The sequence below is a fragment of the Brevibacillus sp. BC25 genome, from assembly GCF_000282075.1.
Taxonomy (GTDB): domain Bacteria; phylum Bacillota; class Bacilli; order Brevibacillales; family Brevibacillaceae; genus Brevibacillus.
The window spans coordinates 57,672-288,357 of the sequence record NZ_AKIX01000028.1 but is presented as its reverse complement, the minus strand read 5'-3'; the positions used below and the strand labels follow the sequence as shown (position 1 = coordinate 288,357).

The following is a 230,686-nucleotide window of genomic DNA, read 5'->3' as shown; positions in this document are numbered from 1 at the left end:
CTGACCACCTGGAGGAGGAAATCCAGCAGTAATGTTAACGCTGTAATCAAACTGGTAATCGCCAGATTCACTCACGATAATCGCTGCTGTTCCTGGCTGATGAATCACACCATTTAAATTTTCGCTAGAGCTGAAAGGAATATCAAGCCCAGTGAAAATCATGTTCGTACTGCTGTTTGCTAAATAATAGAAACTGCCAACCACAATTTCGCTATTCTCGACTTGTCCCCTTCTGTTTTTGAGGGGTTTCATTCGAGCCTACACCGTGCGGGCGACTTTCATCGCACACGGCGTGCCATCAACGAATAAGAAAGAAAATTTACAATGGGCAATTTCATCCTATCAAACTCGTCTCACAAAATTCTCACAAAAAACTCGTAAATGTTCTAGAACGATAAATACCAGCAATGCAGCATTTGACAAAACAATCGATGTGATAAATAGGAGGACTTGTATGGATGAGTCAATGAAGAAAGAAATTGAAATGGTCAAGCAGCGTGACAGATGTGAGGATTGTGTGTGGCAAGGTAACATCGATTTCTATTGTGATGATTGTAGACTTGCTGAAAACGGGAGATATTTTGACCCTAATATGTTTTTGCCACGGACTCGTAAAGCGGAGGTCGTCTAAATGAAACGTGAAATGTCAGAAAACCTTAAAAACATTACTATCGGACAAGTTTTGGAGTATCGAAAACAGAGGCAAGAAGCAAAAACGATGGGGGAATTCAAGGCTTTGGGCAGGGAAATCCGAGACAGGCACGGACTAACGGATAGGGAAGCAATCGCTTTGCTTAGCCTAGAGATTGATATCCAAGTTTAACAAAACATTACTTGTGAGAAGGACGGTGCAATATGAAATCTGAGGCAATCGTTCGAGAAATAACACAAATGACGGATCAAGCAAAGACGATGGGCGAGCTGCACGAGCTGCTGAACACTATCGCTTATACAATCGGCGGAATGGTTTGCCACTTTGATCAAGATGAGCGGTCAAAGGTGATTATTGGCCTGACTGAATCAATTGGTTTAGGGCTGATGTACACATCAAAGTCGCTAGGTGAGCCTTGCAGCATTGAAATGGTAGTGGGGAGACGAGAAAAGGAGGAAACCTCTTGAAAGCCATAACCATCCACCAGCCGTGGGCAACGCTGATCGCCCTCGGGGAAAAACGATTTGAGACACGAAGCTGGTCAACTAGGTATCGCGGGCCAATCGCGATCCACGCCGCTAAGAAAGTGGACAAGGATATTTGCTTGGAGGAGCCTTTCCGCAGCGTGCTGGCTAAACATGGGTACACCGTAGATAATCTTCCAACTGGTGCAGTGGTTGCAATTGCAAACCTCACTGAGTGCTGGCGTAGTTTAGGTGAGGGGTATTTGAGTGGCGTGCCAATTCTCCAGAATGGGATAAAAGGTCAAACAAAACAGATAAGTCCCCAGGAGGATTCGTTTGGATGGTTTGAATCGGGACGGTACGCCTGGGAAATGACAGACGTAAAGCAAATCGATCCGGTGCCAGCAAAAGGGCAACAAGGGCTATGGAATTGGGGAGGGGAACGGGATGTCTGAATTAGACAACATGCCAGATGTATGTAAGAGTTGCCCGGAAAACTACTATTGCAGCTTAAAACCGGATATGTGGAATTGCGAAGCAGAGGAGGAGCAGGATGCAAGCAGGACGTGAGATAAAGTTCCGGGTATGGGACGGCGTTTTACAATACATGATTTATTCGGAGGAATCACGATCCATCAGTAGTTTTTTCGCTGATGTTGAAGGAAAAGAAAAAATGAATGTCATGCAATTCACTGGTCTCCGCGACAAAAACGGAAAAGAGATTTTCGAAGGAGATATCTTGAAGCAAAATTACAGGGCTGAAACTGGTAGTTACGATGATCGGATATCATACGAAGGCCATCATATCGGACCTGTAATCATTACAGCAAGCAAAGGTGTATGCATGAAGAATCCGCTTTGCTACTCAGTTGAAACAGACGAAATTAATCGGTCAAGACAGTACAAAAACGTTGCGAGCTACCGTTGTGAAATCATCGGTAATAAATTCTCAAATCCTGAACTGCTGGAGGTGGGTAAATAATGCAATCAAGACGGGTTGTTAAGTTCCGAGCATGGGACCCAGATCGTGAAAAGATGATGCATCCGATGGTTCTGAATTGGTGGCAGGATGAAGGTACGCTAGCATTCCGAAGCGAGTTCATTGACAAAGAAGAACCGCATGAGTGCACTTCAAAATACTTGGACGAAGTGAATTTACTGCAATACACAGGATTGCGTGACAAGAACGGTAAGGAGATTTATGAGGGAGACATCGTTCATGTCCCGGATCATGATTGGAACGGCTATGTCATGTTCACAGGCGATTGCCAGTATGCGTTGAAAGGAAAGACTGTATTGGGTAATGACGGATATCTTTTATTCACCCAGATTTACATAAATAAGTGCGAAGTCATCGGTAACATCTACGAGAACCCTGAGCTCCTATAAGGTTAATAACAAAAGAGAAAATTGTATGTTTTCCATGTAGAGTTGTACCTTTCCCTCTTATAGGAGTTTGCATAAAGTATAGCAAACTTTCAAAAAGGGGGATGAGCGATGAGGAAAAATAAAAACAGCATTCGTGGCGGAGTTTCCATTATTACTTGCACGAACCGACCACATTTTTTTAATAATATCATCGCTAATTATAAGACCCAGTTGTTTCGGGTAAAAGAGTTGGTAATTGTGATTAATAAAGATAGCATGAGCTTGGAAAAATACCGAAAAAAAGTGCGGGGATATAAGAACATTTCTATCTACAAAGTTCCAGAAAGGGTCTCTTTGGGCAGATGCTTAAATTATGCGGTCAGCAAAACGAAATACCAATTTATCGCAAAGTTCGATGATGACGATTACTACTCACCATATTATTTAAAACAGCAAATGAATGATCTTCATCGTACAGGAGCTGACATTGTTGGGAAGCGGGCATATATGGCTTATCTCCAAGCAAGAAAGCTACTAATTTTACGTTTCCCTAAACAGCAGAATAAGTTCTTAGGGGCGCTTGCAGGGGGAACCATATTATTTAGAAAACGTGTATTCAACCGAGTACGTTTTGCTAACGTTTCACTAGGGGAAGATGGAAGATTTATAAGAGCCAGCCGAGCCAGAGGCTATAAAATTTACGCTTCTGCTCCTCGTAATTACATTGCGGTTCGTAGAAAAAACAAAAAGAGTCATACATGGACCGCTGGAGACAGATATCTAATGTCGGGAAGTCGGGTTCTGGCGAAATCGATTCGGTTACGTAAACTCTCTTCCCGAAAAATAATCTAGCAGATGAACAAGATTAGGAATCAAAATAGTATTTCAAAAAAATAGCCCCCCAGCAGGGAGCCCGTAAATATGTTCGGCAAAAACATTATAGCATGGGCTGCCACGAGGGGGAATCTGGAAAATGAGCGCACAGGTACAGGAACAACTGTCATTTCTGCAACCAGTAAATGAAACAGAAGTCAGAAAGGCCGTTGCGAAGGAATTGAAAAAATACAAAGCCCTCCGTGTTGCTGTCCAAAACAAACAGGAGCTTCAAGCGAAGGGTATAAGTCAGTTGTTTCCACGCCTTCAACAGACGGAAACGACAAGTGAGTTGAAGGCACGCCAAATCGAACGAGCGCTACAATACTCGTTGGATGAGGTAGAACGCCAGATTATCGAAGAAAAGTACCTCAGCACTTCACAGGTGAAGGATATCAATGTCTATTTAGATTTGGGCCTGACTAAAGACCAGTATTATCCGAAAAAGAAAGAAGCTATTTTTCAAATTGCTACGGCACTCGGGATGATCTGAGTGCCTTTTTCATTCAAAAAGGTCGATAAAATCCCGATAAAATACCGCACAAATTAACGGATAAAAGGCAGGACGATTTGAAATGCCTGAATCGGTAATCTTGAGTCAAGAGCAAGCGACATCGGCTCTTGGGAGATACCGCCTATCCCTTATCAATGGTGTACCTGAGCGAATCTATGGGTGATGACGAATGTGACCTTACGAGAGGGGGATATTCTGAGCCTGAACGCACCAGTTGCGGCGAGCGTAGCAGGGAACCATGCAATTATCTTTCATTGTATGCATTACAGCGGTTTTCAAGTTTTGGGAACCCCTCTCGGAGCTTTAGGAAATCGCGAATTACTCTGCTGGGATTTACCGGACAGGGGAAAACATGCGAGGCATACGGCTCCGGCCTCTCGCCCCTTGTCCTGTATCTCTCATAATCGTTACGCCGATCCTGCCCTAAGAGTGTAGAGGATTTTTTCCGGTAAGCAGGGGCAAATGCTTATTGATTGTTCTGCACCGCCTCCGAAAGTCTGTGACCGCAACAGGCAAAAGGATTGGCTCGCGGCGGAGGCCCCTGCCGAAGTAAGTGGGGTTTCCTATAGACAAACTGAGTCACCTTCAATCAAAATAAAGTACGGAGGGTGATTTTATGGAATTGTTCGAAATCGTTGTCTCTTTTGGTGTTGGGGTTGTTTCTGGGTTGGTATCAGGGGTTATTGTCGCAAAGTACTACAAGAAAAAAGAAACTGAAGACGCATTTATTTTATCTTTATTCGAGGAAAAACAAAAAACTGCAAGATATCTTCAAGGGTTACAATTAGAACTTAAGATCATTTCTGAGGCTTTAAATAAAAATGAAGTCCCAGATCTTTCTGAAATTCGTAGGCAATTAGCGAATCCACCAAGAACACCTACTTTTGGAAGTGAAAAGATATCGGAAGTATCTAAAACGAGAATAAGTACAAAAATTGATATAGTTACTAAAGTAAAAGATTCTATAGATAGTGGTGAATTAAACACAAAAATCCTATTTTTGTTAGACAGAGAGTTGTTCAGAGCGCAGATAGAAGTGTTGGAAATAGAAACAGTAAAGAAATGACACTACTCTATTGGGGGTGGGTGAAATGTAGTGCGCCAGTTTGTTGACTCAGTTTCAGGAGAAATTTTCTATACCGAGGAAGTGCTGCGCCGGTCGGACGAGATTGTAAAAGTATTTCGACCTGTAGGCCGCAGCTCAAAATTCGTGAAGATCAAAGCCAGCCAAAAGGCAAAGCGACGGCTCAGAAAGCTGTCACTCGCTGAGGCTGGCTTTTTGTTGAAAATCGCTCCATATGCCAGCGAGGGAACTAACCTCTTGCAGGGTGATAATGAGCGCGGACAAAAGGGGATGCCACTTACCGTCAAAGACCTTGCCCGCATCGCAGACTGCTCCTATCCAACAGCACGTAGGATCGTGAAGACATTCGTGGAGCTGCACATAATGCGTCGAACTGACTTGGAAGGACGGTCAGCATTGGCAATCAATCCACTGTATTCTCTCAACGGGAAGACAGCAGAAGCGTGGCTCCTGCACCTATTCAGCCAGGAGATTACAGAGGCAGGAGAAGACCCAAATTTAGACTAGGGGGTCGCCAGAAGCCAACAGCCAGCCAAGTCATGAAGCTCTAAACCTCAACCAGATTTTTTGCGGTGAAAGAAAACATATACTTTTCTACTGGAATAGTAGTCGTTTCATTACACCCCCAAAATACGGAACCAGCCCAACAGCATCAAGGCATACAGCAATTAAAGGGCTGGCAATATTCTTAATTCTTACTTTATCGCCACGAAGGAGCTGAACAGCATGGACATACGGAAAATATCAGTCTCTAAAATTAACCCAGCACCGTATAACCCACGGGTAGATTTGCAGCCGGGTCACCCCGAATATGAGAAGCTGAAACGATCCATTCAAGAGTTTGGCTACGTCGAGCCACTGGTATGGAATGAGCAAACAGGTAATCTCGTCGGCGGGCACCAACGCTTTAAAATCCTTGTAGAGCAAGGAGCATCTGAAATAGAGGTTTCTGTTGTGTCCTTGGATGAAATCCAAGAGAAGGTTTTGAACGTTGCATTGAACAAGATTAGCGGTGATTGGGACACAGATGCTCTCACGCAATTGCTTGTTGAATTGCAGCAGGAAGGGGTAGACATTGCTTTATCGGGCTTTGATGATGTAGACCTCAAGCAAATGGTCGGAGAGATTGAGATACCGAATTTCGAAGCTGGCACAGAAGAAGACCAAGGGGATTTAGGGGTTCTGAATTCAAAACTGGTGAAGTGTCCGCACTGCGGAGAGGAGTTTGAACATTGACGCAGTTAAAAGTGGCTTGGGCAACCTATGAAGCGGCGAAATTTGCTTGTGAAAACTTCCACTATAGCAAATCTCTCCCTGCTGGGAAGCTAGTGAAAATAGGAGCCTGGGAAGATGACAAGTTCATTGGAGTTGTTATTTTTAGTCGTGGAGCCAATAGCAGGATCGGTTCACCTTACGGCTTGACCCAAACAGAATGTTGCGAATTGACAAGGGTTGCGCTTACCAATCACAAGTCATTCGTGTCTGAAATATTGGCAAAGGCAATCAAATTCTTGAAAGAGCAGTCCCCCAATGTTCAATTGATAGTGAGTTATGCAGATGTAGAACAAAATCATCATGGCGGAATATATCAAGCAACCAACTGGATTTATGAAGGGAAGACAGAAGGTGAACGATACTTTGTCATCCATGGGAAAAAAACTCACGGGAAATCAATTCATTCGAGGTATGGGAAGGGAAGCCAACGATTGGATTGGATCAGAAAGAATATTGATTCCCATGCTGAAAACTACACAACACAAGGAAAACATAAATACCTCATGCCATTAAACAAGAAAATGCGTAAAAAGCTTCTAGCTTTGCATAAACCTTATCCAAAATAAAAAGGGAGACGCGTCAACGTCCCCCTGATCACCCCGGCTGAGATAGTGGAAACCCGTGCGCACGGAATCCAAAAGCCACTATCTCGTCATCCATCATAACATGGAAAGCCGAGGGTGTCACAGCTATGAACAACAGTGAAATTGACAAAGATGCGCTACTTTTACAACATGAAGCCCAAATATTGCAGCAAATCATGGAGTCGAGAGCCCAGTATCGTAAGGTAGTACAAGCAGCTATCGCTCAGTGGGTCAAAGAACTGAAAGCTGGCGAAATCAAGATACAAACTGTAGATGATTTCCGAAAGCTCGTTGAGATGGACTTGGAATTGCTCAAAGGCGAGTGAGATGGTGTCAATAAGGTAGCTACGTATTATTCGAGTGAGTACCCATCCAACTACTTTGAGAATGACAGAAATGAATTTGTCCTTGCCAGAGTTCTTAGTTTTAGCTTGGTTTTTTTGCATAATAGAATCAATCCCCTTATTTATATTTTTGGTCTTCCCTCAGTAACAATCGTTCTTGTAAGGCTGGGCGTTGCGAAGAAAATGAATTTTTTCTCGATGGTGATAAAGACCCTCTCCTTTCATAGGTTTAATGTCGCAAAGCAGATGAGTTTGTGACTTTCAGAGGAGTAAAAGTTTTTTAATCTCCCTATTCCTTAAAGAGCCGCCAACGCTGCTCGTTATACCGATTTGGCAACTCAGGTAAAACAACTCAGACTCTACGGTGCAGGAGGCTCATAATCGAGTTCTAAAGGTGATTGGCTATACACAGGCGGGATACACCAACAAAACGCAAAATAGGGACGATTCTGACGGTCTGTCGACCTGTCTGATTGTCCCTCTACTCCTAAAGCGTTTAGGCGACCTGAATTTTTTCGACTTGCATACTGATATAGCAGTGGTTACAGAGTCAGTACCACATACGAGCCCTTCGGATTCCAAGATTCCAAGGGTTCTTTCTTTTATCCAAATCAAAGGCGGTGAGGTGAAATGTAATGGCAAGAGAACGAAGTCCAAACCGCAACAAAGCATTCGAGCTGTGGCAGGATAGCGGCGGAGAAATACCGTTGAAAGAGATTGCCCAAAAGTTGGGTGTCTCTGACTCTCAAGTTCGCAAGTGGAAGAATCAAGACAAATGGGACGAGAATCTCAAAGGTAACGTTACCCATGAGAAAAGTAATGTGATCAATGAATCGAAAGGTAACGTTACCAATCGCGGCGGAGCACCAAAGGGAAACAAAAACGCCCTTGGCAATCGCGGCGGACAGGGTGCCCCCAAAGGAAACAGGTATGCTGTTGGCAACAATGGCGGCGCACCATTACAGAATCAGAACGCCATTAAAACAGGTGAGTATGAAACCATCTGGCTTGATACCCTTGACGATGAAGAACGCGAACTTTACGAGCAAATTGACCTCGATCCATTGGCTCAAGCAAATGAGCAGATTCGTTTTTTTAGTATCAGGGAACGTCGGATGATGATACGGATTCGAAAGTTTACGGAAGGGTTAACGGAGAAACAACGTCGTGTCTTGCAGAAGAGACTCTCCATCAAAGACCCGATCAAAGTTGATGATGAGAAAACAGGCGGGACCAAAACAGTTGTTCTAACACGCGAGGAATTGGTAACAGCAGAAATTGAAGAGACAGAGTATCGAGCAATTGAAGATATCCTGGCAGTTGAAGAAGCACTGACCAGAGTCCAAGACAAAAAATTGAAGGCAATACAGCTCAAAGCACAATTGTTGAGCAACGGCGGCGGTCCTGAGAAACAGATCACCGTCCGGAGGTGGTCACGTGACAAGTCTGGAACTTGACCTCGATCCATTCGCGGATTGGACACCTCATGAAAAACAAATTGAAGTTATGGAATGCGATGCCCGAAACGTAGTCATGAACTGTGGTCGTCGTGGTGGTAAAACGAACGTGGGCGCCCGCAAGTTTTTTGATAAAGTCCTTTCAGATATTGAGGCAGACAAGGGTTTGCCATACAAGCCCCCTCGGAATCTGAAAGTGATGAAGAAGCCTAAGCCAAGGCTTGAATACTGGTGTGTGTCTCCGACATATTCCATGTCAGAGATTCAGCAGGAAGAGCTGGGTGCGGTCATTCCAGAAGAAATGATCGAGAGCTGGGATTTATCCAAGAATCGGGTGTGGCTGAAAGGGTACATTCTCATTCAGTTTAAATCTGCCGACAACCCGAAGACGCTAGTCGGTAAAGGGCTGGATGGCGTGTGGCTTGATGAGGCTTCCAAGATGAAGGAGCAGACTTGGAGCGGATATCTCTCTTATGCTCTCGCTGATAAAGGCGGCTGGAGCGTTTGGACGACTACGCCTGAGGGAATGAACTGGTTTTATCATGACATCGTATTGAACGGGCAGCACACGCAGGCAGGCGGTCAACTGGACGAATATCGTAATGACCCTGAATGGTGGAATTTTTACTGGACGAGCAAAGACAATCCGCTGCCAGAATTACAAAAGAATATTCAGCGCATGATTGAAACCATGCCGAAACGATATGTGGACCGGGAGATTTTCGCCCGGTTCGATGTGTTTTTTGGGCAGGTTTATGAAGAGTTTAATCGTTCGATTCATGTCGTACCGCGCGCGCTTTGCGAACAGAAGTTCAAAGATGGACATTTTGTTCACATTGAGGCGGGCAAGGACTGGGGCTTTACGAACCCCGGCGTTACTCTTGTTGGGGCAATGACTGCAAATGGCGAGTTGTGGATCGTGGATGCGATCTATAAGGCTCAGATGGAGATTCTTGTTCCCGGCAGTTCAGATTGCTGGGTGGCTCAAGACAAGGAGCTCATGAAGAAATGGAGAATCAGCCGATTTTGGTGCGACTCAGAGAACGCCAGTAACATCAAGACGTACCTGACCAATGGTTTGCCAGCCAAGGCAGCACAGAAGCACGTAAAAGAAGGGATACGGGCTGTCTCTATTTTGTTCAAAGTGAAGAGTGACAACGGCAGGCCAAACATTTTCATTTCTGATCACTTGAAAGAAGTCATCCAAGAGTTGACCAACTATCGTTATCCAGAGGGTACTACTGGTGATAGTGCTGAGGTGCCATTAAAAGAAAATGACCATGCAATGGATTCATTGCGATATCTGGTTTGGAACAGCAAGGTGTTCCGTCAGTTTCTTATCAGTCGTTTCAAAGTTATCCCTTGGAAAATACCTGAAAAAGCATCATGAGAAAAATGAAGGGGGTGAGAAATCATGCAAACGATGCTTTTGGAGCAGTTTTACGAAGAGAACAAAGCTAATAATTCATGGCGTTGGGTATCAGACCTGATAAAAAAGCACAAGACGAAGGACTACTCGCTCATGCGGAAGTATGTCGATGGAGACCAGGACATTCTCTACAAGCAGGAGGAAAAGGGCAAACCGAATAACAAAATCGTCTTAAATTTTGCTCGGAAAATTATCGATTTCGGTACTTCATACATTGCTAGTAACCCTATTCGCTTTTCTGCCAATGAGGCAGGAACAGACGTGGAAGAATACGTTAAAAAGCTGCAAGCTGTCCTGATGGCTAATGATGAAGAGAGCTTGTCTTATGACATCATTGAGGACGGGTCAATCGATGGTGAAGTATTCGAATACTATTACTTTGACGAGGATGGCCAGATTTGCATTGCCGAGTTCAAGGCGGACGAGTGTATCGCTGTGTATGACACCACCGTTAAGGCGAAGCTCATTGCTGTCATTCGCTACTACACATTGACGGATGCCACTAAGAACACTAAGACCATGTTGGTTGAAGTATACGACGAACAAGAGATCACGTATCTTCGACAAGAAGGCTCAGCGCTCATATTGGACACTGGTCGTGAAGAGAATCCGGCGTTACACAACATCACGGTTCAGATAAAGGACCAGGACGGTAAGGTTCAACAAAAGGCTGTTGTCCCATGGACGCACTACGTCAATCGACGGCGGAAGCATCAGCAAAACCGCGATGATGGGATGGTTGAGGGGATGGGCGATTTGTCAGACCTGAAGCATCTTATGGACGCGATTAATAAGGCTGTCACTGGTAAGGTAGATGTGCAGGAATACTTCAAGAATCCGAAAGTGCTGTTTGAGGACCTCGATTTGGACGATTTGATTCTTTACGATCCAGAAGGGAACCTAATCACCGATGTGGAGAAGAAAAAACAGTACCTAGCAAAGATGTGGTCCACGTCTCAGATTCTTGTCGGCGGAAAGGCGGTGCCAATCACTTGGGATCTGCAAGACCAGCACGAAGAGAATACGATCAATCGTCTGATTGAATCCATTCTCGATCAAACGGGAACACCGCACCTGCGGCCTGATCAAGTGGGAACAGCGGCGTCAGGAATTGCACTAAAGCTACTCTTTTACCACGCCGACATTAAAGCAGGTATCAAGATGCGTCAGTACGGCAAGGGATTCCGTAACCGAATTCGCATTCTTACTGGCATGTTGAATCAGAAATATCGTATGCAATGGGATTATCAGGCTGTCGACGTGAAGTTCGCGAAGAACATGCCGGTAAACTTAGTGGAAATGGTGGAGATCGTAACAAAGCTAGTTGGTCAGTTGTCCCATGAGGAAAGGCTGGCTCTATTGCCGTTTGTAGATGATCCGCAGGCATCCCGTCAAAAGTTGCTGGATGAGCAAGTCGAAGAAGCTGAGCGCAGAATGAGGATGCTGGACCCTGATGCTTTAGAAGACGAGGAGCCTCCAGAAGATGACCCACCGCCTGATGGCGAGCCTACTGAAGGTGTAGCGGCATGAGCAGAGAGGAACGTTATCAAGAGGAACTGGAAGCGAGACTCGAAAAGCATGGGGTCAAATTAAAAAAGCTGTTCTCCAAAGCCAATAAAAGCATTGTGCAAGAAATTACTGACCTCTACGCTCGATTTGCTGAAAGCGGAGAAGAATTAGTGTCCTTGATATATAATGCCGCACGTCTCGACCACATCATGACAAGTATAAAAACTATCCTGCACACTCTCCGCATAGAAGAAGAGCAGCAGTTGCGAATTACATGGGGAGAAGAGTACAAGCTCAGCCTATTCCATCATCTCTATTTTCTTGAACAGGATGCACAAGTAGAGGTTCGGCTTCCACAGATCAATACCGGGATGGTGCTTGCTGTATTGGAGCGACCATGGAAAGGCAGGCATTTTTCCAAGCGGATTCGCATGCGTACTGACCTGTTGGCGGCAGCAATGGAGGATGTAATCACGCAGGGCGCAGCTCAGGGATGGGGTGTGACCCGAACAGCTAAGGAAATAACGAAAAGGACAAAAGAGAGTTGGTCAAGCGCCCAGCGCCTTGCTCGTACAGAAATAAACCGGGCTGCTGCCCAAGGGCAAACGATGGCTTACCAAGCCAATTCAGATATTGTGAGCGAAAAGGAGTTTTGTGCCACATTGGACAAGCGTACTTCTTCTGAGTGCCGCAAGCTGGACGGTAAAAGATATCCGCTTGATTATGACACGGCCGACAATCCAGGGCGTGAGGGTGAACGTATACCTAATCATCCTAATTGCCGATCGTATTGGCGGCCTGTCATGAAATCGAAGGTCTTGGAGAAGCTGGAACGCGAGCGCTCTTACCGGATTGATCAGGAGAGAGGCTACACTTCAGCACGCACCTATAAAGAATGGGCAGAGGCAAAAGGATTGCCCCAGTAGCATCACATTGAAATCGTGGTGTTTTTTTTATTGCCTGAAAGGAGGCGAGATCGATGTGATCAAGATTCAAGCGTATCTGGACGACGGTGAAATGAAAATACATGCCGTTGGACATGCGAATTATGCCGAGCATGGAAAGGACATTGTTTGCGCTGGAATTTCTACTATCATGCAAACCGCGTTGTTGGGAATTCAAGCAATAGCACAGCAATATCCTGAACATGTTTCACTTGAAATTCAAAACGAGGAAGGGGAAGGTACGAAGTGAAAAAGTCACAATGGTTATTTCGCTTGCAACGATTCAATGATGGAGGAGGGGAAGGTGGGCAAGGTGGTAACGATGGAGGCGGTGGTTCCGGTGGAGCTGCTGGAGCAAATGACGGAGGCGCACAACAAAATGGTGGCGGCGATAAGGGCGGGGAAAGTAAGCCTGCGGTAGCGTTTGGCTCTAAAGAGGAATATGATAGCGCCCTTCAAGGTGCAGTCAGTGACTTCCTCAAAGGGCTGGGGATTGAAAAGGCTGACGATTTAAAAGGAATCGTTGATTCCCATAAGCAAAAGCAGGAGGCTGAAAAGTCGGCTGAACAAAAGCTCATTGAACGTGATACCGATTTGAAAACTGCCAATAGCACGATCCAAAGCATGCGCGTTGAGAATGCCTTCACCTTGGAAGCAATCAAGCAGGGGGTTGACCCGGACAAACTGTCTGATGCCATTCGTCTGGCTGATCTGTCTAAGGTCGAGGTGACAGATGCAGGAAAGGTAAAGAACATTGATAAGTATGTTACTGAACTCATCACTTCTAAACCGTGGTTGAAGTCAGATGAAACGCCGCGGGGAACAACTCCTGGAGCAAGGCCACCCGCCAATGAAAAGTCTACCATTCCAAATATCTCAGACCTGCGTAAATTGCAGCGAATCTAAGGAGGAAATCATTCATGGTACAAAAAACGAAAACACCCATCTTCCGCTTTAACCTACAGCGATTCAATGGAGCAGGAGTAATTCTCAGTAGCAGTTTAAGTGGACTTATCCCAGAAGAGACGTCGCAAGAAATCATCAAGGATGTGGTGCGGGGTTCGACGATCCTTAAGCTGGCTCAACTAGAGCCAATGACAACAGAAACAAAGAAAATTCCGGTGTTCTTGGATAAGCCCGGCGCATATTGGGTGGGTGAGGGTGAACGTATCAAAACATCTAGTGCACGGTGGACACAGGTTACATTGACAGCAAAGAAACTGGCAGTCATTATCCCTTTGACCAAGGAAGCGCTGAATCGTTCCAGAGTTGATGTCTTTGAAGAACTAAAGCCTTATGTGGTGGAAGCCTTTTATACCAAACTGGACGCGGCAACAATCATGGGAACGGAGACGCCATTTACATCTGACATTCTCACTGCTGCTACAAAGGCAGGCAATAGCTTTACCCGTGGTTCCGTGTCTGGTCAGAACTTGGCAGACGATGTAAATAGTGTGATGGCACTCATTGAAGCAGACGACCAGGAGCCCCGCGCTTTTGCCGCACACAATGGCTTGAAATCCTCGTTACGCGGTTTGAAAAATAGCAACGGTGATCCACTTTACCTGACAAGTGTTCGTGAAGGCGTCACAGAAGATTCCCTTTACTCCTTGCCGATTGAATACAGCCGTAACGGAGCCTGGGACAAGACGAAGGCGGACCTGATTGCAGGTGATTTCAAAAAGGCGAAGGTCGGTATTCTCAAAGACATCGAATATGAAATCTTGAAAGAGGCTACCTTGCAAAGCATTTCAGGTGCGGATGGGAAGCCTCTTTCTCTTGCAGAGCAAGACATGGTTGCATTGAAAGCTACGTTCCAAGTTGCTTTCCTTGTTATCAAAGAAGGGGCATTTGGTGTCCTTCGACCAACTGGATTTGTACCTACGCCTTAATTACCTAAAAGGAGCGATCATTCATGAAAAAACAAAATGATCTACTGACAATCACTGGTGGCAAGGACAAGAAAAAAATAAAAGTGACGCGGAAAGCATTTGAAGTCGTGTATGAACCATTGGGATACAAGCTGGAAGATGACCCTGTTGCAGATGAAGAGACGCCGGTGAATACCGATGGCAATTCTGACAAGTAGTGAGCTGATCGGTTTTTATGCTGAATTTGCTTCGTGGGAACTGAGCCGTCTTGATCCAGTCATTCTACGGGCGAATGTTTATGTGGAGGGGCATGTGACGATACCTGAACCTGTCCCTCTTGAATTGAAATTGGCCGTTGCAATGGTGGTCAAAGACATGGCCCAAGATCGACGATTGAGCAGTACCAAGCAAGGGGATTATCAGGAGACGTTTTCCTATGTGAGCAATGACCCCAAAGTCGAAGGTATTCTGAAAAAATATAGCAAGAACAGGGGGCAGAAGCTGTGGATGATCTAACCGAATATAAACGGCTTCTGTGCCACTCTTTTACCCTTCTGGATGTCGGGGGGGAACCTGACTCTTTCACTGGGGGAAAAGACCGCTCAGAATGGCTTCCTGTTGTTCAGCAAGTGCCTTGCAGGGTGTCCGGTTCCCCCGGTCGCATTCAACAGCTTACAGGGCGACAGGCGACGCCTCACGACTCACTCATGCACACCTTGTACGCAAATTTAAAAGCGGGTATGCGAATCCAAATAGAGCAACCTGAATTCACAGGCAGCCTGTATAAAGTCAGTCTCCCTTATCCTGTGTATGGCGCTGAAAGCTTACATCATTACGAAGTAGTGATTACAATGATCGATCCTGCCACGGGAGAGGAACCTGAAATCTGATGGCAAAGGTTGATAAGAGAGACCTGGAGCGTATGTACAAACGTTTGAAAAAGCATAACAAACGTGAAGTACAGGTTTCTATGGATCGGGTTGCCCGTATGGCTGGTATGCAGGTGTTGCGGGGAGCTCAAGATAGGGTTCCAGTACGGGATGGGATTCTTCGTGCTTCTCTGGTTATTGGTCACAAGGAAAATGTATTTGATTTGGTCCTAAGTGGGCTTCGAGCTGAAATCACGGTAGGCTCCAACCTGTCATATGCGCGTTACGTGGAAGAAGGGTTCACTCAGAGGAAAGGGCAATTTGTGCCGGGATACTGGGATCGAGAAAAATTCATCTATGTCCCTGATCATCCAGACGGCATGATCTTGAAAGGGAAGCGTTTTCCCGGTGTTCACTATCTTGCGAGATCGACAGCAGAGGTTGAGTCGATCATGGATGAGTTGGTAAAAGAAGAGCTAGATGATTTAGCTAGGAGGCTGTTTCCTGATGGGTGATGATGTGCTGTCTGTACGACACTGGCTATTTTCTCTGACGGGTATTCAAACAGAGAACCTTTCTGTGCCCAAGGACTTTAAACGGACTATGTGGTTTGTAGAAGAGCCATTTCGTATTCCGGAGCCACGGCGTGCTGATGCCTACCGAGAGAAAGGGACGATGAACTTTGTTCTGATGGCAAAGGATGCTGAACAACTCTTGTCTCTCTCTATATGTGTCAGGCAAGACCTTGCAGATCGTCGATGGACTCTTCCGCTCTACGGCACCGACAAGCAACAGGTAGGATATTTACGAGAATGTCGTTTGACCATGAGTAAGCCTGATAACCTCGATCGATCGTTTGAATTGAAATACACCGTATATATCCCGTATACTCCGGTGGTTTACGACCCGTTAGAAGTGATTCATAGACGTTACGATGAATCATTGAGGAAAGGAGGCAAGCCTCATGTCTCGCAAACAGGAGCAGGAAAAACCAGCTTATAAAAAAGAGCAAATCTTGAAGGTAGCAGAGCAAAAGTTCGGGTTAAACCGAACCGAAGCCATTGCTACCTTTTTTGATGCACCAGACGAGATGACTGTCGATCAAGCAGAGGAATTCGTGAAGAAATTCAAAGAAAGGACAGTGATGTAAATGGCTGGACAATATCAGTTGGGAGAAAACAAGGTCTTATCCGGTGTTTACTCCTTTTTGAAGTCATTCATCAAAGAGCAAACGACAATCGGCAATCGTGGAAAGCTTGCGTTACCAATCGTCGCAGATTGGGGACCGATCGGGGAATTTGTAACAGTCCGATCCAAGTCTTCCGCTGAGAAAATCTTTGGAGTCACAGAAGCGTTTAATTTGATTTGGGCAGCTAACCCTTATCCAACAGAGGTGTTGCTGTGCCGCGTGGCAGGGGATAATGCGGCCGTCGCAAGTGTGGCTTTGAAGAGTGCTGCAACCGATGTTCTACTTGTGGAAGCCAAGTACAAAGGCGAGGCAGGCAACAATTTGAAAGTCGTCGTGCAGCCAAGCTTGTTGGATGCTACCAAAACAGAGTTGCTGATCTATCGTGGAGCTGAGCTGGTGGACAGTCGTGCAGCGAAGACGGTGGATGAACTGGTTCAGGCTTTCAATGATAGTGAGTTCGTGGTCTTGAAAAAGATAGCTGATACGCTTCCCGAAGCAACTGCAGGTGTAAGCCTGATTGGAGGTAACAGCGGAACAAGCGTAGAGGCGACAAAATACACCGCCTATCAAAGCGCGCTGGCTACTCAAAAAGGCAAGTATAGTGTGTTTACTCTTGGGATTGCTGATCCTGCCCTAAATGCGGCAGCGGAAGACTGGACTAAACAGCAAAACGTGGTGGGTAATTACATCAAGTTTGTTTTCGGCGGCGATGAAACAAGGGATAAAAACAAGCAAACCATCATGAAAGCATCTACCGATGTGAACCACATGGCTGTTGTCAATGTAGGAAGTGGAGCACGTTGGAAAGGCAACACCTATGCGAGTTCAAAAGTGGCAATTTACATTGCATCCCTGATGGCTTCACTGCCTCTTAATTACACGATGGCATTGTACATTACGCCATTTGAATCCTTAACACATGAGTGGGACCCGGATGCGGACTTAATCGAAATGGTGCAAGCTGGCGTACTCATGCTGAACATGGACAATCGGCAGGTTATCATCCAGGAGCCTGTAAATACCCTGACTATTCCGGGGCCTGATCAGTCAAAAGATTACGGAAAGATTCGAGTGGCTGACACCTTCCACACCATTCTCCATGCAGAAGAGGAAGCAGGAAAGGAGTGGATTCGTCAGCAGCCAAACAGCAACAGTCCTGCCCGCCGCGCTGCCTTTTGCCAGATGATGAAGCAAGAAGTTTTCAGACCCCTTGCCACGCTGGAAGTCATCGCGAATGATTACGAATTCATCGAAGACCCGGAATATCACGGGGATGATCCGATTTACACACCTGCGCGTAATGCGGGTCATTTCATTTCTGGCTTCCGCCATCAAGATGCGCTCGAAAAAATTTATATCTACAACAAAGCGAAGTGAGGTGATACAGCATGAAAGAAACGTATTCCGGTACTCATGGGCATTTTTATGACCAGAATGGAAGGGAACTTCCCGAGTGCATTGGCTTCGAGCTCTCTGAGGAATTTGAGAAGGGAGAAAGTAAGAGGGCTGGGAAGCTTCGAAAAAGACATCGTGTGTTGGCATCTTCTGTTAGCATGACAGCTACGTTTGAACGTACATCGGATATCCAGCAACTCATCATGGAAATTGCAGCAAACCCTGAAAAGAAAGTGAATTTCATTGGGGAACTCGACGACAAAATTGCTGGTAAGTATCGCGTCGCTGTGACTGGTTTTTGCCCCGATTCACTGTCATTAGCAAAATGGAGCCACGGTGAACTAGATGAAGATACATCCCTCGAAGGTACAGTTGACGACTACGAGTTTATTTAAAAATATCAGGGCTATTCCAAGGAGGAACATCAAATGAGTCAGTTTTTGACGATGGAAGATTTTTTAAGCATGAATACGGAAGAAGTCGTAAAGGACGTATGGGATTGGAAAAAGAAAGGCGTCAAGTTGCCGATCCGATCGGTTTCCGGTGAAGTGTATTTCAAAGCAAGAAAGGCAGCGTTGAAGGTCTCTGTATCCGGTAAGAAGAGTAAAGCAGAACGGAAAGTGGAGTTTGATGACTTGCGTTTGAAAGCGGAGATCATCATTGCAGGTATCGACACGGATCGTACAGATTTTCGCATCGATTCTCAACAAGTACTTGCGAAGTTCGGTAAGATTGCTGCTGTGGATGTAGTCCCTTGCATCTTCAGCCCGAATGAAATTGATGCACTTCATGAGGCTATCTCTAAGATCAGCGATTTCACGGATGATGAGGAGGCTGAGGAAGAGGTAAAAAACTAATAAAAGAGAGTCCTGAGTTGGCTCTCTTTTCTTATATCTGGCAAGAGAAAGAAAGGTTACCGTCAGAAATTCTATGCCTTCCAGAACGCGAAAAACAGTTCGTCTTGGTTTCCACAGCGATGGAAATGGAGCGTAAAGCAGAGCAGGCAAAAAAACTAGAACGGCCAAAGGGTCGGCGGGTAAAGGGGAGGAGATAACCAATGGCAGCGACAACAACTCTTGCTTTTGAAGACAAGATAAGTCGGCAACTCACTTCTCTCCTACGTATGCTCGGCAAAACCTTAGATGCTTTCGATGATGTGGAAGATGCTGCAAGCGATGTGGAAGATGCGATTGAAAACATGGATGACGGCGCGATTAGGGAAATGGAAAGTGCCTTGGATGATGCTTACCAGCAAGCAACAAGACTATCTCGGGAACTTGCTGGTGTAGATCAAGAAGCCAGTGCCGTTGATGGTAAAGGGGCTTCGAGGCTGGAAAGAGCTCTCCGCGAAGCTGCAAAAGCTGGTGATGAAGCAGCAGCATCACTTGAGCATGTAGATGCCGTTGCAGGACATCTTGAGGAAATTGGCGGGCTGGCAACGGCGGGAGGTGCGGTCGTTACAGCAGGATTGTCTACGGCTGCTATCGCTGCACATGACATGGATCAAGCTCTTGGTATTCTTCAGGCGAATGTAGGTGCTACTGACGCTGAGATGTCAAGCCTGTCAGAAAGCGCCAAAGGGGTATTCTCATCAGGTTTGGTAGAAACGCCATTGGAAGCTGCTGAATCGTACGGAAGGCTTCGCCAACTTTTAGAGGGTACAGACGAGCAGATTGGGAAAGTGGCTGAAGGTGCTCTCGCACTTGAAAAGGCTTCTTTCGGTAATCTGGATCAAGCAAGCATTGCAAAAGCTTTGGATGTGATGCAAGGGCAATGGGCTACTGACCCAATTAAAGGATTGGACATGATTACAGCTGCTTACCAACGAGTGGGTGACAAGGCAGATGATTTGCTCGATACAATCTGGGAATACTCACCACAATTCGCGGAGGCAGGTATCAGTGCTGAAAAAATGATGGGGATGTTCGTTGCAGGAGCTGAAAAGGCATTTAATTTTGACAAGTTGGGAGATGCGTTCAAAGAGTCGTTCGGCATTCGATTGAACAAAGCGCTGGATGAGAAAGCCTTAGGCGCTCTTGAAGGTATTTTCGGTGAGGATAAACTGTTCAAAATGCTCGATCAGATCAAAGCCGGTGGAAAAGAAGCAGAAAATGCGATCATGACGATCACCGCAGGGATTGCTTCTATCAAGGATCAGAAGCTACAAGATGACGTCTTAGGAAACGTCTTTGGAACTCAGTATGAAGATGTTGGACGGGATGCTTTAATGGCCATGCTTAATGCTGGTCCACTTGAGGATTTCGCTGGCAAAACAACCGAAATTGTCGGTCAGGTATCGAATGAATGGCAAGCTATGGCAAATGAAATGCAGTTAGCTTTTGATCCTGTAGGTGACTCCGTATTAGAAGCGGCTAAACCAATTGTTGGTCTTCTTGCAAAAATTGCAAAGGGGATTGGGACATTTACAAAAGAGCATCCATTTATTACGAAGGTAGCTGTTTCGTTTTTGATGGTAATTGCTGCACTAGCGTTATTAGTAGGTCCATTGATCTTCCTGGCTGGCATATGGATGCCAGTATCAGCTGGTTTTGCAACAATGACTGGGGCAATGGCTGGGTTTGGAATCGCATCAATAAGTGCGTTGTGGCCTATTCTTCTAGTAATAGCAGCAGTGATAGCATTAATTGCCGTTGGCTGGTGGCTCTATGAAAATTGGGATATGGTCAGTGCTTATCTAGTAGCAGGCTGGGAATGGATTAAATCCGTGGGGATCGCAGCTTGGGAAGGACTCTCTGCCTACTTTGGTATGGTCATTGATTTTTGGAAAGGGTTGTTCACTGCCTTTATCCAGTTCCTCACAGGTGACTGGTCAGGGGCATGGGAGACAATTAAGGAAACTTTTTTCAACGCCTTTACTACGATCGACGGCTGGTTTGATGGGTGGATAAGTGGCTTGTTTGATAGCGGCAAAAAAATCATACTGACAATCGTTGACGGGATCTTATCTGTTAAGGACGAAGTAGCAAATGCTATTGCCAGTGCATTAGAATGGGCCGATCAATTCCTACCGCATTCGGATGCTGAGCTTGGCCCTTTTTCTCGCTTAACAGATAGTGGGATGGCAATTCCTGAGACTATGGCAATCGGTGTTGAAGCCTCAGGTGATTCATTAGCTGCAGCGCTGGATAGCACTTTTAGTCAGGTTCCAAGTTATACACCTTCTATAGCAAGTGGAACTCAGGCACAGTATACAAGTCCAAGTGAGCAGCCAACTTCTTTTTATATTGACTTCCGTCCCACTATTCAATTGACTGTGCAATCAACAATAGAGAATTCTGAGGAAGAATTAGAGAGCTTATGTGAGAAGATGGCCGATTTGCTTGCAGAAAAAATAGGACACGTATTAGCCGGTACAGGTTCTATCGTGCTTGAATAAGAGGAAATATATTCTCATACGGCAGCTTCCACATGTTATAATCTTCCATATACTACAGAATCGGCTCCTCAAGGGTGGTCGGCTCATCTCCCATGTCGGAAACGGGGGGAGGTGACGCCTGTGACAGTGTTCCAAGCATTGACGTTGATGATTTCATTCGCAATGCTCGTGGTAGCGATCCTGTCTTTCCCCAAAAAGAAATAGACCTCCCTTGGGTCCAAATCCGGAGAGGTCTATCTCTAGTGAATCCTTGAGCCGCCCCCATATAGGGAACGTCTGTTGTATAGGCCGTAGGTGCTGGAACACCTGCGGTCATTTTTAGTGTAATCCAGTTATATAACTTATATTACTGGATTTTTTCCATTACAGCAATTGTCAATCAAAATTGGGCGTTTCCACTTAAATAGCCTACGAGATTTATAAAGTAGAAGCACACTCAAACGGGTGTGCTTTTTATGTTGAGAGGAGAGATATAGAAACAAGTGAAATACAAGCACCTTGAGTTCTGGCTAACCTGGAACAATAACGTTGAAAAGCTTCGTCTTCCTGTCATTCCACCAAAAATAGCAGTAAAGATTGGGCATAGCTACATCGATATTGAACTGGTTGCCATTGGGGAATCGACTATCATCGGGGAGTCAACCTTGGAAGAGTATTCTTTTTCTACGTTTTGGCCTGAGACATATGATCCGGGGGTGTGTGAATACGATGGTTTTCCGTCTCCAGAAGAATTTGTGGAGACTTTGAAACGGTGGAAAAATTCGGGTTACCCGATTCGCTTTACAGTAACAGGAAGTGAACAAGATATTATCAATGTTCCAGTGACCATACGGGATTTTAGCTACGAATGGGACGGGTTTGACATAGATTTCAAGTTGGCATTGAAAGAGTATCGGTTCGTGACCATGGAGAGTACTGAGGTGAGTATTCCTTTCCAAACAACAGGTAAAGGGAAGCGACCGGATACACGAAAAGCAAAGGTGTCAGCCACCAAGAAAAAAGAAGAAAAAAAATCATTGGTTGATAAGTATCATTCACGATGAAATCTTGGGCGGAAAGGCGGGAGACTGATGCTGCCAAAATATCATTACGAGGTTCGATTCCAAAAGCCGGGTAAGCAAGCGCTTCGCCTTCCCTTCTCAGAAGCAACATGGTCCGGAAGTCGTCAGGAAGCAAAGCGTACTCTGGCTGTTAAAACCAACAATGGTCGGGATCGATTTTGGCCTGATGTGAATGTAGAAGAAGGCGACTTGATAGAGTTGATTTCCTTTATGTCTGGCACTCCACGCTCACTTTTCACAGGTATGGTTGTTGACTTAGGAAGGACAGCAAAAGGAGATATCAACGCAGTAGCATATGATTTCGGCTTTTATTTACTCAATAACGATGTAGCTGTGGTTTCAACAGGTGAAGCTGCCGATCAGCTTCTAAAGCGCATTTTCGGGCAGCATGGCATTCCCGTTGGGGGCATTGGAGCAATGCCTGCCGTGGAAAAACAAGTCATTCGCGGAAAGAGTGTATGGGATGCGGTTGTAGACGTCCTCAATCAAGTGTATCGATCATCTGGTGTTCGTTACTGGTGTTGGATTGAACTGGGAAAGGTGTACGTCGGTACACAGCGCGGACAATCCATCCAATGGAAGATGCAGCAGGGAAGTAACTTGTTGAATGCGGAGCGTAAGCGATCAATTGCAAACATGCGAACAGTCATTAGAGTCGTCGGGAGCGACAGTGAATACGTTTCTATTCTTCATGATGAAGTTGACTCTACTAATGCTAATCGGTACGGACATCTAGTTAAGGTGATAGAAATACAAGATGAAGATCGGGGAAGCAAAATTGCGTTGGCAAAACAAGAATTGCAAAATCTAAGTCGAGTCAAGGAACAGGCTTCGGTCACATCCTTGGGAATTGATGACGTCATCGCCGGGACAAAAATAGAAGTCTACGAGGAAATTACGAAACTGCAAGGGGTGTTTACTGTTTTCGGAGACAGTCATACCATCCGTCCTGGCTACCATGAAATGAAACTCGATCTGCAAATGGAGGTGAATGGAAGGTGAATGGCTATCAAAAGCTTGCCCAAGTTCTTTCAGCCAATCAAACAAAAGGAGCTGGCGGGGCAAATCCACCCCCAAAGGATATACGAATAGAGTTGGCAACTGTCATTAAGCCTCCACCAGATTTGAAAATCTTGATAGATGGTATGACAGAACCAATCGGGAAGGAGTTTATTACTGTCTTAGAACATTTGACGAGACATACACGAATTGTCACGATTACCCATCAAGAAAAAGAAGAGCGTGATCTGGGTGACATGAAAAAGGAAGATTTTTTAGACACGGATGACTTGGCTGCACCGTTTACCTCGTTCAAACATAACTATTTGTTACTGCAATTTGAGGACGTTTTGAAGTTAAACGATAAAGTACACGTGTTATCTGTGGACTCTGCCTATTACATCCTAGATAGGGTGAGACGCCCATGAGTATTTTTCCGGTTTTCCCAGTGACAGATGATAGCCCAGCACAGGAACTACGTCCCATTAAAAATATTCTCAGAACGTATAAGTTTGATTTCGAAACAGGGCAGTTTCCCGTGCGACCTGACGGCAAGTCAATCATAATTGATGGAGAAGAGGCACTACTCCAAAAAGCTACAAAAGCATTACGAACTGATCGCTATATGTTTTCTATTTATTCCTCAGATTATGGGAATGAACTGAAAGAGCTGATTAGGAGTGATGGAACGAGAGCGTGGAAGCAGGCAGAGGCTAAGCGGTTGATTCGGGAAGCTTTAGAATATCTGCATGGGATAGAACGTTGCGAAAGTTTCATTTTTGAGTGGGTAAGTAACACCTTGAAAATATCCTTTTTGATGCTTACTGAGGAAGGGGTCTTGGAGATGAGTATCAATGTCTGAAACTGATCTAAGTTTTCTGGAAAGCTCAACCTTTCAGCAAATTTTATATGAAATGCTACTCACCGTACCAGAGGATTTTGATAGAAGTGAAGGTTCAATTATTTACGATGCACTTGCGCCAATTGCACTAGCCTTATTCAGACATCATAAAGAACGCGGCAAGATCATTGAACAAGCTTTTGCTGTAACTGCGACGAGGAAGTACCTAGAGCTTATGGCAATAGATTACGGGTTAGCACTGGATAAAAACGAGCCTACGGAGGATTTACGCAACCGAATATTGCGCCATAAACGGAATCCTGAGCGCGGTGGAGCGTTACCCGACTATGAGCGCTGGGCTAGATCAATACCAGGGGTAAACTATGCGTCAGCACTAAACTTGATAAGAGGGATCGGCACCGTAGACATAGTTGTTGGTGGCACAATCCCTGATTTACTCGAGAAGGTTCAAGAGATAATTGACCGCCGCAAGCCGCCAGGTCTGGATGTAATTGTTCGACTTGTTAGTAAACAAGTAGTGAAAATTGAGGTTGCTGTTAGGGGATTAGACAAAGAAAAAGCACGACAAGCAATACTTGCTTATACCAGTTCGATTGGGGTTGGAGGTACCTTATTTCTTGCACAGATATTTGCAGCGTTGGTCGGAGCTGGGGCAACAGATGCTGAAATCCTTTTGCCGACGTCCAGTATTACACTAAGGCCAGATGCACAAATCGATCCGGTGGTGACGATCAAATGAACGAAGATCAGGATAATGTACTGATGGCGGAGCTATCTAGTGACTATAAAAAAAGTCGGCATATGCGTGCGATTATGAGTGCGGCTTCCGGCTATTTGCCAGTAGATAGCGACATGTGGAAAGCGTTTTTTCTTCATCTCATGCACAAGGAATCATTAGAACTTTGGAGGCGTGAACTAGACGCTGCCGATGATGAGGACCTGCTTGCAAAACTGAGAGCTGCTAACGGCAGGTTGACGGTTGAATCTATTCTTGCACAAGGATTTGGGCTGCAAGAATCATATCGACTGATGCCAGAAGACGGGCTAGTTGCTTCCGAATCTGGATACATGGCTGACGGCTGGGAATACGCGCCATTAACCTCCGTCATCTATACAACGCCGGAAACGCTTGGAATCGCACAGGGCATCGTCAAGTTAATGGGACTTGCTGGCTTTCGATACTTGTTTTCAATTGCGTTATCTCACAAGATCGAGTATGAACGAGGATCAGCAGGTGTAGGTGTGGACAGATATGGAGACATACTTACGGTTGACCATTGGGACGATGAACTGAGCGGAAAGGAAAAAGATACAGCTCTTTCGGTAACGCAGCATTCATTGCAAAACATAAAACATAAACGCAAGAGTTGGTGGTCACCTAACGTATTGTTTACGGATGATTTAACATTTGCTGACGAAGTATTTTATGTTCAGCAATCGAAGGTTACAAAAACGATATAGGGGGTGTATGAATTGCCTTCAAAAACAAGTGATGTAAAAGGTATGAAAACATATCAGACAGTTCATCTGGCCAAGGACAAGAATGTTTTTATTGCCGTTGGGAAAACATCTCCGTGGAATACTGAAAACCCAGAAAAGGTTCCAGATGTCTCTTATGGCCAGACGATTACAGAGATTGTGGCGTTAAAGCGAGCTGACCAAGTAAGGTTTGTCACGCCAGATGATACAAATGGAACGATCGAACAGCAAGGTCATAAGTGGCGTATCATTGATGAGGACGAAGCGCGGTTAGCCGATTGCAGATGGGTATATGTGCAAGCTTGGCTAAGATTCGATGAGTTTCCCATATGCACATACCGACAAACGGGTGTATATGCGGGTACGATATTGGCAGATGGATTACCAATTAATAAACAGGTAGTCAAACCGGATGAAGTGAAGGATATGGGTTTCCTGTTAGCTGTGACGAATCAGTCGCCACTTCAAAGGGAAGCCACACATCGTGAGAGCATTGAATATATTTTGGAACTGTAAAGGAGGGTAACGATGGGAAGGGAAGTATACAACCGATTTGATCCTACGAATAGATGGAAATCTGTTGATTTCGTCGGCGGTCGCCGTGTTCAAACTGCTGAGCTAAACGAAATACAGGCGATGTCTCTCTATCGCGATAAACAAATAGGGGACGTTATTTTCGGATCAGGACACATTTTAGAGGGCGGGCAGTTATTGATTAACAAGGAAAAGACAATCGTCATCCTATCAGCAGCACGGGTATATCTAGGAGGAATCATCCACGATGTACCAGAAACAACACTGACGATAAGGGGAACGGGAGAGGAAAGTATTGGGTTGCGGGTCAATTCACAAACAATTACATACGAAGACGACCCAACCCTGTATGATCCAGCGGTTGGGTTTTCTAATTTTGGCATGCCTGGCGCTCGGCGAACAGTTTTGAATGCCATATGGGTAGTTGATGATCCTGAAGCGACTCATATGTATCGGCTGGTAAACGGCGAGTTGATTACATCCAAGCTACCACCCGAATTAGAAGGTTTCACGCCCATTCTCGCAAGACGTTCGTATGATACGAATGGTTCATTTCTTGTCTCAGGCATGGATGGTTATATCGAGCCGAGGGATGCTGCAAACATAACACTCGTAATCGACGCCGGCAGAGCCTATGTTCTTGGGTACCAAATTGATAAGTTAGTTCCCTTACGAATTTCCATACCCAAGGCATTAGATAGTCGTGTGGTAGTTAACGAAACGAAGACATATCTGTCTAATATATTCTTTTACCCTCTAAATTCAAAGCCTGTAAAAGCTTTACAGACAGTAACAGCTACAGTTGAGAAGACAGAGACAATTACCCGTGGAAATGTGGCAGGAACCTCAGACCTTTTACCAAAGACGCCTGTTGTCGATATTGTTTCAATTCAGGCTGGTGGCACAACTTATATCAAAGGTACAGACTTCCAACTCTCAGGCGATGCCGTAGATTGGTCTTTGGCAGGTGCAGAACCTGCAGGGGGGATATCTTATACAGTCACGTATCGCTATACAAAACTAATGGTAATTGGCACAGACCTGATATTGGAGAACAACGGAGTAAGGTGGCTAAGTGGTGATAGGCCAGTGCCGAATTCAACTTTCCAGACGACTTATGAGTTTTATCTAGGACGGAAAGATGTCTACTATCTCACTTATCAAGGTGAAGTTCATATCATCCACGGTCAATCGGACATGAATCCTTACCCGCCGTCATCTCCACCGGATGTATTGGAATTGGGCGAATTGTATCTCCCACCGAACAGTGATGCTGTGGTCGTAACCAATCGCAAGCCAAAACGTTTGACGATGCTCGAGCTGCGCTCACTCCTGGATCGTTTGGAACGAGCAGAGTACAACCAAGCGGTGGCAGACCTCGACCGGCAGGCGCAAAACTCTGATCCGTCACTAGTGAAAAAGGGTGTTTTCACAGACAACTTCACCAATTTTGAACGCTCCGACGTTACCCATCCTGACTTTAATGCAATGATTAACCCTCGTGAGAAGACGGTGCAATTGCCAGTTGAGAATAGTTTTATTGAAATGCAAGTGAATCAAGCTGCTTCTACTGTTCAGTTTCATGAGCGTTTGATTACGTTGCCTTACACCGAAGAGGTGCTGATCGATCAGCCTTTTGCAACCGAGACAATGAACGTGAATCCATACCAAGTATTCGGGAATCTGGCCACAATTCGGTTGACCCCTTCTCATGATACCTGGGTGGAGACGTCTACAGTTACACAATCCGTTTGGGGATGGTGGTCGGATTGGAGGTCAACGGGAACGACCCGGACAGAAACAAAGGTCATATTAGATGAACAAGTTCCATTCATACGGCAACGGGAGGTAACAGTAGTAGGTGAAGGCTTTGAACCGAACAGTGATAATATCAAAGCTACATTTGACGGACTGCCCGTTGAACTTACGCCCTTGAACGGATCGTTTTCAGGTACACAACCAAACACAATCAAGGCAAACGCCCAAGGACGCTTTACCTGCAAGTTTACAATTCCAGCTGGTGTCCGCACAGGAACCCGCGAGGTCTATTTCTGGAATGAGGTGTAATGATGGCTACGAAACAAAATGAAGCGAAAGCGTCTTATACAGCGATTGGTCGGAAGCAAGTGGTGGAGCAGACGTTCTGGCAGATTCCATCATGGAGGTTAACTGACCCACTTGCTCAGACTTTTATGCTCACGGAAGAACGGTTTGTCACTTCAGTTGAGCTTTACTTCGGAACAAAAGACCCGGTAGCGGACTTAACGGTACAGCTCCGTACAGTAGTAAACGGCTATCCGTCCATGACAATCTTATCCTCTGTGGCAATCAACCCGTCCCAAGTGAATATTTCAAACGACGGCAGCAAAGCAACAAGGGTAAAGTTCCCGGAACCCGTGCTGATCCAAGCCAACACTGAGTATGCAATCGTACTTCTAACTCCTTCAAGTCAGTATAGAGCGTATGTAGCCCGAATGAGTGAGAAGGACCTGATTTCTAAGAAAGTCGTTTCACGCCAGCCGTACGACGTTGGTGTCCTGTTTTCGAGCTCAAACGGGTCGGCATGGACAGCACACCAGGACTCCGACTTGAAGTTTAAGCTTTACGGAGCCAAATTTACGAATGATGCAAAACTCCAATTTAATCCTGTTTCTGCCAATCAAGTCACTCAACTTGTCCTTTCTGCAAGCCAACTTATACCTCGAAATGCTGCTTTGTTATGGCAGTATTCCATAGATGAGCGAAATTGGTATGCATTAGATGATCTGGATGTGACATGGTTAACACAGCCGACAAACAAAGTGCATGTCCGGGCTCTATTTAAGACAACTGGGTCGTCACCAGTCGTTCAGTCAAGTGTGAGTCTTATCCCGATGGCGTATAAAAAGAATGGTATCTATCTGAGTCGGGAAATTTCAGCAACAGCGCCGTTTACGAAAGTCACTGTATATGTAGAGTTGAGCACACCAAGTGGTACATCACAATCTGTTGAATATTCCATCGATGGTGGTAAATCGTGGGCAACTATGGGATCAGCAACCGAACAAACACCAATCGATGAAGAGTTTACCCGATTGAAGTTCGAGCGGACGGTAGCTACTTCTACAAAGCTACGTATCAGGATTAAACAAAGTACAACGGTAGCAACATTGACGCCGAAGTCGCGGGCTCTAATGGTGCATACCTCATAAGGAAGGTGATTCAGATGTCAGTAATAAATGCACGTATATCGACGGACCCGAATCTCCCAGATAGCTTGTCATCGGGAGCTGCTAAAATTAATAGTAGCTTTGATGCGATAGATTCTGCTTTTGATAGCATTAATACAGGGTTGAACAAACATCGTTTCGCGGATACATTAGACCACCCAGACGGCTCTGTAACAAAAGAGAAGCTGTCGCCTGAGGTAATTGCACTTATAGAAGGATCGGCCGACATAGTAAAAATCGCTGATGTCCAAATGTCAGGTCAAACGACTATTGCGAACATCCCACAAACGTACCGTCATCTGAAGGCTTATATCGTTGCGCGGAGTGTGGCCAACGAACTTGATTCGTATTTTACTATCAGATTTAATGGCGTTATATCCCGTGATTATTGGGCATATAACACGTCGAACGCTCAAAATTCGTTTGTTTTTGCGAGGATCCCGGCTGCCAACGCAGATGCGGGGTTTTACTCCATAGAAGAATTACTCGTATTTGATTACGCAAATACAAACATAGCAAAGAGTGTCCAAGTGTCTCAGATTTCGAAACTTCAAAAGGCTGTATCCGGTAGCTCATCCTTTTCTGGAGGTACCTTCGATAAGACTGATGCTGTCACGTCCATTACCTTTTCTACAAGTGGTGGATTTACTGCGGATTCGCGAGTTGTACTATATGGTATTAGGTAGGAGGAAGTCTGCATGAAAAAGGTCACATTCGACTGCGTTACTGGTGAAACAGTAGAAGTTGACATGACACAAGAAGAGATTGCCGAGCTGGACCAAATAACCAACAGGCCGCCAACTCTTACACAGGAAGAACTACTATTGTTGGCTCTAACGGATACACAATTGAGGCTTGCCGAACAACAAGCACTCACCGATCAGTTGGCCCTTGCCATATCCCAAATTCAAATAGGGGGTGCTCAAGCATGAGTTTCAATCACTATATATGGAAATACCTTTTTGACCGGAAGCTTCGGCCTGCTTCGGATATAGAAGCGGCCTATCAAAAAGGCATCCTCACACGAGAGGAACGGGATGCGATTTTAGGGGCTGCGGAAGGTGGCAAACAAGTTTAATAAGAACAACTATTTCGGAGGAAAGAATTGTACCTAATTAGCTATGATAAATTAGTAGACCACAACACCAAGTAAGCTGATTTCCAACAATCAGTAAACTATTAATTAACTTTTTATATGGAAAAGACGAAAGCACTCATCGTATGGGTGCTATTTTTATTGCCCCAAGGGGGTGAGGAGGACGAGGAGCATATGCCTGATATTGAAATGGGCCGAGTATTAAGTGATATTCGCGAACGAATGGTTCGGGTAGAAACAAAAATTGACACGATGAATGATGTCCGTGCTACTGCAGAAGAGGCCAAAGAGACAGCGAATGAAGCATTGCAATATGGGAAATCCGCGCACCATCGGCTGAACGAAGTTTCTGATAATCAAAAATGGCTCTGGCGAACTGTGGTAGGCGCGGTAATCGTCGGAGCCATTGCACTTATGTGGAAGGGGATGAACTAATTGAAAGAAACGGATCTGCTAGAATTGGCAAATCAATATTTATTGGAGGACGTGCTAGTTGTTGTGATTGCACTTCTGGTCATTGGAGTGATGCTAAAGAAAACGCCGCGAATAGCTGATTGGCTGATTCCCTGGTTACTGACCGTGAGTGGCGTTGGACTAGCCTGGGGAGTGATGGGAGCCATAAGCGTTCAAGCAACAATTCAGGGCATTCTTGCAGCCGGGATCGCAACGCTGGGGCATCAGTTGTGGAAGCAGACTTTCGATAAGAGAAAGGAAGATGCAAAATGAAGATAAAAGGAATTGATTGTGCAGTACCTTTGACAGCTGAAAAAGCGAGAGCAATGGCGGCGGCGGGCATGAAATTTGTCTGCCGCTATCTTGTTCCTGTCAGCATGGAGTGGAAACGATTGACGCGGGTAGAAGCCGAAGCTATCACAGCGGCAGGGATGCAAGTTGTTTCTGTCTTCCAACGTGGTAATAACGATGCTGCTGGTGGAGCAGCCAACGGTACAAGGGACGGCAAAGCAGCTCTCCAGGAAGCCAAGCTTATTAGACAGCCAGAGGGTACAGCTATTTACTTTGCAGTTGACTATGACGCGCAGCCAAAGGATTACGCAGCGATGGAAGCGTATCTAAGAGCAGCCGCCAAGGAACTCCCGGGTTATTCGGTGGGTGTGTATGGCTCTTATGCAGTTGTTGAAGAAATGGCGAAGCGAGGAGCCTGCAAACATTTCTGGCAGACATACGCTTGGAGTAGGGGAAAGCTCTCTAAAGCGGCTAACATCTATCAGTACCAAAATGGACAGGAGCTTGCGGGGCACACAGTAGACTACAATGATGCTCTCGGCGGAGAGGGTTGGTGGAATACTAAGCTACCCGCTGTGGAAAAAACTGTGAACAAGTTTGACACAGAATCGGCAGAGGAAGTAATCGCGATTCTCGGCTCGGTCTGGATGGCCAGCGACAACGATCCAGGAGTGAGGGAAGCAGCTCACTACGCCGCGAACGCTTTACGTGATGCTGTAGGCATCCCGAAATAATGACTAAGCCCTCCTTCGGAATTCACAATCCGGGGAGGGCTACTTTTATTTACTATATTGTTTCACTTCAAAGGACAGAATGTGTTTCTGAGAAATATACTCCTGACGGCTGGTAAACGGCCCGATGTTGTATTCCTTGGTGAATACAAAAGCTTCACTTTGCTTGCCTTCATACCAGCTCACGAAATCGTTCACGATGTTGATGGATAGGTCATATTCCCGAGTGCTACCGTCTGTTAAAGAGATGACTAACAATGCACGGTTGCCGGTTGGTGTGGTCGTATCTGTTGGTGTAAGAGCCACTTCATTTGAATTTCCACTTTCCCCATCATCATTAATCGCTGTCACTACATAGTAGTAGGTAGTTCCGTTTGTAACATCAGTGTCGGTGTAGGTAGTGCCTGTGACATTAGATGCGATTGTAGTGTACGGGCCACCAGGTGTTGTTGAGCGCTTCAAGATGTAGCCTGTTGCTCCAGTTACAGCGTCCCAAGATAGAGTGTTCTTAGCGTTGCCTGCTGTTCCTGATAGGACAGGTTCATCAATGGGAGTAGTAGAAGATTTTTCAAACAATTCTAGTTCATTCAGACCAATTGTTTTCCCAGTTGGATCAAAATAGCTGTTTAAGATATTAAGTCTGTAATATCTATACGAAGTATCATTATTGAACTCATAGGATTGTGTTGTCACTACGTTTGGGTAAGTATCATTGGAAAGTAATGTCCATGTAGTTTTATCATTGGAACCATAAAATTTCCAATCTTTTACTGAGCTACCTTTACTTGAGGATGAGATGTGATACCCTTTAATATTGATTTTTTGCACTTTTTTAGTATTACCAGCTCCGAAATCAACAATAACAAAATGACCTTCCGCATCTGATGGTAGTAGATAAGTGTACCAACTTGCAAAAGAATCAGTATTATCGTCAAATACTTTCCAGCCAGCGTATGGAGCAAAGTAATTGTCTTCTTCAATAACAATAGGAGGGGCAGATGTATTACTAGTTAATTTCGGAACTAAATCATCAGAATATTGATCTTCAGCAAAAGCAAGATTCTGTCCAGTAAGGAGTAGGGCAAAAGCAAAAACAAAAGTTAGAAACTTAGTAATTAAATTCATAAAACCCTCCAAAAATATAATAAGAGTAAGTACATAGGCCCATATACTAATCGCTACTATAACGGAGGGAAAAGGAAAACACAAAACAAAAAATACATAATATAGAATATATTAGTAATATTTAACAAAAGATTGTGAAATGCTTGTAAAGTTTACAGATGATTAATAAAAACCTCATGCTGCCCATTTTATTGAGAAATGTTTTGGTTGTTCCATGTTCCGCATATTCTTGTTTTTGGGGGATAGGTGTGTTGTCTGATATCGAACGATAGGTCCTACGGGTGATCGGAAACTACTCAGCTATGAAACCGAATCCTCCGAGCATTGATGTGATATGCGTAAAGACCGGACGAAGCCATGAAGACGTGATGACGGTGCTTGAAGCGTTGGCGCGTGAAGAGAACATCGAGTGGCGGCGGACATTCCAACGGTAGATAAATTGAAACAGCTATTGAGCTATTGCTCCACTAAAAAGTGGGGCTTTTCTTTTTTTATTATCCAGCATAGAATAAGAACAAATGTTCGCAAAAGGGTGATTAACGTGGAGACACTCAAAATCGTGGTTGAAGGTCAATACCAAGCTGTTCCGGTTTTAACCCCCAAGCATCTCAAAGCTATAAGCAAAATCCACACAGGAGTGAGTCCTAGATGCGCTCCTGACATACTTCGGGATCTGGTCGAGGCTGGATTGGTGGAGGAAACTGCAAATGACCTTATTGTATGAACATCACTATGAGCATGTGGTGGCTCCGTTGCTACCGATTGATGCAGATTTGATGGCTGAATTGTATTTCATCATTTACGATTCCGTACGCAAAGACTATGCGGTCAACGTCAGTTGGCACGAGAACTGTATCCGTAGAGAATGGGGAGTAGTCAAGGATATCGACCAAATTGAGAACAAAATCAAGCTTGTTCGGGTCGATGGGATCTGGTGGGTACCAATCGAGAAATTACTGCAGGTAGAGCGGGTGTAGCGACAATGATACAACCTGACCAATGGCGAGAGATACTACACGAAACGATCCTATACGGCATGCTTTTTAAGGCGCTAGCTCTGGATGCAGAAAGCCTTAATCAGGATCAGCTCAAAATGTCATACCGCCCCATGCTCGATACCGTATCGATGTGGGCTGAGCGAAAACACCACGAATATCGGAGCCAGTTTGGGAGGATGGGTGGGAAAATTCATATCCAAAGGACAACTGATGGTTTTCTATACTCTGTAGTTGTGACTGTCCGTGGCCGACAAGAAGAATGCCTCTATAACGTGTCGCATTTAAAAGCTGAATGCCAAGTTCGCCTTAACAATTATCTATACAACGCCAAGCAACGAGCGAACGGGCGTGCATAGTATGTACCAATTGATTAAAGTAGCAAACAACCCGCCAAGAGATAAATCCGAGCGGGTTATTTTTCGTGCTTTATTTACAATATTCCATCACTTCAAATGATTGCTCACATACTTTATTTGTCACAGAGTTTTCGTAAATTATAGCTTCGTTAGAAATGTTTTGTCGAATGATGCAGGTGAGTATTTATCATATGAAATCCATTAGAATCGAAAACGTTTTGTCGAATTAAGTGAAATAATGTCGAAACATTAAACTTTATCAAGATATAAGATTGATAGTAATATATTGAAGCTAAATTGTAAGTATTTGGAGGAGTATTTATGGGATTATCTCGTAGCGAACGTAATGAAGACAGAAGAGATGCAAGATTAGCACGTCGCGAAGCTTTAGAGGTCAAAGCTGCAGCAGCAGCAAAAAAAGTATCCAAAACTGCTAGTAGTACCCAACAAAGTAATACCAACGCATCGAAGACATCCGTACAAAAAGCTAGTGTAGATAAAGTTGACATTAGTCAAGCCGCAAGAAATTTAGCAGATGCGGTGCCTAAACAAGCTCTAGCATCAAATAACACAGGAGTAATGCATGGCCCACCGATTCCTCCGAAGACTAGTAGTACCAAAACATCAAATAACACGGGAGCAATGCATGGTCCACCAATTCCACCGAAGACTAGTAGTACCAAAACATCAAATAACACAGGAGTAATGCATGGCCCACCGATTCCACCGAAGACTAGTAGTACCAAAACATCGAATAACACAGGAGTAATGCATGGCCCACCGATTCCACCTAAAACTGGAAAGACGTGGGGGGAGGCAGGCAGTGAAGCTGCAATTAGCGCTACAGCTGGAACAGTGGTAACTACCTCAGTTGAAACTGGTGGACAAGCCTTATTAGGTAATTCGTCCCTTCCAGGACCAATATCGAAAATTATTGGACTAGGGGTATCAACTGCCGATGTTTATTACGATGCCGCAGCTAATCTCTCTAAAGGTGATACCAAGTTTGAGAGTAATAAATCAATTTCGCAATCTATTACAGAGGCTGCTACAGGAGCTATAATATCTGAACTAGGTTCATCGGCATTGGTGAATGCAATTGCAGTAACACCAGCTTATATGCAACTAACACCACAGAAAGATAAAACTACGGCAATAATGGCTGGATTAACTACAGGTTATGTAATTTCGCTTGCAGATTCAAAGATTGGGGTATCACCAGGATTAGCCGAGTATGTTGAGAAAGAGAAAGGCCGAGTTAAAGAGTCGGGTAAAAAAATTAATGAGTATATAAATCAGGGTAATAAAAAAACGTACAATGACTTTTCATATAAAGAAAAACAAGCAATTGATAAATATATGAATAATGTGGCGTTTCAAAATGAGCGCATACTAAAAGCAAAAGTAGATTGGGAAGCCGCTAATCGTAAAGGTGACACGGCTGGAGTGAACAGAGCAAAAACAGTGGCCAAAGATGCACGAGAAAAAGGTGGTATGTTAAGTAGAGAGACAACTATAGATCGCATTAAAGAATTGAATGATAAAATACTAAAAGAAAAAAATAATTATAGAGAGGCAGAAAAAAACAAGGACAAAAAGGCTCAAGACGCAGCTCGTGAACGAGCTAACGCATATAGAACCCAAGGTGGTACTATAAGATAAAATGAATAACAACATTGCACCTTCGATTTGAAAAAAGTTTTAGACCAAGATATGACTAACTGGAGGAATAATATGAGAGTACCACGTCATCTGAGAATCTTAATACAAATCATTTTTGTGGTGACTTTGATGTCAGGCTGTTCCCAAACTAACAAACTAGATGAGACGACTGAATTCATGAAATACGAAGATAAAATTAATAAATTCACTATTTCATATCCAAAAGACTGGACTGTTGATACAACGCAAAAAAATGTAAATGTTCTGTTTAATTCGCCAAAGGAGAGTGAACAAGACGTTTATACAGAGAATATAACTGTAAAGGCGTTTGCATTGCCAGAGGAAGCTATATCTCCTATGGAAAACTATAAAGATGGAATGATTGAGACTATTAAGAAGCAGACACCTGGTATTGAGGTTCTTAATACTTCCAACATAACAATAAATGAGCTTCCAGCTCTTCAGATCCTTTTAAGAGAAAAGCGAGATAATGTAGATTTATCGCATCAAATGACTGTTGTATTTAAAGGCAATATGGGGTATGTACTAGGATTTACCTGCTTAGATGGAGAGCTTGACAAATATTCCTCAACAACGGATAAAATAATAAATTCTTTTAACATCATCAATTGAAATATTTTTAATCTATCAGGTAGTAAAAATATGTTTCTCCAAAATTTTTATGGGTATTTTCTTTAGACCCTTCGAGATATGTTAAGTAAAGTCGTCGGTAATGATATCATTTGAGAACCTCACCCTGTCATAAAAAGGGTAGCGAGCTGCTTTCTTTCATCAAACAAAAGAGCCCTTCGGATAAGAGAAGGGCTCTTTGGTTTTTTATTCCTTCATTAATAGATCTAAAATAGGAGCGATTTTATTTAAGTAATTATCGGGTGGAATCTTGCGATCATGTTCCCAATCGAACAGTGTACGTTCATGTACCTCTAAAAGCTTAGCGAATTCCCTCTTTGTATACCCATGAAATAAACGTGCTTTTATTATGCGTTCCCCTAAAGTTGATTCAGGCAGTATCTCAAAACAACCGAGAAAAGAAACTGAGACACCAAGCACTTTGGAAAGTCGTCTTAGGCTAGGAGGAGAAACTTTCAATTTATTTGCTTCTGCTAGTCCAATTGTTCTTGTACACAATCCTGTGGCAGCGGCAAGATCGACCAAGTACATCTGTTTTGCAGTACGTGCTGCTCTAAGACGGCCACCAGGACTATCATCTTTCATGTCCATAAAAGGGGAGAAGGGTGTTTCTTTTTTTAATGATATTCCAAGGGTGTTATCTTCAACCTTGCCCTTGTGGATTCTTCGGTACTCGAGAGAAGCAAACATGCTCGTGCTCTCCCCAGCAAATCTACAAATACCGCTCAAAGCTCTCAGGTCCCTTGCTAGATCGCATCGATCTGCACATCGAGGTGCCGAGAGTACCCGTTCAACTTCTTCACAACAGAAAAGCAGAGGAGTCCTCAAAAGACATTCAACGTCGAGTAGAACAAGCGAGAGCTGTCCAATGCGAAAGATACCACTATCGTCCAGGATGTCCTTTTAACAGTGTGATGAATGGAGAAGAGCTGCGCCAATTCGCACAGCTGGATAAGGAAGGACAAGAGATGTTACAGCTTGCCTTCGAGACATTAGGTTTGAGTGCAAGAGCCTACGATAGGATTGTGAAAGTGGCGAGAACGATTGCAGATTTAGATGGGGCTTCTCGTGTTGATGCTGCACATGTAGCGGAAGCAATTCGCTACAGAGCATTGGATCGAGGGCTACTATTTTAAGAGTCCTTAATATATAAAAAAACCGTTAAATTTTGACGTCTCAGTGCTAATACATCAAAGAAATGGACTTTACCCTCCTTGCTATGGTGAAAAGAAAGAACATAGATGCCTTGAGGAAGAAACCATCATTTTCATTAATATTAGGCGTATACATGTAAATTTTAACCTCATTCAGACTCACTAGTTTCATCAAACAAAGTCTTATCCTCAGCAGTAAATTCTAATCGCAAATGAATACGGTACAAGATTTCAATTACTTCAGCAAATCCAAGCAAGAATATAGAAGGAATGATGGAATAAAACACACTGGTTAGAAAATGAAGAAAATTATCATTAAGATCGTCGACCCAAATATATAACCCGACGATAAAACCAACTATAGTAATAACAGACGCCAGAATCCGAATCCATCGAGCGTATTTATTTGTATAGCGTTTGAACAATACTCTCAACCCCAAGTATCCAATTTTGTGGAAAGTAGAAATCCTCAACATTTTGGTTAAGAAAACAGAGTAGGGCAGTAGTTATTACTCGAATCAACACATTTAGTCTCAAGTAAGTGGCATTCACTTTTTATCTTTTTCGTCATCGTATGTAGGCTTTCTAACAAGTGGTTTGCCATGATCGTCGCAAGCCCCAAAACGAATAAAGGTTCCTTGTACCTCTTGGAGGGATACTTTGTTTGCGCCTCTATCTGAATCTGGGTCCATAAATTGAAGGAGATCACCCTCTCAGAAGCAAAATGAACAGACATCAAATTCTCCATCATGGTAGAGCCATTTCAACAGTGAATCAACTATCTTGCCATAATGAGCAATCCATAAGAAAAAAAGATCCATACGATCAATAATGATCCAAAAACCGCATGTCGCCTATAATCCTTGTTGTTGACAATTTTCTTCATAATAAATGTAAAGTTAACAAAGAACAAAATAGCCAGAATAGGATTAAGGTACAATGCAGATAAAGCAATAAATCCCATATTATTCACCTCATCCAAATTATACCATATCCTTCTGGATGATTATCAATATGCGCAGATTGAATCAGTATGCTGATCATGCTCCTTCTGTGTCCGCGACTCCTCAACTAATGTTGCTTCGATGCACAGTTTGCTTTACTGCATGGTTACGTCTGCATAGTTGTCAACGCTTGTCCAAATGTCAAATAGTTAAATTGGCGAGGAAAATCGTTTAGTCTGCATGCGCCTGTAAATGAACACAGCACATACAGACTAACGACTTCACTACCAAGTAAGTAACAGTAAGTATTTTTTAAACATAACCCTATACAACCGTAACAACATAAAACACAAATTCCCCACAATCCCCACTATCCCAAGGCCGACAATACTTCAAAGAAATCGACGTCATTCCTCGCCGCAAAGCCTGAAAGGACATCACCTGATGCCCCTCTTGCCCAATACGAGCTGGCGATGGTGGAGGAACAAAATGATTCGCATGCAACGATAAAAAGCGAGCATCCACTGGATTAGACAAGTCCCACTGGTAGCCGGTTGAGGGATTTGCCACTAGCGTAATCGTGAACAAGTGGCCCTCCTGCACTTGTAGTGTATACGTTGAGGTCTTGACCACTGGCTTCCTCCTTTTGGATGAAGTCGATACCCATTTTCCATACCGTATGAAAAAAGCTTGATAGCTGGTAACGACGAAACAAGCAGTAAAAAATTTATTTTCATTTATTTCATGTGATTCAGTGCGTTTACAAGTTGTGGAATTACTTGATACATCTATCATTTTGCGAAAATATAACGATAGAAAATAGTTATTATACGTACAATGTTCCTAATTAATTTGAAACAATTAGTATGATCTGGAAAGGAATATGCAAGATGCTGGCGAATATGTAGGGACAAAGACATATATTGTCGAAGTGTCTGTTGTAATTTGTAATCTTTATTACCTAGTTGTTGTTATGACCGGAATTATCCAGAGAGAGTAGAATTTCTTTTGCTCGTGCATGTAGGTACATTTCCCAGCACTTCCATGGCGCAGAATATCTCGCGCATGGAAGAAGCTTTTTCTTTGTGTTCATACTTGCTAGGAAAGGGAAAGGAAAATTGATGGAGAGCATTGCAGAATTATTTAAGAAAAAAGAGTACTACCACGCATTTCAGCCCATATGTCAGCTTCCTGAGAAAAGTAGGATAGGGTATGAAGTATTACTTCGCAGTAAAGCGGGGATCCATCCAGAGGCATTGTTTTCTTTGGCGAAGGAAAACAAAATGCTGCCAGAACTCGACGCTCATTCCCTGCATTATGCGCTCTTGACTTTTTTTCATTCGTCGATTGAACACAAAAACGAGCTTTTATTTGTGAATATTTTTCCTTCTACCATAATAGAAGACACATTTCCTGGCTTCATTCAAACGATCGCTCGTTCCTTCCATCCCTTTTTAACCCAAATCGTTTTGGAGATCAACGAATCGATTATGGAAGGAGAATGCTGGAGCGAACCCATTTTTACACGACGCATAGCTGAATTGAAAAAGTTGGGATTCCTAATTGCGTTGGATGATGTCGGAGATGGCGCAAACATATTCAGTAAAATTGAAGATATCTCGCCCGATTACATCAAGATTGATCGCTTTTTTTCGCAAGAGCTCTCGAGTTCATTAGAAAAGCAAAAGACTGTAAAATTATTTGTCGATTTTTGCAAAGATGCACCTCAACTCATTCTCGAAGGAGTTGAAGAAGAAGAGGATTTTGCTTGTGCTTCTTTATTGGGCGTTGCAATCGGCCAGGGATACTTGTTTGGTAAACCAGGCAGTTTGCCGGACGAATAAGAGGGCAATGCAGAATTGGAGGAATTTTTATGGCTAGTGATAACAACGTATATTCGCGGAAGGCAACGCTTTCCTTAAAAATATCCGAGTTTGAAGTCCCTCCGATGCAAGATCTGTTGATCATCGGACGGAAAGCACCAATTGGTCCTGAGGCAGCAAGGAGAATGGCGGATGCCCTTTCACCAGAGCAGTTTACTTTACTGAAAATGAATCATCCAAAGATTGAGGCGGTTTTGTTAAGAAATACCCTTTTGCAAATGATTGATGAAAAATTGTTGATGAAAATCATTCTGGAAGAGGCAGAGCGTATGATTAGCGACTCTATGGTTCTACGATCTGAGTTGAAAATAGCATTGTCTGTTCAACGAGAGGTGGATCTCTTATGAACATCTCCGACATCATGACGACGACGATTTGTACCATCACCTCTGACAAAAGTGTCTCTTATGCGGCGGAGCGAATGAACGAATCTCAAGTTGATTCGTTAGTTGTCATGGATCACGGAGAGGTACTGGGAATGGTTACGACGAGAGATGTTTTGTCAGCTCATCCAAACCGAATCGTTGCCGATGCCATGAGTAGTCAGCCGTTCTATCTGTCAGCCAATCACAATGTTTGGGAGGCCTATCACGCGCTTCATCAAGAACAAAATGGACTTGCTTTGGTCAAACACGAGGATCAACTGATCGGATTCATCACAAAAGAAATCGTAGAGATGAAAATAGCAGAATATCGAGACCCATTATCGGGTTTGTATCGCGCTCCATACATCCAGTTTATTGGGGAAAATTTTTTAAAGGAGCGAAAACCTTTCCATTTGCTTTTCATCGATTTGAACGACTTTGGCCGAATTAATAAGCTGCATGGTCATCCATTTGGAGATGATGTCATCCGCACCTATTCTTCGGTCCTCTCTTCTTTGGCGGAAGAACAGGGGGATTACTTATGTCGTTATGCAGGGGACGAGTTTGTTTTGATCTCTACGATTTCCGATGAACAGATTCAGGAATACATTACGCTCATTAAACGTCCAACAAACGTTCTGGATATCTTCGTATCTGCAGCTGTTGGTCATGTGAACGGGTACCAAACACCAGACTTCTTCGCCAGATCGTGGCGGGAATTAATCGCTGAAGCAAGTTTAGGCTCCTCAGCTGCCAAATTATCCAAATCACTTACTCCCACGGTGGGATAGGAAAAGCATAGTTTGCCAGCAATGCGCATACACTTTTGGACAGGCTAAGATCATTCTTTGCAACCGATTATTTTATGGTACGTAATACATATTGTGAATAGATCGATATGAGGAGGCAATGACATGATTGTAACTACTACCAGCATGATCCAAGGAAAAGAAGTGGAGCAGTATTTGGATATCGTCAGTGGAGAGGTAATCATGGGTGCAAACGTAGTCCGTGACTTTCTCGCAGGGATTACTGACATCATCGGAGGCAGAAGTGGCTCATATGAGAGCAAGCTCTCAGAAGGTCGTGAACTGGCCTTGCGTGAAATGAAAGAAAAAGCACGGGCATTAGGTGCAAACGCAGTGATTGGGGTTGATCTCGACTTCGAAACATTGCGAGAAGGTATGATGATGGTTATTGCCACAGGCACAGCTGTACGTGTGAAGTAAGCCGGTAAACACCCGGCTTTCTTTTTTTACCTAATGGGGGGCTACTACATAGAATGCAAGGAGAAGTGAGCATGCAAGTACAAAAAACTCTTCAGGATTTATCGGATAGAATAAACGCCCAGCCACAAGGGATCGCTGGATTACATGCGGTGTACCATTTTGTCCTAAGTGGAGAAGAGGTGGGTACCTACGAGGTTGTTTTTGCCGATAATCAAGCGGACTACAAGCTGGGTGTGACAAGGGAAGCAGGCTGCAAGCTGGAGTTGTCTGACAAAGATTTTATTAAGCTCGTAGAGGGACGCTTGAATCCCACCGTTGCTTTTGTAACGGGTAAGCTAAAAATTAGCGGAGAAATGGGACTTTCGTTTAAATTGCAAACAATTTTACATCACTATCAATCAGAAAAATAACGAAAAAACTAGTCAATTCTTAAAAGGTTGCGTTAAAATATGACCAAACAATGACACCTACTCTAACATAAAACGAGGGGAAACATGCGCCATATTTGTTCATTGATTGCGATGGTAAGCCAACTGGAAGAACAATCTGTGCGTTTTGATTTTTATCAAGAAATCAGACGACCCAAGCCAGAACGTCAGTTATTAAAGCATCATGCACAATTACCGCGTCATTATTTCGATTATTTAATTCATTCAGGAGTATTGGAAGTGGAAACAGATGCTCCATATCAGCCGGGGAAGATCATGCCTGCTTCCATCGGTATGAACATACGCTCGCTCGGTGGAAATGTATTGTTTGACATGTGCTTTGCTCCACAAACATATAAATTGTGGCAAAACACAGATGCAAGCATAGAAGACCTTTCTCTGCCTGCTGATATGTTTGAAGAATACGTCTATCGCTTAGGAGCCATCAGTCGCTTTCGCTATTTAGGCCGAATCGATGATCCCGTAACAGCAACAAAACTTGGTGAGAACGACATGATTGAATTCAAACGCGACTTTCTTTATTCGAAGACGGGAATTATTAAGTCTATTGTGGCGTTTGCGAATTCAAATAACGGGAATTTATTTTTAGGGATTACAGATGAGGGGACAGTGTGCGGGATTGATCATGAGATCGAGCAGTATGGAGACCCGGACAAATACATTCTTGCCATTACACAATACATCCAAGATAAGACGTCACCGTTTGTGACCCCATTCCCCAAAATTTCGTTGAAAAAAATAGATGGCAAAACGGTGGTAGCTATCTTTGTAGAAGCCTCATCTGATTTGATTTGTGGTTTGGATAAAAATAATGAAAAGTATGTGGTGATCCGTACGAACAATCGCTCCGTTGTCGTGAAAGATCCGCACCAAATTGGTGAAATTTACGTGAAACGAAAGCTTGGCAGTGAGATCAGCCGTCGATTGGGACTTCTGTAGCGTTATCTTACAGGAATACACGAGGAGGGTTACTGCGTGATATCGTCTTTACGTACGTGTCTACTGGTTATGATGGTGAGTAGCTTGTTCGTCACTGGCTGTGCACAGCCAGGCAAGGTTTCTGATGACATGAAAGATCATATCGAGACAGAGCTTGGTGCGGTTGAAAAAGTAACGGTGATGTCAACAGATGGACAGGAAGTATTACTGGACTTGCGCTTGTTTTTGCAAGAACTGTCCGGACAGGGACAAGATTTACAAATATCATCCGAGCCTTTAAAGCAAGAAGATGTACGTTTTACGCTTGTCCTCTACCGAACTCAGCAGGCTCCACTCGTGGTGACAGTGGGGGAGTCGGCAAGTGAGATTGGAGGACACACGTATCGTGGAGCGGGTGCCAGCTATTTTTATCAGTGGGTAAACAAGTTAACTGGCAGAGGAGTGCTCTCACAAAAAATTCAGAGCGTGCGTTTAGCGGCAGAGGACCTTGGTCAGGCGCGCGTGTTGAACGAAGCAGAAGCAGAATACATCAGGAAAGTAATGGGATCGGCAGTCCCAGAGGTGGACAGTCGCAGCAAGCAGTATCCACTCTACCCAAACTATCGGATGAGAATAAATTCTGCTGACAAACCGGTGGAAGTGGCCATTTTGACGCCGACGCTGATAGCGGTTCCCTTTGGGAGAGAAACGTTTTTCTTTCAAGTAGAGGGTAGCCTCTTTTCGCGCTTAACGGAATGGATGCCGCCAAGCAATCGTAAGGAAGACAGAATCGACCAGTTATTTAAATCTACACGGATTCGCATCACAGCAAATGGCGAAAAGAACGTCCAAGACTCAGAGTTGGATGTTACCCAAACGACGATCGAGCAAGGAATTGCCCATCAATCCGTCCGATTGCTAAAAAATGCAGATCCACTAAATGCTGTACCAAAAAATCTGGGCTCAAAACAATACGAACTTCATTTTTTGGTGAATGATACAGAGCAGAGAATTGAATTATATCCACGTTACTTTAAGTATGACCAAACTTGGTACATTCACGATGAACTCGCTGAAAACCAGTGGAAATTGTTTCAATCTCTACGAAAATGAGGAATTTCCTCATGAAGTTTCGCATTTCTGGTCACGATAAAAAGAACATATTACTACCACTTTTGCAGTTTTTGTCGTAGAATAGTTACGTTGCACTGATAGTGGAGGTTATGACCGGAAAAAGACAGACGTCTTTGAACCGGTCTAAAAGCCTGCCGATCTTTATCTGCCATAGGAGGATGGAGAATGAACATTCATGAGTATCAAGGTAAAGAGATACTTAAGCAGTACGGTGTAAAAGTTCCTGAAGGACGCGTAGCTTTCACAGTGGAAGAAGCTGTTGAAGCAGCGAAAGAACTGGGCACCCAAGTAAACGTAGTAAAAGCGCAAATTCACGCTGGTGGCCGTGGTAAGGCTGGCGGTGTAAAGGTTGCAAAAAATCTTGATGAAGTTCGTACATATGCCAGCGAAATTCTTGGCAAAGTACTGGTTACTCATCAAACAGGACCAGAAGGTAAAGAAGTTAAGCGCCTTCTGATCGAGCAAGGCTGCGACATCAAGAAAGAATACTACGTTGGTGTAGTAGTTGACCGTGCTACTGGAAGCGTTGTAATGATGGCTTCCGAAGAGGGCGGTATGGACATCGAGGAAGTAGCAGCAAACAATCCAGAAAAAATCTTCAAAGAAGTAGTTGATCCAGTAACAGGTCTGAATGGCTTCCAAGCTCGTCGCCTGGCTTACGCAATCAACATTCCAAAAGAATTGATTAACAAAGCTGCCAAGTTCATGATGAGCTTGTACCAAGCTTTTGTTGATAAAGATGCTTCTATCGCTGAAATCAACCCACTGGTTGTAACTGGCGACGGTGAAGTAATGGCACTGGATGCGAAACTGAACTTCGACAGCAACGCTCTCTATCGTCACCCTGACATCGTAGCTCTGCGCGATCTGGATGAAGAAGATGAGAAAGAAATCGAAGCTTCCAAGTTCGATCTGTCCTACATCGCACTTGATGGTAACATCGGTTGCATGGTAAACGGTGCAGGTCTGGCGATGGCAACGATGGATATCGTGAAATTCTACGGTGGAGACCCAGCTAACTTCCTTGACGTTGGTGGCGGAGCTACTGAAGAGAAAGTAACGGAAGCGTTTAAAATTATTCTCCGTGACGAAAAAGTAAAAGGTATTTTCGTCAACATCTTCGGTGGCATCATGAAATGCGACGTTATCGCAAACGGCGTAGTGAATGCAGCAAAACAAATCAAATTGGACAAACCTCTCGTTGTACGTCTCGAAGGTACAAACGTAGATTTGGGTAAGAAAATCCTCAATGAGTCCGGTTTGAACATCGTAGCTGCAGAATCTATGGCGGATGGTGCTGAGAAAATCGTATCCTTGGTGAAGTAAGATATTTCGAGTAGATACGTTAAAAAAGGTGGGAAAATTACGCGATGAGTATTCTCGTTAATAAAAATACAAAAGTAATTACGCAAGGGATTACGGGTGCAACTGGTCTGTTCCACACTCGCGGAGCCGTTGAATACGGTACACAAATGGTGGGCGGTGTAACACCTGGTAAAGGTGGAACCGAAGTTGACGGTATTCCAATTTTCAACACAGTAAAAGAAGCGGTTGAAGCAACTGGTGCGACTGCATCCGTTATCTACGTTGCTCCTCCTTTCGCTGCTGACGCGATCATGGAAGCAGTTGACGCTGAACTGGATCTGGTAATCTGCATCACAGAAGGTATCCCAGTTCTGGACATGGTGAAAGTTAAGCGCTACATGGAAGGCAAGAAAACCCTTCTCGTAGGTCCTAACTGCCCAGGCGTAATTACTCCAGGTGAGTGCAAAATCGGTATCATGCCTGGTTACATCCACGTTCCAGGTAAAGTGGGTATCGTATCTCGCTCCGGTACCTTGACGTATGAAGCAGTTCACCAAACTTCTACTCGCGGCCTTGGTCAATCCACAGCTGTAGGTATCGGTGGAGACCCAGTAAAAGGTATGGAGTTCATCGATGTACTGAAAATGTTCAACGAAGATCCAGGCACAGAAGCAGTTATCATGCTTGGTGAAATCGGTGGTACTGCGGAAGAAGAAGCAGCAGAGTGGATCGCTGCTAACATGAAAAAACCAGTTGTAGGCTTCATCGGGGGACAAACTGCTCCTGAAGGAAAGCGTATGGGCCACGCTGGTGCGATCATCTCTGGCGGTAAAGGTACAGCTGCTGAGAAAATCGCGAAGCTCGAAGAATGCGGTATTCGCGTAGCGAAAACACCTGCAGTTATCGGTGAAACACTTGTTGAATTGCTGAAAGAGCGCGGTATGCTCGAGAAAGTAATGGGCAAGTAAGCAGATAAGACAGAAGTGGACAGCCTCAGGCTTGTCCACTTTTTTTATTTTTGAAGCAGCCTCTTTCTTTCGATAGAATAGCTTTCAATACCGTCCGCTGTGACAATTGTGATCGGGATGAAGGAGGATTTGGAGTGGAAAAGGCGAAGCTCGACGAGAGAGACTGGGTGTATGTGTTAACGATGATCTCAGGTTTGGGAAGAAAGAAAATCCGAGAAATCTTTGAAATCACAGGTTCTTTTCAGGTTGCCATAGAAAATTGGTATGAATTGGCACGTGAGCTCAGATTGACTTCCTCGATCACTGGGCAGGTTGATAAGCATAGCAATGTAGCTTCAGCTATGGCACTATTGGAAAAGCGTGAAGAAGAGGGAACGCGCTTCTTATGTCCTTTTGACGATGCTTATCCTGCTTCGCTCCGCAATATCCCTGATTCTCCATGGACGTTGTTTTATCGTGGCGATCACACATTATTGGATAAAGTGTCGATTGGCGTCGTTGGTTCGCGCAAACCGACACCATATGGAAGAGCGAGCTGTAGCTTTTTTGTCCGAGAACTGGTACAAGCGGGTCTTGTCATTGTCTCAGGGGTAGCGTACGGAATTGATGCGGAGGCTCACCAAGCTACCTTGAAAGCAGGCGGTAAGACTATTGGCGTGCTCGGCTGCGGAATGAATCACGTTTATCCTTCTCGACATCGAGAACTTTATCGCGAAATTGAATCTTTTGGCCTACTCCTCAGCGAATATCCTCCTCATATTCCACCTGTTTCTGGATTATTTCCAGAGAGAAATCGCATCATAAGTGGACTTTCTATCGGTGTATTAGTGGTGGAAGCAGCAGAAAAAAGCGGATCCTTGATTACGGCAGACTGTGCACTTGAGCAGGGCAAGGAAGTTTTTGCAATTCCTGGTCCGATTTTTTCATTGATGAGTGCGGGACCGCATAACTTGATCAAACAAGGTGCAAAGCTAGTAACGTGCAGTAGTGATATATGGGAGGAAATCAAACATCATCTTCCAGAAGCTGAGCAGATGCAGCAGGTCGAAAAAAGCAATGCAACCGATGTTATCCCCTTATCTAATGAAGAAAAAGCTATTGTGGAAGCCGTAACATATGATGGGATTCATCTGGATGAGTTAATGAGCAGCTTAGAAAAAGACCAACGCAGGATGCTACATCAGCTGGTCATTCGTTTGGAAGCAAAAGGGGCCATCGTGGCACTTCCTGGCGGTTATTTTGCACGGCGATAGCATATCCGCTAGCTTTTTGGCAATGCTTAGAGGCACAAGTGTTTGACAAACCGGATGAGGGTATTTAATAATAGGGAAGATTCCTTACTAAAAGGGGAGGAAAAAAATGGCTGATACGCTAGTAATCGTAGAATCCCCTACGAAGGCCAAAACCATTGGAAAATACCTGGGTAGTAAATATATCGTGAAAGCGTCTATCGGGCATGTACGCGATTTGCCGAAAAGTCAAATGGGTGTAGACGTTACACATAATTTTGAACCCAAATACATAACCATTCGCGGCAAAGGCGATGTATTGAAGGGCTTAAAAGATGCCGCTAAAAAAGTAAAAAAAGTATATCTCGCAGCCGACCCGGATCGCGAAGGGGAGGCAATTGCTTGGCATTTGGCACAATACTTGGGTCTCGATTTGAATCAACCGCTTCGTGTGGTATTCAATGAGATTACCAAAGATGCCATTAAAGAAGCGTTCAAGCATCCACGACACATAAACATGGACTTGGTAAATGCTCAACAGGCACGTCGCATTCTCGACAGACTCGTTGGCTACAATATCAGTCCAATTTTATGGAAAAAGGTTCGAAAAGGCTTGAGTGCCGGACGTGTTCAATCGGTTGCGGTAAAGCTAATTATGGATCGTGAGCGGGAGATCCAAGAGTTTATCCCGGAAGAGTATTGGACAATTGCGAGTACATTGATCAGCGACGGTAAAGAAATTAACGCGAAGTTCTATGGGTATGGCGATGAAAAGGTGGAGCTTCATTCGGAAGATGATGTAGCAGCGGTATTGAAACGAATGAAGAACAAACCATATGTGGTACAAAAGGTAACCAAGCGTGAGCGCAAGCGGAATCCTGCACCTCCTTTTATAACGAGTTCTTTACAGCAAGAGGCGGCGCGTAAGCTGAATTTCCGCACCTCTAAGACCATGCGGATTGCTCAAGAGCTCTATGAGGGGATCGACGTTGGCAATAAAGAAGGCGCAGTTGGTTTGATTACCTATATGCGTACAGACTCTACTCGCCTATCTGTAACTGCACAGAACGAAGCAAGAGATTACATACTCGAGAAATATGGTCCAAACTATGTGTTATCTGAGCCACGCAATCAGGCGAAAAACGAAAATGCTCAAGATGCTCACGAAGCGATTCGTCCAACAGGTGTGATACGTACACCGGATGAAATTAAGGAGTACTTGTCGAGAGATCAGTTGCGCTTGTATCGATTAATCTGGGAGCGTTTCCTCGCCAGTCAAATGTCATCTGCTGTTCTTGATACGATGAGCGTAGATATTGACGCAGGTGGAGTTACCTTCAGAGCAACAGGATCAAAAGTGAAGTTCCCTGGATTTATGAAGGTATATATTGAAGGAAACGATGATGGCGCAGAAGAAGAAAGCTTCCTTCCGCCCATTGAAGAAGGACAAATCCTCGAACAAAAAGAAATCGAGCCGAGTCAGCACTTTACACAGCCTCCACCTCGGTTCTCCGAAGCGCGCATGCTTAAATCGATGGAAGAGATGGGAATTGGACGTCCGTCTACCTATGCGCCTACATTAGAAACCATTCAAAAGCGGGGTTATGTAGCATTAGAGGAGAAGCGATTTGTCCCGACTGAGTTAGGTGAGATTGTAATCACGCTTGTCGAGGAGTTTTTCCCCGAGATTCTCAACGTAGAATTCACTGCGCATATGGAATCGGGCTTGGATAATATCGAAGCAGGAGCCACCAATTGGGTGTCGGTGCTGGACGATTTTTATCAAGACTTTGCAAAGCGCGTAGTTGTTGCAGAAGAAGAAATGAAAGAAGTAGAGCTGAAAGTCGAAGAATCAGATGAATCATGCGAGCTTTGCGGCAGTGTGATGGTATATAAGCTTGGCCGATTCGGCAAGTTTTTAGCTTGTTCTGGATTCCCGGATTGCCGTAATACGAAGCCGATTGTAAAAGGAATCGGCGTAAAGTGTCCGCAGTGTGAAACCGGAGAGATTATCGAACGTAAATCTAAGAAGAGTCGTATTTTTTACGGCTGCAATCAATATCCGGAATGCGATTTTGTATCGTGGGACAAACCGATTGCCAGACCTTGTCCAAAATGCTCCAGCATGCTGGTGGAGAAAAAGCGCAAGAAGCAAGGAGTTAGCATTGTTTGCACCAAGTGTGATTATCAAGAAGAGGCAGACTCCTAAGCAGCCTGATTCGATTTTGTAGTTTGGAGGATTAACAGCATGTCACAACCAACAATTACAGTAGTGGGCGCCGGCCTCGCTGGTAGTGAGGCAGCATGGCAAATCGCGCAGGCGGGTGTAAAAGTAAAGCTGTATGAAATGAGACCGAAGACACAAACGCCTGCACACCATACCGATAAATTTGCAGAGTTGGTATGCAGTAATTCATTGCGTGCTAACACGTTGACGAATGCAGTGGGTGTATTAAAAGAAGAAATGCGTCGACTGAACTCTGTCATTATCGATGCGGCAGATCGTTGCGCGGTTCCAGCTGGAGGCGCGCTTGCCGTAGACAGACACGAGTTCGCGGCTCATGTTACAGATGCCGTTCGTAATCATCCATTGGTGGATGTCATATCGGATGAGATTACCGAAATTCCTGATGGGATTGTCGTAATTGCGACGGGGCCACTTACTTCTCCAGCTTTGTCTACAAAGTTAAAAGCGCTGACGGGTGAAGAATATCTGTACTTCTATGATGCAGCTGCGCCCATTATCGAGAAAGACTCGATTGATATGAACAAGGTATTCGTTGCTTCCAGATATGATAAAGGTGAAGCAGCCTACCTGAACTGCCCGATGACAGAAGAGGAGTTCAATCGCTTCTATGATGCGCTGATCTCTGCAGAAACAGTTCCATTGAAGGAATTTGAAAAGGAAATCTTCTTCGAAGGCTGCATGCCGATTGAAGTATTGGCAAAGCGTGGTCACAAGACCATGACATTTGGTCCCATGAAGCCAGTAGGTCTGGTTGATCCGCGGACAGGCAAAAAGTCTTATGCGGTTGTACAACTTCGTCAGGATAATAGTGCTGCGACATTGTACAACATCGTAGGCTTCCAGACCCATCTGAAATGGCCGGATCAAAAAAGAGTCTTTTCACTCATTCCTGGGCTGGAAAACTGCGAAATCGTTCGTTATGGTGTGATGCACCGCAACACCTTTATCAACTCGCCAAAACTGTTGAAGCCTACGTATCAGTATAAAGACCGGGAAACACTTTTCTTTGCTGGTCAAATGACTGGTGTAGAAGGATATGTAGAGTCAGCGGCATCTGGTTTGCTTGCGGGGATAAATGCAGCACGACTCGCAAAAGGGGAAGAATTGATCGAGCTTCCGCCAGAAACAATTATGGGCAGCATGGCTCGTTATATTACAACGGCAGATCCAAAGCATTTCCAACCAATGAACGCAAACTTCGGGTTAGTACCCGAATGGCCAGAAAGAATCCGAGACAAGCGTTTGAAAAATGAAAAGCTCGCTGAGCGGGCGCTAGATACAATTCAGAATTTTACACAAGAACGACACAATTAACATTGATATCCGATTTTCGTCTGTGTTACTATATAGGTGCTTCGAGGAGGGTGCATCCCGTATGGACATTTCGCAACAAAATTCTGCGGATATTGAGATGTTTACCCGCTATTTGCGAGTTGAAAAAAACGCCTCTCCTCATACGGTGAAGCAGTATGTGGCAGATATCAGCGAATTTGTCTCCTTTATGGAACAGCACCAAATCACCGTATTTGCTGCTGTTTCTTATTTGCATGGTCGCTCCTTTCTCGCGCAATTGGCTGGCAGGGGGCTTTCCCGACGAAGTATTGCCCGCAAGCTATCCAGTTTGCGTAGCTTGTACCGATTTCTGTTGCGTGAAGATCAACTGGAACAGAATCCATTTCAACTAGTCTCCACTCCCAAAATGGAGAAGAAACTTCCTTCCTTTTTATATCCGCAAGAAGTTCAAGCTTTTTTCGATCTGCCTGATACCACCACTCCATTGGGAATTCGTGATCGGCTGATTTTTGAACTGTTGTATGCAAGCGGCATGCGTGTTACGGAGCTCACCACTTTGTCTGTGAATGATGTGAATCCGAGCATGGGAGTCGCATTGGTTTATGGAAAAGGAGCGAAAGAACGGTATGTGCCGGTTGGAAGTTATGCCTGCGACGTTCTTCGGCAATACCTAGAATATGGAAGAGAAAAACTGTTGGCTGGAAAAGTAGAACACGGTAATTTGCTGGTTAACTATCGGGGAGAACCGTTATCCGACCGCAGTGTTCGGCGGATTGTAGACAAATACGTAGATACGTACGCTCTTCAATTGCGGGTTTCACCGCATACCTTTCGTCATACGTTTGCGACCCATATGTTGAACGGCGGCGCTGATCTGCGTACCGTGCAAGAATTACTGGGCCACGTCAATGTTTCGACGACACAGGTGTACACGCATGTGACCAAAGAGCGACTTCGGCATGTATATGACACCGCTCACCCACGAGCAAACCCGGGCAATACAGGTTCCGCCAATCGGACATAACGGGAGGAATCAGTGATGGAACAGTTTCACGCAACAACCATATTTGCTGTACAGCACAACGGGTCTGTAGCGATGGCCGGAGATGGTCAGGTTACTTTTGGCAACAGCATGGTAATGAAGCACGGTGCCAAAAAAGTAAGACGTCTATATCGCGGCGAAGTTTTAGCAGGATTCGCTGGCTCTGTTGCTGATGCCATTACGCTTTTTGAGAAGTTTGAAGGAAAGCTGGAGGAGTACCACGGCAATCTGCAGCGTGCTGCTGTAGAGCTGGCGAAAGAGTGGCGCATGGATAAAATTTTGCGTCGTTTGGAAGCAATGATGATTGTTGCCAATAAGGAGCATTTGTTGCTTATCTCCGGAAATGGCGAAATCATTGAGCCTGATGATGGGATTCTTGCAATTGGTTCTGGCGGTAGCTTTGCCCTTTCAGCAGGTCGTGCATTGAAAACATATGCGCCTCATCTCGGCGCACGTGAAATTGCGGAAGCATCGCTTCGTACCGCTGCTGAAATTTGCGTGTTCACAAACAACAATCTTGTTGTGGATGAGTTGAATTGAGCGAAAGGGAGGAACCTACTGTGCTGAATCTTGAGCAATTAACCCCGCGTAAGATTGTAGAGCATTTGGATAAATACATTGTCGGGCAGGCACAAGCCAAGAAAGCCATTGCTGTAGCGCTTCGCAACCGCTATCGTCGCAGTCGTTTGCCAGAGCAAATGATTGAAGAGGTTGTTCCAAAAAACATCTTGATGATCGGACCTACTGGTGTTGGAAAAACGGAAATCGCACGTCGGATTGCAAAACTGACAGGTGCTCCTTTTATTAAAGTAGAAGCAACGAAGTTTACGGAAGTCGGTTATGTAGGACGAGATGTGGAATCGATGGTCCGTGATCTGGTGGAAGCTTCTATCCGTACGGTCAAACAGGAAAAAGTAGAGTCGGTGAAAGAGAAAGCCGAGAAGCTTGCGAATGAAGCAATTGTGAACGTACTTGTCCCATCTCGCAAGCAGTCGAACTCGTTCAAAAATCCGTTGGAGATGTTCTTTGGTGGACAGCAGCAGCAACAGCAGCAGGATACCTCTGATCAAGAAGAAGTGTCGATCCAGCAGCAACGCAGACAAACCATGTGGCAATTGACGAATGGCCAGTTAGAAGAGCAAATGATTGAGATTGAAGTCGAAGATCAATCACCTTCGATGTTTGACATGTTCCAGGTTCCGGGTACAGAACAAATGGGGATGCAAATGCAGGATATGCTCGGTAGCCTGATGCCTAAGCGGATGAAGAAACGAAAATTGCGAATAAAAGATGCGCGAAAGGTATTAATTCAGCAGGAAGCGCAAAAACTGGTGGATATGGACGAAGTTACGCAGGAGTCAATTCGTCGAGCTGAACAACACGGTATTATCTTCATTGACGAAATTGACAAGATTGCGGGTAAGGATGGGCGTGGCCCGGATGTATCCCGTGAAGGGGTCCAGCGTGATATTTTACCGATTGTGGAAGGCTCAACTGTCATGACCAAGTATGGTCCTGTCAAAACAGATTATGTTCTGTTTATCGCAGCTGGTGCTTTTCACATGGCAAAGCCATCAGATTTAATTCCTGAATTGCAAGGCCGTTTTCCGATTCGGGTGGAACTGACTAGCTTGCGCGTTGAAGATTTTGTCCGAATTTTGACTGAGCCTAAAAACGCGTTACTTAAGCAGTACGTGGCCCTCTTGGAAACAGAAGGTGTGCGTGTTGAATTTACACCGGAAGCCATTCAGGAACTCGCTCGTCTCGCTGCTGAGGTCAATCAGAGCACAGATAACATTGGTGCTAGACGATTGCACACCATATTGGAGAAGCTACTGGAGGATCTCTCTTTTGAAGCCCCGGAAATCCACCTAGAAGTAGTACAGATTACCCCCGATTATGTCAAACAGAAATTAGGTACAATCGTGGGGAACAAAGACTTGAGTCAATATATTTTATAAACATTGGATAGGCAGCACATATAATTAGGAGGAAATACAGATGGATCTACTGTCAAAAACAAGAAGAATTAACCGCATGTTGCAAAAATCCGCGGGTCATGCCGTGAACTTCAATGAAATGTCCCAAGTTTTGAGTGACGTTATTGAAGCAAATACTTATGTTGTAAGCCGCAAAGGAAAACTTCTCGGCTTTGCGATTCATCAAGAGATGGATAACAGCCGTATGCGCAAAATGCTGGAAGAGCGCCGTTTTCCAGAAGAGTACAGCATGGGGTTACTGAAAGTAGATGAAACATCTGCGAACCTGGATGTAGATAGCCCATACACCATTTTCCCAGTTGAAATGAAAGAAGTATTCCGCACAGGTTGGACGACGCTCGTTCCAATTATGGGTGGAGGAGATCGTCTGGGTACGCTGATTTTGGGACGCATTAACGATCAATTTGTCGATGACGACCTGATTCTTGCAGAAGTAGGGGCAACTGTAGTAGGTATGGAAATCTTGCGCGAGCGTTCTGAAGCAATTGAAGAGGAAGCGCGCAGCAAAGCGGTTGTACAAATGGCGATTGGTTCCCTTTCTTATAGTGAGTTGGAAGCAGTTGAACATATTTTTGAAGAACTCGAAGGCAAAGAAGGCTTGCTCGTAGCCTCCAAAATCGCGGATCGCGTAGGAATTACTCGCTCTGTAATTGTAAACGCACTGCGTAAGCTGGAGAGTGCGGGTGTTATCGAATCCCGTTCTTTGGGAATGAAAGGTACCTTCATTAAAGTGCTGAATGAAAAGCTGTTGCCTGAACTGGAGAAGCTTAAAAGCTCGTAATATACCTTGCCAAAAGTTACACGAAAGTAAACAAAAGGTGTAGCAACTCATGTTGCTGCACCTTTCTTCATGGGACTTTAGTCCTAACTTTTGCAAAAAACGACACATTATTACCATAAATTATATGTTGATTTTTAATGCATGCCTCGACATTTGCAATGGTTTGAATATGGATTCCTTGTAAAATGCAGTAAAAAAACAGGAAGTATAAGGGATTTAGTCCCATTGAATCATTTTGAAAAACGTCATGAAAAGGGGCTTTTTTGTCCAAATTGATTTTGCTATGATTGAATCGTATTAGGATGTCGAAAATACAGGAAATATAGGTGGTTTTAGGGAAAGCAATTGACTCATATTGGGGGAGAAGGAAAAATGCTGGATAGTTACCATCTGCAGGTCCTGGAGAGATCACTCGACGCTGCAACATTGCGACATAGAACGATCGCAAACAACCTTGCCAACATAGACACCCCTCAATTCAAAAGTCAACAAGTCGTCTTCGAGAGTTTTTTGCAAGATGAGTTGAACACAAGAGCGGGAAATGGCAAGTTAGAAGCGTATCGGACCAATCAACGACACCTCCCGTTTGGAAATGTAGGCGGCGTTGCAGTACCACAGGTTGTGTCCAATCCGAATAACTTCATTCAGAACAGCGGCAATGATGTTGACTTGGAAACAGAAACAACAGAATTGGCCAAAAACCAAATTTGGTACAGCGGTTTAACGCAATTGACAGCAGGACATTTTCAAAAACTACGCAGTGTAATTGAAGGTGGAGGTAAATAAAGATGAGCTTGTTTCAGGGAATTAACACAAGTGCTTCTGCCTTAACAGCTAACCGCTTGCGGTTGGATACGATTTCTTCCAACATTGCAAATGCGGAAACCACTCGAGCAAACTTCGTAGATGGCGCTTGGCAGCCATATCGGAGGAAAATGGTGGAGTTGTCACCTCAAACAAATGGAACATTTGATAACTTCCTGCAAGCAGCCGTAGGGACGGTCTCAGGAAGTCGGGGTGGACAAGGTGTGAAGGTCACAGCGATTCAAGATGATAGTACACCGTTTAAGCGAGTATTTGATCCATCTCATCCAGATGCAGATCAAGACGGATATCTCTTGATGCCGAATGTCGACCCGATGAAAGAGATGGTAGACATGATCTCCGCATCAAGATCATACGAAGCCAATGTGACAGCACTGAACGCTTCCAAATCGATGATGTTAAAAGCATTGGAAATCAAGTAAAGCGGGTGACAGTAAGGAATGGAAATGAGTGCAATCTCCCAACTAACGCCAATTCGTACGCCGAGTGTGAACAAGCCAACTCCAGCTGAAGTCTCCCAAGAATTCTCATCGTTTCTATCGGATTCCATGAATAAAGTGAATCAGGCGCAAGTAGAATCGTCGAATCTTGCCGACAAGTTTGCAGCGGGAGAAATTACCGACTTGCACCAATTGACTGTTGCAGGTCAAAAAGCTTCCGTGATGCTACAAATGACTATGCAGGTCAGGAACAAGATGATTGAGTCTTATCAAGAAATCATGCGCATGTCGATTTGATCGTTGTTGGTATCCTTTGAGAGGTGAAACATGAACGAACGTTTAGCAGTATACAAAGACCAGTTTGCGTCAAAATGGAACCAATTTTCCAAGAAACAAAAATGGATGATTATCGGTATTTCGCTCTTCCTCTTGATTTCGCTTGGTCTATACATATACATCGCTTCTCAGCCGGTGTACAAACCACTCTACAACCAAAAATTGAGTGAACAAGAAATCGGGACTATCAAGCAAGAGTTGGAAGGTTCACAAATTCCTTATCGTATCACGGGGAATGGTACAAGTATCGAGGTTCCAGAAAAGATGGCACAAGATGTCATTGTCGATTTGGCTGCACAAGGTATTCCGAGTCAAGCAGGAATTAATGCAGAAATTTTCTCCAGTACCCTTGGAGTTACAGATCGCCAATTTGATGTCATGAAGAAAGAGGCTTTGCAACAAGAGCTGCGCAAGATGCTGGAACGTGTAAAAGGTGTACGCTCCGCACAAGTGATGATTACATTACCGCAGGAAAGCGTTTGGGTGACGGAGACTCCGGATACAGCTACGGCTTCCGTTATCGTCGATGTTGAACCTGGAACAACGCTTGATCAAAAGCAAATTAACTCGCTTTATCTGCTTGTTTCCCGCAGTGTTCCGAAATTGCCGATGGAAGCGATTGCGATTACAGACCAGTATTCCAATCCGCTAGAACGTTCCGAAGGCAATGAAAACGAAGGCACATTGAGTAGCTTTAAGCAACAGGAAACAATCAAAGCAGATGTTGAAAAGAAAATTCAGCAAAACTTGTACAATTTGTTGGGTACAATCATGGGACGCGATAAAGTCATCGTCCATACGTTCCTCAAAATGAACTTTGACAAAGAAAATCGCGTAGAGAACATAGTCGAGGCACCTGACAAAGAGAATAACGAAGGACTTATCATTTCTTCTCAAAAATTATCAAAAGCCTTCTCTGGACAAGGTCAACCTCCAGGGGGAATTGCAGGAACAAATAACAATGCAGTTCCGAACTACCCGGGAGCTACCCCACAAGGAAGTAACAGTCAATACGAAGAGTTGAATGATACGATTAACCGTGAAGTAAATCGCATCACACGAAATGTTACATCAAGCCCGTACAAGATCGAAGACATCACAATCAACGTTGGGGTAGAACCGCCAGATGGTAGCACGTTGGATGCTGCTACGCTCGAAAGCATCAAGCAAGTGTTACGCAATGTTGTTCGTGTCACATTAAGTGATCAGGCTTCTGATTTAACGGATGCTGAGTTGGACAAGCATATTTCTGTACTCCCTCGTCAGTTCTCAGGAAAAGCTGAGATGGAGGATTCCAGTGCACTAAGTCCTGCTGTTCTTTGGACAGTTGGTGGTATTGCAGTCTTGGCACTTGCTGCTGTTGCCTTCCTCGTTTATCGCAGACGCAGTCAAGCGAAGCAACAACAAGAAGAAGAGGAATTGCCAGACTTGCTGACACCGTTAAACGCGGCCGAAATACCAGATTTGATTTACCAAGAAGATGGAGACCAGGTAGTGGTCAGAAAGCAACTTGAAAAATTGGCGCGAAGCAAACCAGATGAGTTTGTTGTTCTGCTTCGTACTTGGTTAGCAGAAGATTAAGGAGTGAATGGTATGGCTCGCGGCGCTAAAGAGTTGTCAGGACGACAAAAGGCAGCTATCCTCCTCATCTCACTCGGGCCGGAAGTTTCTGCCCAGGTGTTCAAGCATTTGCGTGAGGATGAGATCGAGCAACTGACATTAGAAATCGCTAATGTGCGAAAAGTGGACACAGATGAAAAAGATAAAATTTTATCTGAATTTCACCAGATAGCAGTTGCCAAGGAGGTAATTGCACAAGGCGGGATTACGTACGCCAAAGAAATTTTGCAAAAAGCTTTGGGTGAGACCAAAGCGATGGATATTATCAATCGCTTGACGGCAAACCTTCAAGTTCGACCGTTTGACTTTGCTAGAAAGGCTGACCCAGGCCAAATCCTTAACTTTATCCAAAATGAGCATCCGCAGACGATAGCTTTGGTGCTTTCTTATCTGGAAGCTCAACAAGCAGCCATGATCCTGTCCGCTCTTCCGCAAGAACGTCAAGCTGAGGTCGCGAAACGTATTGCGACTATGGACAGTACTTCACCGGAAGTAATCGCCCAAGTTGAACAGGTATTGGAGCAAAAGCTCTCTGCCACTGTTACCCAAGATTACACCCAAGCAGGCGGAATCGAAGCGATCGTGGCTGTACTCAACGGTGTCGATCGTGGAACCGAACGCACGATTCTGGATTCCCTCGAAATTCAAGATCCAGAGCTGGCAGAAGAAATCAAGAAGCGTATGTTCGTCTTCGAAGATATTGCTACACTCGACAACCGTTCGATTCAGCGCGTTATCCGCGATGTGGAAAATGCCGATCTGCAACTTTCTCTCAAAGTATCCAGCGAAGAAGTTCGGGAAGTTATTTTCCGGAACATGTCCAAAAGGATGGCGGATACCTTCAAAGAAGAAATGGAGTTTATGGGCCCAGTTCGCCTTCGCGACGTAGAAGAGGCACAATCTCGTATCGTTGCAATTATCCGTCGCTTAGAGGAGGCTGGTGAGATCATCATCGCCCGCGGTGGAGGAGATGATATCATTGTCTAGGATCATCAAAAGCGCCAATTATCGGCCTTCTGAGGAATCTTTTCTCCTTTCGGTGACGCCTGTACCACTTAAGACGGAAGAAGTTGCCGAAAGGTTGCAAGAAAATCAAGAAATTTTAAATCAAGCTGAGATCGAAGCGAAAACGATCATCTCAGATGCAGAAGAGACCGCGCAAAACATCCTACAGCAAGCAGCGGAGCAAGCAGAGCAATTAAGACAAGAGACTCTTGCTCAGATGGAAGAATGGTGGGAACAAAAGCGTCAGGAAGCTGCGCAACTGTTTCAACAAGTACAAGAGCAGGCTATGACGGAAGGGCAAGAGGCAGGTTTCGAAGCGGGTAAACGTGAGGCGTACGAGGAGCAAACAGCTACACTCAGCCAAGCAAAAACCATTCTGGAACAGGCGTTTGCCGAAAAAAAACAGATTATAGCTGAGGCGGAGCCTTTTCTAGTGGAACTCAGCATGGAAATCGCAAAAAAAATCATTGGACAGGAATTGCAACACCATCCCGAGCAAGTCCTGGAAATGACGAAAAAGGCACTCCGCCGCTCCCGTGTTCATGGCGAGATTACGGTGTGCGTCAACCATAAGTACTTTGATTATGTGCTCGAACATCGTGCTGGTTTTCTGGAATTGTTAGAAGGACAAGCAGAGCTCTCCATTTACCCTGACTATACAGTACAAGATGGTGGATGTGTCATCCGTACTGCTTTGGGAAGTGTCGATGCCCGCATTGATACACAAATGGAGGAGATTAAGCAGGCGCTGCTTACGATTGCCAGAGGAAGTGAGGCTCCATGAGCATCCTAGATCTCTCGAAGTACAAGCACATGCTGCATGGATTAGATCCGATGCGCGTGAATGGCAAAGTAACACAAGTTGTTGGGCTCACCATTGAGTCGCAAGGGCCAGAAGTGAGATTAGGGGAGATATGCCATCTATATCCGGCTAACACAAAGGAACCGATCATCGCAGAAGTAGTTGGCTTTCGCGAAAACAAAGTGCTGTTAATGCCATTAGGCGAATTGACCGAAATTGGTCCAGGTTGTGATGTGGTCGCGACAGGACGTTCGCTAGATGTAAAAGTTGGACCTGAAATATTGGGTTCGATCCTCGATGGACTGGGCCGACCCTATCAAGGTTCACTGCCATTTGGGCTGACGTCTTATCCTACGAACAATATGCCGCCAAATCCGATCCTTCGACCACGCATTCAAGAACCATTGAGTGTAGGTGTGAGAGCGATAGATGGTCTGCTTACCATTGGGAAAGGTCAGCGGGTCGGCATCTTCGCTGGATCAGGGGTAGGAAAAAGTACATTGATGGGAATGATCGCCCGAAATACTACGGCAGATATCAATGTTATTGGTCTTATTGGAGAACGCGGTCGTGAAGTCATGGAGTTTATCGAGCGTGATCTTGGGGAAGAAGGACTAAAGCGATCTGTTGTTGTCGTAGCTACCTCCGATCAACCTGCCATGATTCGAATCAAGGGAGCAATGATTGCGACTTCCATAGCGGAATATTTCCGCGATCGTGGAATGAATGTCATGCTCATGATGGATTCCGTCACGCGTTTTGCAATGGCACAACGTGAAGTGGGCTTGGCAATCGGAGAACCGCCGGCTACACGTGGTTATACGCCATCAGTGTTTGCGATGCTGCCAAAGCTGATGGAGCGCGCAGGAACAGCGGATAAGGGAAGTATTACGGCCTTTTATACCGTATTGGTTGATTCTGACGACATGAACGATCCGATTGCAGATGCGGCGCGGGGGATTTTGGACGGTCACATCGTTCTTGACCGAAAAATCGCTCACAAAGGACACTTTCCTGCGATTGATGTGATGGCGAGTGTGAGTCGTGTCATGAATGAAATCGTCGATAGTAACCATTTGGATGCTGCTCGTCAGCTGAAAAAGCATTTGGCTACGTTTCGTGAAGCGGAGGACCTCATAAATATTGGGGCGTACAAGCCTGGGAGCAATCGGGAAATCGATGCAGCCATTCGCTATCGTGATATCATTTCTGGTTTTACGGCACAAGGAACGCATGAGCCATCTACTTTACAGGGCACTATCCAAGCGTTGACAGCTCATTTCGGAGGAGTGAACTAACGTGCGTGTGTTTCAGTTTCATCTCCAAAAGGTTCTTGATTTAAAGGAAAAAGAAAAAGAACAAGCGGAGTGGGCTTTCGGAAAGTCGATCCAGCGTAAAAACGAAGAAGAGTGGAAGCTTTCTCAACTAACCGAGCATCATGATGAGATGACGGTGAAGCTCCAGGAAGTACAGATGCAGACATGCAGTGCTGCACAGCTCATTACCATTACGCAATATCAGCAATCTGTTGCAAGATCGATTCAGAATCAGCAGCGTACTTTGCACGGTTGTGTACAGGATGTGGAACGCTGTCAGTCACGATTGACGGAACGTATGAAAGAGTCCCAACTATGGCAACGCCTTCGGGAAAAGTCGCTCCACCAATTTCTGGACGACCAGAAGCAAAGAGAGCAAAAAGAGTTGGATGAGATCGGTACGCAACTCTATCTTCGCCGAAGCTACTGAGGGAGGTTCCAAATGGAAGAAATCCAAGAAGAACGGGAATACGGCAGGTGGGAATGGTTCTTTTATATGATTGTCATTCCTGCACTGTTTGCCAGCCTCCTTGGCGGTGTGCTCCTGAGCTTGCTCGGAGTAAATGTGTTAGGGAATGTTCTCCACTGGGCTAATTCCATACCGTACGTGGAAAAATTAGTTCCAGACGAATATGCGGCAACTCCCAACTCAGAAGAACAACCTGACATGGACAAACAAGTGGCAACCCTACAGCAAGATCATGCAAAAAATCAGCAGCAGATTTCCACTTTAAAAGAAGAGTCAGCAAAGAAAGACGCCACCATTGTGGCGCTGGAAAAACAATTGGATGACATAAACAAGGCAATGGAAGACAAGCGTGCGACTGATGAAGAGCGTCAGAAGCAGTTTGCAGGTTTGGCTAAAGTGTATACAACCATGTCACCGAAAAATGCGGCGGCCATCATTGAAAACCTAAAACTGCAAGAGTCAGTTGCCGTCATGACAAAAATGAAGCCTGCACAACAGGCAGAAATTTTGGCCAAGATGGAACCGAAGAAAGCTGCCGATATTTCGATCTTGTTAAAAGATTCAGTAGTGAACAAAGATGATGACATTGCGGCTCTACAACAACGTGTTGATGTTCTGACAAAGGCGTTGAGCGATACGCGTGATGGGTCTGTATCGAAAGAGGACCTAATGAAGACATTTACTCAATTGCCACCTGCGGATGCTGCTGCTATCATTCGTTCACTCATGGATACTAACAGGGGTCAAGCCATTGCCTTAATGAAAGATTTGCCTGCGGATAAACGGGCACAAACTCTCTCAGCGATAGCCAATGACGACAAGAAACAGAAAGAACCAGATAATCTGGCGGCTCGCGTTACAGAAGAGTTGCTTCGAAAATAGAATGAGCAATCATCTGTTTTCGTTCCTATAAGCAACAAATAACAAAAGGAGGAGGTGAACGAGATGAATGTGGCCAATTTGACCCCTGCCGTAGGATCAGCAGGATCTGTTACAGCGACACCTGTAGCAAATGCGGGAGGAACTGGGTTAGGTCAAATGTTTTCCATGCAATTGATGCAGGTGTTGGATCAGGTGGGGAACGCAGAAGAGACTATGGTGGCGCCAGAGGGTTTAAGTGAAGAGGAAATGCTAGCATTAGCTGAGCTCATGGCATTATTTGCCCAACTGCTTGGCTCTGGTCAAACTACGCAAGACGAATTACCGCCTGACGCCCAAGAAAAATTTGCAACTGCAATTGAACAACTCTTGGGTAAAGCCCAAGGAAATGCTGGTCAAGTGAGTGAGGATTTGAAGCAGATTCTAGCTAACCTAAAAAAAGGGGAAGCAACCCAAAACGAACTAGACAAGCTGGCAGCTCTTCTCGAATCCCTGAAGAATCAAAAAGGAAATGCTGAGGAGTCAAAACGAAGTGGACTGAACTTGCGATCCGATGTGATGGCGAACGTGAACACAACTCAACAGGACACGTTTAAGACGATTTCTCCACTGCGGTTGAATCAAGGTCTCTCGGCTTACAAGGCAGAGGCAGGGATCCAGTCCCAAACAGTACAGTCTACCCTTCAAAGCGGACTTTTGAATCAAGAGGGCAATGCAGAAGAGGGCATGTTGAATGGAAATGGTCAAACGCAGATTATTGCTTCATCTAATACACAGACACAATCTGTACAGTCCTTTCAGCAACAGTCGGTTCCAACACATCATGTGAACGCCAATCAACTGACACAGCAAGTCACACAGCTTTTCGTGTCCAAGATGCAGTTGACGCAACACAATGGCGTCCATGAGGCAAGGCTGATTCTGAATCCGCAATCTTTGGGCCAAGTAGATGTAACAATTACTTCCCAAAATGGAGTGATTACAGCACAGTTCCATGCTGAAACACAGGCTGGAAAGGAAATGCTGGACAATCAGCTTCCGCAGCTTCGAGCTGCTTTGACCCAACAAGGCTTGCAGGTTGATCGCTTGGAGGTAAACCAGCAGCAGGATACAGCTTTTAACTTCCAACAGCAGCGTGAACAAGCACGACAGCAACAAGAGAATCGACAACAGCAAGATAATGACGAGCAAGAATTTGCTCTCGATGCCCTAGTAGACAGCAATGAATCAACAGAAGTGCTATGGAATCGATTGCGGGACACGGCTCGCGGCATTGACGACATCGTCTAGGATTGGATATAAGGAGGAAGCACCATGAACCATTTTCGTGTGGGGCAACCCTATTTTCCTCCGAAAACGAATCACGTCGCAAAAGCTACTACCCAAACTGCTCCGGGAAACAACAAGTTATTTCAGCAGTATTTGACGGAATCGATTGGCGCTGCAACCAAGGCGGAGCCACTTAGCTTTAGCCAGCATGCCGTCAATCGCTTGCAGGAGCGGGGCATTACGCTAGAAAGACAGCAGATGGAGCGTTTGGAATCCGCTGTGCAAAAAGCAGCCGCCAAAGGCGCCAGAGAGTCTCTCGTTATGATGGATAATGTGGCCTACGTCGTGAGCATCGTAAATCGGAAAATTATTACCGCCGTAGACGATGGCAGCATGAAGGACAACGTATTTACTAACATTGACAGTGCCATTTTCGTATAGGTGGCTGTTTACTGGGCTGGACCTCCTTTTGAGGAAGCCCATTCGGCTACCGACTGACAGAGGTAGCCGCTGTAAATGAGAAGGTAAAGGAGGAAGTTAGTATGCTTCGATCTATGTATTCAGGTATTTCAGGCTTGCGTGGTTTTCAAACAAAGTTGGACGTTATTGGTAATAATATCGCGAACGTAAACACCGTTGGTTTCAAAAAGGGCCGCGTGATGTTCCAAGATATTTTGAGCCAAAATGTTCAAGGGGCTGGGGCTCCTACAGCTGGTGGGAAGGGCGGAACCAACCCAACTCAAATTGGACTAGGAGCTTCAATCGCATCCATTGATACCGTCTTCTCTGCTGGTAGTCCGATGACAACCAACCTGCCAACAGACCTTTCTATCGAGGGCGATGGATTCTTTATGGTAAGCCCGGATGAAGGAGCCACCATTTATTATACGCGTGCAGGCAACTTCACACGTGATGCAGAGGGATACCTGGTGAACTCCCAAGGGATGAAGCTCATGAACTCTGATCCTGGTGTAATTCAGATCAATCAAGATGATGGGATTGTTTCTTACTCCATCGGGAAAGACGGAGTTATCACAACAGTGGATGAAACAGGTGCCCTAGACTCTGCGAATACCATTGGGGTAATGACCTTCAATAACCCAGGTGGTTTGAAGAAAATTGGGAACAATCTTTACGAAAACACAGTAAACGCTGGAGCGAATGGTGGTGACCCGTTGACACCAGTGACGCCAGCAGATGCAAAAGTAAGCATCATTGCAGGACAACTGGAAATGTCCAACGTTGACCTTTCTGAAGAATTTACAGAAATGATCGTGGCACAACGCGGTTTCCAAGCAAACTCTCGGATCATCACGACATCTGACACAGTACTAGAAGAACTGGTGAACCTGAAACGATAATTTCGTTTAACGGAAATAGCTGGGGAAGTGTTCTAAGCCTTCCCCCAGCTTGATCCGGAAAGGAGCAGCCAATGATTAAGTTAACACGATTTAACGGCTCTACTTTTTATCTGAACATCACTCACATTGAAACTGTTGAAGCAACTCCGGATAGCGTAATCACGCTATTCAACGACAGAAAGTACATCGTGAAGGATTCGGTGGAATCCATCGCTGAACGTGTTCAGGCTTTTTATCATAATGTTCCTCCGGCAACATCTGTACCGAAAATGCCGGTTGATTCAAATGAATAGCGGGAGGCATTAGCGATGTTTCAAAATCGATTGTTTAACATGGCTCTAATCATTATCATCGCGATATCGCTACTGGGAGTGATCTCGTTTGTTCTCTGGCAAACATATCTCTCTCCGGCTGCGCAAACAGCCACGACGGAAGAACAAGAAGTGAAGCCGCTCACGGCAGAGGAAATGAAAGAGTTCTCCGTTGACACTGGCGAAATTACTACGAACTTGCTAACGAATAATTACATGATTGTACGCTTTAGCATTACGGCGGACAGTGCTGATGCCAAAACAGAGTTGGAGCAGCGTTTGCCGCAAGTCAATCAGGTGATTATTAAAACATTGGCGGGGTTGACACCAGAAGACATAAAAGGAACTGAAGGTGTGAACAAGCTGGAAGCAAAAATCATGAATGAAATCAGCTCCCTGATGCAAGAAGGTAAGATTGTTCAAGTAGTGACAACCAAACGCGTCTTGTCATAGGAAGCGATTATGGTATACATAGCAAGGAGGTGACGACATATGGCCGAGGTTCTCTCACAGAGTGAGATTGATGCGCTGTTGGCCGCCCTATCTTCGGGCGAAATGGATGCCAACGAGCTGAAAAAGGAAGAAACTGAGCGTAAAGTCAAAGTATATGATTTCAAACGCGCCCTGCGGTTCTCAAAAGATCAGATCCGTGGTTTAACACGAATCCATGAAAACTACGCGAGGCTGTTGACTACGTATTTTTCAGCTCAGCTCCGTACCTTCGTGCAAATTACGGTTGCCTCCGTCGATCAATTGCCGTATGACGAATTTATACGTTCTATTCCCAAGATGACCATCTTGAACATCTTTGAAGCTCCTCCACTGGAAGGACGAATGGTTTTGGAAGTCAATCCAAACATCGCCTATACCATGCTGGATCGACTTCTGGGAGGACAGGGGGCGATTCCGGAAAAGATGGGCGCCCTTACGGAAATTGAAACAACGGTGATGGAACGCGTATTCGGCAAAGCGCTGGATACTTTCCACGAGGCATGGAAGCAAATCATTGAGCTCGATCCATATCAAGAAGGTTTGGAGATGAATCCACAGTTCATGCAGATCGTCTCACCTAACGAGATTGTCGTGGTAATCTCCTTTAGTACCAAAATTGGCGATACAACAGGAATGATCAATCTCTGTTTGCCTCACGTGGTACTGGAGCCAATCATGACAAAGCTGTCTGGACAATATTGGTTCTCCAAACAAAAGAAAACGCGGGATGAAGAAGAGCGCCTGCGTGTAGAAGAGCGAGTAAAAGTTGCAAAATTGCCGATTGTTGCTGAAATGGGAACAGCTACGATTACAGTAGGAGATTTCCTACAGCTACAAAGAGGCGATGTCATTCAATTAGATCAATCGATCGACAACAAGCTGAAAATTAAAGTGGGCGACCACTTAAAGTTCTTGGGTCAACCAGGAACACATAAAGGAAGAGTCGCCGTACAGATTGATGAAGTCATAGAGGAGGGGGAGGAACAAAATGAGTAGAGATATGCTTTCTCAAGACGAGATTGACGCGCTGTTACGTGCGAACAACTTGGTTGAGGACGAAGAGGAAGCTGTGTCGGCAGTGACCCAGGATGTTGCTGAATTTCTGTCCCCGTTTGAACAGGATGCACTCGGAGAAATTGGTAATATCTCCTTTGGGAGCGCGGCTACTGCGTTATCTACTTTGTTAAGTCAAAAAGTAGATATTACAACCCCTACTGTTTCCGTAGTCAATGTCGATGAATTGGAAAGCGAATTTCCGATTCCGCACGTGGCCGTCCACGTGGAATATACAGATGGTTTCAAAGGAATTAACCTGCTAGTCATTCGCATGGAAGATGCTGCAGTTATCGCGGATCTGATGATGGGCGGAGACGGCAGACCAGCGAACACTGAAATGTCTGAGCTTCATATCAGCGCGGTTCAGGAAGCGATGAATCAGATGATGGGTTCCGCTGCTACGTCCATGTCGACGATTTTCAACCAGTTCATTAATATTACGCCACCAGGCATTGATGTAATGGATCTGGCGCAAGGCAAGGGTGGAGACAGTTTCTCTGATGATGACAGTCCTCTGGTGAAAGTATCTTTCCGCTTAAAGGTAGGAGAGCAAGGCGAACTTATCGATTCAAATATTATGCAGCTTCTTCCGCTGTCCTTTGCGAAAAAGATGATTGATAGACTGGTTGGAGGTACAGGGGATGAAGCAGCAGCGGCAGCCCTCATAGATGAGATAGAGATGCCTTCTCTGCCTGCTATGAGTCTGTCGGCTCCTTCTATCCAACCGAGTGCGCAAGAGCAACCACAGAGCCACGTACCGCCTGTAGTGCCGCCACAACAGCAACAGCCGATGTATCAGCAACCGCCTGGTTACGCACAGCCGATGGGTTACCCAGGACAGCCGCCGATGTATCCTGACGCGTATGGACAACCAATGATGCCACCTGGCTACGCTCCATACCCAGGAATGTATCAGCAGCCTCCAATGGCTCCGCCAACACCACAGCATTTCGGAAGTCCTGCAGCTAGTCAGGCGAATGTAGTATCAGCACAATTTGCTCCGCTTGGAGGTGCTCCTATGTATACAGGAGACATACAGAACTTAAACTTGCTTCACGATATTCCATTGCAAGTAACAGTTGAGTTAGGTCGTACGAAAAAGCTTATTAGAGAAATTCTTGACTTGTCCGCTGGATCGATTATACAGTTGGACAAGCTGGCAGGTGAGCATGTAGACATATTGGTGAACAACAAATTAATTGCCAAGGGCGAGGTTGTCGTCATTGATGAGAACTTTGGGGTTCGTGTTACAGACATCATCAGTCAGATAGATCGTGTTCAAAAATTACAATAATACAATTAAGAGGGAAGTATTAGGGAGGAGCTATTCATGTCTAACAAAGTTTTAATCGTAGACGATGCAGCATTCATGCGTATGATGATCAAGGAAATTCTTTCGAAAAACGGGTACAGCGTCGTGGGGGAAGCAAGTGACGGTGCACAAGCAGTTGAAAAGTACAAAGAATTGGGACCTGATCTCGTAACCATGGATATTACCATGCCAGAGATGGATGGAATTTCTGCATTGAAAGAAATTAAAAAGTTGGATCCTAACGCGCGTGTGATCATGTGCTCCGCGATGGGACAACAAGCGATGGTAATCGATGCGATCCAAGCGGGCGCAAAAGACTTCATCGTAAAACCATTCCAAGCGGATCGCGTTCTGGAAGCGATCAAAAAGACAATGAGCTAATGATGATGATCCGGAATGCAGGGGCAAGACTCCTTTTAGCTTTCAGTCTGATCCTGTTGCTTTTCGTCTCCTCCCTGCCGAGTACCGTTTTTGCGGAAGGTTCAGTAGCGGATGCGTACAACCAGGGAAAAGTGCCAACTAGCAATGCGTCCGCCGGCAGTGAACAGCCGGCGGCCATTCCGGGCAGCGGAACAGGAAGTATGATCGGGTATCTAGTTCAAGTCATCTTTTCACTTGGCTTTATTGCAGTACTGATCTTTTTATTGCTCCGTTTTCTTGGTCGACGTCAAGGGGCTCAAAGTCATGGACCGATTAAAGTGATTAGCGCTACTGCGCTAGGCAATGGCAAAACACTTCAGGTTGTTATGATCGGCGAGTCATTGTACATCGTGGGAGTTGGAGAAAACGTTCAATTGCTTCGTAGGATCGAACCGGGCGAAGAGGTAGATTTGATCTTGGCTGACGCAGAGATCAAACCGATGAAAAGCCCATTCTCGCTAGAATGGCTCCCATTCGGTAAGAAAAAGCAGGCAGAAGAAGAAATCTTGTTTTCTTCTGATATGGAGGGCAAAAGCTTTCAAGATCTGTTGCAGGGTCAATGGAACGACTTGAAAAATCGTCCAAACCAAACAGAACATTGGAAGAAAGAGCAAGCTCAGGACAGAGGGGACCAAAAATGAAATATTTTTTGCAGGTGCTGATGCTTGTCGGAGTGTTGCTATCCGTACCTGATATGGTCATGGCGGCGCCAGCGGGTACACCGCTTGTTCCGAGTATTGATTTGAAGATAGGCGGCGGAACAGGAACACCGCAGGAGACATCGACGGCCATTCAGCTGTTACTGATTTTGACAGTACTATCTGTAGCTCCAGCGATTTTGCTTTTAATGACCAGTTTTGCGCGAATTATCATTGTCTTGTCTTTTGTTCGAAATGCGTTGGCAACTCAACAAATGCCACCGAACCAGGTATTGATTGCCCTTGCGTTGTTTATGACATTTTTCATTATGGCTCCGACACTCGGACAAGTAAACGAAACAGCCGTGCAGCCGTTTATGCAAGGAAAGCTAACGCAACAGCAGGCATTGGACGCAGCGGTCATCCCCTTTAAGGAATTTATGGCAAAGCAGACGCGTGAAAAAGATTTAGCACTTTTTCTGGAATACACAAAAGCCGAACGACCAAAATCGATCCAAGATATTCCGTTGAATGCGCTGGTACCTGCCTTTGCCATTAGTGAATTGAAGACGGCTTTTCAGATCGGCTTTATGATATTTATTCCTTTTCTCGTAATTGATATGATCATCTCCAGTATTTTGATGGGGATGGGGATGATGATGTTACCACCGGTTATGATTTCATTGCCGTTTAAGATTTTATTGTTCATCATGGTGGACGGTTGGTATCTCATTGTGAAATCACTTTTGACCAGTTTTTAGCGACATTCCGAATGCCTCAGGGGGTAGAGCATGACACAAGAATTACTTATGCAGATTGCCCAAAGCTCTGTTTACACCATCCTGCTGATTTCGGCACCCGCACTTGGGGTCGCCTTACTGGTCGGTTTGATGGTCAGTGTCTTTCAGGCAACGACACAAATTCAGGAGCAGACACTCGCTTTCATTCCAAAGATCGTGGCCGTATTTGTCGTGATCTTGGCTGCTGGTCCATGGATGCTTCGGGTACTGCTTGATTTTACGATGGGGATCTTCGGTAACCTTCATCGTTTTGTTGGGTAGCATATGAATCTTTTTCTGATGTATCTGCCCGTATTCTTGCTTGTTTTTGTCCGAATGAGTGCCTTTTTTGTAACGGCTCCGTTCTTTTCTATTCGTGGTGTACCGAATCAGTTTAAAATCGGTCTCGCGTTTATCCTTGCCGTCATCAGTTTTCAATCCTTGCCGGTACAAGGCGAGATTCCGATGGATTTGACATTTATTCTGTATGTCATGAAGGAAGCTCTTGTTGGTGTCATTCTTGGTTACATATGTGAAATAATGTTTATCGCCATTCAGGTTGCCGGTGGACTAATGGACATGCAGATGGGTCTTGCAATGGCAAACGTGATTGACCCTAAGACAGGTGCATATATCCCGGTGACAGGTAACTTCAAAAACATTCTCGCTGTCCTGTACTTTTTCAGTATTGACGGGCATCACATGCTGATACGAGGTGTGATAAGCAGTTACCAGGTTATACCGGTGGACATCATGTGGGCGGCTTTCGGAAGTGAAAACGTCATGATGACAGCAATAAAAACATTTCAAACGATGTTTATGAGTGCGTTTATGATTGCGGCACCTATCGTCGTTGCCTTGTTTCTGGTTGATCTCTCTCTTGGTATTATCGCCAAATCTGTCCCGCAGTTTAATATCTTTGTGGTGGGTTTGCCCATTAAACTGCTTGCCGGCTTTTTACTGCTTATCGTGGTGATGCCTGCGTTCTTGTTGACCCTGAACGGATTGTTTGGGAACATGTTCCGGGCACTTGCAGAAATGATGAAATCGCTCGGAGGATCACCATGAATCAATTGAGGCTTTCTTATCAAGTAGATCTTCAATTTTTTAATGGGGAAAAGACAGAAAAAGCTACGCCCAAGAAAAAGCAAGACGCACGAAAAAAAGGGCAAGTCGCGAAAAGTCAGGATCTTTCCCCAGCCCTATCTTTGACAGCATTTTTCTTTCTGTTAATGATGCTTGGCTCTACCATGCTAGGCATATTTCAAGATTTGATGCGAGAGTCATTGATTACATACACCACGTGGCAAATAAATGAAGAAAATTTGAAAGTCATCGTGATGCAGCTCGCATTTGAAGCAATAAAAATTGTAGGACCTATCCTAGGCTTGAGTTTTCTTGTCGCATTTGCGGTGAACTACATGCAGGTAGGCTGGCTAATTAGTACAGAACCCCTTCAAATGAAACTGGAAAAGATCGATCCGATTAAAGGGGCAAAACGAATTTTTTCTTTACGCTCGCTCGTAGAGCTACTGAAATCTTTATTAAAAATAAGCGCAGGCATATATGTCGCGTATGTCATTTTGTGGAATGCAAAGGAACAAGTTGTACAGCTTTCCTTATTGTCTATCGGAGCAGTTCTATCGTTCACTGCCGAAGAGGTGACAAAGCTGGGAATCTATCTCGGGTTATTACTTTTCATTCTCTCGATTCTGGACTACGCCTATCAGCGTTATGAGCATGAAAAGAATCTGCGGATGTCCAAGCAGGATCTCAAGGACGAGCATAAGCAAGCGGAAGGTGATCCGCTCATTAAAGGGAAGATTCGTGAACGGCAAAGAAGTATGGCCATTCGCCGTATGATGCAGGAACTTCCCAAAGCGGATGTCATTATTACGAACCCGACTCACTTTGCCGTTGCCGTTCGCTATGACGCAAGTGCGATGAGTGCACCGACGGTAATCGCCAAAGGGCAAGATTATCTAGCATTAAAAATAAGGGAAGTAGCGAAAAAGCATCGTATCGTTACCATGGAAAACAAGCCCTTGGCCCGGGCTCTCTATAGTCAAGTTGATGTTGGGCAACAAATTCCCGAAGAGATGTTTAAAGCGGTCGCGGAAGTTCTCGCGTACGTCTACAAGCTGCAAGGGAAAGTGAAATAAATGGAAGGAGGATAACCAGTGGGATTCAAATTTAAAGAAATTGGTACGATCCTTTTTGTCATAAGCATTGTTGTCATGATGGTAATCCCACTTCCTTCAGCGCTACTTGATTTGCTGTTGATTTTGAATATCTCCCTTGCATTGACCATCTTGCTTGTGTCGATGTATACAAAAGAAACTTTGGAATTCTCGATCTTTCCGACGGTTTTGCTTATTACAACACTTTTTCGACTAGCCTTGAACGTGTCGACGACGAGAAATATTTTATCGCACGGTGAAGGCGGTAAAGTTATTGAAACGTTCGGTAGCTTTGTAGTCGGTGGTAATCAAGTCGTCGGTTTCGTCGTGTTTCTGATCTTGATCATCATTCAATTTATCGTAATCACCAAAGGTTCTGAGCGTGTCGCTGAGGTAGCAGCACGTTTTACGCTCGACGCGATGCCTGGTAAACAGATGAGTATCGACGCCGATCTGAATGCAGGAATGATCACAGAAGCAGACGCACGTGTCCGAAGAAAAAAGATTGAGAACGAAGCTGACTTTTATGGAGCAATGGATGGTGCCAGCAAATTCGTAAAAGGGGACGCCATCGCGGGTATTATCATTTTTATCGTAAATATTATCGGTGGTTTTATCATCGGGATGCTCATTCACGATATGAGCTTTGCCGAGTCTGCCTCTCGATTCACTACCATGTCTGTCGGTGACGCACTGGTGAGCCAGATTCCAGCGCTCTTAATCTCGACCGCAGCGGGTATTATTGTAACGCGTTCTACTTCTGGTGAAGGTCTTGGTGAAGATATCGTCAAGCAAATGTTCAGCTTTCCGCGTCTTCTCTATATCGTAGCCGGATGCATGCTTTTGCTGGGGCTCTTTACACCGATTGGAATTCTGCCTGTACTTCCGGTATGCGGGATAATGGGATTTGCTGCATGGAAAATGGAGAAGAACCAAAAGATGGAAATACAAGAATCCGCCGACAAGGTTGAAGAGCAGCAAATGGAAGAAGTACGCAGTCCAGAAAGCGTCGTGAACCTGTTACAGGTCGATCCGATCGAATTCGAGTTCGGTTATGGCTTAATCCCACTTGCTGATGTGAAGCAGGGAGGAGATCTGTTAGATCGGGTCATTATGATTCGAAGACAAATCGCACTCGAGATGGGAATCGTTGTACCGGTCATTCGTATACGTGACAACATCCAGCTTCGACCGAATGAATACATGATCAAAATAAAAGGCAACCAAGTCGCAAAAGGGGAAATCATGCTGGATCACTATCTGGCGATGAGCCCGGGGATCGAAGATGATTCCATTGTTGGGATAGAAACCGTAGAACCTGCGTTTGGATTGCCTGCATTATGGGTAACAGAAGAGAATAAGGAGATTGCTGAGCTGTCTGGCTATACAGTTGTCGATCCGCCTTCTGTTGTGGCTACACACCTGACAGAGGTCATCAAGCGACATGCCCACGAATTGTTAGGTCGCCAGGAAACAAGGGCCCTGATCGACAATGTACGGGAGACAGCACCGGTTCTCGTAGACGAGCTGATTCCAAGTCTGCTCGCCATTGGGGACGTACAGAAAGTATTGCAAAAGCTGTTGCGTGAAAAAGTGTCTGTTCGAAATCTCCACGTCATCCTTGAAGCACTTGCGGATCAAGCCATGTATACAAAAGATCCAGATGTACTCACAGAATATGTGAGACAGGCGATGGCGAGACAGATCACACTCCAATTTACGGAGCCAGGGCAACCACTTCATGTGCTAACAGCTGGAGCAGGTTTGGAAAAAGCAATCTCTGAACGTGTGGAACAGTCTGAGCAAGGAAGCTATCTGGCGATGGATCCGGAAACGTCTCAGCGAATATTCCAAAACATGTCGACTGAAGTGAGCAAAATGATCAACTCGGGTCAACAGCCGATCATTCTTTCATCACCAGCGGTCCGAATGTACTTACGTCAATTAGTAGATCGCATGATGCCAGACGTTCCCGTTTTGTCGTACAGCGAGCTCGAACCACATGTTGAAGTGCAAAGCGTAGGGATGGTGAACATTTCGTGAGGGTAAAACGTTACATTGTCGATTCGATGCCAGAAGCAATGGAAAAAATCAGGACGGACTTAGGAATGGATGCAGTAATTCTTAATTCCAAGCCGATCAAAACAGGTGGATTGTTCGGGATGTTTGGCAAACAACGAATCGAAGTAATCGCTGCTGTCGATGAAAAGGCATCCGAGCGAGAAAATCCCACAGTAGCAGCTGAACATCGAACCAACAACGTTTTGCCCAAATCGCAGACGGGTACGTACACGGCTGCTCAAGCGTATCGTAGACCGACTGTGACAAAAACATCAGAGAATCAACAAGTTGAATCAACAGGTAGGGAGCAGGTCGTAACCGCGATGACACAAACTGCGGTTGCGACGCCTCCAAAAGAAGAGATCTCAGATACGAGAGTTGTGCAAAAGCAAGGAGAGCCAACTGAGCAGCATGCTCCTGTCACGACATCCCAAGAAAGAGTTTTACCCGCAAGCAATCATGACGCGATTGCCACTGAAATGCGAGATATGCGTCAAATGTTTCAAAAGCTGTTGGTGCATGACTTAAGTGAACAACTTCCTCCGGCGATACAGTCTATTCGTGCAAAGTTATTGAAGCAAGAAGTGACTGAAGAGCTAACAGCGGAAATCATTCGAAAAGTAATGGAAATGCCGCAACCGGGTGAAAAGTGGACGGAGGAGGAAGCGTTTGTGGCATGCCGAACGATCATCACTTCGATGATCGAGCCATATACAGCATCTTCGCCAAAGCTGGGCAAGAACGTACGGTACGCTTTCTTTTTCGGTCCGACTGGGGTTGGAAAAACAACAACCATTGCGAAGCTTGCGGCGAACAGCATGTTGAAGGAAAAACGAAAAATTGGCTTTATCACGGCTGATACGTATCGAATGGCAGCTGTAGAACAATTGAAGACGTACGCAAACATTTTGAATGTCCCGCTGGAAGTTGTCTTTTCACCGAAAGAAATGGCGGCAGCCATGGAACGCTTAAGTGATTGTGACCTCATTTTTGTCGATACGGCTGGACGAAATTTTCGCAACGATGAATACGTGGAAGGCATTCGTGAATTGTTGGAGCATGGAAAAGACAGCGTGAACTACCTAGTACTTAGCTTGAGCTCCAAATTCAACGATATGAAAGCGATCGTCCAAAATTTTGCGGAAGTTCAAGTGAAGCAAGTCATTTTTACAAAAGCGGATGAAACGAACAGCTTTGGCACGATGTTGAATGTTTGTCAGGAGATGAATCTACAGCTCTCGTATGTAACCACAGGTCAAAATGTACCAGATGATATCGTTGTAGCTACACCCGAGATGGTTTCAACGATGATTATGGGAGAGTAAACAGATGCGTGACCAAGCAGAGCAACTCCGTGAGCGGATGCTACAAAACAAGAAGACACGACCAACTAGACTGGTGACAGTGACGAGTGGAAAAGGTGGTGTCGGCAAGTCCAATTTCAGTTTGAATTTTGGGCTTGGTTTGATTGAGAAGGGTCATAAGGCGGTTTTGTTTGACTTGGATCTGGGTCTGGCAAATCTGGATGTATTAATGGGAATTACCCCAAAAAAGCATCTGTTTCATTTGTTAGAGCCAGATACGACTGTTTGGGACATTATCGAGCATGGGCCAGGAGGCTTAGAATTCATCGCGGGTGGTTCTGGATTTACGCAGATTATGCAGTTAGATGATGAGAAGCTAGATCGCTTATTCTCGCATCTGGACCCGTTGCAAGGCTATGCCGACACAATCATTTTTGATACGGGAGCAGGTTTTTCAAAAGAATCCATGCGATTCATGCTCTCCTCTGACGAGGTCATCCTCGTTACCACCCCCGAACCACCAGCGATAACGGATGCATATGCAGTCATTAAGATGCTACACGCACGTAATCCCGCCGTCTCTATTCGATTGGTGATAAACAGAGCGTCTTCGGAGAGAGAAGGAAAGATGACGGCGGACAAGCTTGCGATGGTTTCTAAACGTTTTTTGAATATGGATATTCAGTCGCTTGGATATGTTTCGGATGATCCTTATGTTTCAAAAGCAGTTAAACTGCAACGTCCTTTTCTACTTACATATCCACAATCGCAAGCCGCGAGAAGCATACGAAATCTGGTAGAACGGTATTTGGATGGTCCAGTTACTTCAGATGCTTCTGAAAGTGGTCTCAAAGGGTTTCTTGCGAAGTTGAGGCACTTCATACGATGAGACATAAAAGTAGGAAGGGAGCGACATTCGAATGAGCAAAATCCGCGTTCTCGTCACGGACGATTCTGCATTCATGCGTAAAGTGATTTCGGACATTTTATCTACGGATCCTGAGATTGAAGTGATTGATCGAGCTAAGAATGGACTCGAATGTATTGAAAAATGTAAAGAACTGGCGCCGGATGTTCTCACACTCGACATTGAAATGCCGGTTATGAACGGTTTGGACGCTCTGGAAAAGCTGATGAATGAGTGCCCGGTTCCGATCGTCATGTTGAGCAGCCTGACAAAAGAAGGGGCCGAAGCTACGATTCATGCGTTGGAATTAGGCGCGTTTGACTTTGTAACGAAGCCTTCTGGTCCAATTTCTCTCGACATCCACAAAGTGGGCGATCGTCTTATCGAGCGCGTGAAGGCTGCGGCAGCATCGAAAGTACGTTTGAAAAAGCAGATCTCTCGCGTAGTCAAACCGGTATCTTCAGAATCAAAAGCTGCACCGGCCTCTCCAGTAATACGTACGAAAATACCGAGCCCGCCTGCCGTGATGCGGTCACAAGTGGGTGGAAAGGCAAGACTGGTGGTTTTAGGTACTTCCACGGGTGGTCCTAAAGCATTACAGAGTGTACTGACTGCAATTCCGGCGAATTTTCCGGCACCAATTGCCATCGTTCAACATATGCCAGCAGGTTTCACAAAATCGTTAGCAAATCGGCTAGACTCGTTATGCCAAATTCGAGTAACCGAGGTTGTCGATGGCGAGTATTTGGAAAATGGTACAGCTTACATAGCTCCAGGCGGCTTTCATTTCGAAGTTCGTCAAGTAAATGGGAGACTGCAGGCCTATTTACATCAAGAGGAGCCACGAGGCGGTCACAGACCGTCTGTCGATATCCTGTTTGAATCAGTCAGTCAATTGACAAATGTAGACAAATGGGCAATCATCATGACAGGCATGGGAAATGATGGGACTAAAGGGCTAAAACGCATGAAGGAGCTTGACCGTGTCACAAGCATTGTCGAAGATGAGTCAAGTTGTGTCGTATACGGAATGCCACGAGCAGCGATTCAATCAGGCTTGGCAGACAACGTGGCCCCATTAGAAAAGATTCCAGAGCTGTTGTGCAAGCTCTTGCACTGATTTTTGGGAGGTGGATCACCTATGGATATGAATCAGTATTTGGACATGTTTATTGAGGAGTCAAAGGAACACCTACAGGCAATCAACGCCAACTTGTTACTCTTGGAAAGTGATCCGGGTAATATTGGCCACGTCAAAGAGATTTTTCGTTCCGCTCATACATTGAAGGGTATGTCGGCGACCATGGGCTTTGAAGACATGGCGAGTTTGACTCACGAAGCGGAAAATGTACTTGACCTGATTCGCAATCAGAAGTTAACGATTACTAGTGATATCATGGATGCTATTTTTCAGAGCGTAGATTTGATTGAAGGCATGGTCATCGATATCACAGAAGGTGGAGACGGTTCAGCGGATGTATCCGCTATTGTAACGAAGCTGCGGGCGATTGTAGCTGGAGACTTTTCAGCCGAGCAGGAAGTAGCAGCTGCTACTATGGAAGTGGAAGCACCGCAAGAGGAAAGCACGCCAGCTGAAGATCATGAGCTGGATGATTATGCAATGATGGTCTTGAAGCAGTCTCAGGAGCTCGGAAACAACGTTTTGTGGATCAAAGTGACATTGAATGAAAACTGCTTGCTCAAGGCTGCTCGCTCTTACATGGTTTTTGATCAATTGGAATCCATGGGTGAAGTGATCAAAACGAAGCCAGCTGTTGAAGATATCGAGAATGAGCGATTTGAACAATCGTTTGAAATCGCCTATGTGACGGAGCAATCGATTGAAAAAGTACGTACTACGATTCTTAACATTTCGGAAATCCAAGATGTGACAATCGAAACGATTCAATTGAAGAGTGAAGCTCCACCTGCTCCCGTAGTGCAACAGACACCAGCACCAGCTGAAAAAGGAGCAGCAGAAGCTCCTCAGGCACCTGTGAAGAAGGCGACGGCGGGTGGAAAAACAATTCGTGTGGATATCGAACGCTTGGATATCTTGATGAATCTGTTTAGCGAATTAGTCATTGATCGCGGTCGTTTGGAGCAGTTGGCACGCGAGATCGGAAAGAATGAATTGCAGGAAACCGTGGAGCACATGAGCCGGATTAGTGGCGATTTGCAAAACATCATTCTGACCATGCGCATGGTTCCGGTTGAGCAAGTATTCAATCGTTTCCCACGTATGATTCGTGATCTGCAAAAAGATCTGAATAAAAAAGTGAACCTGGAGATTATCGGTGCGGAGACAGAATTGGACCGTACCGTCATCGACGAAATCGGGGACCCACTCAATCACTTGCTGCGTAACTCGCTTGACCACGGAATTGAGTCTCCAGCAGATCGGAAAAAGGCGGGTAAGCCAGAGGAAGGTAAAATCGAGCTCCGCGCTTTCCACAGTGGGAACCATGTATTTATTGAAGTAAAAGATGATGGTGCTGGAATCAATAAAGATAAAGTTCTCAAAAAAGCGCTTGAGAGAGGCATTGTCAATCCTGCTATTGCAGATAGCATGAGCGACAAGCAAATCCACGAGTTGCTTTTTGCAGCAGGCTTTAGTACCGCGGAAGTTGTTTCTGATATTTCCGGTCGTGGTGTTGGACTGGATGTCGTTAAGTCCAAAATTGAATCGTTGGGCGGTAGTGTCGGCGTAGATTCTGTGCGCGGCCAGGGCACGACTTTCCTCATTCAATTGCCACTTACGCTCTCTATCATTTCAGCGATGCTGGTACAAGTGAAAGATGAGAAGTACGCTGTCCCACTGAGCTCCATCATTGAGACGGCTGTATTTAAAAAAGATCAAATCATGATGGCTCACCGCCAAAAAGTGATCGACTTCCGGGGACGTGTAGTTCCGCTCGTTTCGCTGCAGGACATTTTCCAAGTGCCTGATAATGGGGAAACGATGGAAGATGAAGTGGCAGTCGTCATCGTACGTAAAGGTGAGAAAATGGCAGGCCTAGTCGTCGATTCGTTCATCGGCCAACAAGAGATTGTTCTAAAATCTCTCGGCAAATATTTGGTTAATGTATTTGCTATTTCAGGTGCAACGATTCTGGGAGATGGTCAGGTCGCGCTCATCATAGATTGTAACTCGCTGATTAAGTAGAAGGAGGGGCAGCCACATGCTCGATCAAAAAGAAGTCATTAGCGAAGTGAAAGTGATTGTCTTTCGATTGAAGGACGAAGAGTACGGCGTAGAGGTTCATCAGGTCAAATCCATTGAAAAGCTGGAGCACATCACAAGAGTTCCTCGAACGCCTAGTTTCGTCAAAGGGGTTATAAATCTGCGTGGTGTTGTGACACCGATTATTGACCTGCGCAATCGCTTTAGTCTCGAAGAAAGCGTCTATTCCGAAGCAACTCGAATCATTATCGTGGCCGTAGGTGAGTTGGAAGTGGGTCTCATTGTAGATGCTGCTAACGATGTTATCGATATACCAGTTGATGCGATTGAACCGCCTCCAGAGGTTGTTGGAGGAGTGGAAGCTGCTTATTTGCGAGGCGTCGCTAAACTGGATAAACGACTGTTAATCCTCTTAAACCTCGATAAAGTATTGAGCACTGAGGAAATCAAGCAGTTGGACGCAATTGAGGGGTAAGTAAAATGGGCGATTTTACGAAGTTTGGGGATTTCCAATTTGACGTTTTACGGGAAATCGGGAATATTGGTGCTGGTCACGCTGCCACGGCTCTCTCCAAGCTCATACAAAAAGAAATCGATATGAAAGTTCCACAAGTCAAGATTATCCCCTTCGACGAAGTTGCAGATTGTGTAGGAGGAGCGGAAACTGTAGTAGTGACCGTCTTCCTCCGGGTTGAAGGTGATTGTCCAGGGAACATGTTTTTCATCCTTGATTTGGATTCTGCCAAGCACCTGCTCGAACAAATTACAGGAATTAATAAAGATGTGTACGAGTGGGAAGAGCTGGAGATCTCAGCGTTGCATGAGATTGGCAACATCTTAACAGGTTCTTATCTTTCATCGTTAGCTGATTTTACACAATTAAATTTACAGCCGTCCGTGCCTGCACTCGCTGTGGATATGGCTGGAGCTATTCTAAGTTATGGATTAATAGCGTTGGGTCAAGCGGGTGACTTTGCCCTCACGATTGACACCGCTTTTTTCGAAGGCAATGAGCAAGTAAAAGGGAACTTTTTCTTAATTCCTGATCCTGAATCGCTCCCAATACTATTTCGTTCATTAGGGGTTCCGTTCGATGGAGATTATTAAGATAGGGATGGCTGATCTTGGTGTGGCAAAGCCGCCGAGTAAGCTCCGAACTACCGGTTTAGGTTCTTGCGTAGGGGTAGTGCTCTACGATCATATCCATAAAATTGCAGGTATGGCACATGTTATGCTTCCAGAATCGTCTTTGGCTAAAAGCGGGGAGCTAACGATAGGCAAGTATGCGGATACAGCAATCCCCCATCTGATTCAGTTGATGGTGAAGGCTGGCGCGGAGACCAGACACACAGTTGCGAAATTGGCTGGCGGTGCACAAATGTTCGCATTTTTAGGGAATAATGACACCATGCGGATTGGGCCTCGGAATGTAGAGGCATGCAAACTTGCATTGAAGGATGCTCATATAAAGATCGTGGCAGAAGATACAGGGGGAAACTGCGGTCGGACAATAGAGTTAGATGCCACAAACGGCATTCTTCAAATCAGGACCGTAAATCAAGGTGTGAAGGAAGTATAACAAATGTTAGGAACCATTTGGATTAATTTTGGATTAGGAATGCTCGCATTTCTTGTGACGCTGGGTACGGCTGTGGCGAGTAATGTCTGGCTCGTATCACTGGAGAGAGCAGGTATCGCATTTGTCCTATTCTTCCTCGCCGCATTTCCAATTCGTTGGCTGCTCGCAACGTTCATACAGTCATCTACTCCACCAATGGTTACGGACACGCTAGAGGGGACGAGCTCTCCTCTAGCAGAAGGTGGAGTCGTTCTGGAAATTGGACAACACTTGGAACAGGAAGATCAAACATTTGCACCACTCTCAATCAACAAGATGGAAAGGATTCAGCCTACTGAGGATCCAGCCACCGTTGCAGAGGTCGTTAGGCGCTTATCAGATGAGTAAAGGTTGGTGACTATTCGTGGCACGGCTAACCAGTCAAGAAAAAGCAAAAGAGTTCGATAAATGGGTCATGTGGAAGCAAGAGGGAAGTCGCGAGGCGGAGGTCGACTTGATCACGCGGTTTTTGCCACTAGTAGATAAGGTGGCAAATCGGTTGGCAATTAATCTGCCAGCAAATGTGGACAAGGATGACTTGATTAGTTATGGGCGCTTTGGGCTATTGGACGCTTTGGCTAAATTCGATCATACCCGGGGTCTCCAATTTGAGACGTACGCCATGTGGCGGATTCGTGGTGCAATGATCGATGGACTACGCGAGAACGACTGGATCCCTCGTACTGTTCGAGACAAGGCCAAAAAAATCGAAGAAGCATACACCACCTTGGAACAGCAAATGCTGCGAATGCCAACCGATCAAGAAGTGTCTGATTATCTGGGAATAAGCAAAAAGGAGCTTCAACAGGTTTTCTTGGAAACCTCTCTTGCCAGCATGGTTTCTATCGATGAGGCAGTAGGGGATGAGGACGAACAAAAAACGGCAAGACATTCGTATATCATCGACGAGCTCACACCTCGCCCTGAAAACGTGGCGGAAGTATCCAGCTTAAAAGAGGTTCTTGTAACGGTCATCGACAAATTGCCTGAAAAGGAACGTTTGGTAGTCTCCTTGTTTTATTTTGAAGAAATGACCTTATCAGAAATTGCGGAAATCATGAGCTTGTCACCTTCAAGAATATCCCAGTTGCACTCCAAAGCTCTTTTCCGACTTCGTTCTGCGTTGTCCAGATGGAAATCGCAATTGATGTAAGGGGACATTACCCAAGCTTGAGAGGGGTAGAATGATGGAAGGGATCGGGAATTATAAATTAGAAGTAAAAATTTCAGCTGATAAATTGGAGGCTGAGTTACTTCTCCGTATGGACGAACAAGATATCGACGATATTGTCGTCTTGGAAACAGATGTATACAAAGTATTACAGACAAGCAATGTGAAGTATGGAATTCTCCACGATGTAGTTCAGAACTTATGTACCTTACCCGCGAAGTATGCAAACGCGAGAGTAAAGGTTGCTCAAGGGATTGCACCTGTGGCCGGAACCGATGGGACTATCGAGTACCCCTATTTGGCATCTATTAATGAAGGGGAAGGTCCAAGAGAGCTAGAGGATGGCCGGGTTGATTTTTATAATGTGACGACAATCCCAAATGTGGCAAAAGGGCAACTCTTGGCACGTAAAATATCAGCAAGCCAGGGACAACCAGGCACAGCAGTTACCGGAGAGCCCATCGCTCCCAAAGCCGGCAAGGAAATAAACATAAAGCCTGGGAAAAATGTTGTGCTTAATCAAGAGCGGACAATGCTATACGCCGCTATTGACGGACAAGTCTCCTTTACGGAACAGGCAAAAATGAACGTGTTTCCCGTATTTGAAGTAAACGGGGATGTTGATTTTGGTGTTGGCAATATTGATTTTGTGGGAACGGTGGTCATTCGCGGGAACGTATTGAATGGCTTTCGCGTAAAGTCATCAGGAGATATACGCGTACTTGGTAGTGTAGAAGGGGCCGAGTTGTACGCGGAAGGCTCCATTGAAATCAAAAGCGGGATTGTTGCCCAGGACAAGGGCTGCATTGTTGCGGGGAAAGATGTCCGGACATCCTTTATCCAAAACGCCAATGTAACGGCTGGCAATCAAGTGATTGTTTCTCAAAGCATCATGTTCTCAACCGTACGAGCCGGAAAGCAAATCATTTGCAAAGGGGCTAAAGGCTTCATCATTGGCGGCGTGTTGCAAGCTGGGGAAAAGATTGTGGCTCGAGTATTTGGGAACAGCAGCGCCACTCCTACGATACTCGAAGTAGGAGTAAAACCGGAATTAAGACAAGAACTGGCGAACATTCAAAAAGAACTACAAAATGTGTATGAAAATTTACGCAAAACAGATCAAGGCCTGGGCGTTATAAATCAGATCCTTCAAGCCAGCAAAGAACTTCCAGCAGACAAACGTCTCATGCAAATCAAGCTAACCAATACTCGTCTGGTTCTGGAAAAAGAAAGCAAGGAATTAGAAGCACGCAGAAATGATATTGAACTCGAGCTGAAAGGGGAAGGACCAGCAGCTATTGAGGCATATCATGTGATGTATCCAGGAATTAAAATGACGTTTGGAAAACTGGTGCACTTTATCAAGCACGAGTATGCGAGAACGCGATTTATTGTGCTGGACGGTGAAATTAGCACAGCAACTCTTATCTAATCCAGGATGCTTACATACTTAGTGTGACAGAGGGAGTTGGGGCCATATGAGTTTGAAAGCGGTTGAATTGCAGGTAGCAATACCACGCACGCTAGAAGTCGGCCGAATTCAGGAGCATCAGCAACAACGAACCATGCATGAACAACAATCAATGATTGATCAGCGAAGAGACCTGGATGAACATATGCGCCAGCGCCCGAGCGATCTTGAGCAATCACAAAAGAACCAGATACGCGAACGAGAAAAAAAGCAAGGACAGCAAGAGCATCAGGACAAAAAAGAATCCGCTGGAAGTCAATTGTCCGAATCGAGCGAAGGTGTATCTACGAATGCTGATCTCATGAGAGATCCATTGCGTGGACGTATTATAGATATTTCTTTATAAACGAAGTCAAGCCAGAAATAAAGGTGGACAACATGGACGTAGTGTATCCCATCCTGATTGGAGCAGGAATGATCAGCATGCTTCTTGCTTTTGTCATTAAAAAGAAGCAGCCTGTTGACTCCTTTTCCTCAATACCGACACAACGCACGACGGACAAGGACGAGCTCGAAAAAAGCGTTCAGCGTCTTCAAAAACAGGTAAAGCAAGAAACCAATCTTCTTGCTGCAGAATGGCAGGAAATGAGAGCGGATCTTCTCGAGGATATCGCTAGTTTGAGCAAGCGATTAGACAATGTGGAAGAACAATGGCAAAAGAGTGAAACTCATAAGCAAGAAGCTCCAAAGGATACGAATAGGATAGAACCAGCACCTCAAGCTCAAGAGGTGGATATGCTGGCACTGCGAGAACGTTATCGCCGTGCCTTTGAGCTGAGTAAAGAAGGTTTGTCTCGGGATGAGATCGCAAAACGGCTCAGTGCCGGCAGAGGGGAAATCGATTTGATCTTTTCCTTGGCTGACAGGCATGAACGAGGTCTTGCCGATGCGTAAACAAGAGCTATTATTTGGATTTGGAGCAGGACTTATTGTGGCTACCTCCATTATCGGACTGTTAGCGCCTAAGCAAACTGCGCAAGCCCCAGCCATGACTGTCGATCAAATGAAAGTAGCTGCACAAGAGCTGGAAATGGTCGTACTTACTGCAGAAGAGTACAAACAGTGGCAGGAAGAAAAGAAAGTGAACGTAAAGCCAGCTCCTGGAGTGCCTAAGGCGCCAGTTGCGCCAAAGGTAAGTCAAACAGTGGCGCCTGTGACAAAGCAACCGCAGACGCCAGCTGTACAGCCTACGACACCTGCAACTTCATCAGAGCAAAAGGTGATTTCGCCAACGAATCCAGTGAGTAAGGACGGCCAGCCTACTCCAACCGTACCGAATACGCAGACACTAACGTCACCCAATACGGTAGCTCCTAAAGCTCCGACAGTGGAAGCACCAGTAGCAGACAAGAAGGTATCTTTCACTGTTCCTTACAAAGCAACTGCAGAGGATGTAGCGCAGGTTCTAGTCAAGGAAGGAATTCTTCCTGCCGACAATCAATTTGTGGCCCAGCTACGTGCAAGCGACAAGCTAAATCGTATTCGTGTCGGTACCTATGAAGTGTCGACCGCCGCTAAGGAAGCAGATATCGTCAAGTTGATAACAACTCCGCCTAAAAAATAGGCGGTTTTTTCAATGTAAGCAAATATGTCCATTTGTCGTCTGCCAAGAAGGGTCAAAACTTTTTTTACGAAATAAATGGAATTCGTTTGTTGCAATTGAAACTCCCATATGATATATTCATTTACGGTGTTGAAATCGCACGTCCACCAATTCCGGCAACGGTGCTGCCTATGGCAGAATTGCTTGGAAAATGCGGTGAGACGGAGGTAGGCATCACAAAAACCATTTTTGAAGGAGGTGTGAAATATGGCAGTAATTTCGATGAAACAATTGCTCGAGGCTGGTGTACACTTCGGTCACCAAACTCGTCGTTGGAACCCGAAAATGGCTCGCTATATCTTCACCGAACGTAACGGAATCTACATTATCGACCTACAAAAAACCGTTAAAAAAGTAGAGGAAGCGTACAACTTCGTACGTGAACTCGCTCAAGACGGCGGTAAAGTGCTCTTCGTTGGTACGAAGAAACAAGCACAAGAATCCGTTAAAGAAGAAGCAGAACGCACAGGTCACTACTTCATCAACCAACGTTGGTTGGGTGGTACTTTGACAAACTTCTCTACTATCAAAAAACGTACTTCTCGCTTGGCTGAGCTGAAGCGTATGGAAAACGATGGTACTTTCGAAGTGTTGCCTAAGAAAGAAGTTATCGTTCTGCGCAAAGAAATGGATCGTCTGGAAAAATTCTTGGGCGGTATCGCTCACATGGATAAACTGCCTGACGCTCTGTTCGTTATCGATCCTCGTAAAGAGCGCATCGCTGTAGCAGAAGCTCGTAAATTGGGTATCCCAATCGTAGCGATCGTAGACACTAACTGCGATCCAGATGAAATCGATTATGTGATCCCAGGTAACGATGACGCAATTCGCGCTGTGAAATTGCTCACTGCTAAAATGGCAGACGCTCTGCAAGAAGGAAACCAAGGTACAGAGCAACAAGCAACAACAACTGCGTAAGCATGTGTGTTAAAGGGTGGACTGAGGGTGTCAGAACCCCCGTCCATCCTTTTTTGCTGATTAGCGTCGCTGAGGTGTTAGCAGGCGGCTTGCTTTTCGACTATAATAGGATCGTAACTTTCCGAGGAGGTTTCACTCAATGGCAATTAGTGCACAAGCGGTTAAAGAACTGCGCGAGCGTACAGGCGCAGGTATGATGGATTGCAAACGCGCGTTGGAAGAAACAGCAGGCGACATGGAAAAAGCAATTGACTTGCTCCGTGAGCGCGGTGTAGCGAAAGCAGCGAAAAAATCCGGACGTATTGCAGCAGAAGGTTTGACTGCAACTGCAGTAGCTGGAAACGTTGCAGCAGTTGTAGAAGTAAACTGCGAAACTGACTTCGTTGGTAAAAACCCTGAGTTCCAAACACTTGTTAAAGATATCGCTGAGCACGTTGTATCCCAACGTCCTGCATCTGTTGAAGAAGCTTTGGAGCAACCTTTCAAAGGTGCTGGCGAGACTTTGGGTCATGTAATCAACGAGAAAATCGCGACTATCGGAGAAAACATCTCCTTCCGTCGTTTTGCACTCTCCGAGAAATCCGACAACGGCGCTTTCGGTGCTTACCTGCACATGGGTGGTCGTATTGGTGTTCTGGTTACTTTGGAAGGTACACAAGACGAAACACTGGCTCGCGACCTGGGTATGCACGCAGCAGCGTCTAACCCTCGTTTTGCTAACCGTGATGAAGTTTCCGCTGATGAGATCGAGCGCGAGCGTGAAGTTCTGAAAAACCAAGCATTGGCTGAAGGTAAACCTGCTAACATCGTTGAGAAAATGGTAGAAGGTCGCCTCTCCAAATTCTTCGAAGAATACGTACTGGTTGAGCAACCATTCGTAAAAGATACTGACAAGAAAGTAGCTGTTCTGTTGAAAGAAGCAGGTGCTACCTTGAAAGGATTCGCTCGCTTCCAAGTAGGCGAAGGTATCGAGAAGAAACAAGAAGACTTCGCAGCTGAAGTAATGGCTCAAGTTAATAAGCAATAATAAATGTTATAGGGAACACCTTCGTGTTCCCTATTTTCAAAGCGAGAGTTTCACTTTGTGTGAAACTTTCTGCATGTAAATAGCAAGTGTGTACCTGTTCCCAATTAGAAGGAATGAAGACTGGGCACAGAGAATGATTCATGAATGGAGGCCGTTTCACATGCCACTTCCTGCCTATAAACGGGTTGTGTTAAAGTTGAGTGGGGAAGCTTTGGCGGGGGACTTAGGGTATGGTATTGACCCAAAGGTTATTTTCTCCGTCGCTAACCAGATCAAGGAAATCGTAGAATTGGGTGTACAAGTCGCAGTAGTCGTCGGAGGAGGTAACATCTGGCGCGGACTTTCCGGCAGCTCTAAAGGAATGGATCGGGCAACAGCCGATTACATGGGGATGCTGGCCACAATTATGAACTCACTCGCCTTGCAGGATGGGTTAGAAAAAGTGAACGTCCCGACTCGTGTTCAAACTTCGATTGAGATGAGACAGGTAGCAGAACCATACATACGGCGTCGTGCCATTCGTCATTTAGAAAAAATGCGCGTGGTCATCTTCGCTGCAGGTACTGGTAACCCTTACTTTTCAACGGATACGACTGCTGCTCTGCGTGCAGCTGAGATTGAAGCTGAAGTAATCCTGATGGCGAAAAATAAGGTAGACGGTGTGTACTCTGCAGACCCAAGCCTTGACCCGAACGCCAAGAAGTACGATCAGTTGACATTCCTGGAAGTGCTGAACAAAGGTTTAGGTGTCATGGATTCAACAGCATCCAGCCTGTGCATGGATAACAGTATCCCATTGATCGTCTTTAACATTTCTGAAGAAGGCAATATTCGTCGGGCAGTAATGGGCGACAAAATCGGTACTCTAGTGAAAGGGGAATAATTATGCCACAATCTGTGCTAAAAGACATGGAAGATCGCATGAATAAAGCGATCAATGCTTTGAAAAAAGACATGTCCAGCCTGCGTGCAGGACGTGCGAACCCAGCTATGCTGGACCGCGTAACAGTAGACTACTACGGCACTCCAACGCCGATTAGCCAATTGGCTAACATCAGCGTACCAGAACCACGTATGTTGACTATCCAGCCATGGGATAAAACAGCGCTCAAAGAAATTGACCGTGCGCTGCAGCAATCGGATTTGGGAATTTCTCCATCCAACGATGGCGTGATTATCCGCCTGATGATTCCTCCACTCACAGAAGAGCGTCGCAAAGAGCTCGTGAAGCTGGCTGGAAAAGGTGGAGAAGAAGCAAAGGTAGCCATTCGTAACATCCGTCGTGATGCAAACGATGAAATTAAAAAGCTGGAAAAGGCTGCTACCATTTCTGAAGACGATTCCCGTCGTCACCAAGAAACTATCCAAAAAACAACGGATAAATTCATTGCTGAAGTTGACAAGGTCGTCAAGGACAAAGAGAAAGACATTTTGGAAGTATAGGTAATGGTAATCCCCCTCGTTTGAGGGGGATGTACGTCTATATCTCTCATTACGGGGGAACACTTTATGTTAGAACATCTGGCGCGCAAATGGGGCCGCAAAGAAAAACAATCGGAGCCAGCCGAGTTCGATCGTTCCGGTAAAATTCCGGAGCATGTGGCAATTATTATGGATGGCAACGGTCGTTGGGCCAGTAAGCGCAGTTTACCCCGGGTTGCCGGGCACCGAGCAGGTATGAAAGCAGTAAAAGAAGTCGTGAAGGTTGCAGACGAGATCGGCGTTCGTTATATGACGATGTACGCATTCTCTACCGAAAACTGGAAGCGTCCACGCGATGAAGTGGATTTTCTCATGAAACTTCCGCAGGAATTTTTGTCGACAGAATTGGATGAATTAATAGAACGTGGTGTCCGCATACGCATGTTGGGCAGTAAAAACGAGCTGCCTTCTCATACGTTGAAAGCGCTGCTGGAAGCAGAAGAAAAAACGAAGGACAATAGCGGTTTGCAATTGAATTTTGCCTTGAATTATGGTGGGCGTGATGAACTTGCAAAAGCATTTTCAGTGATGGCTGCACAAGTAAAAGCAGGTGAGCTTCAACCAGAGCAACTGACTGAGGAATTGATATCGAGCCACCTGTATACAAGCGAAATTCCCGATCCAGACCTCTTGATTCGCACAAGTGGGGAGATTCGCTTGAGTAACTTTATGCTGTGGCAATTGGCATATACAGAATTATGGTTTACGGATGTGCTATGGCCTGATTTTACCCGTGAACATTTTTATCAAGCAATCGTGGAATACCAAGGCCGAGCTCGTCGCTACGGGGCGGTATAGCCGAGAGGTGGAATCAGTTGAAGCAACGTATAATAACAGGCCTGATTGGTGGGGCTGGTTTTCTATTATTGATGTATGCTGGTGGAGTTTGGTACTCACTATTGGTGTTTTTACTGGCTGTCATTGGCTATTTTGAATTTATGAGAATGGCTGGCATTCAGTCATTTTATTTGGCAGGATTGCTCGGATATGTATTGATGTTAAGCATTTTGTGGCCGTCTCTATTATTTTCGGATTGGCTCAGTATCAGCATGCCGGATCTGATGCTGCCCGTCATCCTGCTCTTGTTGATTTACTCCGTTTTACGGAAAAATCAGTTTCACATTGAACACGTCGCCCTTACGTTGGTGGGGGCGTTATACATAGGCTACGGTTTTACTTATATGGCCGCTACCCGAAACCTACCTGAAGGATTCATGCTTACGGTCATGGTCATTATGGGAATCTGGTCGACTGATTCGGGCGCCTATTTTGTCGGAAAAGCAATAGGTAAGCGTAAACTGTGGCCAGAAATAAGTCCAAACAAGACGGTGGAAGGGGCCTTAGGAGGTCTCGTCGCTTCTGTCTTGATTGTTCTTTCCATCAATGCAAGCTTTGGACATTTTGCGATTGATCAAGCTTTGACAATCGCACTTGTTGCGGGGATCGTCGGGCAATTGGGGGATCTGGTTGAGTCGGCTTTCAAGAGACATTTCCATGTAAAAGATTCAGGACAGCTCATTCCGGGTCACGGGGGCGTTTTGGATCGCTTTGATAGTTTTTTGCTCGTCTTTCCGGTTCTACATCTATTAGGTATTGTCTAAAACCTTTTGCATATAGAAAGAGATATAGAGGGTGAAATCCGTGAAAAAAATAGCGCTCTTAGGTTCAACGGGGTCAGTTGGAACGAGCACGCTTGAAGTCGTAGACCTGCATCCCGAGGATTTTTCGGTGGTGGCTATGGCTGCTGGAACAAACGTCGATCTATTGACGCGCCAGGTGGAAAAGTTCAAGCCCGAGCTCGTGTCTGTAGGAAATGAGAAGGCTGCCGTTGAACTGCGAGAAAGATTGGCGGGCAAGTCTCATCCAGAAATCGTTTACGGGGCGGAAGGATTGGAACTGGTTGCCCGTCATGAAGCTGCCAATTTCGTTATGACCGCTGTTGTCGGCAGTGTAGGGGTCGCACCTACACTCGCCGCGATTGAGGCGGGAAAAACAATTGGACTGGCCAACAAAGAGACACTAGTGAGCGCTGGCCCTGTCGTCATGAAACGAGCGAAAGAAAAAGGTGTATCGATTATTCCAGTAGACAGCGAGCATTCAGCTGTCTATCAATGTCTGCAAGGCGAACGCAAGGAAGATGTGGCGCGGGTTATTTTGACCGCTTCAGGCGGTTCCTTTCGTCACCTCTCTCGCGAGGATCTACAGCAAGTGACAGTAGAGCAGGCATTGGCTCATCCGAATTGGAGCATGGGTGCAAAAATTACCATCGATTCTGCTACCATGATGAACAAAGGTTTTGAAGTGATCGAGGCTCATTGGCTGTTCGATTTACCTTATGAGCAAATCGAATGCGTATTGCATTATGAAAGTATCATACACTCTATGGTAGAATACAAAGACAGAGCGGTCATGGCCCAACTCGGTACGCCGGATATGAAGGTTCCGATTCAGTACGCCATGAGCTATCCCATCAGAAAAGAACTACCTACGGAACCGCTTGATTTGGTCAAGATCGCCACGCTTCATTTTGCAGCCATGGATTATGAGCGTTATCCTCTGTTAAAATTAGCGTATGAGTGCGGCATGGCAGGAGGTACGCATACTGCAGTACTGAATGCAGCCAATGAAGTCGCAGTTGATAGGTTCTTGAAGGGAGCGATCCGTTTTTTAGACATCGAAAAGGTCGTCCGAAAAACATGCGAAGCTCACCCTGGTGTAGCGAGTCCGGAGCTTGCAGATATTTTTGCAGCTGATGAATGGGCACGCTCTTATGCGCTCGTCTCCATCTAAGGAATATGAGTGTTAGATACTTGACAGAAAGGTGGCTGTTCACTTGCCTTTGCCCAACCTGGATTCCGTTGAATCAATTCTCGCGATTGTAGTTGTATTTGGGGTACTTGTCTTTGTGCACGAACTAGGACACTTCCTTCTGGCCAAGAAGGCAGGGATCTTATGTCGTGAATTTGCACTGGGAATGGGGCCAAAAATTTTTCGCGTGAAGCGGGGAGAAACGGAATACACCTTACGCCTGTTACCCATCGGTGGTCTTGTTCGCATGGCGGGGGAAGACCCGGAGATGGATATGTTGAAACCGCACATGGAAGTAAGCGTGGAGCGAGATGCGTTAGGAAAGGTCACACATATTTTGCTCGATGGGCCAAGTTCTGGTTCTACTCGTGCGATCACTGGTACGGTGGTACAATTTGATCTGGAGCAAAATTTAAATATCGTGCTTGAACTAGATGGAGAGCAGAAGACGTTTGCTGTTCATCCACAAGCTCAGCTGGTCAAGGATGGACAAGAAGTACAGATTGCCCCTCTGAACAGACAGTTCAAAGGCAAGACAGTTTCACAACGTTTTTGGGCGATTTTTGCAGGACCTGCAGCCAACTTTTTGCTGGCGTTTGTTTTGTTTATCGCGATCGGCTTCTTGTACGGCGTACCGAATGGCAGCTATCTGGGGAATGTGATCCCGGGAGGACCTGCTGCTCAAGCTGGATTATTGCCAGGTGATAAGGTGATCGCGATTCAAGGTCAGCCTGTATCCTCGTGGAAAGACGTTGTAGAGAAGATTAGCAAAGCGCCGGAACAACAATTAACATTTGAGTACGAGCGCAATGGCCAGCGTATGACTGTGCCAGTTAAAGTAGGGAAAGACGAAAACAACGTGGGCAAAATCATGGTAACCAATGCACTCACGTTTGCCCCAGGAGAAGTTCTCAAATACGGTGCAACCTCCACTTACGAGTTTACGATGATGATCCTGAAAAGCTTGGGAATGCTCGTAACGGGTGAATACGGACTGAAGGACTTGAGTGGTCCAGTCGGTATTTTCAAGATGACTGGAGAGGTTGCTCAACAAGGTATGGCGATTCTTTTGAAATGGGCTGCAGTATTGAGCATTAACCTCGGATTGTTCAATCTGTTGCCGCTGCCAGCCTTGGATGGCGGACGTCTCGCATTCTTGGGAGTAGAGGCGCTGCGTGGTCGACCTGTTGACCCGCATAAAGAAGGAATGGTTCATTTCTTGGGCTTTGCATTTTTGATGTTGCTGATTTTGGTAGTGACGTGGAATGATTTGCAACGATTGTTCTCCTAATCACGTACTAACACGATAGAGAGAAAAACAGACATACCTAAAAGGATGGTGCAAAATGTTCAAGCGCGAGGAGACGAAACCGGTTTTTGTAGGTGGAGTGCAAATCGGGGGCCAAAAAAGCGTAGTCATCCAGTCGATGACGACAGCAGACACGCGTGATGTTGAGAAAACTCTGGCTGAGATTCAGAGACTGCACGATGTCGGTTGCCAAATTGTTCGCTTGGCCGTCATCAATGAAGATGCAGCCCGTGCCATCAAAAAAATTAAAGAACGCTCCCCGTTGCCGCTCGTTGCCGACATTCATTTCGACCACAAGCTGGCATTGATTGCGCTGGAGAGCGGGATTGATAAAATTCGTATTAACCCAGGAAACATCGGTTCAAAAGAAAAAACGCAACGTGTAGTGGAAGCGTGCCGCGAGCGCAATGTTCCGATCCGTATCGGGGTCAACTCCGGTTCAGTAGAGAGAAGACTTTTGGAAAAATACGGTTACCCTTCTCCGGAAGCGATCGTAGAAAGTGCGATAGACCACGTGCAAATTCTCGAAGACTTGAACTACGACAACATCGTCATTTCCTTGAAGTCTTCCGATGTTCCAACGATGATCCAAACATATTCGTTGATGGCACAGAAACGCAACTATCCGCTGCACGTCGGTGTAACAGAAGCAGGTACACAGTTCTCCGGCAGCATTAAGTCTTCAGTTGGAATCGGAACGGTATTGTCGATGGGAATCGGTGACACCATTCGCGTATCCCTGACGGCTGATCCTGTTGAAGAAATTAAAGTAGCAAAACAAATCCTTCGCAGCTTGGATATCGTGAACAACGATCCAGTGGTCATTGCATGCCCATCTTGCGGTCGATGCGCAATTGACCTAATCGGCTTGGCAACAAAAGTCGAGGATGCCATTTCCACGCTGAAAGTACCGTTAAAAGTAGCGGTAATGGGTTGCGCGGTAAATGGCCCTGGTGAAGCTCGTGAAGCAGATGTAGGCGTTGCCGGCGGAAATGGCGAGGGCTTGATTTTCCGTAATGGTGAAATTGTTCGGAAAGTAAAAGAAACCGAGTTGTTTGAAGAGCTGATGAAAGAAATTAACGAAATAGTAAACGAGCAAAAACCTACAACTGTAGGATAATGCACGTTGATTGCTGATAAGGCATAAGGAGGACACGCACGTGTTGAAGCAAAGTCAAATGTTGATCCCTACCCTGCGGGAAGTGCCATCCGACGCGGAGATTGCCAGCCACAAGCTGCTGCTCCGCGCAGGTATGGCCCGCCAACTGGCTTCCGGTATTTATACGTACCTGCCCCTGGCGCTCCGTTCCCTGCACAAAATCCAAGCGATTGTGCGTGAAGAAATGAACAATGCTGGGGGACAAGAGCTGTTGATGCCAGCGATGCAACCTGCTGAGTTGTGGCATCAAACGGGTCGCTGGGATGTATACGGTCCCGAGCTCGTTCGCCTGCGTGATCGTCATGATCGTCCTTTTGCCTTGGGTCCAACCCACGAAGAAGTCATTACGAGTCTCGTGCGTGATGAGATTAACTCTTACAAAAAACTCCCGATCAACCTTTATCAAATTCAAACCAAGTTCCGTGATGAAGTTCGTCCACGCTTCGGTTTGATTCGTTGCCGCGAGTTTATTATGAAGGATGCGTACTCTTTCGATTCGTCACAGGAAGGTCTGGATCGCAACTTCCAGGCGATGTATGATGCGTACACGAACATCTTTACCCGTGTAGGCCTGAACTTCCGTGCAGTAGAAGCGGATGCAGGTGCAATCGGCGGAAAAGGCACTTACGAATTCATGGCGTTGTGCGACATTGGGGAAGACACGATTGCTTATTCTGAAGAAGGCGATTATGCAGCCAACTTGGAAAAGGCAGAAGTCGTGTACAAGCGATCTGCAAAGCCAGCAACAGAAGCGCCAGCACGAGAAAAATTGCATACGCCTGGTACCAAAACGATCGACCAATTGGTACAAGCACTGCAAATCGAAGCAAAGCAGATCATCAAGAGCCTCATTTATCGCCTAGACGACAAGCTGGTTATGGTGCTGGTACGCGGTGATCATGAGATCAATGAAGTGAAGCTGAAAAACTTGTATGATGCAACGATCGTAGGGCTGGCTTCTGAAGCGGATATCGTTTCGGTAACAGGAGCGCCTGCAGGATTTGTTGGTCCAGTTGGCATTGATCCTGAAAAAGTGGAAATCATTGCGGACAATTTTGTTCAAGATGTTTATGATGGTGTCGTCGGTGCCAATGAAACAGACTATCATCTGACTCACGTAGTTGCTGGCCGTGATTTCACGGTTTCCCAGTACGCTGACTTGCGCAACATTACAGAAGGTGACGAGTGCCCTCGTACAGGTGGTGTTATCAAGTTTGCACGTGGTGTAGAAGTCGGTCACGTATTCAAACTGGGTACGAAATACTCCACAGCAATGGGTGCTACGTACTTGGATGAGAACGGTCGCAGTCAACCAATGATCATGGGTTGCTACGGAATCGGTGTATCTCGTACAATTGCGGCAGTGATCGAGCAGAACAATGATGAAAATGGTATCATTTGGCCAGTATCTGTTGCACCTTTCCATGTGCATGTGATTCCGGTCAATGTTAAAGTAGAAGAGCAACGTCAAGTTAGTGAACAAATTACAGAAGCATTGCGCAAGGCTGGCGTAGAAGTTTTGTTTGACGATCGTCCTGAGCGTGCTGGTGTGAAGTTTAAAGACGCTGATTTGATTGGGCTGCCTCTGCGTATTACGGTTTCCGATAAAGCGGCACAAGAAGGAACAGTGGAAGTGCGTATCCGCAAAAACGGTGAAACACATGATGTGAAGCTGGATCAATTGGTCGATGAAGTAAAAGGTTTCTTATCTCGTGTTGACCAAACTGGAGCTGCCTTGTTCGGTAACTAGTTGCATGCAGGAATAAGAAGGATTTTGTCGAATTTTTACGGGGTACTCCCCTAGATTAATGGGGAGTACCTCTTTTTCTTGTTTGAACGCTCACTTATAGGGAAGGTGGGAAAACCGTGGACCGTTTACAAGAGCAAAAACATCGCTTCTCCCTATTGGTCAAGCAAATGGAAGTTCCTGACGAATGGGTGGAGCGTTTTTTTCTTGATGCTCAGATTGAAAAGTTAGAGCTGTATAAGCAGAACAAAGAATGGGTTTTTCACTTTGCCCTTCCGAGAATGATACCTGCGGATGTTTATGCAGCTTTTACCAAGCGATTGACGCATACATTTTCACATCTAGCCAAAGTTGATACCCGATTTCGCTATCTGCAAAAGCCGTCTCTCGATCAAGTAGTCGAAGAGTATTGGGATATCTTGCTGGCGGGGCTGGAGTCGACTCTGAACTCCTTGGCAGTTACGATGCGTCAAGCACGTAAGCAAGTCGACCAGCAGGAAGTCAAGGTATACTTGCCAACGGAGATGTCCGTTGAGGTTGCCAAGCGTAAACGAGCGGATAATGAGCTTTTGGCTGCTTTCCAGAAAGCTACCGATTGCTCGATGCGCTTTACTTTCCATGGGGAAGAAAGCGATGATGCGTATAAGGCCTTTGAGGAGCAACGTAAAGAGGAAGAGCGTGCTCTCGTCGAAGTTGTGATGACGGCTGTTCAACAGGAGAGCAAATCGTCTGATAAAGCTGATGCTGTCACTACGCTCATGATGGGCTATGAAATTAAAGATGCGCCGATCCCGATTTGCGAGATTCAAGATGAGGAACGCCGTATCGTCATCCAAGGAACCGTATTTAACGTAGAAGTCAAAGAGCTTCGCAGTGGACGTCATTTGCTCACGTTCAACGTATCAGACTATACGGATTCTCTTACAGTGAAGATGTTCTCTCGCGATAAAGAAGACGTGAAAATGCTTGAATTGCTGAAAGACGGTATGTGGGTGAAAGCACGGGGAAGTGTACAGCATGACACATTTGTACGCGATCTCGTGATGAATGCCAATGATTTGAACCAGATTGAGCAGGTCATTCGCAAAGATCATGCGGAAGAAAAGCGTGTTGAGCTCCATTGCCATACGCCGATGAGTGCGCTGGATGCCGTTGCATCGGTAAAATCACTGGTCTCGACGGCAGCGAAGTGGGGTCATAAAGCAATTGCTGTCACTGACCATGGTGTCGTGCAGGCTTTTCCAGAGGCGTATTCCATCGCCAAAAAGAACAACATCAAGTGCATTCTCGGTATGGAAGCATACGTAGTCGAGGATGGTATCGATATCGTTTATAACCTGCATGCAGACAATAATCTTTCCATTGATGAGAATACCGAATACGTTGTGTTTGATACGGAGACGACGGGCTTAAACGCGTCAGAGCATACTATCATCGAGATCGCTGCTGTCAAAATGAAAGGCTCAGAAATTGTCGACCAATGGACGGAGCTGATCGACCCGCAATTGGAAATTGGGCCAAAGACAACTGAGATTACGGGGATTACCAACGAAATGCTCCGCGGGCAAGAGACACTCGATGTGGTACTCCGCAAGTTCAAGGACTTTACTGGTGACGCCATCCTGGTTGCGCATAATGCTGAGTTTGACAAAGCGTTTATTAACGCCTGCGCCAAACGGATTGGCATGGAACCATGGAGCAATTCATTTTTAGATACGCTGCCTTTGGCTCGTTTGATGTACAAAGGAATGCGTAATTATCGTTTGGGATCATTAGCGAAAAAGTTCAACGTTGAGCTCATCAATGCCCACCGTGCGTTAGACGATACTGTGGCCCTTGCTCAGGTGTTCCAGCAAATGTTGAAGGACATAAAAGAAGCGGAAATCAAATCGCTTGCTGAACTGAATGAAAAAAGCAACGAAGAGGCGGATTACAAGAGTGGACGTCCATTCCATGCGACGATTCTCGTTCAAAATAAAGAAGGCCTCAAAAACCTGTACAAGCTCGTAACCCGTTCTCATGTGGAAACATTCTTCCGTTGGCCCCGAATTCAGCGAAGCCAGCTGACCAAATACCGCGAAGGCTTACTAATTGGTACGGCGTGTAAAGACGGAGAACTCATGCAATCGATTCTTCGCGGTAAGTCACCTGAAGAGTTAAAGGAAGTTGCTGCTTTTTACGACTATTTGGAATTACAGCCGGTCGCTCATTACTCACCACTGTTGCGTAATGAAGAAATTCCTTCGCTGGAGACGATGAAAGGCTACCATGAAAAGATCGTCGAAATGGGAAAAGAGCTCGGCAAGCTGGTCGTTGCTACAGGGGATGTGCACTTCCTGAATCCCCAAGATGAAATCTTCCGCGATGTTTTCTTATTGTCAAAAGGGGATCCAACCGCAGGCAATCAGCCGCCGCTTTACTTTCATACAACGGAAGAGATGCTAGAGGCGTTTTCCTTTTTGGGGGAAGAGACCGCAAAAGAAATTGTCGTAACAAATACGAATGCCATTGCCGATATGATTGAGGATATTAGTCCGATTCCAGACAAGCTGTACACGCCGATCATTGAAGGGGCGGACGAAGAGCTTCGTCAAATGTGCTATGACAAAGCAAGGTCGTTGTATGGTGACCCATTGCCCGAACTGGTCGAGCATCGCTTGGAAAAAGAATTGAACAGTATCATCAAGCACGGCTTCGGTGTGATTTATTTGATTTCGCAGCGTTTGGTAACGAAATCGTTGAATGATGGTTACCTGGTAGGTTCCCGGGGATCTGTAGGCTCGTCCTTTGTTGCCACGATGTCTGAGATTACAGAGGTAAACCCATTGCCTCCTCACTATCGTTGCCCAAATTGCAAGCACAGTGAGTTTATTACAGATGGTTCAATCGCCTCTGGGTTTGACTTGGAGGATAAAGAATGTACGCAATGTGGAACCATGTATGCCAAGGACGGCCAGGACATCCCTTTCGAAACGTTCCTCGGTTTTAAAGGAGACAAGGTACCGGATATTGACTTGAACTTCTCCGGTGACTATCAGCCGCGTGCACATAAGTACACACAGGAGCTGTTCGGAGCGGATTACGTATATCGTGCAGGAACGATTGGTACCGTTGCGGAAAAAACAGCGTATGGCTATGTGCGAAAGTATGCCGATGAGCGTGGCATGACGTTGCGCAATGCGGAGATATCCAGGATCGTCAACGGCTGTACAGGTGTAAAAAGGACAACAGGACAGCATCCGGGCGGTATTATCGTAGTTCCTGACTACATGGAGATTGAAGACTTTTGTCCGATTCAGTTCCCGGCTGATGATAATGAGTCAGAATGGCGCACAACCCATTTCGACTTCCACTCCATTCATGACAACCTGCTAAAACTCGATATTCTGGGACACGATGATCCGACCGTCATTCGTATGCTGCAAGACTTGACGGGAATGGACCCAAAGACGATTCCACTGGATGATAAAAAGACGATGTCCATCTTCAGTACGACGGAAGCCTTGGGGGTTACACCGGAGCAAATCGGTACGAACATGGGGACACTCGGCATTCCTGAGTTCGGAACCAAATTTGTACGTCAGATGCTAGAAGACACCAAACCGACAACGTTTGCCGAGCTTGTTCAGATTTCTGGACTCTCGCACGGTACGGACGTTTGGTTGAACAACGCACAAGACTTGATCCGCAACGGTACCTGCAAGCTACCAGACGTAATTGGTTGTCGTGACGATATCATGGTCTATTTGATCTATAAAGGGCTAGAGCCTTCACGCGCCTTTAAGATCATGGAGTCCGTGCGTAAGGGTAAAGGGGTTCCAGAGGACGATCAGGAAGAAATGCGCAATAACAATGTGCCAGAGTGGTATATTCAGTCGTGCCAGCGGATTAAGTACATGTTCCCGAAGGCGCACGCGACTGCTTACGTCATGATGGCTGTGCGGATCGCATACTTCAAGGTACATCGTCCATTGGAGTTTTACGCAACATATTTCACTGTTCGCGCCGACGACTTTGACATTCCGCTGATGGTCAAAGGTTCAGCGGCGATCAAGCAAAAGATTGAAGAGATCGAGGGCAAGGGACACGATGCACAACCAAAAGAAAAGGCATTGCTGACTGTTTTGGAGATGGCGTTGGAAATGATAGAGCGGGGCTTCCGCTTTACCAACGTTGATTTGTACAAATCAGACGCCACGCGCTTCTTGATCGAGGGAGATTCGCTGATCGCTCCATTTAACGCCCTGCCTGGCTTAGGGACGAACGCGGCGATCAGCATTGTAGCTGCGAGAGAGCATGGAGAGTTTTTGTCCAAGGAAGACCTCTTATCCCGTTCCCGCATCTCCAAGACCATTTTGGAGTTCTTGGACGAGCAAGGTGCTTTGAAAGGATTGCCAGAATCCAACCAGCTGTCCTTGTTCTAAGGCGTGCAGTCAAGGCTCACAGTCATCCAAAGGTTGTCAGCGGAGGGCTGTTATGCTATAATTTTTTTGGAAATACTGGTTTTATACGCATGGCTGATCGAGAGTGGGGAAACCCACTCTTTCTTTCTGGCTACACCTCATGGTTCAAATGAGAAGGAGGTACTTGCTTGAGCAAGGTAACAGGCATCGTCACTGAACTCGTCACGCCCATTGTTGAAGAAGTGGGCCTGGAGCTAGTTGACATCGAGTACAAAAAGGAAGGCAGCAACTGGTTTCTGCGCGTGTTTATCGACAATGAAACTGGCAACATCGACATCGATGACTGCCGCCTTGTCAGCGAGAAGCTGAGCGAAAAACTAGACGAAGTAGATCCCATCCCTACAGCATACTTTTTAGAAGTATCTTCGCCGGGTGCTGAGCGCCCATTACGCAAGGATAAGGATTTCACGAAAGCTGTCGGCAGAAATGTGCATATCACAACAAAAGAGCCAATAGAAGGTGCAACCACGTTCGAAGGCGAACTGGTATCCTATGAGGATGGCAAGCTGACAGTAAAAGAAGCAAAGAAAACGTATGTAATTTCCCAAGAGCAAATTGACACGGCTAGAATGGCAATTATTTTTTAGTTGTCGCGGCCAGTGTTAGCCCGTGGTAAGTAAAGGAGGAGGCAACGAAAGTCATGAACGGCGATTTTATCGAGGCTTTAGAAGCCATTGAGAGAGAGAAAGGCATCACCAAAGACGTACTGATCGAGGCCATCGAAGCGGCTCTTATCTCTGGATACAAACGTAACTTCAACTCGGCCCAAAATGTGCGGGTGGATGTAAATCGTCATTCAGGTATGGTGCGGGTGTTTGCGCGGAAGAGCGTAGTCGAAGAGGTTTTGGACGTGCGGCTTGAGATCTCTCAAGAAGCAGCACAAGAAATCGATCCTAACTTCCGTCTGGAGGATATCGTCGAAATCGAGGTAACGCCTCGTGATTTCGGTCGTATTGCCGCTCAGACTGCGAAGCAAGTGGTTACACAGCGCATTCGCGAAGCGGAGCGCGGTTTGATCTACAGCGAGTTTATTGAGCGTGAAGACGATATCGTAACTGGCGTCGTTCAACGTATGGACGCTCGCAATTATTACATTGATCTGGGTAAGGCTGAAGCTGTTATGCCGATCACAGAAAAAATGCCATCCGAAGATTTTAAATCACAAGATCGCGTGAAGGCATACATCATCAAAGTAGAGAAAACCACTAAAGGACCGCAAATCGTCGTTTCCCGTACTCACCCGGGGCTCTTGAAGCGCCTCTTCGAATTAGAAGTGCCAGAAATATATGACGGTGTGGTTGAAATCAAGTCTGTTGCACGTGAAGCAGGTGATCGTTCAAAGATCGCTGTGCATTCCATCAACGCAGATGTTGATCCAGTAGGGGCTTGTGTCGGTCCAAAGGGCATGCGCGTCCAAACGATCGTCACAGAGCTCAAAGGCGAGAAGATCGACATCGTTCGTTGGTCTGAAGATCCTGCCGAGTACGTAGCTAACGCTCTCAGCCCTGCAAAGGTGCTGCATGTTGAGGTTAACGTAGCGGAGAAGGTTACACGTGTGATCGTTCCTGATTATCAATTGTCTCTGGCAATTGGTAAGCGTGGCCAAAACGCACGCCTTGCAGCCAAGCTGACTGGCTGGAAGATCGATATCAAGAGCGAGTCCCAAGCCGACCAAGAAGGCATCGCTTATCCAAAAGAAGTAGAGAGCGATGAAGGGACGGACAACGAATAATCATGAAGCAAAAAAAGATCCCGTTGCGTAAGTGCATTGTTTGCCAAGGAATGTTTCCGAAAAAGGAATTAATCCGCGTCGTCCGGACGCCAGAAGAAGAGATCGTCATTGATCTTACTGGAAGGACGGCGGGACGCGGTACCTATGTGTGTCGGCAGGAAAGCTGTCTGAAGCCGGATGCGTTCGCATCGGGAAAATGGAAAAAAGTGCTGGAACGTGCCCTCAATATGTCCATCTCCCAAGAAAAGTATGATGCTTTCCGTGAAAAATGGTTGGAGATGATGGGAAAATGATCCCAAAAGCAGCACAACTACTCGGATTGGCGATGCGTGCGAGAAAGATCGTTACCGGGGAGGAACTGGTCATTACCGCTATTCGTAATGGGCAGGCCCGCCTGGTTTTGCTCGCATCAGATGCATCAGACAATACCGCCAAGAAAGTAAAGGATAAATGTTCCTATTACGGTGTCTCATGTGTAACCACTGGCGACCGACATTCATTGGGACACGCAATCGGAAAAGATGGGCGCGTTACCGTGGCGGTAACCGATGGGAAATTGGCCGAAAGCATTCAGCGTCTGCTCACCTAACTTAGAAAGGGTGAAGTATATTTGAAGACACGTGTGTATGAGTATGCCAAACAGCACAACATGAGCAGTAAGGAAATCCTCAATTTGCTAAAACGATTGAATATAGAAGTAGCAAATCATATGAGTATCATGGAAGAAGGGACGATCAAAAGGATCGAGGATCACATGGCCAAATTGCGTTCTGGTGCCAAACCGGAGCAACGTAATACGTCAAGTGATGCAAGACCCAAACAAGTGGAAGATCAACGACGCCCCAACGACTCCAGAGGACAACAGAACAAACCCCAACAACAAGCGGGGCAAGCTCAACTGGTTAGTAATGACAGACCAAACAGCGATCGTGGAGGAAGCACATCAAACATCAATCGTCCAGTTAACAACAGTGCGAGTGCCAATTCCGATCAGCAAAGTCCTCAGCATGGAAAAAATCAGGGGAAGAATCAGGAGAGAAAACCAAACAATATGAGAAGTCAACCCGCAAAGCCGAATGACCGCAAGCCACAAGGCCAAGGACAACAAAGACCACAAGGCCAAGGACAACAAAGACCACAAGGTCAAGGACAACAAAGACCACAAGGCCAAGGACAACAAAGACCACAAGGCCAAGGACAACAAAGACCACAGGGTCAAGGACAACAAAGACCACAGAACAATCAGCAACGACCACAAAACCAACAGCGTCCTGCACAACAACCTGTTGCTAATCAAACAGAGGGACGTACAGGAGAAGAATTTGAAGATAAAGTAAATCTTCCATCCAATGTTGGTACAGAAAAACGTGAGAAAATCAAAAAGGGTCCACAGACCCAAAAGACATTTGAAGATAACAAGAAGAGTCAGCCTTTCCGTGGCGGTGGTAATAACCGCTATAACCAAAATAATCGCCGTGGCAATAACAATCGTGGTGGCCAAAAGGCTCCACGTCCAGTATTTGACCCACCAACAAAAATTACCTTTACCGAGTCTTTGACCGTTAACGAATTGGCTGTAAAACTACGCAAAGAACCAGCAGAAGTCATCAAAAAGCTGTTTAATTTGGGGATCATGGCAACGATTAACCAGTACCTTGACCGTGAAGCCATCGAACTCATTTGCGCAGATTATGGCATTGAAGTCGAAGAAAAAATCATCATTGATGAGACTAACTTCGAAACGTTGGAAGAAGTAGATGCACCAGAGAGCCTTCTGGAGCGCCCGGCAGTTGTGACCATCATGGGTCACGTTGACCACGGGAAAACGACTTTGCTGGATGCGATCCGCTCTACAAACGTTGTAGCAGGCGAAGCAGGCGGAATTACCCAGCACATTGGTGCGTATCAAGTAGAGATTAAAGGAAAGAAAATTACTTTCCTCGATACGCCAGGTCACGCGGCCTTCACAACCATGCGTGCTCGCGGTGCGCAAATTACAGACATTACTATTCTGGTTGTTGCTGCAGATGATGGTGTCATGCCGCAAACGGTTGAAGCGATTAGCCATGCGAAGGCAGCAAATGTGCCAATCATCGTAGCGGTCAACAAGATTGACAAACCAGAAGCAAATATGGACCGTATTAAGCAAGAATTGACCGAGTATGAACTGGTTGCCGAAGAGTGGGGCGGCGAAACTATCTTCTCCCCATTGTCCGCTAAGCAGCGTACAGGTATCGAAGAACTGCTTGAGTACATCTTGCTCGTATCCGAGGTACAAGAACTGAAAGCAAACCCAGACAAGCGTGCTCGCGGTACTGTTGTAGAAGCTGAGCTTGACAAGGGACGCGGTCCAGTTGCAACCATTCTGGTTCAACAAGGTACCCTACGCATTGGTGACCCAATTGTAGTAGGTTCCGCTTTCGGACGTGTACGTGCAATGGTGAACGACAAAGGACGCCGTCTGAAGGAAGCTGGTCCATCTACGCCAGTTGAAATCACTGGTCTGAATGATGTACCACAAGCAGGTGACCAATTCCGTGTCTTTGAAGACGAGAAAAAGGCCCGCGCAATTGGGGAAGCACGTGCATCCAAGCAGCGTGAATCCGAGCGTCGTGAGAGCTCCCGCGTTTCTTTGGATGACTTGTTCCAGCACATCCAAGAAGGCGACATCAAAGAGCTGAACCTGATCGTAAAAGGTGACGTACAAGGTTCTGTAGAAGCTCTGCGTGGTTCTTTGGAGAAAATTGATGTCAACGGTACTCGTGTGAAAATTATTCATACAGGTGCTGGGGCGATTACGGAATCCGACGTTACGCTGGCAAATGCTTCGAATGCCATCATCATTGGTTTCAACGTACGTCCTGAGCCAAATGCACGCAGCATGGCTGAACAAGAGAAGATCGACATTCGCCTGCACCGTGTCATCTATACTGTAATCGAAGAGATCGAGTCTGCTCTCAAAGGGATGCTTGATCCAGTCTTCAAAGAAAATATCATCGGCCAAGCTGAGATTCGTGAAGTGTTCAAAGTATCCAAAGTCGGAAACATTGCAGGTTGCTATGTGACTGAAGGTAAATTGAGCCGCGATGCTGGTGCACGTTTGATCCGTGAAGGTATTGTGATTTATGAAGGTAAGCTCGATACCCTCAAACGCTTCAAAGATGATGCGAAAGACGTTGCAGCAGGCTATGAGTGCGGTCTGACTTTGGAACGCTTCAATGACCTCAAAATCGGCGACGTAATCGAAGCATTCGTCATGGTTGAAGTGAAACAATAATGATAGCAGGTGTGCAGATTGAACTGTTTCTGCCCGCTAGCCAAAACCTGAAAGAAAAACGAGCCATCGTCAAAAGTCTGATCGGCAAGCTGCGGAGCCGATTTAACGTCTCCGCGGCAGAGGTGGCTTATCTCGAGCAATGGCAGCGTACCGTGTTGGGTATCGCTGCCGTTGCTAATGAGATCTCTTTTTTACAACAAGAAATGCAGACTGTCGTTCGATTTGTAGAGAACCATCCAGATGTAGAGTTGATTCGCGTGGATACGGAATACTACGATTAATGAACAGTCAGCGGAGGTGAAAAATCGATGAATAAAACACGGATTAGCCGCGTAGGTGAAGAAATCAAAAAAGAGCTGAGCCTCGTATTGCAGCGTGGACTGAAAGATCCTCGTGTCGGTTTCGTAACGGTAACAGATGTAGAGGTAAGCAGTGACCTGCAATTGGCGAAGGTTTTTGTCAGCATTTTTGGCAGTGAGGAAGAGCGTAAAGCTTCCCTTGCTGGTTTGACAAAAGCAAAAGGTTACTTGCGTACGGAGATCGGGAAACGCGTAAAGCTGCGTCACATTCCTGATTTTGTATTCAAGCTGGACGAGTCCATTGACTACGGCAGCAAAATTGAATCAATCCTGCGGGAAATCTCCACAGAGGGAGAGAAACAGGATGAATCCTAATCAAATGGCAGTACAGGAAGCGGCGCGGTTTATGCAGGAGCACGACCGCTTCCTGGTTCTCTCTCATGTAAGTCCTGATGGAGATGCTACTGGATCTGCTTTGGGAGTCGTGCTCATGCTAGAGCAGTTGGGAAAAGAGTATGTGGTTGTAAACGAAGGGGAAACACCGATCAAGTTTAACTTCTTGCCGCGGTTTGACCGTCTTTATAACCTGCGCAAACAATCACTGAACGAGACGTTCGGGGCCGTAATCGCTGTAGACTGCGCGGATGAGTCGCGGATGGGCGATGTACGGTCTTTATTTGCGTCTGGCGCTGCTTTGCTGAATATCGATCACCATCCGACCAACGATCATTTTGGAACGGTAAATCTGGTTCGTCCGGATGCAGCCGCAACAGCAGAGATTTTGTTTGATGTGGCAGAAGCAGCAGGGGTTTCTTTCAATGAAGAGCTTGCGCTGTGCATCTATACCGGTCTTCTGACGGATACAGGCGGTTTCCGCTATTCCAATACATCGCCGCGCGTCATGGAGATCGCTGCTCGATTACTCGGATACGGTGTGAAGCCAGGAGACGTAGCAGAGCGCTGCCTGGAGGAAATCACTTTTGCCCATGTGAAAGTTTTGCGACGCGCGCTCCAAACCTTGCAACTGTCCCATCAAAATTTGGTTGCTTCCATCACTGTTTCAGCCGCAGATTTTGCCGAAGTGGGTGCCGAGCGAGAAGATGCTGGTGGATTGGTGAATTACTGTCGCAACATTGAAGGAGTCGAGGTTGGCGTTTCTTTTGTGGAAGCGGAACTGGGAGTGGTCAAGGTGAGCATGCGCGCTCGCGATCGGGTTGACGTAGCTGTCATTGCGAAGCAGCTCGGTGGCGGTGGACACGCAAAAGCAGCAGGATGCACGATCAAAGGACCACTTTCAGAAGTACAGCAAAAAGTATGGACTGTGCTGGACGATGCAGTAGGAGTGAAATTCGATGAGTAACGTGAACGGTGTGCTGGTTATCGACAAGCCAGCTGGTATGACCTCCCATGATTGTGTAGCACGTATTCGTCGACTGTATGGAACGAAAAAAGTGGGGCATACGGGTACACTGGATCCAGATGTGACGGGTGTACTCCCCATTTGTGTGGGACACGCAACGAGGCTAGTTGAATATTTGCAAGAGCTGCCTAAGCGATATGATGTAGTCATGCGCCTCGGCTCTACGACCACGACGGAAGATGCTTCCGGAGAAGTGGTGGAGCAAGCTGGAGTAGATGCAGCATCGATTACGACGGAGCGTATTCAAGCCCTGTTCGAATCCTTTTTGGGTGAAATGGAGCAGGTACCTCCAATGTTCTCAGCGGTAAAGGTAAACGGCAAGCGGCTGTACGACCTGGCTCGTGAAGGTACCGTGATTGAGCGGCAGGCTCGGAAAGTGACGCTGTATGAGTTGACACTTCATAAGATTAGCGTGGATGGAGACACTGTCGATGTTGCATTCACGTGTACGTGCTCAAAAGGCACATACATGCGCACCTTATGTGTTGACCTCGGACGCGCTCTGGGTTATCCTGCCCATATGAAGCTGTTGCGGCGAATAAAAAGTGGCCCGTTCCAGGAGCAAGAGGCAATCCCTCTCCAGCAAATTGAGGAACAGGCAGCAAACGGGGAAGACATTTCCCGTCACTTGGTCTCCATCCCTCAGGCAATCTCGTTCTTACCATCGTTTCAGGTCAAGCCAGAACGGATCAAAGCAGTACGTAATGGACTTGCGACCGCGCTTCCGGGTGTCACTACGGAGGAAGGAAGTTTGATTTGCTTGTTTGCGGGGGAAGAATTACTTGGCATCCATCGCGTATGCCGTGGAGACAAAGGACTTTTCGCCAAACCAGAAAAAGTCTTTCCAGCCGAGGTGTAATCCGTGAAAACGATCTACCTGACATACCCGTTTCCGTCTGACCTGCAAGCGAATCCTTGTGCGATTGCACTGGGGTACTTTGATGGTGTACATATTGGGCATCGCCGTGTAATCCAAAAGGCGATTGATACAGCGAAAGCAAACGGATGGCAAAGTACGGTAGTGACCTTTGATCCGCATCCTCGAGAAGTATTGGGGCAAAGCGGTTATACCCGCTATTTGACACCACTTGCAGACAAGCTCGAGCAATTCGAAAAGATGGGCGTAGACACCACGTATGTGATGAAGTTCGATATTAGCTTTGCGGCTATTTATCCAGAAGATTTCATCGCGGAGTGCCTTCTCCCATTGGAATACCGCCATATTGTTGTTGGCTTCGACTACACCTTTGGTTATCGAGGGATGGGGACTGCCCATACCTTGCAAGAAATGAGCAAAGGTCGCTATGGGCTCGACATAGTGGGTCCGGTAAATCGCTTGGGTGAAAAAGTGAGCAGTACAATCATCCGTGAATATCTTCATCATGGGGATGTCGAGCAGGTTCGCCATTTGCTAGGCCGTGCCTACAAAGTGCGTGGGACAGTCGTGCATGGCGACAAACGCGGTCGAACCATTGGCTTTCCTACAGCGAATGTCCAAGTGAATCAGCCGTACTTGATCGGAAAGAATGGGGTCTACGGTGTTCGCTTTACTGTGGATGAACAAAGCTACTATGGTGTCATGAACGTAGGGATCAAGCCTACATTTGAACTGGAGAAAAAAGAAAAGTCACTAGAAGTGCACATTTTTGAGTTCTCTGGTGAAATCTATGACAAAGAAGTAGAAGTAGAGTTCCTTTTCTACATTCGTGAAGAACAGAAGTTCGCTGGTGTGGATGCACTTATCGCTCAAATTGGACGAGATGTGCAGACGGCGAAGCAAAAATTCGCAGAGGGAATCTCGTAAAGGATTCTCTTTGCTTTTCACAAAATGGTATGCTATAATTCAAAACGTTGTACAGATAACCGTAGCTTGGCTGTCCGATGCTCACCGACGGCAGACTCGGCGAACGGTATAAAAAATGAGGAGGTGAGTCATGATGGCATTGACTCAAGAACGTAAAACTCAACTGATTCAAGAGTTCCGTACTCATGAGAACGACACCGGTTCACCGGAAGTGCAAATCGCTATCTTGACCGAAAACATTAACAATCTGAACGGACACTTGCGTACGCACAAGAAAGATCACCACAGCCGTCGTGGTCTCTTGAAAATGGTTGGTCAACGTCGTAACCTGTTGACATACCTGCGTGAAGCAGATGTTCAACGCTATCGTTCGGTAGTAGACCGTCTGGGTCTGCGCCGCTAATCAGCGTTTTGTAAAAAGCGGGTTCTGCCCGCTTTTTCTATCGTGTAGGAGGGTTTAGCGTAGAAATGCGCTAAGCCCATCCGAAACGAGTAAAAAGAGTTGGAACAAATTTGTCTGATTAAATTAGCTTCACAAAAGAAGCTTTTTTTATTATCTAGAACGACTGCCAAAGGTACCCATTTAATTTTTATGATGGCAGGAAATAATACATATAGGTAGAAAACAAAGTGTGAAATGCACATTGTTGTGAAGGAGGACTGCTAGCATCATGGAGCAACAATACCGTACATATGACTTCGAACTGGCAGGCCGTAAACTGACCCTGGAATTTGGCAAAATGGCTAAACAGGCGCATGGTTCGGTCTTGGTTCGTTACGGCGATACAGCAATCCTATCCGCAGTTACAGTCTCGAAGGAGCCAAAACCCCTTGACTTCTTCCCGTTGACTGTTAACTATGAGGAACGTCTCTATGCGGTTGGGAAAATTCCTGGCGGTTTTATTAAAAGAGAAGGACGACCAAGTGAAAAAGCAATTTTGGCTAGCCGCTTGATTGACCGCCCTGTCCGCCCTCTTTTTGCAGACGGATTCCGTAACGATGTACAAATCGTAAATACTGTTCTGTCTGTGGATCAAGACTGCTCACCTGAAATCGCTGCAATGATCGGTACTTCCGCAGCGCTATGCGTTTCGGAGATTCCTTTTGAAGGTCCGATTGCAGGAGTAATCGTAGGACGAATTGACGGTGAGTTCGTCATTAACCCTACTGTAGCTCAAGCGGAGAAAAGCGATATTCACCTGACTGTCGCTGGTACGCACAAAGCGATTAACATGGTAGAAGCTGCCGCAGATCAAGTACCGGAAGCAGTTATGCTTGAAGCCATCATGGCAGGTCATGAGGTTATTCAGCAACTGGTAGAATTCCAAAACATGATCGTAGCAGAGATCGGCAAACCGAAGATGGAAGTCATCCTCCATGAGGTTGATCCTGAAATCGATCAAGCAGTGCGCGAATTTGCGGAAGCTCGTTTGAAAGAAGCTGTCCGTATTGAAGAAAAGCAAGCGCGCTACGATGCGATCGACGACATCAAGGCCGAAACCAAGGAACATTTCGCAGCCAAAGATCCTGAAGCTTACACCGCGCAGGAAAAAATGATTAGCGAAGTACTTGGAAATATTGTCAAAGATGAAGTTCGCCGTCTGATTACAGATGAAAAGGTCCGTCCAGATGGACGAGCACTTGGCGAAATTCGTCCGCTGTCCAGCGAGACAACCATACTCTCTCGTACACATGGTTCCGCTATGTTTACTCGTGGTCAAACACAAGCGCTGAGCGTTTGCACATTGGGCGCGCTGGGAGATGTTCAAATTCTGGATGGTCTCGGTCTGGAAGAATCGAAACGTTTCATGCATCACTACAACTTCCCGCCATATAGCGTAGGTGAAGCCCGTCCGTTGCGTCCTCCAGGGCGTCGAGAAATCGGACACGGTGCGTTGGGTGAGCGTGCAATCGAGCCGATCATTCCTTCTGAGGTCGAATTCCCTTATACGATTCGTCTCGTATCAGAAGTTATTGAATCCAATGGTTCCACATCACAAGCGTCGATTTGCGCGAGCGTACTTGCCTTGATGGATGCAGGGGTACCGATTAAAGCACCAGTAGCCGGAATTGCGATGGGCTTGATCATGAGTAAAGATGAGCAATCTTTCTCGATCCTGACTGACATTCAAGGTATGGAAGATCATTTGGGGGACATGGATTTCAAAGTAGCTGGTACGGAAGCAGGCGTAACGGCAATCCAAATGGACATCAAAATTTCCGGTATTAACCGTGAGATTTTAGAGCTGGCCTTGGAGCAAGCACGTGAAGGTCGTTTGCACATCTTGAAACATATGATGAGCACGATTTCCGAACCGCGTAAAGAACTGTCTCCTTATGCACCAAAAATCATGACCATGACGATCAATCCGGAGAAAATCCGCGATGTAATCGGTCCACAAGGCCGTGTCATTAATAAGATTATCGAAGAAACCGGCGTAAAAATCGACATCGAACAAGATGGACGAGTCTTCATCGCATCCATCAACCACGAAGCGAATCTGCGCGCGAAACAAATTATTGAAGATCTGGTTCGTGAGGTAGCTGTTGGCCAGGTGTACCTGGGAACAGTAAAACGCGTAGAGAAGTACGGTGCGTTCATCGAGTTGTTCGCAGGTAAAGAGGGCTTGTGCCACATCTCTCAACTGGCTGAAGAGCGTGTAGCCAAAACAGAAGATGTTGTCGCAGTTGGTGATAAGGTAGAAGTGAAAGTGACCGAGATCGACGACCAAGGTCGTGTGAATCTCTCTCGCAAAGCAGTTTTGAAAGAGCAAGCTGCTGCGGCACAAGCTGCTGAAACACCACCAAAAGCAGAATAAAGAAAAACAAAAGGCTTCGTCACTCGAAGAAATTCGTGTACGGAAGCTTTTTTCTTTTATGTGGCAGATGCTCCCGTTTCGTATGTCTAAGTCGTTCCTTCCACTCATACATTGGACAAGAGAGACTCGTACGATCGATAGAGGAGGGCGACGCCCTAATGACGAATAGGACCAGGAGACTTTTGTTCATATTTATATATGGAGCAGCGCTGATCGTTCTCTTGAATTATCAGCCTATTCATCATTACATCAGTACGATCAAAAATGTCCAAGTAGTGAGTGAAGATCGTAACGAGAACGAAAAAGCGCGTTTACGGGCGCAGATTGAAAAGTGGAAAGAGGGCAGAGAGGAACAGCCGATAGATGCCGTCGTCGATCAGACGTGGAAGGCGATTCCGGGATATAATGGCCGTGTAGTGGATGTAGAAGAATCAATCAATAAAATGCTGGCTGCGGGAGTGTCCAGTCCAGATTTGCTGGTATACAAGGAAGTACCTCCAGCGGTTTCGGTTGAGCAATTGGGAGCACATCCCATCTATCGAGGAAATCCGAATAAACCAGCGATTTCTTTCATGATCAATGTGGCTTGGGGAAATGAGTATCTCGATTCGATGCTCAATACACTTGATAAACACAAGGTAAAGACAACTTTCTTTCTGGATGGCTCTTGGGTAAAACGTTACCCAGAAGAAGCAAAAAAGATCTTGGCACGTGGCCATGAGATTGGTAATCATGCGTATTCTCATCCCGATATGAACACACTGGGGACACAGAGGATTCATCAAGAGATAAGCCGTACGCAAGATGTTATTTATAAAACGATGGAAGTGAAGCCGTCGTTGTTTGCACCGCCATCTGGTGCTTTTAACCAACGCGTTGTACAAATCGCGCATTCGTCTTATCAAATGAAGACGATTCTATGGACGGCAGATACGATTGACTGGCAGAAACCTTCGCCTGCTTATGTGATCAATAAAATAAGCCGGAAAATGGAGAACGGTGTCCTCGTACTCATGCACCCAACGTCTACCTCCGAGGCGAGTTTAGATCAACTTCTGACGATCGCCAAAAAGAAGGGGCTACAGCCGACGACTGTTTCAGAGGTTATATCGAGTCGTAGACTCCCATCACCGTAAATACATGTTCATTTATTGTGGAGACAAAGGAAGTTTGCTATAGTTAGACGTGTTTACAAGAAATTCCCCGAGGTTTCGGGTAGAGAAAGATGAACAACCGAGGAGGATTTACGTGATACAACGTCATACGTGTGATAACGGTCTTCGAATCGTGACGGAACGGATTCCGTCCGTTCGCTCCGTTGCCTTAGGCATCTGGGTAGGGACTGGTTCGAAATATGAAAACGAGAAAAACAACGGGATTTCCCATTTTCTCGAGCATATGTTTTTCAAAGGCACGACTACTCGTTCTGCAAAGGAAATTGCGGAAACCTTTGATGAGATTGGCGGGAACGTGAACGCCTTTACCTCGAAGGAGTATACCTGCTATTACGCAAGGGTGCTCGATCAACACGCGCCAATTGCCCTAGATGTCCTTTCTGATATGTATTTCAACTCGGTGTTTGATGCAGATGAGTTGGAAAAGGAAAAGAACGTCGTCATTGAAGAGATTAGCATGTATGAAGACGCACCGGATGATTTGGTGCATGATTTGATTGCACGCGCTTCGTATAGCACACACCCACTTGGGTATTCGATTTTGGGCACGGAAGATGTCCTGCGCAGCTTGAAACGTGACGATTTGCTGGCTTATATTGATCAGCATTACCTGCCAACGAATACGGTGATTACAGTAGCAGGTAATTTTGAAGACAGTTTGATTGAAGACATTCAAAAGCGCTTTCAGACTTTCTCGCGTCCAGGCAGTATGCCTAGCTTGTCTACTCCTGATTTTGCTGGAAATGTGATCGCGCATCATAAGGCGACAGAGCAAGCGCATCTGTGCCTGTCACTACCTGGCTTTAAGGTAGGGCATCCTGAAGTATATTCCTTGATTTTGCTGAACAACGTGCTGGGTGGCAGCATGAGCTCGCGTCTATTCCAAGAAATTCGCGAAGAGCGTGGCTTGGCATACTCTGTTTATTCCTATCATTCGTCCTATAAAGAAGCGGGTACGTTCCACGTGTATACAGGAACGGCACCAGAGCAAGTAGGACAGGTATTTGACATCGTCTCGCGCGTCCTGCGTGATGTCGCTGATCATGGCATTACGGATAAAGAGCTGAACAAAGGAAAAGAGCAGCTGAAAGGCAGCCTAATGCTCAGCTTGGAAAGCACGAATAGCCGTATGAGTCGACTTGGCAAAAATGAACTCCTGCTAGGCCGTCACCTTAGTCTAGACGAGATCATCGCCAAAATTGACCGTGTTTCCCATGAATCTGTTTTGGCTGTGGCGCAGCAGCTGTTCCGCTCCAAGATGTCTATGGCGATGGTGAGTCCACTCGACGGCTTCCCTGAAAACGTAAAGAACGATATATTGTTGTAAGCAAAAATCCGGCATAGCCCGGATTTTTTTGCGTATATCAACAGTAAATGAAAGGACAAAGGGGGCTTCTCCATGCGCTTAAGCGAGTTGGGTGGGAAGGAGATTATCGGACTGGACAACGGGGAGAAAATGGGGGTCATCAGTGATTCCGATTTAGTCATCCATCCCGAAAACGGTACGATTCAATCCATCATCTTGCCAGGAGGCAGTTTCTTTGGTTTCGGCAAGAAGCGAGAGGACCTCGTGATCCCATGGAGCTCCATCGTAAAAATTGGGCCAGATACGGTCATCATCCAGCTTCAAGCGCCTGAGGCACAAGCTTCGCAAAAGTAGGCGCTTCTGTCACCGAAGTAGCAGGAGCGGAATAGGATGGGGGTAGACCGCATGGATTTCCGTCAACTTTTCCAAATGGAAAACCTTTGCGTTCCGATCATTTAATGCAGTAAAATGTGTGGAAAGGGGAACGCAGCATGCTAACGGGCATACATGTTGCCTTCATCGGCGGAGACGCTCGCCAGTTGGAAGTCATTAAGCGATGCATACAACTGGATGCTAGCGTCACGTTAGTTGGCTTCGATAACCTGGAAAGTAATTTTACAGGGGCAACGAAGAAACCATTAACATGCGATGTGTTGAAAGACGTGGACGCCCTCATCCTACCCATCGTAGGGACCGATGACCAAGGATACGTGGAAAGTATTTTCTGCTCCAAACAAATGCAGTTGCTAGACGAACATGTGGCGAGTCTGCCGAGTCATTGCGTGGTTTACACAGGAATGGCAAAGCCTTATCTGAAAAAGCTGTTGGCTTCCACACAGCTTCCTCTCGTGGAGCTCTTGGATCGTGATGACGTAGCTATCTATAACTCTATCCCTACTGTAGAGGGAGCGTTAATGATGGCGATTCAACATACGGATATTACGATTCATGGATCACAGTCAATTGTTTTGGGATTGGGCCGAACAGGTTTGTCCATGGCTCGAGCATTGCATGCGTTGGGGGCCCGCGTAAGAGTTGGGGCCAGACGTCAGGAACACTTGGCACGCATTTATGAGATGGGAATGACTCCCTTCCATATAAGCGAAGTAAGGCAACAGGTTACGAATGCTGATTTCATTTTTAATACCATCCCGCAATTATTACTCACGGCAGAAGTGATTGCTCAAATGCCTCAGTCGGCGTTTATTCTTGATCTTGCCTCCAAGCCAGGGGGAACGGATTTTCGTTACGCTGAAAGACGAGGTATCAAAGCTCTTCTTGCTCCCGGATTACCTGGAATCGTTGCACCGAAAACCGCTGGACAAATTTTAGCCCAAACATTGTCTCGTCTTATTGCGGATCAAAGGAAAGCGCCAGGAGGGGATGCAACATGAGTAAGCTCCAGGGAAAGACCATTGGATTTGGATTGTCTGGATCGCATTGCACCTTTGAGGAAACCATGCCGCAAATTAAGCGATTTGTGGATGCTGGAGCACGGGTGGTACCGATCGTATCGAATACGATTATGACCACGGATACACGCTTCGGTACTTCTCAAAGCTGGCAGCAACAAATCAAGGAACTGACGGGGGAAGAGCTTATTTCGACGATTCCTCAGGCTGAGCCGTTGGGACCTTCCAAGTTGTTGGATGTCATGCTCATTGCGCCTTGCACAGGCAGTACGACGAGTCGACTGGCGAATGCCATTACGGATAGTGCCGTACTGATGGCAGCTAAAGCGACGATGCGTAATCTGCGACCCATTGTGATTGCCATTTCCACCAATGATGGTCTGGGATTAAATGCAGCCAATATTGCCAAGCTATTGGCCGCGAAAAATATGTATTTCGTGCCGTTCGGGCAGGATGCCCCGGATAAAAAACCGAACTCGCTTGTAGCTCGTATGGATCTCCTATTGGAAACATGCGAAGCAGCTTTGGAAGGTCGACAATTGCAACCCTTGCTCATCGAAAGATTTAACTACTAATAAGACTACAGAATAAACAATTAACCTGCTTTTTCGCGATTAGGAGGAGAGTAAGAGATGGCAAACCAACTGACTTTCAATGTTGCTGTAGTCGGTGCGACTGGTGCAGTCGGACAGCAGATGATTCAACTATTAGAAAAGCGCAACTTCCCAATCAAACAGCTTAAGCTGCTTGCTTCTGGACGTTCTGCAGGAAAAACAGTCACCTTCAAGGGGCAAGAAATTGTACTGGAAGAGGCGACTCCAGACAGTTTTGCAGGGGTTGATTTTGCCTTGTTTAGTGCTGGTGGATCGGTCAGCAAGGAACTGGCTCATCACGCAGTGCGTCATGGTGCAGTTGTCATTGACAATACCAGCGCATTCCGGATGGACCCGGATGTTCCTCTCGTTGTGCCAGAAGTAAACATGGATGCTGCGCTCGCTCATAATGGAATCATTGCGAATCCGAATTGCTCTACGATTCAGATGGTTGCCGCTCTAAAACCCCTGTATGATCGTTTTGGTATAGACCGAATCATCGTTTCTACTTACCAGGCAGTATCTGGTGCAGGTCAATCTGCGATCAATGAATTGCTCGACCAGAGTCGAGACATTTTGGATGGTAAAGAACCGCAGTGTAACGTACTTCCCGTAGGCAAATTGCCTGTACATCATCAGATTGCGTACAACGCGATTCCGCAGATTGATGTGTTCACCGACAATGGTTTTACTTATGAAGAAATGAAAATGATCAATGAGACCAAAAAAATCTTCGGTGATGACACTGTACTTGTTTCAGCTACTTGCGTACGTATTCCAGTGGTCTACGGCCATAGCGAGTCGGTATATGTAGAGCTGAAACAGGATTACGATCTGGCAGAAGTAAAGGCCCTGCTGAAAAACGCTCCTGGTATCGTGTTAGTAGATGTACCGGAGGAACAGCAGTATCCACTCGCTACTGATGCAACAGGCAAACTGGAAGTATTCGTGGGCCGGGTGCGTCGTGATCTCCATCATCCTCGTGGACTGCATATGTGGATCGTTTCTGACAATCTTCTCAAGGGTGCAGCATGGAATACAGTACAAATCGCTGAAGAACTCATAAAAGCAAGAGTATAGGGGAGAGGTTAGTGAAGATTCTCGTCCAGAAGTTCGGTGGTTCTTCCTTGACGACGGAGGATTGCCGGATGCGGGCAATCTACCATATGGAAAAAGCAATTGATGAGGGCTATGCCCTCGTCGTTGTCGTATCAGCGATGGGTCGCAAAGGTGATCCATACGCAACTGATACACTCTTGCAGTTGGTTCGTGGTAATGGGAACCAACTGCCAAGTCGAGAAACGGATATGCTGATGCATACCGGAGAAATCATCTCTGCAACAGTCATGTGCAGCATGCTGAATGCACGAGGAATTAAAGCAAAGATTTTGACAGGCGGTCAGGCAAATATTGTGACGAGCGACGACTTTACGAATGCACAAATCATGTCGATCGATCCTAGTCGTATTTTGCAGGACTTGCAGGGAAGTCAAGTTGTGATCGTTCCAGGATTTCAGGGACGTACAGCCGAGTGGGAAATTACGACACTGGGGCGGGGCGGAAGCGATACGACTGCAACCGCTCTCGGTGTCGCCTTGAAGGCTGAAACGGTGGATATTTTCACCGACGTGGAAGGCATCATGACGGCAGACCCGCGTATCGTCGAAGAAGCGCAGCGGCTTGGTATGGTGACCTACACGGAGATTTGCAACATGGCTCACCTGGGTGCAAAAGTTATTCATCCTAGAGCGGTGGAGATCGCGATGCACGCAAACGTGCCGATTCGTGTTCGCTCTACGTTTTCGGACGACCCCGGTACACTTGTTACGACTATGCTGGAGATCGGGAAACTGGGCTACACTGTACACGACAGAGTCGTCATGGGAATTGCTCATGTACCGAACATCACCCAGATCAAGGTCGCGAACAAAGAAGGGTCTTACGATACACAGCTTCAAGTCTTCAAAACGATGGCAACCAATAACATCAGTGTAGATTTCATCAATGTGAACCCAATGGGTGTTGCTTACACGGTCCATGATGAAATGGGAGAAAAAGCTGCTCGTCTGTTAACGGAAATGGGATACGAGCCGCAGCTTTTGCCACATTGTGCAAAAGTGTCCGTGATTGGTGCAGGGATGACGGGCGTGCCGGGCGTAATGGCGCGGATCGTGGAGGCACTTACGCAAGAAGACATTCAAATTCTTCAATCGGCAGACTCCCATACAACCATCTGGGTACTCGTGCATGAAATGGATATGGTGAAGGCTGTTCGTGCGCTGCATCAGCAGTTCAACCTGCATGTTCAACATATGTAAGAACATATCCTGACTTTAATACCTACTGATCACGATAAGAGGAGTTGGAAAGGTAGTGGCACGTTTTGGTCGACTGGTTACCGCTATGGTAACGCCTTTTAATGAGCAGCTACAGGTCGATTACGATAAAACAGAGCGACTGATTGACCATTTGATTGCAAATGGTACAACTGGAATCGTACTAAGTGGTACCACGGGTGAATCACCGACTTTATCCCGTAAGGAGAAGCTCGATCTTTTCCGTCATGTGGTTTCCTACGCAAAAGGAAGATGCCACATCATTGCAGGAACAGGCAGTAATGATACAGCATCAAGCATTGAGTTCACCCAAGCTGCACAATCCACTGGGGTAGACGCTGTCATGGTGGTTGCTCCTTATTACAGCAAGCCATCACAGGAAGGGCTTTACGCACACTTCAAGGCATTATCGGAAGCGACCGAGCTACCCGTGATGCTATATAATGTGCCAGGAAGATCCGTTGTCAATATGACTGCTGAAACGACACTTCGTTTGGCGGAGCTGCCTAATGTAGTCTGCATCAAGGAAGCCTCCGGCAATTTGTCGCAGATGTCGCAAATCATTGAACATGCTCCGGAAGGCTTTGAGCTGTACAGTGGTGATGATGGCTTAACCTTGCCGATCCTGTCTATCGGGGGAGTGGGCATTGTCAGTGTGGCGAGTCACGTAGCTGGTCGCCCAATGACAGACATGATGGACGCCTTTTTTGCCGGTAACTTTACGGAGGCCGCAAGACTCCATCGCAAGCTGTTGCCGATTTTTGAAGGCCTGTTTGCCTACCCGAGCCCAGGACCGACCAAGGTCGCTTTAGAAAAGCTCGGCGTTCAAGTTGGGGGCGTTCGACTGCCTTTAGTCGAGCTGAACGAACAAGAAAAAGCATTTGTGTATTCCCTGCTTGTTTAACTCCATAGAAGAAAAAGAGCCATTCCTGCCTGGGATGGCTCTTTTTCCTTGTGTTCATGATTTCACTTCGGGTATAATAAGAACAAGTGATTTGGGGCGGTTTTTTTGAGTGGACATGACAACTAAATATAGGAGGTTACACGTTTTGGCAAAATCGAATCACTCTGTTCTCGTTTTCGCCTTGGGCGGAGTCGGCGAAATTGGGAAGAATATGTACGTGGTACAAAGCGGTGACGACATCGTAGTGATTGATGCCGGTTTGAAGTTCCCAGAAGAGGAAATGCTGGGGATTGATATGGTTATTCCGGATATCACCTACTTGGAGGAACATCGCGACAAGGTTCGGGGTATTATTATTACGCATGGACATGAAGACCACATCGGCGGCCTCAGCTACGTGCTGAAGCATTTGAAAGTCCCGGTTTATGCGACAAAACTTACCCTTGGTTTAATTGATGCAAAGTTAAAAGAAGCGGGCATCCTAAACGAAACAAAACGCGTATTGATCAACAGCGACTCGGAAGTCGTTCTCGGAAAGATGAAGGCGACCTTTTTCCGCGTAAACCACAGCATTCCGGATTGTGTAGGGGTATGCCTGGATACGCCAGAAGGTTACATCGTTCATACAGGAGACTTCAAGTTCGATCAAACACCTGTTAACAATCAGGTAGCTGATTTGGCAAAAATGGCGATGATCGGTGACAGAGGCGTTTTGTGCTTGCTCTCTGACAGTACGAATGCAGAACGGCCTGGATTTACCGGATCGGAACGCTCAGTGGGCAAAGCACTTATGGATGTGTTCAGCAAAGCATCTGGACGTATTGTTGTTTCTACGTTTGCATCAAATGTTCACCGCATTCAACAAGTGGTGGACGCTGCAGCACAGTTCAACCGTAAATTGACGGTTGTCGGCCGGAGCATGCAAAATGTTATTAATATCAGCAGAGACTTAGGGTACTTGTTGGTCCCTGAGGGCTTGATTGTTGAGATCGATGAAATCAACAAATTGCCTGCTGAACAAGTCGCTATTTTATCAACTGGAAGCCAAGGAGAGCCTATGTCCGCGCTTACTCGGATGGCCCGATCCGCCCATCGGAAAATTGACATCCTTCCAGGAGATACAGTTATTATTGCAGCGACTCCCATTCCAGGGAATGAAAAATACGTGGCGCGTACAATTGATCAATTATCGCGCATTGGTGCAGATGTCATTTATGGTGGCCATGGACCTAACGGAACCGTCCACGTCTCCGGTCATGGTAGCCAAGAAGAATTGCGCCTGATGCTCAACCTAATGAAGCCTAAGTACTTTATTCCTGTTCACGGTGAATATCGCATGTTGAAAACGCATGCCTTACTTGCTGAACAGGTTGGCATTCCTGAAGAAAACACGTTCTTGCTGGATAACGGCGATACAGTTGAATTCTCAGGGGGCAAGGCCCGTTACGGTGGAAAAGTCCATGCTGGCAACGTTTTGATTGACGGCTTGGGCGTTGGTGATGTAGGAAACATCGTGCTTAGAGATCGCAAATTACTGTCACAAGATGGCATACTGGTAGTTGTCGTTACACTCAGCAAACAAAATGGCACGATTTTGTCAGGTCCAGATATCATTTCTCGCGGTTTCGTCTACGTGCGTGAATCCGAAGAGTTGCTGGATGAGGCAAATCGCATAGTGACCCAAACACTTGTCAAATGCATGGAAGAAAATGTGAATGAATGGTCTTCACTGAAAAATAACGTAAAAGAGTCATTAGGCCGTTATCTGTACGAGCAAACGCGCAGACGTCCAATGATCTTGCCGATTATCATGGAAGTGTAGGATCACTTGATAAAGAGCTGGAAACCCTTTCGAAGAAGGGTTTCTGGCTTTTTTTGGCTTTGTGGGCGCATGATTTTTCTTCCCCTTATCCATACTACAGAGGAAAGTGAGGGAGGATCATCCATGCCGAATCAACAATTTAACGATTTTTTAAATAGGCCGCCGTTTGCAAACACAGAGGTAAATAGTAAGGAATCCCAGCCACAATCGCCAACTGATGATCAGGAGCCTGCTGCTTCGCCGCCATCTGAAGCACCTGCACAAGAAGATCCGAAGAAAAAACTGCTCGATTCCATTACGCAATTGGGTCAGACAAACGTCCCACAGCTCGAAAGCAATATTTATTGTATGACCATTATCGGACAAGTAGAAGGGCATATTCAGCTTCCTCCTCAAAATAAGACGACCAAATACGAGCACCTCATCCCTCAATTGGTTGCGGCAGAACAAAACAGCAAAATAGAGGGCGTGCTCGTTATTTTGAATACGGTTGGTGGGGATGTGGAAGCGGGCTTGGCGATTGCAGAAATGGTATCGTCCTTATCCAAACCGGTAGTTACACTCGTACTCGGCGGTGGTCATAGTATTGGTGTGCCAATCGCTGTAGCGGGTTCGTACTCGTTTATTGCAGAAACCGCTACAATGACGATCCACCCGATCCGCTTGACGGGTCTTGTGATTGGTGTGCCACAAACGTTTGAGTACTTGGATAAAATGCAAGATCGTGTAGTTAGCTTCATTTCCCGACACTCCAATGTCACAGAAAAAAAGTTCCGTGAGCTCATGACCCGAACCGGTGAATTGACACGAGACATCGGAACCAATGTGATTGGCGTGGATGCGGTTAAATACGGTTTGATTGATGAAGTCGGCGGCCTTGGAAGTGCGCTGAAAAAGCTGAACGAACTGATCAAAGCGCAAAAGGGCGAGGAGAGTGTACTCCAATGATCTTATACTCCATCATTCCAATGGAAACGGTTTTTGAGAACATGGAGCAAGTGGAGAAACAAGAGCTGAAAGAGATCGCGGTGGGGCATGCCACGATGCTCATTGAGCTAACCGGACCGTTTGAAGGAAAAATCGTCAGGCTGATTAGTCCAGATCCGCAAGACTACCTGAAGGAGCAGTACGCACCCGGACAAAAAATTCAGTTTCATCCTGAGTGGCTCGCCTAAGAAGTCCTGTATTTCTATGAATTTCCTGTGTTATACTAGTGATGTACGAACAGCAGCCGAACACGCGACGGCTGCCTTTTTAACGAATAGGAATTTATAAAATAAATTCCGGAGCGCATGGAAACTTTCCGCTAAAACGCGGTCGCTCTACGTTGAAAAGGCCTCGATAGAGGTTTTCTTACCATTACGGTACATAACGAGTGTAATAACGAGGAGGAGGCGTGCCATTGAGTAGGAGAAAAAAAGAGCGTTCACAAGCGGCATTGGCCTCAGTTGTCAAAATAGAGCTGCTGGGACTTCTCATCATCGTGCTGTCCTTGATCGGGCTTTTGGAGAGTGGATGGCTGGGCAAAAATGTACTGGCGCTACTATTTCGGTTTATTGCGGGTTCATGGGATTTCATTATTCCTGTTCTGCTAATCGGTATGGCCATACATATGATGTTTACGAGAAAGTCACCGAAGCTTACTTACCGCGTCTTAGGGATAGCTCTCATTGGTGTGGCGATTTTGACCTGGGATCACATGATTCTATACAAACAAATTACCGCAGATGGAAAATTTGCAGAGCAAAGCATCATTAAGGTTACATGGGACAGAATTTGGCTCGATCATGGTCAGAAAGTGTCCACCACCGGGGTAGGCGGAGGAATGATCGGTGCCCTGTTTTTTGCCATAACCAATGGTCTTGTTGGAACAATTGGTACTGGTCTCGTGATTGTTTTCCTTTTCCTTGTGGGACTGATGTTTCTGTTCAATCTTTCTTATGTAAACATTTTGATGTTTGCCAAGGACAAGCTCGCTATGTTTTACGGAAAGGCGAAAGATACAGTGAAGGACTCTGTACAGCTTTTGCAGGAAGAGAACGAGAAGCGAAAGAAAGATGCAAAGGAAGCCGAAGAGGCTCGCAAGCAAAAGCAATCGGAAGCAGAGAACGAGGCCATTGCAGTTACTGCGTTGAAAGAGCAAAAATCTCATCCACAGCCTGCTATTCAGGAGGAAGAAGTCCAGAAACCAAACGCCCCGTTAATACGTGATTTTACGGATCGCATTGCATTGGATGAGGATGAGGAAAAGGTTGATCCTAGTCATCAAGCGAGAGCTGCACAACCGAAAACGAATCAGGAAATTACGTTTGCGCTCGAAGGAGAAGAGGAAATCTTCGGTACACTAGATACTGAAGAAGAACAGAACACTATACCGTATGAGCTCCCAAGTCTGCAAATGCTCGCAAGGCCAAAAGCGAGTTCAACAGGTAAAGACGTCGATCATACCTCAAATGCGGCAAAATTAGTGCAGACACTGAAGAGCTTTGGGGTCAATGCAACGGTTTCCGAAGTACATCGCGGACCAGCTGTTACACGCTATGAAGTTCAGCCTGCTACAGGAGTAAAAGTAAGCAGGATTGTCAGCTTGACGGATGACCTTGCTTTGGCATTAGCGGCAAAAGATATCCGGATTGAGGCACCAATCCCAGGAAAATCAGCCATCGGCATCGAGGTTCCGAACTCGGAGGTAGCGGTCGTATCACTGCGAGAAGTATTGGAAGCTCCCGAGTATCAAGATGCGTCAGGGAAGCTCACCGTTGCTCTTGGCCGGGATATTTCCGGAGAGCCGATCGTAGCAGATCTGACCAAAATGCCCCACTTGCTCGTAGCGGGTGCGACGGGAAGCGGAAAATCAGTATGCATTAACGGATTGATCATGAGTATTTTGTTCAAGGCCAAACCAGAAGAGGTCAAGCTGATGATGGTTGACCCGAAAATGGTGGAACTGAATGTGTACAACGGAATTCCACATTTGTTGGCTCCTGTTGTTACTGACCCGAGAAGAGCTTCTGTTGCATTGAAAAAGGTCGTGTCCGAGATGGAGCGGCGTTATAATTTGTTTGCCAAAACAGGGAGCCGCAATATAGAAATGTACAATGCGCAAGTGGAAGGGACGCCACTTCCCTATATTGTTGTCATCGTCGATGAGCTTGCGGACTTGATGATGGTAGCGCCGGGAGAAGTGGAGGATGCGATTTGTCGACTTGCGCAAATGGCTCGTGCTTCCGGTATTCATCTAATCATCGCGACGCAGCGTCCTTCCGTAGATGTCATTACGGGAGTGATCAAGGCAAATATCCCTTCCCGCATTGCCTTTGGGGTATCTTCGATGGCTGACTCCAGAACGATTCTGGATATGGGAGGAGCAGAAAAGCTTCTCGGAAGAGGGGACATGCTTTCGCTTCCGATGGGGGCATCCAAGCCGACTCGTGTTCAAGGAGCCTTTGTATCTGACAAGGAAGTAGAAGAGGTCGTTCGTTTTGTGAAAGAACAGCAAGAAGTTCGCTACAATGAAGAAATGATCCCGGGTGACGTGCAGGAGGAACAGCAGCCAGTCGTGGATGATGAACTGTACGATCAAGCTGTTCAAATCGTTTCAGAAGCCCAGACGGCATCGGCATCCTTGTTGCAGCGTCGTCTCCGTGTCGGTTATACGCGAGCGGCACGATTGATTGATATGATGGAAGCCCAAGGAATAGTCGGTCCTTATGAGGGAAGCAAGCCTCGTGAGGTTCGTCTGCCACGTCCGTCCATAGAAAGTAATATTTCATAGAGAGAGACCTTGCCACCTTTTGTATTGGCAGGGTCTTTTTTCCTATTTTAGTAGAAAAATCCCTGTCGAAATTAATCATTTTGCATTATTATTCATAAATATTTGGCTTGCATGATACTCGCCCCTCATGTAAACTTTTTAAGAGATTGACGGAAATTGTTGTTATTAAGTCTCATACGAATCAGAGGTCTGACGTCCTACCTGTTGGGATGGCTGAAGGACAGCAGGAGTGAATGATGATGAGCATCAAAGGGAATGTTCGATCACTGTTTCTCTTGGTAATGGACAAGATCAAGAGTGATATCGAAACCGGACTTCTTCGTCCTGGTGAACGCCTCCCTTCTGAAGCCGAACTATCCAAACAGCTTGGTGTAAGTAGGGCGACGCTTCGCGAGGCACTCCGACTTCTTGAGGAAGAGAAGATTGTCATTCGTAGACACGGTGTAGGTACCTTTATTAATTCAAAGCCTGTTTTTTCAGGCGGGATTGGGGAACTCTTTAGTGTGACGGATGCAATCGAGCGTCAAGGATATACGGCAGGAACCTTGATCCTGAAAACATCCTTTGGCGAATCTGCTGAAGAAGAGAGGAAGCGGCTGGCCTTAAATCCGGGTGAAGGCGTTCTCATAGTAGAGCGAATTCGAACGGCTGACGGTGAGCCTGTGGTTTATTGTGTGGACCGCATTCCTGCACATCTGGTGCCCGGGGGCTATGCGGCAAGTGGAGAGTCTATCTTCAAATGGCTGGAGAGCGTAACAGGGGTAAGGATCGCATACGCAGTAGCTGATATTGAACCCATGGGCTACAATGAAAAGGTTTCCAACCTGCTGCATTGCGATAAATCTGCTCCCATGCTCTTGCTCAAACAGATTCATTACGACGAAAGTGAAAAGCCAGTGCTATACTCCCATAATTACTTCAGGGCTGACAAAATTCACTTTCATGTCGTACGGAGACGGTTGTAACTGTGGGGGCGACCTCACTCAACAATTTCATCAACTAAAAACAGGGGGTAATCTCAGATGAAGAAAGTTCTATCCGTGCTTTCTGTGGCAACACTCAGCCTGTCGCTCGTTCTCGCTGGGTGCGGAAGCAAACCAGAAGCACAGCCTCAAGGCCAAACTGGTAGCAATGGAGGCGCTCCAGCCGCTAAAGCTATCAAAGTAGGTATGGTTACAGACGTTGGCGGTGTAAACGACAACTCCTTTAACCAGAGTGCTTGGGAAGGGCTGCAAAAACTCCAAACCGATTTGAATCTCCCGAAAGAAAACGTAAACTATCTGCAATCAAAATCAGATGCTGACTATGTACCAAACCTGACTCAATTCGTAAAAGACGGTTGGGATCTGACTTGGGGTATCGGCTTCCTGATGGGTGACCACCTGAAAAAAGTAGCAGATGAAAACAAAAACGCAAAATTGGCGATCATCGACGCTGAAGTTGATGCTCCTAACGTAGCATCTGTACTCTTTAAAGAGCATGAAGGCTCCTTCCTCGCTGGGGTAGTTGCAGCGAAAATGACCAAAACGAAAAAGGTTGGTTTCGTGGGTGGCGTTGACATCCCGGTAATCAAACGTTTTGATCTTGGTTTCGAAGCGGGTGTAAAAGCTGTTGATCCAAGCATTCAAGTAGTTAAAGTTTACACGGGTGCTTTTGATAAACCAGACATGGGTAAATCTACGGCTTCCTCCATGTACGGTCAAGGTGTGGACATCATCTTCCACGCTTCCGGCGGTACAGGCGACGGTGTGTTCAACGAAGCAAAAGATCGTAAAGCTAAAGGCGAAAACGTATGGGTAATCGGTGTTGACAAAGACCAATCCCTGACTTTCGGCGACGAGATCACATTGACTTCCATGGTAAAACGTGTTGACGAAGCAGTTATTCGTGTAGCGAAAGACCTGTCTGAGGATAAATTCAAAGGCGGAGTACAATGGCTCGGACTGGCTGAAAACGGTGTAGGTCTGGCTGACACTTCCACGAAAAACGTTCCTGAAGACGTACTGAAGCTGGTTGAAGAATACAAGCAAAAAATCGTTAAAGGCGAAATCACAGTACCTGACAAGTAAAAACTAGGGAAGCTGCAAAAGGACAAGGCTGGTTCGAGCTACTGGCCTTGTCCTTTACCTTCACAATAGACCCAAAAAATGGGGTGAGCATGCATGAACTCGGTAAAAAAAGTGGTTGAAATGAGAGGGATCACAAAACGGTTCCCAGGCATTGTTGCGAATGACAGTATTACACTGTCCGTAGGTAAAGGTGAAATTCATGCGCTGCTCGGAGAGAATGGCGCGGGTAAGTCCACACTCATGAATATCTTGTTCGGTCTATATCAGCCGGATGAAGGCGAAATTCTGATTAACGAGAAAGTTGTACAGATCACCAGTCCAAGGATTGCAAACGAACTTGGTATCGGAATGGTTCACCAACATTTTATGCTCGTAGAAACATTTACAGTCACGGAAAACATTGTGCTAGGAAATGAACCGAAAAACGGGTTGAAGATAGATATTCAAAGCGCTGAGAAAGCGGTAGAAAAACTGTCGAATCAATACGGGCTCAAAGTTGATCCGAGAGCAAAGATTCAGGATATCTCAGTAGGGATGCAACAGCGTGTAGAGATTTTGAAAACGCTTTATCGCGGTGCGGACATCTTGATTTTTGATGAACCTACGGCTGTATTGACGCCGCAGGAAATCCATGAACTTATCGAGATTATGCATAACTTGGTAAAAGAAGGTAAGACGATTATTCTGATCACACACAAGCTGAAAGAAATTATGGCTGTATGTGACGCGGTTACGATCATTCGTCGAGGAAAAGTCATTGACTCCGTATTGGTAAAAGATACGAATCCAGACGACTTGGCTGCAAAAATGGTTGGTCGTGAAGTGAACTTCCACGTGGATAAAACGGAAGCAAAACCAAAAGAAACGATCTTGGCTGTAGAAAAATTGACTGCGATGGGTAACCGAGGTGTCAATGCACTGAACAATCTCAGTTTAGAGGTTCGGGCCGGTGAAATTCTCGGAATTGCTGGAGTCGACGGAAACGGTCAAAGTGAACTGATTGAAGTATTAACTGGCTTGCGTAAAGCAACAAATGGGCGTGTCCTTCTTAATGGCAAAGAAATTACGAATCAAAGTCCGCGCAACATCTCGGAATCAGGATTGTCTCATATTCCAGAAGACCGACATAAACGTGGATTGGTTCTTGATTTCACCATGAGTGAAAATATGGTATTGGAAACATATTTCCATCCAACGTTTTGCAAAGGCGGTTTTCTTGATTATGGCGCCATTGACAAGCATGCGGCCAAGCTTATCGAAGAATTCGACGTTCGGACTCCGAGTATTTACACGCCAGCACGAGCGCTCTCGGGAGGAAACCAACAGAAGGCAATTATTGCCCGCGAAGTGGACAAGAACCCGGATCTGCTGATTGCGGCTCAACCTACTCGTGGCTTGGACGTAGGGGCTATCGAATTCATTCATCGCAGACTGATTGATCAACGAGATCAAGGAAAAGCGGTTCTCTTGCTTTCCTTAGAGCTGGATGAGGTCATCAATGTGTCCGACCGGATTGCAGTTATTTATGAGGGAGCTATTGTGGGGATTGTCGATGCAAAATCGACAACGGAGCAAGAGCTCGGCTTGATGATGTCCGGCGGAAAAGTAATGCAAGGAGGGGGAAACGATGAATAGAATTATTGCGGTCTTCACGAAAGAATCGTTTCTCGTTCCTGCCGTTGCGATCATTCTTGGTCTTTTGACTGGAGCAATTGCAATGCTGGCAGGTGGATTTAATCCAATCGATGCCTATATGGCTTTGATTAAAAAAGTATTTGGAAGCGCGTATAACTTTGGTGAAACGATTCGTCAAATTACGCCTTTGATCTTTACAGGTTTGGCTGTAGCGTTTGCTTTCCGTACAGGTCTCTTTAACATCGGGGCAGAAGGTCAATTTATCGTAGGGATGATTGCTTCTACTGTCGTAGGTGTTTCTTTTGATCTTCCAGCTATCATTCATGCTCCACTTGCTATCCTTGCAGGTGCTGTAGCAGGTGGTTTGTGGGGTGCCATTGCCGGTTATTTGAAAGCAGCGCGTGGTGTCAATGAGGTTATTACCAGCATCATGTTGAACTGGGTAGCTCTTTACTTTGCAAACTGGGTCATGAATGCTTTCTTTATTCCAGCAGGCAAACAAACATCTGAAGAGGTAAAGGATTCTGCGATCATTACTATTGGATGGCTCGCTGAAATGTTTGACAATGCTCGTTTGCACTGGGGTACACTGATTGCCGTACTCGCAGCTATTTTCTTCTATATCATCCTTTGGAAAACAAAATCTGGTTTTGAATTGCGTTCTGTTGGTTTGAACCCGCATGCTTCTGAGTATGCCGGTATGAACGTGAATCGTAATGTTGTAAAGGCTATGTTCATTGGTGGTATGTTTGCAGGGATTGGTGGAGCTACTGAGATTTTGGGCGTATTCCACTATCAAGCGATTATGACGCAGCATACGGGCTATGGCTTTGATGGAATCGCGGTAGCATTGATTGGCGGAAATTCACCATTCGGGGTTATCCTTGCTGCCATATTGTTTGGGGTGCTCACTTTCGGTGCGAGCGGCATGCAGTTTAGTGCGGGTGTACCGTTTGAGTTGATTCGTGTCGTGATTGCTTCTGTTATTTTCTTCGTTGCTGCACATGGCATCGTGAAAATTTTCGTTAAGCCGATCTTGATGAAGAAAAAGGAAGGTGGAAACTGATGGATTGGGGATTAATTCTTAGCAACCTCGTTCATGATACCATCGTGTTTTCCACTGCCTTGATTTTTGCCGCATTGGGTGGACTGTACTCTGAGCGTTCTGGTGTCGTGAACATTGCGCTAGAAGGTATGATGATTATCGGTGCTTTTACCGGTGCCGTAATGACCTATGCTTTCCAAGATTCACTGGGTGCTTGGGCACCGTGGGTTGGATTTATTGCAGCAGGGATTGCCGGTTCTATTTTTGCACTTCCGCATGCCGTTGCTTCGGTTACATTTAAAGCGGACCAGACCGTCAGTGGTGTGGCCCTGAACTTCTTGGCAGCTGGACTTTCCATCTACCTGACCAAAATTATTTTCGACGGAGCAGGTCAGACAACAACATTGAACAATGTGTTTAACAAATTCAGTATTCCTGGATTGAGTGAAATTCCGTATATCGGACATGCTATTTTTGAGGCGTATCCTACTAGCTATCTAGCTTTTATTGCCGTTTTCCTTACTTGGTATGTTGTATTTAAGACACCATTCGGATTGCGCTTGCGTTCAGTTGGTGAGCATCCGCGTGCTGCTGATACAGTAGGGATCAATGTTAAGAAAATGCGCTACACGGCTGTTATGATCAGTGGTATGCTGGCTGCATTAGGTGGAGCTACCATTTCTTTGACGACAACCAGTAACTTTTCCCATAACACGGTTTCCGGACAAGGGTTTATCGCGATTGCGGCCTTGATCTTTGGTAAATGGCATCCAATGGGTGCGATGGGAGCAGCATTGTTCTTTGGTGTCGCTCAAGCGATCAAGTCTTTGGTGCAAATCTTCGGATTGACCAATTACATTCCTACTGAATTTATCTTCATGCTTCCGTACGTACTGACGATTCTTGTGATGGCTGGTCTGGTAGGACGATCCAGTGCTCCAGCGGCCCTCGGCAAACCTTACGATACGGGATCGCGTTAATCATTCGTTGACAAAATTTAGCGTCTAGAACCTGTCACTTCCCCTGTGCGATAATTTTTGTGACTGCTTGCGGTCCGCATAAAACGGTCCTATCCGTTTTTGCAAATTGTCTGTGGGGAGGGAAAAAGATGAACCGCTGTCTACATAAGTACAGCAGTTATCGATGGAACAGGCTTCTAGGCGCTTTTGTTTTTTGCCTGATGATAGCAGGATCCGATGGAATGGTTTCCGCAAAAGAGCCAGGACCGGTCATTTCTGTCGTTGTTGATGGAATGGGAGTCCAATCAGATGTATCGCCAATCCATCAAAATGGGCGCATGCTCGTTCCGATACGGGTAGTAGCGGAGGCAACAGGATCAGAAGTAAGCTACGATGCCAATACGCAAAAAGTATTACTCAACAAAAAAGGCAAGCATATAACTCTTACGATCGGCAGCCAGATAGCGTACGTAGATGGAAAACGTTTGAAGATGGATGTTTCTCCAATCATTGTGAATAAGCGGACGCTTGTTCCGATCCGATTTATCTCCGAAGCATTTGGCTATCAAGTTCAATGGGATGAGACGTCGGCCGTTGCATACATACAATCCAAACCTGTGGAAGACAAGGCTGCGAGTGTGAAATACTCCTTGAATCCATATGTAGTTCAACAGGGTGATACTTTATCAAAAATTGCAGCTCGCCACGACACGAACATGAGTGCCATTCAGAAAAATAACCATCTCTCTTCTGATGAGTTACTGGTGGGCCAAATTTTATTTTTGCCAGAAGGTGCACAAAGAGCTGAGCATTCCATTGCCACAAAAGTTGCGGATGACCAATTGGTTGGGAAACAATTTCGTTTTCCTTTCCACGATAATAGTTGGTATGAGCCGTATGGGGATAGCTTCGGGTCCGATCGAGAGTGGACCGAGACGAATAACGGCAGTGTCCGTAGTCACGAGGGGATCGACATTATGGCACCGAAAGGAACCCCGATTTACTCGGTATCCGATGGGACGATCAACAAAGTGGGCTGGAATACGTATGGTGGCTGGAGAGTGAACATTACGGATGAGAATGGCCAATATCGGATGTATTACGCTCATTTGCAGGCGTATGCACCAGGATTGCATGTAGGAAAAACGATAAAAGCTGGACAGCTGATCGGTTTTGTTGGAGATACAGGCTACGGTGGAACTGGTACAGTGGGAATGTTTGAACCTCACCTGCATTTTGGCCTCTATCGTAACAACACGGGAAATGCAATCGATCCGTATGATTACTTGCGGATTTGGGAGCAAAATAAAGTGGAGAGTCCCCTCTAATATTGGGACAAACTACTACGGAGTACCTTCACGCATAAAAGGAGGCCCTTCGTATGTGGACTTGTCCGTACTGTGGGGGAAGCCACGGCTTACCCTTTCACGATGAGCAGTTGGATGGCATGCTCTGTCTCTCGTCTGATTGCGGTCGATTTGTTGAAGAGCATAGCACTTCGGATGATCCTCGAGACTGGGATGCAATGGATATGTAAGGAAAAGAGTGAACGCCCTTCGTAAAAAGGTGGCGTTCGCTCTTTTTTTATACAATGGAAGCGCTGTGATTTGCGTATTATAGGACTTGCGTGAGCGCATAGGATGAAGCACTGGGATATATAATGGAAGATTCTGATGCTTGATGCCCTGACAATTGGTTACAATAGAGAAGAGTATGAGTAAGCTGATGGAGAAGGGAGATTGAACTATGACTGCTTCTACAACCGAAATTGCATTTCAAAGCTCCCAAATCAATGGGATGAACGTACATATCCTTCCAACAGAAAAGTTCAAGACAACGACGATCGTGACGATGATTGAACAGGCGTTATCGGAGGAGCACGTAACGAAAACAGCATTGCTTGCGATGGTCATGAAACGTGCCAGCGCACGTTTTCCGGAAACGAAGCTGTTGCGAGCGCATTTGGATTTTCTGTATGGTGCTATTTTTGATGTAGATGTCACCAAAAAAGGCGAGCGGCAAATTCTGCAAATTTACATGGAAGTACCGAATGAAAAATATTTGTCCAATGAAGCCTCACTTTTGGAGCAGGCAATCGAATTCGTTGGAGATATGCTCGTCAGACCGTATGTACAGGACAACGCTTTTTCCGAAAAGTACATGGCACAGGAAAAAGAGACGCTTCGTAAACGGATGGAGAGTTTGATCGACGACAAAATGAAGTATGCGAACCAACGCGTTACAGAAGAAATGTGTAAAGGAGAACCATTCGCTCTTCTCGTCCAAGGACGTGTGGCGGATTTACCGAAGATCACCGGTCAGGAGCTGTATCAATACTTTAAAGAAGTAACGACGACCAATCCGATCGATATGTTCGTGGTGGGAGATGTTGATCAGAAGGAAGTAAGCGAGGCTATTCGCAAGCATATCCCGTTGGAGCGCTCCCAAGCAGGAGAACTGCAGATCGAATCGACGGCGAAGGATGTATCAGCTGAACGCGAAGTGATCGATCGACTTGATGTCAACCAAGCAAAGCTCAACATCGGCTGCCGCACACAGATCACTTATAAGGATGACGATTACCCGACGCTGTTGCTATTCAACGGGATTTTAGGCGGTTTTCCTCACTCCAAGCTGTTTGTCAACGTCCGTGAAAAGGAGAGTCTCGCTTACTATGCCGTATCCAGACTAGAGAGCCACAAAGGGATTCTCATGATTATGTCCGGGATTGATGTTAGCAAATATCAGCGTGCAGTTGAGATTATTAAGCAGCAGCTTGATCTGATGCAACAAGGAACCATATCGGATGAGGAAATGAGCCAGACGCGCGCGACTTTGTCTAACCAGTTCCGTGAACTATTGGACAGTGCTCGCGGCATGATTGAATTTACGTACAACGGTGTGATTAGCGGACGTCCTCGAAAAATCGAAGAGCTTTTGGCGGGGATCAACCAAGCGACCATTGAGGATATCAAGAAAGTAGCGAGCAAGGTAACGATCGACACGGTTTATCTGCTACGGGACAAGAAGGGAGAGGCATAAGATGCAGACCACTGTCTTTGAACAAGTGAATGAAACGGTATATCATGAAACTCTCCAAAATGGATTGCAAGTCTATTTGGTTCCCAAACAAGGCTTCAGCAAAACATACGCTGTGTTCACTACGCGCTATGGCTCCATAGATAGCCATTTCAGGACTCGAAGCGGGGAAGAAATCAATGTTCCCGACGGCATTGCGCATTTTCTGGAGCACAAAATGTTTGAGAAAAAAGATCGGGATGTCATGCACGAATTCAGTAAAAATGGGGCTAGCTGCAACGCGTTCACGAGCTTCAATCGTACGGCATATTTGTTCTCGTGCACAGATAAGTTAGATGACAATCTGAATCTGCTGCTCGACTATGTGCAGGACCCGTATTTTACAGATGCCAGTGTAGAAAAGGAAAAAGGAATCATCGGCCAGGAAATCACCATGTACGATGATAATCCTGACTGGAAGGTGTACATGAACCTCCTTAAGGCCATGTACCAGAAGTATCCGATTAACATTGAGATTGCGGGTACGATCGAGACGATCTCTCATATTACAAAAGAATATTTGTACCAGTGCTATGAAACGTTTTACCATCCTGCCAATATGCTCCTATTGGTCGTGGGTTCCTTCGAGCCAGAAGCGATCATGAAGCTCATTCGTGAAAATCAGGGAGCAAAGGAGGTTTCTCCTGCGCCTCAAATCACGCGCGTGTTTCCAGAAGAGCCATCAGCTCCAGCGGAAGCGAAAGTAGAAGCGTTTCTAACAGTTGGTCTGCCCAAATGCTTGATCGGAATCAAAGAAAAGGAAAACGGTCTAACCAAGGAAGCCTTGTTAAAACGCGAGTTGACTACTAAACTGGTATTGGACATCGCGTTCGGCACAAGCTCCGGTGTCTATGAGCGTTTGTATGACAGCGAGCTGATTACGGAAAGCTTTGATTTTGACTACAGCAGCGAGCAGGATTATGCGTATACGATTATTGGTGGAGATACACCTGATCCGGAGCGTTTAGTGGAAACGATCAAAGCAGAAATCGAACAGTTGAAGCAAAACGGTATAGCCCAGGATGATTTTGAGCGTGCGAAGCGTAAAAAAATCGGAAACTTCTTGCGTTCTCTTAACTCCGTGGAGTTTATCGCTAACCAGTTTACCAGCTTCAAATTTAACGGAAATGATCTGTTTTCCGTAGTGCCGACCTTGGAGTCGATCACACGCGAAGATGTGGAAAAACGTTTGAAGGAACATTTTTTAATCGAGCAGATGGCTGTTTCCATCGTTCGTTCCGCTTCGCCACAGGAGTAATGTATTCATGTTCAAGCAAGAGACGCCGTGGGCGTTAATTACGGGAGCTTCCGGAGAGATCGGGCAGGCGATCGCTGCCTACCTGATTGATGCGGGGGTTCCCCTTTATCTGCATTACAATCGAAATATAGAAAAAATGGAGCCGTTAGTGCAAAAATGCCAAGAGCAGGGAGTTCCGTACGGCATCCTCCAAGCTGATCTACGGGATCCACAGCAAATTGCAGGGATGTTTGCTCAGATGCAGGTTGCACCACTATTGATCGTAAACAACGCATCAGTGGACGATGTCGGCTTATTTACGGATGTGACTGTCGAGAAATTCGATGAGCTCATGGCACTCAATGTTCGATCCGCTTTTTTGGTCTGCCAAGCGGCTGTTCCGGCCATGCTGCGCGCAAGATATGGGCGTATCGTCAACATTTCTTCCATTTGGGGACTGACAGGCGGTTCATGTGAGGTGTTGTATTCCATGACCAAAGGAGCAGTCAATACGTTCACCAAAGCCTTGGCAAAGGAAATGGCCCCAAACGGAATTACGGTAAATGCAGTTGCTCCTGGAGCTATTGCTGGTGGAATGATGGAGCGCTTTGCTCCAGATGAAATGGAAATGATCGCGGAAGAAATACCTGCCAACCGTCTCGGACAACCATATGAGGTAGCCGCAGTCGTGCGCTTCTTGCTTTCGGCGGACTCCAGTTATGTGACGGGGCAAGTAATTAGTCCAAACGGTGGATGGTACACATAGAAGAGAAGTATGCATGAATAAAATACGAGAAATGATGGAATTCTACCTTTTGTGTGGGCAGCAAATCTGTTCGCAACGTACAAAAGGAGGGAATTTCCCTATGTCGATTCTTGACAATTTCAGCGACTGGAAAGCGTTTCTCGGAGATAGGGTAGACCAAGCGAAACAAGCCGGGATGGAAAGCGAAACGCTTCAAAATGTAGCTTATCAAATTGGTAGCTATCTGTCTGAGCAAGTAGACCCGAAAAACGATCAGGAGCGTCTGTTGAAACAGCTGTGGGACGCAGGTGATCAACAGCAGCAACAAGCGCTGGCATCACTCATGGTGAAGCTTGTTCAGAATAGCAATAACGCGAACGCTGGCAGCTAGCCATTCAAATCCCCTACTTTTGGGGATTTTTCTTTTCGCGATTGTCGAATGAAACGAACGTGATATACTACATAAGAAGAGAATTCTGGTTGGCGGAGAGGATTGCATATGGAAGCGAAGAAAGAATGGTACATGGAGTATGAGATTGCCCGTAACCGTCCCGGTCTCTTAGGGGACGTATCTTCTATTCTGGGGATGTTGAACATCAATATCGTGACGATCAATGGTGTGGATACCATGCGTCGAGGTATGCTGCTCTTGACCGATGATGATGAAAAAATGGAGGTTTTGCGCAACGTTGTGCAAAAAATGGACAACATAACCATAACGAGGTTACGTCCCCCGACCATGCTGGATCGATTGGCTGTACGCCACGGTCGCTATATTGAACGGGATAGCGAGGACAAAAAAACGTTTCGCTTTGTTCGTGAGGAGCTGGGCTTGCTGGTCGATTTCATGGCAGAAATCCTGAAGAAGGAAGGTCACCAGCTCATCGGGATTCGTGGCATGCCTCGCGTAGGGAAGACTGAATCCATGATTGCTGCCAGCGTATCCGCCAATAAACGTTGGACATTCATTTCCTCTACGTTGTTGCGTCAAACGGTGCGTAGCTCCTTAGCCATTGATGAAATGTCTACTGATCATGTATATTTGATAGATGGAATTGTCTCAACGCTGCGATCGACAGAAAAGCACTTCACCTTGCTTCGGGAGATTATGAACTTTCCTGCCGCAAAAATCATTGAGCATCCGGATATATTCGTAAGGGAATCAGAGTACCAACTTGATGATTTCCATTACATTATTGAGCTGCGTCATTATCCGGATGAAGAGATTACATATGAGCTTATCAACAATCGCGGCTTTGATAATTTCGAAATGAATTAAGGAGGGGCAGCTGTGTCTGAGCTAGGTCAAGTCCTACAAAGGGCCCGCGAAGAAAAAGGAATCACGCTCGACGACATCCAACGTATCACCAAGATACAGCGGCGATATTTGGAAGCCATTGAAAGGGGTCATTTTCACGTACTTCCTGGCCACTTTTACGCGCGTGCATTTATAAAGAGTTATGCGGAAGCTGTCGGTCTAGACCCGAACCACATCCTGAATCACTTTCAGTCCGATTTGCCGGCCCAGCCACCTACAGAGCAAGTAGAACGACTGCGTCGCAGACGAGTTGCTTCAGCGAACAATCCATTACAAGCGGGGCGATGGGTTACCAAAACCTTGCTCGTATTATTTATTGCCTTGATTATTGGGGTTATTTATTTCGCTGTCGTCAACAACAACGGAGGTCAGTTGACTCAGCCAGTGCCGGGTGGAGCAGTTAACCCTGGAGCTGAAATTGTCACGCCTGGCAATGGTGGTGGAGCGGCAACATCCCCGATTGCTCAACAACCGAAGCCTCCTTCTATTACCACACCGACTCCTGAAACAGGAACTAACCCACCTGAGACCGGTACGGAAACTCCTCAGGCAACCATCACATTCGAATCGCAGCAAGGATCGATGTATAACTATTCCTTGCAAGGTGGAGAAAAAATCACGGTTTATCTGAAGGTGAAAGAAGAAACAAGCTGGTTTGGTATTTCGGAAGGAAAAGGCAAAACTTATGTTGAGCAGGGCACGCTTAAGAAGGATCAGGAAAAAACGATTGAGCTGGGGAAATCCGCTTATATTCGTTTGGGCAAACCGACTGTAGTGGAATTGAAGGTTAACGGAGTCTTGGTAGACACGTCTAAAATGAAGTCAATGCCGTCCAATATTACGATGAAAGTAAAAGAGGCGGTCACCCAGTAGGCAAGCATATGCTTGCCTTTCTTACTTTTCTCTGTTTTGACACTTCCTTTAGGCTTATATTATACTGGATAGGTGTAATATGGGTTGGTGTGACCAATTGGAGGAAAAAAGATGACAGAGAAGGTAGGCACGCGTGAAAAAGTAGCGATTGTTACGCTGGGCTGTGAAAAGAATCTCGTTGATTCGGACATGATGGCCCATCTGATAGATGAAAAAGGTTATGAACTGGTTGATAACCCGGAAGAAGCAACTGTGGTCATCGTCAATACCTGCGGTTTCATCGATGCAGCCAAGGAAGAATCCGTAAACAAGATTCTGGAAATGGGTGAATTGAAGGAATCCGGCAAACTGAAATCGCTTGTGGTGGCAGGCTGTCTCACACAACGTTACAAAGAGGATATCTTGAATGAGATTCCTGAGGTGGACGGCATTGTCGGAACAGGCGATTTTATGTCGATTACAGGTATTATCGAAGAATCTCTAGAGGGAAAGCGACCGATTTTTGTAGGAAATCCCATTTTTACGTACGAAGATGTAGTGAAGCGGAAAGTAAAACAAGGCACATACACCGCATATATTAAAATTGCCGAGGGTTGCGACAACGCCTGTACGTTTTGCTCGATTCCTTTGATGCGTGGGGGATTCCGCAGTCGTACAATCGAGTCCATCGTAGAAGAAGCGCGTCATTTGGCTGCTCAAGGTATCGTAGAAGTAAGTCTGATCGCACAAGATTCTACGAACTACGGTACGGATATTTACGATGGAAAACTGATGCTTCCTGAACTTTTAAACCGTCTGGCAGAAGTCGAGGGCATCGAGTGGATTCGTCTTCACTATGCATACCCTGGATTTTTCACCGATGAATTGATCCACACCTTTGCTACCAATCCAAAAGTGTGCAAATACGTAGATATGCCTTTGCAGCACTCCGAAGACCATATTCTGAAAAGAATGCGTCGCCCTGGAAGACAGACGGACATTCGTGCGCTGGTAGCAAAAATTCGCGCGCAGGTCCCAGATGTGGCACTGCGTACCTCTTTGATCGTAGGATTCCCGGGGGAAACAGAGGAAGACTTCGAGCGTCTGAGCGAGTTTGTGAAGGATATTCGCTTTGATCGACTGGGTGTGTTTACTTACTCCAACGAGGATGACACTCCAGCTTCCCGTCTGCCTGACCACGTAGATGAAGAGGTTAAGGAAAAACGTGCGAACATGCTGATGGAAATTCAGCGTGAAGTAGCCGGAGATCGCAACGGACGCTTTGTTGGTCAAGTCTTGGAAGTTTTGATTGAACGTTACGAAGGACGTAACGATATTTATGTAGGTCGAACACAGTATGACGCTCCGGAAATCGATGGTGAAGTATTCGTCACTGGTTTTAAAGGCGAACTAGGCACCATTGTAAAAGTAAAAATTACACACTCCTATGAATACGATTTAGCCGGGGAGGTAGTCTAGGTGAATCTCGCCAACCGCATCACCCTCGCCAGGATTTTTCTGGTGCCGGTAGTAATGTTTTTTATGCTGGTGCGTTACAACATCGGGACATTTACGATTGGCAGCCTGACGATGACGTATAACGAGCTGATTGCGGCTTTGGTGTTTATCCTAGCAGCCAGTACGGACGGACTCGACGGTTATATTGCACGGAAAAATAAAATCGTGACGAACTTGGGGAAGTTTCTGGACCCGCTTGCTGATAAGCTGTTGATATCTGCAGCACTCATTTCACTCGTAGAGATGCAGCGTCTGGAAGCGTGGATTGCGATTGTCATTATCAGCCGGGAGTTTGCGGTAACGGGTCTACGGCTAGTTGCTGCGGCAGAAGGACAGGTAATTGCTGCGAGTGCATTGGGTAAACTGAAAACATGGGTGCAGATCGTAGCAATTACGGCTGTCATGATTCGCAACTTCCCATTTGGGTTCTTCGGTATTCCGTTCGACGAAGTAGCTACTTGGGCGATGGTGATCATCACGATTTACTCCGGGTACGACTACTTTGCGAAAAATCGTAACGTGATCCAATACTCGTAATGCGGGTATTGGTCTCTTTTTTCACAAGACTCTTCTCTTGAGCGATTGCAAGTGATAAACTATTAGTTTAGAGGCTTTTCTACTCTCAAAGAGAATGGATGAGGAAGATGAGAGCGGAGATTATCGCGGTAGGTACTGAGCTTTTGTTAGGCCAGATCGCTAACACCAACGCACAGTTTCTTTCTCAGAAGCTGGCGGAAATTGGCGTGGGAGTTTACTTTCATACCGTTGTGGGAGACAACACGGAGCGATTGCTACAAGTGATTCGATTGGCATCAGGGCGATCTGATCTCGTCATTTTCACGGGTGGGCTAGGGCCGACTCAAGATGATTTGACGAAAGAAACCATAGCGGAGCATGTAGGCATTGGATTAGAAACGAATCCAGAGGCCATGGAGAGAATTGAAAAATTCTTTTCGCAACGTGGGATTGTCATGACGGAGAACAATCGTAAGCAAGCGCTGGTGCTTTCTGGCAGCCATGTATTCTCCAACGACTTCGGGATGGCGCCGGGGATGGCGATCCGTCATGACAGTAGTACGTTCGTGCTGTTGCCTGGACCACCAAGCGAGTTGTATCCAATGGTGGAGAATTACGTGATGCCTTACTTGACCGATTTGCTTCCCGAAAAACAAGTGTTTCATTCTCATGTACTCCGGTTCTACGGAATAGGCGAATCCGCTTTGGAGGAAAAACTGCTCGATCTGATCGAAAAGCAGGAAAATCCAACGATCGCGCCATACGCCAAAGAATTCGAAGTAACGCTGCGGATTACGGCAAGAGCTGCTACAGTCGAAGAAGGGGAAGCCCTAATCTTGCCTGTAGAAAAAGAAATTCTCAGCCGTGTTGGCCAGTATATGTACGGGATGGGCGAGAACTCGTCGCTGCATGATGTGCTGGTTTCTGAGCTGAAAAAGAGAAATGAGACGATTGCTTGTGCAGAAAGCTGCACAGGAGGAGCAATTGCCTCGTTGATTACCTCTGTACCTGGAAGCTCGCAAGTGTTTCGCGGCGGGGTAGTCTGCTACACCAATGAAGTGAAGAATCAGCTGCTCGAAGTACCTGATTCCATGTTGCAAACAGATGGGGCAGTCAGTGAGAAAACAGCTCAATTGCTGGCTGAACATGTACGAGAAAAGCTGGGAGCTACTTACGGGATTTCTGTTACGGGAGTGGCTGGACCCGATCCTTCCGAGGGCAAGCCTGTTGGTCTTGTTTATGTAGGGATCGCGGCAGAAGGAATGCCCACAGTTGTAAAAGAGCTGCGACTTGCCGGAAGAAGGCATGCAATCGTTGGTCGTGCCGCTAAATACGCGTTGTTTTATGCGCTGCAAATGCAAAAAGAAAGGTGATTTTTTCATGACGATTTTTTCCGATTTTCCTTTACATAAATCTATTCTGCAAGCGATTCACGATATGGGCTTCGAGGAGCCATCACCGATTCAGGCAGCTTGCATTCCAAAAGTTCTGGATGGCGGAGACTTGATTGGTCAAGCACAGACAGGTACTGGTAAGACTGCTGCATTCGGGATTCCACTTGTAGAAAAGATTACGCCTGCCAATCGTGTACAAGCGATCGTGCTGACCCCAACTCGTGAGCTGGCTATCCAGGTTGCTGGAGAGCTCTTACGTATCTCGAAATACAACAAAGTTCGTACGCTGCCAATCTATGGCGGACAATCGATCGGACATCAAATTCGTGCACTGCGTCAAGGTGTACAAATCGTTGTAGGTACTCCTGGCCGTGTCATGGACCACTTGCGCCGCAAAACATTGAAGCTGGACAACGTACATACACTCGTTTTGGATGAAGCGGATGAAATGCTGGATATGGGCTTCATCGAAGATATCGAGACAATCATCAATCATATGCCAGATGAGCGTCAAACCTTGCTGTTCTCTGCGACGATGCCGCCAGAAATCAAGCGTTTGGCTACCCGGTACATGAAACAGCCGCAAACGATTGCGGTGAGCCGTGAAGAAGTAACGGCGCCATTGATCGAACAGGTATACTACAAAGTGTTTGACCGGAATAAAGTAGAGAGCCTCTGCCGCATCTTGGACAGTGAGGATGTTGAGCTGGGTATCATTTTCTGTCGTACTAAGCGCGGTGTAGATGAGTTGTCCGAAGTGCTGCAATCCCGCGGATACCTTGCGGACGGCTTGCATGGCGATTTGTCCCAGGCACAACGTGACAAGGTCATGAATGCGTTCCGTGAGGGCTCGATTGAATTCCTGATCGCGACGGATGTAGCAGCACGTGGTATCGACGTAGGAAACGTCTCTCACGTAATCAACTACGATATTCCACAAGACTCTGAGAGCTACGTACACCGTATTGGCCGTACTGGTCGTGCAGGTCGCAAAGGAATTGCGATGACGTTGGTTACGCCTCGTGAAGTAAGACAAATGATGTTTATCCAAAAGCAGACAAAAGCACAAGTGCTCTCTCGCAATGTTCCTTCTTTGGAGGAAGTGGCTGAGCGCAAACAAGAACAATTGCGTGAACAGTTGACTAGCCTTTTGGAAAGCGATGCAATCGCGGATATGTATCAAAAAGTAGCGGATGCTCTCGTAGGTCAATACCCGGCTGAGAAAGTAGCAGCTGCTGCATTGCACCTGGCATTCCATACAGAAGCAGGACAAGGGCAGGAAGCAGAAGCGTACAACTTTGGTGAGACGGGTGCAGCAAAAGGCATGGTTCGCTTCTTCCTGAACGTAGGTCGCAATGCGAATATGAAGCCACAGGATCTGGTACGAGAGATCTCTGAATCTGTTGGTATCCCAGGAAAATCAGTAGGTCGTATCGACATTTTCGAGAACTTCACGTTTGTTGAGGTTCCAGAAGAGGTAGCGGCATTCGTATATGAGTCACTGCGTCAAACCCGTATCAACGGAAAACGAATCAATCTGGAGCCTGCAAAGCCTCGCGGAGCGAAGCGTTCCTAATTAGAGAGTATTACACAAAGCAGTCATTTCTCTGGGAACAACCAGGAAATGACTGCTTTTTTACGATGCGAATATTTGTTCGTAAAAAATACTTGGCAAACACTTCTGTCTCGAGGTATGATGAAGACAAGCAAAAGAGATGCGAAAATTGAAAGGGTGTGTACCATTTGTCAGATCGTCGCGCAGCTTTGGAGAGTGCATTGCGTCAAATAGAAAAGCAATTCGGAAAAGGTTCCATTATGAAGTTGGGGGAAGTATCCAACATCCAAATTTCTACAGCTTCTAGCGGTGCACTTGCTCTAGATATCGCACTTGGTGTGGGTGGGTTCCCACGCGGACGGATTGTTGAGATTTACGGACCAGAGTCTTCTGGTAAAACAACGGTAGCGCTTCATGCCATCGCAGAAGTGCAAAGACAGGGTGGACAAGCTGCGTTTATCGATGCTGAGCATGCATTGGATCCGGTTTACGCTGCTAAGCTGGGTGTGAACATCGATGAATTGCTGTTGTCCCAACCAGACACTGGTGAGCAAGCTTTGGAGATCGCGGAAGCACTGGTGCGTTCTGGTGCGGTAGACATTATCGTAGTCGACTCCGTTGCGGCACTCGTGCCAAAAGCAGAGATCGAAGGCGAGATGGGAGATTCCCACGTAGGTTTGCAAGCACGCTTGATGTCCCAAGCACTCCGCAAGCTTTCTGGTGCCATCAACAAGTCCAAAACGATTGCCATCTTCATCAACCAGCTTCGTGAAAAAGTGGGAGTCATGTTCGGTAACCCGGAAACAACTCCAGGTGGACGCGCTTTGAAGTTCTACGCGAGTGTTCGTTTGGACGTTCGTAAAGCGGAATCTATCAAAGTCGGCAACGACATTTTGGGTAGCAAGACGAAGATCAAGGTCGTGAAAAATAAAGTAGCACCACCATTCAAGGTTGCTGAAGTGGATATCATGTACGGCGAAGGTATTTCCAGAGAAGGTAGCATTCTCGACATCGGTTCCGAGATCGATGTGGTACAAAAGAGTGGCGCATGGTACTCCTTCAATGAGGAGCGTCTCGGCCAAGGTAGAGAGAATTCGAAAGTCTTCCTGAAAGAAAATCCGCACATTGCATCGCAGATTGAAACAAAAGTGCGCGAATACTTCAGCCTAAACCCTGGTTCTGTTCCAGAAGGTGAAGCAGTAAATGACCCAGAGCAAGATGAAGAGCCTGCATTTGATCTGGAGTAATGAAGTGTAGAAGAGCAGCCTGTCGATGAGACAGGCTGTTATTTTAGCTTTGCGAAGGAGTGAATCATCATGAAGAGCGGCCTGATCACTGCCGTTCATCGAGATATCAAACAAAAGCAACGCTATCATATCGATGTAGAAGGCGAGTATGCCATTACCGTACACGAAGACATACTGGTAAAGTACAACCTATTTAAGGGAACAGAATTAGATGAAGCTTTTTGCCGAGAAGTCCTGATCGCAGAAGAAAAGCATAAAGCGTATTTAGGTGCTTTGCGATACCTCGGCATACGCCCACGGACAAGTAGTCAGCTGCATTCTTATTTGGTAGAGAAGGGGTTTTCTACGCAGATTGCCGAAGAGATATGCCAGCGCTGCAAGGATCACGGCTACATCGATGACGAAGCATTTGCGAAGCAATGGGTAGACGAGCGATTGCGTTTGAAGCCGAGGAGCCCGTTTATGCTGCGTATGGAGCTTACCCAGCGTGGAGTGGACAGAACGATTGTAGAGGATGCAGTACGTGGCGTGTCTAGGCAGGCTGAACTAGATGCTGCCCGCGCATTGATAGAGAAGAAGGCGCGACGCATAGAGGGCGCACCGAACCCAGATGAAGAACGCAAGCTGCTGTCTATGCTGATGCGCAAGGGATTCTCTCATGCTATCATTCAACAAATGCGTGAAGAATTGCGTCAGAGAAGCGATAGTTAGACGCAACTCTATTTGCATGATCTTGACAATTCTTGTTCACAAATAATAAAATAGGTTTGTATTTACTTGGTGTATCATATCTTTTTGCGATTTGCTCACTCGTTGCCTATGGAACAACTGAAAAACCGTACGATAACTGTACGGATTCAGCGGACCGAGTAAAATCGGTCTTGTTTTTTAGCCGAATGTTCAAATGTGAGAGCACTCCATGAAAAACAAATGCTTGGAAAGCGGGGAGATGTCTTACAATAAGGAGGTGAAACGAAAAAGCCTATGGATCCTATAATTACTGTTGTCATTGTGCTCGTTGCCCTGCTGATCGGCTTGGGTGCTGGCTACTTCACTCGTAAATCGATTGCGGAAGCAAAGATCTCCAGTGCAGAAGAAGCTGCACGACAGATCGTGGAGGAAGCCAAGCGGGACGCTGAAGCCGTTAAGAAGGAGAAGGTGCTGGAGGCAAAGGATGAAGTGTTCAAGCTTCGATCCGAAGCGGAAACCGAATTGCGTGAGAGACGCAATGAGATCCAGCGTCAGGAACGACGAATTCTACAAAAAGAAGAATCGTTGGACCGCAAGATGGAACAGTTGGAGCGCAAAGAAGAAGAATTGTCTGAGCGTGACCGTGCCATCGCAGAACTGCAAAGCAAGGTAGAGCACTTATATAAAGAGCAAGTATCAGAGCTAGAACGAATCTCCGGCTTGACGCAGGATGAGGCGAAGACGATCATTCTCACGGATGTGGAGAATACCGTCCGTCACGAAATGGCTGTGATGATCAAGGAGATTGAGACTCAGGCCAAGGAAGAAGCGGACAAGCGTGCTCGTGAGATCATTACGACCTCCATTCAACGTTGTGCAGCAGACCACGTAGCAGAAACAACCGTTTCTGTGGTTACGCTGCCAAATGATGAGATGAAGGGACGTATTATCGGACGCGAAGGACGTAACATTCGTGCCCTGGAGACGTTGACTGGTATCGATCTGATTATTGACGATACTCCAGAAGCAGTCATCCTGTCTGGCTTCGATCCGATTCGTCGGGAAATTGCCAAGACAGCGTTGGATAAACTGGTCGCAGACGGTCGCATTCACCCAGCTCGCATCGAGGAAATGGTGGAAAAAGCGCGTCGCGAAGTAGACGAGCGAATCCGTGAATACGGTGAGCAAGCAACGTTCGAAACAGGCGTTCACGGCTTGCATCCAGATCTGATCAAGATTCTTGGACGTTTGCGTTATCGTACAAGCTACGGTCAAAACGTACTGAAGCACTCTATGGAAGTGGCACATCTCGCCGGTTTAATGGCGGCAGAACTGAAAGAAGATGTGAAGCTGGCCAAACGTGCAGGTTTGCTGCATGATATCGGAAAAGCGATTGACCATGAAGTAGAAGGTTCACACGTTGAAATCGGTGTAGAACTGGCTAAGAAGTACAATGAACATCACGTAGTAGTGAACAGTATTGCATCTCATCACGGTGATACCGAACCAACTTCCGTCATTGCTATGCTCGTGGGAGCTGCTGACGCTCTGTCTGCCGCACGCCCAGGTGCACGCCGTGAGACATTGGAAACATATATCAGACGTTTGGAGAAACTGGAAGAAATCTCTGAGTCGTTCGATGGCGTAGAAAAGTCTTATGCAATTCAAGCAGGACGCGAAATTCGCGTGATGGTTCAACCTGATAAGATTGACGATGCGGAAGCTACCCGTCTGGCACGGGATATCACGAAACGAATTGAAAATGAACTTGACTACCCAGGTCATATTAAAGTAACGGTTATCCGTGAAACACGGGCAGTTGAGTATGCAAAGTAAAGTGGCTGCGTGCCACTTTACTTTTTTTGTAGCACACCCAAATGCTTGACGAAGTCAAGTTTTCTAATGAGCAGAGGAATTGTGTATACTAGCAATGAGGTGATTTGGTAATGAAGTTGTTATTCATTGGAGATATTATGGGCTCGCCTGGCAGAGAGATCGTGAAAACATATCTGCCGTTACTGAAACGAAAATACAACCCTACCTTTATCGTAGCGAATGGAGAGAACGCTGCGCATGGTCGCGGTATTACAGAGAAAATTACCAAGGAGCTTTTCGCGTGGGGCGTTCAAGCGATTACGCTCGGGAATCATACGTGGGACCAAAGAGAAATTTTCGATTTTATTGATGATGAGCCGCGGATGATTAGACCCGCGAACTTCCCAGAAGGGGCTCCTGGAAAAGGGATTACATATATCAAACAACATGAAGGGGAACTAGCCGTCATTAATTTGATGGGGCGTACGTTCTTGCCGCCGCTCGATTGTCCGTTCCAAATGGCTGACAAGCTAGTAGAGCAAGCTCGGAAGCGTACGAAGCTCATTTTTGTAGACTTTCATGCGGAAGCCACATCGGAAAAGCAAGCAATGTCATGGTATCTCGATGGGAAGGTTACGGCGGTCGTGGGGACACATACCCATGTGCAAACCGCTGATGAACGTATTTTGCCTCAAGGAACCGGATTTTTGTGTGATGTAGGAATGTGTGGCCCGAGTAATGGCATTTTGGGGATGGAGCGAGAAGCTGTTATTAAGAAATTTTTGACACAGCTCCCTGTTCGCTTTGAGGTAGCGCCAGATCCTGCGCAGTTGAATGCGGTGCTGATTACTCTAGATAAAACGACTGGGCACGCGAAAAAAATGGAACGAATCAGAATTGACTCTGACCATCCGTTTATGGAATAATGGGAATAAGATTAGAATTTTTTGAATCTTTCAAGCAAGTTAGCAGGAATTTTTAGGGGTTATGCGAATATCATTCTAATGATGACAGGATTCCTATCAGACGGGAGGTTCAAAAAGGATGGAAGTATTAAAAGTTTCAGCAAAGTCTAACCCCAATTCCGTAGCTGGTGCCCTTGCCGGAGTTCTTCGTGAACGAGGCGCGGCTGAGATCCAAGCCATTGGCGCTGGGGCGCTTAATCAAGCTGTGAAGGCAGTAGCAATCGCACGAGGGTTCGTAGCGCCGAGTGGAGTTGACCTCATTTGTATTCCAGCCTTTACCGACATCGTGATTGATGGAGAAGAGCGAACTGCAATCAAATTAATCGTAGAACCCAGATGATACAACTGCAAATGCTTCACCTGCCTGTTTGTTCGAAGAATGAACAGGTTTTTTCGTTTTTCCAGAAGTATGACCTCCGAAGTGATCGAAGAGAAGGAGCGTTTCCATATGAAAATCTTTGATGCGCATAGCGATGTATTATGCAAGCTATGGCAGAACCCCGAGCTGGACTTTTATAAAGAAGACAAGCTCTTGCAAGCTGGTTTTACCGCTCTTGAAAAAGGGAATGTAGACATACAAGTGCTTGCCTGTTTCGTCCCTTCTCAAGTGCCGTTTGGACGTCGCTTTCATTCTGTACTAGAAATGATCGATATTTTTTATCAAAAGGTGGCCAATGATAAATTCCGGCCGATTTTCACAAAGGCAGATTTGACTGAATGCGTATTAAAGGGACAGAAAGGGGCTATTCTGTTTGTAGAAGGTGCGCATGCATTAGAAGAGAGTCTGGTTCAGCTACGTACGTGGTTCCGGCTTGGTGTACGAGGAATGACGCTCACCTGGAATCATGGCAATGCCCTAGCAAGTGGAAATGGAGAGCCGAATCCAGGTGGACTTACTTCCTTTGGACGAGAAGTCATAGATGAAATGAATCGGCTGGGGATGATCATTGATGTTTCGCATTTGGCCGATCCTGGATTCTGGGATGTACTAGAATGCTCGAAAGCACCAGTGATCGCATCCCACTCGAACGTGAGAAGCCTATGCAATCACTCTCGCAATTTGACGGATGAGCAAATTCGAGCGTTAATCGCCAAAGATGGCGCGATTGGCTTGACGTTTGTAGACTTCTTTACCGTGACGGACAAGCGCACGGTTTGGATCGATGACTTGCTGCGCCACTTGGATCACATCTGCGCGTTGGGTGGCGTAAACCACGTAGGTTTTGGCTCTGATTTCGATGGTATTACCGAGACGTTTGGGGACATGGCATCCGCGGCAGATTACTCCCAGTTACTAGAAGCTTTGTTAAAACGATATAAAGAGGCGGAAGTATTGAAATTTGTGCAAGGAAATTGGTTGCGTGTTTTCGGAAACGTGCTACAATAAAGCATGAGGATATTAATGTACCAAGTTCAACATTAAAATTCAGGTCAAAAGTAAGTTGAGTAAAAGCACTTGCAATTTGACATGGACAGGACTACAATTGTTACTGTCTATGCACAGAAATGTCACATCTTATCAGTATTTTCAAGGTGTGATAGGGCAGCTTTTCTCACAGTCACTGAAAGGGTGGAATCTGAATGATTAGTCAACTTTCCTGGAAAGTTGGAGGACAGCAAGGGGAGGGCATCGAGAGTACTGGTGAGATTTTCTCGATGGCAATGAACCGGATGGGGTACCATCTGTATAGCTACCGTCACTTCTCTTCCCGTATTAAGGGTGGACACACGAACAATAAAATTCGCGTGAGCACAACGCCAATGCGTGCGATCTCTGACGATCTGGACATTCTCGTAGCGTTTGACCAAGAGACGATCGATTTCAATGCGCATGAGCTGCGTGAAGGCGGTATCATTATCGCGGACGCGAAATTTAATCCAAAGTTGCCGGACGGCTTGAAGCCAGTTCGCTTCTTCACTGTACCACTGACTGAGATCGCTGATGAGCTGGGAACTTCCCTGATGAAAAACATGGTGTCGATTGGTGCGTCCAGTGCCATCCTCGGCATTTCAGTGGAAAGCTTCCGTCCCATTGTTGAAGATATGTTCCTCCGCAAGGGCGAAAAAGTGGTTGAAAAGAACATGGATGCCATTCGCCGCGGTTTTGATTTTGTAAATGAATTGACTGGTGGTCAACTGCCTGAGTTCCAAATGGAAAAGGCTGATCCACAAAAACAACTGTTCCTCATCGGTAACGATGCGATCGCTCTGGGTGCTGTAGCAGCAGGCTGCCGTTTCATGCCAGCTTACCCGATCACACCTGCTTCCGAGGTAATGGAATACTTGATTAAAAAGCTGCCTAAATTGGGCGGTACTGTTATCCAAACAGAAGACGAGATTGCTGCAATTACGATGGCAATCGGTGCTAACTTCGCGGGTGCGCGTTCCTTGACTGCTTCTGCAGGTCCTGGTCTGTCCCTGATGATGGAAGCAATTGGTCTGGCTGGTATCACGGAACAACCAGTTGTTATCGTGAACACACAGCGTGGTGGCCCATCTACTGGTATGCCTACCAAAATCGAGCAATCCGATGTGAATGCTATGATCTACGGTACGCATGGTGACATTCCAAAAGTAGTTATCGCGCCAAGCACAGTAGAAGAGTGCTTCTACGATGCAATTGAAGCGTTTAACATTGCGGAAGAATACCAATTGCCTGTTATCCTGATGACAGACTTGACGCTGTCCTTGGGTAAACAAACCGTTGTTCCATTTGACTACAGCAAAGTAGAAATCCGCCGCGGAAAACTGCTTGCTGGACAAGAATTGCCAGAAAAAGAGCAAAACGACCTGTTCAAACGTTATGAAGTAACAGAAGACGGCGTTTCTCCTCGTGTTATTCCTGGTCAAAAATACGGTCTGCACCACGTAACTGGTGTTGAGCATGATCAAACTGGTCGTCCATCTGAGAATGCTGCTAACCGTATTCAACAAATGGATAAACGTATGCGCAAAATGGAAGGCGTCCTGAAAAGCTTCAAAGGCGCTGTAACAGCAGATGCTCCTCACGCTGATGCGGATGTTCTGGTTGTGGGTATCAACTCCACAATTGGTACTATTCAAGAAGCAAAAGGCCGTCTGGAACAAGAGGGAATGAAAGTAAACCATGCACAAATCCGTTTGCTGCATCCGTTCCCAACTGAAGAAATCAAAGCACTCGTAGATAAAGCGAAGAAAGTTGTTGTTGTTGAGCACAACGCTCAAGCGCAAGTAACAAGCTTGCTCAAACAACACGTTGGAAACGCTGAAAAAATCGAATCCGTGCTTAAATATGACGGTAACCCATTCCTGCCGAAGGAAATCTATGCTGAAGTGAAGGAGCTGGTAAAACATGGCGACTATGAAAGAGTTTCGAAATAACGTAAAGCCAAACTGGTGCCCAGGCTGTGGAGACTTCTCCATCCAAGCGGCTATTCAACGCGCTGCAGCGAACGTAGGTCTGGAACCTGAAAATCTGGCGGTTGTTTCCGGTATCGGTTGCTCTGGTCGTATTTCCGGCTACATCAACTGTTATGGTTTCCACGGTATTCACGGACGTTCCCTGCCAATCGCACAAGGTGTGAAAATGGCGAACCGCGAGCTGACAGTTATCGCAGCAGGTGGTGACGGGGATGGTTTCGCGATCGGTATGGGCCATACTGTACACGCTATCCGTCGTAATATGAACGTTACGTACATCGTAATGGATAACCAAATCTACGGTCTGACAAAAGGTCAAACCTCCCCGCGTTCCGCGACTGGTTTCGTGACCAAGTCTACACCGGCAGGTTCCATCGAGTCCTCGATTTCTCCAGTTGAACTGGCGCTGTCTGTAGGTGCGACATTCGTTGCTCAATCCTTCTCCAGCGATCTGAAGGGCTTGACTGAACTGATTGAAAAAGGTATCCAACACGAAGGCTTCTCCTTGATCAACGTATTCAGCCCTTGTGTAACCTACAACAAGGTAAACACATACGACTGGTTCAAAGAGAACATCGTACCAGTAGACACGCTCGAAGGATACGATCCACATGACCGTATCAAAGCAATGTCTACCTCTATGCAACACAAAGGCCTGATTACAGGTCTGATCTACCAAAACACTGAGCAAAAACCTTACGAAGCTCTCGTAAATGGCTTCAAAGAAGAAGGTTTGGTGAACCAAGACATTCGCTTGTCTGAAGAAGACTTCGAAAAATTGGTTAAAGAATTTGCTTAAGTTTGATAGAGTGAAAAACCTCTCCTTAATGGGAGAGGTTTTTTTATTACATACGATCGCGCCACTGCCTGTACACGAGCATGACAAGGAAAAAGACGACCAGTTGACCAAAGAGTGGATATAGGAAGCGGAGAAGCGAGCTAAAACCGATAAAACTAATCAAATAACAAATCAGCAAAATCCCGAGAAGTACAGTCGGACCTCGAAGGGGGGTAACTTGTCTAATCTGTTGGGCTAGACCAAAAACGTTAGCTACAAGAGTCGAGAAAATTTCAGCATACACCAATAGGGAGAACAAAAAGGGAATAGTCGGTCCCAAGCCTTGCAGCACAGCAATCATGGGCATTTCCGCGTGATGAATTCCCGGCATTTTTACAGATAGAGAAGCGTAGGCGAGTAAGAGCAGAAGGCCTATTCCCAACCCGCCGATGATTCCCCCCAGGATGAGAGGCTTCTCACTCGTACTCTGTCTGCCCATCGGAATCAAAACCGCTTGTGTAAGCGTGACATTTAAGGCAACATAATAAAAGGGAGAACTAAGCCACGCCCAAGGCCGTAACGATTCGACTACGACATTCGTATCTAACCATGGCTTCGTATAAAGGAAGACAAGTACAGTAAAGCCAATGAGCATCGGAACAAAAATGCTGTTCACGTGATGGATGGCAAACAGCCCTTTTTTCGTCACGAAAAAAATCAAAATCATGCTAAACCAAATGCCGATTTGGGGAGATAATCGAAAAGACTCCCAAAATATCGCGCCGGTAGCAGCGAGCATGACGGAGGTAGTGCCTAGCAATACGGTTAGAAGCAAGGTATTAAATACAGTGCCAAACGGATGCCCAAATAAATAGGTGCTGACTTCTTGATAGGAATCGGCCTGAATCCGATAGGCAATCAGCATGACACGGATGCCTGCCCAAATAAACAGCGTCGTCGCCAGAATGATGCCCACTAAGCCTTGTGTTCCATATTGAACAAAGAACTCTACAATTTCTTTGCCAGAGGCAAAACCAGCTCCTACGACTGTCCCAATATACGTAAAAGCGATCTGCCATGCGGCTCTCCATGTTCCTTGCATCTCAGACCTCCTGTCCCACCTTATTCCATCCTATGAGAGGGAGTGAACCGAATATGCGCGTTACCGTGTTAGGCTATCAATCTCCTTATCCTGGCCCTGGAGGTGCTACTCCTGGTTATCTGATTGAGACAGACCGTGTCAAAATTCTTCTCGACTGCGGCAGCGGTGTTCTTGCACAGTTAGGAAAGCATTTGCCCATTTATGAGCTGGATGCCATGCTCTTATCTCACTATCATCATGATCATGTTGCGGATGTAGGAGTGATGCAGTACGGTTTGATGGTTCATCAGCTATTTGGCCAAAGACCTGCTGACAAGCCGCTACCGATCTTCGCACCAGCGCTCCCAGTGACCAATGCTCAGTCATTGGTGTATCGAGATGCGACCACATTTACCCCAATCACAGAAGAAACGTCTGTTACCATCAGGGACGTCTCGATCACTTTTTTACGGACAGACCATGGTGATGGAGATCCATGCTACGCTATGCGCTTGGAAGCAAACGGACGTGTCCTCGTATACGGAGCTGACAGTGGACCAGGTACAACCTGGAAAGGGTTTGCAAATCAAGCGGATTTGTTTATTTGCGAAGGGACCTATCTGGATTACAATTTACCAGCGAAGCCAAATGGGCACCTGTCTGTTCGCCAGGCGGCAGAACTGGCACAATCCTTATCCTGCCGTTCTTTATTAGTTACGCATTTGTTTTACGGCTATGAGGAGTCTCAAGTAATTGCGGAGGCCAATGCCTTTGTCGCAGGCCCAGTTTATGCGGCGCGCATCGGTCTGCAAATCGATTTATAACGTTGTTTGTGTACATAGAGAGGAGAGTTGACTGTGTTTCCAAATGTATTAGAAGTCGCACGTAAATTAATCCGTGAACGGGTACAAGTAGGAGAAACTGTTGTAGACGCCACGATGGGAAATGGAAATGACACCTTATTTCTTGCGCAATTGGTGCAAGAAGAAGGGAAGGTAATCGCCTTTGATATCCAGCCGCAGGCGATTGAGAAAACGAGAGAGAGACTCGAGAGAGAAGGTCTGGCGAACAGGGTAGAAATGAAGCTCGCCAGTCATGAGGAAATTGACAAGCTGGAGATTAATGCCGCGGCGATCATGTTTAATTTGGGCTATTTGCCGGGTGGAGACAAAGAAATCACAACACAAGCGAGCAGTACCATTCGGGCGATTCAATCAGGGTTGAGGATACTCAGACCAGGCGGAATCATGACGGTAATGATTTACTGGGGACATTCGGCGGGAGAAACGGAAAAAGAGGCAGTGGAAGCATTTTGCCACGAGCTAAGTCAATTGGATTATTTGGTTTTAAAATACCAATATATCAATCAGCAAAACCAAGCCCCGTTTTTACTGGCCATCGAACGCAGGGAACAATAAAGAGAACGAAACGGGATCCTTTCCCGGGCAAGCGCAGCATCCGACATCATTCCTATGGGAAAGCAATTATTTTGTCAGGTCACGGAGAGGTGTACAAAAATAGGCACGCTCTTGCCCTTTCTGGCACATACCCTATGTAGAGCAATGTGGCAAGGGGGATCTACGTGGACAGAATCGGGATAATGTTGGATTGGGCCCTTATGGAGAAAGGAATTCATGGCATCAATTCATATGAGCGTCTGCCTTATTATGTCGAAATCGGTAAAGAGCTTGGATTGGAGCCTGTTTTTTTCCATCCGCGGCATGTGAAGCCAGGAGATGAAAGGGTCAAGGGATATTTTTGGAACGGAAACCGACTCGTCTCACAACTGGTTTCAGTCCCGCGAGTCATCCACAATCGTGTTTTGACAGGGGATGCAAAAGCGCGGAATGTGATTCGAAGATTGAGCCAAAAGAAGACGGTGTTCAATGGCTTGGTTGTACGGGATAAGCGAAAAGTACACCAGATGCTCTGGAAAAACGAACAAATCCGTAGCTATCTGCCGCATACGGTGCCTTATTCGATGGAGCAGTTACGTCAGTTCTTGGATAAGTACCAGGTGGTGTACGTCAAGCCTTCGATTGGATCAGTCGGAATTGGGGTAGCACGTATTGAACGGCAAGGAGGAAATTATCACTTCATTGCATCGAAAAAACGGCAGATTTTATCTCATTCGCAGATACTCTCCACGGTACGACGCTGGGTCGGTAACAAAAGATTTCTGATCCAGCGAGGAATTCCTTTGGCGCGCTATGGAGGAAAAACGTTTGATATTCGTGTTTCGGTGCAGAAAAACAAAGAGAAGCAGTGGACTGTGAGCGGGATGGTTGCCAAGGTCGCCAATAAGAAAAACAAGCTGAGCAATCTCTCTCGAGGAGGGACAGCAGTACCGTTTTCGGAAGCTTTGGTACCCATCTTTGCTGAGGTGAAACAACAACAAGCGGTCATAGAGAGAGTTGGCATAGCGGCGGTGGAAATTGCGAAGCAGTACGGTCGGCATTTTTCATCATTAGCAGATCTAGGCATGGATATGGGAATTGACGAGCGAGGTAATCCGTATTTAATTGAAGTCAATGTGCGTGATCAGCGCTATTCGTTTTTCAAGGCTGGAGAGAAGGCGATGTTTAAACAAACATACCGTCATCCACTGGAATATGCGCAGACATTACTCGCTGAAAAAAAGAAACGGAAGCATCAGCTGCTATCGCCAAGCTATATGTTCTAAAGAAGAAACGCAGAAGAATGTGAAAAAGACGGTGGCAATTATTGCCCCGTCTTTTCGTATGTGGTGACCTACGATTCTGCCGGCTGTTGTTGGTCAGCTAAAGGAAAGGGCAGATTGCGAAAGTGACGATATGCCAAAGCCAATATCGATTTTCGAGTCAAGATTCCTTGGAAATAGTGCTCGTCGTCTTCTATGCAGACGAAAGGGTGATTAATGGATATTTCCAATGCTTTCAAAAATTCATCGGTGTCGCGCAATCGAGGGACCTTCGTATCCATCACATCATCGACAATATGTTCGGACATACGTTCGGTCTCGAAGCGTTCCAGACCTAGAGTCTTATTCATGATCATATTCGTGCTGATTAACCCATGCAAACGATACTGATGATCCAGTACAGGAACAGCTGAATAGCCGGACTTGATTAGGACTAGCAGGGCATGCTCAAGCGAATTACCTAACTGCACATGTGCGACCTTTGTGGACGCGATTATGAGATCTTTGATCGGAATATGTAACAAAGGGATCTCTTGATTCATCCAGATCCACCACCTTTTCTTTCTGTCGTCTATAGCAGTAAGCACTGCTTGTGGTCCTCTTCTATGATACCGTAAGCGAGGTACAAACGGTAGGGCTACATTTAGAAAGCTTGGGGTTGCCAACCCTTTGGTGGGCATTAGATGAAAAAAAGCCCGGCAGTTACGCCAGGCAAGTAATCGAGGTGTGGAACAATCGTCCCTAGTTCTAGTATGGAAGATCATGTTGCTTTTTACATTAGGAGTTTGGAGGAAACCAGGTTCTCCCTTACGCTTTATACGTTTGATTTTTGAAAATCGGTTTTGCTTCCACCCGTTTTTTCCGATTGAACCAAAAGGACATCGTCGTCAACTCATAAAGGAAAATGCACAGTGGCGGTGTAATCACGAACATGCCGAGAACTATTGACGGTGTTGACCAGCCTAGTCGATGAATGACGTAGCTCTGCAGTAAGAACAAGATCAACGGATGAACCAAATAGATAGCCATATTTTGTTTGGCCAACCGGGCAAGCCAAGGACCGAGTTTAGGCAGTTTGCCGAGATAACTAGATGCAGGGTAAAAGCTGATGATCACACAGAGTGTGTACACCAAGTAAAGCGGTTCGAAAATATTCATGCTCTCGTAATAGCTTTTGGAGCCGGAAAGATAGCTGTACGCCATCCACACGGCTGCACTTGCGATCACAAGGATAGAAGGTATTTGAAGGCGTTTCACCCACGTCCGCCATTTATCTACATTCATCCCTGCATAAGCGCCGAGTGCAAAAGTAAATACGTACATGAAAACATAATGCTGTCCGTAAACATAACTGTGCTGTATGAGGGACAGGAATGGGGTTGCAGCCCAATCAATGGCCCATAAAGGCTTGATAAACAAATAGTGGTAGAGAACGTACAGACCAGCTTGTCCTATAAATAGGGCGATGATCCAGCGGAAGTTCAAGTACCGTTCCACCCACGGTTTAATCAGGCAAAACAACAAGCACAGTTGCAAGTAAAGCGGAATGTAGTACAGGTGGTAGAAAGAGCTACCCGTAAACAGACTATCGAAAAACGGTCCTACCAGCACGGCCGGGTCAAAGGTTTGGTGTTTAAAATAGGTGAAGATGGCCGTCCAAATTACGTAAGGAAAAATAACCGCGCGCCAGCGTTTTTTCCAGAAAGCAAGCCAATCCAATTGTCGGTTCTGATACCAGTAAAACAGCAGCATTCCAGTTGCAAATATAAACAAAGAGCGACCGAATTTTAACAAGATGATTAGAACGGCTTGTAAATCACTATTCCACGGATACGTCTTCTCATTTGAGAGAAAAAAACTGAGGATGTGAATCATCAAGACAGTAAGAGCCCCAAAAACAAAAAGGGCATTCAGATCCTGAAACGTCCCCTTTCGATTGCTATTCATAATTCCTCCAGAATTTTACCGGCAGCACCTGAGAATCAAAAGCAAGTAAAATGCCCGTTATTCGGGTAAGTGCCAGTCAGGTGCGGCCAGTTCTTTTGCGGTATAAGAAAATAAGTGTAGTCGTTGCGACAAATGATGCCTCGACTCTGTCACTAATTCATTTTGCACATAAAAGGGGGTAGGTGATACAGCCCACTCAGAACGGATTGTCTCCAATAGACGTGCTTTCACATCATCTATAGTGGCCAATTTTCCAGTCAAACTCGCAATGCTGCCAACAGTAGAAGCATCGATGGAAGGAATTGGCTTATGACTTTGCATTTCATCCAAGCCTGCGAGACGGTAAAAGCGTTCCATCCATTCCCCACGTGGCCGATCATCTACGTTAATGCATAACTGCAAAATAGAGCCGTGTCGCGTGCGTCTTTGTGCCATACCTCCGATTTTTTTACCGTGAATAGAAAAATCGTATTCCCCTGCACAATAGGAACCCGTCACTTCTCCAAATTCCAGCTTCCCGTAATCGCGCAGGCCCACATTAAGAAGCTGGGCTACAAACGAGAAGAAGGAGTCAATAGAAATCGAAGTATCGGGCAATAAACAAGCCATATTGAGTACGCCAGCATCAAGCGGAACACAAGCTCCACCAGACGAGCGAAGAACACAACCAAAGCCATCTTGACCGAATTCACGCAAGGCTTGCTGGAGATGAGGAAGCTTGGCGTCTCTGCGGCCGAGATACAGCGCCTGATCGTACACCCAGAGATGAATCACCGGGGTTGCAGATTCAGATTGCATGCTGGCTGCCAACGCTTCATCACGGATTAAAGGCTCAAGTGGACTATCCTGGTAGGTACCGGAGTCCATCCAGCGAAACGGTTGATTAACAGAAAATGACATAGGAAGGCTCCTTCACAGGACAAGAATAGCTACCATTATAACATTTGAAATGCGGTTATTTCTACGTTTTCGCCATCTTTTTTCCGTTTGGTAGAACATACATGTCAAGTAGAGTGAAAAAATACCCGACAGGCCAAATAGCTTGTCGGGTCAAAATATGGTTCTTTATTTGGTCTCCTTGAAGGAGAAATTGTCCAGATAGGTCGTTTTGCGAGGCGCGTTTTCAGTTGCCTCTTCTTGCAGGTACAGACCGAGCTTTGTGCCTTCTTGTTTCACATACTGTTGACCGAACAAGTATTGATCGTTCAGATAAATGGAAACAGTGTTCTCGTTAACTTCTACTTTTAAGCGATTACTGGATTTCAGCTTGTAGGAGCTAGAAGTAATGATGTCAATATCGTCTTCCTCGACATCATTCACTTTACCTAAAACAACGCGATCTTTTTGGACGAATACAACATTGGCTTTTCCGTCTTTACCGTTGAAGTAAAGGCCTCCTAAGCCTTCACTACCTACGACATTGACATCGACGCTCAATTCGTATTTCTTAACTTTGTCAGACTCATTCCAATCCAGTGGCAGGAAGTAGTGATCCAGATCATCATCATCGGATTCCGCTGTCACTTGTTTGCTTGCGACCTCCCAGTTTCCAGTCGCTTTGTCTGTATCCCAGTTCTTCAATTTGGAATCAGAGAAAGAATCGCTGATATTGATTCGCTCTGGTTCTGGCTGAGGTTTCGGTTGACCAGGGGTAGGGAATACAATTTTGATCTCATCATCATCGTCACGATCCAAAATAGCACGATAGAGCAAAGAAGCGGCTTCCGCACGAGTAATCGGATCTTGTGGACGGAAATTGCCATTGTATCCTTTCATCAGATCGGTTTGGATCGCAATCGCAATATACGGACGCAGAGCTGACGAAATATCGTCGTAATCACGGAATTTTTTCAATTGATTCAAGTCGGCTTTGTACTTTTGATCGTAGCCCAACAGGCGTACCAATGCGACAGCAATGTCTTCACGTACTGCCGCTTGATCTGGCTTATACGTGTAGGTGGAGCCTGATTTGTAACCAGTCAAGTAAGGCTTGGCGTATTCCACATACAGAAATGCCCAGTGCTGACGCGGTACATCTTTAAAGGTTTGGTCGACGTAGCGTTTGTTAATATCTACATCTGCTGCTGCGATCATAATCTTGGCAAATTCGGCGCGGGTAACTTCATTGTTCGGTCTAAATGTCCGATTGTCGTACCCTTTGATGATCCCTTTTGCCGCCATCTCCGTAATTTCCTTGTATGCCCAATGGCTACGTGGAACGTCTGAGAACGAAGGAGTGGAAGCGGCACCGACGACAGGGATAACCGTTAAGAACATCAACACCGACAAAAATACGGCTAGTGCTCTTTTCATGTTAACCTCCTCAAAATAGCAATGTAGTTTTTGTTGACTGCTATTCAGACGGCGAGTGGGCTTGTATTGTTGCAGGAGAAAAAAATATTATGGTGAAAATAGGAAAAAAGGCTGAGTTTCAAAAAATTTGGCAGGAAAGGAGGAGCATGTACCAATGGTAAAGGCATGCTTGTTTGATTTGGATGGAACGCTTTTGGATCGGGAACGGGCGGTGGATGCATTTTTGGCACGACAATACGAGCGTACATGGCCGCTCCAGAAAAGAATGTCTCTGAATGCGTTCATGTCCCGTTTTCATGAGCTGGACCAGCGTGGGTATGTGTGGAAAGACGTTGTCTATCAGACTATCGTGGAAGAGTCAAAGATCGAAGAAATGACTTCTGCATTTTTATTAGAAGAATACGTACAGTTATTTTGGCAGGACTGTCTGGCATTTACAGGCGTAGTTGAAACACTTCAGATCTTACAACAATCGGGCATGAAGCTAGGGATCATAACGAATGGACGCAGTGAATTTCAAATGAAAAACTTGAATGCGATTGGAATTGAACCATTTTTTCATGCCATTTTGATTTCGGAGCGGGAAGGGGTGTCCAAGCCAGAGTTAATCATATTTGAAAGAGCGTTGGATCGGCTTGGAGTGAAAGCGAGTGAAGCGGTTTATGTGGGGGATCACCCGGTTAACGATGTACAAGGTGCGCGTTGGGCAGGGATGAAGGCCGTTTGGAAGCGGGACAAGTTTTGGGGGGATAACGTGGAGGCAGACGCTATCATCGAAGAAATCCCTCAACTGATCACTATCCTAGGAGAGTGGCGAGAAAAATAGAGGAATCGCCATCAGCAAACACAGACCAGGAGGTTCAGGCGAACATAACAACCGAATCTGCCCTAAGCGATTTGCGTGCGCCGATGATGTCTTTCTTTGAATACGAAGATCGTCATTATGACTTCTGGGCAGCCAACAGGGATAGCGAGCATCTCACCAAACAACCACATCCTCTTTCCGGGAATACCCAGAGATGATCGAAACGGTCACTCGCCGTTTCGTACATATTTTGCCTCATAATGGTTATTATGCATTAGCTTTTGTATCACCCAAAATGCTATAATTCTTTATTGGTTACTTATGTAGATGATTTTAGCTGAGGTGATACATGATGAAGGAAACGAAAGAGGCGACTGTGGACTTAAAATCCGATAAGTCTCCAAAGAAAACGGAAGACTATGCGAAATACTTCCAGGCCCCCTCTCTGAAAGATGCGAAAAAGCGTGGTAAGGAAGAGATTTTAGTCCATTACGATTTTAATATCCCAGAAGACATGCAGAACATCGGAAAAGGAAAGCGTTATCATGTTCGTACGTATGGCTGCCAAATGAACGAGCATGATTCGGAGACGATTTCTGGTATCTTGCAGGCAATGGGCTATACCTCCTCTGACTCTGTCGAAGATGCGGATGTCATCCTATTTAATACCTGTGCGATCCGCGAAAATGCAGAGGATAAAGTATTTGGCGAGCTTGGCCACATGAAGCGGCTCAAGAATAACAATCCGAATCTGATCCTCGGTGTTTGCGGCTGTATGTCCCAAGAAGAGAAAGTCGTCAAGAAAATCCTGAAAAGCTACCAGCAGGTTGACTTGATTTTTGGAACGCACAATATTCACCGACTGCCAGAACTGTTGCGCGATGCGATGTTCAGCAAAGAAATGGTGATTGAGGTTTGGTCCAAAGAAGGCGATATCGTCGAAAATATGCCGAAGCTCCGCGAAGGAAACACCAAGGGCTGGGTTAACATTATGTACGGCTGTGACAAGTTCTGTACGTACTGTATCGTGCCGTATACCCGCGGAAAAGAGCGCAGTCGACGCCCGGAAGATGTGATTGCGGAAGTTCGTGATCTCGCTCGCCAAGGCTTTAAAGAAATCATGCTTCTTGGACAAAACGTCAATGCGTATGGGAAAGATTTTGAGGATATCGAGTATGGTTTTGGAGACCTGATGGACGAGGTCCGCAAGATTGATATCCCGCGTGTGCGCTTCACGACAAGTCATCCGCGTGATTTTGACGATCACTTGATCGAGGTGCTAGCAAAGGGCGGCAACCTGGTGGAGCAAATCCATTTGCCTGTCCAATCCGGTTCGACAGAAGTACTCAAGCTGATGGCGCGCAAATATTCGCGTGAGCATTATCTGGAGCTCGTTCGCAAAATCAAGGACGCGATCCCGAATGTCTCGCTTTCTACCGATATTATTGTTGGCTTCCCAGGCGAAACCGATGAGCAGTTTGAAGATACCATTTCGATGGTGGAAGAGGTCAAGTATGAATTTGCGTATACCTTCATTTACTCCCCACGTGAAGGTACACCGGCTGCTGTCATGGAAGACAACGTACCAATGGAAGTGAAAAAAGCGCGCTTATATCGACTCAACGAAGTGTTGGCTCGCATCGCACTGGAGCAGAACAAAAAACTGCAGGATCAGGTTGTCGAGGTACTGGTGGAAGGAGAATCGAGGACGAATGCGGAAGTGCTTGCGGGACGTACGCGTACGAACAAGCTGGTCCATTTCACCGGCGACAAATCCTTGATCGGACAGTATGTGCACATAAAAATTACAGATGCGAAAACGTGGACACTCCACGGAGAACTCGTATCCAAAGTTGAGGTGTAGGTCATAATGGAACAAACAAACGTGTATACCCAGAATGAAATTCTTGAGAAAGCTCGCGAACTTGCAGCTATGATCGCGCGTACCAATGAAGTCGATTTCTTCAAACGTGCCGAACTGCAAATCAAGCACAATGAACGTGTGCAAGATTTAATTGATACATTGAAGCAGAAGCAAAAGCAAATGGTGATGTTTGAATCGATCAACAAGCCGGAACTGGTGAAAAAAGTGGAAGGCGAGTATAACCAATTGCATGAGGAGCTGGATTCCATTCCAATCGTTACGGAATTCAAGCAATCGCAGGTCGATGTGAACGATCTTTTGCAAATGGTCACGAACGTGATCACGAACACCGTTTCGGAGCGTATTATTTTGGATACAGGCGGAAACCCATTGACCGGAGAGACGGGTGGCGGGCCTGAAAAGAAAAAATCTGGCGGTTGCTGCTCCTAAATCTTGATAGAAAGCCTTCCCGGCGCTGTTTTGATGAATACCCAACAACTTTCCCAAATATAAGGTGGTTGTTTGCACGCTAGTCGAATGCCCTGCATACAAATGTACAGAAACGTTGTATGGAGGAGGTAACGAAATGTCGGGTATAGACAAAGATCTACAGTGCCGGGAACTTATCGCGAAAGCAGTCTGCGGCAAAGGCCATAAATTTTCTATTACCACCCACACCATCATACCGTCGCAAACTCCTTCGACGATCCTCGGATGCTGGATTATAAACACGAACTTCCAAGCAGAGAAAGTCGGAGATGCCGTTGAAGTATCTGGTACGTATGACGTCAACCTGTGGTTTTCGTTTGCTAATAACACGCAAACCGAAGTCAAGCGGGAAACGGTTCAGTTCTCCGTACTCGTACCGCTTACGTTCTTCGACAAGAACTGCAGAGGCGATCTGGAAATCGTTGCACGCGCCGTGGAGCAACCGAAGTGCATAAAAGCGGAGTTAAGTGGTGGTGGCACAATCACAGTCAGGGTTGAAAGCGAATATGCAGTAGAGGTCATTGGAGAAACAAAGGTGTGCGTTGTTGTCTGCAATAGTTGTGATGACAAAGAATTCCATCTGGTTGACGACTTTGAAGATAACAGTGACGAGTTTGATGACTTTGATTCCGCTACGCTACTCGACGAGCTCGACTAAAGAGGAGAAATTATCTCCTCTTTTTTCTTTTTTTCGGATATGTACCATTCACACTTTTTTCTGGGCGCAGTCATAAGATAACGAGAGAATAGCGGGGGAGTGTGGAAGGCATGATTCTACGCACAAAGGCGAGTCAGCGAGCTAACAAGCAGGAAACGCCAGCAACACAACCGATGACGGCCAACGCTAAAGAAGTCGTAGCTTATTTGCATCGTCCAGAAATCGGGCGCTGGTTGCTCCGGCAAGGGAGAATACCTGTAACGACAGGAAAAGCAGCGCGACCAGGCTGGCGGACATATAGGATCTGTCTTTACCAAGACTATGTATTGGATATCGTCAGGAGCGAGGAGCAATCACAATGGCTGCTGCACCGGATGGAGGAACCCGAATGGTATTCCGTCTCGTTGCCTTCCACCGAAACGGAGGTTCAGGTGGTGCAAGGGCTGGCTGCTCGTAGTTTGTATGCAGCTGGAGCGGATGCGGGTCAAGTGACGATCATGGCGGCTTCTCCCCATCGACTTAAGGTCGTCGAGGTGGAACCAAATTGGCCAGCCAAGCATGCTGACGAATATATGCAGCGGGCTCGAGAGTGGTGGGAAGGTCGGATACGCAAACAGCCGCAAAAGCTGCAAAGCATGGGGGCTGATCCCGAGTTTGCTTTACGCAAGCCTGCAGGGGAGATGGCACTTGCTTCTGACTTCCTGAGTATAAATGGCACGGTTGGGTGTGATACGACACGCTATCGCGAAGAATTAGGTCTCCATCAGCACCCGGTTGCAGAGTTGAGGCCTGCGCCATCGGAGGACCCTGATCAATTATTTATGCATATCTACGATAATCTGGCACTCGCATACAAAAAAATAGGGAATTCGTCTATCGAATGGCTCGCTGGCGGAATGCCGTTTCAAGGTTATCCAATCGGCGGGCATATTCATTTTGGCGGGCTTACCCCTACTTTTTCTCTTCGGCGAAAGTTGGATGCGTACTTGGCTCTTCCCCTTGTTCTGATTGAGGATGCAGGCTGTATGAGTCGCAGAGAGCGATATGGATTTTTGGGGGATGTAAGGGAGAAGGAATATGGATTCGAATATCGTACACTCCCCAGTTGGCTCGTTGATCCCCTTGTCACTAGAGGTATTCTTCATTTGGCCCATTTGGTTGCAACCAATCACGAGAAGCTACAAGCAACGCCTCATCTAAAGCTCCCGCTCATCAAAGCGTATTACCAGGGCGAAAAAGAAAAGCTCCTGCCGTACGTTGCCCAAGTCTGGCAAGAATTAAAGGAGCTACCAGGTTATACGCTGTCACGAATTCATTTGGATCGATACTTTTCTTTTTTAATCGAAAGCCAATCGTGGAAAACGGATGAAGACCTTCGCAAGACATGGAAGCTACTATAAACAGATCTACCATCGGATGCAGGGTCAACATTACCGTACAATCATGATATAATAGCGACGAGAATTAGTAGGCTAGGAGAAGAAAACCATGGCTCAATATACCCCGATGATTCAACAGTATCTGGCTATCAAAAAAGATTATCCGGATACTTTCTTATTTTTTCGCTTAGGCGATTTTTATGAACTGTTTTTTGATGACGCCATTCTTGCGTCCCGTGAGCTGGAAATTACACTGACGGGACGTGAGGGTGGTGGTTCTGAGCGCATACCAATGTGTGGTGTTCCACATCATGCGGCAGATGGCTATATTGCAGAGCTACTGAAAAAAGGACATAAAGTAGCCGTTTGCGAGCAAGTCGAAGATCCAAAAGAAGCCAAAGGGGTCGTTCGCCGGGAAGTTACACGCGTCATTACCCCGGGAACGATGATGGAAGGCAAATGGCTGACGGATAAGGAAAACAATTACATGGCAGCGTTGGCCCAAGTAGAAGGGCGAACAGGTGTTGCTGCGTGTGATATGAGTACAGGCGAGATGTACGTTACGTCTTTGGTGGGACAGGCAGAGTCTGTTCTGGATGAAGCCTTGCAATATCGCCCCAAGGAGCTCGTCTTTTTTGGCCTCGCTGTTTTGCCGAAGACAGCACTGCCATCTACTGTCGTGGATGCGCACCAACTGGACGCATTTGCGGTGGATAGTCAATATGCGGAGCAGGCAAAAGGGCTGGATATGTCCATGCGAGCGGCGGTCAATGCTCTCTTGTTCTACATAGGGACGACGCAAAAACGCAGTCTTGCCCATATGCGGCTGTTAAAGCAGTACGATGCAAAGCAGTATCTACAAATGGACGGCTTTTCCAGACGTAATTTGGAATTGACAGAGACTATTCGCGATAAGACGAAAAAAGGCTCTTTGTTGTGGCTGTTGGATCGGACTCAAACCGCAATGGGTGGTCGTCTCTTACGCAGATGGATTGAGCGTCCATTGCTCAGTCGCGATCAGTTGGAGGCACGTCTGAGCGCTGTGGAAGCCTTGAAGGGTGACATGCTGCTCCGATCCGATTTGCGGACTTGCTTGGATCGTGTCTATGATTTGGAGCGTCTGGCGGGCCGTATTTCCTACGGGAATGCGAACGCACGAGATCTCATTCAGTTGCGGATGTCTTTGGAAGCTGTTCCAGAGCTGAAGCAGTATATGATCCAGACGAATACGCCGGTATTAATGGAACTGGCGCAAGGGATGGATGAGTGCACGGATATCGTCAACTATTTGGCTCATGCGCTCGTAGATGATCCCCCGATATCGGTTCGTGAAGGCGGAATGATTCGGACGGGATATGATGAGTACCTGGACAAGCTCCATACGGCAAGTCGTGAAGGAAAGACATGGATTGCCCAACTGGAGCAGGGAGAACGCGAAGCGACTGGGATTCGTTCACTCAAAGTTGGCTTCAATAAGGTGTTCGGCTATTACATCGAAATATCGAAGTCCAATATCGCAAATGTTCCATCCGGGCGGTATGAACGCAAGCAAACATTGGCCAATGCAGAGCGGTACATCACGCCAGAGTTGAAGGAACGCGAAGCGCTCATTCTTGAAGCGGAAGAAAAGATGATTGAGCTGGAATACCAACTGTTTGTGGCGGTAAGAAGTGAAGTCGCGAAGCATATACCAAGATTGCAGAACCTTGCTGAGCGCATTGCATCTGTGGACGTTCTACAGGCATTTGCTACGGTAAGTGACGAGCGGGGCTTTATACGCCCTGAGCTTGTGGAAAACGGCGAATACGTCATTACAGAAGGGCGTCATCCAGTAGTAGAAGCCGTTCTGGAACGCGAAAAATACGTGGCAAATGACGTGGAAATGGATCAGACGAACCGTCAAGTTTTGCTCATTACGGGTCCTAATATGGCAGGTAAGAGTACGTACATGAGACAGATCGCCTTGATTACGGTGATGGCTCAGATCGGTTGCTTCGTTCCGGCTAAACAGGCCAGGCTGGCGATTGTCGATCAGATCTTTACTCGGATTGGGGCAGCTGACGACTTAGTGGGTGGGCACAGTACGTTTATGGTGGAAATGCTAGAGACCAGACACGCCCTACAAAAAGCGACAGCGAAGAGCTTGATTCTGCTCGATGAAATTGGGCGCGGGACTTCGACGTACGATGGAATGGCGCTTGCACAAGCGGTCATTGAGTACATTTGCCAAAAAATCGGTGCCAAAACACTCTTCTCGACGCACTACCATGAGTTGACAGGGCTAGCAGAGACGTTGAGTGGTGTCGTGAATGTCAACGCTCGATGCGAAGAACGGGAAGGAAAGCTCTTGTTCCTTCACAAAATTGAAGAAGGACGAGCAGATAAAAGTTATGGAATTCATGTGGCAGAGCTGGCTGAAATGCCGACCTGGGTTATTGAACGGGCGCGCAGCATCTTAACCGGACTTGAAGCGAATGGGAGTGCAGGGAATGGAAATGCAGCGAGTGACCTCCAAATGTCGCTCGAATCGCTATGGACGGCACCAGTTGCTGCGGTGCGTGAAGAACCGATGCAGTTTGCGTTGGCCGAGGAAGAAGCGATTATGGCTGAACTGCGCGAGCTGGATTTGAATTCAACGACGCCAATGGACGCCATGATGAAGCTATATGCATGGAAACAGCAATTGAAAAAGCGATAGGGTTCGTCCGGAGGGGAGGCACTCATGGGAACCATTCAAGTTTTAGATGAGCATCTCGCCAATATGATTGCTGCAGGGGAAGTAGTGGAAAGGCCGGCTTCGGTTGTCAAAGAGCTGGTCGAAAATGCAATTGATGCCAGTGCAACGACAATCGAGATCCACGTAGAGGAAGGCGGTCTGGAGATGATTCGGATCGTTGACAATGGGAAAGGGATGGATCGGGAAGATTGTCAGTTGGCTTTTGAGCGCCATGCCACCAGTAAAATCAGCAATGCGCGTGATTTGTTCCGAATTCGTACACTGGGATTTCGTGGCGAGGCACTGCCGAGTATTGCTGCAGTCTCGCGCATGGAGCTGACGAGCAGTACGTCCAGTAGTGAGGTAGGTACTCATCTCTTGCTGGAAGGTGGGCAGCTCGGAACGATTTCCGATAAAGCTGCTGTAAAAGGGACGGAAGTATGTGTACGCAGCTTGTTTTTCAACACACCTGCTCGCTTGAAATACATGAAGTCGATCGCCACAGAAGTCGGACACATTTCCGATTATGTGAATCGGCTTGCACTTACGCATCCGGCGATTTCCTTCCTGTTGACTCATAACAGCAAGACACTTTTGCAAACGTCTGGCGACGGAAAGCTTCTGCACGTCATGGCGGCTATCTATGGTGTGCAAGTAGCGAAGCTGTTGCTACCAATTGCAGGGGAGACCCTCGACTATAAGTGGTCTGGTTTTCTTTCGAAGACGGAAGTGACAAGGGCGAATCGCTCTTACCTTTCAACACTGGTAAACGGTCGGTATGTGCGCAGCTATTCAATCAACAATGCGATTATGCGCGGTTATCATACATTGTTACCCATCGGACGCTATCCGATTGTGGCCTTGCAGATCGAGATGGATCCGTCACTGGTCGATGTGAACGTACATCCTGCCAAACTAGAGGCGAGATTCAGTAAAGAAGATGAATTGTGCAGTGCAATTGAACAGTCGGTAAAAGAGACATTGCGACAAGGCTTAGGAATTGTCAGACCCATGGCTACGCAACCAAAAGCTAAGGTCGTCACCCAGGTCGTACAACCGCAGTTTGACCTGCAAATCAGCAAGCCTGAAACACCGCAATCGTCACTATTAGCAGCAAGTCCCCGACTACAGGAATGGATGGCCAAGCAGGAAACAACAAGTATGCGAGTGGATGTAGTGCCGCATATTGCACCATCCATTGAGAACGGCACGGTGAAGGAGTCGGCAGCCAACTATGAAAAGCTGGAGTCTGCGAAAGTAGAGGCTATCCCGCTTGAAATCGTGCAGGCGACTCTGTTGGATCAAACGGACACGAGGGAAGCTTTCCAACCTTACGAGACTAAGCTTCCGTCACAGTTGGACATTGCTCAGGACAATTCAGCCGCAGTAGGTACCGATCAATCACCGCCACTCTCGGAAGCTACCAATGAAAATGAGACGGATTCACCTGTTCCAGTTATGTACCCAGTTGGTCAAGTACACGGCACCTACATCGTCGCGCAAAATGACGAAGGCATGTATTTAATCGATCAACATGCCGCGCAGGAGCGGATTTTTTACGAGTATTTCATGGACAAGCTTGCAGAAGAGGGCATTTCCAGCCAGATCATGCTGTTTCCTCATACGGTGGAATATACGGCTGCAGAGGCAAGCAAACTGGAGAAGCGACTGTCGCTTTTGCAATCGTTTGGTTTGGAGATTGAGGCGTTCGGTGGACGGACCTTTATCGTTCGCGCTCATCCGCATTGGTTCCCAGAAGGGGCGGAGCTGGAGGTCATTGAGGAGCTCATTCAGTTTGTACTGGAAACGGGCGAAAATGCCCAAGCCAATGTCGTGCTGATGCGTGAAAAAGCTGCCATCATGATGTCCTGCAAAGCTTCGATTAAAGCGAACCGCTTCCTGACACATGCAGAAATGGAAAGCTTGCTGAATCAGTTGCGCAAGACGAGCAGTCCGTATACGTGCCCACACGGCAGGCCGATTGTGATTCATTTTACTGGTTATGACTTAGAAAAAATGTTTAAGCGTGTGATGTAACAGACACCCCTTGGGACCATTCCTTGGGGGTGTTTATTCGGGGTTTTATTCAGAAAATTCAAAAATTAAGATTGATTTTAGACAAACACTGACTTATGATTACTTGCAAAAACGAGGTGAAACGAAATGAGTTCATCACGCCAAACGGGGATGTTTATTTATCCGTGGGATATAGCCGAGAGCGGTATCGAAGCTGTGATGCAAACATTGCAAGAAGCCAGGTGCAATACAGCAGTGGTCAATAGCAGCTACCATCAGGGGAGATTTTTTCACCCGCGAAGCAAAACGTTTCGTAGGTTGCCGTTTTCAGGAGTATCATTTATGCCTGAATGGTCGAAGTACAACCGTTTGCGCCCGACCGTACACGAGCAAATCGCACAAGCAGGCATTCTTGCCAAAATGAAAGAAGCTTGTGAGCAGGCAGGAATGGGGTTTCATACATGGTGGGTTGGCCTTCACAATTCTACGCTTGGTTTGGCTCATCCAGATCTTTGTGTGCAAAACATTTGGGGGGATACATACACTTATGCGCTATGTCCTTCGCAGCCTGAGGTTCAGCATTACGCCAAGGCGCTTTTTACCGATACGCTGGAGCAGGTCAAGCCAGAGCGGATTTTGATCGAAGCGACCGCCTTTTTGCCGATGAAGCATGGCGAGCATCATGAAGTATGCCTCCTACCGTTAGGAGAATCACTGCAATGGTTACTCTCGCTCTGTTTTTGCGGGGCATGTACGGAGCGTGCCGAATCAAAGCGAATCGATGTAGGAGAAGTCCGGAAGCTTTTATCAAGGCTGGTCAATCAGATAGTAGAGGCCGATTCCATTTCGCAAGTATCCGCTGAAGCGAGAGAAGTTGCCTTTTTGCTGCTGGAATACCCGGAATTGTATCACTATCAACAATCCCGTTTGGAAGTAGTAGATGGGCTATGGAAGAGCCTGAAGGAAATCGCACAGAGTAAGGGGACTGCGCTCGATGGCTTTCCGTCCTCAACACCGTTTTTTGTGAATCAGTCCTATTGGGAAGGGGTTTCGTTGCGAAAAGCTGCCGCTACATTGGATCGCTTAGTTCCGCTCGCCTATGGAGACAGTGTCGGTGATGTGGCATATTCCTTTCATGCGATCAAGCTTGTAGCGCCAGAAGCTGCGCTTGGGGCAGCTTTCTCCCTACATCATAGCCAAATCCAGTCAGCCGTCGATCTGGCAGCGAGGGTGAAAACTGCCGTGGATGCAGGTGCGCAATCGATTATTTATTACAATCTCGGCTTGTTAAATAACCGCAGGCTCGACTGGATCAAACAGGCAAACCTTGCAGTGGAGGAATGGAGATAGCTTTTTCTTTCGCATGGTGTATGCCCACATGAAAAAAGACCCACAGATCTTCGCGGGTCTTTTTTACATGGGTAAAATTTTGATGGACTGGAAAATCATACTACAGTCCGACGCGCTTTCATAAAAAATGGTATGATTGTCATAGCAAAGAGGAAAACACTTTGGTTCAGATTCTATTTGACCGGCAAATTAATCCTGCTTACAATAATATGATCGTTACCGTTTATGTAAAAATCGTCGAGTCGTTTTTCTAGAACAGCAGTTCTTGTCAAAAAGGGCGAAGACGTAAGGAAGGGAACAAAGGCGTGATTGTTACGACAGGACTTGAGCCTGGTGAAGAAACCTTGCGTCACGCAGCTGAATTGGCTAGTACATTGGGGCTACAGGTTGTGAATCGACGCGATTTTTCATTGGGTCAAATGCGCAAGCGATATGGGGTAGAAGAAGTATTGGTGGTTTCCGCTCTCGGAGCACGTTTGGAAGTGCCAGGGAAAAAACCATTCTTTTTTCATCCGAACACATCTGCTTTTCGTATAAAGCGGCTCATGCGCGGCGATAATGATACTATGCTTGTTGCTTGCCAAATTCATCTAGGGGATGAAGTGCTCGACGCAACCTTGGGTTTGGGTGCTGATGCTATTGTATTTTCTCATGCGACTGGCGCAAAGGGGAAGGTTGTTGGCATCGAATCTGAGCGTTTGCTAGCCATCTTGGTAGAAGATGGACTGCGGCACTGGTCATCCGATGCGGAAGAATTGGAGCAAGCCATGCGTCGTATTGAGGTGCAATGTGGCAACCATCTAGAAGTACTGAGAGGACTGCCTGCACGTTCCTTCGACGTCGTTTATTTCGATCCCATGTTCGAGATAACGGTACAAAGCTCGTCGGGGATCGCCGGAGTCCGGGAGCTCGCCAATCCAGATGCTCTTTCAGAGGAGGCTGTTTTGGAAGCGCAGCGAGTTGCGAGAAAACGTGTGGTAATGAAAGAAGGAAAAGAAGGTAGGATGTACGAGCGTTTTGGTTTTACGCCGTTTCGCTCCCGCGGCCAGCAGGTCGTGTACAGCTACAAAGAGATAGGTGGAGGGGAGTGACCTTGCAACAGAGAGAAAGGTTAGTCGTGATTATTGGCCCAACAGCAGTTGGCAAGACCCAGCTTAGTTTGGAGCTGGCCGAACAGTTCGACGGTGAGATCATTTCCGGAGATTCCATGCAAGTATACCGTGGAATGGATATTGGCACCGCAAAAGCAGAGTCTGAGGAGCTTGCGAGCATACCGCATCACCTCATTGATATTAAAAATCCAGACGAAGAATACTCTGTCGCGATGTTTCAGGAAAGTGCCGCAGCGCTGATTACAGACATCAACCAACGTGGCAAACTTCCGTTTATCGTCGGCGGGACAGGTCTGTACATAGAATCGGTTACCCATCGATTTCAGTTTTCCACCACTTCTCAAGACCCTGATTTCCGTGATCGTCTGCAAAGATTGGCTGACAGTGAAGGCGTGGAAGCACTGCACGCCAGACTGGCCGACGTCGATCCGATTACAGCCGAACGCTTGCATCCCAATGATGTAAAGCGGGTGATTCGCGCATTGGAGATTTATGAAAGCAGCGGGTACAAAATGTCCGACTTTCAGCTGCGGGCACAGCATTCACCTTATGATTTGGTGATGATCGGTCTCACGATGGACCGCGCAAAGCTGTACGAACGAATCAACCACCGGGTCGAACTCATGATCGAAGCGGGACTGGTTGAGGAAGTGAGGGGGCTCTTGGATGCTGGCTACGACGCGTCACTGGTCTCCATGCAAGGCTTGGGGTACAAGGAGCTCATCCCTTATCTATATGGGGAAATCACGCTAGAAAAAGCAGTGAACGACATACAGCAGCGAACGCGACATTTTGCCAAACGTCAGCTTTCTTGGTTCCGTCGCATGGCAGAAATTCAATGGTTTGATATGACTGATCCGGCCGAGCAGAGGAATAACGTGGAAACTATCAAGCGAATATTGGCAGGAAAGTTTCAACAATTGCCGAATATATAACATACAAGTCCTTTTAGGGGGTAGTGTACATGAAACAGACGATCAACATTCAAGATACGTTCTTGAATCATTTGCGGAAAGAAAACATCGCGGTTACCATTTACCTTGTGAACGGATTTCAATTGCGCGGGTATATTAAAGCATTCGATAATTTCACGATTGTGATTGATAGCGAAGGCAAGCAACAATTAGTATACAAGCATGCGATCTCCACTTTCACTCCGCAACGCCCTGTATCGCTCATGTCTCAGGAGAACAACCAACAGTAAGCAAAGCAACACCAACAGCCAGGATACATGTGATCCTGGTTCTTTTTTATGATCTGGCCCGACCATCATTCTGTTCATTTCGACTTCCATAGATGGAGTTATGCTACCATCAACGTAAAAAGTATCAATAAAAAAGCCCTGTCGCCGTAGAAGCGAACAGGGCTTTCACATTACTCTATGCAATGATTATTCGTGTAAATTTGGAACGTGATGCCAAACTTGTCCTTCACATTGCCGTATGCTGGGCTGAAGAACGTTTCTTGCAGAGGCATAAGCACTTGACCGCCTTCTTGCAGGGCATCAAAAATCTTATGAGATTGCTCTTTATCATCGGTCGAGATGCAGATGGTCACTTGATCACCAAGTTGATGCGGTTGTCCTGGAAAGGTATCGGAAAACATCATTTCAGTTTCACCGACGCGAATAGTAGCATGTCCGATACGATTCTTGGCTTCTGCAGGTAATGGGAACTCCGGATTTTCCGGCATTTCACCGAAGGTTTGCTTGAACAGCACTTCAGCACCTAGCGCACCCTCGTAAAAGCTGATCGCTTCACTTGCAGTACCATTCAAAACGATGTAAGGAATCAAACGCAATGCCATGTGTCAACATCTCCCTTGGTTTCATATGACCAACTTGTCAAACCCACTTGCTATTATTACCCATAAAGTGATTGTAATGCACAGAACGTATGTTTGCAAGTGGTAAATTGATTAGGACGCTGATGAACTCCGACGAACCATGACTACGTAGCAGACAATGGCGCCGATCGTAGAAAGAGCAATGATGATCCCCATTGGTACTGCTGTATGTTCGCCGCTGATTCCCACAAGTGGAGCGACAATTCCGCCGCTGATGAAGGAAAGGAGCCCCTGGAGAGCAGATGCGCTTCCTGCCGCCTTGCTTTGATTTTGCATGGCGAGGGAAAATCCTGTCGCGCCCACAATCCCTACACTGGATACGACAAAGAAGAGGGGAACAAGCACAGCAAGGAGACCAGCTTGAAGTAGAATCATTGCCAGAAGGAGGATTCCGCCGATTCCCGCAATGGAAATCCCAGCAATGAACAAGGAAGTTTCTTTCACTTTACCTGCAAGCTTACCTGTGATTTGACTCGTAATAATAATGCCTACACCATTAATCGCGAAAATGAGACTAAACGTTTGTGGAGACACTTCAAATATTTTTTGAAATACAAAGGGCGAACCGGCGATGTACGCAAACATGGCAGCGGTTACCAGACCCTGCGCGATGGCGTACCCCATAAAAACGCGATCCTTCAGCAAGGTACCAAAGGTCGTCAGTGTATTGCCGATTCCCGCCTTGGAGCGGCGCTCTTGTGGCAATGTTTCTGGAAGAGCAAGCACGACGACGAGAAACATGATAGCGCCAATTAGACCCAGTACGACAAACACGCTGTGCCAGGTAGTAAATTGCAGAATTTGTCCCCCTACGATAGGTGCCGCGATCGGAGCGATCCCGTTAATAAGCATCAAGAGGGCGAAAAACTTCGTCAGTTCTGTCCCCGAATACAAATCGCGAACCGTAGCGCGGGCGATAACAATACCAGCAGAACCAGCAAGACCTTGTACGAAGCGAAGCAAGACGAACGTATAAATAGAGGGAGCTACCGCACACAAAAAGGAAGAGACCGCATACAAAATGAGCCCGATAATTAAAGGGATTCTTCGACCGCGTACGTCGCTGATCGGTCCTGCGAATAACTGACCAATGGACAGGCCGAGCATGCATGCTGTCAGACTGAGTTGGGTCATGGAGGTGCTCGTCTGCAAATCATCGGCAAGCATAGGAAGCGCAGGTAAATACATGTCTAGGGACAGTGGACCAAAAGCAGAAAGTGACCCTAGAATCGCAGCCATCCACAGCCGGCGTGATTTGTTGCCGGTTAGGGACGTGGAATCAAGTTCTTTTGCTAGATTATTCACGGCAAGTTGTCAAACCTTTCTCATTATTATTCCTGGAAAGAAGCTTATTACAGCTCAGAAGAGGGTTGCGTATTTTGCAAGTAAAAAGCTTGAAGGTTGCTGTGCATGCGATCGAGCAAGCCCCGCAACACATCTTTTTCTTCCTCTGAGAATCCGATGAAGCAATTTTCCTCAATGACGCGTAATACTTCTTTGACATGCTTGGTAGCCATCCGACCTTTGTCGGTAAGATAAACGCGGGAGATACGTTGGTCCCGTTCATCTGCTCTGCGCTCGACAAGTCCCGATCTGGCCATCCGATTAATCATGACGGTAAGCGTAGCGGGCTTTACCCCGATTTTTCGGGCCAATTCTCTTTGAATCATTCCATCTTTTTCAATCAAGCGCATCAACAGAATGGGTTGACCGGGATAGACGTCGTATTTTTGAATCAGAAATTCTACATTTTGCCGATGCATTTTCATTACATGCGACGCAGAATGGGTTAATGCGGTTGCATAACTAAACTCCACCAAAGTACCCCCAATTAATTAGTTTGCTAATGAATTTTCTGTTAAAGACGTCCGTAAGTTAATGCCTTGTCCTATTATACAAAAACGATTGATCTTCGTCATGAAAATGATTTGCATTTACGAGCTTTAGGAGGATACGCTGCATTCTTTGGAGAAGTAATGATGTCCTTGAAAATCGAATGAACAGGTTAGGTGAGATCAAGATGATCCTGAATGAAAAAATAAAAGCGGCAGTCGTACAATTAACAGGGGTAAACGGGGAAGATCTCGGAATCATCTCCACAAAGGAAGCACTTCAAATGGCAAAAGAACAGGGAGTGGACCTGGTATGTCTTTCTTTGGCTTCGAGTCCGCCGCCTTGTCAGTTAGTGAATCGAACGAATTATAAGGAACAGGTCATCAAGGAAAACGCCAAAAACCGAAAAGTAGAAAAAGGCGTAAAAGTAAAAGAAATTCGTTTAAGTGCCTTCGTCGAAGACCATGATTACGATACGAAAAAAAGACAGGCAGAACGAATTCTTTCATCCGGGGATGCCGTGCAGTTGACTGTAAAACTGGAGAAAAAGGAAAGTCAAGAAGCTAAGCGATTAATTGAGCAGCTCATCAAAGATCTGGCTCATTGCGGAAAACAGGATAAAGGGATTCAAGTAAGCGGCAAGCAGGTAGTTGCCAATCTATTGCCACTCTAATGACGAAAAGGGAGTAAGTGCATGCCTTTTACTTTTGCTCATCCGGCTATTGTACTGCCGTTACGCAAATGCAAGTGGTTTTCGTTCTCTGCCCTCGTCTTTGGCAGTATGGCACCGGATTTTGAGTATTTCTTCCGGATGCAGCCATTCAGCGTGTACAGTCACACTATGCTCGGATTGTGGCTGGTTGATTTGCCCATCGCGATCCTATTAGCGTTTTTGTACCAGTACGTGGTCAATAAGCCGATGCTTGCGCGTTTGCCGGAGTGGATAGGACGAGGGCTGGACTACACAAACCATGGAAGCAGAATGCCAGCGTGGCGAGCGGCAATTGTGTTTATATACTCAGCGTTAATCGGCAGTTTGAGCCATATTGCATGGGATGCCTTTACCCATGATGGTGGACGTATGGTAGACCACTTCTTGTTCTTGCAACAATCCATCTCGATCGCCCATTATAAGGTGCCTGTTTACAAGCTGCTGCAGCACGGTAGTACCCTTTTCGGTGGCTTGGCCATTTTGTATGTCATTGCGCGAAGGGCGCACAAAAAAAGACAGATCGTTATGAGACAAGTACCTGTCTTGGAAAAATGGATGTTCTGGTTCGGGGTGGGGTTGTTTGGTATCGTGGCGGTCTTTTTACACGCATTCCTGGTCAAAGGAATTTCACCCTTTGTCCATCCTTTGCAGCAAGTGGTCCCGTTTCTCTCGGGATCTCTGCTTGGAATCGTGGTGCTCTGCTTCGCTTTGGACAGGCTCAGATTGAAATAGTAAAATCCCTCAATATGAGGGATTTTTGTTTCTAAATTGAAAAATCCTCAGACTTCAAATTCATTAAATCATCACGGGTTGGGTCAGGAATTTTGAGCAGTCTAACGGCTTGCACACGTATTGCCTTTTCAATATTATTTCGTACATATCTTGCATTACTGAAATTTACTTGAAACGGATCGCTCGTTACTGTTAGCAGTCTTCTTCTCAGTTTTTCACTTGCTTCAGCAGAGATTCTGTACTCCTTGTTCTTTGCCATTACATTTGCAATTTCCATTAACTCATCCACCTCATAATCAGCAAAGTTGATGTGGACGGGAAAACGTGAAGGCAGTCCAGGATTTAACTCAAGGAATGTATCCATTTCATCATTGTACCCTGCAATGATACAGACGAAATCATTGCCAAAGTCCTCAAGGCATTTTGTAAGACAGTCTACAGCCTCTTTTCCAAAATCTTTTTCACCGCCACGAGCTAATGAGTAGGCCTCATCGATAAACAGTATTCCTCCCATGGCTTTTTTAACAAGATCACGGGTCTTTTGTGCCGTGTGCCCAATAAATTCACCAACGAGATCAGCACGTTCTACTTCAGTTAGATGGCCCTTAGTTAAAACACCCATTTCCTTAAAGATCTTACCGAAAAGGCGTGCAATTGTTGTTTTCCCAGTACCGGGATTTCCTTTAAAAACCATATGGAAAACTTGCTTCTCAATTTTAAGCCCATGTCGTTCCCTTGCTTTATTCATTTTGATGAGCGCATAAATTTCATAAATCGTTCTCTTGGCTTCATGTAAGCCAATCAGGCTTTCTAATTCTTCAAAAACAGTTGTTAAATTTGAACTCGACGTAGTACGAACTATTTCAGGTAAAGTATTTAGCTGCTTAACACTTACTGGTCGATTGAATACAACTTGAATTCGATTATTACTACTTGAAGATTCGAGCACCTCAGTTTGAGGAATAGCTCCTGCTTGCTTCACATGTTTCACCTGCCTTGACCATCATACAGAAAGTATACTCAGGAACATCGGAAAACCTGCCAATTTTTACGCAAGTGATCGAATTGGACAAGTCATTACGTGGACTGTTGTGAAATTGATGTTATGCAAGTTCTTTTAGATGAGAGTAAAAAAGACTTGCAATTACGCAAGTCTTTTACTCTGTACAAAAATAAAAATGCCGCTCTTTTTAAGCGGCAATCCTGTTCTATTTCCTAAAAGTATTATCAGTATTTAATATATGCAGTTCCAGTAGAAGTAGTAAAAGCGCCTCCACTTACTTTCAATAGATAATTACCTTTTGGCAGATCAACAATTGTACCTCCACCATAAGCGTTAGCGGGCATACCAGCTACTTCTTTGCCATCGCCAACAGTTATTATAGCGATTCGAACATCGTCGCCATCCTTGTTAGTCCATCCGTACTCAACAGATCGGGCTGTATCCAGATAAATCTGTTCAGTAGATGTAAGGTTTGAGCCAAAGAAATAGAAATTCCAATTCACTGTTTTCTCTGCCGCTGATGCTACTGGTGCGATAACCAGAATAAACATTAGCATTAGGGTAAAGAATGAGCCTTTGCTAAACAATTTGTTCATAAGAATCTCCTTTTTAAATTGAATTTTTTGGAAATATAACAGGATTGTAAATATTATACATAATATCCATTAATTTTCAAATAATTTCACTCATTCTATTTCTAAAAAGAAAGAGTTGGATTTGAATGATGAAGCTTTAAAATGGTAAGTTGAACAAAGCGATCTGTTACATTAGTTTCACTTAAATGATTGGACTAAGAGAACATTTCAATCTAAAGTGGGCACAAGTAAACATAGAGGTGAAGTAACTAGAACTGTTGAATTTATTGATAGTGATTTCGATGGTAAGTCAGAATAAGAAATTGAGGAAATACTTTCTGAAGCTTGGCAACAATGGGCTAATGAAAAAATAAGTGATGTTTGGGAAGAATTTAGTTAGAAATTCTACTAGGATAGAAGATGTCAACATAGTATTAAAGGAACTTTAGCTAGTGATTTAATGAGACTATAGGGATGCTATGACTCAGCAATGCCTTAAAGATGTGGTGCAATTACTGCTGTCACAGACACGATAGTAATCAATTTTTTAAATGGTCACACATCTTTTCCTTATTGCGTTCCACTCGTCCGCAGCAAACCAATGTAAATCCGAGTATTTTACATCTAAGTTGATATCTTCATATAAACATCATAGATGTCCCACTCTCCTCCGAGATAGTCAGCAAATGCAGTGGGAGTAAAGAGTGAAAGCGAACGTACATGGAGGTTATCATGGTAGCCTTGTTAAAAGATAATAATGACGTTGGTAAATATCTTGAGATATCATTTGTATATCATGATAGGGATGAAGATGAGGGCAGTAAGCTAATTGCTAACTTTTATTTAGAGGATGATCTAGAAATAGGGTTGAAGTTTAGATGGACTAATCAAGTGTTAAAGTTATTCGTAGACTTGCTCAAACAGTTCCCGATTGAAAAATACAAAGGTATATTTTCGCACTATGAGAAACATCTAGAAATGCGTTGGGAAAGTCAGCCTCAATCTGGGAGCTACAACTTGACGTTTGATTTGCTGACAGAAGATGAAGATCAATTTTCGATTAGTGTTAGCAAAGAGCAAATTCATGACTTCGGTTTAGCACTTGAACTGTTAATGCAAAATGCCCCAACATCAGAAGAGTAGTACATAAAAGACTGGATGCTCCCAAGTGTTCTTGGGGCATCGGGATAAATGCAGTTTTGGCTCAAATACATAAACTTGAATTGAATCCATGCATGCCCTTCATTTTCTGGTCATATTCACATAAAACGGCATCAGAAGATAAACGACCATTACTCCGTGACCGAAGAGTGATGGTCGTTCTGTTTTCTTCAACGATTCCCATTCAAAATCCCACAATATGATATAATCACCCGAAATAAGGAACTTTACCAAGCATGCTGAGGAACAAGATGGAGCAAAAGAAATATACGGACGTTGTACGTCTCGGCCATCAAAAGACAGAAGGTGTATTCAAGGAAGAGGCGGGTGCCTTACCTGATGGATATGATGAAAAGGAACTCCGCAAAGTGATTAGCAAAGCGATTCCGTTTTTCGTGAAGGAGATTTTCTCAGAGAAAGCGGCAAGTAACCCATGACACAAGTTGATTTCAGTTGGCGTGCCCTGCTGCCGTAACGTTTTGGGCAAAATGTGGTATGATAGTGCATGAAGGGGCGTGAATCGGTGAACGATCAGATCAAAACGAAAGAAACAGCCATACTGATTGGTTGCTATTTAGATAACCGGAATGAAGAAAGAACCCGTCTTTCCATGGAAGAATTACATGAGCTGGCAGATACTGCTGGTGTAGAAGTACTGGACGTCATCACGCAAAATCGGGACCGGGTTGATTCTGCCTGGTATTTGGGGACAGGAAAAATTGATGAAATAACGCAGAGAGCTGAAGAGCTGGATGTGGACGTGATCATTTTCAACGATGAGTTGTCTCCGAGTCAGACTCGTAATTTGGATAAAGTTTTTGATTGCAAAGTGATTGACCGTACGCAGCTCATTTTGGATATTTTCGCAGGGCGTGCACAGTCGCGTGAAGGGAAAATCCAGGTAGAGCTGGCGCAGTACAACTACTTGCTGCCTCGACTCGCCGGGCAAGGAAAACAGCTATCTCGTCTCGGGGGTGGTATCGGTACGCGTGGACCGGGTGAAACCAAGCTGGAAAGCGACCGTCGCCATATCCGCAAGCGGATCAGTGAACTCAAGCAGCAATTAGAGGATACCGTTCGTACGAGACAATTGCATCGGGAGCGTCGGAAGAAAAACAATGTGTTCCAGATTGCATTGGTCGGCTATACGAATGCTGGGAAGTCGACGATCCTCAACAAGCTTACGAATGCAAACACCTTGCAGGAAGACAAACTGTTTGCCACTTTGGACCCAACGACCAGACAATTGGAGTTGCCGAGCGGACTGGATGTGCTTTTGACAGATACGGTTGGTTTTATTCAAGACTTGCCTACGAGTCTAGTCGCTGCATTCCGTTCGACATTGGAAGGTGTAAAGGAAGCGGACCTCATCCTGCATGTGGTAGATAGTCATCACCCTGACTTCCAAGTTCATATGGAAGTCGTAGACAAAATTTTGAGCGAGCTAAAAGCAGAAGAAATTCCGCTGCTAGTCGTTTTCAATAAGGCAGATATGCTTGTAGAGGGCTCTTACTTGCCGCGTGCAGACGAATCAATTTTGATTTCTGCCATGCGGGAAAATGACCTGAAGCAACTGCTCAGCCGGATTGAGTCGTTTGCACTCCAATCTTTCAATGAGATGAAGCTGCGCGTTCCTGTCGAGCGCGGAGACATTCTCTCCCTTTTGCATCGGGATGGGGTAGAGATGGAACAAGAATTTAATGAAGAGGAAGCGGCCTACTTGATCACTGTCCGTGTGAACAAGGATAATCCGATTTACGGCAGGATTGCTCCTTTCCTCCTGGATAAACCAGAGACTGTTGAAGAGAGTTGGTAAGTAACACATGTTTTCATATTTTTCCCATGGAGAAAAGCTTCGCCCCCTCGTAATGGAGGTGGAAGCGACGATCTCAGAGAGACATCGTCAAATTTCCGCTTTGGTGGATACGAATCAACTGAAAGTATTGCGTTCCTTCCAAAAGCATGAGGTCAATGAATTTCATTTTTCAACATCCACAGGCTATGGCTACGATGATTCCGGACGTGCAACGTTAGAATCGATTTACGCCGAAGTGTTTGGTGGAGAAGCGGCATTGGTGCGTAACCACATTATCTCGGGTACACATGCGATTGCGATTTCTTTGTTTGGCATTCTTCGTCCAGGCGACGATCTTCTCTATATTACGGGTAAACCGTACGATACGCTTGAAGAAGTAGTAGGTGTGCGCGGCGAAGGGCAAGGCTCACTCAAGGATTACGGCATCGGCTACAGCTACGTGCCTTTGACGCCAGAAGGTGAAATTGATTTTGTGGCAGTCGCACAAGCGATTACGCCAAAGACGAAGGTCATTGGGATTCAACGTTCACGAGGCTATGCAGATCGTCCTTCTTTCACCATTGCGAAAATCAAAGAAATGATTCGGGTTGTAAAAGAAATCAAGCCTGATCTGATCGTATTTGTAGACAACTGCTACGGAGAGTTCACGGAAGAGCAAGAGCCATTGCACGTAGGTGCAGACATCATGGCAGGCTCTCTCATCAAAAACCCGGGTGGTGGCTTGGTCAAAACAGGCGGGTATATAGTAGGACGCGAGGATTTGGTTCAGCTTGCTTCGTATCGGATGGCAGCACCGGGAATTGGCGCAGAGGGTGGTGCATCGCTCTACTCGCTACTGGAGATGTACCAAGGCTTTTTCTTGGCTCCACACGTAGTGGGAGAAGCTTTAAAGGGAGCGGTATTCTCTTCGGCAATGCTGGAGCGTCTGGGCTTCAAAACGAACCCACTGTGGCATGAGCCGCGGACCGACCTGATTCAATCCGTGGAATTCGGCAGTGCTGAACGGCTGATCACGTTTTGCCAAGGGATACAAAAAGCAGCACCAGTCGATTCACATGTCACTCCGTATCCAAGCGAAATGCCTGGATACGCTGATCCTGTGATTATGGCAGCAGGTACGTTTATTCAAGGGGCGAGCATCGAATTCTCGGCGGATGGCCCGATTCGTCCACCTTACTTGGGGTTCGTTCAAGGTGGGTTGACGTACTCGCACGTAAAAGTGGGGATTTTGACAGCGTTGAACGGGATGTTGGAAAAAGGCTTACTCGAGATACCGGGTGAATAGGATAAAATCTCAAGGATTGGACGGCATTCTCTGGATGATGGAGGATGTCGTTTTTTCATGTATAAAAACAGTACATAACTTTCTGTGTAATATTATCTAACATCTATTGACAGGGATTTTGTTATAAAATAGAATAAGACTAAGAAATACGAAACAGGAGGGACAAGTCATGAGTGATGACCTTCGCCGGAATATGGCCCTCTTTCCCATTGGGATCGTCATGAAGCTGACGGATCTCACTGCGAGGCAAATCCGTTATTACGAACAAAACGACCTGATTCAGCCCGCCCGCACAGAAGGGAAGCAGAGGCTCTTTTCTTTCAACGACGTAGATCGCTTGTTGGAGATCAAGGCTCTGATTGAAAAAGGACTGAATATTGCAGGGATCAAGCAAGTCCTGCAAATGCAAGAGCCTGCTTTGGAACAAACAGAGATTACCACGACGTCCGAAGAGAAACGCAAGGACATGTCCGACAAAGAGCTGCATCAGCTCCTAAGGCAACAGATTATGTATCGCGATGCCACTCGCCATGGCGAGGGTGCATTGATACGTGGAGAGCTTTCCCGCTTTTTCCACTAGATAGAAAGCCGATATAGAGACTGGAGGAGAGAAATGTGAGCAAGTTTACAAGAGAAGACATCATGCGCATGGCCCAAGAAGAGGACGTAAGGTATATCCGACTGCAGTTTACCGACCTGATGGGGATCATTAAGAACGTAGAAATCCCGCTGTCCCAATTGCCAAAAGCACTCGATGGCAAAATGATGTTTGATGGTTCTTCCATCGAAGGCTTCGTTCGCATCGAGGAATCCGACATGTACCTGGTACCAGATCTGGATACATGGGTTGTATTCCCGTGGGGCAATGAGTTTGGTAAAATTGCACGTCTGATCTGTGATATCCACATGCCAGATGGCTCTCCATTCGAAGGAGATCCGCGCTATATCCTGAAGCGTGCCTTGAAAGAAGCTGAAGAAATGGGCTTCACAGCTTTCAACGTAGGCCCAGAGCCTGAGTTTTTCCTGTTCAAGCTGGACGCAAAAGGCGAGCCTACGCTGGATCTGAACGACCAAGGTGGATACTTCGACTTTGCTCCACTCGACTCCGGTGAAAACTGCCGTCGTGATATCGTATTGACATTGGAAAAAATGGGCTTTGAAGTGGAAGCATCTCACCATGAGGTAGCCCCAGGTCAACACGAAATCGACTTCAAGTATGCAAATGCACTCCAAGCAGCTGACCAAATTTTGACGTTCAAACTGGTTGTTAAAACCATCGCGCAAAAACATGGTCTGCATGCGACCTTCATGCCAAAACCGCTGTACGGTGTAGCTGGTTCCGGTATGCACGCGAACCAATCGCTGTTCCGTGGTAAAGAAAATGCTTTCTATGACGAGTCCGATGTAATGGGGCTGAGCCAAACAGCGAAGCATTATCTGGCAGGTATTTTGCAGCATGCTCGCAGCTTTACTGCGATCACGAATCCGCTCGTAAACTCTTACAAGCGTTTGGTTCCTGGTTACGAGGCTCCTTGCTACGTAGCTTGGTCTGCGAAAAACCGTTCTCCATTGATCCGTATCCCTGCTTCCAGAGGCTTGAGCACGCGTATTGAAGTACGCAGCCCAGACCCTGCAACGAACCCATACTTGGCGTTGGCAGTTATGCTGAAAGCTGGTTTGGACGGAATCAAAAACAAGCTTACGCCACCACCTGCTATTGATCGCAACATCTACGTGATGACCGAGCAAGACCGCGAAGCAAACGGAATCGAGAACTTGCCTGCTACTTTGAAGGAAGCAATCGAGTGCCTGAAAGCAGATCCGGTGATTTGCGAAGCATTGGGCGAGCATGCATTGGTACACTTTATTGAAGCCAAAGAAATTGAGTGGGATATGTTCCGCACACGCGTTCACGATTGGGAGCGCGAGCAATACATGACTGCTTACTAATAAGCGAAACCCCTTGTGCCTGTAGGTGCGAGGGGGTTTTTTATTTGGTGGGCAAATTTGATTTTTTAAGAGGTTTAACATTTTTGCCAATTTGAGTAACCCGCAATTAGAGTGGATGTTGTACCAGTTACTCTTTTTAAACCAAAGAATATACGAATAAGGTAATCAGGTTCTACGTCCACATTAACGACTAGATGAGCCATAGAATCAAATTTAATTTGCTGACCAACACGTGTTGTTATCGGTGATAGAGAAACAAGTTTGACACAACGGTAATTAAAGTAAGTCATCGGCAAGCGGTTCAACTTTAACATCTACAATAAGGTTGCCTGAAATCTCGTAAGCTGCCAAAAAATCTATTAGTAGAAGTTTGATCTCATCGAGGTCTCGTCTTTTACGGACAATCTCATACTCCACATGTACTGTATGTTACCCCAAATCACATTTTAAGAGTTTAAATGGCTTAATAAACCGATCTTCGCCATATGTCCAAGTGGATAGAAAAGAAGGTAAAAGTAACTTATCTTCTTTCTCAAGTGGGTTTTTAAAAGTCAACAATAGTGAAAATGTAGTTCCCTTTTTAAGATCAAACGTGGCACCAGGATAGTATTTTTCAACACCCATCCAGTTCAAATCTTCATTAGGTACAAATTTATCAGACATTGAGATTCACTCCAGTAAAGGTATATCTACATTTTGGACAAAGGTGTCTATTAAGTAAACATGAAGCAAAGGGTGCACGAATTATGTTCGATGGATTTACAAAACACACGTTTTGATAAATAGGAAAATAAAAAGACACTCCTTGAATAATTAAGGAGTGTCCATGAAGTCCAAGATTAATGTTGGGACTATACTTAGGTATTTGTTTTAAGACAATGATCGCTCTATTTAGAGGATGGTCACATTACTGGGGGGTGGCTAGGGCAACAATAGCCACAGCCATCATCCCAGCAACACGGGAAACAACGTCTAGCACGTGATTGATATTGCCCATATGATTCATATGGTTGATATTGCACCAATTGACCTTTTACTTTCTTGAATTTCTTAGAATTAGATTTCTTCTTTTTCATGAGGTACTTCCTCCTTTATAACGATCTAAGTTAAGGTATTAACAAAATTTGTCTTTTGACTGGATGAGTGTTCGAAAGGGTCAAAAATGGACTTGAAAAACAGGCATAGAAGGACACTGCTATGTCAAATAGGAAGGTCTTGAAAAATCAGTGAATTAACAAAATGTGTACAAAGAAAAATAGCCGTTCGAGTAGAACGGCTATTTTTCTTTGATTTCAATGGGGAGTTGTACGGAATAACAACACCTGATAAGCCGGGGCTATCAGCGAAAAATCCGTCACGCGCTTAACCGTCAACCTTCTTAGCTCATTTACCGGAACTGCTGTAGCCTGATGCTACAACTCAGAATGACTCTCCCGGGGGGGGCAAACAGAAGATAACTTAAAGCCTTATCTCCATGCAAAAGCCGCAGCCTCATTGGCTGCGTGCGGCCAATGCTTCGGTGTTATCCATAAAAATCCAGGTGAGAGAACCGGACAATCACTTGTTTTCCGCCGCACAAGTCCTGCTTGATCTGAACCCGGTCCAGCTCAACAGGATTATTGATCAGAATCTTTCTTTTCCATTTCTTCTGCACGAATAAACCTCCTATTTGCCTTCTGGTGCAAGCTTGCCGCATGAGAACTTCAGTCAATTTTGACAAATAAAGCGAGTGAGTGGTAGATTCTATTTATACTAATTATTTAATTTGGGTGGGCCTATGAAAAAAAAATTACAAATTTACATATCGTCTACATACTACGATCTTATTGAGGAAAGACATACCGCTGTTGAAGCCGTACTTCAAGCCGGTCATATCCCTGCTGGAATCGAGCAATTTTTCAAGGAAAGTCCAATGAAAATTAGGAAGAGATGGATCGACGAGTCCGATGTATATATCCTGATTCTCGGAGGATTCTATGGTTTAACGCTTCCTGATGAATCCAAGAGCTACACGCATTGGGAATATGAGTATGCCGGAGAAGCGGGCAAACCTAGATTTGCTTTTGTTGTCACAGATGAAGCATTAAGACAAAAACCATACGACTTCGCAGCAATTGAATACTATCAGAAGTTTCAAGAATTTAAGCAATCGGTCATGGAACAAATTCCTACCTATTATGTTGAAGATGTACGGCACATAAAAATGGTACTTCGTGATCAATTGCCGGAGTATGCAGCAAGAGACGATTTGTATGGCTGGTTTTCCGGCAAGGATGTCCCGGACGTTCAAAAGCTGTTGGAAGAGAATGCAAGAATAAAGGCGGAGTTAGAGAAAAAGAAATGAAAGAGGGGCTGGCACAACCAGCCCTCTTTCCGTTTGGAAAAAATTGTGGTTGCATATTCGCATGGCGTTCTCATAAAATAGGAACAAATGTTCTTGAGAAGGTGATTAACATGGAGGCAATCCAAGCAGTGATTGATGGCCAACTCCAAGCTGTTCCCGTTTTAACCCCAAAGCATCTAAAAGCAATAAGCAAAATCCGTACTGGGGCAAGTCCTGGATGCGCCCCTGACATTCTCCTGGATCTGATCGAGGCTGGATTGGTGGAGGAAACTTCGAATGACCATACTGCATGAACATCACTATGAGGAAGTCGTGGCTCCGTTACCGCAGGTTGGCCCAGATTCCTTGGCAGAAATGAACTTGATCATTTATGACTCGGTACGTAAAGACTATGCGATCAACGTCAGCTGGCATGAGGACTGTATCCGTAGGGAATGGGGCGTAGTTAAGGATATCGACCGGGATGAGCACAAGATCAAGCTTGTTCGGGTCGATGGGATTTGGTGGGTGCCCATTGAAAAAATGCTGCAGGTTGAACGGGTGTAGTGGATAATGATTCAACCTGACCAATGGCGAGAGATACTACACGAAGCAATTCCCTGAAAGCTGAATGTCAGGTGCGGCATAACAATTATCTGTACGACGCCAATCTGTGCAGATGATTCTGCGCTATTTTTTGTGGCAAGAGAAGGTATGCATACCTATATATACTTGTAGTAAATACTGATCTGATAACCTACTATATTGATAAGAACTTTTTTATTCACGTACTACTTCTTGTGTACCCCAATTTGCTTAAAGCAGTTGGGGTCTTTTTTGTATCGAGGTGACCACATGTTTAATTCTCCGATGCTACCCCCTTTTACTCATTCCTCACGCGAGACAAAATTTCCAACCAGACATAAGGATAATCCAATAAGCAGAAAGATCTATGGATGACCGATTGTAAATAGTAAACTAACTGGCAGGATAGTGCGATCTGTTGCTATATTGATCTACATACAGTTGACGACCACTCGATGTAAATGTTACTCTTTAATAATACCCATTTTATGGGTCACTATTTAAGGAGTGCTTGGTATGAAGTTACCATTCCACGATCGATTCATTGAACAAGCAATTGAGTATGTAAGCCAAGATCAACGACTTATAGGTCTCCTCGCAGGCGGATCTATGATGTACGGAGAAATGGATGAGTATAGTGATCTGGATTTAATAATCGTCTACAAGTATGCTTTTCGAAACGAGATCATGGAACAACGCTTCCGAATTGCCGAAAGGCTCGGTAATTTACTTTCTGCATTCACAGGCGAGCATGTCGGGGAACCCAGATTGCTTATTTGTTTATATGGCCCAGCCCCTCTTCATGTCGACCTTAAATTTGTACAACTGGAAGAGCTCGAATCCCGAGTCGAGAACCCACTGATTCTTTGGGAGAGAGGTTCTGGTATTGCAACGATACTCAGTAAAACAAGTCCATCTCTCTCTTTCCCTGATCCTCAATGGATCGAAGATCGCTTCTGGGTATGGGTGCATTACTGCGCCACAAAATTAGGGAGAGGCGAATTATTCGAATTAATCGATACGCTAACATTTATGCGCAATGCAGTGTTAGGGCCGTTGGTACTCATTCGCAACGGTCATTCCCCGAGAGGGGTTCGAAAGCTCGAGAAATACGCTCTCAAGGAAGTGGAGGAACTAAAAGGAACGATTCCCATCCACAGCTTTGAAAGTTGCTACCACGCGCTAAAAAATACGATCAAGATGTACCAAAGTCTACGCCAAGGTTCGGAAATTGTACCTAAGAAGGAAGCAGAACGCGTCTCAATCGAGTTTCTTGATGGTATATATTCAGGACAATTCCAATAGCATTTTGTTCAACTAACGTGCAACGATAGCTGAATACAAAGACCCAAAAGTCGGTAATCCTTAGCATAGGAAAACCGACTTTTCTTTTGGTAAAAACTGTATCAGTGTGGGGTTTACTTTTTTTGGTTGGCGGTACCCACTGTTCTCAACTAACTTCCTATAACATTCGGGGGAAACCTATTATGTCCTCTGTAGTGAGAATAACGAACTCCAGGATTATCAAACGGTTCGGCTCCTGTAGGCAATTCTGATTCCTAGAAGTATATTCTAAAAAACTTAGGAAAGAAAAGAAATGAGATGTTATGTAGGAGGTCAGAAATGAAGAAATCAGTCATGTTTATATGGATGGGAATCGTCCTAATGATTACAGTAGTTAGCATCATGAAAATAACCGACAGAATTGAGCAAAAAAGTGTCATTGAGCAGGCAGACTTAAAAAATAATTCAAATGTATCGCAAGAGCAAGGGGCTAATTGGGAATCTGTAAAAAAAGTGTTTAACAAGGGGACTGTTCAAAAAGATGTATTTAAAGTCACGTTTCCACGTTCCGATTTGCATGTAGAAGTCGGGGATGTTCAACTCGATCCAAACCTTGCTTTAACATCTTACTTAGCATTCAAACATGTGGGCAACCATTCGATGATGATGGGCGATCTTGTTCTTCTTGAAAAAGAAGTAAAACCTGTCGAGAACATGTTAGTGGAGCAAGGGATTGAAGTGACTGCTTTGCACAACCACATCATGGAAGAAAATCCAAAGATCATGTATTTGCATGTTGCTGGTCATGGTGATCCAGTAACTCTGGCTCAAAAAATGAAGCATGTTCTTAGCCTCACAGGCACTCCATTAACTTCTGCCCCAGCTGAGAAATCTCCGTCTACTTTTAACTGGTCTAAGGTTGAGAGCATCATGGGGTGGAAAGGTGAGAAAAAAGGAAAGGTGTTTCAATTCTCTATACCGAGACCAGAGGAAATTACAGAAAAAGGCGTAAGTATCCCACCTGCTATGGGTATCGCCATGCCTATTAACTTACAATTGATTGGTGACAAGGCAGCAACTACTGGTGATTTCGTTCTGTTGTCAAACGAAGTGAATCCAGTTGTTCGTGAATTAACGAAAAATGGCATAACCGTAACAGCGGTACACAATCACATGTTAGATGAATCTCCTCGGTTATTCTTCTTGCATTTCTGGGCAGTAGATGAACCTGAAAAGTTGGCTCGTGGTCTCCGTGCGGCGCTAAATCAAACCACAGTTGGGACACAATGAAAGTTGTCATAACGGGAATAGCCAGTCGCCTTCGCGTAAAAGATACCGGCTTTATTTTGATACAAACGGATAAACATAGAATATTACCCTAGCGTGCCGCCGCAAATAAAAGCACGCGTCAAAATGCGGAATTGGACGAGGAGCGGCATGCTTCGTTCGCCCGTCTTCGTAGATTTTATTCTGGTAGCATAGGTGTAAAGATAAATGCACCCGTGGGGCATCAAGCTCCTAGGTGCACTTTTTTTAAGGGATAGTCATTTCAAATTCTGCCCACTTTTTGCCCACGAAAAAATGAAAAGTTTCGAAACCATTTGAGAGGGCACTAGGTGAAATCATTGATACAACGGGATTTTCATGGAGTTTTAAAACTGATCGAAAGCGAAGTATATGTTCCGCACACGTGTTGACGATTGGGAGCGCGAGCAATACAAGACTCCTTACTAATAAGCGAAACCCCTTGTGCCTGTAGGTATTACTCATAAATCTTCTGCATATGGTCTTCAAATTTTCTCATGTTGTCGCTTTCAATCCTTTTGGAAATGTGGGCATATACATCTGCGGTAATTTGCATGCTACCATGACCTAGACGGTCACGGTTACCGCACCAGTTTCCATGAGAAAGACTGCGTGAGTATGTTTTAATGAGTGGATAGGCATTGGGGGAATGTTTGATTTTTTCAACATTCGTGAAAAGGCGTTAAACAAAGAAGATGCTCCATTTGAATAATAAAGGATTGAAAAAAGAAAGGGAATATGTATAAGCCCCGTTGGGCCGGGGCCTTGAACCTAGCAATTGCAAGGGAAAGGAAAGACGTTTATAACGAAATTTAATGGAATGGTGATGATGGTGAACGTCTCATTGCTACCAGTGTAGACCCGAACGCGAAAACCATTTGGTCCGACACTGAGCAGACAGCCGGTAAATGTATCAAATATTGTTTTTACTACAACAATTCTGTTGATTAATCGGACTGCTTTTCTACGATTCTTTCTTTGTATTTCTAAGGAAACTCTTCTCGACGTAGTTGTAACACCTTTTTGTGCCGCCAATTCTGGCACCTCCTTTTAAACGATCTTTAATACTATATTTGATGTTTTTGTTAGAGAGATACGCGTATAATTCGCCTCCGTACGCTAGCCACTCTGATACGTTTGAATTGAATGACTACCACGTCAGTTCTCGACATATTAATCATCTTGCTTCTCTCACATGGTATAGAGAATGCAAATGGGGGAAGCTTGGCAACTGATACGAGCCTATGGTAAACGCAAATGTGCTAATTGATGCGCAAATTCATTTTATAAAAGATTTATCCAAATTAACGACAAAGTTTAAAGGGCAAGTATGTAAAAAGGCAGCTTATAAAGCTGCCCATAAACCATTGAAAATTACTCGCAACTGCAAGCAACAATTACTAACAGAACGAAGAGAACCAAAATTAAAGAAAAGTCATCAAAAAAGCCAGCGCTCATTAATGTCACTCCTTAATTGTGATTGAGGATAACCCCTAAATAATGTATGTCATATAACGAACTATGTAATGGCATTTGTACAAAAAAAATAAAATGGGTGTAAAAAATGTGATTTTTATGGTGATTTACACAATGTGTACAAAGACAAATAGCCGTTCTGGAAACGAACGGCACTTGGGCTGGGATAGTTACGGTTTAAGAGTGGGCGTAGTTGTAGTGTGCTACCCGAACCAGGTAGTCCGCTACCCGGTGGTGGAGGAATAGAACCGGGAGAGGATCGGGATTAGTGCGGGTTGTAGAACTTGTACTTGGCTGAGAAGTATTACTGTTTCCGCTGTTACCATTATTGCCACCACTGGTATTGTTGTTGTTACTTTCCGAGTTATTGTTACTGTTGTCAGTCATAAGTCTTCATATCGGTAAGTTGATTTTTAGTCCAAATTAATATTTCTATTAACAATTTAGTTAGGGAGGAAAGAGACATGGAAAACAGGTTGTCATATGGGCTGGGGCTCGGTGAATAATCAGGCTATCGAAAAATGAATCAAGGACAAACTTAGCCAGGATTATTTAATCGGAGAACGAGAGCTAACAACTACAGAAAGTGGTTTCGGATTTTTGTTTGACGACGAGATCGGAAGTGAAATCGAAATCTCTTTTTCTCTGGAACGGGACTTCCTCACTGTATATGTATCAGGAAACTGCTCATGGGATGTTGTAAGGCTGTACGAGGAAATTTCGGCGATGCTCCCTGATGAGCAGGACGCCGGTCCTCATCTACAAACTTGAACCGAAGGACTTTTGCAATGCAGCTCTGGAAGTCGTTGCTTAACAAAACGGTAATTGTATTAGTAGGCTTCAATTGTTCTGTAGATGACCAAGAATGTTGATGAGCTTGCCAAATGGGTCGCGGACGTAGAAACGCCGAACACCCCAAGGCTCATCTACTGGCCCATATTCAATTGGAAATCCTGCATTCTTCATCCGTTCGAGCGCTGTATCGACGTCATCAACTTCAATCGATAGAGCCGGAGTAAGAGTGTGGGAACCTCCCTGTGAAGCAAAACTAATTTGAACGCTCATTTCTTCGGCAGTCCCGTAAGTTGCAATCCAACCATGATCCATCAATAAATTTAGGCCGAGCACGTCCTGATAAAAGCGTTTAGCTGCGGTGATATCCTGAGTGTCTATATTGGCGACGATTCGTTTGACCTTCATTTCGTACCCTCCAAATTATTTGCGTATTTTACTAATCTTTTGATTATTTTACATGAAATATAAGTAATTAACAAAACACACGATTTGCTAAATGGAGGGATACCTATGCATCTAATCAAGTTTCAGAAATAGGATTTTGAAAAAACACTTCTCATCGAGAAGTGTAAGAAGTGAAATTGATTATTACTCTTTTACATCAATTTCCCAATCTTCTGAGCCTATAATATATCCTTTCTCTACAGAAAATCGAAGGGTATATTTTCCAGATCCTTGGAAGAAAACTGTCCCTTCATATCCATCCTCATAAGGTTGCATTACAATGCTCACATTTTGGTTATTGTCAGAGTAAGTTACTTTTACAAGTGCATTCCGTAACGGCCTACCATTGTAAAACAAATTGCTCGCTACATCAATTGGAGTTTTGGCTACAATTCCATTGGCAGAACCGGCTTGTAAGTTCCATCCAAATTCATTTCCTTGAGCTGGTGATGGGTCAAGTAAGAAACTTGCAGGAATTAAAAATGCAAATAAGAGAGGCAGAACAACTATTAAGTTTCCAGATTTAAAAAGTTTTTTGTTCAAAATGAATTACCTCCGATTCAAATACTGATCCTGCGTTTTGCATACCAAGGAACTCTGGAATCCTAGGACTAGGATTTGGAACTACTCTTTCACCGAGGTTATTCTGCTATCAATAAGGCGAGAAACTCTGTAAGAAACAGGAAGAAAGCCTTGACGAGGCCAATAACGTGAAGATTGTAAATTCGTTTCTCTCCAATCTGTCATGCAGTAGACATATCCTTTTTTCTTCGCATGGGCAAGTCCATGTAGTGTAAGTGCATAATTGATACCTTGCCCGCGATATTGATCTAGAGTACCAGCAACCCCTAATTCAACACAACGATCCGGTACATTCAAATTTACATTACTTTTATCTAAGGGGAAATATCCTTGGAAAGAAACAATTTTTTCATCTTTTAAGGCGATCCAGAAATCGACATCATGATCATCAAGGAGACCTGCATAACCTTTACGTAATTCCTGAGGGTCATCACGTAAAGAATAACCAAAAACTGGTGCCTTATTTTGATGAGTTCTAATAATATTTGCAATATCCTCAACCAAACTACGATCTTCTGGGGATGCCAAGCGAATTTCAACATCTGGAATGCTCAAAGGAAGGGGAGATTCCCGTTCAAGTAATGAGAGTAATGCATGTGTTTGTTCAAAGCCAAATCCTAAACGGAACCAAGAATGAAGTAATTCCGGTTGACTGGCTGGAATTAGCGAAAAATGACTGAAATATCCCTCATCTACCCATAATTGAGAAGCCTCTGAATAAAGATCTCTATATAATTCAACGGAGGCATTGCGAGAAATTGCATGACCCTCCAAATTAATCCAGACATGTCGATCCCGAAGAGGATTTTCAATCTTTTGTCCAATTAGGTATCCGATTAATTTACCATCTTCAATTGCTGCGACTCCGCTACTGTTTGGTTTTGACCATATCGTTTTAACAGCAGTCGCTGCATAATTTTCATCTTCACATTCACTTGGTAGTACCGAAAGGATTTCTCGATCTAGTGTATGACGTTTGGACAATAGTTGCCCAGCCTCTGAGATTAACTCATCAGTAAATGGTATGAAATACATTAAATGGACACCTCTGTTTTTATCAGCATAAAGCTGCTCTTTGTAATGCTCCCCGTTGTCCAGACACGATTTTTTGAGGAATAAGTTATGTCCTCCTTTTCGTAGTCCTAGTGTTTAGGATGCGATTTTTTCGATAGTATGGGCGTAAAATTGATCGGGTTTTGCTTCATTTAGAGATTGATGAAGGCGCTCCTGGTTATAAAATTGGACATAACGAGCTATCTCTCTGAACTCTTAACGAACTTTATCATCAATACACCATCTTGCAGTTCGGCAGAATAACAATTTTCGTTTAAATTTTCAGTTGAATATTGATATTCGAGGATTGCATCTGCCATTTCTTGAGTGAATCTCCCCTTAAAATACGGTATATTTAGTTTAGTTCCAATTTGAAAATCTTCATCACAACAATTAATATCAATGTGTTCTATTATCGTTTTAACTGGATCGCTTAAATCAGCCCATTTTAAATTACATTGATTATTCACCACTTTCTTCCCCCTTAAAATTATCTTTTCATTACATCAGAAGTTAAGTCATAAAGCATATTATTATTACCCTCAAGTACGATATATCGATGATTGAATTCGTTATTTGTTTTTAGGATGCGATTTTTTCGATAGTATGGGCGTAAAATTGATCGGGTTTTGCTTCATTTAGAGATTGATGAGGGCGCTCCTGGTTATAAAATTGGACATAACGAGCTATCCCTTTGCGTAACTCACGAGGGTCTTCGTATTCATTCAAATAGATGCACTCGTATTTAAGCGAGCGGAAATATTGCTCTGTACGGCTGTTATCCGTTGCCCGGCCTTTACCATCCATGGATACCTTGACGCCTTCTTTCTCCAGTAGCTCAAGGTAATCGGCATTGGTGAAATGAGACCCCTGATCGTTGTTCATGATCTCCGGCTTGCACCGGCTAAATGCACGCTTAAGACACCTGAGTACAAATCCCTTCTCAAGGGTACTGGATAACTCATAATCGATCACTTTGCGGCTGTACCAGTCGATGATGTTGAATAGGTACATGAAGCCTTTGCCCATCCGTAGATAGGTGATGTCAATTCCTCAGACCTGGTTTGGCCGATCGATGGATAAACCGCGAAGCAAATAGGGACGCACATACTTGGCATGGAATCGTTTGCTCAAGTTCGGCTTCGGATAGATCGCTTCGAGCCCCATGTGCTGCATGAGACGGCGTACACGCTTACGATTGACCTCGAAGCCTTGATCTCGAAGGAATCTGGTCATACGCCGATAACCAAAGTAAGGGTGCTTCATATAGATCTCATCGATACGATGCATGATCCGTACATTCTCTTCGCTCTCACGTTTCTCATTGCCGGGGCGGTAGACGCTTGTCCTGTTGACGCCCAGCAGATCGGTCTGGCGCTTAATCGTGATCTTCGTTGTCACGCTCTACCATGGCTTTACGAGCTTCAAGCGGTTCATTTGAGGCCAGATTTTCTTTTTGAGCCAGTCGACCTCAACTGTAAGTTGGCCAACCAGCTTCTCTAGATGCTCTTGTTTGCTCTCGTACTCCTTCTTCAGCTTGTCGGCTTCCATGGTCTTCTTTTCAAAGACCATGGAAGCACGCTCAAGAAACTCAGGCTTCCACCAGCTAACCATAACCGGACTCATTTCGTACTTGCCAGCTATTTCGATCACGGTCTGCTCCTCCCGGAGGACCTCCAGGACAACCTTTGTTTTAAACTCTGAGGTATATTGGTTCCGTTTTTCCATGCTCTTATTATAACTTATTTTTTAACCTCCCGTGTCTCAGTCTATGGGAGCGTTATAGGAAATCATTCGTAATTTTCTATTTAACGTAAATGATCAAGATGTTTTTGAAGAGAAAATATCATTCCCTTCAAAAATTGATTAGAATAAAAGCAAGCTTAGAATAACGTAAAGATTGAGGAGGCTGCCAAGGTTTTAACGACAGCTTTTGTTTATGCTAACGGGCAAGATAATCGAGTAAAAATGAGGATAATTTTTGAGGTGGATACATGAAATACACTTGTCCTTGTTGCGGTTATAAAACGTTTGACTTAAAACCTCCGGGAACCGTTGATATTTGTCCAGTTTGTTATTGGCAGGATGATTTACATCAGTACTTTGACCCTGATTTTGAGGGTGGGGCAAATAATTTATCCTTAAGACAGTCTCAAGAGGCTTTAAAAGATAAAACAGATCTAATAAACGATAACTACGAATTCGATGGTCCGAAAGATATATCAAAAATAAGGCGTATGCCCTTGACGGAGATTGCTAGGATCTTTGTTGCCCTTGATTTACCCCTTGAAAAATTACTTGGTCTTTATCTTGGCTTTTTTGTGGCTAAAGAGTTAAGTTTTGTTTTCAACTACGAAGAAATCTATGACCTAATGGGCGATCATCGCGAGCTAATTTACCGCTATATAACGATTCGAGAAAGGAAAGATCCTAATAAATACTTCGCAAATTATAAAGAAATTCAAGAACTCGACGATAATGAATCTAACAAAGAAATCAAGAAAATCGAAGAGGTATTTGTTAAAAAACTAATTTCAGTGCTTTGAGCTAACGGGATTCGATTGAAGATAATAGTGCCAGAAACACCTTTGAGATGGTTTTTTATTGAGAGTTGGTCACAGACGCGAATGAAAGAAGTCCCAACAAAATCCCGACAAAACCCGGGATAAAAGGCAGACGATTTGAAATGTTGGAATCAGTAATCTTGAGTCAAGAGAAAGCGACTTCAGCTCTTGGGAGATACCGTCTATCCCTTATCAATGGCGTACCTGGGGGAATCTATGGGTGATGAGGAATGTGACCTTACGAGAGGGGGACGATCTGAGCCTGAACGTGCTAGTCTTGCAATGATCGTAGCAGGGAACCATACAATTGTTTTTCATTGTATGCATTACAGCGGTTTTCAAGTTTTGGGAACCCCTCTCGGAAAATCGCGAATTCTCTGCTGGGATTTACCGGACAGGGGATTACATGTGAGACATGAGGCTTCGGACCTTCGCCTCTTATTCGAAATCTCTCATATTAAAAGTGGTTGCCATTGACCTGTAAAGCATTTACTTAAAAGCATAAAAATAGTCCCTATCCTTCACAAGGTGGGGACTATTTTTATACTTACAATAGATTGGTAATGTTTAATGTGTTGTGTCGCAGTTTATGACAGTGATTAATCAGTTTTTAAATTCTGGAATTCATTTCGGACAATTACCAGCGACTACCCATGTACCATCAGTTCCACATCGATACGTTAATCCATCTGCTTGACATACTGTTGCACCAGTACTGTAGGTTTGACCATTGAAAAGACAAACACTACCAGTGGAATTTTCAATACTTGCCATACCGACATCTATTTCTTCGTTATTGTTAGGCACTCTCCGTCAACTCCTTCTGATGGGTTTTGAATTTCTTTTCGCCTTTATTTTGTCAATAAGATCAAAGATAATGTATCCGCTCTAATTAAATTTTTTGGAAATTCACCTTATAAAATAGGTTACTTCAGCATGGAGTTGGCAATTTCAATCGCAAGTCAGTTTAACCCATTTTTTAACAGCTGTGCTCCCTAATTCTTGTTTTTCAAACATTCTTCACTTCGTCAACTTTTTACATAATAGGATGGATCGATTCAAGCTCAAGGTGTACACTTGACCCCTGATTCGATCCATCCTGTGGCTTCCGTATGTTGAAGAAGCCCCCTGCCGGAGAAAGTGGGGCTTTAGTATAGACAATCTACCTCAATTACCTCAAAATGTAATTGGAAGGAGGGATTTTCAATGTTACAAGGATACATAACTGTTTACACTGCTTGGGCTGGATTAGGTCAATTCATTGATAGTGGCAGTTGTACTGCTAGGTTGGAACAGGAGGGTCCCTGGACTTATCCAATAGTAGTACCAAGAGAAGCGGTAACTAGAGGCGATAATTCTAGTGCAGTAGTTGGTGTGGATCTTAGGGAAATTGCAGGGGAAAAATAAGCACCCACGCGGTGCTTTTTTTCATGGAGGCGGGGGAAATGTAGTGCGCCAGTATGTTGACTCAGTGACAGGAGACATTCACTACACGGAGGAAGTGCTGCGCCGATCGGACGAGATCGTAAAGGTCTTTCGTCCAGTAGGTCGCAGCACAAAATTCGTGAAGATCAAATCCAGCCAAAAAGCAAAGCGACGGCTCAGAAAGCCGTCACTTGCTGAGGCTGGTTTTTTGTTGAAGATCGCACCCGTATGCAAGCGAGGGAACAAACGTCTTATGAGGAAAGGCTGGCGCTGCTGCCGTTTGTGGATGATTCGAGCGCATCTCGTGAAAAACTGCCGGAAGAACAAGACGAAGAGGCAGAACGCAGAATGAAGATACTTTTCAGGGGTGATTGTGCGATGGAAAGAATAAACACTGTTATAGATGGCCAATAACAAGCTGTTCCCGTTTAAAACAACAGCCATCTCGTCACAATAAGCAAAATCCACACAAGCATGTGTCCTGGATGCGCTCCTGACATTCTTCGGTACTTAATTGAGGCTGGGCTAGTTGTATATCGCACCCACAAATCACTCACAAAATGATTTGATGTCACTTGAAATAACAGCAGATGAAACTGTTGAATTTTTGTGATTTCTAGAGATCCGCACACACGTTCACGACTGGGAGCGCGTGCAATACATGACAGCTTACTAATAAGCGAAACCCCTTGTGCCTGTAAGTACGAGGGGTTTTTACTATTTGGTGGGCAATTTTGATTTTTTAGGGGTTTAACATTTTTGCCCACGATTTGCCCGCTATTTTTTCTGAGTACACACTTTCCATGTAGCTTTCAAACTTGTCCATGTTATCTAAATCAATTTTCTTTGAGATGTGGGCATACACATTTGAAGTGATCCGGATACCGCATACACCTGTAACGAATCCAAGATTGCCGAAGACACATTCAGCCAAGGTCTGAAGGCTATCTTACATCACAAGCAGTTGGATTAGGTAACTCTTCACTTTCTTACTCTCATCTTCTTCCGGATATACCAGCCGCGTTTATGAAAGGAGATGGACCTGTATTTCTGGGCCAGTCTGATGATTCGTTTGCGAGTAAGTGATACCGGTTTTGAAGATAAGCTTTTGTTAAGGGAACTTCTTACAACCAGATGACCAGGGTAGTGAGCTTTCACGAAGTTACCGTAAGTTTCGAACTCGGAGAAGCCGGCATAACTCTTCTTGTTGGTTTTCTTGATAATCGCCCAGTACCATCTAGTCTTATGCCTAGCCTCAATTTTAGACTTCAGTCGGGAGAGCTTCGATTTGTCGAACAGCATATAGTGGGCAACGAAAGAGCGCGAGGCGGTTGGCTTGGTTCCCATTAATTTCTTGTAGGTGCGAAAATACTCGGGACGACTCCAGTTACGGCAGTAAAAAACGGTTTTCCCGTTGACGAGAAAGACATGAGGTCGGATGAGAATGGTGTCGGCGTCAATCACAAGATAATACCTTTGCTTGGTCAAGTTTCCTCCCGCCAGCTTCAACAATTGTTGGAGAAGCCAGCCTGAGCGATTGGTGCGCTTGGTTTGGTAGTGAATGTCTTTTTTTGTAATCGGCAGGACGCGTTTTTCATTGATGAAGGTGCAGTTTTTACGCCGGCAAAGGGCTTGGATTCGTTTGCTTGGTGGCGATACAACCATGATCTTACCGACCGGATGCTTCACTTGCTTACGGATACTGTCAATGACATAGGGAAGAGTCCCAAGATCTTTCTCAATAGCTGGGATCAGGACATCAATTTTAATAGAGCTGTTGAAGGTGCTTTTCGCTGAACGTGACAACTTCTCAACTCCTTTTCACTAAGCAGTTTCAAGCATATGTGCCTGAACAGCTTAGCCAGAGTGTCCGACATTCCAGATAGGATATGATTTTCTTTCTTAGGGTGAATGTGTCAGAAATGGAAATCCTGCAAAATGTGTGTTTGTCTGCCTTCTTGAGTCATTGAGTAAGTATTTACATTTCAAAAATTTATGTAAAACCCCCTTGAAACTCTCCTCACTCGGTCTCGCTTGTTTTTAAAGACTAGGCTACTTCTTTTAGCGATATGGTTGAATCGTCGGGCTTAAAATCAACACCGAATGCAGAATTGAATTCCTCAGTGTCTTCACTTTGGTAGTACCACAATAGTTAGTGAAGAAAATTTTAACAGCGAGACTATGTAAAATGCCTATTTATAAAAAATACCCCGGGAAGGGGCAAAGATTACTGTATCAGGACTGAAATGGCATGACGAGCTTTATAGGCAAATTGGATCGGCTCGTCGATTGATTCGAAGTGTATAAACATGATACCAGGGTTGTTAAAAAGCCAGTGATTGTGGAGGGCAGTAACCAGTATATCGTAATGGCGAAGAACAGAAATGAATGGGTTAATTTCTTCAGGGAGAATTACTGTTTCACCCAAACAAAGCGCCTTCCCATTTTGATCCACTGATTCAAATGAGAACATCATCGGTATCGTTAGTGCCGAACGAGAAGGACGTCCTAAAATAGTTACAGGAAAATTTCTAACAGTCATTAAGGTACACACACCATTTATTATCTGTGGTGATATTCCCAATACTCCACCAAATTGTTGACAAAGGGGATCTATAGCCATTGAACTCCTAAAGTTTTTTATTATATGGTACTTTTGCGGAGAAGAAAGTGCCTCTAGGTTATAGCCTATTTTACAAAACGGTAATTAAATTAGCTTTTTACTCTAAAACAAGAACAACATGGTCGTGTCTGGCAATTATCTCCAGAATCCAATCCAAGATAGTTTAGGAGACGGGTTTTTTATCGTAAATGTCTATTCGTATCCGGAATTTGAGGATACACGAATCAAATACTTTATTTGACCACGATTTCAACTTTTGTTCCGTCTGGAAAATCTTCTAATTGATTGGAAATCCACGATCCAGCTCCTCGATTATCTGAAGGCGATATGTATTCGATATGTGCTCCCGTGCCTCCCTCAGCACACATAGCCATTGGCCATTCATCTCGATCATACCCTTTTTTTGTAGGAATGCCTTTGAGTGATTCTTCACGATTTTCATCTGCTCCATCACGGTCAATTGTGCATATAGCTGACTTCCCAGAGGCAATCGCTTCTTTGATATGCTTTGCAGTCTGAGGGTATCGATTAGACGGAAAAACAATCGTATGTTCTACGTTCCCGTTGCTAACTGTTTTGTCCTCTATTGGCACAAGTCCAAAGAAATAGGCGGCGCCGATTAGCAGCACCACAATCAACATCAGCATTTTTTTCTGTGTCATGCTTTTGTCCTCCAATATAAGTTCTTTTTCATTTAATCACACCGCCCAGCATTATGGGGAAGCGGTGTGATTGGCCTGAGTAAAGGGAGCTAGCTGTACTGCAAAGGTCGGAAGTCCAAGGAATGACGACCCAAATGTATCGAAGAGATTGCTAACCTATGAATAAAAAGAGGCACCTCCCTGTTTTAGAGGAGGTGCCTCTTCATGTTATTTTGTATATTCCATCACTTCAAAGGATTGAATCTTGCTGAAAGCCACATAATCTTTTCTAGAAGTAAAGGGCCCCTTGTTAAAGTCCTTATCGAACATATAGGTTTCTTTGCCCTGACCGTCTGCACGGTCATTATACCAGGCGATGAAGTCCTGTACTTCGGATGCGGTTAATTCAAATTCCTTCTCGAGACCACTGATCATTTTAATAACAAGTAATGCATTTTCACCAGTCGGTGTAGGATCTGGTTCTGGTTCTGGTTCCGGATATGGGTTCGAGGTAATTTTCTCCATCAGCTCAAATTCTCCAATGTCCACTTCAGTTTTATATCCATTATTAATTGCTATATTTATTCTGTAATACCTGTACTTAGAGGGATTATCAAATGTGAAACTTTTAGCAGTGCCGTCCCAATTTGTTACATTTGTTTGGGAATCAAGGATAGTCCAATCTGTATCATTATTGCTTCCTTCAAAAGTCCACGTAACTGGTGCTCTTTCTACAATCCCATTTGAATTTGCAATTACATATTTCTGAATGGCTTTTTCATTACCAAGCCCAAAATCAACTTGTAACCAACCATTCTTAATTTTATATTCCGAGCTCCAATAGGAATACTTATTTGCATAACTGAAATTCACTTTGTCAAATGCTTTCCAAGCATCATAGTCAGTGCTGTAAATGCTATTAAGCAGATACAATAATAGGAGCAGCTGAGTCGTTGCTAGTTAATTTAGGTACTAGGTTTTCAGTATACTCATCTGCTGCAAGACTAATAGTCTGACCAGAAAATATAACCAAAATAATAAGAGCAAAACTTAAGATTAGCTTTCTGCACTTTTTTACAAAAATCATAAAAACATCCTTGAACTCTTAAAAATGGATAATTCCACATAGAAATATATTACAATTCGTTGAATTGAGCAAAACAGTAAAAGGAATAAATTCAAAACAAAGGAACGTTCTATGAAAATGTTCATATTGTGTTCAAGAAATAAAAACCCTTGAACAGTATAACAATTATTACCCAAATCAGGCTTGAAATGTCATATACATTTGAATCGTATTGGAGCAAGTCACAAGAGGCTTGATTGCATCGATATCGAGAACTAATTCATGTTTACGATGCTGGATTGAGTAGTGAAAGCCCTCCTTTGGATTCATAGTCCGAGGAGGGCTATTTCTATTTTTTAGGCTTAGTTTCTGTATCCTGAATTTCAAGGTAATCACTGCATCCTTGAGGCAATAGTAACTACTTCAGTAGGAAATTTAAACTGTTTGGAGAATATGGATTATCAAATCTTCGAATAGGGGGACTTTAATGTGGGCTTGTTAGACGGTCTAATGGGTAATGCTTCGGAAGTTAACATTGCAGACGTTCAAAAGGAGTATGCCCAAATCTTAGCGAACAATGAGAGCATTGAAAAGGCGTACAAATTAATTCGTGATATGTTCATCTTCACCAACAAGCGGTTAATACTGGTTGATAAGCAAGGCATTACTGGTAGAAAGATAGAGTACCATTCCATTCCTTATAAAAGCATTAATCATTTTAGCATTGAAACAGCCGGAAATTTTGATTTGGATGCGGAATTGAAAATTTGGGTTTCTGGAAGTGCAGTACCGATCCAAAAACAATTTAACAAGAACTTGAATATTTATCACATACAGAGCGTATTGGCCGGGTACATTTTGGATTAGTTCGCTTGATAAAAGTGGACTTTAGTAGTAGCTATAGTTGCTGCAGTTATTACTTCCGTCCAACTGCTTATTAGCTTGATTCCATCCTAAAATCATGATTTGCACATTTATACATGTAATAGCCGCCCAATCAAACCGATAAAAGTAATGTAATATGAAATCTAGTGTAGATTCTCTTGGGGATAAGGCGTACGACTTAATCTGTGCAGATGAGTCTGCGCTATTTTTTTGTGGCAAGAGAAGGTATGCGCACCTATATATGCTTGTAGTAAATATTGAGCTGATAACTTACTATATAGATGACCACTTTTTTATTCACGTATTACTTCTTGTGTACCCCAATTTGCTTAAAGCAGTTGGGGACTTTTTTGTATCTAGGTGAACACATGTTTATTTCTCCGCTGCTGCTCGAACAGGTAGATAAACCGTTATCCGACGGTCGTTACATTTTCGAACTTAAAGTATCTCTATAAAACAATAGGTACATGATAAAAAAACGATTCCAATCCTTTTGTACCATACATTACAAGCAAAATCTAATTTGTACATAAATAGCAAACTGTACAAAAATAGCCTTAGTGAACAGCTATTTTTGTACAGTTTTGAAAATAAGGCTATGTTAAACTTTGTTGATTTTCTAATAAGCTATAAGCATTTATAGATTTACGCCAAGGTGCTCGACGCTGCATTTTGATTAATTCCAGGTAACATGCCCAACATTTCAAATTCCTGAAATTCCTATAAGAAATAGAGTCAGGAAGACCTTGACTTGGAGCTTACTCTAAGAAGTATGGTTATGACGGCAGGGAAAGATGAGCCAGTAAGGAGGCATTCATGAACGAAGAACGGACGTATTCGATTTCCGAAGTTGCAGAGCGGACAGGACTTTCTACGGATACCCTTCGATATTACGAGAAAATCGGATTACTTGCTTCGCCGACGAGAGGTGGCGGACAAAAACGAATGTACGCCGAGGAAGATATAGGCCGTATCCGTTTTTTGAACCATCTCAGAAGAACAGACATGCCACTCAAGAAAATCAAAGAGTATGTACAGCACTACTCACAGAAAGACGATGCGCACTGTTATGCAATATTGGATTCGCACCGGGAGGCGATCGAGCAACGGATATCCGAATTAAACGCGACCGCTGAAATCATTCGATACAAGCTCAAGCATTTTCAAGAAATCAAGGATGGGCATCAAAAGGAGGAAAAACATCTATGACAATTGAAGCAAACCAACGGGTGCCGCAACAACCGCTGCACACTGGATACGGACCACGTACGACTGCCGAAGAAATCATGCAAGGAGTAGATTTGGCAGGTAAGGTTGTCATTGTGACTGGCGGATATTCCGGTATTGGATTGGGAGTATCGAGGGTTTTTGCGAAGGCAGGCGCCCAAGTAGTCGTTCCAGCCCGTTCGCGGGACAAAGCCAAAGTCGCAATGGAGGCCGTTCCTGAAGTGGAACTAGGCGAGCTTGATCTTGCCGATCCGGATTCGATCGATGCCTTCGCCCACCGATTCGAGGAATCGGGCCGTCCCCTTCACATTCTCGTGAACTGCGCAGGGATCATGGCTATACCTGAACAGCACGATCGCAGAGGATATGAACTGCAGTTTGCCACCAATCACTTGGGTCACTTTCAACTTGCATCACGGCTTTGGCCAGCTCTGAAACGAGCAAACGGAGCTCGAGTCGTTTCTGTTTCCTCAGGCGGTCATAGATTAGGTAACATCGATTTCGAGGATCCGAATTATCTGCACCGCTCTTACAACAAATGGGAGGCGTATGGGCAATCCAAGATGGCTAACGCTCTATTCGCCCTAGAACTGGATAAACGTGGCAAGTCACACCAAGTACGAGCGTTCTCCGTACACCCCGGTACCATCGTCACTGAGCTCTCCCGTCATTTGTCCAATGAAGAATTGAGCGCTTCTGGGGTGATTGACGTGCAGGGACGGCGGACGTTTAGCGAATTGACGGAGGAACGCAAAACTGTACCCGAAGGAGCCGCGACGATCGTCTGGTGTGCTGTAAGCAACCAACTCGACGGAAAAGGCGGCGTTTATTGCCAAAATATCGATATTGCTCCTTGGGTTCCGAATGAAGTAGGGAAACCAGGAGTACCCGGCGTATGCCCATGGGCTGCAGACGAGCAGGCTGCCAAGCGACTCTGGTCATTGAGTGAAGAACTTACTGGAGTTCGTTTTACCATTTGAGCTATCCGACATCGAGATACTGAAAGAAGGCACATAACGACCACAACCGTTAATATAAAAGAAGCTGTTCGATCCAGTCACCACATTGGTTCTGCGGCAGTTTCCGGTGGTGCTTGAATGGTTATTCTCGCTGCTCCTGAAAACTGTTATTCATCAAAAACCGTGAAGACAAAGTGAGGCATACTTCGTTCACCAGTATTTGTCGACTTTACACTTTCAGCATAGTCAGCGTCTTCGAAAATTTGAGGCACCTTCCTGTTAGATAGGAGGTGCCTCGTCGTGTTATTTGGTATATTCCATCACTTCAAACGATTGAATCTTACTAAATGCTACTTAATCTTTTCGAGAAGTACCGACTCTCTTATCTAAGATTAACCATTCCGATAGATTCTGATCATAGCCTTCAAAAGTCCAATCTTCGGGCCATTCTTTTATAACATCATCTCTATAACTTCGAGCAGTAATCGTGTATTTTTCTATTTGCTTAGGCTCAGTGAACTGATAAGAAAGCCATCCATTAGAAGAACCTCTTTGAACAAACCAGCCAAAGGGCTCTACAGCAAGCCAATGATGTTTAATTCGATTTGTTAACGGAACTTGGAAAGGGACCAAAAACCGGGGCTAATCTTGACGGGTGTAGCTTGGGGCTAAGGCCAAAAAATTCACAGAAGTTCATAATTAGCGGGCTCCACTTCTCGGGATCGATGTAGTTCTTCTCGCCAGTCATTAGGATTTGTTCATCAACATGAACACGTATTATCCTTACTTCAATTGCTTTTAAAGAGCTGGGCAGTTCAAAATTATGGACTAGTTCTACAACTGCCTCTAATTGAACCGGGCACTCCGCAACGCGTGGAGGCCGAATGAGGTCCGAATCTTGGGGGGTGAGCCTAGCCGTTCCGAATTTATCCGGTTCAAATCGGTATCCCACATTAGCCTTGCGCTCCGGTACAGGATTTCGTCCAGTTAGTAGAGCCAGACAGTCCACCGCATGAGCAAGATCAGACGAAGGAAGATTCAAAACACATTCGCGCTCGCGCAACAAATTGGTAACGGTTTGAGATGAGCTACTCATTCCAAGCATGCATGATTGATTAAGCCACCATGCAGAAGACATAGGGGCAAGGTTGACAGAATTGTCCTCATTCAATGTGCTGATGAGTACAACTGGCGTTCCAAAGTAAAGAATTTTTGGTGCAACGACCTTGTGCATAATGCGCTCCCTCCACTATAAAAAGAAAAGTTTTCCATCGTCTCAAATAAGAGACTTATTTCAAATTATAATGACTATTCTTTTCGTTATTTTGCTGTTTCATTTCGAATGAACTTTACACAATATTACTTGTGAGAAAGGGAGGGAGTAATCAATGGGTTACGTGATCTATAGCATTCCCCAATCTGCAACAAGGGGCAACCTCTTTTCTTTATATACACAAAAAATATAAAAAACATTGACATATACGCTAAAATATGTGAATATCTTCTCTGTCACTTATAATGATAATCATTATCAAACAATACTTCACACCAAACATCACGTGACAAGGAGAAATGAGCGTATGAAAAAAGGAACACGAATCGTACTGGCCTGCTTGGTTGCAGTAGTCACTGCCGTATCGGCAGGTTGCGGAAACAGCCAAACGGCTTCAGAAGCACCCAAGAAGTCTGAGACACGTGTAGTTAAGCATCTGATGGGGGAAGTGACAATCCCGGCGGAACCAAAGCGGATTGCAGACGTATCGGGAGCAGCGGAGGAGCTATTAATTTTGGGACACAAGCCGGTTGCGACGGCAAATACATACAAGACAAAAATCATGTCCCACGTAGCGGATAAGCTGACAGATGTAAAAACGGTTGGCTGGATGTGGGATGACTCTATCAATCTGGAAGCTGTGGTAGAAACAAAGCCAGACCTGATTATTATGAATAACCGCCAGCAAAAGATGTACGAGCAACTATCCAAAATTGCGCCGACTGTCGTTCTGGAGACAGACATGGATAAATGGCGTGATAAGTTTAAAGAAATCGGCCGCGTGTTTGGACAAGAAGAGGACGTGAACAAATGGCTGGCTGGTTATGACGAGAAGACGAAAGGGATGCGCGAGCAACTCAAGCAAGCGTACGGCAACCAGACCTTTATGTTCCTGGCCGTAACCCCTAAATTGTTCCGCGTGTACGGAAACTATGGATATGCAGATATCTTGTTCACTGATCTCGGCCTGAAGCCGGCAGCCGGAACACCTACGGATAAAACAATGGAAATGATCGAGCTGGAAGGACTGACGAATTTTCAGCCAGACCATATGTTTCTCGTCAATTTCGGCGGAAAAGCGGATGATGTATATGCAGAACTGAAAAAGAGTCCAGTATGGAAAAGCAACAAGGCAGTTCAACAAGGACATCTCTATGAGGTAACCAATGAAACATTCAACATCAAAGCCTTTGGCCCAATTGGAAAGGAAATGCTCCTAGACGAGATTGGTAGCATGTTGCTGAAAAAATAATAACCATGCGATCGGCGGAAAAGATGGGGTTATTCGAAAAGTCGGTTTGACTTCCCATTTGAGGAAAAATTGTTTCCTAACGTGGATTTGATAACGGTATATGTCGCGTTCCGGATTGTGCCCTGAGGACCTAACCCTTCAAAAGTGGCGGGTAATCTCCTAGTCACTTTCCTTAAAGCCTGTCAGAACAAATACTGAAGGAGAAGCTGGGAGAAACGAAATGTTTTCCCAGCTTCATTTATTAGTCTGGTAGTCCGGGACACGATTTAAAAAAGTAACATTTGCGGAAAAGCCCGCTATTCTTGATTTAAACCTCTACACCGACTTTCATCGCAAACGGCGATCCATCAGCGGAAAAAGGTGAAGATTTACAATGGGCAGTTTCATCCTATCAAACTCGTAAATGTACGAAAGTGCTAAATGCCATCGAAGAAGCCATTTACAAAACACACATTGTAACAATCTTATTTTAGAAGGGCGAAAGATTCATTTATTTTCAAATCACCATACAGTTGGTCAAAAAGCTTGCCGTCTTCAGATTGGGAATCAAACGGATTGGACTGTGGCGTTGTATAGACATACACCATGTCATTTGATTCTGCAATGGATGTCCCTACAGGTGTCCCTTCTTCGCTAGAGAGGCGAGTCCAATCCGTTTTCATGAAAACGGAGATCATTAGAAGCGTTTCAGAACCTTGGCCATCCTTCGTCGCATAATCGAATTGCACTACATGCTTGGCTGATGGCAGAATTTTGTCAGCATCTACACCTGCATATTGGCTCACCTTGTAGTGCCCGTTCCAAGAAGTTGGCGGCTTAAAGCTGAAATTTGCTTGAGAGTTAGTGTAAAGTTCAGTTTTTTCGCTTTCCTGTGCAACAGGCTGTGCAGAGTGTTCTAATTTGCCATTGTTAACAGCAAAGATGATGCCGATCACTACGACGGATGTTAGTATGATGCCGACGATGATTTTTTTGAAATTCATGTTGGTTTCCTCTCTCTTCGTATATGGGGTAAAGTTGTTTGTAAGTGAATTATAAACGAACGACATATGAAGATCGTTACAGAAAAGAGACATTTTTCTATTCCATAAAACTTTTTGGGTCAATAAGGCACCTGACAAATGTGATCACAAATCCCGTGAGATCTCCAGCGACGGCAACGTTCATAACACTCTATATCCAATCGTACTCTTCTTGAGTCTAGATACGGGAGACATAACGTTTCACAATCTTCATGAGGTGGACTTACACGTCTACATTCGTTCATACATTCTTGTAAGCTAGGAAGAAATTCAACCAATTGACCATTCACTTTCTTGAATCGCTTAGACTTAGATTTTTTCTTTTTCAAGTGATATCCCCTCCTGATGACGATCTAAGATAGCGTACGAAATGAATTACCCTTCTGATTGGCCAAATGTACTAATATCTCGAAAATGTATGTAGATCAGTATTTAGGAAGGCCAATAAAGTGGGATGCAAGCTTCGTTCTATCTCACTCTAAAGGAAAAGGAAAAGTGGCTATTCGCCTTTTCACTGGAAGAATGAGCGATGCAAATATGTATAAAGCCCGCCTTCACAATCAAGACGGGCTAAAAGCAATTCATGTGTTATTGAATCGTAAAAGTAGCTACGATAACATTTTGATCCTGATAGGAATAGGGGGCTTGAAATTGTACGTAGCGATACCCGTCCGCATCAGCCTTAATAATGATTCCTGTCGTACCGCTCCAAATCTGTTTATTTTGAGCATTATAGACTGTGTAATTCGCAAAGGTACCTTTTGGACTGATACGGAGCTCCTGCCCTTTCTTTAGATAAATCGCTTCTTTTGGACTTAACTGCCCAGGAGTAAGGTAGTAATATTTGGTGAATTGTTGTTCTTGTTTTTGTTGCTCCATGGTTACTGTGTCTGCTTCACCTTGTACTTGAGCATTGGTAGAAGCGGAAGCATATACAGGTGCGCCAGAGAGGAGTAAAGCGAGCATCGAAATAGAGAGAAGCTGTTTTTTCATAACTAGTACACTCCTTAGGATCATTTCTGATTAAATTCTAAATACACGAACTAAAAGTAATTATACTCAAATTGAATGAATTGGTAAATATTTACACAAAAAAACAGAAGATTGTCTATTCATATCTCATGAACGCAACTCCCTATCACGGTAGTAGTCATGGAAAATGACACTATTTATCTTGTAGCAGGGATACCTATCCAGAAAGGTATTGAAGAAGCTAATTCCTATGTCGAAAGGGACGGTGATTCTCTTGTGTCAGTTCAAGGTCGACAAAAGGAATGCATCTAAAATGCAGAGTTTATTTAAGCTAATCAGCAAACGAACCGGTTTGCATAGAATGAACGGTTGGGATTAATCATTTTTCATTGAAATAAGCCTCGGAATGATTAAGCGTTCCGGGGCTTATTTCAATGATAGTAGCTCATATTATTGCCCACAATGAGTTGGAAAGATATACAACTACGCTGGAGAGAGCGAACCTCCCAGAGCTATACGTACGGTCCGGGAATATTGCCGCATTTGAGCGATACAATGAGCAGCCGGTTTGGTAACTGGGGCTGTCAATTTAACAAAATGCGCACTAAGTAAAGAAGGTGAAGGCTAATGATGAATTGCATTGTGCGTTCAGGTATAGGAATGTTTCTAACAGTTAAATGTGTATCTTGTGATAGTTCAGGTAACGTGCCAAATCATGACGGAATGCTTGAGTTAAAAGAAATAGATGATGGTGGAGGGGGGGCACATAAACGCCGCACCAATGGTTCTACTCGATCCTCAATAGGATCGAGTAGTCAAAAAGTCCCGGGTGGTCGGGGATGAGTGCTTACGGGTGGTATCGGTGGGGGATTAGGATGGAGGGGAGGGAGTGGTACAGGAGTTGGTGGATGAGGATCGAGATGGTGTGGTGGCCATGGGGTGGGTGGGTCAGGAACTGAACCCGCTGGCGGGAAGTGTGGATCAGGTAAATTACAATCTGGTGGACAATCAGAATTAGCTTTGGGATCGTCATTTGTTGGTGTCAAACTGAACTACCTCCTTTACATGTTTTTAGTATCTAATGATTGAAAGGAACTTATACAAATTAGTTAGGGTGATAAGGAGAGTGTTCAGGTATGGCAATACCATCCATTGTCGGATGTCAAAGAACGAAGGGACATACCTTTTATCAAACGCGGGACTTTGAAGATCGTCCAGAAACATTTCAGGTAGACGGTACCTATTATACAGTTCGAGATAATCATGGCCAGCTTACCGGCTTCTTCTGTTTTGGGCTCAATGCTCAAGTTCCAGAAGCTCGAAAGCAAAATCTTTACAATGGCGAGAACGCGTTGGATATCTGAAAGTATGTAGTTTTAACAAAACAAATCAAGCGATCCAGCATAGGATGGTACTACTTATTGTGATGTAGCAGGCTTGCCGATCGGGAAAGGTTTGTGTCTCACCACATTGACTATGCCGGAAGAACGGTATGAAAAGTCTTGAAAACAAGGTGAGGCATTTCAATGATGCTTAAATATAGTAAACGATTAACAAGGGAGCTATACAGTGACGAGTTCTTAGGTTCCTAACAGGAAGATGTGAAAGGCGTTAAGCCGCTCGTGGAAAGAACCGGGCGGCTCTTCTGTTGAAATCGTAGGTAATAGAAATACCACTGAAAAAGTTTTGTCGTATGACAGAGTGTCCAAATCTAATCTCCCCACAATTTTACTCCTTCTACTAAAGCGTAACGTGGGAGGAGTGGACAAAAAGGTGAGCTCAAAGCTTAATGATGCCAAAGAGGGTGAAAGAGGGCAGCTTAGCCGCCCATAACATTGGACAGAAATTAGCACTCATCACAACTGCAAGCAACAATTGTTAATAGAACGAAAAGAACCAAAACTAAAGCAAAATTGTCGTCAAAGAATCCCATCGATATCCCCCCTTCAAGTGTATGAGGAAGAACCTCAAACTCAAGCTATGCAAATTGAGAAGCTATGTAAGGGCGATATCACAGTAAGTGGAAAATTTGGGCAGGCAACAAACTGTTACTTGTTATGTCCAACAGCTCAATAATGTTAAATCAGCAGGGGGATAAACGACGAAAAAAGGCTATCCCTTAGCCACATTCTGGGCATTTGGGACAGCCTTCTTGGAACTTAGCTACCTCTACCAAGGGCATAAGCATCTGCCATGATAAATAATGCATGAATCTCCGCAAGGCTCAATTGAATAATTTGAACCTAACTTTTTCAGGAGCTTCTTCAGCATGATCATTCACCTCCTTGGTAGATATATTTTCCATGTATTACCATTCTATCGTGAGTAAGTGATTTAAGAACATGAATTTTTTTATAAATTGTGTACAGCGTCAAAGTTTCAAGCCGGTTTGAAGAACTATGAAATAATCTGAAGAGATTACGTCAAAATTGGAGTCTATCTTCTCAAGATACTTCCAATAAATTAAGTCTTCAGATTCGATATGCAGCATTTCCATTTCAAATTGTTGTGATTTCCACACAATGCTCTGACCCATGCAAAGCTGGGATTTATGAATAACTCTTGAAGAAGGGTCATGAGCAATCATGGATTTTGTAATCTAGTATGTGTTCTATGTAAAATTCGGAGATTTAAACTGCATCAAAATCGAAAAGAACATGATCGCTCCAGAGCCTATTAAGCCAATTACACTCATCAGCGTATCATAGGGGTGATACTGATGGGTAAATACTTGAGCAATAGAAAGTCCCCACAAAAGTGTAGGTATAGACAGGAAGATATGTATTTTTCCATTATGCGTGAACCTGACATAGATTAGAGCTACTACCGTAGAAACGAGATAACTGAAAGAGAAAAGAATCGTGTCCCAGGTCGAAATGGTTACTGGAATATCACTTGAAAGAAGCGATTTACAAGCCCAAAGAATAAAGAACCAAAAAGCAAAGGCCAAACCAATCATCATTTTCACAAGACTTTTCATGCTTTCTTCTCCCTGTTAAATACGTTTGCTTATTAAGACGAGGAACACAAAGAAAACGATTCAATAGAAAGTGAAAATGAAAATGAAACCATTTCTTTTACAAATCGGTAATTGAAAGCTTCAATCTATAAATGTTATTTCACAATTTGATCTGGCTTTAAATTGCTTGATCACGAATGAAAAAAGAAAAACATCATACCGATAGTTAAAAAGTCGGTGCATGATGTTTGATTAAAATAACGAGGTAGAATTTACGTTGCTTCCTTTTACCTTTACTATTTCATATCAATCATAAACTTCTTTATATCCCTTAGCACCTTTGTCGCCAACAATCACTTGTAATTTGTATTGGTAGATGTCGTTTATGGAGTAATTGTCGTTGTGGAACTTGGACAATTGTTTCTTTCCGAGTTCATCTCAGTCTTTATTGGATGTGGTGGTGTTAAGCGCTATAGGTCGGCCATCCGCAATATCCGTCAGCTTCACATGGTACACGTTGTTCTTTTGCGCTGCTAACACCAGGAAATGAAAGTGATAGAAGTAATGCAGCAGCAATACCAAACAGAGCAAATTTTTTCATAAATCTTCCCCCTCATAAGTATGAACGAAATTAGGATGATAGGTAGACGGAAAAAGACCATCCCTCTGCCACGCAAATAGCTGTTGGGACGGCCTTTTTAACTACTATCTGACATTAAGCGGGACACATGCAATGTTTTCCTGCTGGTATGCACTCCCGAGGACATGGGCGAATTGAGTTAGCACCAATTTTTTGAAGTAATTTCTTAAACATTGTTATTCACCTCCTTAATTGGAAAAATATAACTACAACTCTATAATAACACATATACACTCTAGTTAACATATAGAATACGAAAAATTCGGAAAATAAAAACATGCTAATGAAATGCCAGTGTCGTAGTTATTAAACTCTCAACCAATGATAGGAGATACACCATATCCTAAGACCTTATGTCAGCGACCAAATACAATATTCCCTCCGAATAGCGCGATAGAAATTGAAGTAAGAAAGTAACTAAAAGAAACAAGCTGATGTCGATCGAGTTTCGACGTCAGCTTGTTGTTTGGACAGCGTTACCCCACTTGTTTTGTTTAGCCAATATATCTGATCAGGTTTCTTGTTCCTGTACTATCCACTATCAGCCATCCGGCTGGAATAGGGGAGTCTAGCATTACCCAAATTTGCTCACCAAATGCAGCATTTTTGATTTTAGTAGTTCCGTGCTTAGTCTCAGTTGATTTTGAAGATGTTTCTTTCCCTTTCCAGTCATTCTGGGTAGTGCTTGCTGCGAAGATGACGGGTTTCTCCTCGGGCGGTTGTGGCTAAACTTGGTACCGTGACAACAGAGCTTTTTCTTAATCATTTGCAACAACCTTTCTTGAAAATGATAGTCAATCGCGAAGTTTGTGGCAAGTCTGTATGGGAGTGATATACGTCATTTGAAACCCATCACAATCTGACGTATAATCAGGTATTATTGATTAATCACTAAAAAGGAGGCGCTTTTGCAATGACCTCGGTCAATCGTAAAACGGAAATCATTTCTGCTGCCATTGAAGTTTTTGCTGAAATCGGATATTTCCGGGCAACGACAGCGCAAGTAGCAGAGCGTGCAAAGATTTCCCAGCCATATATTTTCAAGTTTTTTGCATCAAAGGAAGCTTTGTTACTGGCAGCCTTGGAGGCGTCGTGGGAGCGGATCATTGACTCTTTCCGTCTCGTTGTGGAGTCCGCATCCAAAGAGCAATTGGAAACAGATTTAATCAAGGCATATGAAAAGATTTTGGCTTCCCATCAAAATGAGATACTTCTTCAAATGCAGTCCCAGACGATTCAAGAGCCTTCGATTCGAGAGGCAATGCGCGAAGGATTTCGGGAGGTTCGTCAGATCGTCCTAACAGCTTTTCGTGAAGCGGGTATCGCGAGTCCGGAAGAGAGAACACTTATTTTCCTGGCAAGAGGAATGCTGTGTAATATTTCAGCAGCTTTGGACATGCCAGAATTAATGGAGGTGTAGCGGAGAAAAAATTGCGATAATTAGTTATTGACTAATCACTAACTAAAACGTTATAGTTCAAATTAGTTAGTGATTGATCAATCACAAATTAAGAAAGTGGAGATGATCCGAATGAAAAAAGTGATTGTTGTCGGGGCAACAGGCGGAACGGGAGCAGCTATTATGAAGGAGCTCATCAATCGAGGGGTTGAAACGATTGCTTTTGGACGTTCTCGACAAAAGCTAGAGCAAATGGCGTCAGAGCTGGGGAATCCAGCACATTTGTCACTGGCTGTCGGGGATGCATTCCAGTCACAAGACATCGTAGCAGCGTCGGAAGGAGCGGATGTACTATTCCATTGTGCAAACGTCCCTTATCACGAGATGGTAAATAAGCTGATACCACTTGGCGAAGCCGTCATGGAAGCCGCCAACAAGAGAGGTTTGAAGGTTGTTGCGGTAGACGGCATTTATCCATACGGGAGAAAGCAGATGGAACCAATAACGGAGGAGCATCCAAAGCAACCGCATACGAAGAAAGGGAAAATCAGGTTAGCATTTGAACAGATGCTGTTTAGCAGTCGATGGGATCATGCGCGAACGATGATTGTCAGATTACCGGATTATTACGGACCTACTGCTAATCAAGCATCGTATTTGGGTTCTACACTTGAGGCAATTGCGGCTGGAAAACCGGGGTTTTTCATTGGGAATATGCATGTTCCTCGCGAGTTTGTTTATTTGCCGGATGCGGCGAAGATGATTGTAGAGTTGGCCAGTCGTGAGTTTGCTTATGGACAAAACTGGCACATTCCAGGTGGAGGCATCATTTCCGGTCGAGACATCGTCCGAATCGCTCAAAAAGCAAGTGGCACCGTGAAACCTGTCATTCCTCTTGGGAAAATGGGTTTGTCTTTGCTGGGTATGTTCGTCCCAGTGATGAAGGAGGTTGTCGAGATGCTGTACTTAACCGAAAAACCGTTGATCCTTAGCAGAGAAAAATATAAACGGCATATTGGACCGATCCCAGCGACGAAGTTCGAGGAGGGTATAACGGCAACGATCCAGCATTTGCAGAATCGTACTTCCATGAAATAAATGATAGTTGTTAGTTATTGATTAATCACTAACAAACAAACCTTCCGCAACATTTTAGAATATTCCTTTACAGGAATATTCTCCTTGGTGTATATTTTACCTAACAAGATGATCACAATAACGCTAAAGGGGATGAGATGAACGTAGAATCCATCATGTAACGAGGTGAGTGGCATGTCGGGGATGAATCCAGGCATGGACATGGCGACGCTGAGTGCTTTGGCTGAACCGAATCGTATGAAAATCGTCGAACTTTTGCGCGATGGTCCTCTAACTGTAGGGGAAATCGCCGAACAACTGGGGCTTCGCCAGCCCCAAGCCTCGAAGCATTTGAAGGTGCTTAGTGACAACGGGATCGTGGATGTGAAGGCCGAAGCCAATCGCCGATTTTACAAACTCAGGCCCGAGCCCTTCCGAGCGCTGGATTCTTGGGTGAAGTCATTCCAGCGAGTTACGGAAGAAAGATTCGATAATCTGGAAGACTATTTGCGGGAACTTCAAAACAAGGAAAATACTTGAGATCCATACAAATGAATGAGGAGGAATTGCTATGTCAAGAAATACAATGGTTTCAAGGGTAGAGAACGAGCGGGTGCTGGTACTGGAGCGTGTATTCGACGCGCCTAGAGAACTCGTGTTCAAGATGTTTAAGGAGCCTGAGCATCTCAAGCGTTGGTGGGGACCGAAAGGCTGGGAACTCCCGGTTTGTAATGTCGATTTCCGACCAGGCGGTGTTTGGCACTACTGCATGAAATGCGTCGATAAGAATCAAGGTGATTTTTACGGCATGGAATCTTGGGGCAAAGGCGTTTATAAGGAAATTATTGAGCCAGAGAAAATCATCTATACCGATTACTTTTCAGATGCAGAAGGCAACACAAATGATACCATGCCTTCGACAGAGGTTATGATGGAATTCATCGATATGGGTGGCAAGACGAAGCTGGTCAGCCGTTCTGAATATGTATCTGCGGAAGCCCTCAAAACTGTCATGGACATGGGCATGCTAGAGGGCATCACCCAAACGTGGGATCGTTTGGAAGAGAGTCTGAACGAGATTAAGTAAGGGATATATAGGAAAGGCCGCCTGGCATGGAGACCCGGCGGCTTTTTCAATTTCGTTGCAGATTTATTTCACCATCAACGCAATAAAATCGTTCAGCTTATCTAGCGAAATGATATTTTGATTGCACGTCGCACTGTCTTGGCAAATGTAGTTTCCTTTTTTTAAATATGTTCCATCCCCAGAGCTTTTTGCTTCAAGGACGAACATGCCGATTTCTTCAAAGCGATTACAGAGTGCACAAAGGCCTTTTTTATTTACATTGGTAAACTGCCCATGAATGCCAATCAGTTTTCCTTCGTGGTAAGCGACAATATACTTCTTTTCTGTCGCAGTGTCTAGCCAGCCCACATAAGAGATTTCCGAAAAATCGATCTCAGCTAAATTCGAGACTTTAAGCTTCTTTACTTTTGGAAAGAGCTTCTTAATAGAAGACTCTGTGAGAGCAGGGAATGGAATCACAAACGGTGAAAGCTGATGCAAAAACTGTTTTCCTTCTGCTTTTTCTTTAATCGAGTCAATCGGACGCAAAATCTCTTTTTGTTCTTCTGTCATGTTCGGGAATAACTGAAAGATTTCTTCATGGGCGATTTCTTTTCGAGCACGAATCACATTGACATCTGTACTGGTCGCATAGGCGTTCATGATTGCTTGAACGCGTGATTGAATGAAGTGATACTGATGTGTATGGATAAAAGGTTCCATCTTGCGGTTCCTCCTGTTTCTGTCTTGTAAGGTGGGTTCCTCTTTACTTTAGTGTGTTTGCAAGAGAGGAGAAAGGGAGAAGACTTTTCACAAAAAAACTCGCCATAAAAAAGCACTGACAACCTGTATGAAAAGGTCGCCAGTGTTTTATAAACGTCTATTTGGTATACACGATTTTTTTTATCGTCTCTGTAGACAAAAAGTATTCCTCCGCTAACTGAGAAATAGCCGTCCCGGCCCGAAAGCTGCTTTTAATAGCTGTATTCCGCTCATCCAGGAGTTTTCTCCCGCCAGTGCGCGTCCCCCATTTTTGATGGGTTACTTTTGTCTTCGGAATGTAAATGGTTTCTCCTTGCACGTACTTTTGAATTTCTGCGAGTAACGATTCAGGAAGGATTAAATTTGCTTTCACACATTTCATTTCTGCTCGCTCCTTATTTATAAATAGGCAAATAAGGGGCAAAGCCAAGAAATAGGAAATGGGATACGCAAATGAAGGCGATGATTCGATTAAACGAGAGACCACCTCATGCAAAGTATCGCCTCACTATTTCTAGGCTTTGCATGAGCCGCTGCGGTATGTGGCAAATTCAGAGCATTCGCCATTCGTACACCCCCCTCGAGGTCCATTTTAAAAACGGTCTCCCCTTTCCTTTTAGGGAAAGGGAGTATTTGTAATTATATAAGAAAATGACTTTTTTGTATAACGTTACTTACAAAAATGTAAGTGGATATGTAAGGAAATGCGATGGTAATCACCTCTATCGGTTGCTGGAGAACAAAATGTAATGGTTATGAACAAAACGATGGCCCAATCGCTGCTGGAGAAGGAACTGCTGAGAAAAGTAGATACGGGGAATAACACGACACCAATCGATACCTTGCCACAGATCACAAGCGACGCAGGTGTATACTTTGCTAAAAATGAAACGGCCAATTTGACTGTTGATCCGAACAAGCTCACATATCTAGGCAATGTGATCGTTGGCGACGGGCGGATAGAAAGAAAGGCAGACTTATGCTCTGCCTTCTATTTTTATCTAACAGGTTTTTGTCAAGATTTGCTCACGCGGTTGTATCGGGAGCATTGCAGGTGTATGGATTCCATTTCGAAAAACCATGAAATGATAAAACATTTACAGTCCATGGAAACTCCTATATAGTTACAATAATGAACGTGAAAAGAGGTTTTGATTGTATATGATGAAACTCATAATCGCTAAGTAAAATTCGAATGAATTTTATATGGGAAAAGGTCAAATGAAGGGCATGCTCTTTGTTTATTTTTTATACCTTTTTTCAAAAGCGATTAGAAGGCATTATATCTCATCAAAACAAATTTCACGTTTGTGCATGATATCTATTCTGTTCGGGATAGGTATCTTCATCACAACGATAAATTTGACCATGAGAAGAGAATTCTTCTTGTGGTCTTTTTTATTGGAAAGAAGGGATTGCTGAAAAGGAATGAATGATGACAAACAGCACAAACAACAGAATAGGAGGTTTTTACATGGGTGAATATCGATTGATTAGCGACTACAAGCATATCGAAAAATACAAAGAGAGCTTTAATGACCTCGCCAAGCAGATCTTTCAGCTCGATTTTAAAGAATGGTATAACAAAGGCTATTGGAATGACAACTATGTATGCTATTCCTATTTGGATGGGGATCAGGTTATTGCTAACGCTTCTGCCAGTAAGATGATCGTGACATCTAATGGCAGAGACTATAAGGCACTTCAGATCGGAACGGTCATGACGCATTCTACCTATCGCAACCAAGGATTGGCAGCGAAATTGATGAACCATATTCTTGAAACATGTGAGAAGGAATACGATTTTATTTATTTGTATGCCAATGATACCGTGCTCGATTTTTATCCGAAGTTCGGATTTGAGAGAGTACAGGAAAGTAGTTTTCGCTTATTGGCATCTGATTTGAAAAAGCAAGTAGGACAAAAATCAGTCTTGCGCAAGCTAGATGTTGATAATGAGGCTGATTTTATCGTCATGAAGGAATTTGCTGCCAAACGAATCCCCGTTTCATCGAGACTGGCCGTCAAGAATAGCGAGCATCTGTTGATGTTTTACTTGCTGCTCGTTTTTCGGGATGCGATCTATTACGTCGAAGAGGAGGATGTGATTGTCTTATTGGAACGAGAAGACGACCAACTGCATGTATTTGATCTTGTATGTAAAAAAACAGTTGATCTAGAAGCGGTCATTTCTCATTTGGTAACGACTGAGACAACGATCATTCATTTTCACTTTATGCCGGATAGTGAGAATGAAAAGATCCAATCTGCATGGATGACAACGACGGATGATGTCTTATTTGTTCGTCCCTCGTTAAAAATCGAGACAGAACATTTTCGTTTTCCCCTTACTTCACACGCATAAAAGGTTTGAAATGACACATCGTGTGAAACAGTAAAATAGAAGAAAAAAGCAGACGTCCAGTATGGAAGGATGTGAGGGGAAAAGCATGTGTGGCCGTTTTACTCTCGTAACGAACTTGGAAAAATGGAAGGAACGGTTCCAAATCGAAGTCATTCCATTTGATGCAAAGCCACGGTACAATATTGCACCGGGTCAGTTCATTCCAGCGATTATTGCTGATCGCGGCGAGCGACGTATGGGTCAGTTGAGATGGGGGTTAGTGCCGTCGTGGGCTGCCGATGAGAAGAGCAGCTACAAAATGATCAATGCGCGTTGCGAGACATTAAATGAAAAGCCCGCATTCAAACAGCTTTTCGCCCGAAAGCGATGCATTCTTCCTGCTGACAGCTTTTATGAGTGGATGAACGGCATCACAGGGAAGCAACCGATGCGGATCATGTTGAATACCGGGGAACCATTTGCTTTTGCTGGCTTGTATGATACGTGGACGAATCAAGAGGGAGAAAAAGTACATACCTGCACGATTGTTACGACAAAGGCGAATGAGCTCATCGAGAGTATACATGAGCGAATGCCTGTCATCTTAAAGAAAGATGATGAGGACTTGTGGCTTGATCGGGAGAAGTATGATCGGTTGCAGCTCCAGTCGCTGTTTACCCCCTATGATTCCAGCGAGATGATGGTGTATCCGGTATCCACTAAAGTGGGAAGCCCCAAAAATGATGATCCTTCCTGTATTCAAGAAGTAGAGATCGGTTCTTTGTTTGAAGATTAATCCTTTCGTAGGAGCTGAACTCTTTGGCGTAATTCCTGTTCGGTTAACGGCTCCAAATGCAACAAAGCCTCGTATGGATCATCACCCGGAATATGAAAGTATTGAGCAAATGCAGGCTCTGTTTTGATGCCGCTTTGCTTCAGAGCTCTGATATGTTGGTACGCATCCAAGCCTCCTATGTCTAACAGTCGTTCTTCGATGTCCATATGACGATAGGCGTTTTGCTTTTCGACAGCTACCGGTTGAGCAAACAATTCAAACCAAAAGTCAGCTGTGAAAAACGAAATAACGCACGTGGGAGTACTTTTTACATCTAGGTGTGTCACTTCAAATCCGGGCAAGCAGCCAAATGCTGTACGAACTGCCTGCACAAACTGTTCCAGATCATGACTCTCGCAAATAATGTCCAGATCGCTTTGCTTGACGTCAATGTCTAATGGGATGGTTCCGGCAAGCACTGGACGATAATCGGATAGTACCTCCATGATGTGCGTCTGTTGAATCGCTTCCCACGCCGCTTTTTGGCGCATCGTTCCTCTGCTCAAGTAAGAGAGATCATGCCAATTTCTCAAGAGACTACCTCCATGTCTACTTTCTTTTAAAATAGTTTAGACAAAAGTGAATAAGTACGCAACGAAATCGGTAATCACTCGTATACCTAGATGAAGGGAGTGTAGTAGATGGAAATATTTTTGTGGGTAGTGGTTGTGTTATTGTTCTTGCTAAGCATCGCAGGAATTTTTTTACCAGTTTTACCTGATACGATATTACTGTGGGCGGGCTTTTTGCTCTATCACTTTTTCATTGCAGATCCAGGAGCGGGATTGCCCGCATCCTTTTGGTGGGGAATGGTCGTTCTAAGTATTCTACTTTATGGTGCTGACTTGCTCACGAACATGTACTTCGTAAAAAGGTACGGAGGGTCCAAGTGGTCGTCCATTGCTGCTGCGGTTGGAATTATCCTCGGGATCTTCGTATTCCCACCGTTTGGTATGTTGATCTTGCCGTTCGTATTCGTCGTCCTCGTAGAGTTGATGGTGCAGAAGCAGTCGATGGAGCGAGCAGTGAAAGCGGGCGTAGGCTCACTGATCGGATTTTTGGGCAGTGCGGTCGTAAAAGTCATATTGCAAGTTACGATGATCATCTGGTTTTTTGTCGCCAGATAACATACGGAAAACGAAAAGGACAGCCGAGGCTGTCCTTTTTTACGTGGAAATTAGTGAATGAGTCGATATACACCGATGACTTTACCGAGAATGGTGACATGCTCCAGAATGATCGGTTCCATCGTGGCATTTTCCGGTTGGAGACGGAAGTGGTTCTTTTCTTTGAAAAATCTTTTGACGGTTGCTTCGTCTTCTTCTGTCATGGCTACGACAATGTCACCATTGTTCGCTACGTGCTGTTGGCGAACAATTACGTAATCTCCGTCGAGAATCCCGGCATCAATCATACTGTTCCCGGAGACGCGCAGCATATAGACCTTGTCAGAAGTCACGATATTGTCTGGAAGCGGGAAGTATTCTTCCACATCCTCAATGGCAGTGATCGGTTGTCCAGCGGTTACTTTTCCGATTACTGGCACACGGACGACAGAGTCTTCGAAATTGTCTTGAAAACGATCTTCATCTGATAGCAATTCGATGGCGCGAGGTTTGGTAGGATCTCGACGAATGAGGCCTTTTTTCTCTAAGCGTGCCAAATGCCCATGTACCGTTGAGCTGGAAGCTAGTCCAACAGCCTCCCCAATTTCACGTACAGAAGGAGGATATCCTTTATCACGAACTTCCTTTCGTATGAACTCGATGATGGCTTGTTGTCTACTCGATAATTTTGACATAGAAAGACACCCCTGATTTCTCGAACATATTTTCCTATATTATACCATGGGAGCTTGCGTTCGACAAACATAAGTTCGATTCTTTGTTGACATGAACATATGTTCTCATTTATCATGAGGTTACAAGTGATCAGAACGTATGTTTGTGAGGAGGCCATTATTATGAATTCATCGACAGAACAAAATCGTTTCGAGAAAAAAGAAGAACGTCGTGTTCGTTTTGGTATCACGAGAGGACAAGCTCTCTTGTTTCTTATTACATTTACTCTCTTTTTTTACTTATTGACCGAACTAGTGTTTGCTTCTTCGCCAATGGAGGAGCCACAAGGTATAGAAGTAACCGTACAATCTGGAGATAGCCTATGGTCGTTAGCTGTTCAATACAATGCAGATCAGCATATGGATGTTCGCGACTATATAATAGAAATTAAAGATGCGAACGGTTTAGAGAGCAACAGGATTTACCCAGGTCAGACTCTCATCCTTCCTGATACTCCGTAAGTGTTCGGCTGTCTTGCGGGATCATTCGAATGTGGTATAATGAAGCGGCACTACTACAGAGTGGGAGGAACCAGCAGTGGTATCTGACGCAGAAATTAAACGCATTAACGAATTGGTCAAAAAATCTCGCGAAGAAGGTTTGACCGAAGAGGAAAAGCTCGAACAAAAAGCATTGCGCCAAAAGTACATTGACGCTGTTAAGCTTTCATTGAGAGCAAATTTGGATTCCATCCGTTATGTGGAAGACCTTGAAGAAAATAAACCAAAACAGTAAGATAACAATTACTGATACGACAGACATCCTCGCTTGACGCTAGGGTGTCTTTTTCTGTGACATACATAACGCTTTGATATTCAGGGAGGGAAAGCGATGGCGTGGATAGCTGTGGCGGTTGGAGGAGCAGTTGGCTCACTTTTGCGCTACCTATTGTCTTTGCTTGCGAATCAGCCGGGATGGCCGTGGGGAACTTGGATCGCCAATGTTTGTGGATCTTTGATCATCGGCATCTTGTTCGTGCTGGGGAAAGAACGTGGCATTTTATCTCCGACACTCTATCTTTTATTTGCAACGGGGGTTATGGGAGGATTTACGACGTTCTCTAGCTTCTCCTTGGAAGTGGTCTCTTTTTGGGGAGAAGGTCAGCTGTTGCGTGGCACTTTGTACGCTCTTCTCAGTTTGGGAGTCGGACTACTTTCTTGTGCGGTTGGAATATGGTTGGCTAGGCAATGGTCCTAATACGTCCAATGACACGATACATGTGAGGGGGAATGAATGTGAGTACACAGCATCGTGATTATGAATGGGAACAAAAAAAGCTGGATGAAACAATTTCAGCGATCGACGAAGAAATGGAGCAGCTTCGCAATGATATTCGCGAGGCAACAGATGACTATGTGAAACAGGTCGTTAACTATAATAAGGCTAAGGATTTACGCTACCTCGAAGATCAGGGTCGAGAGAAGCCTTATTTCGGTAGAGTGGATTTTTTGAAAGATGAAATCTACGAGCTGGATCAAGTATACATAGGAAAACGAGGAATTGTACGCAGCGATACGTTTGATTCTGTCGTCGTGGATTGGCGTGCGCCTATCGCCAGTCTTTATTATTCCGGTGAGAGCAAAGACGCGTTTTACCGGATGGGACGCGAGATTGTGCGTGGTGAAGTTCGATTAAAGCGTAATTTTGCGATCGAAGACGGAAAGATCGTCGGCATCTATGATGGAGCGGTAAAAGAAACGATTAACCGCGAGATGGGGCATCCCGACGAGTTTTTGCAAGAGGGCTTCATCGATGAATTTTTGGCAGCCAATCTGAATCAGGCGAACGATAGCAGGCTAAAAGACATCGTCGCTACGATTCAATCCGAGCAAAATGATATTATCCGGGCGGAAAAAGAACGACCCATTGTTGTGCAAGGAGTAGCGGGGAGCGGAAAAACGACCATCGCGCTGCACCGACTATCCTATTTGATTTATAACTACCAGGATTCCATGATGTCCAAAAAGTTCATGGTGTTTGCACCGAACCGGATGTTTCTTACCTATATATCCGAGGTTTTACCTGAGCTCGGCGTGGATGACGTTCAACAGTCTACCTTTGTAGATTGGGCAGCGCGTCTTGTGAAGCCACTGCTGCCAAAAGGATGGAAAATCGTTAGTCCTGATAAGCCTCTTCAATTGTTCTTTGAAGAGGGCCAGGATGAGCGCCAGCAAGAAATGACTCGAAACAGGCTTCGCTTCAAAGGATCGCTCGCTTGTCGAGAGGCGCTGGAGCAATACATTCGTCATATCGTCGAAACGAGAATTCCTTTTAAGAAGCTCAGCTTTTTATACAACAAAACGAAACAAGTCTTTTCAATTCCGGGTGATTTTATTCGTCAATGTTTCCTGGAGCTATTCGCCAATATGCCGTATCATCGTCGGGTAGAAGCGCTTCGCAAGCATTTGAAACAAGAAATGAACAAGCAATTGTTTGCCCATTTGCGAGAGCGGAAAGTCGATTTGGACAAAGAAGGCTTGTACAAATTCGAGAAAATGCTCGAGCAAATACTGGATACGTACCTGACTTCGTTTCCAAGACTGGAAATTTTCGCAGCTTACCGCGAGTTGATTGCTGACGAGGAATTGCTGCGCAAGCTCGTACCTGCTGACATTTCAGACGAAGTTGTGCGTGATGTGACGCAGTCAAGTGCTGCGCTGTTTGCAGAGGAGAGAATGGAACCGGAAGATATCGCGCCATTGCTGTATTTGCAGCATATTGTTGAAGGAATGAATAAGGCAGAGCATTTTGATCATACGGTCGTGGATGAAGCACAAGACTTGAGTGCGTTAGAAATAGCCGTCATTGCATTGGCAACCAAGCGAAACTCGCTAACGATCGTGGGAGATATTGCGCAAGGCATTCATAGCTACCGGGGGATTCATGCGTGGGAAGAGTTGACGAAGGGGATTTTTGCACAGCTGTTTCCTTCCTATTATACGTTGTCGCAAAGCTATCGTTCGACAATTGAGATCATGCGTTGTGCCAATGAGGTGTTGCGGCAAATTGAATTGCCCGAGACGGTATTGGCAAAACCGGTTTTGCGACATGGTGAAAAACCAATCATGGTCAAGACTCGTTCACGAGCGCAACTGTGGGAGGACATCTCTTCGCGTGTGGCTGGCTACCAGTCGGAAGGCTTCAAAACGATAGCGATCGTAGCGAAAACCATTCAAGCGAGTAAAAAAGCACATAAAGGTTTGCAAGACAAAATAGCTGATCTGACTCTGTTAGGCAGCAAGGATAACCAATTTCCGGGTGGCGTAACCGTCATGCCTGCTTTTTTAACGAAAGGCTTGCAGTTCGATGTGGTCATTTTACTGGATGTAGATGCCTATCAAAATAATGAATGGGACGCAAAACTGTTGTATGTTGCGATGACGCGACCGGTCCATCGCCTTGTTATGACGCAGGTTGATAACGTTTCTTCACCGTTGCTGAAAGATTTATCGACAGAGCTGTACACCATTGCTTCTGACGAATAAGAATCTACGTATCAAAGAAAACCCTCTGCCTGTAAAAAGCAGAGGGTTTATCTGTATCATGCTTAGTGGTCGCCTGTGTTCCCTTTAGAAGGGTTGGTAATGACAAAACCTTCTTGCGGCAAGAAGAGGTAATCAATGACGATGCCATCCAACAATGGCTCATCCTTTTTCACGATCACATCGATCTCTTTGTCGGTCGAGATCACAACATCTTCTTCTGTTGGCTTGTCCAGAGCGAGTCCGTAGTGAGCATGATCACCATGAGAGTGAGTAATATAAACGCGCAGTTTCAATTCTTTGTCTTCTTCTTGCTCGATGATTGGAGCCAATTGCTTGGCAGCGTTACGAGTGATTTTTAGTTTCACAGGTCAAATCCCCTAACTGTATGTAAGTTACCCCTCCATCTTAGCAAGAGGGAAATCAGGATGCAATGTTGAAAGTGTTACGATATGTCTAGAGAATGACAACAGAATGGAAGGAGAGTCATCTATGAAAATCGATTTGCGCAGCGATACCGTTACGAAACCAACCGAGGAGATGCTTCGAGCAATGGCGGAAGCGGAGGTTGGTGATGATGTTTATAGAGAGGACCCAACTGTTAATCGTTTGGAAGCGATCGCGGCTGAAATACTCGGAAAGGAAGCTGCCCTGTTCGTAACAAGTGGCACGCAAGGCAATCAGGTTGCTGTTTTGACGCATTGTGTCAACGGAGACGAGGTTATTGCGGAAGCGGATTCGCACATTTTTTACTATGAAGGCGGCGCTATGTCAGCATTGGCTGGTGTGCAAACACGGACGCTGGTTGGAGAACGTGGTGCTTTGCGTGCAGAAGATGTAGCGAGAGCGATTCGGGGAAACAATATCCATTTTCCTCGCACAAAATTGATCTGTCTCGAAAATACCCATAATCGCGCTGGCGGGGCGGTAATCTCTGTCGCGCAAATGAAGAGTGTCTATGATACAGCACAAAAACACGGTGTTCCCGTTCATTTGGACGGTGCTCGTCTCTTCAATGCGGCTGTGGCCCAAGGTGTTGCAGTCACTGAGCTAAGCGCTTTTTCCGATACCGTTCAGATTTGCTTGTCCAAAGGGCTGAGTGCTCCAGTTGGTTCCATTTTGGCTGGAGATCGTGCGTTTATCGAGGAAGCGAGATGGTGGAGGAAAAAGTTGGGGGGTGGGCTGCGTCAGGCAGGGTATTTGGCAGCACCGGGTATCATCGCTCTGACACAGATGACTGAACGATTGGCAGAAGACCATGAACGGGCACAGCAATTGGCAAAAGGCTTGCGCCAGCTATCGCTTCAGGTCGAGCAAGTCGAGACGAATATCGTTCTGGTGAATACAGACTCGATTGGACAAACAGCTGTCGCTTTTTTGGAACGTCTGGAGGAAAAAGGAGTGCTCGCAGTTGATTTTGACGAGTATGTCATTCGTTTTACGACGCATCGACACATTTGCGATCAACATATCGAGACCGTTGTGGAAGCAGTAGAGCAATTATTGGAAACGGTGTAATCGTTTCAACCACTTGTAGCCAGTCCGAAGGGAAGACTGGCTTTTTTCTTTGTTCTGATAATTAATTCTAAATAATTGGACAATTTGTACAAAAAATGAGTCTTTACGCGATCTGTTTTTCGCCATACCGTCTGATTTGTTTCGTCTACACTTGCATTATCATGGTAGTGTGATAAAGCATTAGCGTTACTAGTGTATGGAATCGAATGGAATCAAGGGGGATGGAATCGATGAGAAAGAGAATGAGCTTCATTTTGAGCTGCTTCTTGCTACTTCAAGTTTTAGCGGGATGTAGTTCAAGTGATACGTCGGTAAAGAACAAACCGAATGATCAGGCATCTCAACCAACGCAGCCAACGGGAAAAGAGATGGTATTGAATTGGAACGCAGACGGTGGAGAGCCTCCGACAGCAGATCCCGGTCTTGCTTCCGATGGCACTTCCTTTGATGTCATTACTGCCTGTTTTGAAGGATTGACTCGCTATGGACCGGATGGGAAAATAGCCAACGCAATTGCCGACAGTTATACGGTATCCGAGGATTTGACCACGTACACGTTTACATTGAAAAAGAATGCGCTATGGAGCAACGGAGATTCGGTAACTGCCCATGATTTTGAGTTCGCTTGGAAAAGAAATCTCGATCCGAAGACAGCATCCGAATATGCCTACATGCTTTATTTCATTAAAGGGGCTGAGGAATTCAACACAGGGAAAGGATCGCATGAAGGCGTAGGGGTCAAAGCGCTAGACGATTTTACACTAGAGGTCAAGCTTAATTCGCCAGC

At 45.3% G+C, this 230,686-nt stretch carries 248 protein-coding genes and 4 pseudogenes (2 of these 252 only partly in view); 214 read left to right on the top strand and 38 right to left on the bottom strand.

Annotation, left to right across the window (positions count from 1 at the left end; all coding sequences use genetic code 11):
* A protein-coding gene (locus PMI05_RS07690) for a hypothetical protein (protein ID WP_007719578.1) crosses the window boundary here: on the bottom strand, positions 1–252 show its 5' portion. 189 nt of this gene lie to the left of the window's left edge; only the first 252 of its 441 coding nucleotides appear in the window; the start codon lies at positions 250–252; its stop codon lies beyond the left edge, outside the window.
* 202 nt (positions 253–454) lie between these two features.
* Here PMI05_RS07690 and PMI05_RS30675 point away from each other — a divergent pair, with 202 nt between their 5' ends.
* The 47 genes from PMI05_RS30675 (at position 455) to PMI05_RS07475 (ending at position 31,936) form a co-directional block, all read left to right on the top strand.
* Complete coding sequence (locus tag PMI05_RS30675; RefSeq protein WP_007719576.1) at positions 455–631, top strand: hypothetical protein; 177 nt, start codon at positions 455–457, stop codon at positions 629–631.
* Positions 632–823 (top strand): hypothetical protein, encoded by a 192-nt coding sequence (locus tag PMI05_RS07685; protein ID WP_007719575.1) that lies wholly within the window; start codon positions 632–634, stop codon positions 821–823.
* Between the two features lie 32 nt (positions 824–855).
* Positions 856–1,119: a hypothetical protein gene (locus tag PMI05_RS07680; protein ID WP_007719574.1), complete on the top strand. Its 264-nt coding sequence runs from the start codon at positions 856–858 to the stop codon at positions 1,117–1,119.
* Positions 1,116–1,571: an ASCH domain-containing protein gene (locus tag PMI05_RS07675; RefSeq protein ID WP_007719573.1), complete on the top strand. Its 456-nt coding sequence runs from the start codon at positions 1,116–1,118 to the stop codon at positions 1,569–1,571. Before PMI05_RS07680 ends, PMI05_RS07675 begins: the two co-directional genes overlap by 4 nt.
* Entirely contained in the window at positions 1,564–1,686 is a 123-nt protein-coding gene (locus PMI05_RS31620) for a hypothetical protein (protein WP_007719571.1), read from the top strand. Before PMI05_RS07675 ends, PMI05_RS31620 begins: the two co-directional genes overlap by 8 nt.
* Entirely contained in the window at positions 1,670–2,098 is a 429-nt protein-coding gene (locus PMI05_RS07670; protein WP_007719569.1) for a YopX family protein, read from the top strand. The genes PMI05_RS31620 and PMI05_RS07670 overlap by 17 nt, the downstream gene beginning before the upstream one ends.
* On the top strand, positions 2,098–2,505 hold the full coding sequence (locus PMI05_RS07665) for a YopX family protein (protein ID WP_007719567.1): 408 nt from the start codon (positions 2,098–2,100) through the stop codon (positions 2,503–2,505). Before PMI05_RS07670 ends, PMI05_RS07665 begins: the two co-directional genes overlap by 1 nt.
* Positions 2,506–2,613: 108 nt before the next feature.
* Positions 2,614–3,336, top strand: coding sequence for a glycosyltransferase (locus PMI05_RS07660; RefSeq protein WP_007719565.1), 723 nt, complete (start codon positions 2,614–2,616; stop codon positions 3,334–3,336).
* Between the two features lie 121 nt (positions 3,337–3,457).
* Complete coding sequence (locus PMI05_RS07655) at positions 3,458–3,850, top strand: ArpU family phage packaging/lysis transcriptional regulator (RefSeq protein ID WP_007719555.1); 393 nt, start codon at positions 3,458–3,460, stop codon at positions 3,848–3,850.
* A 637-nt stretch (positions 3,851–4,487) separates the two neighbouring features.
* The gene (locus tag PMI05_RS07650; protein WP_007719549.1) at positions 4,488–4,937 is read left to right on the top strand and encodes a hypothetical protein; all 450 of its coding nucleotides are present in this window, start codon (positions 4,488–4,490) and stop codon (positions 4,935–4,937) included.
* Positions 4,938–4,967: 30 nt separating this feature from the next.
* Positions 4,968–5,462 (top strand): hypothetical protein, encoded by a 495-nt coding sequence (locus PMI05_RS07645; RefSeq protein ID WP_007719546.1) that lies wholly within the window; start codon positions 4,968–4,970, stop codon positions 5,460–5,462.
* 219 nt (positions 5,463–5,681) lie between these two features.
* A complete protein-coding gene (locus PMI05_RS07640) occupies positions 5,682–6,191 on the top strand; it encodes a ParB N-terminal domain-containing protein (protein WP_007719543.1) in 510 nt (169 codons plus the stop codon).
* Positions 6,188–6,796 (top strand): hypothetical protein, encoded by a 609-nt coding sequence (locus PMI05_RS07635; protein ID WP_007719541.1) that lies wholly within the window; start codon positions 6,188–6,190, stop codon positions 6,794–6,796. Before PMI05_RS07640 ends, PMI05_RS07635 begins: the two co-directional genes overlap by 4 nt.
* Before the next feature lie 125 nt (positions 6,797–6,921).
* Entirely contained in the window at positions 6,922–7,140 is a 219-nt protein-coding gene (locus PMI05_RS07630; protein ID WP_007719539.1) for a hypothetical protein, read from the top strand.
* A gap of 653 nt (positions 7,141–7,793) precedes the next feature.
* Positions 7,794–8,615: a phage terminase small subunit gene (terS, locus tag PMI05_RS07625; protein ID WP_007719537.1), complete on the top strand. Its 822-nt coding sequence runs from the start codon at positions 7,794–7,796 to the stop codon at positions 8,613–8,615.
* The gene (locus tag PMI05_RS07620) at positions 8,596–10,005 is read left to right on the top strand and encodes a terminase large subunit domain-containing protein (RefSeq protein WP_007719536.1); all 1,410 of its coding nucleotides are present in this window, start codon (positions 8,596–8,598) and stop codon (positions 10,003–10,005) included. The genes terS and PMI05_RS07620 overlap by 20 nt, the downstream gene beginning before the upstream one ends.
* 24 nt (positions 10,006–10,029) lie before the next feature.
* Positions 10,030–11,574: a phage portal protein gene (locus PMI05_RS07615; protein WP_007719534.1), complete on the top strand. Its 1,545-nt coding sequence runs from the start codon at positions 10,030–10,032 to the stop codon at positions 11,572–11,574.
* Positions 11,571–12,479, top strand: coding sequence for a minor capsid protein (locus tag PMI05_RS07610; protein WP_007719533.1), 909 nt, complete (start codon positions 11,571–11,573; stop codon positions 12,477–12,479). The genes PMI05_RS07615 and PMI05_RS07610 overlap by 4 nt, the downstream gene beginning before the upstream one ends.
* A 55-nt stretch (positions 12,480–12,534) precedes the next feature.
* Positions 12,535–12,747, top strand: a complete 213-nt coding sequence (locus PMI05_RS07605) for a ribosomal-processing cysteine protease Prp (RefSeq protein ID WP_007719532.1) — start codon at positions 12,535–12,537, stop codon at positions 12,745–12,747.
* Positions 12,744–13,403, top strand: coding sequence for a hypothetical protein (locus tag PMI05_RS07600; protein WP_007719530.1), 660 nt, complete (start codon positions 12,744–12,746; stop codon positions 13,401–13,403). Before PMI05_RS07605 ends, PMI05_RS07600 begins: the two co-directional genes overlap by 4 nt.
* Before the next feature lie 14 nt (positions 13,404–13,417).
* Positions 13,418–14,389, top strand: a complete 972-nt coding sequence (locus tag PMI05_RS07595) for a phage major capsid protein (protein ID WP_007719528.1) — start codon at positions 13,418–13,420, stop codon at positions 14,387–14,389.
* A 23-nt stretch (positions 14,390–14,412) separates the two neighbouring features.
* The gene (locus tag PMI05_RS31005) at positions 14,413–14,586 is read left to right on the top strand and encodes a hypothetical protein (RefSeq protein ID WP_007719527.1); all 174 of its coding nucleotides are present in this window, start codon (positions 14,413–14,415) and stop codon (positions 14,584–14,586) included.
* On the top strand, positions 14,567–14,884 hold the full coding sequence (locus PMI05_RS07590) for a hypothetical protein (protein WP_007719526.1): 318 nt from the start codon (positions 14,567–14,569) through the stop codon (positions 14,882–14,884). The genes PMI05_RS31005 and PMI05_RS07590 overlap by 20 nt, the downstream gene beginning before the upstream one ends.
* The gene (locus PMI05_RS07585) at positions 14,872–15,258 is read left to right on the top strand and encodes a hypothetical protein (RefSeq protein ID WP_007719524.1); all 387 of its coding nucleotides are present in this window, start codon (positions 14,872–14,874) and stop codon (positions 15,256–15,258) included. The genes PMI05_RS07590 and PMI05_RS07585 overlap by 13 nt, the downstream gene beginning before the upstream one ends.
* The gene (locus PMI05_RS07580) at positions 15,258–15,752 is read left to right on the top strand and encodes an HK97 gp10 family phage protein (RefSeq protein WP_007719522.1); all 495 of its coding nucleotides are present in this window, start codon (positions 15,258–15,260) and stop codon (positions 15,750–15,752) included. Before PMI05_RS07585 ends, PMI05_RS07580 begins: the two co-directional genes overlap by 1 nt.
* A complete protein-coding gene (locus PMI05_RS07575; protein WP_007719520.1) occupies positions 15,745–16,239 on the top strand; it encodes a hypothetical protein in 495 nt (164 codons plus the stop codon). The genes PMI05_RS07580 and PMI05_RS07575 overlap by 8 nt, the downstream gene beginning before the upstream one ends.
* Positions 16,202–16,387: a hypothetical protein gene (locus PMI05_RS07570; RefSeq protein ID WP_007719518.1), complete on the top strand. Its 186-nt coding sequence runs from the start codon at positions 16,202–16,204 to the stop codon at positions 16,385–16,387. Before PMI05_RS07575 ends, PMI05_RS07570 begins: the two co-directional genes overlap by 38 nt.
* On the top strand, positions 16,388–17,803 hold the full coding sequence (locus PMI05_RS07565) for a phage tail sheath N-terminal beta-sandwich domain-containing protein (protein ID WP_007719513.1): 1,416 nt from the start codon (positions 16,388–16,390) through the stop codon (positions 17,801–17,803).
* A gap of 11 nt (positions 17,804–17,814) precedes the next feature.
* Positions 17,815–18,216 (top strand): phage tail tube protein, encoded by a 402-nt coding sequence (locus tag PMI05_RS07560; RefSeq protein ID WP_007719511.1) that lies wholly within the window; start codon positions 17,815–17,817, stop codon positions 18,214–18,216.
* Positions 18,217–18,249: 33 nt separating this feature from the next.
* Positions 18,250–18,678, top strand: coding sequence for a hypothetical protein (locus PMI05_RS07555; RefSeq protein ID WP_007719508.1), 429 nt, complete (start codon positions 18,250–18,252; stop codon positions 18,676–18,678).
* A 200-nt stretch (positions 18,679–18,878) separates the two neighbouring features.
* A complete protein-coding gene (locus tag PMI05_RS07545) occupies positions 18,879–21,218 on the top strand; it encodes a phage tail tape measure protein (RefSeq protein WP_007719505.1) in 2,340 nt (779 codons plus the stop codon).
* Positions 21,219–21,329: 111 nt separating this feature from the next.
* Entirely contained in the window at positions 21,330–21,422 is a 93-nt protein-coding gene (locus PMI05_RS31765) for a putative holin-like toxin (RefSeq protein ID WP_221629570.1), read from the top strand.
* A 278-nt stretch (positions 21,423–21,700) separates the two neighbouring features.
* The gene (locus tag PMI05_RS07540; protein ID WP_007719502.1) at positions 21,701–22,261 is read left to right on the top strand and encodes a hypothetical protein; all 561 of its coding nucleotides are present in this window, start codon (positions 21,701–21,703) and stop codon (positions 22,259–22,261) included.
* 27 nt (positions 22,262–22,288) lie between these two features.
* Complete coding sequence (locus tag PMI05_RS07535) at positions 22,289–23,281, top strand: hypothetical protein (protein ID WP_007719499.1); 993 nt, start codon at positions 22,289–22,291, stop codon at positions 23,279–23,281.
* A complete protein-coding gene (locus PMI05_RS07530) occupies positions 23,278–23,706 on the top strand; it encodes a DUF2577 domain-containing protein (protein WP_007719490.1) in 429 nt (142 codons plus the stop codon). The genes PMI05_RS07535 and PMI05_RS07530 overlap by 4 nt, the downstream gene beginning before the upstream one ends.
* Positions 23,703–24,140, top strand: coding sequence for a DUF2634 domain-containing protein (locus PMI05_RS07525; protein WP_007719488.1), 438 nt, complete (start codon positions 23,703–23,705; stop codon positions 24,138–24,140). The genes PMI05_RS07530 and PMI05_RS07525 overlap by 4 nt, the downstream gene beginning before the upstream one ends.
* The gene (locus PMI05_RS07520; RefSeq protein ID WP_007719486.1) at positions 24,133–24,879 is read left to right on the top strand and encodes a baseplate J/gp47 family protein; all 747 of its coding nucleotides are present in this window, start codon (positions 24,133–24,135) and stop codon (positions 24,877–24,879) included. Before PMI05_RS07525 ends, PMI05_RS07520 begins: the two co-directional genes overlap by 8 nt.
* Positions 24,876–25,601 carry a hypothetical protein gene (locus PMI05_RS07515; protein ID WP_007719483.1) on the top strand — a complete coding sequence of 242 codons (726 nt, stop codon included), beginning with the start codon at positions 24,876–24,878 and terminating at the stop codon, positions 25,599–25,601. The genes PMI05_RS07520 and PMI05_RS07515 overlap by 4 nt, the downstream gene beginning before the upstream one ends.
* A gap of 12 nt (positions 25,602–25,613) precedes the next feature.
* Positions 25,614–26,135 (top strand): hypothetical protein, encoded by a 522-nt coding sequence (locus PMI05_RS07510; RefSeq protein WP_007719482.1) that lies wholly within the window; start codon positions 25,614–25,616, stop codon positions 26,133–26,135.
* A gap of 12 nt (positions 26,136–26,147) precedes the next feature.
* Positions 26,148–28,220, top strand: coding sequence for a DUF4815 domain-containing protein (locus PMI05_RS07505; protein ID WP_007719478.1), 2,073 nt, complete (start codon positions 26,148–26,150; stop codon positions 28,218–28,220).
* 2 nt (positions 28,221–28,222) lie between these two features.
* A complete protein-coding gene (locus PMI05_RS07500) occupies positions 28,223–29,344 on the top strand; it encodes a hypothetical protein (RefSeq protein WP_007719474.1) in 1,122 nt (373 codons plus the stop codon).
* Positions 29,345–29,358: 14 nt separating this feature from the next.
* Positions 29,359–30,048 (top strand): hypothetical protein, encoded by a 690-nt coding sequence (locus PMI05_RS07495; RefSeq protein WP_007719470.1) that lies wholly within the window; start codon positions 29,359–29,361, stop codon positions 30,046–30,048.
* Between the two features lie 12 nt (positions 30,049–30,060).
* Positions 30,061–30,294, top strand: a complete 234-nt coding sequence (locus PMI05_RS07490; RefSeq protein ID WP_007719457.1) for a hypothetical protein — start codon at positions 30,061–30,063, stop codon at positions 30,292–30,294.
* Positions 30,291–30,440, top strand: coding sequence for a hypothetical protein (locus PMI05_RS31000; RefSeq protein WP_007719455.1), 150 nt, complete (start codon positions 30,291–30,293; stop codon positions 30,438–30,440). Before PMI05_RS07490 ends, PMI05_RS31000 begins: the two co-directional genes overlap by 4 nt.
* A gap of 192 nt (positions 30,441–30,632) precedes the next feature.
* Positions 30,633–30,893, top strand: coding sequence for a hemolysin XhlA family protein (locus PMI05_RS07485; protein ID WP_007719452.1), 261 nt, complete (start codon positions 30,633–30,635; stop codon positions 30,891–30,893).
* Complete coding sequence (locus PMI05_RS07480) at positions 30,894–31,184, top strand: phage holin family protein (RefSeq protein ID WP_007719449.1); 291 nt, start codon at positions 30,894–30,896, stop codon at positions 31,182–31,184. It abuts the gene before it with no gap.
* Complete coding sequence (locus PMI05_RS07475) at positions 31,181–31,936, top strand: DUF1906 domain-containing protein (RefSeq protein WP_007719445.1); 756 nt, start codon at positions 31,181–31,183, stop codon at positions 31,934–31,936. Before PMI05_RS07480 ends, PMI05_RS07475 begins: the two co-directional genes overlap by 4 nt.
* A 45-nt stretch (positions 31,937–31,981) precedes the next feature.
* Here PMI05_RS07475 and PMI05_RS29600 read toward each other — a convergent pair whose 3' ends face one another.
* Positions 31,982–33,058, bottom strand: a complete 1,077-nt coding sequence (locus PMI05_RS29600; protein ID WP_007719442.1) for a discoidin domain-containing protein — start codon at positions 33,056–33,058, stop codon at positions 31,982–31,984.
* Positions 33,059–33,360: 302 nt separating this feature from the next.
* Here PMI05_RS29600 and PMI05_RS31615 point away from each other — a divergent pair, with 302 nt between their 5' ends.
* The 4 genes from PMI05_RS31615 (at position 33,361) to PMI05_RS07445 (ending at position 36,707) form a co-directional block, all read left to right on the top strand.
* A complete protein-coding gene (locus tag PMI05_RS31615) occupies positions 33,361–33,492 on the top strand; it encodes a hypothetical protein (RefSeq protein ID WP_255344489.1) in 132 nt (43 codons plus the stop codon).
* A gap of 273 nt (positions 33,493–33,765) precedes the next feature.
* A complete protein-coding gene (locus tag PMI05_RS07460; RefSeq protein ID WP_007719435.1) occupies positions 33,766–34,035 on the top strand; it encodes a YolD-like family protein in 270 nt (89 codons plus the stop codon).
* A 698-nt stretch (positions 34,036–34,733) separates the two neighbouring features.
* A complete protein-coding gene (locus PMI05_RS07450; RefSeq protein ID WP_007719432.1) occupies positions 34,734–36,074 on the top strand; it encodes a hypothetical protein in 1,341 nt (446 codons plus the stop codon).
* 72 nt (positions 36,075–36,146) lie between these two features.
* Positions 36,147–36,707 carry a PsbP-related protein gene (locus PMI05_RS07445; protein ID WP_007719429.1) on the top strand — a complete coding sequence of 187 codons (561 nt, stop codon included), beginning with the start codon at positions 36,147–36,149 and terminating at the stop codon, positions 36,705–36,707.
* 204 nt (positions 36,708–36,911) lie between these two features.
* Here PMI05_RS07445 and PMI05_RS31310 read toward each other — a convergent pair whose 3' ends face one another.
* Positions 36,912–37,415 carry a helix-turn-helix transcriptional regulator gene (locus PMI05_RS31310; protein WP_007719425.1) on the bottom strand — a complete coding sequence of 168 codons (504 nt, stop codon included), beginning with the start codon at positions 37,413–37,415 and terminating at the stop codon, positions 36,912–36,914.
* On the opposite strand from PMI05_RS31310, the gene PMI05_RS29595 reads away from it, so the two are divergent.
* Positions 37,346–37,861: an ATP-binding protein gene (locus PMI05_RS29595; protein ID WP_238543266.1), complete on the top strand. Its 516-nt coding sequence runs from the start codon at positions 37,346–37,348 to the stop codon at positions 37,859–37,861. The genes PMI05_RS31310 and PMI05_RS29595 overlap by 70 nt on opposite strands.
* A gap of 566 nt (positions 37,862–38,427) precedes the next feature.
* Here the strand turns inward: PMI05_RS29595 and PMI05_RS31305 are convergent.
* Positions 38,428–38,580: pseudogene (locus tag PMI05_RS31305) on the bottom strand (CPCC family cysteine-rich protein); the annotation flags it as partial.
* A 567-nt stretch (positions 38,581–39,147) separates the two neighbouring features.
* Positions 39,148–39,456 carry a protease inhibitor I42 family protein gene (locus PMI05_RS07415; RefSeq protein WP_007719408.1) on the bottom strand — a complete coding sequence of 103 codons (309 nt, stop codon included), beginning with the start codon at positions 39,454–39,456 and terminating at the stop codon, positions 39,148–39,150.
* A gap of 488 nt (positions 39,457–39,944) precedes the next feature.
* Here PMI05_RS07415 and PMI05_RS07410 point away from each other — a divergent pair, with 488 nt between their 5' ends.
* From PMI05_RS07410 to PMI05_RS06860, 112 genes are all read left to right on the top strand, one after another.
* Positions 39,945–40,667, top strand: a complete 723-nt coding sequence (locus tag PMI05_RS07410) for an EAL domain-containing protein (protein ID WP_007719405.1) — start codon at positions 39,945–39,947, stop codon at positions 40,665–40,667.
* A gap of 29 nt (positions 40,668–40,696) precedes the next feature.
* Positions 40,697–41,053 carry a hypothetical protein gene (locus PMI05_RS07405; protein ID WP_007719401.1) on the top strand — a complete coding sequence of 119 codons (357 nt, stop codon included), beginning with the start codon at positions 40,697–40,699 and terminating at the stop codon, positions 41,051–41,053.
* The gene (locus PMI05_RS07400; RefSeq protein WP_007719398.1) at positions 41,050–41,862 is read left to right on the top strand and encodes a CBS domain-containing protein; all 813 of its coding nucleotides are present in this window, start codon (positions 41,050–41,052) and stop codon (positions 41,860–41,862) included. Before PMI05_RS07405 ends, PMI05_RS07400 begins: the two co-directional genes overlap by 4 nt.
* 123 nt (positions 41,863–41,985) lie before the next feature.
* On the top strand, positions 41,986–42,300 hold the full coding sequence (locus PMI05_RS07395) for a YbjQ family protein (protein WP_007719395.1): 315 nt from the start codon (positions 41,986–41,988) through the stop codon (positions 42,298–42,300).
* A gap of 71 nt (positions 42,301–42,371) precedes the next feature.
* On the top strand, positions 42,372–42,710 hold the full coding sequence (locus PMI05_RS07390) for an SCP2 sterol-binding domain-containing protein (protein WP_007719392.1): 339 nt from the start codon (positions 42,372–42,374) through the stop codon (positions 42,708–42,710).
* Positions 42,711–42,794: 84 nt separating this feature from the next.
* Complete coding sequence (locus PMI05_RS07385) at positions 42,795–43,688, top strand: helix-turn-helix domain-containing protein (protein WP_007719390.1); 894 nt, start codon at positions 42,795–42,797, stop codon at positions 43,686–43,688.
* A 36-nt stretch (positions 43,689–43,724) separates the two neighbouring features.
* Positions 43,725–44,780, top strand: coding sequence for a hypothetical protein (locus tag PMI05_RS07380; RefSeq protein ID WP_007719387.1), 1,056 nt, complete (start codon positions 43,725–43,727; stop codon positions 44,778–44,780).
* Between the two features lie 186 nt (positions 44,781–44,966).
* Positions 44,967–46,127, top strand: a complete 1,161-nt coding sequence (gene sucC, locus PMI05_RS07375; RefSeq protein ID WP_007719385.1) for an ADP-forming succinate--CoA ligase subunit beta — start codon at positions 44,967–44,969, stop codon at positions 46,125–46,127.
* Positions 46,128–46,171: 44 nt separating this feature from the next.
* A complete protein-coding gene (gene sucD / locus PMI05_RS07370) occupies positions 46,172–47,074 on the top strand; it encodes a succinate--CoA ligase subunit alpha (protein WP_007719376.1) in 903 nt (300 codons plus the stop codon).
* A gap of 134 nt (positions 47,075–47,208) precedes the next feature.
* Complete coding sequence (dprA, locus tag PMI05_RS07365) at positions 47,209–48,327, top strand: DNA-processing protein DprA (protein WP_007719374.1); 1,119 nt, start codon at positions 47,209–47,211, stop codon at positions 48,325–48,327.
* Between the two features lie 106 nt (positions 48,328–48,433).
* Positions 48,434–50,512 (top strand): type I DNA topoisomerase, encoded by a 2,079-nt coding sequence (gene topA, locus PMI05_RS07360; RefSeq protein ID WP_007719372.1) that lies wholly within the window; start codon positions 48,434–48,436, stop codon positions 50,510–50,512.
* A 39-nt stretch (positions 50,513–50,551) separates the two neighbouring features.
* Positions 50,552–51,865 carry an FADH(2)-oxidizing methylenetetrahydrofolate--tRNA-(uracil(54)-C(5))-methyltransferase TrmFO gene (gene trmFO / locus PMI05_RS07355; protein ID WP_007719370.1) on the top strand — a complete coding sequence of 438 codons (1,314 nt, stop codon included), beginning with the start codon at positions 50,552–50,554 and terminating at the stop codon, positions 51,863–51,865.
* Positions 51,866–51,926: 61 nt separating this feature from the next.
* Positions 51,927–52,868, top strand: coding sequence for a tyrosine recombinase XerC (gene xerC, locus PMI05_RS07350; RefSeq protein WP_007719368.1), 942 nt, complete (start codon positions 51,927–51,929; stop codon positions 52,866–52,868).
* A 15-nt stretch (positions 52,869–52,883) separates the two neighbouring features.
* Positions 52,884–53,426, top strand: coding sequence for an ATP-dependent protease subunit HslV (hslV, locus tag PMI05_RS07345; protein ID WP_007719366.1), 543 nt, complete (start codon positions 52,884–52,886; stop codon positions 53,424–53,426).
* 20 nt (positions 53,427–53,446) lie between these two features.
* On the top strand, positions 53,447–54,847 hold the full coding sequence (gene hslU / locus PMI05_RS07340; RefSeq protein WP_007719358.1) for an ATP-dependent protease ATPase subunit HslU: 1,401 nt from the start codon (positions 53,447–53,449) through the stop codon (positions 54,845–54,847).
* 40 nt (positions 54,848–54,887) lie between these two features.
* Positions 54,888–55,667: a GTP-sensing pleiotropic transcriptional regulator CodY gene (gene codY / locus PMI05_RS07335; RefSeq protein ID WP_007719355.1), complete on the top strand. Its 780-nt coding sequence runs from the start codon at positions 54,888–54,890 to the stop codon at positions 55,665–55,667.
* Between the two features lie 372 nt (positions 55,668–56,039).
* Positions 56,040–56,453, top strand: a complete 414-nt coding sequence (flgB, locus tag PMI05_RS07330) for a flagellar basal body rod protein FlgB (RefSeq protein WP_007719351.1) — start codon at positions 56,040–56,042, stop codon at positions 56,451–56,453.
* 2 nt (positions 56,454–56,455) lie between these two features.
* Entirely contained in the window at positions 56,456–56,914 is a 459-nt protein-coding gene (gene flgC / locus PMI05_RS07325; RefSeq protein ID WP_007719348.1) for a flagellar basal body rod protein FlgC, read from the top strand.
* Between the two features lie 18 nt (positions 56,915–56,932).
* Positions 56,933–57,229, top strand: coding sequence for a flagellar hook-basal body complex protein FliE (gene fliE / locus PMI05_RS07320; RefSeq protein WP_039960382.1), 297 nt, complete (start codon positions 56,933–56,935; stop codon positions 57,227–57,229).
* A 30-nt stretch (positions 57,230–57,259) separates the two neighbouring features.
* Entirely contained in the window at positions 57,260–58,849 is a 1,590-nt protein-coding gene (gene fliF, locus PMI05_RS07315) for a flagellar basal-body MS-ring/collar protein FliF (RefSeq protein ID WP_007719335.1), read from the top strand.
* 12 nt (positions 58,850–58,861) lie between these two features.
* The gene (fliG, locus tag PMI05_RS07310; RefSeq protein ID WP_007719331.1) at positions 58,862–59,875 is read left to right on the top strand and encodes a flagellar motor switch protein FliG; all 1,014 of its coding nucleotides are present in this window, start codon (positions 58,862–58,864) and stop codon (positions 59,873–59,875) included.
* A complete protein-coding gene (gene fliH, locus PMI05_RS07305) occupies positions 59,859–60,677 on the top strand; it encodes a flagellar assembly protein FliH (protein ID WP_007719328.1) in 819 nt (272 codons plus the stop codon). The genes fliG and fliH overlap by 17 nt, the downstream gene beginning before the upstream one ends.
* Positions 60,674–61,993, top strand: a complete 1,320-nt coding sequence (gene fliI / locus PMI05_RS07300; protein WP_007719319.1) for a flagellar protein export ATPase FliI — start codon at positions 60,674–60,676, stop codon at positions 61,991–61,993. The genes fliH and fliI overlap by 4 nt, the downstream gene beginning before the upstream one ends.
* A gap of 1 nt (position 61,994) precedes the next feature.
* Positions 61,995–62,441, top strand: a complete 447-nt coding sequence (gene fliJ, locus PMI05_RS07295) for a flagellar export protein FliJ (protein ID WP_007719315.1) — start codon at positions 61,995–61,997, stop codon at positions 62,439–62,441.
* A 12-nt stretch (positions 62,442–62,453) separates the two neighbouring features.
* Entirely contained in the window at positions 62,454–63,362 is a 909-nt protein-coding gene (locus PMI05_RS07290; RefSeq protein WP_007719312.1) for a MotE family protein, read from the top strand.
* Between the two features lie 63 nt (positions 63,363–63,425).
* A complete protein-coding gene (locus PMI05_RS07285; RefSeq protein WP_007719309.1) occupies positions 63,426–64,649 on the top strand; it encodes a flagellar hook-length control protein FliK in 1,224 nt (407 codons plus the stop codon).
* Between the two features lie 24 nt (positions 64,650–64,673).
* Positions 64,674–65,069: a TIGR02530 family flagellar biosynthesis protein gene (locus PMI05_RS07280; RefSeq protein ID WP_007719306.1), complete on the top strand. Its 396-nt coding sequence runs from the start codon at positions 64,674–64,676 to the stop codon at positions 65,067–65,069.
* A 101-nt stretch (positions 65,070–65,170) separates the two neighbouring features.
* Positions 65,171–65,989 carry a flagellar basal body rod protein FlgG gene (flgG, locus tag PMI05_RS07275; protein ID WP_007719305.1) on the top strand — a complete coding sequence of 273 codons (819 nt, stop codon included), beginning with the start codon at positions 65,171–65,173 and terminating at the stop codon, positions 65,987–65,989.
* 71 nt (positions 65,990–66,060) lie between these two features.
* Positions 66,061–66,282, top strand: a complete 222-nt coding sequence (locus PMI05_RS07270; protein WP_007719303.1) for a flagellar FlbD family protein — start codon at positions 66,061–66,063, stop codon at positions 66,280–66,282.
* A 15-nt stretch (positions 66,283–66,297) separates the two neighbouring features.
* Positions 66,298–66,753, top strand: coding sequence for a flagellar basal body-associated FliL family protein (locus PMI05_RS07265; RefSeq protein WP_007719300.1), 456 nt, complete (start codon positions 66,298–66,300; stop codon positions 66,751–66,753).
* A 39-nt stretch (positions 66,754–66,792) separates the two neighbouring features.
* Positions 66,793–67,788 carry a flagellar motor switch protein FliM gene (fliM, locus tag PMI05_RS07260; protein ID WP_007719298.1) on the top strand — a complete coding sequence of 332 codons (996 nt, stop codon included), beginning with the start codon at positions 66,793–66,795 and terminating at the stop codon, positions 67,786–67,788.
* Positions 67,781–69,142, top strand: a complete 1,362-nt coding sequence (gene fliY, locus PMI05_RS07255) for a flagellar motor switch phosphatase FliY (RefSeq protein WP_007719296.1) — start codon at positions 67,781–67,783, stop codon at positions 69,140–69,142. The genes fliM and fliY overlap by 8 nt, the downstream gene beginning before the upstream one ends.
* A gap of 36 nt (positions 69,143–69,178) precedes the next feature.
* On the top strand, positions 69,179–69,541 hold the full coding sequence (locus tag PMI05_RS07250; RefSeq protein ID WP_007719294.1) for a response regulator: 363 nt from the start codon (positions 69,179–69,181) through the stop codon (positions 69,539–69,541).
* Positions 69,541–70,221 carry a flagellar biosynthetic protein FliO gene (locus PMI05_RS07245; RefSeq protein ID WP_007719292.1) on the top strand — a complete coding sequence of 227 codons (681 nt, stop codon included), beginning with the start codon at positions 69,541–69,543 and terminating at the stop codon, positions 70,219–70,221. The genes PMI05_RS07250 and PMI05_RS07245 overlap by 1 nt, the downstream gene beginning before the upstream one ends.
* Positions 70,218–70,979 carry a flagellar type III secretion system pore protein FliP gene (fliP, locus tag PMI05_RS07240; RefSeq protein ID WP_007719291.1) on the top strand — a complete coding sequence of 254 codons (762 nt, stop codon included), beginning with the start codon at positions 70,218–70,220 and terminating at the stop codon, positions 70,977–70,979. Before PMI05_RS07245 ends, fliP begins: the two co-directional genes overlap by 4 nt.
* A 30-nt stretch (positions 70,980–71,009) precedes the next feature.
* Positions 71,010–71,279 (top strand): flagellar biosynthesis protein FliQ, encoded by a 270-nt coding sequence (gene fliQ / locus PMI05_RS07235; RefSeq protein WP_007719290.1) that lies wholly within the window; start codon positions 71,010–71,012, stop codon positions 71,277–71,279.
* Positions 71,280–71,282: 3 nt separating this feature from the next.
* On the top strand, positions 71,283–72,065 hold the full coding sequence (gene fliR / locus PMI05_RS07230) for a flagellar biosynthetic protein FliR (RefSeq protein WP_039960378.1): 783 nt from the start codon (positions 71,283–71,285) through the stop codon (positions 72,063–72,065).
* Positions 72,062–73,159, top strand: coding sequence for a flagellar biosynthesis protein FlhB (gene flhB, locus PMI05_RS07225; RefSeq protein WP_007719288.1), 1,098 nt, complete (start codon positions 72,062–72,064; stop codon positions 73,157–73,159). The genes fliR and flhB overlap by 4 nt, the downstream gene beginning before the upstream one ends.
* 18 nt (positions 73,160–73,177) lie before the next feature.
* The gene (gene flhA, locus PMI05_RS07220) at positions 73,178–75,220 is read left to right on the top strand and encodes a flagellar biosynthesis protein FlhA (RefSeq protein ID WP_007719286.1); all 2,043 of its coding nucleotides are present in this window, start codon (positions 73,178–73,180) and stop codon (positions 75,218–75,220) included.
* Positions 75,217–76,563: a flagellar biosynthesis protein FlhF gene (gene flhF, locus PMI05_RS07215; RefSeq protein WP_007719283.1), complete on the top strand. Its 1,347-nt coding sequence runs from the start codon at positions 75,217–75,219 to the stop codon at positions 76,561–76,563. Before flhA ends, flhF begins: the two co-directional genes overlap by 4 nt.
* 4 nt (positions 76,564–76,567) lie before the next feature.
* Positions 76,568–77,431 (top strand): MinD/ParA family protein, encoded by an 864-nt coding sequence (locus tag PMI05_RS07210; RefSeq protein ID WP_007719281.1) that lies wholly within the window; start codon positions 76,568–76,570, stop codon positions 77,429–77,431.
* Between the two features lie 31 nt (positions 77,432–77,462).
* Positions 77,463–78,569 (top strand): chemotaxis response regulator protein-glutamate methylesterase, encoded by a 1,107-nt coding sequence (locus PMI05_RS07205; RefSeq protein ID WP_007719280.1) that lies wholly within the window; start codon positions 77,463–77,465, stop codon positions 78,567–78,569.
* A gap of 21 nt (positions 78,570–78,590) precedes the next feature.
* On the top strand, positions 78,591–80,615 hold the full coding sequence (locus PMI05_RS07200) for a chemotaxis protein CheA (protein WP_007719279.1): 2,025 nt from the start codon (positions 78,591–78,593) through the stop codon (positions 80,613–80,615).
* A gap of 16 nt (positions 80,616–80,631) precedes the next feature.
* Positions 80,632–81,108: a chemotaxis protein CheW gene (locus PMI05_RS07195; protein WP_007719278.1), complete on the top strand. Its 477-nt coding sequence runs from the start codon at positions 80,632–80,634 to the stop codon at positions 81,106–81,108.
* Between the two features lie 5 nt (positions 81,109–81,113).
* Positions 81,114–81,740 (top strand): chemotaxis protein CheC, encoded by a 627-nt coding sequence (locus PMI05_RS07190; RefSeq protein WP_007719277.1) that lies wholly within the window; start codon positions 81,114–81,116, stop codon positions 81,738–81,740.
* A complete protein-coding gene (locus PMI05_RS07185; protein ID WP_007719270.1) occupies positions 81,727–82,212 on the top strand; it encodes a chemotaxis protein CheD in 486 nt (161 codons plus the stop codon). The genes PMI05_RS07190 and PMI05_RS07185 overlap by 14 nt, the downstream gene beginning before the upstream one ends.
* Before the next feature lie 3 nt (positions 82,213–82,215).
* On the top strand, positions 82,216–82,599 hold the full coding sequence (locus tag PMI05_RS07180; RefSeq protein WP_007719269.1) for a hypothetical protein: 384 nt from the start codon (positions 82,216–82,218) through the stop codon (positions 82,597–82,599).
* 16 nt (positions 82,600–82,615) lie between these two features.
* Positions 82,616–83,404 (top strand): FliA/WhiG family RNA polymerase sigma factor, encoded by a 789-nt coding sequence (locus PMI05_RS07175; protein ID WP_007719268.1) that lies wholly within the window; start codon positions 82,616–82,618, stop codon positions 83,402–83,404.
* Between the two features lie 31 nt (positions 83,405–83,435).
* On the top strand, positions 83,436–84,854 hold the full coding sequence (locus tag PMI05_RS07170) for a DUF342 domain-containing protein (RefSeq protein ID WP_007719265.1): 1,419 nt from the start codon (positions 83,436–83,438) through the stop codon (positions 84,852–84,854).
* 46 nt (positions 84,855–84,900) lie between these two features.
* Positions 84,901–85,239: a hypothetical protein gene (locus tag PMI05_RS07165; RefSeq protein WP_007719263.1), complete on the top strand. Its 339-nt coding sequence runs from the start codon at positions 84,901–84,903 to the stop codon at positions 85,237–85,239.
* A 32-nt stretch (positions 85,240–85,271) separates the two neighbouring features.
* Entirely contained in the window at positions 85,272–85,787 is a 516-nt protein-coding gene (locus PMI05_RS07160) for a hypothetical protein (protein ID WP_007719261.1), read from the top strand.
* Complete coding sequence (locus PMI05_RS07155; RefSeq protein WP_007719259.1) at positions 85,780–86,457, top strand: hypothetical protein; 678 nt, start codon at positions 85,780–85,782, stop codon at positions 86,455–86,457. The genes PMI05_RS07160 and PMI05_RS07155 overlap by 8 nt, the downstream gene beginning before the upstream one ends.
* A gap of 246 nt (positions 86,458–86,703) precedes the next feature.
* Positions 86,704–87,414, top strand: a complete 711-nt coding sequence (gene rpsB, locus PMI05_RS07150; protein ID WP_007719257.1) for a 30S ribosomal protein S2 — start codon at positions 86,704–86,706, stop codon at positions 87,412–87,414.
* Positions 87,415–87,553: 139 nt separating this feature from the next.
* Entirely contained in the window at positions 87,554–88,441 is an 888-nt protein-coding gene (gene tsf, locus PMI05_RS07145; RefSeq protein ID WP_007719256.1) for a translation elongation factor Ts, read from the top strand.
* Between the two features lie 160 nt (positions 88,442–88,601).
* A complete protein-coding gene (pyrH, locus tag PMI05_RS07140) occupies positions 88,602–89,324 on the top strand; it encodes a UMP kinase (protein WP_007719254.1) in 723 nt (240 codons plus the stop codon).
* 2 nt (positions 89,325–89,326) lie between these two features.
* Positions 89,327–89,884: a ribosome recycling factor gene (gene frr / locus PMI05_RS07135; protein WP_007719252.1), complete on the top strand. Its 558-nt coding sequence runs from the start codon at positions 89,327–89,329 to the stop codon at positions 89,882–89,884.
* Between the two features lie 66 nt (positions 89,885–89,950).
* Entirely contained in the window at positions 89,951–90,721 is a 771-nt protein-coding gene (locus tag PMI05_RS07130; protein WP_007719249.1) for an isoprenyl transferase, read from the top strand.
* Positions 90,722–90,738: 17 nt separating this feature from the next.
* Positions 90,739–91,524 (top strand): phosphatidate cytidylyltransferase, encoded by a 786-nt coding sequence (locus PMI05_RS07125; RefSeq protein ID WP_007719247.1) that lies wholly within the window; start codon positions 90,739–90,741, stop codon positions 91,522–91,524.
* Between the two features lie 40 nt (positions 91,525–91,564).
* Positions 91,565–92,713, top strand: a complete 1,149-nt coding sequence (locus PMI05_RS07120; protein WP_007719245.1) for a 1-deoxy-D-xylulose-5-phosphate reductoisomerase — start codon at positions 91,565–91,567, stop codon at positions 92,711–92,713.
* Positions 92,714–92,756: 43 nt separating this feature from the next.
* Entirely contained in the window at positions 92,757–94,022 is a 1,266-nt protein-coding gene (rseP, locus tag PMI05_RS07115) for an RIP metalloprotease RseP (protein WP_007719243.1), read from the top strand.
* A 55-nt stretch (positions 94,023–94,077) separates the two neighbouring features.
* Positions 94,078–95,160 carry a flavodoxin-dependent (E)-4-hydroxy-3-methylbut-2-enyl-diphosphate synthase gene (gene ispG, locus PMI05_RS07110; RefSeq protein WP_007719240.1) on the top strand — a complete coding sequence of 361 codons (1,083 nt, stop codon included), beginning with the start codon at positions 94,078–94,080 and terminating at the stop codon, positions 95,158–95,160.
* 43 nt (positions 95,161–95,203) lie between these two features.
* Entirely contained in the window at positions 95,204–96,949 is a 1,746-nt protein-coding gene (locus PMI05_RS07105) for a proline--tRNA ligase (RefSeq protein WP_157230868.1), read from the top strand.
* Positions 96,950–97,065: 116 nt separating this feature from the next.
* Positions 97,066–101,370, top strand: coding sequence for a PolC-type DNA polymerase III (locus PMI05_RS07100; protein WP_007719236.1), 4,305 nt, complete (start codon positions 97,066–97,068; stop codon positions 101,368–101,370).
* A gap of 167 nt (positions 101,371–101,537) precedes the next feature.
* A complete protein-coding gene (rimP, locus tag PMI05_RS07095) occupies positions 101,538–101,996 on the top strand; it encodes a ribosome maturation factor RimP (protein ID WP_007719235.1) in 459 nt (152 codons plus the stop codon).
* A 53-nt stretch (positions 101,997–102,049) separates the two neighbouring features.
* Positions 102,050–103,141: a transcription termination factor NusA gene (nusA, locus tag PMI05_RS07090; RefSeq protein WP_007719234.1), complete on the top strand. Its 1,092-nt coding sequence runs from the start codon at positions 102,050–102,052 to the stop codon at positions 103,139–103,141.
* A gap of 2 nt (positions 103,142–103,143) precedes the next feature.
* Positions 103,144–103,434 (top strand): RNase P modulator RnpM, encoded by a 291-nt coding sequence (rnpM, locus tag PMI05_RS07085; protein WP_007719233.1) that lies wholly within the window; start codon positions 103,144–103,146, stop codon positions 103,432–103,434.
* Entirely contained in the window at positions 103,431–103,730 is a 300-nt protein-coding gene (locus PMI05_RS07080; protein ID WP_007719232.1) for a YlxQ family RNA-binding protein, read from the top strand. Before rnpM ends, PMI05_RS07080 begins: the two co-directional genes overlap by 4 nt.
* Before the next feature lie 21 nt (positions 103,731–103,751).
* The gene (infB, locus tag PMI05_RS07075; protein ID WP_007719230.1) at positions 103,752–106,418 is read left to right on the top strand and encodes a translation initiation factor IF-2; all 2,667 of its coding nucleotides are present in this window, start codon (positions 103,752–103,754) and stop codon (positions 106,416–106,418) included.
* Positions 106,418–106,699, top strand: a complete 282-nt coding sequence (locus PMI05_RS07070; RefSeq protein WP_007719228.1) for a DUF503 domain-containing protein — start codon at positions 106,418–106,420, stop codon at positions 106,697–106,699. The genes infB and PMI05_RS07070 overlap by 1 nt, the downstream gene beginning before the upstream one ends.
* Positions 106,700–106,726: 27 nt before the next feature.
* Positions 106,727–107,092, top strand: coding sequence for a 30S ribosome-binding factor RbfA (gene rbfA / locus PMI05_RS07065; protein WP_007719226.1), 366 nt, complete (start codon positions 106,727–106,729; stop codon positions 107,090–107,092).
* Positions 107,082–108,077, top strand: a complete 996-nt coding sequence (locus PMI05_RS07060) for a bifunctional oligoribonuclease/PAP phosphatase NrnA (RefSeq protein ID WP_007719224.1) — start codon at positions 107,082–107,084, stop codon at positions 108,075–108,077. The genes rbfA and PMI05_RS07060 overlap by 11 nt, the downstream gene beginning before the upstream one ends.
* A complete protein-coding gene (truB, locus tag PMI05_RS07055) occupies positions 108,070–108,996 on the top strand; it encodes a tRNA pseudouridine(55) synthase TruB (RefSeq protein ID WP_007719222.1) in 927 nt (308 codons plus the stop codon). Before PMI05_RS07060 ends, truB begins: the two co-directional genes overlap by 8 nt.
* A 3-nt stretch (positions 108,997–108,999) precedes the next feature.
* Positions 109,000–109,941: a bifunctional riboflavin kinase/FAD synthetase gene (locus tag PMI05_RS07050; RefSeq protein WP_007719220.1), complete on the top strand. Its 942-nt coding sequence runs from the start codon at positions 109,000–109,002 to the stop codon at positions 109,939–109,941.
* A gap of 133 nt (positions 109,942–110,074) precedes the next feature.
* Positions 110,075–110,344, top strand: a complete 270-nt coding sequence (rpsO, locus tag PMI05_RS07045) for a 30S ribosomal protein S15 (RefSeq protein ID WP_015891708.1) — start codon at positions 110,075–110,077, stop codon at positions 110,342–110,344.
* Positions 110,345–110,612: 268 nt separating this feature from the next.
* Positions 110,613–112,760: a polyribonucleotide nucleotidyltransferase gene (gene pnp, locus PMI05_RS07040; protein WP_007719218.1), complete on the top strand. Its 2,148-nt coding sequence runs from the start codon at positions 110,613–110,615 to the stop codon at positions 112,758–112,760.
* A 158-nt stretch (positions 112,761–112,918) separates the two neighbouring features.
* A complete protein-coding gene (locus PMI05_RS07035) occupies positions 112,919–113,896 on the top strand; it encodes a polysaccharide deacetylase family protein (RefSeq protein WP_007719217.1) in 978 nt (325 codons plus the stop codon).
* A gap of 112 nt (positions 113,897–114,008) precedes the next feature.
* Positions 114,009–115,262: a pitrilysin family protein gene (locus PMI05_RS07030; RefSeq protein ID WP_007719216.1), complete on the top strand. Its 1,254-nt coding sequence runs from the start codon at positions 114,009–114,011 to the stop codon at positions 115,260–115,262.
* 72 nt (positions 115,263–115,334) lie between these two features.
* The gene (locus PMI05_RS07025) at positions 115,335–115,595 is read left to right on the top strand and encodes a YlmC/YmxH family sporulation protein (RefSeq protein ID WP_007719215.1); all 261 of its coding nucleotides are present in this window, start codon (positions 115,335–115,337) and stop codon (positions 115,593–115,595) included.
* A 137-nt stretch (positions 115,596–115,732) separates the two neighbouring features.
* On the top strand, positions 115,733–116,635 hold the full coding sequence (gene dpsA, locus PMI05_RS07020) for a dipicolinate synthase subunit DpsA (protein WP_007719214.1): 903 nt from the start codon (positions 115,733–115,735) through the stop codon (positions 116,633–116,635).
* Positions 116,632–117,228, top strand: a complete 597-nt coding sequence (locus PMI05_RS07015; RefSeq protein WP_007719213.1) for a dipicolinate synthase subunit B — start codon at positions 116,632–116,634, stop codon at positions 117,226–117,228. Before dpsA ends, PMI05_RS07015 begins: the two co-directional genes overlap by 4 nt.
* Positions 117,229–117,285: 57 nt before the next feature.
* Positions 117,286–118,326 carry an aspartate-semialdehyde dehydrogenase gene (locus PMI05_RS07010; RefSeq protein ID WP_007719212.1) on the top strand — a complete coding sequence of 347 codons (1,041 nt, stop codon included), beginning with the start codon at positions 117,286–117,288 and terminating at the stop codon, positions 118,324–118,326.
* Positions 118,327–118,337: 11 nt separating this feature from the next.
* Complete coding sequence (gene dapG / locus PMI05_RS07005) at positions 118,338–119,564, top strand: aspartate kinase (RefSeq protein WP_007719211.1); 1,227 nt, start codon at positions 118,338–118,340, stop codon at positions 119,562–119,564.
* A gap of 55 nt (positions 119,565–119,619) precedes the next feature.
* Positions 119,620–120,486 carry a 4-hydroxy-tetrahydrodipicolinate synthase gene (gene dapA / locus PMI05_RS07000; protein ID WP_007719210.1) on the top strand — a complete coding sequence of 289 codons (867 nt, stop codon included), beginning with the start codon at positions 119,620–119,622 and terminating at the stop codon, positions 120,484–120,486.
* Between the two features lie 145 nt (positions 120,487–120,631).
* A complete protein-coding gene (locus PMI05_RS06995) occupies positions 120,632–122,308 on the top strand; it encodes a ribonuclease J (RefSeq protein WP_007719209.1) in 1,677 nt (558 codons plus the stop codon).
* Between the two features lie 123 nt (positions 122,309–122,431).
* Positions 122,432–123,256, top strand: coding sequence for a ClpP family protease (locus PMI05_RS06990; protein WP_007719208.1), 825 nt, complete (start codon positions 122,432–122,434; stop codon positions 123,254–123,256).
* Positions 123,253–123,483, top strand: coding sequence for a YlzJ-like family protein (locus PMI05_RS06985; protein ID WP_007719207.1), 231 nt, complete (start codon positions 123,253–123,255; stop codon positions 123,481–123,483). The genes PMI05_RS06990 and PMI05_RS06985 overlap by 4 nt, the downstream gene beginning before the upstream one ends.
* Before the next feature lie 221 nt (positions 123,484–123,704).
* A complete protein-coding gene (locus tag PMI05_RS06980) occupies positions 123,705–126,083 on the top strand; it encodes a DNA translocase FtsK (RefSeq protein ID WP_007719205.1) in 2,379 nt (792 codons plus the stop codon).
* Between the two features lie 239 nt (positions 126,084–126,322).
* Complete coding sequence (locus PMI05_RS06975) at positions 126,323–127,048, top strand: GntR family transcriptional regulator (protein ID WP_017249274.1); 726 nt, start codon at positions 126,323–126,325, stop codon at positions 127,046–127,048.
* Positions 127,049–127,105: 57 nt separating this feature from the next.
* The gene (locus PMI05_RS06970; protein ID WP_007719201.1) at positions 127,106–128,152 is read left to right on the top strand and encodes a BMP family protein; all 1,047 of its coding nucleotides are present in this window, start codon (positions 127,106–127,108) and stop codon (positions 128,150–128,152) included.
* Positions 128,153–128,245: 93 nt separating this feature from the next.
* Entirely contained in the window at positions 128,246–129,787 is a 1,542-nt protein-coding gene (locus tag PMI05_RS06965) for an ABC transporter ATP-binding protein (protein ID WP_007719199.1), read from the top strand.
* The gene (locus PMI05_RS06960) at positions 129,780–130,853 is read left to right on the top strand and encodes an ABC transporter permease (protein WP_007719198.1); all 1,074 of its coding nucleotides are present in this window, start codon (positions 129,780–129,782) and stop codon (positions 130,851–130,853) included. The genes PMI05_RS06965 and PMI05_RS06960 overlap by 8 nt, the downstream gene beginning before the upstream one ends.
* Complete coding sequence (locus PMI05_RS06955; protein WP_007719197.1) at positions 130,853–131,812, top strand: ABC transporter permease; 960 nt, start codon at positions 130,853–130,855, stop codon at positions 131,810–131,812. Before PMI05_RS06960 ends, PMI05_RS06955 begins: the two co-directional genes overlap by 1 nt.
* A gap of 128 nt (positions 131,813–131,940) precedes the next feature.
* Positions 131,941–133,119 carry a stalk domain-containing protein gene (locus PMI05_RS06950; protein ID WP_007719196.1) on the top strand — a complete coding sequence of 393 codons (1,179 nt, stop codon included), beginning with the start codon at positions 131,941–131,943 and terminating at the stop codon, positions 133,117–133,119.
* A gap of 53 nt (positions 133,120–133,172) precedes the next feature.
* Positions 133,173–133,328: a hypothetical protein gene (locus tag PMI05_RS30995; protein ID WP_007719195.1), complete on the top strand. Its 156-nt coding sequence runs from the start codon at positions 133,173–133,175 to the stop codon at positions 133,326–133,328.
* A 209-nt stretch (positions 133,329–133,537) separates the two neighbouring features.
* Positions 133,538–134,833, top strand: a complete 1,296-nt coding sequence (gene yfmF / locus PMI05_RS06945; protein ID WP_007719194.1) for an EF-P 5-aminopentanol modification-associated protein YfmF — start codon at positions 133,538–133,540, stop codon at positions 134,831–134,833.
* Position 134,834: 1 nt separating this feature from the next.
* Positions 134,835–136,127, top strand: coding sequence for an EF-P 5-aminopentanol modification-associated protein YfmH (gene yfmH / locus PMI05_RS06940; protein WP_007719193.1), 1,293 nt, complete (start codon positions 134,835–134,837; stop codon positions 136,125–136,127).
* Positions 136,128–136,134: 7 nt separating this feature from the next.
* Positions 136,135–136,872 carry an elongation factor P 5-aminopentanone reductase gene (gene ymfI / locus PMI05_RS06935; protein WP_007719184.1) on the top strand — a complete coding sequence of 246 codons (738 nt, stop codon included), beginning with the start codon at positions 136,135–136,137 and terminating at the stop codon, positions 136,870–136,872.
* Positions 136,873–136,972: 100 nt separating this feature from the next.
* Positions 136,973–137,242 (top strand): DUF3243 domain-containing protein, encoded by a 270-nt coding sequence (locus PMI05_RS06930; RefSeq protein WP_007719182.1) that lies wholly within the window; start codon positions 136,973–136,975, stop codon positions 137,240–137,242.
* 108 nt (positions 137,243–137,350) lie between these two features.
* Entirely contained in the window at positions 137,351–138,130 is a 780-nt protein-coding gene (locus tag PMI05_RS06925) for a YmfK family protein (RefSeq protein ID WP_007719176.1), read from the top strand.
* Between the two features lie 12 nt (positions 138,131–138,142).
* Positions 138,143–139,042, top strand: coding sequence for a helix-turn-helix domain-containing protein (locus PMI05_RS06920; RefSeq protein ID WP_007719174.1), 900 nt, complete (start codon positions 138,143–138,145; stop codon positions 139,040–139,042).
* 111 nt (positions 139,043–139,153) lie between these two features.
* Complete coding sequence (gene rimO, locus PMI05_RS06915; protein WP_007719172.1) at positions 139,154–140,500, top strand: 30S ribosomal protein S12 methylthiotransferase RimO; 1,347 nt, start codon at positions 139,154–139,156, stop codon at positions 140,498–140,500.
* Positions 140,501–141,076 (top strand): CDP-diacylglycerol--glycerol-3-phosphate 3-phosphatidyltransferase, encoded by a 576-nt coding sequence (pgsA, locus tag PMI05_RS06910; protein ID WP_007719166.1) that lies wholly within the window; start codon positions 140,501–140,503, stop codon positions 141,074–141,076. It begins immediately after the preceding gene.
* A gap of 107 nt (positions 141,077–141,183) precedes the next feature.
* The gene (locus tag PMI05_RS06905) at positions 141,184–142,428 is read left to right on the top strand and encodes a competence/damage-inducible protein A (RefSeq protein ID WP_007719163.1); all 1,245 of its coding nucleotides are present in this window, start codon (positions 141,184–141,186) and stop codon (positions 142,426–142,428) included.
* A 7-nt stretch (positions 142,429–142,435) separates the two neighbouring features.
* Positions 142,436–144,025, top strand: coding sequence for a DEAD/DEAH box helicase (locus tag PMI05_RS06900; RefSeq protein ID WP_007719161.1), 1,590 nt, complete (start codon positions 142,436–142,438; stop codon positions 144,023–144,025).
* Positions 144,026–144,192: 167 nt separating this feature from the next.
* Positions 144,193–145,251 carry a recombinase RecA gene (recA, locus tag PMI05_RS06895; protein WP_007719158.1) on the top strand — a complete coding sequence of 353 codons (1,059 nt, stop codon included), beginning with the start codon at positions 144,193–144,195 and terminating at the stop codon, positions 145,249–145,251.
* 69 nt (positions 145,252–145,320) lie between these two features.
* On the top strand, positions 145,321–145,962 hold the full coding sequence (locus tag PMI05_RS06890; RefSeq protein ID WP_007719156.1) for a RecX family transcriptional regulator: 642 nt from the start codon (positions 145,321–145,323) through the stop codon (positions 145,960–145,962).
* A gap of 273 nt (positions 145,963–146,235) precedes the next feature.
* On the top strand, positions 146,236–147,777 hold the full coding sequence (rny, locus tag PMI05_RS06885) for a ribonuclease Y (protein ID WP_007719154.1): 1,542 nt from the start codon (positions 146,236–146,238) through the stop codon (positions 147,775–147,777).
* Between the two features lie 110 nt (positions 147,778–147,887).
* The gene (locus PMI05_RS06880; protein WP_007719153.1) at positions 147,888–148,682 is read left to right on the top strand and encodes a TIGR00282 family metallophosphoesterase; all 795 of its coding nucleotides are present in this window, start codon (positions 147,888–147,890) and stop codon (positions 148,680–148,682) included.
* Between the two features lie 118 nt (positions 148,683–148,800).
* Positions 148,801–149,061: a stage V sporulation protein SpoVS gene (gene spoVS / locus PMI05_RS06875; RefSeq protein ID WP_003385776.1), complete on the top strand. Its 261-nt coding sequence runs from the start codon at positions 148,801–148,803 to the stop codon at positions 149,059–149,061.
* Between the two features lie 108 nt (positions 149,062–149,169).
* A complete protein-coding gene (locus PMI05_RS06870) occupies positions 149,170–150,108 on the top strand; it encodes a dipeptidase (protein ID WP_007719151.1) in 939 nt (312 codons plus the stop codon).
* Between the two features lie 194 nt (positions 150,109–150,302).
* Positions 150,303–152,081: a 2-oxoacid:acceptor oxidoreductase subunit alpha gene (locus tag PMI05_RS06865; protein WP_007719148.1), complete on the top strand. Its 1,779-nt coding sequence runs from the start codon at positions 150,303–150,305 to the stop codon at positions 152,079–152,081.
* Complete coding sequence (locus tag PMI05_RS06860) at positions 152,053–152,919, top strand: 2-oxoacid:ferredoxin oxidoreductase subunit beta (RefSeq protein WP_007719146.1); 867 nt, start codon at positions 152,053–152,055, stop codon at positions 152,917–152,919. The genes PMI05_RS06865 and PMI05_RS06860 overlap by 29 nt, the downstream gene beginning before the upstream one ends.
* Positions 152,920–152,965: 46 nt before the next feature.
* On the opposite strand, the gene PMI05_RS06855 is transcribed toward PMI05_RS06860, so the two are convergent.
* On the bottom strand, positions 152,966–154,000 hold the full coding sequence (locus tag PMI05_RS06855) for a membrane protein (protein WP_007719144.1): 1,035 nt from the start codon (positions 153,998–154,000) through the stop codon (positions 152,966–152,968).
* A 53-nt stretch (positions 154,001–154,053) separates the two neighbouring features.
* On the opposite strand from PMI05_RS06855, the gene PMI05_RS06850 reads away from it, so the two are divergent.
* From PMI05_RS06850 to PMI05_RS06840, 3 genes are all read left to right on the top strand, one after another.
* Complete coding sequence (locus tag PMI05_RS06850; RefSeq protein WP_007719142.1) at positions 154,054–154,803, top strand: MBL fold metallo-hydrolase; 750 nt, start codon at positions 154,054–154,056, stop codon at positions 154,801–154,803.
* 33 nt (positions 154,804–154,836) lie between these two features.
* Positions 154,837–155,397, top strand: a complete 561-nt coding sequence (locus tag PMI05_RS06845; protein ID WP_007719140.1) for a class I SAM-dependent methyltransferase — start codon at positions 154,837–154,839, stop codon at positions 155,395–155,397.
* 164 nt (positions 155,398–155,561) lie between these two features.
* Positions 155,562–156,662: a YheC/YheD family protein gene (locus PMI05_RS06840; protein WP_007719139.1), complete on the top strand. Its 1,101-nt coding sequence runs from the start codon at positions 155,562–155,564 to the stop codon at positions 156,660–156,662.
* A 68-nt stretch (positions 156,663–156,730) separates the two neighbouring features.
* Here PMI05_RS06840 and cbpB read toward each other — a convergent pair whose 3' ends face one another.
* The 4 genes from cbpB to PMI05_RS06820 form a co-directional block, all read right to left on the bottom strand.
* Positions 156,731–157,201, bottom strand: coding sequence for a cyclic-di-AMP-binding protein CbpB (gene cbpB / locus PMI05_RS06835; protein WP_007719138.1), 471 nt, complete (start codon positions 157,199–157,201; stop codon positions 156,731–156,733).
* A 265-nt stretch (positions 157,202–157,466) separates the two neighbouring features.
* Positions 157,467–158,606, bottom strand: a complete 1,140-nt coding sequence (locus PMI05_RS06830) for an acyltransferase (RefSeq protein ID WP_007719137.1) — start codon at positions 158,604–158,606, stop codon at positions 157,467–157,469.
* Between the two features lie 57 nt (positions 158,607–158,663).
* Positions 158,664–159,506: a lipoate--protein ligase family protein gene (locus PMI05_RS06825; RefSeq protein WP_007719136.1), complete on the bottom strand. Its 843-nt coding sequence runs from the start codon at positions 159,504–159,506 to the stop codon at positions 158,664–158,666.
* A gap of 165 nt (positions 159,507–159,671) precedes the next feature.
* A complete protein-coding gene (locus PMI05_RS06820; protein WP_007719134.1) occupies positions 159,672–160,919 on the bottom strand; it encodes an S-layer homology domain-containing protein in 1,248 nt (415 codons plus the stop codon).
* A gap of 154 nt (positions 160,920–161,073) precedes the next feature.
* Between PMI05_RS06820 and PMI05_RS06815 the strand changes: the two genes are divergently transcribed.
* The 11 genes from PMI05_RS06815 to hfq all read left to right on the top strand — a co-directional run bounded on the left by PMI05_RS06815 (position 161,074) and on the right by hfq (position 174,512).
* Positions 161,074–161,745 carry an HAD family hydrolase gene (locus tag PMI05_RS06815; protein WP_007719131.1) on the top strand — a complete coding sequence of 224 codons (672 nt, stop codon included), beginning with the start codon at positions 161,074–161,076 and terminating at the stop codon, positions 161,743–161,745.
* Positions 161,746–162,076: 331 nt separating this feature from the next.
* Entirely contained in the window at positions 162,077–163,588 is a 1,512-nt protein-coding gene (gene miaB / locus PMI05_RS06805; RefSeq protein WP_052006413.1) for a tRNA (N6-isopentenyl adenosine(37)-C2)-methylthiotransferase MiaB, read from the top strand.
* Positions 163,589–163,594: 6 nt separating this feature from the next.
* Positions 163,595–164,038, top strand: coding sequence for a RicAFT regulatory complex protein RicA family protein (locus PMI05_RS06800; RefSeq protein WP_007719127.1), 444 nt, complete (start codon positions 163,595–163,597; stop codon positions 164,036–164,038).
* 136 nt (positions 164,039–164,174) lie between these two features.
* Positions 164,175–164,735 carry an outer spore coat protein CotE gene (gene cotE, locus PMI05_RS06795; RefSeq protein ID WP_007719124.1) on the top strand — a complete coding sequence of 187 codons (561 nt, stop codon included), beginning with the start codon at positions 164,175–164,177 and terminating at the stop codon, positions 164,733–164,735.
* A gap of 110 nt (positions 164,736–164,845) precedes the next feature.
* Positions 164,846–166,135 (top strand): hypothetical protein, encoded by a 1,290-nt coding sequence (locus PMI05_RS06790; RefSeq protein ID WP_007719123.1) that lies wholly within the window; start codon positions 164,846–164,848, stop codon positions 166,133–166,135.
* A gap of 88 nt (positions 166,136–166,223) precedes the next feature.
* Positions 166,224–168,812 (top strand): DNA mismatch repair protein MutS, encoded by a 2,589-nt coding sequence (gene mutS / locus PMI05_RS06785; protein ID WP_007719121.1) that lies wholly within the window; start codon positions 166,224–166,226, stop codon positions 168,810–168,812.
* Between the two features lie 24 nt (positions 168,813–168,836).
* On the top strand, positions 168,837–170,867 hold the full coding sequence (mutL, locus tag PMI05_RS06780; RefSeq protein WP_007719119.1) for a DNA mismatch repair endonuclease MutL: 2,031 nt from the start codon (positions 168,837–168,839) through the stop codon (positions 170,865–170,867).
* A 126-nt stretch (positions 170,868–170,993) separates the two neighbouring features.
* Positions 170,994–172,196 (top strand): hypothetical protein, encoded by a 1,203-nt coding sequence (locus PMI05_RS06775; protein ID WP_007719116.1) that lies wholly within the window; start codon positions 170,994–170,996, stop codon positions 172,194–172,196.
* Positions 172,197–172,501: 305 nt separating this feature from the next.
* The gene (locus PMI05_RS06770; protein ID WP_007719114.1) at positions 172,502–173,287 is read left to right on the top strand and encodes a class I SAM-dependent methyltransferase; all 786 of its coding nucleotides are present in this window, start codon (positions 172,502–172,504) and stop codon (positions 173,285–173,287) included.
* Positions 173,284–174,243 (top strand): tRNA (adenosine(37)-N6)-dimethylallyltransferase MiaA, encoded by a 960-nt coding sequence (miaA, locus tag PMI05_RS06765; RefSeq protein ID WP_007719112.1) that lies wholly within the window; start codon positions 173,284–173,286, stop codon positions 174,241–174,243. The genes PMI05_RS06770 and miaA overlap by 4 nt, the downstream gene beginning before the upstream one ends.
* A gap of 29 nt (positions 174,244–174,272) precedes the next feature.
* Positions 174,273–174,512, top strand: a complete 240-nt coding sequence (hfq, locus tag PMI05_RS06760; protein WP_007719110.1) for an RNA chaperone Hfq — start codon at positions 174,273–174,275, stop codon at positions 174,510–174,512.
* A 170-nt stretch (positions 174,513–174,682) separates the two neighbouring features.
* Here the strand turns inward: hfq and PMI05_RS06755 are convergent, their stop codons facing one another.
* The 3 genes from PMI05_RS06755 to PMI05_RS06745 form a co-directional block, all read right to left on the bottom strand.
* A complete protein-coding gene (locus PMI05_RS06755; RefSeq protein ID WP_007719108.1) occupies positions 174,683–175,114 on the bottom strand; it encodes a VOC family protein in 432 nt (143 codons plus the stop codon).
* Between the two features lie 111 nt (positions 175,115–175,225).
* The gene (locus tag PMI05_RS06750) at positions 175,226–176,458 is read right to left on the bottom strand and encodes a multidrug effflux MFS transporter (RefSeq protein WP_007719105.1); all 1,233 of its coding nucleotides are present in this window, start codon (positions 176,456–176,458) and stop codon (positions 175,226–175,228) included.
* A gap of 47 nt (positions 176,459–176,505) precedes the next feature.
* On the bottom strand, positions 176,506–176,973 hold the full coding sequence (locus PMI05_RS06745) for a MarR family winged helix-turn-helix transcriptional regulator (RefSeq protein WP_193375249.1): 468 nt from the start codon (positions 176,971–176,973) through the stop codon (positions 176,506–176,508).
* A gap of 200 nt (positions 176,974–177,173) precedes the next feature.
* Here PMI05_RS06745 and infC point away from each other — a divergent pair, with 200 nt between their 5' ends.
* A complete protein-coding gene (gene infC, locus PMI05_RS06740; RefSeq protein WP_007719101.1) occupies positions 177,174–177,659 on the top strand; it encodes a translation initiation factor IF-3 in 486 nt (161 codons plus the stop codon).
* A 21-nt stretch (positions 177,660–177,680) separates the two neighbouring features.
* Positions 177,681–178,430 (top strand): DUF4184 family protein, encoded by a 750-nt coding sequence (locus tag PMI05_RS06735; protein ID WP_007719100.1) that lies wholly within the window; start codon positions 177,681–177,683, stop codon positions 178,428–178,430.
* 31 nt (positions 178,431–178,461) lie between these two features.
* Here the strand turns inward: PMI05_RS06735 and PMI05_RS06730 are convergent, their stop codons facing one another.
* Together PMI05_RS06730 and PMI05_RS06725 are read right to left on the bottom strand one after the other, a co-directional pair.
* Positions 178,462–179,412: an AAA family ATPase gene (locus tag PMI05_RS06730; RefSeq protein ID WP_007719098.1), complete on the bottom strand. Its 951-nt coding sequence runs from the start codon at positions 179,410–179,412 to the stop codon at positions 178,462–178,464.
* Between the two features lie 245 nt (positions 179,413–179,657).
* Positions 179,658–180,029 carry a hypothetical protein gene (locus PMI05_RS06725; protein ID WP_007719096.1) on the bottom strand — a complete coding sequence of 124 codons (372 nt, stop codon included), beginning with the start codon at positions 180,027–180,029 and terminating at the stop codon, positions 179,658–179,660.
* 711 nt (positions 180,030–180,740) lie between these two features.
* Here PMI05_RS06725 and PMI05_RS06720 point away from each other — a divergent pair.
* The 6 genes from PMI05_RS06720 (at position 180,741) to glnA (ending at position 186,220) form a co-directional block, all read left to right on the top strand.
* Positions 180,741–181,151, top strand: a complete 411-nt coding sequence (locus PMI05_RS06720; protein ID WP_007719094.1) for a hypothetical protein — start codon at positions 180,741–180,743, stop codon at positions 181,149–181,151.
* 254 nt (positions 181,152–181,405) lie between these two features.
* Entirely contained in the window at positions 181,406–181,606 is a 201-nt protein-coding gene (locus tag PMI05_RS06715; RefSeq protein ID WP_039960363.1) for a hypothetical protein, read from the top strand.
* Between the two features lie 86 nt (positions 181,607–181,692).
* Positions 181,693–182,985, top strand: a complete 1,293-nt coding sequence (gene hflX, locus PMI05_RS06710) for a GTPase HflX (protein ID WP_007719090.1) — start codon at positions 181,693–181,695, stop codon at positions 182,983–182,985.
* Between the two features lie 7 nt (positions 182,986–182,992).
* Positions 182,993–184,270, top strand: coding sequence for a methionine gamma-lyase family protein (locus PMI05_RS06705; protein ID WP_007719088.1), 1,278 nt, complete (start codon positions 182,993–182,995; stop codon positions 184,268–184,270).
* Positions 184,271–184,439: 169 nt separating this feature from the next.
* A complete protein-coding gene (locus PMI05_RS06700) occupies positions 184,440–184,850 on the top strand; it encodes a MerR family transcriptional regulator (RefSeq protein WP_007719086.1) in 411 nt (136 codons plus the stop codon).
* 35 nt (positions 184,851–184,885) lie between these two features.
* Positions 184,886–186,220: a type I glutamate--ammonia ligase gene (gene glnA, locus PMI05_RS06695; protein WP_007719084.1), complete on the top strand. Its 1,335-nt coding sequence runs from the start codon at positions 184,886–184,888 to the stop codon at positions 186,218–186,220.
* 429 nt (positions 186,221–186,649) lie between these two features.
* Here glnA and PMI05_RS06690 read toward each other — a convergent pair whose 3' ends face one another.
* Together PMI05_RS06690 and PMI05_RS31605 are read right to left on the bottom strand one after the other, a co-directional pair.
* Positions 186,650–186,883 (bottom strand): hypothetical protein, encoded by a 234-nt coding sequence (locus tag PMI05_RS06690; protein ID WP_007719083.1) that lies wholly within the window; start codon positions 186,881–186,883, stop codon positions 186,650–186,652.
* An 859-nt stretch (positions 186,884–187,742) separates the two neighbouring features.
* Positions 187,743–187,874: a hypothetical protein gene (locus tag PMI05_RS31605; protein WP_007719078.1), complete on the bottom strand. Its 132-nt coding sequence runs from the start codon at positions 187,872–187,874 to the stop codon at positions 187,743–187,745.
* 123 nt (positions 187,875–187,997) lie between these two features.
* Here PMI05_RS31605 and PMI05_RS06685 point away from each other — a divergent pair, with 123 nt between their 5' ends.
* The 5 genes from PMI05_RS06685 to PMI05_RS06665 all read left to right on the top strand — a co-directional run bounded on the left by PMI05_RS06685 (position 187,998) and on the right by PMI05_RS06665 (position 191,702).
* A complete protein-coding gene (locus tag PMI05_RS06685; protein WP_007719076.1) occupies positions 187,998–188,564 on the top strand; it encodes a DUF4062 domain-containing protein in 567 nt (188 codons plus the stop codon).
* Between the two features lie 110 nt (positions 188,565–188,674).
* Positions 188,675–188,857 (top strand): hypothetical protein, encoded by a 183-nt coding sequence (locus tag PMI05_RS30670; RefSeq protein WP_039960418.1) that lies wholly within the window; start codon positions 188,675–188,677, stop codon positions 188,855–188,857.
* Positions 188,841–189,110 (top strand): YolD-like family protein, encoded by a 270-nt coding sequence (locus PMI05_RS06675; protein ID WP_007719072.1) that lies wholly within the window; start codon positions 188,841–188,843, stop codon positions 189,108–189,110. The genes PMI05_RS30670 and PMI05_RS06675 overlap by 17 nt, the downstream gene beginning before the upstream one ends.
* A gap of 534 nt (positions 189,111–189,644) precedes the next feature.
* Entirely contained in the window at positions 189,645–190,433 is a 789-nt protein-coding gene (locus tag PMI05_RS06670) for a nucleotidyltransferase domain-containing protein (protein ID WP_007719070.1), read from the top strand.
* A gap of 318 nt (positions 190,434–190,751) precedes the next feature.
* A complete protein-coding gene (locus PMI05_RS06665; protein WP_007719069.1) occupies positions 190,752–191,702 on the top strand; it encodes a DUF1259 domain-containing protein in 951 nt (316 codons plus the stop codon).
* A gap of 1,389 nt (positions 191,703–193,091) precedes the next feature.
* Here PMI05_RS06665 and PMI05_RS29830 read toward each other — a convergent pair.
* The 6 genes and pseudogenes from PMI05_RS29830 to PMI05_RS06635 all read right to left on the bottom strand — a co-directional run bounded on the left by PMI05_RS29830 (position 193,092) and on the right by PMI05_RS06635 (position 197,795).
* Entirely contained in the window at positions 193,092–193,175 is an 84-nt protein-coding gene (locus PMI05_RS29830) for a YjcZ family sporulation protein (protein WP_012685423.1), read from the bottom strand.
* Positions 193,176–194,033: 858 nt separating this feature from the next.
* Positions 194,034–194,393, bottom strand: coding sequence for a VOC family protein (locus tag PMI05_RS06655; RefSeq protein ID WP_007719064.1), 360 nt, complete (start codon positions 194,391–194,393; stop codon positions 194,034–194,036).
* Positions 194,394–194,576: 183 nt separating this feature from the next.
* Positions 194,577–194,975, bottom strand: coding sequence for a hypothetical protein (locus PMI05_RS06650; protein WP_007719057.1), 399 nt, complete (start codon positions 194,973–194,975; stop codon positions 194,577–194,579).
* Between the two features lie 81 nt (positions 194,976–195,056).
* Positions 195,057–196,049, bottom strand: a complete 993-nt coding sequence (locus PMI05_RS06645) for a GNAT family N-acetyltransferase (RefSeq protein WP_007719055.1) — start codon at positions 196,047–196,049, stop codon at positions 195,057–195,059.
* 218 nt (positions 196,050–196,267) lie between these two features.
* Positions 196,268–196,537 carry a hypothetical protein gene (locus tag PMI05_RS06640; RefSeq protein ID WP_007719054.1) on the bottom strand — a complete coding sequence of 90 codons (270 nt, stop codon included), beginning with the start codon at positions 196,535–196,537 and terminating at the stop codon, positions 196,268–196,270.
* Positions 196,538–196,649: 112 nt separating this feature from the next.
* Positions 196,650–197,795: pseudogene (locus tag PMI05_RS06635) on the bottom strand (IS3 family transposase).
* A gap of 266 nt (positions 197,796–198,061) precedes the next feature.
* Between PMI05_RS06635 and PMI05_RS31295 the strand changes: the two are divergent.
* The 3 genes and pseudogenes from PMI05_RS31295 to PMI05_RS31290 all read left to right on the top strand — a co-directional run.
* Positions 198,062–198,226 (top strand): annotated as a pseudogene (locus PMI05_RS31295) (CPCC family cysteine-rich protein); the annotation flags it as partial.
* 1,611 nt (positions 198,227–199,837) lie between these two features.
* Positions 199,838–200,038 carry a hypothetical protein gene (locus tag PMI05_RS06620; protein WP_007719038.1) on the top strand — a complete coding sequence of 67 codons (201 nt, stop codon included), beginning with the start codon at positions 199,838–199,840 and terminating at the stop codon, positions 200,036–200,038.
* A 43-nt stretch (positions 200,039–200,081) separates the two neighbouring features.
* Entirely contained in the window at positions 200,082–200,408 is a 327-nt protein-coding gene (locus PMI05_RS31290) for a hypothetical protein (RefSeq protein WP_238543261.1), read from the top strand.
* Between the two features lie 629 nt (positions 200,409–201,037).
* Here the strand turns inward: PMI05_RS31290 and PMI05_RS06610 are convergent.
* The 4 genes from PMI05_RS06610 to PMI05_RS06595 form a co-directional block, all read right to left on the bottom strand.
* Entirely contained in the window at positions 201,038–201,862 is an 825-nt protein-coding gene (locus PMI05_RS06610; protein WP_007719036.1) for a DUF6492 family protein, read from the bottom strand.
* 421 nt (positions 201,863–202,283) lie between these two features.
* Positions 202,284–202,679 carry a DUF1259 domain-containing protein gene (locus PMI05_RS06605; RefSeq protein WP_007719035.1) on the bottom strand — a complete coding sequence of 132 codons (396 nt, stop codon included), beginning with the start codon at positions 202,677–202,679 and terminating at the stop codon, positions 202,284–202,286.
* Between the two features lie 233 nt (positions 202,680–202,912).
* Positions 202,913–203,341, bottom strand: a complete 429-nt coding sequence (locus tag PMI05_RS06600; protein ID WP_007719034.1) for a NucA/NucB deoxyribonuclease domain-containing protein — start codon at positions 203,339–203,341, stop codon at positions 202,913–202,915.
* A gap of 207 nt (positions 203,342–203,548) precedes the next feature.
* Positions 203,549–204,193, bottom strand: a complete 645-nt coding sequence (locus PMI05_RS06595; RefSeq protein WP_238543260.1) for a discoidin domain-containing protein — start codon at positions 204,191–204,193, stop codon at positions 203,549–203,551.
* Positions 204,194–204,875: 682 nt separating this feature from the next.
* Between PMI05_RS06595 and PMI05_RS06590 the strand changes: the two genes are divergently transcribed.
* From PMI05_RS06590 to PMI05_RS06580, 3 genes are all read left to right on the top strand, one after another.
* The gene (locus tag PMI05_RS06590; protein ID WP_007719028.1) at positions 204,876–205,253 is read left to right on the top strand and encodes a PH domain-containing protein; all 378 of its coding nucleotides are present in this window, start codon (positions 204,876–204,878) and stop codon (positions 205,251–205,253) included.
* Positions 205,254–206,087: 834 nt separating this feature from the next.
* On the top strand, positions 206,088–206,480 hold the full coding sequence (locus PMI05_RS06585) for a MerR family transcriptional regulator (RefSeq protein WP_007719025.1): 393 nt from the start codon (positions 206,088–206,090) through the stop codon (positions 206,478–206,480).
* Positions 206,477–207,478, top strand: coding sequence for an oxidoreductase (locus PMI05_RS06580; RefSeq protein ID WP_007719022.1), 1,002 nt, complete (start codon positions 206,477–206,479; stop codon positions 207,476–207,478). The genes PMI05_RS06585 and PMI05_RS06580 overlap by 4 nt, the downstream gene beginning before the upstream one ends.
* Positions 207,479–208,052: 574 nt before the next feature.
* Here the strand turns inward: PMI05_RS06580 and PMI05_RS06575 are convergent.
* Positions 208,053–208,691, bottom strand: a complete 639-nt coding sequence (locus PMI05_RS06575; RefSeq protein WP_007719007.1) for a flavin reductase family protein — start codon at positions 208,689–208,691, stop codon at positions 208,053–208,055.
* Positions 208,692–209,037: 346 nt separating this feature from the next.
* Here PMI05_RS06575 and PMI05_RS06570 point away from each other — a divergent pair, with 346 nt between their 5' ends.
* Positions 209,038–209,982 (top strand): ABC transporter substrate-binding protein, encoded by a 945-nt coding sequence (locus PMI05_RS06570; RefSeq protein WP_007719003.1) that lies wholly within the window; start codon positions 209,038–209,040, stop codon positions 209,980–209,982.
* Positions 209,983–210,446: 464 nt separating this feature from the next.
* Here PMI05_RS06570 and PMI05_RS06565 read toward each other — a convergent pair whose 3' ends face one another.
* Both PMI05_RS06565 and PMI05_RS06560 read right to left on the bottom strand, forming a co-directional pair.
* Positions 210,447–210,965 (bottom strand): hypothetical protein, encoded by a 519-nt coding sequence (locus PMI05_RS06565; protein ID WP_007719000.1) that lies wholly within the window; start codon positions 210,963–210,965, stop codon positions 210,447–210,449.
* Positions 210,966–211,592: 627 nt separating this feature from the next.
* Positions 211,593–211,997, bottom strand: coding sequence for a hypothetical protein (locus tag PMI05_RS06560; RefSeq protein ID WP_007718996.1), 405 nt, complete (start codon positions 211,995–211,997; stop codon positions 211,593–211,595).
* A gap of 868 nt (positions 211,998–212,865) precedes the next feature.
* Between PMI05_RS06560 and PMI05_RS31600 the strand changes: the two genes are divergently transcribed.
* Both PMI05_RS31600 and PMI05_RS29585 read left to right on the top strand, forming a co-directional pair.
* On the top strand, positions 212,866–212,994 hold the full coding sequence (locus PMI05_RS31600) for a hypothetical protein (RefSeq protein WP_007718990.1): 129 nt from the start codon (positions 212,866–212,868) through the stop codon (positions 212,992–212,994).
* Between the two features lie 118 nt (positions 212,995–213,112).
* On the top strand, positions 213,113–213,340 hold the full coding sequence (locus PMI05_RS29585) for a hypothetical protein (RefSeq protein WP_007718988.1): 228 nt from the start codon (positions 213,113–213,115) through the stop codon (positions 213,338–213,340).
* A gap of 482 nt (positions 213,341–213,822) precedes the next feature.
* Here the strand turns inward: PMI05_RS29585 and PMI05_RS29820 are convergent, their stop codons facing one another.
* The 3 genes from PMI05_RS29820 to PMI05_RS30660 all read right to left on the bottom strand — a co-directional run bounded on the left by PMI05_RS29820 (position 213,823) and on the right by PMI05_RS30660 (position 215,536).
* Complete coding sequence (locus PMI05_RS29820) at positions 213,823–213,909, bottom strand: YjcZ family sporulation protein (RefSeq protein WP_016743434.1); 87 nt, start codon at positions 213,907–213,909, stop codon at positions 213,823–213,825.
* Between the two features lie 678 nt (positions 213,910–214,587).
* A complete protein-coding gene (locus tag PMI05_RS06550) occupies positions 214,588–214,956 on the bottom strand; it encodes a hypothetical protein (protein ID WP_007718985.1) in 369 nt (122 codons plus the stop codon).
* Between the two features lie 442 nt (positions 214,957–215,398).
* Positions 215,399–215,536, bottom strand: a complete 138-nt coding sequence (locus PMI05_RS30660) for a hypothetical protein (protein ID WP_157230862.1) — start codon at positions 215,534–215,536, stop codon at positions 215,399–215,401.
* Positions 215,537–216,488: 952 nt separating this feature from the next.
* Between PMI05_RS30660 and PMI05_RS06545 the strand changes: the two genes are divergently transcribed.
* The 4 genes from PMI05_RS06545 to PMI05_RS06530 all read left to right on the top strand — a co-directional run bounded on the left by PMI05_RS06545 (position 216,489) and on the right by PMI05_RS06530 (position 219,138).
* Positions 216,489–216,995 carry a TetR/AcrR family transcriptional regulator gene (locus PMI05_RS06545; protein ID WP_007718983.1) on the top strand — a complete coding sequence of 169 codons (507 nt, stop codon included), beginning with the start codon at positions 216,489–216,491 and terminating at the stop codon, positions 216,993–216,995.
* Between the two features lie 111 nt (positions 216,996–217,106).
* Complete coding sequence (locus PMI05_RS06540) at positions 217,107–218,072, top strand: SDR family NAD(P)-dependent oxidoreductase (RefSeq protein ID WP_007718982.1); 966 nt, start codon at positions 217,107–217,109, stop codon at positions 218,070–218,072.
* A 174-nt stretch (positions 218,073–218,246) separates the two neighbouring features.
* The gene (locus PMI05_RS06535; RefSeq protein WP_007718980.1) at positions 218,247–218,591 is read left to right on the top strand and encodes a metalloregulator ArsR/SmtB family transcription factor; all 345 of its coding nucleotides are present in this window, start codon (positions 218,247–218,249) and stop codon (positions 218,589–218,591) included.
* Between the two features lie 31 nt (positions 218,592–218,622).
* Entirely contained in the window at positions 218,623–219,138 is a 516-nt protein-coding gene (locus tag PMI05_RS06530; RefSeq protein WP_007718976.1) for an SRPBCC domain-containing protein, read from the top strand.
* Between the two features lie 63 nt (positions 219,139–219,201).
* Here PMI05_RS06530 and PMI05_RS06525 read toward each other — a convergent pair whose 3' ends face one another.
* Both PMI05_RS06525 and PMI05_RS06520 read right to left on the bottom strand, forming a co-directional pair.
* Positions 219,202–219,840: a FusB/FusC family EF-G-binding protein gene (locus PMI05_RS06525; RefSeq protein ID WP_007718973.1), complete on the bottom strand. Its 639-nt coding sequence runs from the start codon at positions 219,838–219,840 to the stop codon at positions 219,202–219,204.
* Between the two features lie 157 nt (positions 219,841–219,997).
* Complete coding sequence (locus tag PMI05_RS06520) at positions 219,998–220,261, bottom strand: CD3324 family protein (protein WP_007718970.1); 264 nt, start codon at positions 220,259–220,261, stop codon at positions 219,998–220,000.
* A 364-nt stretch (positions 220,262–220,625) separates the two neighbouring features.
* On the opposite strand from PMI05_RS06520, the pseudogene PMI05_RS29580 reads away from it, so the two are divergent.
* From PMI05_RS29580 to PMI05_RS06505, 3 genes and pseudogenes are all read left to right on the top strand, one after another.
* Positions 220,626–221,003 (top strand): annotated as a pseudogene (locus PMI05_RS29580) (lipoprotein BA_5634 family protein); the annotation flags it as partial.
* Positions 221,004–221,353: 350 nt separating this feature from the next.
* Complete coding sequence (locus PMI05_RS06510) at positions 221,354–222,244, top strand: GNAT family N-acetyltransferase (protein WP_007718953.1); 891 nt, start codon at positions 221,354–221,356, stop codon at positions 222,242–222,244.
* A gap of 85 nt (positions 222,245–222,329) precedes the next feature.
* Positions 222,330–223,019 carry an SOS response-associated peptidase gene (locus tag PMI05_RS06505; protein ID WP_007718951.1) on the top strand — a complete coding sequence of 230 codons (690 nt, stop codon included), beginning with the start codon at positions 222,330–222,332 and terminating at the stop codon, positions 223,017–223,019.
* On the opposite strand, the gene PMI05_RS06500 is transcribed toward PMI05_RS06505, so the two are convergent.
* Positions 223,016–223,591: a DUF4269 domain-containing protein gene (locus PMI05_RS06500; RefSeq protein ID WP_007718947.1), complete on the bottom strand. Its 576-nt coding sequence runs from the start codon at positions 223,589–223,591 to the stop codon at positions 223,016–223,018. The genes PMI05_RS06505 and PMI05_RS06500 overlap by 4 nt on opposite strands.
* Positions 223,592–223,699: 108 nt before the next feature.
* Between PMI05_RS06500 and PMI05_RS06495 the strand changes: the two genes are divergently transcribed.
* A complete protein-coding gene (locus tag PMI05_RS06495; RefSeq protein ID WP_007718943.1) occupies positions 223,700–224,185 on the top strand; it encodes a DUF456 domain-containing protein in 486 nt (161 codons plus the stop codon).
* Between the two features lie 50 nt (positions 224,186–224,235).
* Here PMI05_RS06495 and lexA read toward each other — a convergent pair whose 3' ends face one another.
* The gene (gene lexA / locus PMI05_RS06490) at positions 224,236–224,859 is read right to left on the bottom strand and encodes a transcriptional repressor LexA (protein WP_007718939.1); all 624 of its coding nucleotides are present in this window, start codon (positions 224,857–224,859) and stop codon (positions 224,236–224,238) included.
* A gap of 162 nt (positions 224,860–225,021) precedes the next feature.
* Here lexA and PMI05_RS06485 point away from each other — a divergent pair, with 162 nt between their 5' ends.
* From PMI05_RS06485 to PMI05_RS06470, 4 genes are all read left to right on the top strand, one after another.
* Complete coding sequence (locus tag PMI05_RS06485; protein ID WP_007718936.1) at positions 225,022–225,360, top strand: LysM peptidoglycan-binding domain-containing protein; 339 nt, start codon at positions 225,022–225,024, stop codon at positions 225,358–225,360.
* Positions 225,361–225,436: 76 nt separating this feature from the next.
* A complete protein-coding gene (locus tag PMI05_RS06480) occupies positions 225,437–225,634 on the top strand; it encodes a DUF896 domain-containing protein (protein ID WP_007718933.1) in 198 nt (65 codons plus the stop codon).
* A 96-nt stretch (positions 225,635–225,730) separates the two neighbouring features.
* Entirely contained in the window at positions 225,731–226,096 is a 366-nt protein-coding gene (crcB, locus tag PMI05_RS06475) for a fluoride efflux transporter CrcB (RefSeq protein WP_007718929.1), read from the top strand.
* A gap of 38 nt (positions 226,097–226,134) precedes the next feature.
* Positions 226,135–228,384, top strand: coding sequence for a UvrD-helicase domain-containing protein (locus tag PMI05_RS06470; RefSeq protein ID WP_007718926.1), 2,250 nt, complete (start codon positions 226,135–226,137; stop codon positions 228,382–228,384).
* Between the two features lie 62 nt (positions 228,385–228,446).
* Here the strand turns inward: PMI05_RS06470 and PMI05_RS06465 are convergent, their stop codons facing one another.
* Positions 228,447–228,749 carry an iron-sulfur cluster assembly accessory protein gene (locus PMI05_RS06465; RefSeq protein ID WP_007718917.1) on the bottom strand — a complete coding sequence of 101 codons (303 nt, stop codon included), beginning with the start codon at positions 228,747–228,749 and terminating at the stop codon, positions 228,447–228,449.
* 124 nt (positions 228,750–228,873) lie between these two features.
* On the opposite strand from PMI05_RS06465, the gene ltaE reads away from it, so the two are divergent.
* Together ltaE and PMI05_RS06455 are read left to right on the top strand one after the other, a co-directional pair.
* Positions 228,874–229,899 (top strand): low-specificity L-threonine aldolase, encoded by a 1,026-nt coding sequence (ltaE, locus tag PMI05_RS06460; RefSeq protein ID WP_007718911.1) that lies wholly within the window; start codon positions 228,874–228,876, stop codon positions 229,897–229,899.
* A gap of 230 nt (positions 229,900–230,129) precedes the next feature.
* A protein-coding gene (locus PMI05_RS06455) for a peptide ABC transporter substrate-binding protein (protein WP_007718909.1) crosses the window boundary here: on the top strand, positions 230,130–230,686 show its 5' portion. 1,087 nt of this gene lie beyond the right edge of the window; the window shows 557 of its 1,644 coding nt (coding positions 1–557); it begins with the start codon at positions 230,130–230,132; its stop codon lies off the right edge, out of view.

Coding starts and splice junctions, on each gene's coding strand:
- PMI05_RS07205 (WP_007719280.1), top strand. CDS start 77,463: ATGAGCAAAATCCGCGTTCTCGTCACGGACGATTCTGCATTCATGCGT.
- xerC (WP_007719368.1), top strand. CDS start 51,927: ATGGACATTTCGCAACAAAATTCTGCGGATATTGAGATGTTTACCCGC.
- fliM (WP_007719298.1), top strand. CDS start 66,793: ATGGCCGAGGTTCTCTCACAGAGTGAGATTGATGCGCTGTTGGCCGCC.
- PMI05_RS07505 (WP_007719478.1), top strand. CDS start 26,148: ATGGGAAGGGAAGTATACAACCGATTTGATCCTACGAATAGATGGAAA.
- frr (WP_007719252.1), top strand. CDS start 89,327: ATGCCACAATCTGTGCTAAAAGACATGGAAGATCGCATGAATAAAGCG.
- PMI05_RS07185 (WP_007719270.1), top strand. CDS start 81,727: ATGGAGATTATTAAGATAGGGATGGCTGATCTTGGTGTGGCAAAGCCG.
- trmFO (WP_007719370.1), top strand. CDS start 50,552: ATGTCACAACCAACAATTACAGTAGTGGGCGCCGGCCTCGCTGGTAGT.
- PMI05_RS07080 (WP_007719232.1), top strand. CDS start 103,431: ATGATCCCAAAAGCAGCACAACTACTCGGATTGGCGATGCGTGCGAGA.
- PMI05_RS07165 (WP_007719263.1), top strand. CDS start 84,901: ATGAGTTTGAAAGCGGTTGAATTGCAGGTAGCAATACCACGCACGCTA.
- pnp (WP_007719218.1), top strand. CDS start 110,613: ATGGAGCAACAATACCGTACATATGACTTCGAACTGGCAGGCCGTAAA.
- PMI05_RS06820 (WP_007719134.1), bottom strand. CDS start 160,919: ATGAAAAGAGCACTAGCCGTATTTTTGTCGGTGTTGATGTTCTTAACG.
- PMI05_RS07200 (WP_007719279.1), top strand. CDS start 78,591: ATGGATATGAATCAGTATTTGGACATGTTTATTGAGGAGTCAAAGGAA.
- PMI05_RS06545 (WP_007718983.1), top strand. CDS start 216,489: ATGACCTCGGTCAATCGTAAAACGGAAATCATTTCTGCTGCCATTGAA.
- PMI05_RS31000 (WP_007719455.1), top strand. CDS start 30,291: ATGAGTTTCAATCACTATATATGGAAATACCTTTTTGACCGGAAGCTT.
- PMI05_RS07545 (WP_007719505.1), top strand. CDS start 18,879: ATGGCAGCGACAACAACTCTTGCTTTTGAAGACAAGATAAGTCGGCAA.
- PMI05_RS06485 (WP_007718936.1), top strand. CDS start 225,022: ATGAATTCATCGACAGAACAAAATCGTTTCGAGAAAAAAGAAGAACGT.
- PMI05_RS06645 (WP_007719055.1), bottom strand. CDS start 196,049: ATGTATTTCATACCATTTACTGATGAGTTAATCTCAGAGGCTGGGCAA.
- PMI05_RS07170 (WP_007719265.1), top strand. CDS start 83,436: ATGATGGAAGGGATCGGGAATTATAAATTAGAAGTAAAAATTTCAGCT.
- pyrH (WP_007719254.1), top strand. CDS start 88,602: ATGCCACTTCCTGCCTATAAACGGGTTGTGTTAAAGTTGAGTGGGGAA.
- PMI05_RS07580 (WP_007719522.1), top strand. CDS start 15,258: ATGGCAAAGGTTGATAAGAGAGACCTGGAGCGTATGTACAAACGTTTG.
- PMI05_RS06540 (WP_007718982.1), top strand. CDS start 217,107: ATGAAAAAAGTGATTGTTGTCGGGGCAACAGGCGGAACGGGAGCAGCT.
- PMI05_RS30660 (WP_157230862.1), bottom strand. CDS start 215,536: ATGAAAAAATTTGCTCTGTTTGGTATTGCTGCTGCATTACTTCTATCA.
- PMI05_RS30670 (WP_039960418.1), top strand. CDS start 188,675: ATGGAGGCAATCCAAGCAGTGATTGATGGCCAACTCCAAGCTGTTCCC.
- PMI05_RS06690 (WP_007719083.1), bottom strand. CDS start 186,883: ATGTCTGATAAATTTGTACCTAATGAAGATTTGAACTGGATGGGTGTT.
- PMI05_RS07670 (WP_007719569.1), top strand. CDS start 1,670: ATGCAAGCAGGACGTGAGATAAAGTTCCGGGTATGGGACGGCGTTTTA.
- PMI05_RS07445 (WP_007719429.1), top strand. CDS start 36,147: ATGAGAGTACCACGTCATCTGAGAATCTTAATACAAATCATTTTTGTG.
- PMI05_RS07010 (WP_007719212.1), top strand. CDS start 117,286: ATGGCAAACCAACTGACTTTCAATGTTGCTGTAGTCGGTGCGACTGGT.
- PMI05_RS06850 (WP_007719142.1), top strand. CDS start 154,054: ATGCGCGTTACCGTGTTAGGCTATCAATCTCCTTATCCTGGCCCTGGA.
- PMI05_RS07035 (WP_007719217.1), top strand. CDS start 112,919: ATGACGAATAGGACCAGGAGACTTTTGTTCATATTTATATATGGAGCA.
- PMI05_RS07500 (WP_007719474.1), top strand. CDS start 28,223: ATGGCTACGAAACAAAATGAAGCGAAAGCGTCTTATACAGCGATTGGT.
- PMI05_RS06585 (WP_007719025.1), top strand. CDS start 206,088: ATGAACGAAGAACGGACGTATTCGATTTCCGAAGTTGCAGAGCGGACA.
- PMI05_RS07190 (WP_007719277.1), top strand. CDS start 81,114: ATGGGCGATTTTACGAAGTTTGGGGATTTCCAATTTGACGTTTTACGG.
- crcB (WP_007718929.1), top strand. CDS start 225,731: ATGGCGTGGATAGCTGTGGCGGTTGGAGGAGCAGTTGGCTCACTTTTG.
- nusA (WP_007719234.1), top strand. CDS start 102,050: ATGAACGGCGATTTTATCGAGGCTTTAGAAGCCATTGAGAGAGAGAAA.
- PMI05_RS06570 (WP_007719003.1), top strand. CDS start 209,038: ATGAAAAAAGGAACACGAATCGTACTGGCCTGCTTGGTTGCAGTAGTC.
- PMI05_RS07460 (WP_007719435.1), top strand. CDS start 33,766: ATGACCTTATTGTATGAACATCACTATGAGCATGTGGTGGCTCCGTTG.
- PMI05_RS30675 (WP_007719576.1), top strand. CDS start 455: ATGGATGAGTCAATGAAGAAAGAAATTGAAATGGTCAAGCAGCGTGAC.
- PMI05_RS07130 (WP_007719249.1), top strand. CDS start 89,951: ATGTTAGAACATCTGGCGCGCAAATGGGGCCGCAAAGAAAAACAATCG.
- PMI05_RS07450 (WP_007719432.1), top strand. CDS start 34,734: ATGGGATTATCTCGTAGCGAACGTAATGAAGACAGAAGAGATGCAAGA.
- hslV (WP_007719366.1), top strand. CDS start 52,884: ATGGAACAGTTTCACGCAACAACCATATTTGCTGTACAGCACAACGGG.
- PMI05_RS07155 (WP_007719259.1), top strand. CDS start 85,780: ATGCGTAAACAAGAGCTATTATTTGGATTTGGAGCAGGACTTATTGTG.
- PMI05_RS31310 (WP_007719425.1), bottom strand. CDS start 37,415: ATGTTTGCTTCTCTCGAGTACCGAAGAATCCACAAGGGCAAGGTTGAA.
- PMI05_RS06575 (WP_007719007.1), bottom strand. CDS start 208,691: ATGCACAAGGTCGTTGCACCAAAAATTCTTTACTTTGGAACGCCAGTT.
- PMI05_RS07015 (WP_007719213.1), top strand. CDS start 116,632: ATGAGTAAGCTCCAGGGAAAGACCATTGGATTTGGATTGTCTGGATCG.
- PMI05_RS06975 (WP_017249274.1), top strand. CDS start 126,323: ATGAGCATCAAAGGGAATGTTCGATCACTGTTTCTCTTGGTAATGGAC.
- PMI05_RS07655 (WP_007719555.1), top strand. CDS start 3,458: ATGAGCGCACAGGTACAGGAACAACTGTCATTTCTGCAACCAGTAAAT.
- PMI05_RS07495 (WP_007719470.1), top strand. CDS start 29,359: ATGTCAGTAATAAATGCACGTATATCGACGGACCCGAATCTCCCAGAT.
- PMI05_RS07650 (WP_007719549.1), top strand. CDS start 4,488: ATGGAATTGTTCGAAATCGTTGTCTCTTTTGGTGTTGGGGTTGTTTCT.
- PMI05_RS07610 (WP_007719533.1), top strand. CDS start 11,571: ATGAGCAGAGAGGAACGTTATCAAGAGGAACTGGAAGCGAGACTCGAA.
- PMI05_RS06735 (WP_007719100.1), top strand. CDS start 177,681: ATGCCTTTTACTTTTGCTCATCCGGCTATTGTACTGCCGTTACGCAAA.
- cbpB (WP_007719138.1), bottom strand. CDS start 157,201: ATGAATCAAGAGATCCCTTTGTTACATATTCCGATCAAAGATCTCATA.
- PMI05_RS07680 (WP_007719574.1), top strand. CDS start 856: ATGAAATCTGAGGCAATCGTTCGAGAAATAACACAAATGACGGATCAA.
- PMI05_RS06495 (WP_007718943.1), top strand. CDS start 223,700: ATGGAAATATTTTTGTGGGTAGTGGTTGTGTTATTGTTCTTGCTAAGC.
- PMI05_RS07535 (WP_007719499.1), top strand. CDS start 22,289: ATGCTGCCAAAATATCATTACGAGGTTCGATTCCAAAAGCCGGGTAAG.
- PMI05_RS06965 (WP_007719199.1), top strand. CDS start 128,246: ATGAACTCGGTAAAAAAAGTGGTTGAAATGAGAGGGATCACAAAACGG.
- PMI05_RS07285 (WP_007719309.1), top strand. CDS start 63,426: ATGAATGTGGCCAATTTGACCCCTGCCGTAGGATCAGCAGGATCTGTT.
- PMI05_RS29585 (WP_007718988.1), top strand. CDS start 213,113: ATGGCAATACCATCCATTGTCGGATGTCAAAGAACGAAGGGACATACC.
- fliF (WP_007719335.1), top strand. CDS start 57,260: ATGAACGAACGTTTAGCAGTATACAAAGACCAGTTTGCGTCAAAATGG.
- PMI05_RS07265 (WP_007719300.1), top strand. CDS start 66,298: ATGTTTCAAAATCGATTGTTTAACATGGCTCTAATCATTATCATCGCG.
- PMI05_RS07525 (WP_007719488.1), top strand. CDS start 23,703: ATGAGTATTTTTCCGGTTTTCCCAGTGACAGATGATAGCCCAGCACAG.
- PMI05_RS29830 (WP_012685423.1), bottom strand. CDS start 193,175: ATGAGCGCTGGCTTTTTTGATGACTTTTCTTTAATTTTGGTTCTCTTC.
- PMI05_RS07290 (WP_007719312.1), top strand. CDS start 62,454: ATGGAAGAAATCCAAGAAGAACGGGAATACGGCAGGTGGGAATGGTTC.
- PMI05_RS06855 (WP_007719144.1), bottom strand. CDS start 154,000: ATGCAAGGAACATGGAGAGCCGCATGGCAGATCGCTTTTACGTATATT.
- fliE (WP_039960382.1), top strand. CDS start 56,933: ATGGAAATGAGTGCAATCTCCCAACTAACGCCAATTCGTACGCCGAGT.
- PMI05_RS07280 (WP_007719306.1), top strand. CDS start 64,674: ATGAACCATTTTCGTGTGGGGCAACCCTATTTTCCTCCGAAAACGAAT.
- PMI05_RS07615 (WP_007719534.1), top strand. CDS start 10,030: ATGCAAACGATGCTTTTGGAGCAGTTTTACGAAGAGAACAAAGCTAAT.
- PMI05_RS06985 (WP_007719207.1), top strand. CDS start 123,253: ATGATCTTATACTCCATCATTCCAATGGAAACGGTTTTTGAGAACATG.
- rny (WP_007719154.1), top strand. CDS start 146,236: ATGGATCCTATAATTACTGTTGTCATTGTGCTCGTTGCCCTGCTGATC.
- PMI05_RS06970 (WP_007719201.1), top strand. CDS start 127,106: ATGAAGAAAGTTCTATCCGTGCTTTCTGTGGCAACACTCAGCCTGTCG.
- PMI05_RS06550 (WP_007718985.1), bottom strand. CDS start 214,956: ATGAAAAGTCTTGTGAAAATGATGATTGGTTTGGCCTTTGCTTTTTGG.
- PMI05_RS07405 (WP_007719401.1), top strand. CDS start 40,697: ATGGCTAGTGATAACAACGTATATTCGCGGAAGGCAACGCTTTCCTTA.
- PMI05_RS07660 (WP_007719565.1), top strand. CDS start 2,614: ATGAGGAAAAATAAAAACAGCATTCGTGGCGGAGTTTCCATTATTACT.
- PMI05_RS07245 (WP_007719292.1), top strand. CDS start 69,541: ATGATGATGATCCGGAATGCAGGGGCAAGACTCCTTTTAGCTTTCAGT.
- cotE (WP_007719124.1), top strand. CDS start 164,175: ATGTCGGGTATAGACAAAGATCTACAGTGCCGGGAACTTATCGCGAAA.
- PMI05_RS06725 (WP_007719096.1), bottom strand. CDS start 180,029: ATGAACAAATTGTTTAGCAAAGGCTCATTCTTTACCCTAATGCTAATG.
- PMI05_RS07385 (WP_007719390.1), top strand. CDS start 42,795: ATGCGCCATATTTGTTCATTGATTGCGATGGTAAGCCAACTGGAAGAA.
- PMI05_RS06655 (WP_007719064.1), bottom strand. CDS start 194,393: ATGAAGGTCAAACGAATCGTCGCCAATATAGACACTCAGGATATCACC.
- mutS (WP_007719121.1), top strand. CDS start 166,224: ATGGCTCAATATACCCCGATGATTCAACAGTATCTGGCTATCAAAAAA.
- PMI05_RS07630 (WP_007719539.1), top strand. CDS start 6,922: ATGAACAACAGTGAAATTGACAAAGATGCGCTACTTTTACAACATGAA.
- PMI05_RS07685 (WP_007719575.1), top strand. CDS start 632: ATGAAACGTGAAATGTCAGAAAACCTTAAAAACATTACTATCGGACAA.
- PMI05_RS07060 (WP_007719224.1), top strand. CDS start 107,082: ATGAATCCTAATCAAATGGCAGTACAGGAAGCGGCGCGGTTTATGCAG.
- PMI05_RS07410 (WP_007719405.1), top strand. CDS start 39,945: ATGGAGAGCATTGCAGAATTATTTAAGAAAAAAGAGTACTACCACGCA.
- fliG (WP_007719331.1), top strand. CDS start 58,862: ATGGCTCGCGGCGCTAAAGAGTTGTCAGGACGACAAAAGGCAGCTATC.
- PMI05_RS29600 (WP_007719442.1), bottom strand. CDS start 33,058: ATGAATTTAATTACTAAGTTTCTAACTTTTGTTTTTGCTTTTGCCCTA.
- flgC (WP_007719348.1), top strand. CDS start 56,456: ATGAGCTTGTTTCAGGGAATTAACACAAGTGCTTCTGCCTTAACAGCT.
- miaB (WP_052006413.1), top strand. CDS start 162,077: ATGAAGGAAACGAAAGAGGCGACTGTGGACTTAAAATCCGATAAGTCT.
- PMI05_RS07575 (WP_007719520.1), top strand. CDS start 15,745: ATGGGTGATGATGTGCTGTCTGTACGACACTGGCTATTTTCTCTGACG.
- ltaE (WP_007718911.1), top strand. CDS start 228,874: ATGAAAATCGATTTGCGCAGCGATACCGTTACGAAACCAACCGAGGAG.
- PMI05_RS06720 (WP_007719094.1), top strand. CDS start 180,741: ATGGTAGCCTTGTTAAAAGATAATAATGACGTTGGTAAATATCTTGAG.
- PMI05_RS06815 (WP_007719131.1), top strand. CDS start 161,074: ATGGTAAAGGCATGCTTGTTTGATTTGGATGGAACGCTTTTGGATCGG.
- PMI05_RS07640 (WP_007719543.1), top strand. CDS start 5,682: ATGGACATACGGAAAATATCAGTCTCTAAAATTAACCCAGCACCGTAT.
- PMI05_RS07520 (WP_007719486.1), top strand. CDS start 24,133: ATGTCTGAAACTGATCTAAGTTTTCTGGAAAGCTCAACCTTTCAGCAA.
- fliH (WP_007719328.1), top strand. CDS start 59,859: ATGATATCATTGTCTAGGATCATCAAAAGCGCCAATTATCGGCCTTCT.
- PMI05_RS06520 (WP_007718970.1), bottom strand. CDS start 220,261: ATGAAATGTGTGAAAGCAAATTTAATCCTTCCTGAATCGTTACTCGCA.
- PMI05_RS07485 (WP_007719452.1), top strand. CDS start 30,633: ATGCCTGATATTGAAATGGGCCGAGTATTAAGTGATATTCGCGAACGA.
- lexA (WP_007718939.1), bottom strand. CDS start 224,859: ATGTCAAAATTATCGAGTAGACAACAAGCCATCATCGAGTTCATACGA.
- PMI05_RS07070 (WP_007719228.1), top strand. CDS start 106,418: ATGATAGCAGGTGTGCAGATTGAACTGTTTCTGCCCGCTAGCCAAAAC.
- PMI05_RS29820 (WP_016743434.1), bottom strand. CDS start 213,909: ATGGGATTCTTTGACGACAATTTTGCTTTAGTTTTGGTTCTTTTCGTT.
- PMI05_RS06580 (WP_007719022.1), top strand. CDS start 206,477: ATGACAATTGAAGCAAACCAACGGGTGCCGCAACAACCGCTGCACACT.
- PMI05_RS07665 (WP_007719567.1), top strand. CDS start 2,098: ATGCAATCAAGACGGGTTGTTAAGTTCCGAGCATGGGACCCAGATCGT.
- yfmH (WP_007719193.1), top strand. CDS start 134,835: ATGCAGACCACTGTCTTTGAACAAGTGAATGAAACGGTATATCATGAA.
- PMI05_RS06505 (WP_007718951.1), top strand. CDS start 222,330: ATGTGTGGCCGTTTTACTCTCGTAACGAACTTGGAAAAATGGAAGGAA.
- PMI05_RS06535 (WP_007718980.1), top strand. CDS start 218,247: ATGTCGGGGATGAATCCAGGCATGGACATGGCGACGCTGAGTGCTTTG.
- PMI05_RS06700 (WP_007719086.1), top strand. CDS start 184,440: ATGAGTGATGACCTTCGCCGGAATATGGCCCTCTTTCCCATTGGGATC.
- PMI05_RS06825 (WP_007719136.1), bottom strand. CDS start 159,506: ATGTCATTTTCTGTTAATCAACCGTTTCGCTGGATGGACTCCGGTACC.
- PMI05_RS06950 (WP_007719196.1), top strand. CDS start 131,941: ATGAACCGCTGTCTACATAAGTACAGCAGTTATCGATGGAACAGGCTT.
- tsf (WP_007719256.1), top strand. CDS start 87,554: ATGGCAATTAGTGCACAAGCGGTTAAAGAACTGCGCGAGCGTACAGGC.
- PMI05_RS06860 (WP_007719146.1), top strand. CDS start 152,053: ATGGCGACTATGAAAGAGTTTCGAAATAACGTAAAGCCAAACTGGTGC.
- PMI05_RS06960 (WP_007719198.1), top strand. CDS start 129,780: ATGAATAGAATTATTGCGGTCTTCACGAAAGAATCGTTTCTCGTTCCT.
- PMI05_RS06605 (WP_007719035.1), bottom strand. CDS start 202,679: ATGGCTATAGATCCCCTTTGTCAACAATTTGGTGGAGTATTGGGAATA.
- PMI05_RS29595 (WP_238543266.1), top strand. CDS start 37,346: ATGATATTCCAAGGGTGTTATCTTCAACCTTGCCCTTGTGGATTCTTC.
- truB (WP_007719222.1), top strand. CDS start 108,070: ATGAGTAACGTGAACGGTGTGCTGGTTATCGACAAGCCAGCTGGTATG.
- PMI05_RS06510 (WP_007718953.1), top strand. CDS start 221,354: ATGGGTGAATATCGATTGATTAGCGACTACAAGCATATCGAAAAATAC.
- PMI05_RS07590 (WP_007719526.1), top strand. CDS start 14,567: ATGGCAATTCTGACAAGTAGTGAGCTGATCGGTTTTTATGCTGAATTT.
- PMI05_RS06755 (WP_007719108.1), bottom strand. CDS start 175,114: ATGGCATTGCGTTTGATTCCTTACATCGTTTTGAATGGTACTGCAAGT.
- PMI05_RS06800 (WP_007719127.1), top strand. CDS start 163,595: ATGGAACAAACAAACGTGTATACCCAGAATGAAATTCTTGAGAAAGCT.
- PMI05_RS06905 (WP_007719163.1), top strand. CDS start 141,184: ATGAGAGCGGAGATTATCGCGGTAGGTACTGAGCTTTTGTTAGGCCAG.
- PMI05_RS06775 (WP_007719116.1), top strand. CDS start 170,994: ATGAGTTCATCACGCCAAACGGGGATGTTTATTTATCCGTGGGATATA.
- PMI05_RS07570 (WP_007719518.1), top strand. CDS start 16,202: ATGTCTCGCAAACAGGAGCAGGAAAAACCAGCTTATAAAAAAGAGCAA.
- PMI05_RS06890 (WP_007719156.1), top strand. CDS start 145,321: ATGAAGAGCGGCCTGATCACTGCCGTTCATCGAGATATCAAACAAAAG.
- fliY (WP_007719296.1), top strand. CDS start 67,781: ATGAGTAGAGATATGCTTTCTCAAGACGAGATTGACGCGCTGTTACGT.
- mutL (WP_007719119.1), top strand. CDS start 168,837: ATGGGAACCATTCAAGTTTTAGATGAGCATCTCGCCAATATGATTGCT.
- infC (WP_007719101.1), top strand. CDS start 177,174: ATGATCCTGAATGAAAAAATAAAAGCGGCAGTCGTACAATTAACAGGG.
- rnpM (WP_007719233.1), top strand. CDS start 103,144: ATGAAGCAAAAAAAGATCCCGTTGCGTAAGTGCATTGTTTGCCAAGGA.
- PMI05_RS06930 (WP_007719182.1), top strand. CDS start 136,973: ATGTCGATTCTTGACAATTTCAGCGACTGGAAAGCGTTTCTCGGAGAT.
- PMI05_RS07565 (WP_007719513.1), top strand. CDS start 16,388: ATGGCTGGACAATATCAGTTGGGAGAAAACAAGGTCTTATCCGGTGTT.
- yfmF (WP_007719194.1), top strand. CDS start 133,538: ATGACTGCTTCTACAACCGAAATTGCATTTCAAAGCTCCCAAATCAAT.
- ispG (WP_007719240.1), top strand. CDS start 94,078: ATGTTCAAGCGCGAGGAGACGAAACCGGTTTTTGTAGGTGGAGTGCAA.
- PMI05_RS07270 (WP_007719303.1), top strand. CDS start 66,061: ATGATTAAGTTAACACGATTTAACGGCTCTACTTTTTATCTGAACATC.
- PMI05_RS06705 (WP_007719088.1), top strand. CDS start 182,993: ATGTTTTCATATTTTTCCCATGGAGAAAAGCTTCGCCCCCTCGTAATG.
- fliI (WP_007719319.1), top strand. CDS start 60,674: ATGAGCATCCTAGATCTCTCGAAGTACAAGCACATGCTGCATGGATTA.
- PMI05_RS07555 (WP_007719508.1), top strand. CDS start 18,250: ATGAGTCAGTTTTTGACGATGGAAGATTTTTTAAGCATGAATACGGAA.
- PMI05_RS06925 (WP_007719176.1), top strand. CDS start 137,351: ATGGAAGCGAAGAAAGAATGGTACATGGAGTATGAGATTGCCCGTAAC.
- PMI05_RS06620 (WP_007719038.1), top strand. CDS start 199,838: ATGTTACAAGGATACATAACTGTTTACACTGCTTGGGCTGGATTAGGT.
- PMI05_RS07560 (WP_007719511.1), top strand. CDS start 17,815: ATGAAAGAAACGTATTCCGGTACTCATGGGCATTTTTATGACCAGAAT.
- PMI05_RS06560 (WP_007718996.1), bottom strand. CDS start 211,997: ATGAAAAAACAGCTTCTCTCTATTTCGATGCTCGCTTTACTCCTCTCT.
- PMI05_RS07395 (WP_007719395.1), top strand. CDS start 41,986: ATGATTGTAACTACTACCAGCATGATCCAAGGAAAAGAAGTGGAGCAG.
- spoVS (WP_003385776.1), top strand. CDS start 148,801: ATGGAAGTATTAAAAGTTTCAGCAAAGTCTAACCCCAATTCCGTAGCT.
- fliQ (WP_007719290.1), top strand. CDS start 71,010: ATGACACAAGAATTACTTATGCAGATTGCCCAAAGCTCTGTTTACACC.
- flgG (WP_007719305.1), top strand. CDS start 65,171: ATGCTTCGATCTATGTATTCAGGTATTTCAGGCTTGCGTGGTTTTCAA.
- PMI05_RS06900 (WP_007719161.1), top strand. CDS start 142,436: ATGACGATTTTTTCCGATTTTCCTTTACATAAATCTATTCTGCAAGCG.
- PMI05_RS07595 (WP_007719528.1), top strand. CDS start 13,418: ATGGTACAAAAAACGAAAACACCCATCTTCCGCTTTAACCTACAGCGA.
- PMI05_RS06790 (WP_007719123.1), top strand. CDS start 164,846: ATGATTCTACGCACAAAGGCGAGTCAGCGAGCTAACAAGCAGGAAACG.
- PMI05_RS07515 (WP_007719483.1), top strand. CDS start 24,876: ATGAACGAAGATCAGGATAATGTACTGATGGCGGAGCTATCTAGTGAC.
- topA (WP_007719372.1), top strand. CDS start 48,434: ATGGCTGATACGCTAGTAATCGTAGAATCCCCTACGAAGGCCAAAACC.
- PMI05_RS07025 (WP_007719215.1), top strand. CDS start 115,335: ATGCGCTTAAGCGAGTTGGGTGGGAAGGAGATTATCGGACTGGACAAC.
- PMI05_RS31620 (WP_007719571.1), top strand. CDS start 1,564: ATGTCTGAATTAGACAACATGCCAGATGTATGTAAGAGTTGCCCGGAA.
- rpsB (WP_007719257.1), top strand. CDS start 86,704: ATGGCAGTAATTTCGATGAAACAATTGCTCGAGGCTGGTGTACACTTC.
- PMI05_RS07195 (WP_007719278.1), top strand. CDS start 80,632: ATGCTCGATCAAAAAGAAGTCATTAGCGAAGTGAAAGTGATTGTCTTT.
- PMI05_RS06675 (WP_007719072.1), top strand. CDS start 188,841: ATGACCATACTGCATGAACATCACTATGAGGAAGTCGTGGCTCCGTTA.
- rimO (WP_007719172.1), top strand. CDS start 139,154: ATGACAGAGAAGGTAGGCACGCGTGAAAAAGTAGCGATTGTTACGCTG.
- PMI05_RS07390 (WP_007719392.1), top strand. CDS start 42,372: ATGCAAGTACAAAAAACTCTTCAGGATTTATCGGATAGAATAAACGCC.
- PMI05_RS07160 (WP_007719261.1), top strand. CDS start 85,272: ATGGACGTAGTGTATCCCATCCTGATTGGAGCAGGAATGATCAGCATG.
- terS (WP_007719537.1), top strand. CDS start 7,794: ATGGCAAGAGAACGAAGTCCAAACCGCAACAAAGCATTCGAGCTGTGG.
- PMI05_RS06715 (WP_039960363.1), top strand. CDS start 181,406: ATGCTGAGGAACAAGATGGAGCAAAAGAAATATACGGACGTTGTACGT.
- PMI05_RS06670 (WP_007719070.1), top strand. CDS start 189,645: ATGAAGTTACCATTCCACGATCGATTCATTGAACAAGCAATTGAGTAT.
- PMI05_RS06530 (WP_007718976.1), top strand. CDS start 218,623: ATGTCAAGAAATACAATGGTTTCAAGGGTAGAGAACGAGCGGGTGCTG.
- PMI05_RS06685 (WP_007719076.1), top strand. CDS start 187,998: ATGAAAAAAAAATTACAAATTTACATATCGTCTACATACTACGATCTT.
- sucC (WP_007719385.1), top strand. CDS start 44,967: ATGAACATTCATGAGTATCAAGGTAAAGAGATACTTAAGCAGTACGGT.
- fliR (WP_039960378.1), top strand. CDS start 71,283: ATGAATCTTTTTCTGATGTATCTGCCCGTATTCTTGCTTGTTTTTGTC.
- PMI05_RS31005 (WP_007719527.1), top strand. CDS start 14,413: ATGAAAAAACAAAATGATCTACTGACAATCACTGGTGGCAAGGACAAG.
- PMI05_RS30995 (WP_007719195.1), top strand. CDS start 133,173: ATGTGGACTTGTCCGTACTGTGGGGGAAGCCACGGCTTACCCTTTCAC.
- PMI05_RS06990 (WP_007719208.1), top strand. CDS start 122,432: ATGCCGAATCAACAATTTAACGATTTTTTAAATAGGCCGCCGTTTGCA.
- PMI05_RS07400 (WP_007719398.1), top strand. CDS start 41,050: ATGAACATCTCCGACATCATGACGACGACGATTTGTACCATCACCTCT.
- PMI05_RS06870 (WP_007719151.1), top strand. CDS start 149,170: ATGAAAATCTTTGATGCGCATAGCGATGTATTATGCAAGCTATGGCAG.
- sucD (WP_007719376.1), top strand. CDS start 46,172: ATGAGTATTCTCGTTAATAAAAATACAAAAGTAATTACGCAAGGGATT.
- PMI05_RS06880 (WP_007719153.1), top strand. CDS start 147,888: ATGAAGTTGTTATTCATTGGAGATATTATGGGCTCGCCTGGCAGAGAG.
- PMI05_RS07475 (WP_007719445.1), top strand. CDS start 31,181: ATGAAGATAAAAGGAATTGATTGTGCAGTACCTTTGACAGCTGAAAAA.
- PMI05_RS07490 (WP_007719457.1), top strand. CDS start 30,061: ATGAAAAAGGTCACATTCGACTGCGTTACTGGTGAAACAGTAGAAGTT.
- hfq (WP_007719110.1), top strand. CDS start 174,273: ATGAAACAGACGATCAACATTCAAGATACGTTCTTGAATCATTTGCGG.
- PMI05_RS06565 (WP_007719000.1), bottom strand. CDS start 210,965: ATGAATTTCAAAAAAATCATCGTCGGCATCATACTAACATCCGTCGTA.
- PMI05_RS06525 (WP_007718973.1), bottom strand. CDS start 219,840: ATGGAACCTTTTATCCATACACATCAGTATCACTTCATTCAATCACGC.
- PMI05_RS06955 (WP_007719197.1), top strand. CDS start 130,853: ATGGATTGGGGATTAATTCTTAGCAACCTCGTTCATGATACCATCGTG.
- rbfA (WP_007719226.1), top strand. CDS start 106,727: ATGAATAAAACACGGATTAGCCGCGTAGGTGAAGAAATCAAAAAAGAG.
- PMI05_RS07250 (WP_007719294.1), top strand. CDS start 69,179: ATGTCTAACAAAGTTTTAATCGTAGACGATGCAGCATTCATGCGTATG.
- codY (WP_007719355.1), top strand. CDS start 54,888: ATGGATCTACTGTCAAAAACAAGAAGAATTAACCGCATGTTGCAAAAA.
- PMI05_RS06665 (WP_007719069.1), top strand. CDS start 190,752: ATGAAGAAATCAGTCATGTTTATATGGATGGGAATCGTCCTAATGATT.
- flgB (WP_007719351.1), top strand. CDS start 56,040: ATGCTGGATAGTTACCATCTGCAGGTCCTGGAGAGATCACTCGACGCT.
- PMI05_RS07180 (WP_007719269.1), top strand. CDS start 82,216: ATGTTAGGAACCATTTGGATTAATTTTGGATTAGGAATGCTCGCATTT.
- PMI05_RS06830 (WP_007719137.1), bottom strand. CDS start 158,606: ATGAATAGCAATCGAAAGGGGACGTTTCAGGATCTGAATGCCCTTTTT.
- rpsO (WP_015891708.1), top strand. CDS start 110,075: ATGGCATTGACTCAAGAACGTAAAACTCAACTGATTCAAGAGTTCCGT.
- dpsA (WP_007719214.1), top strand. CDS start 115,733: ATGCTAACGGGCATACATGTTGCCTTCATCGGCGGAGACGCTCGCCAG.
- PMI05_RS06600 (WP_007719034.1), bottom strand. CDS start 203,341: ATGACACAGAAAAAAATGCTGATGTTGATTGTGGTGCTGCTAATCGGC.
- PMI05_RS07210 (WP_007719281.1), top strand. CDS start 76,568: ATGCGTGACCAAGCAGAGCAACTCCGTGAGCGGATGCTACAAAACAAG.
- PMI05_RS31615 (WP_255344489.1), top strand. CDS start 33,361: ATGAAACCGAATCCTCCGAGCATTGATGTGATATGCGTAAAGACCGGA.
- flhB (WP_007719288.1), top strand. CDS start 72,062: ATGAATCAATTGAGGCTTTCTTATCAAGTAGATCTTCAATTTTTTAAT.
- fliP (WP_007719291.1), top strand. CDS start 70,218: ATGAAATATTTTTTGCAGGTGCTGATGCTTGTCGGAGTGTTGCTATCC.
- ymfI (WP_007719184.1), top strand. CDS start 136,135: ATGTTCAAGCAAGAGACGCCGTGGGCGTTAATTACGGGAGCTTCCGGA.
- PMI05_RS06865 (WP_007719148.1), top strand. CDS start 150,303: ATGATTAGTCAACTTTCCTGGAAAGTTGGAGGACAGCAAGGGGAGGGC.